186 protein-coding genes and 3 pseudogenes (1 of these 189 cut by a window edge) are annotated in these 230,686 nt (G+C 67.5%); 92 read left to right on the forward strand and 97 right to left on the reverse strand.

The features are described 5' to 3' along the window. The first annotated feature begins 333 nt into the window (after nucleotides 1-333). On the forward strand, nucleotides 334-3,273 hold the full coding sequence (locus tag KY501_RS09375) for a HEAT repeat domain-containing protein (RefSeq protein WP_224362349.1): 2,940 nt from the start codon (nucleotides 334-336) through the stop codon (nucleotides 3,271-3,273). A 296-nt stretch (nucleotides 3,274-3,569) separates the two neighbouring features. Beyond that, nucleotides 3,570-5,018 carry a serine/threonine-protein kinase gene (locus KY501_RS09380; RefSeq protein ID WP_224362350.1) on the forward strand — a complete coding sequence of 483 codons (1,449 nt, stop codon included), beginning with the start codon at nucleotides 3,570-3,572 and terminating at the stop codon, nucleotides 5,016-5,018. A gap of 32 nt (nucleotides 5,019-5,050) precedes the next feature. Here KY501_RS09380 and KY501_RS09385 read toward each other — a convergent pair whose 3' ends face one another. Then, entirely contained in the window at nucleotides 5,051-5,914 is an 864-nt protein-coding gene (locus tag KY501_RS09385) for an alpha/beta fold hydrolase (protein WP_224362351.1), read from the reverse strand. 31 nt (nucleotides 5,915-5,945) lie between these two features. Here KY501_RS09385 and KY501_RS09390 point away from each other — a divergent pair, with 31 nt between their 5' ends. Next, nucleotides 5,946-6,374: a winged helix-turn-helix transcriptional regulator gene (locus tag KY501_RS09390; RefSeq protein WP_224362352.1), complete on the forward strand. Its 429-nt coding sequence runs from the start codon at nucleotides 5,946-5,948 to the stop codon at nucleotides 6,372-6,374. A gap of 45 nt (nucleotides 6,375-6,419) precedes the next feature. Here the strand turns inward: KY501_RS09390 and KY501_RS09395 are convergent, their stop codons facing one another. Then, on the reverse strand, nucleotides 6,420-6,908 hold the full coding sequence (locus KY501_RS09395) for a hypothetical protein (protein WP_224362353.1): 489 nt from the start codon (nucleotides 6,906-6,908) through the stop codon (nucleotides 6,420-6,422). Between the two features lie 114 nt (nucleotides 6,909-7,022). Beyond that, nucleotides 7,023-8,087, reverse strand: a complete 1,065-nt coding sequence (locus KY501_RS09400) for an Ig-like domain-containing protein (RefSeq protein WP_224362354.1) — start codon at nucleotides 8,085-8,087, stop codon at nucleotides 7,023-7,025. A 308-nt stretch (nucleotides 8,088-8,395) separates the two neighbouring features. Here KY501_RS09400 and KY501_RS09405 point away from each other — a divergent pair, with 308 nt between their 5' ends. Continuing rightward, nucleotides 8,396-8,887, forward strand: coding sequence for a hypothetical protein (locus KY501_RS09405; protein ID WP_224362355.1), 492 nt, complete (start codon nucleotides 8,396-8,398; stop codon nucleotides 8,885-8,887). 74 nt (nucleotides 8,888-8,961) lie between these two features. Here the strand turns inward: KY501_RS09405 and KY501_RS09410 are convergent, their stop codons facing one another. Both KY501_RS09410 and KY501_RS09415 read right to left on the reverse strand, forming a co-directional pair. After that, nucleotides 8,962-9,723 carry a tetratricopeptide repeat protein gene (locus KY501_RS09410; protein WP_224362356.1) on the reverse strand — a complete coding sequence of 254 codons (762 nt, stop codon included), beginning with the start codon at nucleotides 9,721-9,723 and terminating at the stop codon, nucleotides 8,962-8,964. Nucleotides 9,724-9,777: 54 nt separating this feature from the next. Further along, nucleotides 9,778-11,379 carry a serine/threonine-protein kinase gene (locus tag KY501_RS09415; protein ID WP_224362357.1) on the reverse strand — a complete coding sequence of 534 codons (1,602 nt, stop codon included), beginning with the start codon at nucleotides 11,377-11,379 and terminating at the stop codon, nucleotides 9,778-9,780. Between the two features lie 371 nt (nucleotides 11,380-11,750). Between KY501_RS09415 and KY501_RS09420 the strand changes: the two genes are divergently transcribed. Continuing rightward, the gene (locus KY501_RS09420; protein ID WP_224362358.1) at nucleotides 11,751-13,154 is read left to right on the forward strand and encodes an amidohydrolase family protein; all 1,404 of its coding nucleotides are present in this window, start codon (nucleotides 11,751-11,753) and stop codon (nucleotides 13,152-13,154) included. Nucleotides 13,155-13,195: 41 nt separating this feature from the next. Here KY501_RS09420 and KY501_RS09425 read toward each other — a convergent pair whose 3' ends face one another. After that, the gene (locus KY501_RS09425) at nucleotides 13,196-13,804 is read right to left on the reverse strand and encodes a TetR/AcrR family transcriptional regulator (protein ID WP_309242955.1); all 609 of its coding nucleotides are present in this window, start codon (nucleotides 13,802-13,804) and stop codon (nucleotides 13,196-13,198) included. A gap of 239 nt (nucleotides 13,805-14,043) precedes the next feature. Here KY501_RS09425 and KY501_RS09430 point away from each other — a divergent pair, with 239 nt between their 5' ends. Beyond that, on the forward strand, nucleotides 14,044-14,715 hold the full coding sequence (locus KY501_RS09430) for a dihydrofolate reductase family protein (RefSeq protein ID WP_224362360.1): 672 nt from the start codon (nucleotides 14,044-14,046) through the stop codon (nucleotides 14,713-14,715). Nucleotides 14,716-14,856: 141 nt separating this feature from the next. Beyond that, nucleotides 14,857-15,342: a hypothetical protein gene (locus KY501_RS09435; RefSeq protein WP_224362361.1), complete on the forward strand. Its 486-nt coding sequence runs from the start codon at nucleotides 14,857-14,859 to the stop codon at nucleotides 15,340-15,342. Nucleotides 15,343-15,391: 49 nt separating this feature from the next. On the opposite strand, the gene KY501_RS09440 is transcribed toward KY501_RS09435, so the two are convergent. Further along, the gene (locus KY501_RS09440; RefSeq protein WP_224362362.1) at nucleotides 15,392-15,808 is read right to left on the reverse strand and encodes a hypothetical protein; all 417 of its coding nucleotides are present in this window, start codon (nucleotides 15,806-15,808) and stop codon (nucleotides 15,392-15,394) included. Beyond that, a complete protein-coding gene (locus KY501_RS09445) occupies nucleotides 15,805-16,344 on the reverse strand; it encodes a hypothetical protein (protein WP_224362363.1) in 540 nt (179 codons plus the stop codon). Before KY501_RS09445 ends, KY501_RS09440 begins: the two co-directional genes overlap by 4 nt. A 332-nt stretch (nucleotides 16,345-16,676) precedes the next feature. Here KY501_RS09445 and KY501_RS09450 point away from each other — a divergent pair, with 332 nt between their 5' ends. After that, nucleotides 16,677-16,928 carry a hypothetical protein gene (locus KY501_RS09450; protein WP_224362364.1) on the forward strand — a complete coding sequence of 84 codons (252 nt, stop codon included), beginning with the start codon at nucleotides 16,677-16,679 and terminating at the stop codon, nucleotides 16,926-16,928. Nucleotides 16,929-17,162: 234 nt separating this feature from the next. Beyond that, entirely contained in the window at nucleotides 17,163-19,121 is a 1,959-nt protein-coding gene (locus KY501_RS09455) for a DUF6055 domain-containing protein (protein WP_224362365.1), read from the forward strand. 87 nt (nucleotides 19,122-19,208) lie between these two features. Here KY501_RS09455 and KY501_RS09460 read toward each other — a convergent pair whose 3' ends face one another. The 5 genes from KY501_RS09460 to KY501_RS09480 all read right to left on the reverse strand — a co-directional run bounded on the left by KY501_RS09460 (nucleotide 19,209) and on the right by KY501_RS09480 (nucleotide 24,927). Then, complete coding sequence (locus tag KY501_RS09460; RefSeq protein WP_224362366.1) at nucleotides 19,209-20,786, reverse strand: DUF1501 domain-containing protein; 1,578 nt, start codon at nucleotides 20,784-20,786, stop codon at nucleotides 19,209-19,211. A 12-nt stretch (nucleotides 20,787-20,798) separates the two neighbouring features. After that, nucleotides 20,799-21,851 carry a hypothetical protein gene (locus tag KY501_RS09465; protein ID WP_224362367.1) on the reverse strand — a complete coding sequence of 351 codons (1,053 nt, stop codon included), beginning with the start codon at nucleotides 21,849-21,851 and terminating at the stop codon, nucleotides 20,799-20,801. Then, nucleotides 21,851-23,665: a DUF1549 domain-containing protein gene (locus KY501_RS09470; RefSeq protein WP_224362368.1), complete on the reverse strand. Its 1,815-nt coding sequence runs from the start codon at nucleotides 23,663-23,665 to the stop codon at nucleotides 21,851-21,853. The genes KY501_RS09465 and KY501_RS09470 overlap by 1 nt, the downstream gene beginning before the upstream one ends. 99 nt (nucleotides 23,666-23,764) lie before the next feature. Continuing rightward, nucleotides 23,765-24,118, reverse strand: a complete 354-nt coding sequence (locus KY501_RS09475; RefSeq protein ID WP_224362369.1) for a hypothetical protein — start codon at nucleotides 24,116-24,118, stop codon at nucleotides 23,765-23,767. Nucleotides 24,119-24,228: 110 nt separating this feature from the next. Further along, nucleotides 24,229-24,927, reverse strand: coding sequence for a hypothetical protein (locus KY501_RS09480; protein ID WP_224362370.1), 699 nt, complete (start codon nucleotides 24,925-24,927; stop codon nucleotides 24,229-24,231). A 261-nt stretch (nucleotides 24,928-25,188) separates the two neighbouring features. On the opposite strand from KY501_RS09480, the gene KY501_RS09485 reads away from it, so the two are divergent. After that, complete coding sequence (locus KY501_RS09485) at nucleotides 25,189-27,348, forward strand: carbohydrate-binding protein (protein ID WP_224362371.1); 2,160 nt, start codon at nucleotides 25,189-25,191, stop codon at nucleotides 27,346-27,348. Nucleotides 27,349-27,373: 25 nt separating this feature from the next. Here KY501_RS09485 and KY501_RS09490 read toward each other — a convergent pair whose 3' ends face one another. After that, complete coding sequence (locus KY501_RS09490) at nucleotides 27,374-29,656, reverse strand: eCIS core domain-containing protein (protein ID WP_224362372.1); 2,283 nt, start codon at nucleotides 29,654-29,656, stop codon at nucleotides 27,374-27,376. Nucleotides 29,657-29,797: 141 nt separating this feature from the next. After that, nucleotides 29,798-30,853 (reverse strand): hypothetical protein, encoded by a 1,056-nt coding sequence (locus tag KY501_RS09495; protein ID WP_224362373.1) that lies wholly within the window; start codon nucleotides 30,851-30,853, stop codon nucleotides 29,798-29,800. A gap of 153 nt (nucleotides 30,854-31,006) precedes the next feature. Between KY501_RS09495 and KY501_RS09500 the strand changes: the two genes are divergently transcribed. Beyond that, a complete protein-coding gene (locus KY501_RS09500; protein ID WP_224362374.1) occupies nucleotides 31,007-32,167 on the forward strand; it encodes a sensor histidine kinase in 1,161 nt (386 codons plus the stop codon). A 58-nt stretch (nucleotides 32,168-32,225) separates the two neighbouring features. Here the strand turns inward: KY501_RS09500 and KY501_RS09505 are convergent, their stop codons facing one another. After that, on the reverse strand, nucleotides 32,226-32,684 hold the full coding sequence (locus tag KY501_RS09505) for a hypothetical protein (protein WP_224362375.1): 459 nt from the start codon (nucleotides 32,682-32,684) through the stop codon (nucleotides 32,226-32,228). Between the two features lie 14 nt (nucleotides 32,685-32,698). After that, entirely contained in the window at nucleotides 32,699-34,288 is a 1,590-nt protein-coding gene (locus tag KY501_RS09510) for a matrixin family metalloprotease (RefSeq protein WP_224362376.1), read from the reverse strand. A 308-nt stretch (nucleotides 34,289-34,596) separates the two neighbouring features. Here KY501_RS09510 and allB point away from each other — a divergent pair, with 308 nt between their 5' ends. The 9 genes from allB to KY501_RS09555 all read left to right on the forward strand — a co-directional run bounded on the left by allB (nucleotide 34,597) and on the right by KY501_RS09555 (nucleotide 43,963). After that, nucleotides 34,597-35,961 (forward strand): allantoinase AllB, encoded by a 1,365-nt coding sequence (allB, locus tag KY501_RS09515; protein WP_224362377.1) that lies wholly within the window; start codon nucleotides 34,597-34,599, stop codon nucleotides 35,959-35,961. A 23-nt stretch (nucleotides 35,962-35,984) separates the two neighbouring features. Next, entirely contained in the window at nucleotides 35,985-37,001 is a 1,017-nt protein-coding gene (gene alc, locus KY501_RS09520; RefSeq protein WP_224362378.1) for an allantoicase, read from the forward strand. Continuing rightward, nucleotides 36,998-37,510 (forward strand): 2-oxo-4-hydroxy-4-carboxy-5-ureidoimidazoline decarboxylase, encoded by a 513-nt coding sequence (gene uraD, locus KY501_RS09525; RefSeq protein WP_224362379.1) that lies wholly within the window; start codon nucleotides 36,998-37,000, stop codon nucleotides 37,508-37,510. The genes alc and uraD overlap by 4 nt, the downstream gene beginning before the upstream one ends. After that, nucleotides 37,507-37,851 carry a hydroxyisourate hydrolase gene (gene uraH, locus KY501_RS09530; RefSeq protein WP_224362380.1) on the forward strand — a complete coding sequence of 115 codons (345 nt, stop codon included), beginning with the start codon at nucleotides 37,507-37,509 and terminating at the stop codon, nucleotides 37,849-37,851. The genes uraD and uraH overlap by 4 nt, the downstream gene beginning before the upstream one ends. Before the next feature lie 12 nt (nucleotides 37,852-37,863). Further along, complete coding sequence (locus KY501_RS09535) at nucleotides 37,864-39,228, forward strand: DUF6986 family protein (RefSeq protein ID WP_224362381.1); 1,365 nt, start codon at nucleotides 37,864-37,866, stop codon at nucleotides 39,226-39,228. Nucleotides 39,229-39,428: 200 nt separating this feature from the next. After that, complete coding sequence (locus KY501_RS09540; protein ID WP_224362382.1) at nucleotides 39,429-40,301, forward strand: trypsin-like serine protease; 873 nt, start codon at nucleotides 39,429-39,431, stop codon at nucleotides 40,299-40,301. Nucleotides 40,302-40,328: 27 nt separating this feature from the next. Beyond that, nucleotides 40,329-41,366: a trypsin-like serine protease gene (locus tag KY501_RS09545; protein ID WP_224362383.1), complete on the forward strand. Its 1,038-nt coding sequence runs from the start codon at nucleotides 40,329-40,331 to the stop codon at nucleotides 41,364-41,366. Nucleotides 41,367-41,489: 123 nt separating this feature from the next. Further along, nucleotides 41,490-43,031, forward strand: coding sequence for a urate hydroxylase PuuD (locus tag KY501_RS09550; RefSeq protein ID WP_224362384.1), 1,542 nt, complete (start codon nucleotides 41,490-41,492; stop codon nucleotides 43,029-43,031). Between the two features lie 59 nt (nucleotides 43,032-43,090). After that, nucleotides 43,091-43,963: a GIY-YIG nuclease family protein gene (locus KY501_RS09555; protein WP_224362385.1), complete on the forward strand. Its 873-nt coding sequence runs from the start codon at nucleotides 43,091-43,093 to the stop codon at nucleotides 43,961-43,963. A gap of 173 nt (nucleotides 43,964-44,136) precedes the next feature. Here KY501_RS09555 and KY501_RS09560 read toward each other — a convergent pair whose 3' ends face one another. From KY501_RS09560 to KY501_RS09585, 6 genes are all read right to left on the reverse strand, one after another. After that, nucleotides 44,137-45,519, reverse strand: coding sequence for a serine/threonine protein kinase (locus KY501_RS09560; RefSeq protein WP_224362386.1), 1,383 nt, complete (start codon nucleotides 45,517-45,519; stop codon nucleotides 44,137-44,139). A gap of 99 nt (nucleotides 45,520-45,618) precedes the next feature. Continuing rightward, nucleotides 45,619-46,683: a DUF2804 domain-containing protein gene (locus tag KY501_RS09565; protein ID WP_224362387.1), complete on the reverse strand. Its 1,065-nt coding sequence runs from the start codon at nucleotides 46,681-46,683 to the stop codon at nucleotides 45,619-45,621. Nucleotides 46,684-46,768: 85 nt separating this feature from the next. Beyond that, on the reverse strand, nucleotides 46,769-47,287 hold the full coding sequence (locus KY501_RS09570) for a DUF2378 family protein (RefSeq protein WP_224362388.1): 519 nt from the start codon (nucleotides 47,285-47,287) through the stop codon (nucleotides 46,769-46,771). A gap of 131 nt (nucleotides 47,288-47,418) precedes the next feature. Continuing rightward, nucleotides 47,419-48,591, reverse strand: coding sequence for an ABC transporter permease (locus tag KY501_RS09575; RefSeq protein WP_224362389.1), 1,173 nt, complete (start codon nucleotides 48,589-48,591; stop codon nucleotides 47,419-47,421). Then, entirely contained in the window at nucleotides 48,588-49,322 is a 735-nt protein-coding gene (locus KY501_RS09580) for an ABC transporter ATP-binding protein (RefSeq protein WP_224362390.1), read from the reverse strand. The genes KY501_RS09575 and KY501_RS09580 overlap by 4 nt, the downstream gene beginning before the upstream one ends. Before the next feature lie 13 nt (nucleotides 49,323-49,335). After that, the gene (locus tag KY501_RS09585; RefSeq protein ID WP_373691585.1) at nucleotides 49,336-50,781 is read right to left on the reverse strand and encodes an alpha/beta hydrolase; all 1,446 of its coding nucleotides are present in this window, start codon (nucleotides 50,779-50,781) and stop codon (nucleotides 49,336-49,338) included. Nucleotides 50,782-50,934: 153 nt separating this feature from the next. On the opposite strand from KY501_RS09585, the gene KY501_RS09590 reads away from it, so the two are divergent. The 4 genes from KY501_RS09590 to KY501_RS09605 all read left to right on the forward strand — a co-directional run bounded on the left by KY501_RS09590 (nucleotide 50,935) and on the right by KY501_RS09605 (nucleotide 53,563). Next, nucleotides 50,935-51,762, forward strand: coding sequence for an LEA/WHy family protein (locus KY501_RS09590; RefSeq protein ID WP_224362392.1), 828 nt, complete (start codon nucleotides 50,935-50,937; stop codon nucleotides 51,760-51,762). Nucleotides 51,763-51,868: 106 nt separating this feature from the next. Next, nucleotides 51,869-52,309 (forward strand): hypothetical protein, encoded by a 441-nt coding sequence (locus KY501_RS09595; RefSeq protein WP_224362393.1) that lies wholly within the window; start codon nucleotides 51,869-51,871, stop codon nucleotides 52,307-52,309. Between the two features lie 5 nt (nucleotides 52,310-52,314). Then, nucleotides 52,315-52,944, forward strand: coding sequence for an EcsC family protein (locus KY501_RS09600; RefSeq protein ID WP_224362394.1), 630 nt, complete (start codon nucleotides 52,315-52,317; stop codon nucleotides 52,942-52,944). A 28-nt stretch (nucleotides 52,945-52,972) separates the two neighbouring features. After that, nucleotides 52,973-53,563, forward strand: coding sequence for a hypothetical protein (locus KY501_RS09605; RefSeq protein ID WP_224362395.1), 591 nt, complete (start codon nucleotides 52,973-52,975; stop codon nucleotides 53,561-53,563). A 14-nt stretch (nucleotides 53,564-53,577) separates the two neighbouring features. On the opposite strand, the gene epsF is transcribed toward KY501_RS09605, so the two are convergent. The 7 genes from epsF to KY501_RS09640 form a co-directional block, all read right to left on the reverse strand. Next, nucleotides 53,578-55,188, reverse strand: a complete 1,611-nt coding sequence (gene epsF, locus KY501_RS09610; protein WP_224362396.1) for a response regulator EpsF — start codon at nucleotides 55,186-55,188, stop codon at nucleotides 53,578-53,580. Nucleotides 55,189-55,317: 129 nt separating this feature from the next. Continuing rightward, complete coding sequence (locus KY501_RS09615) at nucleotides 55,318-55,932, reverse strand: HAD family hydrolase (RefSeq protein WP_224362397.1); 615 nt, start codon at nucleotides 55,930-55,932, stop codon at nucleotides 55,318-55,320. Nucleotides 55,933-55,936: 4 nt separating this feature from the next. Beyond that, a complete protein-coding gene (gene trxA / locus KY501_RS09620) occupies nucleotides 55,937-56,320 on the reverse strand; it encodes a thioredoxin (protein ID WP_224362398.1) in 384 nt (127 codons plus the stop codon). 48 nt (nucleotides 56,321-56,368) lie between these two features. Continuing rightward, complete coding sequence (locus KY501_RS09625; protein ID WP_224362399.1) at nucleotides 56,369-56,692, reverse strand: FKBP-type peptidyl-prolyl cis-trans isomerase; 324 nt, start codon at nucleotides 56,690-56,692, stop codon at nucleotides 56,369-56,371. Between the two features lie 142 nt (nucleotides 56,693-56,834). Further along, entirely contained in the window at nucleotides 56,835-57,908 is a 1,074-nt protein-coding gene (locus KY501_RS09630; protein WP_224362400.1) for a putative outer membrane beta-barrel protein, read from the reverse strand. Nucleotides 57,909-58,097: 189 nt separating this feature from the next. Beyond that, the gene (gene nadE / locus KY501_RS09635; RefSeq protein ID WP_224362401.1) at nucleotides 58,098-59,990 is read right to left on the reverse strand and encodes an NAD(+) synthase; all 1,893 of its coding nucleotides are present in this window, start codon (nucleotides 59,988-59,990) and stop codon (nucleotides 58,098-58,100) included. A gap of 81 nt (nucleotides 59,991-60,071) precedes the next feature. Next, nucleotides 60,072-60,728 carry an LON peptidase substrate-binding domain-containing protein gene (locus KY501_RS09640; protein WP_224362402.1) on the reverse strand — a complete coding sequence of 219 codons (657 nt, stop codon included), beginning with the start codon at nucleotides 60,726-60,728 and terminating at the stop codon, nucleotides 60,072-60,074. A 127-nt stretch (nucleotides 60,729-60,855) separates the two neighbouring features. Here KY501_RS09640 and KY501_RS09645 point away from each other — a divergent pair, with 127 nt between their 5' ends. Then, nucleotides 60,856-61,434, forward strand: a complete 579-nt coding sequence (locus KY501_RS09645) for a YqaA family protein (protein WP_224362403.1) — start codon at nucleotides 60,856-60,858, stop codon at nucleotides 61,432-61,434. Between the two features lie 25 nt (nucleotides 61,435-61,459). Here the strand turns inward: KY501_RS09645 and espC are convergent, their stop codons facing one another. After that, nucleotides 61,460-63,889: a serine histidine kinase EspC gene (espC, locus tag KY501_RS09650; RefSeq protein WP_224362404.1), complete on the reverse strand. Its 2,430-nt coding sequence runs from the start codon at nucleotides 63,887-63,889 to the stop codon at nucleotides 61,460-61,462. 179 nt (nucleotides 63,890-64,068) lie between these two features. On the opposite strand from espC, the gene KY501_RS09655 reads away from it, so the two are divergent. After that, on the forward strand, nucleotides 64,069-64,290 hold the full coding sequence (locus KY501_RS09655) for a hypothetical protein (RefSeq protein WP_224362405.1): 222 nt from the start codon (nucleotides 64,069-64,071) through the stop codon (nucleotides 64,288-64,290). A 175-nt stretch (nucleotides 64,291-64,465) separates the two neighbouring features. Here the strand turns inward: KY501_RS09655 and KY501_RS09660 are convergent, their stop codons facing one another. The 6 genes from KY501_RS09660 to KY501_RS09685 form a co-directional block, all read right to left on the reverse strand. After that, nucleotides 64,466-64,819, reverse strand: coding sequence for a YciI family protein (locus KY501_RS09660; protein WP_224362406.1), 354 nt, complete (start codon nucleotides 64,817-64,819; stop codon nucleotides 64,466-64,468). Between the two features lie 51 nt (nucleotides 64,820-64,870). After that, nucleotides 64,871-65,656, reverse strand: a complete 786-nt coding sequence (locus tag KY501_RS09665) for an AraC family transcriptional regulator (RefSeq protein ID WP_224362407.1) — start codon at nucleotides 65,654-65,656, stop codon at nucleotides 64,871-64,873. 73 nt (nucleotides 65,657-65,729) lie between these two features. Then, the gene (locus KY501_RS09670) at nucleotides 65,730-66,392 is read right to left on the reverse strand and encodes an HAD family hydrolase (protein WP_224362408.1); all 663 of its coding nucleotides are present in this window, start codon (nucleotides 66,390-66,392) and stop codon (nucleotides 65,730-65,732) included. A 78-nt stretch (nucleotides 66,393-66,470) separates the two neighbouring features. Further along, nucleotides 66,471-67,043, reverse strand: a complete 573-nt coding sequence (locus tag KY501_RS09675; protein ID WP_224362409.1) for an ExbD/TolR family protein — start codon at nucleotides 67,041-67,043, stop codon at nucleotides 66,471-66,473. A 37-nt stretch (nucleotides 67,044-67,080) separates the two neighbouring features. Further along, entirely contained in the window at nucleotides 67,081-67,563 is a 483-nt protein-coding gene (locus KY501_RS09680) for an ExbD/TolR family protein (RefSeq protein WP_224362410.1), read from the reverse strand. Between the two features lie 104 nt (nucleotides 67,564-67,667). Continuing rightward, on the reverse strand, nucleotides 67,668-68,408 hold the full coding sequence (locus tag KY501_RS09685; protein WP_224362411.1) for a MotA/TolQ/ExbB proton channel family protein: 741 nt from the start codon (nucleotides 68,406-68,408) through the stop codon (nucleotides 67,668-67,670). Between the two features lie 300 nt (nucleotides 68,409-68,708). Here KY501_RS09685 and KY501_RS09690 point away from each other — a divergent pair, with 300 nt between their 5' ends. Further along, nucleotides 68,709-69,596 carry a cyclic di-GMP-binding domain-containing protein, MshE-related gene (locus KY501_RS09690; RefSeq protein WP_224362412.1) on the forward strand — a complete coding sequence of 296 codons (888 nt, stop codon included), beginning with the start codon at nucleotides 68,709-68,711 and terminating at the stop codon, nucleotides 69,594-69,596. Nucleotides 69,597-69,638: 42 nt separating this feature from the next. On the opposite strand, the gene KY501_RS09695 is transcribed toward KY501_RS09690, so the two are convergent. The 16 genes and pseudogenes from KY501_RS09695 to KY501_RS09770 all read right to left on the reverse strand — a co-directional run bounded on the left by KY501_RS09695 (nucleotide 69,639) and on the right by KY501_RS09770 (nucleotide 89,264). Further along, on the reverse strand, nucleotides 69,639-71,564 hold the full coding sequence (locus KY501_RS09695) for an ATP-binding protein (protein WP_224362413.1): 1,926 nt from the start codon (nucleotides 71,562-71,564) through the stop codon (nucleotides 69,639-69,641). Beyond that, the gene (locus KY501_RS09700; RefSeq protein WP_224362934.1) at nucleotides 71,554-73,416 is read right to left on the reverse strand and encodes a PAS domain S-box protein; all 1,863 of its coding nucleotides are present in this window, start codon (nucleotides 73,414-73,416) and stop codon (nucleotides 71,554-71,556) included. Before KY501_RS09700 ends, KY501_RS09695 begins: the two co-directional genes overlap by 11 nt. A gap of 163 nt (nucleotides 73,417-73,579) precedes the next feature. After that, the gene (locus tag KY501_RS09705) at nucleotides 73,580-75,265 is read right to left on the reverse strand and encodes a right-handed parallel beta-helix repeat-containing protein (protein ID WP_224362414.1); all 1,686 of its coding nucleotides are present in this window, start codon (nucleotides 75,263-75,265) and stop codon (nucleotides 73,580-73,582) included. A gap of 308 nt (nucleotides 75,266-75,573) precedes the next feature. Next, a complete protein-coding gene (locus KY501_RS09710) occupies nucleotides 75,574-76,314 on the reverse strand; it encodes a queuosine precursor transporter (RefSeq protein WP_224362415.1) in 741 nt (246 codons plus the stop codon). After that, nucleotides 76,311-77,144, reverse strand: coding sequence for a dihydroneopterin aldolase (locus KY501_RS09715; RefSeq protein ID WP_224362416.1), 834 nt, complete (start codon nucleotides 77,142-77,144; stop codon nucleotides 76,311-76,313). The genes KY501_RS09710 and KY501_RS09715 overlap by 4 nt, the downstream gene beginning before the upstream one ends. Nucleotides 77,145-77,310: 166 nt before the next feature. Next, a complete protein-coding gene (locus KY501_RS09720) occupies nucleotides 77,311-77,775 on the reverse strand; it encodes a hypothetical protein (protein WP_224362417.1) in 465 nt (154 codons plus the stop codon). A 92-nt stretch (nucleotides 77,776-77,867) separates the two neighbouring features. Beyond that, nucleotides 77,868-78,992 (reverse strand): hypothetical protein, encoded by a 1,125-nt coding sequence (locus KY501_RS09725; protein ID WP_224362418.1) that lies wholly within the window; start codon nucleotides 78,990-78,992, stop codon nucleotides 77,868-77,870. Continuing rightward, the gene (locus tag KY501_RS09730; protein ID WP_224362419.1) at nucleotides 78,989-82,078 is read right to left on the reverse strand and encodes an IPT/TIG domain-containing protein; all 3,090 of its coding nucleotides are present in this window, start codon (nucleotides 82,076-82,078) and stop codon (nucleotides 78,989-78,991) included. Before KY501_RS09730 ends, KY501_RS09725 begins: the two co-directional genes overlap by 4 nt. Further along, nucleotides 82,075-82,776: a hypothetical protein gene (locus KY501_RS09735; protein WP_224362943.1), complete on the reverse strand. Its 702-nt coding sequence runs from the start codon at nucleotides 82,774-82,776 to the stop codon at nucleotides 82,075-82,077. Before KY501_RS09735 ends, KY501_RS09730 begins: the two co-directional genes overlap by 4 nt. Before the next feature lie 162 nt (nucleotides 82,777-82,938). Next, nucleotides 82,939-83,541 (reverse strand): annotated as a pseudogene (locus tag KY501_RS54245) (hypothetical protein); the annotation flags it as partial. Beyond that, the gene (locus tag KY501_RS09745; protein WP_224362420.1) at nucleotides 83,538-84,968 is read right to left on the reverse strand and encodes a choice-of-anchor D domain-containing protein; all 1,431 of its coding nucleotides are present in this window, start codon (nucleotides 84,966-84,968) and stop codon (nucleotides 83,538-83,540) included. The gene KY501_RS09745 and the pseudogene KY501_RS54245, both read right to left, overlap by 4 nt. Next, nucleotides 84,965-86,071, reverse strand: coding sequence for a vWA domain-containing protein (locus KY501_RS09750; RefSeq protein ID WP_224362421.1), 1,107 nt, complete (start codon nucleotides 86,069-86,071; stop codon nucleotides 84,965-84,967). Before KY501_RS09750 ends, KY501_RS09745 begins: the two co-directional genes overlap by 4 nt. A gap of 50 nt (nucleotides 86,072-86,121) precedes the next feature. Next, a complete protein-coding gene (locus KY501_RS09755) occupies nucleotides 86,122-86,790 on the reverse strand; it encodes a hypothetical protein (RefSeq protein WP_224362422.1) in 669 nt (222 codons plus the stop codon). Then, nucleotides 86,780-87,511 carry a PH domain-containing protein gene (locus KY501_RS09760; protein ID WP_224362423.1) on the reverse strand — a complete coding sequence of 244 codons (732 nt, stop codon included), beginning with the start codon at nucleotides 87,509-87,511 and terminating at the stop codon, nucleotides 86,780-86,782. The genes KY501_RS09755 and KY501_RS09760 overlap by 11 nt, the downstream gene beginning before the upstream one ends. Nucleotides 87,512-87,577: 66 nt before the next feature. Next, the gene (locus KY501_RS09765) at nucleotides 87,578-88,519 is read right to left on the reverse strand and encodes an MBL fold metallo-hydrolase (protein WP_224362424.1); all 942 of its coding nucleotides are present in this window, start codon (nucleotides 88,517-88,519) and stop codon (nucleotides 87,578-87,580) included. 103 nt (nucleotides 88,520-88,622) lie between these two features. Continuing rightward, entirely contained in the window at nucleotides 88,623-89,264 is a 642-nt protein-coding gene (locus KY501_RS09770) for a DUF5011 domain-containing protein (RefSeq protein ID WP_224362425.1), read from the reverse strand. 334 nt (nucleotides 89,265-89,598) lie between these two features. Here KY501_RS09770 and KY501_RS09775 point away from each other — a divergent pair, with 334 nt between their 5' ends. From KY501_RS09775 to KY501_RS09785, 3 genes are all read left to right on the forward strand, one after another. Next, entirely contained in the window at nucleotides 89,599-89,841 is a 243-nt protein-coding gene (locus tag KY501_RS09775) for a hypothetical protein (RefSeq protein WP_224362426.1), read from the forward strand. Nucleotides 89,842-89,964: 123 nt separating this feature from the next. Continuing rightward, nucleotides 89,965-95,181, forward strand: a complete 5,217-nt coding sequence (locus KY501_RS09780; protein ID WP_224362427.1) for a hypothetical protein — start codon at nucleotides 89,965-89,967, stop codon at nucleotides 95,179-95,181. 63 nt (nucleotides 95,182-95,244) lie between these two features. After that, nucleotides 95,245-96,048, forward strand: a complete 804-nt coding sequence (locus KY501_RS09785) for a ceramidase (RefSeq protein ID WP_224362428.1) — start codon at nucleotides 95,245-95,247, stop codon at nucleotides 96,046-96,048. 15 nt (nucleotides 96,049-96,063) lie between these two features. On the opposite strand, the gene KY501_RS09790 is transcribed toward KY501_RS09785, so the two are convergent. From KY501_RS09790 to KY501_RS09805, 4 genes are all read right to left on the reverse strand, one after another. Beyond that, the gene (locus tag KY501_RS09790) at nucleotides 96,064-96,570 is read right to left on the reverse strand and encodes a response regulator (protein ID WP_224362429.1); all 507 of its coding nucleotides are present in this window, start codon (nucleotides 96,568-96,570) and stop codon (nucleotides 96,064-96,066) included. A gap of 343 nt (nucleotides 96,571-96,913) precedes the next feature. Further along, nucleotides 96,914-97,429 carry a hypothetical protein gene (locus tag KY501_RS09795; protein WP_224362430.1) on the reverse strand — a complete coding sequence of 172 codons (516 nt, stop codon included), beginning with the start codon at nucleotides 97,427-97,429 and terminating at the stop codon, nucleotides 96,914-96,916. 60 nt (nucleotides 97,430-97,489) lie between these two features. Next, nucleotides 97,490-98,971 carry an adenylate/guanylate cyclase domain-containing protein gene (locus KY501_RS09800; protein WP_224362431.1) on the reverse strand — a complete coding sequence of 494 codons (1,482 nt, stop codon included), beginning with the start codon at nucleotides 98,969-98,971 and terminating at the stop codon, nucleotides 97,490-97,492. Between the two features lie 82 nt (nucleotides 98,972-99,053). After that, nucleotides 99,054-99,566 carry a GreA/GreB family elongation factor gene (locus KY501_RS09805; RefSeq protein ID WP_224362432.1) on the reverse strand — a complete coding sequence of 171 codons (513 nt, stop codon included), beginning with the start codon at nucleotides 99,564-99,566 and terminating at the stop codon, nucleotides 99,054-99,056. A 160-nt stretch (nucleotides 99,567-99,726) separates the two neighbouring features. Here KY501_RS09805 and KY501_RS09810 point away from each other — a divergent pair, with 160 nt between their 5' ends. Beyond that, entirely contained in the window at nucleotides 99,727-100,401 is a 675-nt protein-coding gene (locus KY501_RS09810; protein WP_224362433.1) for a dienelactone hydrolase family protein, read from the forward strand. Nucleotides 100,402-100,453: 52 nt separating this feature from the next. On the opposite strand, the gene KY501_RS09815 is transcribed toward KY501_RS09810, so the two are convergent. After that, nucleotides 100,454-100,933, reverse strand: coding sequence for a hypothetical protein (locus tag KY501_RS09815; protein WP_224362434.1), 480 nt, complete (start codon nucleotides 100,931-100,933; stop codon nucleotides 100,454-100,456). A gap of 135 nt (nucleotides 100,934-101,068) precedes the next feature. Here KY501_RS09815 and KY501_RS09820 point away from each other — a divergent pair, with 135 nt between their 5' ends. Then, a complete protein-coding gene (locus tag KY501_RS09820) occupies nucleotides 101,069-101,548 on the forward strand; it encodes a hypothetical protein (RefSeq protein WP_224362435.1) in 480 nt (159 codons plus the stop codon). 2 nt (nucleotides 101,549-101,550) lie between these two features. On the opposite strand, the gene KY501_RS09825 is transcribed toward KY501_RS09820, so the two are convergent. Continuing rightward, a complete protein-coding gene (locus tag KY501_RS09825) occupies nucleotides 101,551-104,304 on the reverse strand; it encodes an Lnb N-terminal periplasmic domain-containing protein (RefSeq protein WP_224362436.1) in 2,754 nt (917 codons plus the stop codon). Next, complete coding sequence (locus KY501_RS09830) at nucleotides 104,301-105,098, reverse strand: hypothetical protein (RefSeq protein ID WP_224362437.1); 798 nt, start codon at nucleotides 105,096-105,098, stop codon at nucleotides 104,301-104,303. The genes KY501_RS09825 and KY501_RS09830 overlap by 4 nt, the downstream gene beginning before the upstream one ends. Nucleotides 105,099-105,261: 163 nt before the next feature. Between KY501_RS09830 and KY501_RS09835 the strand changes: the two genes are divergently transcribed. Next, a complete protein-coding gene (locus tag KY501_RS09835) occupies nucleotides 105,262-105,672 on the forward strand; it encodes a hemerythrin domain-containing protein (RefSeq protein WP_224362438.1) in 411 nt (136 codons plus the stop codon). Next, nucleotides 105,669-106,358, forward strand: coding sequence for a GAF domain-containing protein (locus KY501_RS09840; protein ID WP_224362439.1), 690 nt, complete (start codon nucleotides 105,669-105,671; stop codon nucleotides 106,356-106,358). Before KY501_RS09835 ends, KY501_RS09840 begins: the two co-directional genes overlap by 4 nt. 10 nt (nucleotides 106,359-106,368) lie before the next feature. Here the strand turns inward: KY501_RS09840 and KY501_RS09845 are convergent, their stop codons facing one another. Next, nucleotides 106,369-107,937, reverse strand: a complete 1,569-nt coding sequence (locus tag KY501_RS09845; RefSeq protein WP_224362440.1) for a hypothetical protein — start codon at nucleotides 107,935-107,937, stop codon at nucleotides 106,369-106,371. After that, nucleotides 107,934-108,908: a hypothetical protein gene (locus KY501_RS09850; protein ID WP_224362441.1), complete on the reverse strand. Its 975-nt coding sequence runs from the start codon at nucleotides 108,906-108,908 to the stop codon at nucleotides 107,934-107,936. The genes KY501_RS09845 and KY501_RS09850 overlap by 4 nt, the downstream gene beginning before the upstream one ends. A 308-nt stretch (nucleotides 108,909-109,216) precedes the next feature. On the opposite strand from KY501_RS09850, the gene KY501_RS09855 reads away from it, so the two are divergent. Together KY501_RS09855 and KY501_RS09860 are read left to right on the forward strand one after the other, a co-directional pair. Then, the gene (locus tag KY501_RS09855; protein ID WP_224362442.1) at nucleotides 109,217-110,335 is read left to right on the forward strand and encodes a response regulator transcription factor; all 1,119 of its coding nucleotides are present in this window, start codon (nucleotides 109,217-109,219) and stop codon (nucleotides 110,333-110,335) included. 56 nt (nucleotides 110,336-110,391) lie between these two features. Continuing rightward, nucleotides 110,392-111,546, forward strand: a complete 1,155-nt coding sequence (locus tag KY501_RS09860; RefSeq protein WP_224362443.1) for a metallophosphoesterase — start codon at nucleotides 110,392-110,394, stop codon at nucleotides 111,544-111,546. 6 nt (nucleotides 111,547-111,552) lie between these two features. Here the strand turns inward: KY501_RS09860 and KY501_RS09865 are convergent, their stop codons facing one another. Next, nucleotides 111,553-112,905 (reverse strand): thioredoxin family protein, encoded by a 1,353-nt coding sequence (locus tag KY501_RS09865; RefSeq protein ID WP_224362444.1) that lies wholly within the window; start codon nucleotides 112,903-112,905, stop codon nucleotides 111,553-111,555. 103 nt (nucleotides 112,906-113,008) lie between these two features. On the opposite strand from KY501_RS09865, the gene KY501_RS09870 reads away from it, so the two are divergent. The 7 genes from KY501_RS09870 to KY501_RS09900 all read left to right on the forward strand — a co-directional run bounded on the left by KY501_RS09870 (nucleotide 113,009) and on the right by KY501_RS09900 (nucleotide 121,345). Beyond that, nucleotides 113,009-114,748, forward strand: coding sequence for a GTPase (locus KY501_RS09870; protein ID WP_224362445.1), 1,740 nt, complete (start codon nucleotides 113,009-113,011; stop codon nucleotides 114,746-114,748). Nucleotides 114,749-114,918: 170 nt separating this feature from the next. Then, nucleotides 114,919-116,709: an adenylate/guanylate cyclase domain-containing protein gene (locus KY501_RS09875; RefSeq protein ID WP_224362446.1), complete on the forward strand. Its 1,791-nt coding sequence runs from the start codon at nucleotides 114,919-114,921 to the stop codon at nucleotides 116,707-116,709. Beyond that, nucleotides 116,706-118,007, forward strand: coding sequence for a protein kinase domain-containing protein (locus KY501_RS09880; RefSeq protein ID WP_224362447.1), 1,302 nt, complete (start codon nucleotides 116,706-116,708; stop codon nucleotides 118,005-118,007). Before KY501_RS09875 ends, KY501_RS09880 begins: the two co-directional genes overlap by 4 nt. Continuing rightward, on the forward strand, nucleotides 117,931-119,526 hold the full coding sequence (locus KY501_RS09885; RefSeq protein WP_224362448.1) for a FecR family protein: 1,596 nt from the start codon (nucleotides 117,931-117,933) through the stop codon (nucleotides 119,524-119,526). Before KY501_RS09880 ends, KY501_RS09885 begins: the two co-directional genes overlap by 77 nt. A gap of 161 nt (nucleotides 119,527-119,687) precedes the next feature. Next, nucleotides 119,688-120,146, forward strand: a complete 459-nt coding sequence (locus KY501_RS09890; RefSeq protein WP_224362449.1) for a helix-turn-helix domain-containing protein — start codon at nucleotides 119,688-119,690, stop codon at nucleotides 120,144-120,146. Between the two features lie 153 nt (nucleotides 120,147-120,299). Continuing rightward, on the forward strand, nucleotides 120,300-120,737 hold the full coding sequence (locus KY501_RS09895; RefSeq protein ID WP_224362450.1) for a helix-turn-helix domain-containing protein: 438 nt from the start codon (nucleotides 120,300-120,302) through the stop codon (nucleotides 120,735-120,737). A 110-nt stretch (nucleotides 120,738-120,847) separates the two neighbouring features. Then, on the forward strand, nucleotides 120,848-121,345 hold the full coding sequence (locus KY501_RS09900; protein WP_224362451.1) for a helix-turn-helix domain-containing protein: 498 nt from the start codon (nucleotides 120,848-120,850) through the stop codon (nucleotides 121,343-121,345). Between the two features lie 81 nt (nucleotides 121,346-121,426). Here KY501_RS09900 and KY501_RS09905 read toward each other — a convergent pair whose 3' ends face one another. Both KY501_RS09905 and KY501_RS09910 read right to left on the reverse strand, forming a co-directional pair. Next, nucleotides 121,427-122,530, reverse strand: a complete 1,104-nt coding sequence (locus KY501_RS09905; protein WP_224362452.1) for a hypothetical protein — start codon at nucleotides 122,528-122,530, stop codon at nucleotides 121,427-121,429. A 44-nt stretch (nucleotides 122,531-122,574) separates the two neighbouring features. Beyond that, nucleotides 122,575-122,745 (reverse strand): hypothetical protein, encoded by a 171-nt coding sequence (locus tag KY501_RS09910; protein WP_224362453.1) that lies wholly within the window; start codon nucleotides 122,743-122,745, stop codon nucleotides 122,575-122,577. Nucleotides 122,746-122,999: 254 nt separating this feature from the next. On the opposite strand from KY501_RS09910, the gene KY501_RS09915 reads away from it, so the two are divergent. The 3 genes from KY501_RS09915 (at nucleotide 123,000) to KY501_RS09925 (ending at nucleotide 129,595) form a co-directional block, all read left to right on the forward strand. Next, nucleotides 123,000-125,561, forward strand: coding sequence for an RCC1 domain-containing protein (locus KY501_RS09915; protein WP_224362454.1), 2,562 nt, complete (start codon nucleotides 123,000-123,002; stop codon nucleotides 125,559-125,561). A 261-nt stretch (nucleotides 125,562-125,822) separates the two neighbouring features. Next, nucleotides 125,823-127,895, forward strand: coding sequence for an outer membrane exchange protein TraA (traA, locus tag KY501_RS09920; protein ID WP_224362455.1), 2,073 nt, complete (start codon nucleotides 125,823-125,825; stop codon nucleotides 127,893-127,895). Continuing rightward, complete coding sequence (locus tag KY501_RS09925; protein WP_224362456.1) at nucleotides 127,892-129,595, forward strand: OmpA family protein; 1,704 nt, start codon at nucleotides 127,892-127,894, stop codon at nucleotides 129,593-129,595. The genes traA and KY501_RS09925 overlap by 4 nt, the downstream gene beginning before the upstream one ends. Before the next feature lie 53 nt (nucleotides 129,596-129,648). Here the strand turns inward: KY501_RS09925 and KY501_RS09930 are convergent, their stop codons facing one another. Next, nucleotides 129,649-131,529, reverse strand: coding sequence for a lipase maturation factor family protein (locus KY501_RS09930; RefSeq protein ID WP_224362457.1), 1,881 nt, complete (start codon nucleotides 131,527-131,529; stop codon nucleotides 129,649-129,651). A gap of 143 nt (nucleotides 131,530-131,672) precedes the next feature. Here KY501_RS09930 and KY501_RS09935 point away from each other — a divergent pair, with 143 nt between their 5' ends. Continuing rightward, entirely contained in the window at nucleotides 131,673-132,326 is a 654-nt protein-coding gene (locus KY501_RS09935) for an MBL fold metallo-hydrolase (RefSeq protein WP_224362458.1), read from the forward strand. Between the two features lie 6 nt (nucleotides 132,327-132,332). Here the strand turns inward: KY501_RS09935 and KY501_RS09940 are convergent, their stop codons facing one another. Then, complete coding sequence (locus tag KY501_RS09940) at nucleotides 132,333-133,136, reverse strand: hypothetical protein (RefSeq protein WP_224362459.1); 804 nt, start codon at nucleotides 133,134-133,136, stop codon at nucleotides 132,333-132,335. A 116-nt stretch (nucleotides 133,137-133,252) separates the two neighbouring features. Between KY501_RS09940 and KY501_RS09945 the strand changes: the two genes are divergently transcribed. Beyond that, on the forward strand, nucleotides 133,253-137,608 hold the full coding sequence (locus KY501_RS09945; protein ID WP_224362460.1) for a carbohydrate binding domain-containing protein: 4,356 nt from the start codon (nucleotides 133,253-133,255) through the stop codon (nucleotides 137,606-137,608). A 51-nt stretch (nucleotides 137,609-137,659) separates the two neighbouring features. Here the strand turns inward: KY501_RS09945 and KY501_RS09950 are convergent, their stop codons facing one another. After that, on the reverse strand, nucleotides 137,660-139,192 hold the full coding sequence (locus KY501_RS09950) for a hypothetical protein (RefSeq protein WP_224362461.1): 1,533 nt from the start codon (nucleotides 139,190-139,192) through the stop codon (nucleotides 137,660-137,662). Between the two features lie 168 nt (nucleotides 139,193-139,360). Here KY501_RS09950 and KY501_RS09955 point away from each other — a divergent pair, with 168 nt between their 5' ends. Both KY501_RS09955 and KY501_RS09960 read left to right on the forward strand, forming a co-directional pair. Beyond that, nucleotides 139,361-139,837 (forward strand): hypothetical protein, encoded by a 477-nt coding sequence (locus KY501_RS09955; protein ID WP_224362462.1) that lies wholly within the window; start codon nucleotides 139,361-139,363, stop codon nucleotides 139,835-139,837. A gap of 119 nt (nucleotides 139,838-139,956) precedes the next feature. After that, the gene (locus KY501_RS09960) at nucleotides 139,957-140,391 is read left to right on the forward strand and encodes a hypothetical protein (RefSeq protein ID WP_224362463.1); all 435 of its coding nucleotides are present in this window, start codon (nucleotides 139,957-139,959) and stop codon (nucleotides 140,389-140,391) included. 45 nt (nucleotides 140,392-140,436) lie between these two features. On the opposite strand, the gene KY501_RS09965 is transcribed toward KY501_RS09960, so the two are convergent. After that, complete coding sequence (locus tag KY501_RS09965; protein WP_224362464.1) at nucleotides 140,437-141,879, reverse strand: hypothetical protein; 1,443 nt, start codon at nucleotides 141,877-141,879, stop codon at nucleotides 140,437-140,439. Between the two features lie 312 nt (nucleotides 141,880-142,191). On the opposite strand from KY501_RS09965, the gene KY501_RS09970 reads away from it, so the two are divergent. The 4 genes from KY501_RS09970 (at nucleotide 142,192) to KY501_RS09985 (ending at nucleotide 152,945) form a co-directional block, all read left to right on the forward strand. Beyond that, on the forward strand, nucleotides 142,192-143,214 hold the full coding sequence (locus tag KY501_RS09970; RefSeq protein WP_224362465.1) for a hypothetical protein: 1,023 nt from the start codon (nucleotides 142,192-142,194) through the stop codon (nucleotides 143,212-143,214). A 72-nt stretch (nucleotides 143,215-143,286) separates the two neighbouring features. After that, nucleotides 143,287-143,721 (forward strand): Imm1 family immunity protein, encoded by a 435-nt coding sequence (locus tag KY501_RS09975; RefSeq protein WP_224362466.1) that lies wholly within the window; start codon nucleotides 143,287-143,289, stop codon nucleotides 143,719-143,721. Nucleotides 143,722-144,355: 634 nt separating this feature from the next. After that, the gene (locus tag KY501_RS09980) at nucleotides 144,356-150,262 is read left to right on the forward strand and encodes an RHS repeat-associated core domain-containing protein (RefSeq protein ID WP_224362470.1); all 5,907 of its coding nucleotides are present in this window, start codon (nucleotides 144,356-144,358) and stop codon (nucleotides 150,260-150,262) included. Nucleotides 150,263-151,238: 976 nt separating this feature from the next. Further along, on the forward strand, nucleotides 151,239-152,945 hold the full coding sequence (locus KY501_RS09985; protein WP_224362472.1) for a GTPase: 1,707 nt from the start codon (nucleotides 151,239-151,241) through the stop codon (nucleotides 152,943-152,945). A 225-nt stretch (nucleotides 152,946-153,170) separates the two neighbouring features. Here KY501_RS09985 and KY501_RS09990 read toward each other — a convergent pair. Continuing rightward, a pseudogene (locus KY501_RS09990) lies at nucleotides 153,171-153,554 on the reverse strand (M23 family metallopeptidase); the annotation flags it as partial. Between the two features lie 178 nt (nucleotides 153,555-153,732). On the opposite strand from KY501_RS09990, the gene KY501_RS09995 reads away from it, so the two are divergent. The 4 genes from KY501_RS09995 (at nucleotide 153,733) to KY501_RS10010 (ending at nucleotide 158,539) form a co-directional block, all read left to right on the forward strand. Further along, entirely contained in the window at nucleotides 153,733-154,392 is a 660-nt protein-coding gene (locus KY501_RS09995) for a TetR/AcrR family transcriptional regulator (RefSeq protein WP_224362474.1), read from the forward strand. 11 nt (nucleotides 154,393-154,403) lie between these two features. Then, nucleotides 154,404-155,291 carry a sterol desaturase family protein gene (locus KY501_RS10000; RefSeq protein WP_224362476.1) on the forward strand — a complete coding sequence of 296 codons (888 nt, stop codon included), beginning with the start codon at nucleotides 154,404-154,406 and terminating at the stop codon, nucleotides 155,289-155,291. 87 nt (nucleotides 155,292-155,378) lie between these two features. Continuing rightward, nucleotides 155,379-156,806, forward strand: coding sequence for an amidohydrolase family protein (locus KY501_RS10005; protein WP_224362478.1), 1,428 nt, complete (start codon nucleotides 155,379-155,381; stop codon nucleotides 156,804-156,806). Nucleotides 156,807-156,949: 143 nt separating this feature from the next. Continuing rightward, complete coding sequence (locus KY501_RS10010; protein WP_224362479.1) at nucleotides 156,950-158,539, forward strand: glucose-6-phosphate isomerase; 1,590 nt, start codon at nucleotides 156,950-156,952, stop codon at nucleotides 158,537-158,539. A 12-nt stretch (nucleotides 158,540-158,551) separates the two neighbouring features. Here the strand turns inward: KY501_RS10010 and KY501_RS10015 are convergent, their stop codons facing one another. The 5 genes from KY501_RS10015 to KY501_RS10035 form a co-directional block, all read right to left on the reverse strand. Then, on the reverse strand, nucleotides 158,552-162,562 hold the full coding sequence (locus KY501_RS10015) for a TOMM system kinase/cyclase fusion protein (RefSeq protein WP_224362480.1): 4,011 nt from the start codon (nucleotides 162,560-162,562) through the stop codon (nucleotides 158,552-158,554). A gap of 83 nt (nucleotides 162,563-162,645) precedes the next feature. Then, complete coding sequence (locus KY501_RS10020; protein WP_224362481.1) at nucleotides 162,646-163,650, reverse strand: cytochrome d ubiquinol oxidase subunit II; 1,005 nt, start codon at nucleotides 163,648-163,650, stop codon at nucleotides 162,646-162,648. Continuing rightward, nucleotides 163,640-164,959 carry a cytochrome ubiquinol oxidase subunit I gene (locus tag KY501_RS10025; RefSeq protein ID WP_224362482.1) on the reverse strand — a complete coding sequence of 440 codons (1,320 nt, stop codon included), beginning with the start codon at nucleotides 164,957-164,959 and terminating at the stop codon, nucleotides 163,640-163,642. The genes KY501_RS10020 and KY501_RS10025 overlap by 11 nt, the downstream gene beginning before the upstream one ends. 48 nt (nucleotides 164,960-165,007) lie before the next feature. Continuing rightward, complete coding sequence (locus KY501_RS10030) at nucleotides 165,008-165,550, reverse strand: hypothetical protein (RefSeq protein ID WP_224362483.1); 543 nt, start codon at nucleotides 165,548-165,550, stop codon at nucleotides 165,008-165,010. Continuing rightward, nucleotides 165,547-165,951: a phage holin family protein gene (locus tag KY501_RS10035; protein ID WP_224362484.1), complete on the reverse strand. Its 405-nt coding sequence runs from the start codon at nucleotides 165,949-165,951 to the stop codon at nucleotides 165,547-165,549. Before KY501_RS10035 ends, KY501_RS10030 begins: the two co-directional genes overlap by 4 nt. A 276-nt stretch (nucleotides 165,952-166,227) precedes the next feature. On the opposite strand from KY501_RS10035, the gene KY501_RS10040 reads away from it, so the two are divergent. The 3 genes from KY501_RS10040 to KY501_RS10050 are packed head-to-tail and all read left to right on the forward strand — an operon-like array spanning nucleotide 166,228 to nucleotide 172,151. After that, nucleotides 166,228-167,022 carry a hypothetical protein gene (locus KY501_RS10040; protein WP_224362485.1) on the forward strand — a complete coding sequence of 265 codons (795 nt, stop codon included), beginning with the start codon at nucleotides 166,228-166,230 and terminating at the stop codon, nucleotides 167,020-167,022. Further along, entirely contained in the window at nucleotides 167,022-169,568 is a 2,547-nt protein-coding gene (locus KY501_RS10045; protein ID WP_224362487.1) for an RCC1-like domain-containing protein, read from the forward strand. Before KY501_RS10040 ends, KY501_RS10045 begins: the two co-directional genes overlap by 1 nt. A 15-nt stretch (nucleotides 169,569-169,583) precedes the next feature. After that, the gene (locus KY501_RS10050; protein WP_224362489.1) at nucleotides 169,584-172,151 is read left to right on the forward strand and encodes an RCC1 domain-containing protein; all 2,568 of its coding nucleotides are present in this window, start codon (nucleotides 169,584-169,586) and stop codon (nucleotides 172,149-172,151) included. Nucleotides 172,152-172,174: 23 nt separating this feature from the next. Here the strand turns inward: KY501_RS10050 and KY501_RS10055 are convergent, their stop codons facing one another. The 11 genes from KY501_RS10055 to atpG form a co-directional block, all read right to left on the reverse strand. Beyond that, nucleotides 172,175-173,203 (reverse strand): ADP-ribosylglycohydrolase family protein, encoded by a 1,029-nt coding sequence (locus tag KY501_RS10055; protein WP_224362491.1) that lies wholly within the window; start codon nucleotides 173,201-173,203, stop codon nucleotides 172,175-172,177. A 58-nt stretch (nucleotides 173,204-173,261) separates the two neighbouring features. Beyond that, a complete protein-coding gene (locus tag KY501_RS10060) occupies nucleotides 173,262-173,519 on the reverse strand; it encodes a hypothetical protein (RefSeq protein WP_224362493.1) in 258 nt (85 codons plus the stop codon). A gap of 29 nt (nucleotides 173,520-173,548) precedes the next feature. Further along, nucleotides 173,549-174,004 (reverse strand): RrF2 family transcriptional regulator, encoded by a 456-nt coding sequence (locus tag KY501_RS10065; protein ID WP_224362495.1) that lies wholly within the window; start codon nucleotides 174,002-174,004, stop codon nucleotides 173,549-173,551. Then, nucleotides 173,982-175,004 carry an FAD-binding oxidoreductase gene (locus tag KY501_RS10070; RefSeq protein WP_224362501.1) on the reverse strand — a complete coding sequence of 341 codons (1,023 nt, stop codon included), beginning with the start codon at nucleotides 175,002-175,004 and terminating at the stop codon, nucleotides 173,982-173,984. Before KY501_RS10070 ends, KY501_RS10065 begins: the two co-directional genes overlap by 23 nt. 12 nt (nucleotides 175,005-175,016) lie before the next feature. Continuing rightward, nucleotides 175,017-175,382, reverse strand: coding sequence for a group I truncated hemoglobin (locus tag KY501_RS10075; RefSeq protein ID WP_224362502.1), 366 nt, complete (start codon nucleotides 175,380-175,382; stop codon nucleotides 175,017-175,019). A 242-nt stretch (nucleotides 175,383-175,624) separates the two neighbouring features. Continuing rightward, entirely contained in the window at nucleotides 175,625-176,461 is an 837-nt protein-coding gene (locus KY501_RS10080) for a DUF6159 family protein (protein ID WP_224362503.1), read from the reverse strand. Nucleotides 176,462-176,554: 93 nt separating this feature from the next. Further along, the gene (locus KY501_RS10085; protein ID WP_224362504.1) at nucleotides 176,555-176,959 is read right to left on the reverse strand and encodes a F0F1 ATP synthase subunit epsilon; all 405 of its coding nucleotides are present in this window, start codon (nucleotides 176,957-176,959) and stop codon (nucleotides 176,555-176,557) included. 21 nt (nucleotides 176,960-176,980) lie between these two features. Continuing rightward, nucleotides 176,981-177,544: a hypothetical protein gene (locus KY501_RS10090; protein ID WP_224362506.1), complete on the reverse strand. Its 564-nt coding sequence runs from the start codon at nucleotides 177,542-177,544 to the stop codon at nucleotides 176,981-176,983. 28 nt (nucleotides 177,545-177,572) lie between these two features. Continuing rightward, a complete protein-coding gene (atpD, locus tag KY501_RS10095; protein ID WP_224362508.1) occupies nucleotides 177,573-179,018 on the reverse strand; it encodes a F0F1 ATP synthase subunit beta in 1,446 nt (481 codons plus the stop codon). A gap of 170 nt (nucleotides 179,019-179,188) precedes the next feature. Continuing rightward, nucleotides 179,189-179,983: a prohibitin family protein gene (locus tag KY501_RS10100; protein ID WP_224362510.1), complete on the reverse strand. Its 795-nt coding sequence runs from the start codon at nucleotides 179,981-179,983 to the stop codon at nucleotides 179,189-179,191. 104 nt (nucleotides 179,984-180,087) lie between these two features. Further along, the gene (gene atpG / locus KY501_RS10105; RefSeq protein WP_224362512.1) at nucleotides 180,088-180,993 is read right to left on the reverse strand and encodes an ATP synthase F1 subunit gamma; all 906 of its coding nucleotides are present in this window, start codon (nucleotides 180,991-180,993) and stop codon (nucleotides 180,088-180,090) included. A 239-nt stretch (nucleotides 180,994-181,232) separates the two neighbouring features. Here atpG and KY501_RS10110 point away from each other — a divergent pair, with 239 nt between their 5' ends. The 4 genes from KY501_RS10110 (at nucleotide 181,233) to KY501_RS10125 (ending at nucleotide 183,906) form a co-directional block, all read left to right on the forward strand. Then, a complete protein-coding gene (locus KY501_RS10110; protein ID WP_224362514.1) occupies nucleotides 181,233-181,658 on the forward strand; it encodes a response regulator in 426 nt (141 codons plus the stop codon). Between the two features lie 109 nt (nucleotides 181,659-181,767). Next, complete coding sequence (locus KY501_RS10115; RefSeq protein WP_224362516.1) at nucleotides 181,768-182,385, forward strand: SanA/YdcF family protein; 618 nt, start codon at nucleotides 181,768-181,770, stop codon at nucleotides 182,383-182,385. 117 nt (nucleotides 182,386-182,502) lie between these two features. Then, nucleotides 182,503-182,778: a hypothetical protein gene (locus tag KY501_RS10120; protein WP_224362518.1), complete on the forward strand. Its 276-nt coding sequence runs from the start codon at nucleotides 182,503-182,505 to the stop codon at nucleotides 182,776-182,778. A 3-nt stretch (nucleotides 182,779-182,781) separates the two neighbouring features. Beyond that, nucleotides 182,782-183,906: an AI-2E family transporter gene (locus tag KY501_RS10125; protein ID WP_224362520.1), complete on the forward strand. Its 1,125-nt coding sequence runs from the start codon at nucleotides 182,782-182,784 to the stop codon at nucleotides 183,904-183,906. 289 nt (nucleotides 183,907-184,195) lie between these two features. Here KY501_RS10125 and KY501_RS10130 read toward each other — a convergent pair whose 3' ends face one another. Then, entirely contained in the window at nucleotides 184,196-185,725 is a 1,530-nt protein-coding gene (locus tag KY501_RS10130) for an SMI1/KNR4 family protein (protein WP_224362528.1), read from the reverse strand. Between the two features lie 360 nt (nucleotides 185,726-186,085). On the opposite strand from KY501_RS10130, the gene KY501_RS10135 reads away from it, so the two are divergent. From KY501_RS10135 to KY501_RS10145, 3 genes are all read left to right on the forward strand, one after another. Next, a complete protein-coding gene (locus KY501_RS10135; RefSeq protein ID WP_224362530.1) occupies nucleotides 186,086-187,885 on the forward strand; it encodes a CotH kinase family protein in 1,800 nt (599 codons plus the stop codon). Between the two features lie 25 nt (nucleotides 187,886-187,910). Continuing rightward, the gene (locus tag KY501_RS10140; protein WP_224362532.1) at nucleotides 187,911-188,258 is read left to right on the forward strand and encodes a thioredoxin family protein; all 348 of its coding nucleotides are present in this window, start codon (nucleotides 187,911-187,913) and stop codon (nucleotides 188,256-188,258) included. Between the two features lie 192 nt (nucleotides 188,259-188,450). Beyond that, a complete protein-coding gene (locus tag KY501_RS10145; RefSeq protein ID WP_224362533.1) occupies nucleotides 188,451-189,416 on the forward strand; it encodes a hypothetical protein in 966 nt (321 codons plus the stop codon). 1 nt (nucleotide 189,417) lies between these two features. Here the strand turns inward: KY501_RS10145 and KY501_RS10150 are convergent, their stop codons facing one another. Further along, complete coding sequence (locus KY501_RS10150) at nucleotides 189,418-191,241, reverse strand: HAMP domain-containing methyl-accepting chemotaxis protein (protein ID WP_224362534.1); 1,824 nt, start codon at nucleotides 191,239-191,241, stop codon at nucleotides 189,418-189,420. Between the two features lie 194 nt (nucleotides 191,242-191,435). Here KY501_RS10150 and KY501_RS10155 point away from each other — a divergent pair, with 194 nt between their 5' ends. Continuing rightward, nucleotides 191,436-195,512, forward strand: a complete 4,077-nt coding sequence (locus tag KY501_RS10155; protein ID WP_224362535.1) for a DUF3857 domain-containing transglutaminase family protein — start codon at nucleotides 191,436-191,438, stop codon at nucleotides 195,510-195,512. A gap of 67 nt (nucleotides 195,513-195,579) precedes the next feature. On the opposite strand, the gene KY501_RS10160 is transcribed toward KY501_RS10155, so the two are convergent. The 3 genes from KY501_RS10160 to KY501_RS10170 all read right to left on the reverse strand — a co-directional run bounded on the left by KY501_RS10160 (nucleotide 195,580) and on the right by KY501_RS10170 (nucleotide 199,400). After that, on the reverse strand, nucleotides 195,580-196,062 hold the full coding sequence (locus KY501_RS10160; RefSeq protein WP_224362536.1) for an FG-GAP repeat domain-containing protein: 483 nt from the start codon (nucleotides 196,060-196,062) through the stop codon (nucleotides 195,580-195,582). 201 nt (nucleotides 196,063-196,263) lie between these two features. Next, nucleotides 196,264-197,502 (reverse strand): MFS transporter, encoded by a 1,239-nt coding sequence (locus KY501_RS10165; RefSeq protein WP_224362538.1) that lies wholly within the window; start codon nucleotides 197,500-197,502, stop codon nucleotides 196,264-196,266. A gap of 41 nt (nucleotides 197,503-197,543) precedes the next feature. Next, a complete protein-coding gene (locus KY501_RS10170; protein ID WP_224362540.1) occupies nucleotides 197,544-199,400 on the reverse strand; it encodes an ABC transporter ATP-binding protein in 1,857 nt (618 codons plus the stop codon). A 165-nt stretch (nucleotides 199,401-199,565) separates the two neighbouring features. Between KY501_RS10170 and KY501_RS10175 the strand changes: the two genes are divergently transcribed. Then, nucleotides 199,566-199,781: a hypothetical protein gene (locus tag KY501_RS10175; RefSeq protein WP_224362542.1), complete on the forward strand. Its 216-nt coding sequence runs from the start codon at nucleotides 199,566-199,568 to the stop codon at nucleotides 199,779-199,781. A 20-nt stretch (nucleotides 199,782-199,801) separates the two neighbouring features. Beyond that, nucleotides 199,802-200,062, forward strand: a pseudogene (locus tag KY501_RS54250) (type II toxin-antitoxin system RelE/ParE family toxin); the annotation flags it as partial. 4 nt (nucleotides 200,063-200,066) lie between these two features. Here KY501_RS54250 and KY501_RS10185 read toward each other — a convergent pair. Further along, entirely contained in the window at nucleotides 200,067-201,032 is a 966-nt protein-coding gene (locus tag KY501_RS10185; RefSeq protein ID WP_224362543.1) for a universal stress protein, read from the reverse strand. A gap of 342 nt (nucleotides 201,033-201,374) precedes the next feature. On the opposite strand from KY501_RS10185, the gene KY501_RS10190 reads away from it, so the two are divergent. After that, nucleotides 201,375-201,536 (forward strand): hypothetical protein, encoded by a 162-nt coding sequence (locus tag KY501_RS10190; RefSeq protein WP_224362545.1) that lies wholly within the window; start codon nucleotides 201,375-201,377, stop codon nucleotides 201,534-201,536. 67 nt (nucleotides 201,537-201,603) lie between these two features. Here the strand turns inward: KY501_RS10190 and KY501_RS10195 are convergent, their stop codons facing one another. The 3 genes from KY501_RS10195 to KY501_RS10205 form a co-directional block, all read right to left on the reverse strand. Further along, nucleotides 201,604-201,798, reverse strand: coding sequence for a CsbD family protein (locus tag KY501_RS10195; protein WP_224362547.1), 195 nt, complete (start codon nucleotides 201,796-201,798; stop codon nucleotides 201,604-201,606). 120 nt (nucleotides 201,799-201,918) lie between these two features. After that, nucleotides 201,919-202,746 carry a hypothetical protein gene (locus KY501_RS10200; RefSeq protein ID WP_224362549.1) on the reverse strand — a complete coding sequence of 276 codons (828 nt, stop codon included), beginning with the start codon at nucleotides 202,744-202,746 and terminating at the stop codon, nucleotides 201,919-201,921. Nucleotides 202,747-202,833: 87 nt separating this feature from the next. After that, nucleotides 202,834-204,417 (reverse strand): phytoene desaturase family protein, encoded by a 1,584-nt coding sequence (locus tag KY501_RS10205; protein WP_224362936.1) that lies wholly within the window; start codon nucleotides 204,415-204,417, stop codon nucleotides 202,834-202,836. Nucleotides 204,418-204,566: 149 nt separating this feature from the next. On the opposite strand from KY501_RS10205, the gene KY501_RS10210 reads away from it, so the two are divergent. Genes KY501_RS10210 through cheB form a run of 6 tightly spaced genes read left to right on the forward strand, consistent with a single transcriptional unit; the run spans nucleotide 204,567 to nucleotide 212,031 of the window. Beyond that, nucleotides 204,567-205,040 carry a chemotaxis protein CheW gene (locus KY501_RS10210; protein WP_224362551.1) on the forward strand — a complete coding sequence of 158 codons (474 nt, stop codon included), beginning with the start codon at nucleotides 204,567-204,569 and terminating at the stop codon, nucleotides 205,038-205,040. Then, complete coding sequence (locus KY501_RS10215; protein ID WP_224362552.1) at nucleotides 205,037-206,569, forward strand: CheR family methyltransferase; 1,533 nt, start codon at nucleotides 205,037-205,039, stop codon at nucleotides 206,567-206,569. Before KY501_RS10210 ends, KY501_RS10215 begins: the two co-directional genes overlap by 4 nt. Further along, complete coding sequence (locus tag KY501_RS10220) at nucleotides 206,569-207,189, forward strand: chemotaxis protein CheW (protein ID WP_224362554.1); 621 nt, start codon at nucleotides 206,569-206,571, stop codon at nucleotides 207,187-207,189. The genes KY501_RS10215 and KY501_RS10220 overlap by 1 nt, the downstream gene beginning before the upstream one ends. Continuing rightward, entirely contained in the window at nucleotides 207,186-208,826 is a 1,641-nt protein-coding gene (locus KY501_RS10225; RefSeq protein WP_224362555.1) for a methyl-accepting chemotaxis protein, read from the forward strand. The genes KY501_RS10220 and KY501_RS10225 overlap by 4 nt, the downstream gene beginning before the upstream one ends. Then, entirely contained in the window at nucleotides 208,826-210,973 is a 2,148-nt protein-coding gene (locus KY501_RS10230; protein WP_224362556.1) for a hybrid sensor histidine kinase/response regulator, read from the forward strand. Before KY501_RS10225 ends, KY501_RS10230 begins: the two co-directional genes overlap by 1 nt. Next, nucleotides 210,970-212,031 (forward strand): chemotaxis-specific protein-glutamate methyltransferase CheB, encoded by a 1,062-nt coding sequence (gene cheB / locus KY501_RS10235; protein WP_373691580.1) that lies wholly within the window; start codon nucleotides 210,970-210,972, stop codon nucleotides 212,029-212,031. The genes KY501_RS10230 and cheB overlap by 4 nt, the downstream gene beginning before the upstream one ends. Here cheB and KY501_RS10240 read toward each other — a convergent pair. Then, nucleotides 212,000-212,749, reverse strand: a complete 750-nt coding sequence (locus tag KY501_RS10240; protein ID WP_224362557.1) for a hypothetical protein — start codon at nucleotides 212,747-212,749, stop codon at nucleotides 212,000-212,002. The two genes, cheB and KY501_RS10240, sit on opposite strands and share 32 nt — an antisense overlap. Before the next feature lie 290 nt (nucleotides 212,750-213,039). On the opposite strand from KY501_RS10240, the gene KY501_RS10245 reads away from it, so the two are divergent. Then, nucleotides 213,040-214,722: a sensor histidine kinase gene (locus tag KY501_RS10245; RefSeq protein WP_224362559.1), complete on the forward strand. Its 1,683-nt coding sequence runs from the start codon at nucleotides 213,040-213,042 to the stop codon at nucleotides 214,720-214,722. A gap of 12 nt (nucleotides 214,723-214,734) precedes the next feature. Here the strand turns inward: KY501_RS10245 and KY501_RS10250 are convergent, their stop codons facing one another. Continuing rightward, the gene (locus KY501_RS10250) at nucleotides 214,735-215,169 is read right to left on the reverse strand and encodes a response regulator (RefSeq protein WP_224362561.1); all 435 of its coding nucleotides are present in this window, start codon (nucleotides 215,167-215,169) and stop codon (nucleotides 214,735-214,737) included. Between the two features lie 245 nt (nucleotides 215,170-215,414). On the opposite strand from KY501_RS10250, the gene KY501_RS10255 reads away from it, so the two are divergent. The 13 genes from KY501_RS10255 to KY501_RS10315 all read left to right on the forward strand — a co-directional run. After that, nucleotides 215,415-215,615 carry a hypothetical protein gene (locus KY501_RS10255; RefSeq protein ID WP_224362563.1) on the forward strand — a complete coding sequence of 67 codons (201 nt, stop codon included), beginning with the start codon at nucleotides 215,415-215,417 and terminating at the stop codon, nucleotides 215,613-215,615. Between the two features lie 121 nt (nucleotides 215,616-215,736). Next, nucleotides 215,737-217,209 carry a sensor histidine kinase gene (locus KY501_RS10260; protein ID WP_224362565.1) on the forward strand — a complete coding sequence of 491 codons (1,473 nt, stop codon included), beginning with the start codon at nucleotides 215,737-215,739 and terminating at the stop codon, nucleotides 217,207-217,209. Further along, nucleotides 217,191-218,561, forward strand: coding sequence for a sigma-54-dependent transcriptional regulator (locus tag KY501_RS10265; protein WP_224362567.1), 1,371 nt, complete (start codon nucleotides 217,191-217,193; stop codon nucleotides 218,559-218,561). Before KY501_RS10260 ends, KY501_RS10265 begins: the two co-directional genes overlap by 19 nt. Nucleotides 218,562-218,663: 102 nt before the next feature. After that, the gene (locus KY501_RS10270) at nucleotides 218,664-219,335 is read left to right on the forward strand and encodes a hypothetical protein (RefSeq protein ID WP_224362569.1); all 672 of its coding nucleotides are present in this window, start codon (nucleotides 218,664-218,666) and stop codon (nucleotides 219,333-219,335) included. Continuing rightward, nucleotides 219,332-220,741, forward strand: coding sequence for a glycoside hydrolase family 1 protein (locus KY501_RS10275; protein WP_224362574.1), 1,410 nt, complete (start codon nucleotides 219,332-219,334; stop codon nucleotides 220,739-220,741). Before KY501_RS10270 ends, KY501_RS10275 begins: the two co-directional genes overlap by 4 nt. A gap of 29 nt (nucleotides 220,742-220,770) precedes the next feature. After that, entirely contained in the window at nucleotides 220,771-222,450 is a 1,680-nt protein-coding gene (locus tag KY501_RS10280) for a sensor histidine kinase (protein WP_224362575.1), read from the forward strand. A 400-nt stretch (nucleotides 222,451-222,850) separates the two neighbouring features. Then, a complete protein-coding gene (locus KY501_RS10285) occupies nucleotides 222,851-223,336 on the forward strand; it encodes a hypothetical protein (RefSeq protein WP_224362577.1) in 486 nt (161 codons plus the stop codon). Between the two features lie 128 nt (nucleotides 223,337-223,464). Then, nucleotides 223,465-224,322, forward strand: coding sequence for a DUF2381 family protein (locus tag KY501_RS10290; RefSeq protein ID WP_224362579.1), 858 nt, complete (start codon nucleotides 223,465-223,467; stop codon nucleotides 224,320-224,322). Further along, nucleotides 224,319-226,223 carry a serine/threonine protein kinase gene (locus KY501_RS10295; protein ID WP_224362586.1) on the forward strand — a complete coding sequence of 635 codons (1,905 nt, stop codon included), beginning with the start codon at nucleotides 224,319-224,321 and terminating at the stop codon, nucleotides 226,221-226,223. Before KY501_RS10290 ends, KY501_RS10295 begins: the two co-directional genes overlap by 4 nt. 174 nt (nucleotides 226,224-226,397) lie before the next feature. Then, nucleotides 226,398-227,561, forward strand: a complete 1,164-nt coding sequence (locus tag KY501_RS10300) for a serine/threonine protein kinase (RefSeq protein WP_224362596.1) — start codon at nucleotides 226,398-226,400, stop codon at nucleotides 227,559-227,561. An 80-nt stretch (nucleotides 227,562-227,641) separates the two neighbouring features. After that, nucleotides 227,642-228,844 carry an adenylate/guanylate cyclase domain-containing protein gene (locus tag KY501_RS10305; protein ID WP_224362597.1) on the forward strand — a complete coding sequence of 401 codons (1,203 nt, stop codon included), beginning with the start codon at nucleotides 227,642-227,644 and terminating at the stop codon, nucleotides 228,842-228,844. Continuing rightward, the gene (locus tag KY501_RS10310; protein ID WP_224362598.1) at nucleotides 228,844-229,227 is read left to right on the forward strand and encodes a DUF1304 domain-containing protein; all 384 of its coding nucleotides are present in this window, start codon (nucleotides 228,844-228,846) and stop codon (nucleotides 229,225-229,227) included. The genes KY501_RS10305 and KY501_RS10310 overlap by 1 nt, the downstream gene beginning before the upstream one ends. 159 nt (nucleotides 229,228-229,386) lie before the next feature. Further along, nucleotides 229,387-230,686, forward strand: partial view of an ATP-binding protein gene (locus KY501_RS10315; RefSeq protein WP_224362599.1) — the 5' portion only. It continues 782 nt past the right edge of the window; the window shows 1,300 of its 2,082 coding nt (coding positions 1-1,300); the start codon lies at nucleotides 229,387-229,389; the stop codon falls past the right edge of the window.

A 230,686-nucleotide genomic window follows, 5' to 3' on the forward strand; every position in this document is an offset into this window, starting at 1 on the left:
CAATAGGCGTCGACGTCAGCCGCGAGCAGATGGCCGCCCTTCACCTTGAGCGCTCCAACTTCCATGGTGAGTGGAATTACACCCTCCGGCCAAACTGAAACTTTATTTCTGCGCGGCTCCTAAGTGTGGCGTAGGTCGTGCCAACCGATCCGCGCTTTCTCGCGGCTGAGGCCCGCACGGTTGAGGGCGCGGCAAAGCGGCTGCTTCATCCGTTCATCCCGCTCCCCGAGGATGGCGACGCGCCGGTCAACTCCCCTGAGCCTCCTCAGCCCCGCGCCGCTTCGTCTAGAATGGTGCGCGCCTACGCTCCATCCGCAGACAAGGAAGGCTTCCATGGACTTGAAGGCTGCGCTTCAGTTGCCCTTGGAGCAGGTCAGCCGCCATGCCGCGGTCTGCTTGCCGGTGCTCGCGCACGCGATCTTCGAAGGTCCGGAACCTGAACGTTCCGCTGCGGCGGAGTTGCTGCTGCGTGCTCCCCCTCTGGAGTCTTTCTATCATCGCTTCCATTTTCAAGTGCGGTCCCCGCTCGCCCCATTGGACCGTTTCGATGCGTTGCTCGACAGCCCGGACATGTCCTTGAAGGTCGTCGCGGTGGCCTTGCTGAGCTGGTTGGAGCGTCCATCGAACCACCGCCACATGGATCAACGGGCCATCCTCTATCAAGGGCTTCTCCATGAGCGTGCGCTGCTTCGAGGGGCGAGCGCGGCCCTTCTCTACCGGAGCTTCGACTTCAAGCGCGATGCACCAGCCACCCTGCCACTCCTCGGCTCGGAGCGAGCAGAGGTTCGAGAGGCCGCGCTCATGGCACTCCCCTTTGAGGCTACCGGGTACCTCAAGCCCGAAGAAAAGGCCGTATTGTCAGCGGCCTTTCAAGAGCGGCTATCGGACGCCTCCAAGCCCGTGCAGTATGCGGCCGCCAAGAAACTCACCCCTTTTGAGCCCTACCGCCCGGGAACAGCCGGGCCCGAGGCATCCCGGGTCTGGGAGCTCACCGTCGACGAGCTGCTGTCCAGCCCCGACGAGGACGCACGCTCGGATGCAGCCGACCGCCTCATCGTCCGCTGGGAGCCCGCCAAGGCCATCGGCCCGCTTGCCCGCGCGGTGAACGAACGGCTCATCCGGGAGTGGCCTCGCGCTCAAGTGACAGAGGCCCTCGCCCGCTTCGTGAGCCAGGACGCGGAGTTGCGCCAGATCTTTGTTGAGCTGCTGCGGGATTCCTCGGTGTGGGTCGCTCTCGCCGCTGCACGGTCGCTCTTTGGCACACCCGGCCAGATGGAGATCGTCACCGGCTGGGTCCTCGAAGTGCTTCGGAGCCCCGAGTCCTCGGCTGAGCTCCGCCAAGGCGCGGTCCGCCTCTTCGAGAACCCTTACGGGAAGCAATCGTTTCCCGCCGAGGTCCTCGAGGTGCTCTTCGTGGCACTCCGGGATCCTTCCCGCGAGGTGATCCAGGAAGCCGTGACAGGCCTGCTTCACTATCAAGGTCCGGAGGAAGGCCTGGACTCCCGGCTCCTGGCTTCGCTCGAGTCTCCCGAGCTGCCGGAGCTGGGACGGATGGGCGCGGCCCTGGTCCTGGGAAAGCGGGGCCACCGCCAAGCCATCCCCCACCTGATCCGCGTGTTGGAGCGAGCGGATGACGCCTTTGCCGAACGTCACCTCAAGATCGGGAGCGGTTGCTTTGGGGGAGTGCATGAGCCCGGGCCGGAGATGAAGTGCACCGCGGCGGACATCCTGGGCGAGTTCGGGCCTCTGGCGATCGAGGCGGTGCCCATCCTGCTCAAGAACCTGGGCGAGACCTCATCGTACCCCCTTCAACTCGCCACGAGCCGGGCGCTGGTGGACCTCGGAGCGACCGAGGAGATGCTTCCTATTCTCGGCCGCTTCAAAATACGAGGAGAGGCGGGAAGCACCACGCACATCTACAGCCTGGGGAATGGCTCTGGGCGAGTGGCTCTGCCCCGCTTGCTGGAAGCACTCGAAGATTCACGGTTGCTTGTGCGGCAACGCGCCCTGGAGTCCCTCCTCCAGAAGCACTTCGACTCGGACGAAGAACGCGTGGACGCCCTGATCACCGTGCTCAAGAACTCCGCGAGCGAGGTGGTCCAGGGCGCGGCGGAGGCGCTCACCCGGTACGAGGATCAGTGGCACCCGCCCCGTCTCGTCCCTCGGCTCCTGGAAGTCTGGGCGGACCCGACGCTCTCGGAGCAGACCCGCTTTGCCTTGACGATCGTGCTGGGCAGCAGGCTCGAGCGCGTGGCGCTGCCGCAGCTGATTCGCCTGCTGGGCCATGAGGGACCGCACCTGCCCTGGGGGGACCATGCGAGCCCACCCTGGGGTGCGAACAACGAGTATGTCTGGTTGAAGGGCCCCGACATCCGATGTGCCGCAGCCGCCATCCTCGGGGCCTTTGGTCCCCTGGCGTTCGAGGGCGTGCCTGCCCTGATCAAGACGCTGCTCAGCGGACAGCCTCCGTTGATCCATGCCTCGGTGAAAGCCCTGCAGCAGATCCTCCTCAAACGGGACCTGAAGCTCGCCGTCGAGCCCATCCTGGAAAGAGTCGAGACCGAGGAGGCGCGGCAAACCCTGAGGTCTGCGCTGGAGCGCGAGCCTGACCGTGAAACCCACTGGTGGGTTCAGGAGGCGCTGGGGGACCCCCGAGAGCCCGTGCGTCACAAGGCGATTGATTTCCTCTTCCGCTACGAGTCGATCTCGGAGACGAACCTGAAGCTGTTGATGAAGACGCTCAGCGACGCCTCCAGCGACCTGGTCCAGGATGCGGCCATCCTCATGACGACGCGGAAGATCGATCCAAAGTTCTTCGACACAGCCGGGCTGGTCGAGATCCTCAAGGCCCCGACGACGCCGGAGATGGGGCGGTTCGGCGCGGCGCTGGTGCTGGGGAGCCGAGGCGCTCCAATCGTCATCCCCTCTCTGGTGCGTCTGATCGAGCAGGACGAGGCTCACCTCCTCCCCGTCACCATCCGGCTGCCCAAAGCCTTCCAGTCGCGCATCGTGGAAGGGCCTGCCATCAAATGCCTCGCCGTGGAGGTGCTCTCGAAGTTCGGACGCGCTGCGATGGAGCATGTCCCTACCCTGGTGGCCCACCTCTCGAGCGGCTCACTCCCAGTCCAGGTCTACGTGATTGCCGCGCTGTTCAGGCTGGGCGGGAGTGACTTGCTCGGGCCTCCGCTCGATGCGTTGCTCAAGGCGACTCCAGATGAGGCGCTTCGGGCCTCCCTGAAGGCGTATGTGCAAGACCTTCTTCGGCCGCAGTGAGTCGAGGCGACCTGGCCATCTCTCGGGACTGCTCATAGAGGGCGTAGGCTCGCTCCCGGGCGCCGGAGGAGTTGCTAGAACTCACGGGGGTGCGAAACCTCGGCAGGAGTGCGCGACCGCTTCTCCAGGTACCCTGGCGCAGCCCGGGGAGCGTGCGTCATCTTGAGACGCCGCCTCGCACAGGAGTTCCCCTGTTGAGGGGACACACGGCTTCGGAGGTCTTCACCGCTCCCTTCCCGGGGAGCAGGCTGCGCGGATATGAGGGAGCATCTCCCTCTGCCGCACGAGGCCCCACCATGGAGCGCCATTCCATCCCTGAGCTGCACCCGGGCCTGCTTCCGGCCGGCACCGTGGTGGGGCGCTGGCGCCTGGTCACCTGGGCGGGGCGGGGCGTCTACGGGGCCGTCTACCGCGCTGTCCCCCTCGGCCAGGAGCAGGCACCTGCCGTGGCGCTCAAGCTGGCCCTACACCCGGCAGATCCCCGCTTCGTGCGCGAAGTGGAGCTGCTCTCTCGCATGAGCCACCCCAGCATCCCGCGTCTGTGGGACTCGGGTGCGTGGCAGACGCCAAGCGGCACGCCCCATCCCTTCCTGGCGATGGACTGGGTGGACGGGGCGCCCCTTTACGACCAGGCCTTGTATCCGCGCTGGTCGCCGCAGGTGGTGGGGATGCTGGCCCAGTTGGCTCGCGCGCTTCAGGAGTTGCACGCCGCAGGTGCCGTCCACCGGGATGTGAAGGGAGGAAACATCCTGGTGCGCTACGCAGATGGGCGCGCGCTGCTCACCGACTTCGGCGCGTGCTACTACCCGGGTGCCGCCACCCTGACTCCTCCCGGAAGGCACCCTGGCACTCCCGCCTACCGCTCTCCCGAGTCCTGGTTCCTGGAGCTGAACCGCGAGCCCTCGGTGCACCACCGCGCGCAACCGGCCGATGACCTCTTTGCCCTGGGTGTCACGATGTGCCGGCTTCTCACTGGTGAGTACCCGGAGTTGGGAGAGCCACGGAGGGATGAGCGCGGGCTGTGGCGCGTGGATTCAGTGATTCCTCCTCCCGCACTGCTGAGTGATGCGCGGATTCAGCCTTGGCTGCGCGGGTTGACCCTGCGTCTGCTCTCAATGCGCCCCGAGGAACGCGGCACGGCGGAACAGTTGGCCGAAGCGTTGGAGCAAAATGCGGCGCCTGGCATCGATGACACGCGTGCTCCTCGAGCGATCCCAGCCAACAACCCGTCACGACGTCCCGAGGAGCCGGCTGCGTCCGCGTCCGTGACCTTTGCGAGCGCACGAAGCTGGCAGCCCTGGCTCGTCCTGGCGGCGACAGTCCTGACCATGGCCATGGGAGCATGGTGGATAGAAGCCAATCAGACTGAGGAGACTCCCCCGCTCGCACAAGCCGAGCGCGTGGCATCGGACCGCTCGGACGCGGGCACGGCAGGGCTCGGTGACGCAGCCGCGTCCACGTCTCCGAGCGACTCCGCCAGATTCCCAGCGCCGAAGGGGATGGCGGAAGAAACGCTGCCCGCGCCGCTACCGGAGCAGACACGACCCGATTCCAAGGGGCGCTGCCCCAACAAGAAGCAGGTAGCAATCAACGGAGGCTGCTGGGTAGAGATGTCTCTGGACCGGGAGATCTGCGAGGCTGTGACGCTCAGCGGCTACGTGGGCAGAATGTTCAAGAACAAATGCTACATGCCGGTCCTGAAGCCCGGACGACAACCCAATTCCAGCCCCACGGATACACCGTGAAGTGCGGTCCGTAAGCATCGAGCGGAGACAGCTCAGAAGGCAGGGCTTTCCCCAAGGAACGGCCTGAGTTCCGCCAGGAGCGCGTCGGGAGCGTCAGCGGGGATGATGTGGCCGCAGCGCTCCAGGATGGCTCCGCGCAGGTTGGGCGCAACCGCGAGGAGTTGGCGGTACAGCGCATCTCCGACGACGTTGCCGCCCAGAGCGAGGACAGGCAACCGGAGCGGCCCCTGGGCCACGGCCTCAGCGACGAGCGCTGCGTTGGCCGTCATCGCGCGGTAGTGCTGGAAGCCGCAGTGCAGCGTGCGGGGGTCCTCATAGGAGGCAACGAACGCGTCGCGCAGCGGCTTTGGCACACCGGCACGCTCGTAGGTCCCGGCCCGCAGGAACCAGTCGATGTATGCACCCACGTTCCCTGCCAGAACGGTCTCGGGCAGACCGGGGACGGCATGGAAGCCGAACCACCACGGCGGCCCGTTGGCGAGGAATCGCTCGGCGCCAGGCAGGCGGCCTATCAGCGACTCCATCACCACCAGGCGCTCCACGCGGTCGCGGTGGCGCGCGGCGGTCATGAATGCGATCGGTGCGCCGAGGTCGATGCCGACGACCGCAGCCCGTTCGACTCCAAGCGCATCGAGCAGCGCGGCGACGTCATCGGCCAGCGTATGTAGATCATAACCCTCTTCGGGCTTGTCGCTGGCGCCCAGGCCGCGCAGGTCCGGAGCAATCACGCGATGAGTGGTGGCCAGTGCTGGGAGCACAGGACGCCACACCTCCCACGTATGAGGCCAACCGTGCAGCAGCAGCACGGCCGGGCCATCGCCGGCGGTGGCGACGTTGACGGAGATAGCGTTGGCGGAGACGCGGCGGATGTCGAGCGGGGGCTCGGGGGCGCTCATGAACCCTCCTCCCTGGGTTACCATCGGGTGCATGGTCACCGTAAGAAACCGCCCTCCCCGCCACAAGACGGCACCTCCAGGTAACGCCCCCGTCCGGCGCGGCGACCTGTTCAGCCCCGCGTGCCCGACGCGGCGCCTGCTGGATCGCATCGGCACCAAGTGGACCTCAATGCTCGTCCGCACCCTGGCGGACGCGGGAGGCGAAGTGCGCTTCGCCGAGCTGCAGCGCCGCGCACGGGGCATCTCGCGCAAGATGCTGGCCCAGACGCTGCGAGAGCTCGAGTACGACGGCCTCGTCGCCCGGCGCGTCGAGCCGACCATCCCACCGGCGGTACACTACTCGCTCACCGAATTGGGCCGCACGCTCGTCGAGCCCCTGGATGCCCTGCGAGAGTGGGCTGAGACGCACATGGCGACCATCGACGAGCACCGCAAGCGAGTCGGGGCACAGCTCGTCTGAAACCTCTGCCCCACATGAAGCCAGTAGAACCCAGCTGGCCAGGGCTTATTCAGGGCAATTCTCGACATACACACTGAGGATGACTGACGAGACGTGAAAGAACTCGTCCCAAGCCAGGTACTGCACGTAATACAAGCCATTGATGGACGTGCTGGGGCCCGGGCCGAAGTCATCCGGGTCGATGCAGCCTGCAATCCCATCCCCATCATCGTCGCCCGAATTGTACACGTGCATCTCCAGCGGCTGGCCGCAGGCGTCCTTGGCGGTAGCATCGGGGGCCTTCCACGCCGCGTTGCATTCGAGGAAGATGTCGATGCCACTGTCGCTGATGCTGAGGGTGGGGGGCGGACTGTCTTCGGTCAACGTGCAGGGCACGTCGTCCTCCGTGGGCTGCTCCTGAACGGGGGCGGGAGTTATGCCCTCAATCGGCTTCGTCTCCGTCCCACAAGCGCTGACGGTGAGGGCCAGCACCATCGTGGGCCAGAGAATCAAGGAGCGGAGAAGCTGCTGCGAAGTGAGCGGGACACGCTTCATGAGGGGTGCCTCCAAGTGCATGTGTCATCTCACATGCATCCGTTGACGGGAGGCCACCATGGCCTCCTGGACTCAGCATTTGATGGGGATAGGAAATAAACGCTGTGAGCAGCTTCACGTACCCGGTGTGAAGCCGCTCACAACGGATCGGCTTTCTTGCTCAATGTCTCGAGGAACCTGACGCGAGCGTCGCCGCAGCAGGCCTATCAGGGGCAAGAGTGCCCAAGGCCAGACCGCCAGCCCTGAAGCGGAGCTGGCAGCACAGCCCATGTCGTAAGCGCCGCGCCTGGCGGTAGAGAAAGGAATTTCGGAGGAGAGGGAACTAGTGTTGCCTGCCATGTCGGTGGCGGTGGCCGAGATGCGGTGCTCTCCCCAAGTCAGCACAAAGGAGGGGGCCGCTTTCCAGACGCCTTGATCATCCGCAGGTAGCGCGGAGCCGACCTCGGAGCCATCGATGAAGAGGGTCACCTTCGCGCCGGGCTCGGTCGTGCCAGAGAAGGTAGGGCTCGCCGTGAAGAATGTCTCGCCGGGTGCAGGCATCTGGAGAGCAGGAGGAGCGGGAGGCTTTTTATCCGTATCAATGATCCAGGTGTGGCTGACCCAGGGGCTCGTGTTCCCCGCCTCGTCCCGGGCCCGGACTTGGAAGGTGTGCCGTCCCAAGCCGAGCAAGGGGTACATCTGAGGCGGTGAGCAAGCTTGGATGGGACGGTCATCCAGGATGCATTCGAACGCGCCCTGCGCCTCATTGGAAACAAAGTAGAAGAAGGCCAGAGTCTGCCTGCTCAGCTCATCGGGCGCTGCGATGATGCTCGCCACCGGAGCCTTCAAGTCGATGCTCCAAGAGTAGCGCGTCTGGACAGCAGCCACGTTTCCCGCCTCATCGCGAGCCCGGACCTCGAAGTAGTAAGTGCCCTCGACGAGGTCAGGGTATTCCTTGGGCGAGGTACAGGGGCTGAATAATTCCTTCCTCGACAGACGGCACTCGAAGGTGACGCCTGGCTCGCTGGTAAACTCAAAGATCGCCGTGCGCTCGCTGGAAGATTTGTGTGGAGCTACTGTAATCTGTGTCTCTGGAGCCATCTGACCGCTTCCCTCACAGGCAGCGGAGGCGAGTGCTGGAGCGCGTACCCACAGCAAACACAGAAGCAACGCGGGTCGCTGAAGTTCGAGGAACGTCATGGCGTTGGGAATTCTCCGAGTGGGAACAGGGGCCTGCCAGGTCTCATTCTTCCCATCCTCCTACGCGTATCTGTGAACGCCTTCACTCCTCCGCTGTGAAGCGGGCACTGGACTCACGGGGTTGAGCGCTGAGGGAAGCCCAGGGACACGAGCATAGCATTCGCAATGAAAGGCTTCACTCATAGTGTGTGAAGCCTTTCACAGAGACTCTCCGTCACATTCGTCAGGATGCTTCACCAAGGGAGCCATGGTGGCTTCCTGGTGAACGGATACACGTCCGATTTCACTCACCCTTGGAGACAGCACTGATGAGTTTCACTTTTGACATGCAGCGTCCCTGCCGCTCCCTGATTCTCTTGCCGCTGGCGGTGCTCGCCCTCGCCGGCAGCGCTTGTGGGGTCGACTCGGCTCCGCAGGAACTCGGCACTCAGACGTCCGTGCAGGTGCACGCTCTGGACAACGAGCCGTGCACGGTGACCGAGAACAGTCCGCCCCCCACCCTCCAGTTCAGCAGCCCCGGCTCTGGCAATGTCATCGTCCTCCAGTGCGGTGACGCCTGGGAGGCCCCCGTGCTCACCGCCACGGACGCCTGCGGCCAGCCGCTGCAGGTGCACCAGTACAATACGGGAGACGATGATGGGGATGGGATTCCGGGCGACATCGACCCGGATGACTTCGGCCCTGGTCCCAATCCGAACGTGAACGCCTTGTATTACGTGCAGTACCTGGCCTGGGACGAATTCTTTCACGTCTCGTCAGTCATCCTCGATGTACATGTCGTGAATTGCCCGGAGGAGTAGCGCTTCTCGTCGGCCACGGCGGGAATCGCCCTCACAGGGTCGATTCCCGCCGTCTCCGAAGCGCTGAAGCGCGATCACCGCAGGCGCAGGTCGAAGCCGACTCCCGCCTGGACCGTCACCGCGAAAGGGTAGCGATCATCCCGGCCGAGGAAGAAGTAGTCGGCCCCGGCCTCCACCAGGCCCACCATGCCTCCCGGCAGGGCGGCACGCGCCCCTACCACGGGCCCCGCGCTATAGCTCTCGAGTCCTGGCATCAGGCCGGCCCGGAGGCCCAGGAACGGCCTCCAGGCTCCATGGCCTGGCAACCACCCCGCCTGGAGGTGGAAGACGGGCGGCTTGCCCAGCAGCACGCGGAGGCTCCCTTCCAGAGACTCGCGCCGGAGGCTGGCGCCCGCGCCCAGGGTCCCGGTGCGATTCACGGCATCGAAGAGGCCGAACGCCTCGGGCCTCAAGAAAAGGTGAGGGGCGGGCGGGACCCTGCGAAGCGCCTCCTCCCGCTCCTTGAGGAGTTGCGCCTCGCGTGCCGCGAATTCCCGCTCGGAGATCACCTGCTGGCGGATGGCCTCGGACAGCGCCACCAGCTCAGGAGGGAAGCGCACGGGATCCAGCTGCTGCTCGGGATACTCGCGCGCGAGCAGCTCCAGCTGCTTCCGGGCTTCTTCCGCCTGCCCCAGGGCGTGCAGCGAGGCGGCCAGGTAGACGCGCGCGAGCGCTCGCTCCGCGGAGGGAGGCTGGGCATCGGCCAGTTGCTCATGAAGCAGCTGGACGGCGGCCTCGTACTCGCCGTTCTCATAGAGCTGGACGCCTGCGCCCTGAGCCCAAGCCGCCCCGGACATGAGCAGTAGGACGCTCAATAAGAACACGGCGGGACGGGGATTCATGGAGCAGACCTAGGGCGTGAGGCTGAGGTCCGCTTTATGCGTCAAGGTGCCCCCGGGAGGAATGACGAGCTTCTGCTGATAGGGCGCAAGGGCTGGGTTTCGGAGTTCGACTTCATGCGCTCCTGCGCTCAGGGTGTAGCTATGTGTGGGAGGCACACGGCCGAGTTTCTGCCCATCGATCCAGACATCCGCCCAGGCGCCTTTCACCAGGATGTGGAGGGTGCCCGTCGCTGCTGGCACCGGGGCCTGCTCGGGTGGAGAAGAAGAAGGCTGGACGGACGCGATGGCGGGTGCCGAGGGCTGCGCGGGAGCGGGCGTCTTTTTCTGAGGAGCACGGGGTCCAGGCACGGGACGCTTGGCGGTCACTTTGGGCGGAGGAGCCAGGGCTAGAGGCTGAGCGGGTTCGGGAGTCGGCGTGGTGGGAGCCGGCTCGGGTGAAGGACGGCGTGCTTCCGGTTGAGCTGCTGGGGGGACTGGAACCGGAGAGGCAGCCGCGGTGGCGGCCGGCAAGGGGCTGGAAGCCATGCTCGCGAAAGTGCTGCGCGAGACCATGGCCCCGCCCAGCGCCAGCAGGAGGAGACTGCCCGCCACCGTGCCCCACTTCCAGCGCGAGCCTCGCACTGCTGGCGGCAGGGGCGCCCCTGCCTGGGGGCTGTCGGGCGTGGGCGTGGGCTGCATCGTCTCCGTGAGCGCTTGCGGCGAGACCGCAGCCGGCGGTGGCTTGAGCACGGGAATGGAGCGGGAAGTCCCCGCCACCGGAAGGCCCCCCGCTTCCTGAGACTGGAGCAGGGCTCGCAACCTGCGCCCGACCTCGGCGGCTGAGGCGGGCCGCTGTCGGGGCTCCTTGGCGAGCAATTGGAGGACGAGCGCGTCGACTTCAGCAGGCACCGCCACGGCCACGGAGGGCGCGGGCGCGGGTGTCTTCAGGTGGTGGGCGACCACCTCCATGTGGGTGCGGCCTGAGAAGGGCCGCCTTCCCGTGAGCAGCTCGAAGGCGATGACTCCCACTGCGTACAGGTCCGTCTGGGGCCCCACCTCTTCGCCGAGGGCCTGTTCCGGCGCCATGTATTGGGGCGTACCGACGATGACATCCGAGTAGGTCTGCGGCGTGGTGCCTTCGGGCGTGGCGCTGCGCTTGGCGAGTCCGAAGTCGAGCACCTTGATGTATTCGGCGCCGTTGGACTGCCGGACGACGAAGATGTTGCTGGGCTTGAGGTCCCGGTGGATGACGCCGGCGGCGTGCGCGGCCGACAGCGCATCGAGCACCTCGCACAGCAGCGCGAGGGACTCGGCGAGGGGCAGCGGGCCGCGCTCTTGGAGGACGTCACTGAGAGGGCGGCCCTCGAGGTACTCCATGACGAGGTACTGGCCGACGCCCGGCTGCTGGCCAAAGCCGAAAATGTCGATGATGCCGTGGTGATGGATGGCGCCGGCGGCGCGAGCCTCGGTCAACAGGTCGCGGGCGAGGGGGCCCTGACTCACCTCCTCGCGGATGAACTTGATGGCGACCTTACGGCCGATGGTGACGTGCTCACCCGCGTAGACGATGCCCATGCCGCCGCTGCCAATGAACCGGCGCACCACGTACTCCCCGAGCTGCTGGCCCAGCATCGGGTCAGACTTCTCGGCCGGTGGAGCAGGAGGGGAAGTCGCGGGAGTCACCCCGGGCAGGAGGGTTGCTGTCGGCTGGTCAGGCGCTACAGCAGGTGCGGCGGTTCCATCGCGGGGACACGCCGCGGCTCCAGGCGGTAGATCATGACCGCAAGTACTGCAGGAGCGGGAGCTGTAGACGGTCATGTGCGAGGAGCTCTCCCTCGCGCGTCATACCACGCCACCGGCCGTTGAAGAGAGCAGCCAGGCCCACAACTCCGTCCAGCAGCAGAAGGACCCAGGGCTCCGCTAGAGCGCAGTCCGATGCTGGATTTAGTATACGACGTACACTAAAATTCGATCCGTCCTGGCGTAGCTGCGAGGAGAACTGAATGAGCACCCGATGGCTGCTCCGTGGCGCCGAGGTGATCACGTGCGATCCCGACAGCGCCGACATGTCGCGCGCGGACGTCCTGATCGAGAACGGAGTCATCGTTGCCATAGGGCCACACCTTCGTGCGGACGATTGCCGGGTTCTCGAGCTCGACGGAAAGATCGTCATGCCCGGCTTCATCGACACGCACCGGCATACCTGGCAGACGCCGCTGCGCGCCCTGGGCGGGGACTGGACCGTGATGGACTACCTGGCAGCCGTGCGCGTGAAGCTCGCGCCGGCCTTCCGGCCCAACGACATCTACGCTGGGAACCTCGCGGGTGCTCTGGAGGCGCTGGACGCAGGCATCACGACCCTCGTCGACTACTCTCATTGTATCGAGTCACCCGAGCATGCCGAGGCCGCGCTGCAGGCGCTCGAGGACGCCGGGATTCGAGCGCTCTTCTCCTATGGCTATGCGGCGGGGCCCCAACAGAGTCCCGCCTTCCCTACCCTGGAGAGCCGGATCCAGGATGCTCGGCGCCTGCGGACCACACGCCTTGCCTCGGACGCTCGTCTTGTTCGAATGGGAATCGCCCTCACGGAGATGCAGATCCCCTGGGAGTCGAGCAGGGCTGAGATCCGCTCGGCCCGCGAGCTCAACGTGCCCCTCACCGCGCATTGCTCGGCCTGGCCAACAGCCGGACCGAGCGAGGTTCAGCGGATGGCAGCCGAGGGGTTGCTCGGGCCGGATGTCCTCTTCGTCCACTGCACGCGGAGCTCCGACGAGGATTTGAAGCGCATCGCCGACAGTGGGGGCTCGATCGCGGTGACCCCAGAGTCCGAGCTGCAGATGGGCATGGGCTTCCCTGTCACCGGGCGTGCGCTACGAAATCGTGTCCGGACCACGCTCGGCTGTGACGTCGTCTCGAGCAATGGCGGAGACTTGTTCACCGCCATGCGGCTTGCCCTGCAGGTCGAACGGGGCCAGGCGAACGCGCGTGCAGGGCTCCCCCGAGCCCTCGAGCTCAAGGCGGCGCAGCTCCTCCAGATGGTGACTCTCGACGCCGCGGAGGCGATCGGGCTGGGGCGCGTCACCGGCTCGCTCCGTCCAGGCAAGGATGCCGATCTGCTCGTGCTCTCCGCCGACGCGCTGAACATGACGCCGCTCAATCGTCCGCGCGACGCGGTCGTGATGCAGGCCCACGCGGGCAACGTCGAGTCCGTGATGGTTCGTGGCAGACTGCTGAAGCACCGCGGGGCACTGCTCGACGTGGACCTCCCCGCCGTCCGGCGAAAGGTGAGCGAGGCGCGGGATGCCGTGCTCGAGCGCGTGGGGGGCACAGCGATGCTCCTCCGGGACCGGGCGGAGCTCGACAAGCACTGGGACACCGGCGGTGGGCTCGCCAAAGGCGACATGTAACGGCGGCAAGGCTCACGCCTTGTGTGTCCGCTTGCCCGTCGTCACCTCCCGCGACTCGCCTCGATGCGCCGCTGGATTCCCTCGAGCATGAACTTCAGGCTGGCCTCGAACTCAGCCTCGATGCTCGTGGCCCGCATATGGGGCAGCGTGTGGGCAATGCCAGGGAATGCGCCAGGAGGCAGCGCCGCGGCCGCCTCGAAGAAGCGCTGAAAGAGAGCAGGGGCATCCGATCCGCGCGCGTCCCACTGCTCTTGTCTGCGGACCGCCCCGGCGAGCCAGGAGAAGAAGGTGTTGTGCAACGCACCGGCTTCCTTCCATGGCACACCGGCGTCGTGCAGCTTGCGAACTGTCCGGTCGAGGATGACCAGCGTGGCACCTGCGATGGGGCCCTCTTCCAGAAGGAAATCCATCACACCTCGGTTGGCCAGTCCGAGCACGCGCACCCGCCTGGCAAGCTCCCGGAGCCACGCCAGGGGTTCCAGGCGGTCCTCAGGCAGAGCAAGTGTCGCAAAGATCTCCTCGACGACCCGTAGCGCGAGCTCATCCCGGTTCGCGACGTGCTTGTACACGGCCATGGGGGTTGCCCCCAGTCGTTCGGCCAGGGACCGCATCGAGAGCGCTCGAAGCCCCTGCTCTCGAACGAGATCCACGGCGGTCGCCACGACCAGGGCGCGGGAGAGGCGCGGAGGGCGCCCACGTGCTTTGGGTGGCTTGCTCTCGTCGGAAAGCATGCGTGGGAGCATAGGCCGGGGAGGCCCCAGCATGACTACCGAACTCCCGGGAACGGGACCCTCTCATTGTTCCGGTGTGCACACCAACGCCGCCGACGCGCCACCCGCGCTCCACCACCCGGGCCGTTCGCCCTAGGCTCCAACAAGGAGAGTGACCCATGCGAAAGATTATCGTCGGCGCCATGGTTTCCATGGATGGCGTCATGCAAGCGCCCGGCGGGCCGACCGAGGATCCGACCAAGAGCTTCAAGTTCGGCGGATGGGTGATGCCCTATTTCGACCAAGAGTTTGGCGAGGAGCTCGACCGCGTCTTCAAGGAGAAATTCGACCTCCTGCTCGGCCGCAAGACCTACGAGATTTTCGCCGCTTACTGGCCCTACTACGACGAAGACGCTCCCCATGGCGGTATCGCCAAGCTGTTCAAGGGAATCAAAAAGTACGCGGTTTCGCGCTCAGGCGAGATCGATACGAGCTGGGCGGGCTCAGTACTCCTGCGCGACATCGCCGACGTGAAGCGCCTGAAGCAGGAAGACGGCCCGAACCTCGTCACCCAGGGCAGTACCGAACTCGTCCACGCACTGCTCGCCAATGACCTGGTCGACGCGATGAGCATCTTCACGGTGCCGGTCGTGCTTGGCGGCGGCAAAAAGCTGTTCGCCGACGGCTCGGCGCCGCATTCGTTCAAACTGACCCGTTCCCGCATCTCTCCGAACGGTCTGATCATCGGCCACTACGAGCGCGAGGGTGGGATCAAGATTGGCGACACCGCGCTCGATAAACCGAGCGTTCGCGAGGTCGCCCGCCGGGAGCGAATGAAGCGCGAGAACTAGAGATTCGCGGACGCCGCCGAAGAAGAAGAGCATGAAGGTCTGGGCGGCCCGAAGATGCCAAGACTGGACATCCTCGCTCAATTGCTCGTGATGGAGGACGCCGCGAGCGCATGGCCCTGGGATTCAGGCTATGAAGTGGCCATGAGTGCAAAGTCCCAGGTGCTTGGGTTGGCTGTGCTCCTCTTCGCCCCCACGGTTGCAGTCGCGAACAATTCAACGGTCGCAGCCCCGGGGGTGCTCCTCAGCGGCTCAATCCGGCCTGAAGGGTTCGTGCCGGCGCTGGGAGTGGAGGTGAGCGTCTACCAGATCATGCCAGAGTTCCGCACCGTGGGAGGCTTCGCCCAGTGGCAAACGGTGAAGTTCGACCACCACCGGTTCTGCGCCGGAGGGCAAGCCTCGTACCAGCTCGTCGGGATGGAGTTCGGAGCCACCTACGAAACGGAGGGCAAGCGCGGCGCGCCGACGACCAGCCTCCACTTCGCGCCCTATGTCACCTTGCTGGTCGCGTCCGCGAGCCTGCGTGTGGACATCCCCGTTCATGGAGGCCGTGAGGACAAGCCGAGCCATGGGTATGACGTGGGGCTCGTGCTGACGTTCAAGTATCCCGTGGAGGCCAAGAACTACTGAGCCTCGACATCGGCGGGTAGGGGCTCGAGGGAAGTTGGGTGGCGGGGTGTCACGCGCTGCCGACCAGGAAGGTCACCAGCGTCAGGATCAGCCCCACGGCGGTCAGCGCCAACCCGGTGATGGGGCGCCAACGGACGAGACTGGCTGGCGGCTCCTTCGCGCGGACCAGGGCCACGATGTTGACGATGAGCGAGGCGAGCTGCACCGCCACGCACATGGGGACGAGCGCGATAATGCCCAGCACGAGCCCCGCGGTCTGCAGGGCCGTGCCACTGCTGCGGCCTTGGTTCGTTTCGATGCGCTGGTGCCTCAGCTCCCAGCAGGCCGGGCACATGGGGCGAGCCTCGGGGCGTGTTCGGCGCTCGCAGCCAGGGCACATGAACGAGCCGCAGCGCGCGCACATCCAGCTCGCGGGAGTGTCCGGGTGACTGGCGCAGCAGGCGCCTTCGGGCAGCGCGTCGCTCATGCGCTCCGGGCCACCGCGTTGACCGCGGGAGGATTCAGCGCACCGGCGTTCAGGTGCTCCTGGAGCTGGAGCACGGCCTGCTCGCTGGGGAGCTTCAGGGTGATGCGCCCATCCTCGATGCGCAGCACGACCGGGCCCTTGTTGCGCACGAAGGCCAGGCCCGCGGCGATGGGCGACGCCACGGCCAGCAGCATCATCACCCCTCCGAGCGCACCGCTGCTGTCCATCGCGAAGACGCCGCCGAAGAGGAGCGCGAGGGCCAGCACGAAAGAGAGGCCGAAGTACACCCTCCCCATCCGCCAGCGCTGGTAGGCCTCTTCCGAGAAGGGCAGTTGGCCCTTGACTCGCCGCATGAGCACCTGCGCGACGATGGCCGCGATGATCACGTTGATGAGGACGAGCACGACAATCCAGCGCGGATACCAAGCGAACTTCACGGGCTTGAACTGGACGTTCTCCGTCTGACCCGTGACTACGCAGACGCGTGGAAGATCGAACTCGTTCAGCTCATCCGCGGGGAGGACGATTTGGGGCATGGCGCACACTTCTACCGTAGCTGGCGTGGCGCCCGCCAGACGGGGGCAGCACGTACTGGCAGGAGAATCGATGCCTCCACTGAGTAGCTCAGGCCTTGGAAAGTGACGGGTGTCGCGCTTGCTCCAGGAATATGCTGCGTGGATGCGCCGACCAGCCAACTTCCAGTTCTGGGGCAGAGGCGCTTGATCCCTCAAGGAGAGGGCCTGCCGGGCTCGGCCCGTCCAAACCTGTCCACCTGTCGGACAAGTTGGCTCCCGTCCCGCTGGAGGCGGGCCTCCCTGAGAGCAACGCACTTTGCGCCGAGATAGAATCTCGCTCCATGGAGTTGGTCATGACCCTCCTCGCTGTATTCTGGGTCTTCAGCACACCCCTGATGGTCCTGGCGGCCTTCGCCTTCGCCATGAGCGAGCTCGTGGACGAGCGGCGACATATCCTCCGGCGCATCGGGCTGCCGCTGGTGGCGGCCCTCTTCTGCGTTGCGCTGTGGGTAGGAAATCCCCTCCTCAACATGTTCACCTTCCAGGTCCCTGGTTCATCATCCACGAGGACTCCGTCGGCTTCAGCATCAAGAATGGCGTCGTGATCAACGCCTACATTCAAGTGAACTGAAGCCAGCGCTCGGCCAGGCGAATCTCAATCGAGACCTGTCCTCGTAGCGCGTCGACGCCAACGCACCATCTCCAGACATCTTCTGCCAGCCGAATTATCGCGTGTCCGCGAATTCAGACTGAGCAAGATTTACAACTCTTCATCGAATCGTAACGTTTCGATGTTATGGATGGTTCGCAGTGATGAACACGCCAGGAGCTGTCACACCATGATGAGTCCCAAGACACTGCACCTCCCTGGATTGCTGCTCGTGATGAGCGTCTTCGGAACGGGTTGCCTCCAAGAAGGAGAGTCAGCTGAAACAGTGGATGTCCCCAGCGAATGTCCCGGCGGCGACTGCTCCGGCGGCGGCAGCGAACCAGGCGGCGGCGACGAACCGGCCAGCAGCGACGAACCGGGAGGTGGCAGCAGTCCCATCGAGCCCTCCGCCGCGTGCGATTCCGGAACCACGACGACAACCTGGGCGACGAGCTGCCCGACCTCGCCGCCTGCTTGTACCGCAGGCACCTGGACCGCGGGTGGACCGGACCCGGACCACACGACCTTCAAGCTGATCGCCGAGTCCGCGCACTTCGCCATCTATTCGGACGAGACCGTCTCCAGCACCACGGCGCAGACCGCACTCGACACGCTCGAGAATACGGTCTGGAAGGTCTACTTCGGGTCGCCGATCTTCTTCAAAGAGCCGCTCTGCAACCAGACGAACAAGACCAAGGTCAGCGTCCATGTCCACTCCAACTGGGGCCTCTCCGGCGGCGCCTGGTCCTCGACACGAATGGGGATGTGGATCGGCCCCGGTGCACTCAGCGATCACTGGGGGCTCGGGCATGAGTTCATGCACGCCGTGCAAAGCGTGAGCGGCGGCATGTCGTGCAACCAGTCGAACACCTGCGGCTGGATCTACGAGAGCCACGCCAACTTCATGCCGCACCAGCTCCCCGAGTATCGCACCGAGGTGCACTGCTCGGAGATGTCCGTGAACGCGCCGCACGTCTATCTGGGCTCGACGCGCGATCGCTACTGCAATTGGCAGTTCATGGAGTTCCTGAAGGACAAGTACTGCTACAGCGCCGTCAACGAAATCTGGACGAGCACCCCGAGCAACGATCCCTTCTCGCAAATCATGAAGACGCGCGGCTGGAACATCAGCCAGATGAACGACTTCTTCGGCGAGTGGGCCATGCACAACGTGACCTGGGATTACAAGGATCCGCCTCCCACCTCCGGCGGCAACCAGGGCCCAACCTATCGCTCGAAGTACGCGTCGATCACGAACAAGTCGAGGCCGGAGCGGCGCGTCCGGCTGACCCAGCTCGAACCGCTGGATGCCAGCTACGCGACGAACCGGCGCTTCGTGACGCCGACTGGCTGGGCGCCACAGCGCTGGGGCTACAACATCGTGCGGCTCTACCCCGAAGCGGGCGCCACGAGTGTGACCGTGACCTTCCGCGGAGTGACCCAGACAGGGGCGGACTCCGATTGGCGCTGGGGTCTGGTCGCCACGGACAGCGCCATCACCACGCCCCGTTACAGCGCTCTGCAACGCGGCGCGAACGGTGAACTCAACTTCTGCGTCAATGCCGGCGAGGCACTGTTCCTGGTCGTGGTCGGAACGCCTTCGGTGCAGAAGCAGATCGTCTGGGACCAGATGTACAACACCGTCTACCGCTATCCTTGGATGGTGCAGCTCACGAGCGCCTGGCCTGAAGGGTTCGTCGGCGGCAAGCAGGATGCCTGTCCCTCGGGAACGCAGCGCCACTCGAACGGCGGAGGCTGCGTCACCAGCAGCGTCCCGTCGAGCGTGTACGTCGGCCCCTACGCTCAGGTGCTTGGCGGGAGCGTGAGTGGCTCGGCGCGCATCGAGGACCATGCGGTGGTCTTGGCGGGCACCGTCTCCGGCGGCACCGTCACCGGCCTCTCGGTGTTGACGAACGGCTTCAGTGTGAGCGGCTCGGCCAGGGTGGCCTCGACCTTCTATCCGCTCGGCTTCTACGAGGGACAGCAGGCGGCGTCGGGCACGGTCCAGCTCATCGGCGACATCGAATACCGGGGCGTCGGGCTGAACAAGTCCAGCGGGACCTACTTCGGCTTCGTCGATTCGAGCACCTCGCCCCCCTCGAACACGACGGACGTCACGATCGCGCCGCCCTACACCTGGCGGCCGTAGCTCTTCCGAGCGCCGAAGAGCGGCGGTTCACGACGGCTCATGGGGCCGTAGCGCAACGCCGCTCTCGCTCCTGCTCCCTCTGACTGGCTACGCCTTCCTGAGTCCCACGACTTCTCCGTAGCCACCGGGGATGAAGAACTGGTGCGTGTCCATCCCCATGATGCGCAGCGCCGTAGTCACCGCGTCCGCGGACCTGGGCACGCGCTTCGAGGATTGTCCTGTCTCCTCGATGATGTCCACTGGGACCCCAAGCCCACGCGTTGTGTATGAGCCCACCTGCCGATTCCCCGCCACGTTCCCGCCCGCGAAGCAGATCGAGGTGTAGGGGTGGTGATCATCCGGCAGGGAGTAGGTGTCATCGCTGTTGCGCGAGGCCCAGCTGCGGCCGAACTCGCTCATCACCAGCACGAGCGTGTCATCCAGCAGCGTCTTGCCCGGCTTGCCAGGTGCGGGCGAGGCCTTGAGCTCGCCCAAGAAGCGCGCGACGCAGTCCATCAGTCCGCGGCCGTGCGCGCAGCTGTAGGCATGACCAGAGCCGTTGTGCGTGTCGAAGTCCAGCTGCAGCGAGACGTGCACCGAGGTGCAGAGATCCGACTTGAGCAGGCGCAGCGCCAGGTCCATCCGCGGATCGAGCCCGGTGAGGTGAAAGTTCGCGTAGCCGAACGTGTACGTGAACGTCTCGTTCAGGTAGCTCGACAGGTACGAGGGGCGGTCCGTCTTCAACTTGTCGATGCCCTTGGTGCTCTCCAGCACGGACACCACATCCGTCGCGAGCACGCGCGAGACCGACGACAGCGAGCCGTGCAGTCCTTCGAGGTAGTTGTCCACCTTCGCCGTAGACCGGCCCAGCAGTTGCTGGGCGCGCGAGAGCGAGAAGCGCTCCACCGTGGTCGTCTTCAGGTTGCTCCCTGTCGGTTGACCGTGCGCATCCAGCTCGGGAGCCTCAGTGCGTGCATCGAGCCCAGTCCACCAGGCATTGTCCGAGGGCTTCGCGGAGAGCAGCGGCCGGAGCGCTTCGATGGACGGAACGCTCACGGGCGAGGCGTGTGAGGGCAGCCCCATCCCCACGGGTGTCCCACGCTCGCCGGTGACGACCACGAACGGCAGCGGCCGGCTCTCGCGATACTTCTCATACAGGTGGTTGGCGACGACCGAGTGCACGGCGGGCGCCCGGTAGTCCGCACCGGCGACACCGCACATCGCGGAGATGAACGCACTCGCGTGATCGTTGGTGCCCTGGTCGATGCCGTGCAACACGCTCAACTGATCATGCAGCGCGAAGTGCGTGAAGCCGTACATGAGCGGGCTGTAACTGCCGCGCGCGGCAGGGTCCGCGGGGTTCCATGACTGCCAGGTCCGCAGCGGCTTGTAGGGCCCATTCGCCGCCGCGAGGTTCACCACCTGGCTCGCTTCGAAGAAGGTGGGCTCGCTCGAATAGCCGCCGGGTTTTGGGATGCAGAGCGGAATCTCCGCGTCCTCCAGCGGGGTGAAGCAGTACGCGGGCCGGTAGCCCCCGGGGATGTAGAGCACCGCGAGCCGGGAGGGAACGTCGGTCTCCGCGGCATACGCGACGCTCGAGCCGAGCAGCCCGGCGCGTTCGAGGAGCGCGAACTGTCCCGCTCCGAGGGCCCACTTGAGCAACGTGCGGCGAGAGGTGTTCGTCATGGTGTCCTCGGCTCAGTAGGTGATCCACAGCGGGTGACGGACGAGCGCCGCGCAGGTGCCAATCCAGGCCAGGCGCGTGTTCTGCGCTTCGAGCGGGAGATAGACCTGCGTGTACAGCGCCTGCGCCTCTGCTTCCGAAGGCGGCTGTCCGAGCATGCGCAGGTAGAGCGAGCGCAGGTTCTTCTGCACCGCGTCCGGGTTCTTGGCCGAGGTGTCGGCGAGCGTCACGTGGCGCAGCACCGCCTTGTTGCCGCTCTTGTCCACCGCGCGCGCGCACCAGGCCTGCGACATCTGCACCAGCGCCTGTCCGGCGGAGGGACCGAAGTTCGCATCCTTCTTGCGGTACACGAGCGAGTTACCGCCTCCGAGCGCCTCGAACCGCTCGATGGTGCGTGAGTCGGAGATGTACTGGCCCGAGATACCGGGCGACCAATCCCCGGGCCATACGAAGAACCTGCCTCCGGCCACGATGTACGCACTGTCGCGCCAGTCGGTGGCGCTGGTGCTGACAAAGTCCTCGAGCGTGAGCCCGAGCTGAGCCATCAAGCTCACCACCATTTCCTCGGCGGACAGCCGACGGACGGTGAACTCCCCCGGAGCCGGGGTCTCCAGCTCCGCAGGAGGGGCAGGCAGATCGCGAATCCAGGCCTCCACCTTGTCGATGGTCAGCGTGACGCGGCCGTTGGCGATGAGCTCGCTGTAGGGCTGACCGGGCGGCATCTGGGGATAGCTTCCGGGCGCGACGCCCTTGAGCAGCTGGATCAGCATGCTGTTCTCGGGGTCACCGCGCTTCACATACTTCTCGTTGTACACGAGCCCGCTCTCGAACGAGGTGAGCGAGGCGAAGAACGGCTTGTTGCCGGTGAGGTGGCAGCCCTCGCACGCGGGCGCGAGCGCCAGCCGGATCTCGTCGTTCTTGCCCTTGGCCTCGCAGTTCTCTTCCTCGGTCGGCCTGTCAGGGGGATTCCTCGACTCCTCGGAGTTGGCCGAACCGAAGCAGGCCCCCAGGGTGAGAGCCAGTGAGGCCAGCGCAGCGGCCCCCAACATCGAACGCAGGGTGCTCATCACAGGCCCCTCCTCAGTTCGGACTGTTCGAAGAGGTAGCGGATGAAGGGCCGCAGCTTGCGATCACGTGAGACGAACTCTCTCGCGAGCTTGTCGATGAAGCCCTTCTCGGTGGCCGGGTTCAGCTGCCGGCCGATGAACATCGCGTAGATCCTCCGCGCGGCGCAGCGATCGAACTCTCCCGAGCGGACCAGGAGCTTGCCGAACCCCAGCGGGCCCATGGTTCCATCGCCATGCTCACCCAGCAGCGTGTAGGACTCGGGCATCGTGTCGAGCAGCACCGCTTCCGGGTTGGCCTTGATCTGCTCGGGGGTGACCGGGGTCAACACGGTGTTGGGAACGAACGCGTTCTTCCAGCGAAGCCCGGGGGCGTTGCCGGTGTGCGGATACTGCCCGGACAGCCACTCCTTCGTGACGCGGTGACGGCCCACGCCGGGAATGAAGGGCCACGGGACGTAGTAGCTCTGGAACGGGCTGAAGTCCCACCGCTTGAACGAGATCGCCGCGGGGTCGAGCGTCTTGTGGCAGTGCAGGCACGTTCCGCCAGTCGCGGGATCCGTCTCGAGCGGAGGGAAGTGCACGTCCGCGGGAGGCGGCGAGAAGCTCTGGCAGGCGAACATCTCCAGGAAGCGCGCGGCCCGGACTCGCTCGCGCGGGAACGAGGACATCGAGCCCATCATGGTCAGCACCCCGGCGGTGGGAATCCCCTTGGGCGGCTCGGTCGTGGTGCGCGGATCGAAGCGGTAGGTGCGCTCGATACTGCCAGAGGGCGTCTTGCCTTCCGTGAGCGAGAGGTGGAAGGGCTCCAGGTCTTCGACCACGAACTCGCGCCACGCCTGCGGATCGTTCGGGTTCGGGTGCAGCGGGTCGCGAGGGGCATCGCCCACATCCGGGCGCCACCACGTCTTGTTCGCATCCACCACCGCACTGCCCATGTACCGGCCGAAGCGCACGTAGAGCGAACGCAGCCAGTTGGTTCCCACTGAGTAGTTGCCGATGACGAGGTCCGAGAGCGGCCGGTCGTGCCACGCCAGATGCGCGAACAGGCGCGCGGGCTCCTCGTACGGGTGGCGCCGTTGAATGCGCATGTCATGGGTTCCCAGGGTGTTCAGGCCGACGAGCGGCGAGCACCACACCAGGTTCGGTCCACAACCGCAGCCGTTGGGCAGGACGGGATCATAATAGCCGCCGTACGCGATGCCGCAGTCGACCGGCTGCCCATTCGAGTCGAGGATCGTCGTGACGGAGGAGCCGGCCTTCCCCAGCACCTGGACTGTCGTGCCCGGCGCCCACCAGGGCTCGACGGCGTTCACCTCGGGCACGGCGGGATTGCCGTCCGCGTCCTTGTCACTGCACTGCTGGCCCGAGTCCTTATCCTTGAACTCGTTCGCGTGGTAGTACGCGCCCTGGTGCAAGGTGTTGCTGGGGCACGCGAAGAGGTGGCCGGACATGTCGCCCTGGTACGCGTCGCCGGCCGCGCCGGTGGTGTACGCCCCCACCGCGAGCCAGTCGTGCCCGAAGTTCACCATCCGCTCGTAGAACTTCGGCGAGGCGAGCACCTCCTCGAGCGTCGAGCGCAGGAGCGATTCTCGCGCTTCAGGCGTGGCCGCGGCCGCCATCGCTTCGTACTGCTCGACGGTCGGTGTGGCCCCAGTGAGCCCGAGCACGATGCGCCGCAAGACGCGCGTGTCGCTCATCTGATCGTGAAGAGCCTCCTCCTGAGGCTCCTCGGGACCGCATTGCTGGGCGTGCGCGTCGGCCCCGACGAATCCGGCCATCGCGAACAGCACGGTCAGCACGGCCGTGCTCTTCATGTGCAGTTGCGAGTGCATAGCGGAGACACTGGTGAGCAAGTTGTTGAGGGGTAAAGGATCACGATCGCTGGCGGTGTACTACCTCGGTCTGACCACGCCTCAGGGAACGCAGGTGTGGTTGATGCATGAAGGAGAGGACGTGCCCGTGCAGTACGGGACGCACTCCGCATCCGACGCACAGCGCACCCCCTGGCAGTGCGCACTCCCTCCGCCCCCTCCACCACCCGTCGAGGTGTATCGGCACGCACGGTTGAGGCAACTCACCGTGTAGCCCGTGCAGGGAGTGCACTCGCTATCGTCGAGACAGCGCGTCGACAGGCAGAGTTGCTGTGACACCTCGTCGCGGACCGCGGGCTGAGCTCCCATCTCCTCATCCGTGGTGGGACCACAGCCACTCAGGACTGCCACAGCGAGCAACAGCGAGGTCAGCACCGCGGACGTCATCTTCTTCATGGGCATGGCTCCGTGTCAGATCAGGTCCAGATCCGTAAAACTTGAACTCTCTCCGAATCTGGAAGTATCCGTCAAACCATGCCGCCGTGCCTACCGTTACCGCACTGGCCTCAGTGCGACCGCGGCGGCTCCTCGTCCTCGGACTCCACCGCCAGGTTGCGGGACACCTCCCGCAGTACCTGGAGAAACTCCTGCGCTTGATCGAGCGGGATCATCTCGAAGTCCATCAGCGTCTTCCCGCCCTCATTGCGCATCAGCACCCGCGTGTGCTTGGGAAACCGGCTGAGGATGGCCTCACGGATGCGCTCGTAGCGCGCCCGATCCGCCTCGGAGATGGGCAGGTAGGTGTGAGGCGAGCGCGCATGCTCGAGGGCCTTGCGCAGCTCCTTCGTGGAACAGCCCGCGAAGCGCTTGGGCTTCAAGTCTCCGTTCTCCTGCGGCACCACGATGAAGGTCGAGCCCGGCTCGTCGGCGTTCAGCGTGATCCGAGCGGCCTTCTTGTACTCGAGCAGCTGTTCGAGGCGCATGACGCCAAAGCGCGAGATGACCTCCGAGCTGAACTCGCGCGCCACAGCGCCCGCTCGCAGCAGGGTCTCGCGCGAGATCCCCGGGATGTTGTCGCGGAAGAAGTCCACGGCGCTCTTGTACGGCGTGCCCTCCAGCAGTTGGCTGTCCGCGACGTAGTTGTGGAGCTGACCCAGGAGGAAGGGGTTGCGCTCCCCACCCGCCAGCAGCTGGCGCATCGTCGTGAGCGCCTGCTCCTGGGTCAGTCCTGAGTAGGGGTTGGTTGGAGTTGTGGGGGTGGACATCGAATGCAGGCTCCTGTGGGAAGAGGTGGAGCCACAGCTCGAGCAGAAATCGAGCCACTCCCCTGCCCCAGGAAAAACGGGACCTTGAATGAACCTGCGAGTGAGGCCCATCCCGTGCGGGAGACCGAGCGTCCGCAGCCAGAGACTCCGTCCTTCGGCTCAAGCAAATCTTGAATTAACAGATTTTCAAGATTATCAAGCCTTCCCCCGCGTCTCATGCGCTCGGTCCGCCGGGCGGGAGACCCAAGCCAGGAGGACCGAGTGGCCGTGAACTTCGAGAAGATGCTGAGAGGCCGTTGGCTGCTGAGGATGGGGTTGGGGAGTCTGCTGCTGGGCGCCTTCGCCTGCGCGCCCGAGAGCGAGCTGTCTCCGTCACCGAACGCGAACCCGGCCAGCGACGTGCGGGTGAGCCAGCTCCCGCTGAAGCTCGGCATCCAGGGCATCACCGCGGGCAGCTACACCCAGGTCTACGTCGCGACGAACGCCAGCGACGGCAACCAGGCCACCTATTGGGAGGGAGCCGCCAACGCCTATCCCAACTGGCTCCGCGTCGACCTGGGCAGCGCCAACAACGTCAACCAGGTGGTCCTCAAGCTGCCCACGGCCTGGGGCGCCAGGACCCAGACGTTGTCCGTGCTGAAGAGCGCCGATGATGTCACCTATACCCAGGTCCTCGCTTCGGCCACGTACACGTTCAGCCCCAGCGCCAACACCGTCACCCTGAACTTCACGGAGACCAGCGCGCGGTACGTGAAGCTGAACTTCACCGCCAACTCGGGCGCCACCGGAGGTCAGGTCTCCGAGTTCGAGGTGTACGGCACTCCGCCCACTGCCTCGCGCTCCGCCTTCGAGCAACGCGCTGCTTCGAGCTACGACAGCCAATCGGGCACCCAGTTGGAGGCCGCCAGCGAGGGCGGTCAGGACGTCGCGTACATCGACAACGGTGATTACATCGCGTTCACCAACATCGACTTCGGCAGCGGCGCGAACACCTTCGAGGCCCGCGTGGCCAGCGCCGCCTCCGGAGGCAATATCGAGGTCCGCCTCGACAGCGTGACCGGAACGCTCGCGGGAACGTGCTCGGTCCCGGGAACCGGCGGATGGCAGGCGTACGTCACCCGCTCCTGCACCATCAGCACCGTGAGCGGCGTCCACACGCTGTACCTGCGCTTCACCGGCGGCACCGGCGCGCTCTTCAACCTCCTCTGGTTCAAGTTCTCGGCTGCGGCGTCCAGCGGCGGAGACGTCGTCGGCAAGCTGTTCGCGGGCTACCAGGGCTGGTTCAACGCGAGCGGTGACGGCTCGCCGAACAACGGCTGGGTGCACTGGTCGAAGAACAGCAGCGCCCCCACCGCCAACTCCAACGTCAACTTCGAGATCTACCCGGACCTCAGCGAGTACACGAAGCTGTACCCGACCAACCTCGCGAACCTGGGCAATGGACAGGCCGCCCGCCTCTTCTCCTCGTACGACGCGGAGACCGTCAACAAGCACTTCGAGTGGATGCAGACCTACAACATCGACGGGGCCGCCCTGCAGCGCTTCGGCGCCGATGAGAGCGACGCGCCCAACGGCTGGAGGACCAACCGGGACAGTGTCGCCGTCAAGGTGAAGAACGCGGCGGAGACCTATGGCCGGAAGTTCTACGTCATGTACGACATCACCGGCTTGAACCCGAGCACCTGGCTGAATGCGGTCAAGCATGACTGGACGACCAACATCGTCAACACCATGCATCTCACCTCGTCCTCCGCCTACGCCCGGCAGAACGGAAAGCTTGTCGTCTGCGTGTGGGGAATCGGCTTCACCGATCGGCCCGGCACCGCCGCAGAGGCCGCGGACCTCATCAACTGGTTCAAGGGCCAGGGCCTCTACGTCATCGGCGGCATCCCCACCTACTGGCGCACCGGCATCAACGACTCGAGGTCGGACTTCGAGAGCGTCTACCGTTCCCTGGACATGATCTCCCCGTGGTTCGTCGGCCGCTATGGCGGGCTCGACGGCGCGGATTCCTACAAGACGAACCAGTGGCAGCCCGACTTCGCCTACACGCAGCAGTATGGAATCGCCTATCAGCCGGTCATCTGGCCGGGCTTCTCCTGGGCCAACCTGGCCGGAGGCCCCCGGAACCAGATCCCGCGCCTGCACGGCGACTTCATGTGGCGGCAGGCCTACAACCTCAAGAGCCTGGGCATCTCCACCGGCTACGTGGCCATGTTCGACGAGTACGACGAGGGCACGGCCATCGCCAAGGCGGCGGAGAACAGCTCGATGATCCCCACCAACCAGTTCTTCCTCACCCTGGATGCGGATGGGGTGTCCGTGTCATCGGACTTCTATTTGCGGCTGGTGGGAGACATCAACCGGCTGTTCAAGGGGCAGATCCCCCTGACCGTCGACCACCCCACGAGCCATCGCTGAGCCCGGAGCAACGAACCCGGCACCCTCACGGTCTGTATTCCCAGTGCCACGCCTCGGTCGCCAGCGGCTGGAAGTGGAAGTCCGCGGCGTGCTCCACGAGCCAATGGTGGAACCAGGACGCTCTCCAGAGGGCGTTCTGGGCCGTGCTCGCTCCCAGCGCGGTCCCCCCCTGGACCGTGGTGAAGTCCACCGCGATCCCGTTCGTGTGGTTGCCGAACCCAGGAGCGGCTTTGCGTGACGTGTAGTGGGTCACCATGATCCGCACCGCGGCCGGCCCGTGCTCGCCTCCTGGCGCGGCAGTACGCTCCGCCTGCGTGGCGCTGTAGTAGTCGGGGAAGAGGCGCTCCCAGATGTTGAGTTCCTCCGTGGCGCCGCGATACGCCGAGCCCACTCCGATGCGGCCCGCCCCCGTGGCGAGCGTGTCGTGGGCGGCCTGTGCCGTGGCGAGATCAGCCCGCGCCCGCGCCAGGAGCGACGTCAAGGAGGGCGCCGCGTCCCGGTGCAGCCGGCCTCCCTCGACCCGCTCGAGGTCCTCGTCCGCAATGCCCATGTGGAACTCGCGGCCCCGCGCTCGGGCGGCTGCGACGTGGGCGTTGTACACCTGGCGCTTGAAGGTGGTCTGTTCGGCGCTGCCGAAGGCACCGAGCTGCGTGTCGGGGAAGGGCGTGCCCCCCACCGGTGACGAGGCCGTCCCCACCGCAGGGGGCTCACGCGCCACGATGCCGGAGACGAGCCCGAGCATGTGACTGGCTCGATTCAGATTCTCCTGTTGCCTCGCCGAGAGTTCCGCTGGCTGAGTGGTGAGCGCGGTCCGGATCGCGCCGAGCACGGCGGCCCCGTCTCGCTGGGAGGCGAGCAGCGAGACCTGGGTGTTGACCGTGGCATTCATGAACGCGAGCGCGACGTCGAACTTCCTCTCCGCAACCCGGTTGAGGACCTCGAGCACGAAGGGCCGAGCCTCGACCGGATTGGTGATCGTGCGCGTGGCGAGCGACCTACCCTGAGCGTCGGTGTCCGGGGTGGCGGTCAGGAAATCGGTGACGGCCCGCTGGAGGTCGGCCGCTGGCGGTGCGGTGACAGCCGCTGCCGGCTGCTCCAGCAAGGGCCCCCACGCCGCATCGAACGTCGAAGACAGCGACTGGATCAGGTCCTTGTTGACCGTCGCCACTCCGGCGGAGTCGATCTCGACGGGCAGGGGGAAACGCAGGCCGCCCGCCCACCCCGTCATCGCAGGCGCTGGCTCCGAGAGCACTCTCAGGTAGTAGCGGTTGTAGACCAGCAGCCCTCGCGCGAGGTCATCGGCGGTGAGCGGCCCGGTGACGACGGGCGCTGCCTCGCCGGGAGGCGTGAACGGCTCCGCGGAGTTCCAGAGCGGAAGGAGGAGCGTGGCCAGGTTCCGCAGCGTCATCGACTGGCCGACGATGGCCGACAGCCGATTCCGCGTGTCGACGAGCAACCCACCCTGTCCCGAGACCGGACCGATGCGCGTACTCGTGACCTGGAGGGGCCAGAACTGCACGCCGGATCCCCGCACTGTCCCGGTCCGCAGCACGGCCGCCGTCTCGCGGCTGTTCTCTCGTCCGATGAAGGGAGCCGCCGTGTGTCCCTGGATGGCTCCCACCCCAGACGAGCCATCCACCTGTGACGGCCCGGCCGATGCGCCTCGGTCCGCCACGCCTTGTTGCACCACATGGGTGAGTTCGTGGGCGAGGAGCCGGCGGCCGGCTTCGCTGTCCGGCTGGTACTGGCCCGCGCCAAAGACGATGTCACGACCGATCGTGTACGCACGCGCCTGCACGCCGCGCGCCGCCTCCGCCGCCTCGCCCCCGACATGCACTCGTACCTGACCGAAGTCACGGCCGAACCGCGGCTCGAAGTGGGAGCGCAAGGGGCCCGGCAGCGGCATGCCCCCGCGCTCGGCTGCGCTGATGGCTGCCTCCGTATCCAGCGCAGGCTCGGGGTTCGCCCAGGACTCGTGCTTGGGCTGGATCGTCCGGTTCTCCTCGTCGTCCGCCTCCGAGCAGATGGCGCGCTGCAACGTCCTCGGCCCGGTCCCGATGGGAGCAGGCTCCGCCATCCGCATCACCTGCTCGGCCACATCGTCCGCCTCGCGCTCCAGCTCACTGCCAGGGGCACTGACGGCCGGCTTGCGCTGAAGCCGCGCGGCACCCGTGCCAGCACGGTTCAGCAGCGCGAGTTGGAGCGAGAGCTGATCTACGGGCGGCGACTTCACCGGAGGCTGTGCCGCGGCCTTCGGTGAAGAATCCTGCGCTCTCGATGCTGGAGGCTTCCGGCCAGAAGAGAACATGCAGGGCTCCCCCACGAATGAGCATCCCGAAGCCTATGTCCTGCCAACGCGCCCGACGAGGGGCACATTCCGTCTCACCCAGCCATGTGCGCAAAGGTAGCTCACAGCCCGATTTCCCGGGCCGTGTTGAAGCCATCCTCCTCAGCGCCACTCCGGCTCGACCGCGAGCCTGCACTCGGCGGCTCCATCCCGAGAGCGGTAGAGCACCGCGGCGATCGATCGGCCCAGTTCCCGGCACAGCACCTCGAAGGCGCGACGGCGGGCGCCACCCACCACCTGGCGGGTCGGCGAGCCGATGATCTGCTGGTGGATGAAGCAGTTGTACCCGAGCAGCCGCCCATCCGAGCCGAAGACGGTGATTCCATCCATGCCGACCATCCGGCGGAAGAGGCTGCCGTAGGCAACCAGCGCCAGCGCATCCGCCTCGGAGTGGTGGGCCTCGTAGCGGAGCGCCCGCTCGCCGAGATCGATCGGCTCCCCGAGCCAGATGCCATCCATGAGCAGATCCGGCGGATGCTGGCGGTGGTCCAGCACCGCCACGAGCGCGCCATGGCCACCGCTGATCACGTCCACGCCCAGCCGGTAATAGAAGGCCTTGAGCCGGGGGCGCAGATCCTCCTTCACATCGCGGGTGACGGAGTGGACGAAGCTCTTGATGACCCGCATGGGGTTGCTGGCGAGATCCACCGAGCCCGAAAAATCGAAGTACAGGTGCGCACCAGCCGACCCGCGCACCTCGACGACGCTCTCGCCCAGTTGGGTGATGCCGACCAGGGGCGGCCCGTCCTCGGGCAACAACCGGATGGCCTCGAACGAGGTGAAGCGCAGCGGCGAGCGGTCCGTGCAGAAGATACCGAAGCGCAGTTGCCCCTCCCGGATGAGCAGGTAGATGGCCCACTGGCGGCCCTCGGCCAGCGGCGCGCAGCTCTTCAGCGCCACGCGAACCGTCTGCATGGTGCACGGCCCCGAGCCGAGCTCGATAGGGCTGCTCCCATTGGTGCCCTCGAGCAGCTCCTTCAGCTCGCGCCCCACGAAGACCAACGGCGCCAGCGGGAAGCCTTCCTCCTTGAAGTTGGAGACCTGGACCACGGCCTCCACGAGGATCTCCGTCGCGGCCTCCACATCCGCGCCCAGGGGACGGGCCAGCGGCATCATCTTCTCGGACAGGACAGGACGAAACGACAGCAGGGCATCCATACCCCGCAGTCTCTCTCCATCCGGAGTCATAGACCAGGAGCAAGGATACGACACTGGCAGCGTTCGCTCGGTTACACCCCGGGTTGGCGGTGGCTCCAACCTGATTTTGAGCCGACCCGAGCGCCCCGAGCGGAAGCTATACTCGCGCCTCTCATGACCCGCCAGCGTGTACGCCTGCTGCTCGTCGAGGACTCCTCGGATGACGAAGTGCTGCTGATGCATGAGCTGCGGGACTTCGGCTTCGACGTCTCCCATATCCGGGTCGCGACACGCGAAGAGTTCCTGAGAGCGCTGGAGGCGGGCCCCTGGGACGCCATCATCTCCGACTACATGCTCCCGGGGTTCAACGGGCTGACGGCGTTCTCCTCCGTGAAGCAGCGAGGGCTGGATGTGCCCTTCCTCATCGTGTCAGGCGTCATCGGGGAGGAGACCGCCGTGGAGGCGATGAAGGCCGGTGTCCACGACTTCCTACTCAAGGACAAGCTGGGGCGCCTGGGGCCCGCCCTCACCCGCGAGCTGCGCGAGTCCGCCGTCCGGGCCGAGCGCCGCAGCATGCAGGAACAGCTCCTGCTGTCGGACCGGCTGGCTTCCCTGGGCATGCTCGCCGCGGGCGTGGCCCATGAGATCAACAACCCGCTCACCTCGTTGATCATGAACCTGGACCATGCCCTGAACGCGGTTCCGGAGCAGCAGCTCTCCCTGGAGGGCGAGCAAGCGCTGCGCAACGCCTTCGAGTGCTCCCTGCACATCCGGCAGATCGTCCGCGACATCAAGGTCTTCTCCCGCCCCGGTGAGCAGCGGCTCGGGCCGGTGGAGCTGCACGAGGTGCTCGACTCGGTGCTACGCATGGCCTGGCACCAGGTCTTCCACCGGGCCCGGTTGGTCAAGGAGTACGGGCAGAACATGCTCGCCGTGGGCAACGAGGCGCGGCTGGCGCAGGTCTTCCTCAACCTGGTCATCAACGCGGCGCAGGCCATTCCCGAGGGCCGCAGCAGCACGCATGAGATTCGCGTGGTGACGCGGCTGGAAGGGGCGGACGCGGTTCGCGTGGAGATCCACGACACGGGCCCCGGCATCCCGCTCGAGCTGCAGGAGCGCATCTTCGAGCCCTTCTTCACCACGAAGGACTCCGGCGTGGGCACGGGGCTCGGGTTGGCCATCTGCCGCCGCGTCGTCAGCGAGATGGGAGGCCGCATCGGCGTGAAGAGCCAACCCGGCCAGGGGAGTACCTTCTGGGTCCACCTGCGTGCCGCCCAGTCAGCCCTCGACGCAGACGCGGCCCCCCGCACCTCGCTGTCGGGATCCGAAGCATGACCCCGAGAACCAGCGCGTTCCCTGCGCTGGCTCTCCGGAGAGCATCTCGGATGTGCGCTCAGTTCTCCGCTCGCGGCTCGATGACGGCCTGGCAGGTGTTCGCGACGCAGCGGGCTCCTGTCCACGGAATGCACGTGTTCTGCATCGCGCAGACGGTGGGCGTCTTGGCGCAGGCGCTGGCCGCGTTCACCGTGAGCGCCTGCGAGAGGGCCTTCTCCGCCCTCACCGAGACGGCGACCGGGCAGATCTCCTGGCAGGAGATGCTCGGGTTCACGAGCTTGCAGTCCGCGTCCGTCGCGCACCCCTGCTGATTCTTCCAGACGAGGTTCATGACGCCCTGGACGAGGTCCTGCTTCGCCCGGAAGCACGCTTGAAGGGCCTCGGTGGAGATCCCCTCGGCGGAGGCGGTCTGGGTGGCCTCGGCGGTGGGAGAGGACTGCGGCGACTCGGTCCCTTCGACACACCCGCCCAGGAACAGGACCGCGACACAGCACAACATGAGTTCAATCTTTCGCATGGTGTCTCCAACAATCACTGGTCATACCGGGAGCTGAAGCTCGACCACGCCGTGAAGTCACTCGAGCCCGCGGTGCGGACAACGGTGGGCGGCGACTGCAGGACGAGGCTCGAGAAGGTGGAAGTCCCCAGGGACGGCGAGAGCCACCATGCGTGAGTCAGCACCGTAGCCGTTCCCCGATCGCGCCAGACCGAGAAGACGCCACCAGGAGCGGCCGCCACTCCGGCGCCATAGGAGGCGTAGGTCGTCGCGGTGTCGGACTCGACGTAGAGGTTCCCGCTCGCGTCGAAGCGCAGGACTGCCGTGCGCACGGGGGTATGGCTGACGTTGCCATCGGTGTACGCCAGCACGCAGTACTGGCCGCTGTCCTGGCAGGTCAACCCCATCGGGTGGAACGTGCGCATGCTGAACTGCTGGAGCGTTCCCCAGGTCTGGCCCTGGTCCTTCGAGATGAGGGTGTGGATCTTGCCGGAAAACCGATGGGTGTACGCCATCACGTACCAGCCCTTGAAGCTGGCGTATGCCAGTGCCGGCACGTTCTGGGTGACCTGGCCGGTCGACTGCAGCGGCGCGGTGCTGAAGTTCGTCCAGCCCGCCACGCTCGAAGACAGGATCGTCATCGCGGAGTCGGCGGAGACATGCAGCATGATGTCTCGCGTCGCGCTCTCATGGCAGCCGACGACTGGCGGGAAGAAGGAGGACCAGGAGAGCGTCAGCGGAGTCGTGACCGCGAATCCATCTGTCCTCAAGGCCACGAGGTTCCGCGTCTGGGCCTGGGTGGCCGCGACCAGATAGGCATCGTTCGATGTCCCGTTGGACCAGCAGGCGGATGGCTGACCGATGATGGTGCCCGCGTAGGGCTCCGTCGAGGCCAACCAGCCGGCGGAAGGGTTGTAGTACCTGTGACGGAACGTCGTCTGCGTGGGGGCATACGGGAAGCTCGGATCCCGAAGTCCCGCGAGCTCATCGTGGGACAGCTTGCGCTTCACGTTCTCGCCGCTCGTGGTGGTGGGCCACATCACGGCGTTGGAGTCGCTGCTGTGGTCGAAGCCGATGGCGTGCCCCACCTCATGGAGGAAGACCGTCCAGAAGTCGAGCTCACCGGCATTCGGGAACTGGGCCGACTGGGCCCACGAGTAGGGGGAGTAGACGCCGCCATTGCAGATCGTGCCCGAGTGCATGATGAGCTTGGCGCGAATGATGGGCTGGCTGCCATTGAACGCCGTGAACGTGGTCGCCGCATTGCACGCCCCGCCCCCGTGATATTGCTCGGAGGTGACGAGGATCTCTCCGTCGAGAGGCTGGCCGCTCCACTGCACGCAGCGCGCATCGCTGGCGGCCAGATCCGTGCCGAGCCGCACCCGCAGATCCACGCCTCCCGTCACGAACCACTCGTTCAAGGCCGCAAGCAGGTGGTTGCGGATGTTGGCCCAGGGGTGGTTGGGGAAGTTCTGGGCGAACAGATTGGGACACGCATACGCCCGGACGACAGGCTTGTTCCACCACGTCTGGAAACGGGTATATCCCTGGGCGTCCGGAGTGAACGCCAGGACCAGCAGGAGCCCGATCCCGACCAGGATCGAACCCTCGAGCTTCTTTCTCACAGTCTGCCTCCATGTCACGGGGCCATCCCTGGCACCGCGCGCTGTTCCGGTCTGCGCGCGCCACACTAGGGAGTGGCGCCCGGCTCCTCCGGGGCATGCTGTGAAGCGGACTTCCCGTGCCGTGAACCGGTCTCCAGGGCTCGTGAACTGCCAGGCTCCGCAGGACCTGGGGTAGAAACAGACCCAGAGCTGATACTCCGTTGGTGAGACAACCTCCCCACTCCATAGGTTGGCGAAGAGGGGGCGGAGCATGATTTGACTCTCTTGATGTTTCTTCGGTCGCTCGATGCAGAGAAGGAGTGCACGCCGTGAGTGGAGGACACTGGGTGCTGGTCAGCCGCCGCGTCGTCACCGACAGCGGAGTGCGTGAGGCCGCCATCGTCATTCGTGAGGGCAAGGTGGCGGCGGTGCTGCCTCCAGGTTCCGCGCCCGCGGGCCTGCCCGTGCGAGACGTGGGCAACAAGGTGGTGATGCCGGGCGTGGTGGACTGCCACGCGCACATCAACGAGCCCGGCCGCACCGAATGGGAGGGCTTTGACACGGCCACGCGCGCCGCGGCCGCCGGCGGCATCACCACCGTAGTGGACATGCCGCTCAACTCCATCCCCGCCACCACCAGTCTGCAGGCGCTGCGCACCAAGGCCGCCTCCGCCGAGGGCCACTGCGCCATCGACTATGGCTTCTGGGGCGGCGTCATCCCCGGCAACGCGGGCGAGCTGGAGGCCATGGTCGATGCCGGAGTCACGGGCTTCAAGTGCTTCCTCATCCACTCGGGCGTGGACGAGTTCCCCCACGTCACCCGCGAGGATCTGGAGCGCGCCATGCCCATCCTCGCCCGGCGCGGAGTGCCGCTCATCGTCCACGCGGAGCTCACGCCGGACGAGCGCCCGCCCCAGGGCGACACGCGCACCTACCGCAGCTACCTGGAGTCCCGCCCGCGCCGCTGGGAGGATGACGCCATCCGGATGATGGTGGAGCTGTGCCGCGAGCACGGGGGACAGGTCCACATCGTCCACCTCTCGTCCTCGGACGCGCTGCCGGACATCGCCGCCGCCAAGCGCGAGGGCCTGCCCTTCTCCGTGGAGACGTGCCCGCACTACCTCACCTTCGACGCGGAGCACATCCCCGACGGCGCCACCCACCTCAAGTGCGCCCCGCCCATCCGCGAGGCGGAGAACCGCGAGGCGCTGTGGGCCGGGCTGGCGCGCGGGGACATCGACATGGTGGTGTCGGACCACTCACCGTGCACGCCCTCGCTCAAGCACCTGGACCGGGGAGACTTCGGCGCGGCGTGGGGCGGTATCGCCTCGCTGCAGTTCAGCCTGCCGGCGGTGTGGACGGGCATGCGCGAGCGCGGCCATGGCCTGGAGCAGCTCGTCCAGTGGATGTGCCGCCACCCGGCTCGCCTCGTCGGCCTGTCGGGCGTGAAGGGCACGCTGACCCCGGGCGCGGATGCGGATCTGCTCATCTTCGATCCGGAGGCCACCTTCACCCCCGAGCCCTCGGGGGTGCTCCACCGCCACCCGCTCACGCCCTATACGGGGCGCACCCTCTACGGGGTGGTGGAGGGGACGTTCGTCCGAGGCGTTCCCGCGTTTACAAGGGGTGAAGGCACGCCCCCACCCGTGGGCCAGTGGGTGCGCCGTCCTGGCACTGCCCGCTCAGTGAAATAAGGTATTGGGAGGAGGAGTCCCGCATGCAGACCCCCGAGGAAGGCAAGGTGCGTGTCGCCTTCGCCGAGCTCATCGATCTGGCCGCCGAGAAGGTGGGTGGCCTGGCCCTGATCGCCAATGATGAATTCTTCGCGCCCAAGGAGAACCTGCTCAAGCCCGGGCGTGGCGTCTTCATCCCGGACAAGTACACCGAGTTCGGCAAGTGGATGGATGGCTGGGAGACGCGGCGCAAGCGCGTGCCGGGCTACGACTGGTGCATCCTCCAGTTGGGGCTGCCGGGCGTCATCCGCGGCGTGAACGTGGACACCAACCACTTCCTGGGCAACTTCCCTGAGTACGCCTCGGTGGACGGGCTGGAGGTGCAGGGCACGCCCACGCCCGAGTCCCTCACGAGCGCGGCGTGGACGGAGATCGTCCCGAAGACGAAGCTGGTGGGCGGCACGCAGAACTACCTGCCCGTCGCCAGCGAGCGGCGGTGGACGCACGTGCGGCTGAACATCTACCCGGATGGCGGCGTGGCGCGCTTCCGCGTGCACGGGGTGGTGAAGCCGGATCCGGCGAAGCTGCGCTCGGCGGAGCTGGTGGACCTGGCGGCGGCGGAGAACGGCGGCATCGTCGTGACGACGAATGACGCGTTCTTCGGGCCCAAGGACAACCTCATCCTCCCGGGCCGGGCCACCACCATGGGCGAGGGCTGGGAGACGCGGCGCAAGCGCGTGCCGGGCTTCGACTGGATCGTCGTCAAGCTGGCCATGCCGGGCACGGTGCACAAAGTCGAGGTGGATACCAACCACTTCAAGGGCAACTACCCGGACATGTGCTCGCTGGAGGGGTGCTACCTGAAGGAGGACATCCTCGACTTCGCCAACGCGAAGGACATCGCGTGGCAGGAGATCCTCCCTCGCACGAAGCTGCAGGCGCACCACCGGCACTTCTACGAGTCGGAATTGCGCGCCGCGGGGCCGTTCACCCACGTGCGGCTCAACATCTTCCCGGATGGCGGCATCAGCCGGCTCCGTGTGCACGGGCGTCCTGCGTGAACAAGCTCGAATCGCTCAACAGCCTGCCCTATGACGAGGCCAAGGCGGAGTTCATGCGCTGTTGCGGCTCCACCCGCTGGGCGGACGCCATGGCCCGGGCCCGGCCCTTCAAGGACATCTCCGCCGTGTACGCGGAGGCCGGGTGGCTCTGGTCCCAGACGGGGCCGGATGACTGGAAGGAGGCCATCTCCCACCACCCGCGCGTGGGGGATGTCTCCAAGCTGCGCGAGCGCTTCAAGGCCACCGGCGCCTGGTCCGAGCAGGAGCAGAAGGGCGTGCAGGGGGCTGGCGAGGACGTCATCCAGGCGCTGGCGGATGGCAACCGCGACTACGAGGCGCGCTTCGGCTTCATCTTCCTCATCTGCGCCACGGGCAAGAGTGCCCAGGAGATGTTGGACCATCTGCGCGAGCGCATGAACAACCCGCCGGCGCTGGAGCTGCGCATCGCGGCGGGAGAGCAGGCGCAGATCACCCGCCTTCGGTTGGAGAAGCTTCTCACCTCGCCATGAGTACCCTTTCCACTCACGTCCTCGATACACAGTGGGGCCGCCCGGCGGCCGGAGTTCCCATCCTTCTGGAGGCCCAGGAGCGCGGTGGCGGCTGGCGCGAGCTGGCTCGCGGGACGACGAACTCGGACGGCCGCGTGAAGGACTTCCTGCCCGCGGGCACGAACCTGGAGCCGGGCATCTACCGGATGACGTTCGACACGGCGGCGTACTTCAGCGCCCACTCGGTGCGGGGCTTCTACCCGTACGTCTCGGTGGTGTTCGAGATCCACTCCGCGGGCGAGCACTACCACGTGCCGCTGTTGCTGAGCCCCTTCGGCTACTCCACGTACCGTGGTAGCTGAGTCTCACTCCTTATGACAGCGAAGCTCTCCTCCCGTATCTCCGCCGCTCGAGCGGCGCTGACGAAGTCCAACCAGGCGTACACGCGGGCCTATCCGGGCGAGTCTCCGCGACGGCAGCCAGTGCATACCGTGTACGGCGGTGCCCAGCTCTTCAAGGCGGAGACGGCGCGGAAGATGGGACAGGTGGCGCTGGCCACGTTCCGCGAGTACGCGCCGGATGCGAAGACGCTCGCTGGATGCCTGGAGCTGCCACAGCGGGGAGGCTTCGCGAAGCGGGTGTATGAGAGCGTGGTGGCCAAGCTTGAGCGCGAAGCGGTGGAGGACTTCCGCATCGACTTCGAGGATGGATACGGGAACCGGCCGGATGCGGAGGAGGACGGGCACGCGGTGGGGACGGCGGAGCAGGTGGCACGGGGAATGGCGGAGGGCTCACTGCCGCCGTTCATCGGCATCCGGATCAAGTCGCTCTCGGATGAGCTGTTCGAGCGATCCGCGCGCACGCTAGAGCTGTTCGTCACGACGCTGCTGGAGCGAACGAGCGGCAAGCTGCCGGAGAACTTCGTCGTCACGCTGCCGAAGATCACCACTCCCGAGCAGGTGACGGCGCTGGTGCGCATGCTGGAGGTGCTGGAGCAGGATGGAAAGCTGCCAGCGGGAGCGCTGAAGCTGGAGCTGATGGTGGAGACGCCGCAATCCCTCTTCGATGCACAGGGGCGGCTGGCGCTGCCGACGCTGGTGGCGGCGGCGGAGGGTCGGTGCGTGGGAGCGCACCTGGGCGTGTATGACTACACGGCCTCGCTCAACATCACGGCAGCGAACCAGAGCATGACGCATGCGGCGTGCGACTTCGCTCGACATGTGATGCAGGTGTCACTGGCGGGCACGGGGGTGGCGCTCTCGGACGGGGCGACCAACGTGATGCCTGTGGGCCCGCATAAGAAGGAGGGCACGCGCGCGCTCACGGCGGCGAAGAAGAAGGAGAACCGCGAGGTGGTGCACCGGGCGTGGCGGCTGGCGTACGAGCACACTCGGCACTCGCTGGAGCTTGGCTACTACCAGGGGTGGGATCTGCATCCGGCGCAGCTACCAGTGCGCTACGCGGCGGTGTACGCGTTCTTCCTGGAGGGAATGGACGCGGCCTCACGGCGGCTCAAGAGCTTCATGGAGAAGGCAGCCCAGGCGACGCTGCTGGGGGACGTGTTCGACGACGCGGCCACGGGCCAGGGTCTGCTGAACTCCTTCCTGCGCGGCATCGCCTGCGGGGCCATCACGGAGGAGGAGGCCCAGGCGACGGGACTGTCTCTGGAGGAGCTGCGCAGCCGCTCCTTCTTGAAGATCCTCGAGGGCCGGCGCAAGGCGGCGGGGACGGCTGGGTAGGAGTCCAAAGTCCCCCGAGGAACTTTCAGGTGTCCCCTTTCCGTAGCTCACGATCATGGCCAGCTCTCGCCACCCTGGCCCTGCTGCTGGCTTGTGACGGGTGTAAGGAGCGCACACCAGCTCAAGTACCAGACGCCTATGTGTCCTCGATCCCGAGGTCGCCAGAACCGAGCGTTCCCCCAGAAGCAGATACTCTCGACATGCCTGTGCCACTCGAGGAGAAACGCGATGGTGGCTGGGAGACCGTCGAACTGGAGTTGGGGCCCGTCATCGACCAGCCCCTCGTAACCCACCTGTTGCCACTCGCGGGCGAGGTGGATGAAACGAACCGCTATCTGTCGGCTGTTCTGGTCAAAGCCCAGTTCGATGGGAAGCCGGAGGGCTTCTGCAGCGGAGCCATCATTGGTCGCCGCATCATCCTGACGTCAGGGCACTGTGTCTGCCAGCGCCGAAAGGTTCCCACCAGCTCCAGCGAAGCCCAGGACATCATTGATGGCGCTGCATGCGCGAAGACTGCGACGGTCTCCACGACGAAATACGGCCCTTTCGAAGATACGAAGGAAAAAGTGGCCTGGCGTAGAACGAGCTACCAGGGCAGCGTCCGCCCTCATCCTGGGATGCGAGTCATCCTGGATGCGCAAGGTCAGGTGGTCTCCAGCCATGCGGATCTCGCGGTCATTGTCCTGGCTGCCTCCGTGGAGAAGGAGTTCCGCCCCATTCCTCTGGCCGACAAAGACGTTCAGCTCAACGAGTCCATTGTCATCGTCGGCACGGGCTACGACGAAGAAGCCCGCGCATATGACGGAGAGCGCCGCTCCAGCATCAACAAGGTCATCGAAGTGCTGCCTTCCCAGGGCGGAAGGATGCGCATCCAACAACCCGGTAATCACCATTATCGAGGGGATAGCGGAGGCCCTTGTCTGAGGGAAAGCCCCAAAGGGACCGTCCTTGTCGGAGTTTCCAGCCGGAACCTGGGCGAGGGCGAGGCCATCATGAGCACGTACCCGTACCAGGACTGGCTGCGCGGAGAGGTTCAACGCGCGGAGAAGCAGAACTTCACTCATCCTCCGTAGCAACCGTCATGCAGGTGGAGTGCACAGATGCTTCGAACGTGGAACGCATGGCTCCTGAAATCCGTCTACTCGATGGTCGTCATCATCTGCGACGGCTGCGCATCGAGCGCTCCTACCGAACGCACCGCACCGGAATATGTGTCTGCGGAGGTGCAACTCGGCAGTACGAGACCCGTCGTCTCAGACGGCTGGATCGACAGCCTGAACCGCTACATGTCCACCGTGGTGGTCTCCACGACCTTCTTCGTCCCCAAACAAGGCACCCGGGTCAGGACGTGCAGCGGTGTGCTCATTGCACCGCGTGTGGTTCTAACGGCAGGGCATTGTGTCTGCGATGTACGCAAGCCAGTTCCCCCTGAAGCAAGCGACACGACGCTGACTGACAAGTCGACCTGCGCGAAGACCGCCGCTGTCACACTGCTCCGCTACGAGGATCCCAGTCACGCCTCCCAGGGCGGGTCCAGCACGAGTCCCTCCAATCCACCTGCCGTGATGCTCGGTCCCTACACCGGAAGGGTCCGCGCCCATGATGGCCTTCAAATCGTCTACAAGGACATCGAGACGAGTGCTGGGTGGGAAACGAACACGGAATACAGCAATGCGGATCTCGCGGTGATCATCCTGGAAGAAGCGCTGCGGGGTTCCGCCCTACCCATGAAGCTGGCGGAAGCCCCCATCTCCATCAGGGACAGGGTCATCCTCGTGGGCTATGGACCTGCGCTCCTCGGCGAAGCCTTGACCGTCCCCGTGCGGCGATATGGAGAGAACACGGTCGCATCCATCAAGGAGGACGGCTCGACCTTCCATATAGGTACGCAGCTCGCGGTAGCCCCCAGCTACCGCGGAGAGAAACCGGAACTCCTCCGAGGACGCGGCTCGTATGCAACTACTGGCGACAGCGGTGGACCTTGCTTCCGCGAACGCAAGGGGGCTCTCGAACTGGTCGGCATCGCCCGATCGACCCATGGCCCCCCGCTCGTGCTGTCCGTGTACACCAGTACGCACGCGTACCTGGACTGGTTGCACCAGCAGATTGAAAGCGCCGGTGAGGGGCACACGGATTAGACGTCTCCCCGGCCCTCGTCTGCTCGCCCCACGGGCCGGGTTGTCCCGAGGGCGCGGGTTCTCTATGGTCACTTCCCAGCACTGCGCTCTTGCGCGCACCGCCGCGCCTTCTTTCGAGATCTGATGAGCCCCGTCGTCCAGGAATGGCTGAACCTCGTCGTCCGCTGGGCCCACGTGATCGCCGCCATCATGTGGATCGGCGACTCGTTCCTCTTCATGTGGCTGGACAGCCAGCTGCGCAAGCCCGACCGTCCCCTTGAGGGGGAGGTCGTCGGCGAACTGTGGATGGCTCACAGCGGCGGCTTCTACGAGGTCGTCAAACGCAAGAGCCTCCAGGCCCTGCCGCCCCAGCTCCACTGGTTCAAGTGGGAATCGTACTCCACCTGGATCAGCGGCTTCCTGCTGCTCATCATCGTCTACTACCTCGGCGACCGTGCCATGCTCACGGACGCGAACTCGCCCCTGTCCCACCTCCAGGCGGTGGGCATCAGCTTTGGCCTCATCGCCGCGGGCGTCGTCGTCTACGACGTCCTGTGCCGCACCCCGCTCATCCGGAACAACCGCGTGTTCGGTGCCGTGGGCTTCGTCCTCATCACCGCCGCCGCGTACGGCATCACCCACGTCTTCAGCGCCCGCGCCACCTTCCTCCAGGTGGGCGCCATGCTCGGCACCATCATGGCGTCCAATGTCTTCTTCCGGATCATCCCGGCCCAGAAGCACATGCTGGCCGCCACGCGCGAAGGCCGCCCCGTCGATACCTCCTACGGCGTCCGTGCCAAGCAGCGCTCCACGCACAACCACTACCTGACGCTGCCCGTGCTGTTCACGATGGTGTCCAACCACTTCCCCGTCCTCTACGGACACCCGGAGCCGTGGGCCGTACTCGCCCTCCTGTTCCTGGCCGGCGCGGGCGTGAAGTACATCATGAACTTCCGCACCCGCACGCCCCCCGTGGTCCTCGGTGGCACGGTGCTGGCGCTCGTCGGTGTGGCGGTGATGACGGCCCCGAAGTCGATCACGATCGATCCCGCGCTCGCGGCCGGGCCCAAGGTCTCGTTCGCCACGGCGCAGACCATCGTCCAGACGCGCTGTGTGACGTGCCATGCCGAGAAACCCACCAACTCCTCGTTCACCGCGCCGCCGCAGGGCGTGATGCTCGACACGCCCGAGCGCATCAAAGCCCACGCCGAGCGCGTCTTCGTGCGCGCCGTGCAGACTCAGACGATGCCGCTGGGGAACATGACGTCCATGAACGAGCCGGAGCGGAAGCTGCTCGGCACCTGGATTGCCCAGGGCGCGGACACGACGGCCCCCGGGCCCGCCGAGGTCCCCACGGTGGCTGCCCCCGCCAAGGTGTACGCCAGCCCCGCCGAGGAGGCTCGCGCGGTCTTCACGCAGCGCTGTGTCCCGTGTCACGGCCCCGAAGGACGCGGCAACGGACCGTCCTCCGCCGCGCTGAACCCGAAGCCGCGCAACTACCACGACGTCGAGTGGCAGAAGAGCGTCACGGATGAGGGCATCGCCAAAACGATCCTCGGAGGCGGTATGGCCGTGGGCAAGTCGGACATCATGCCGGCCAACCCCGATCTCGAGCAGAAGCCGGAGGTTGTCTCCGAACTCGTCAAGCTGCTGCGCTCCTTCGGCAAAGAGGGAAGCAATCCGTAAATGGCTCGGCGGATGCCATCCGCCATGTCCGTTTTGAAGCACGCAATAGGAGGTTCCTCATGGGCCTCGGACGAAGCATCCGAATCTACCTAGACGGTGGAGAAGTCACAGGCATCCGGCACGCAGAGGTGGTCAATTGGACCGGCCAAGCCGTGCTGTGTCCACGTCCGAGGATCAACGAACTCATACGCTGGGAACGAGAAACACGGCGCCCTGGTATCTACATCCTCATTGGCGCGGAACAACTGACTTCTCGTGAGGTGTACATCGGCGAATCCGAGAGTGTCCTGGATCGTCTTGACGAGCATCTCGATCGTGAGTTCTGGCAAGAGGTGATCCTGTTCACCAGCAAGGACGAAAACCTCACCAAAGCCCATGTCCGATATCTGGAAGGTCGGCTGATCGAGCAAGCCAATCTCGCCAAGCGCTACAAGGTCACCAACAAGAACCCCTCTCCCCGAACAGGTCTGCCCAGAGCCGACACGGATGCCATGGAGGAGTTCTTCGGGCATGTCCGTCTACTCATGGGTGCATTAGGGCACCGGTTCCTCGAGCCTCTCACGGCCACGAACTCGACCGAGAAGCCCTCTGAACAGCTTCTCGAGTTCTCCTACAACTTCAAAAAGGCAGCGGCGCGTGGGACCGTGACCGATGAGGGCTTCGTCGTCTTCAAAGGCTCGACTGCGATGGCGCAGTCAAACTCAAGCATGATGAATGGCCATTTCCTTCTCAGAAATGAGCTGGTTGAGACGGGAAAACTGAAGTCCCAAGGCGAGGTGTTCCTGTTCAAGGAAGATGTCCTGTTTACCAGCCCTACTGCGGCTGCCGCCGTCATTTGCGGAAACTCTGTCAACGGGCGTGTCTCTTGGAAGCTCAATGACGGCCGCACCCTGAAAGAGTTTGAAGAGGCGAATGCAAAGCAGCCGGAATGAGCATGGGCTCGACGAACCAACAAGTTCCCGAAGCGCAACCAAGCCAGCGGGTACCAGCCGGGATGGGAGCCCCTGTCGGCGGCGCCTGCTGCGACCTGGTATGACCAGCATACCAGTTGGTACAGCTCCCGCCCGACAGGGCTGGGAACCTGAGCCAAGAACACCTCCGCCGACTATGGCACTTGGCCCTTCGCTGCCGGAGGTAGCACGGGCGCTGCTCCCACGGACCGACGGTTCTCTTTGCGCGGTCGTTCACTGCTCGTCGGCAGCGGAGCCACCAACTCCTCTTCACCGCCGGAGGGACCACTGTCCGCTCCAGGTCTTGTCTCGGAGTTCGTGGTTACCGTCGCCCCTGATGGCGACTCGGCGGTCACGACAGCCGCTGATGGTGGTTGCGAAGAGCTCGGGGGCTTCACAGAACCCACCGTCTCCGTGGACGGAGAAGGCTGTGCCACCTTCGGATCGCGTGCGAGTCTCCATGCGGCCAGCCCGGCGGCCACGAGTCCCAAGGTTGTCACCACCCCCAGGGCAGCTCCCGCCTTCGTAAAAGAGAGCGCCATCGGCAACCGCGCCCGCGATGACTCGCTGGACCCTTGGGCGAACGAAGCCCTCGGCCGCTTCGTGCCAGCCGGAGTCACGCAGAAGCTACCGGACTGTTCCTGCACATAGCCCGCGAGCGAGGACGGCCCCGCCAACAGCCCCGTTCCCAGTGCCACCGCCTCCAGCTCCTCGCGCATGGCCGCTGCGTCGGGGTAACGGTCCTCGGGACGCACCTGCAGTGCCCGCCCCACCACGACATAGAACCCTCTCGGCAGCCCGGGACACACTCGCTCCAACGGAGCCCACCTGCCCTTCACCAGCCACGCGTGACGCTCGGAGACATGGCTGTTGGCTTCCAGCGGCGTCGCTCCCGACGCGAGCTGGTACAACGTCACGCCCAGCGAGAACAGGTCACTGCGCCCGTCCAGCCTGCGCCCCATCGCCTGCTCCGGAGAGAAGTAGCCCGCCTTGCCCTTCGTCGTTCCAACGTGCGTGAGGTTGCGGTTGGTGGCGGCCTTCGCGATGCCAAAGTCGATGAGCTTCAGTGTCCCGTTGGGTGCCAGCAGGATGTTCTGCGGCGACACATCCCGGTGGACCAGCCCCCCGTTCGCATGCGCTGCCTCCAACGCGGCGCAAGTGAGGATGCCCACCGCCAGCAGCCCCTCATCCGTGAGCCGCTCGCCGCGCGAAAGCAGCGTCCGCGACACCGTGGACAGGGACACGCCCGGCACCAACTCCATCGCCATATAAAGGAGTCCGTCCACCTCTCCCACCTCGTAGAAGTGAACGATGTTGGGGTGGCTCAGCGTGCAGGCCGTGCGCACCTCATCCAGGAACATCTCCCGGAAGTCCGCGGACCCCGAGTACTCCGACCGGATGATCTTGAGCGCCACCGGCCGCGAGATGTCCCCCACCAGCGACTGCTCCGCTCGATAGACCTCCGCCATGCCGCCCTGAGCAATGAGGCGGGAGACACGATACCGGCCAATCACAGTGCCAGGTTCGAGTGAGGACACGATCGACCCGGGAGCCTAGCCAGGGCCCATCCCCACCCCCAGCCCACCCAAGGAGTATGCCCCCGTGCAGCCACCTCGGCGCCTGACGCGCCGCGAGGCTCACCAGAGCATGTCCTGCTCCTCGGTGACTCCGGGCAAGCTGACCAGCGTGTACGTACGGCCCGCAGCGCGCACCGTGCCCTCGAAGAGCCCCACCGGCTGCGCGAAGTGGCTCACCACCAGCCGCAGGTCCTTCTCATCCCGGTGCACGTAGATGGGCTTGAAACGCAGATCCACCGAGCCATCCGCCGTCGTTACCCGCCACGGATCCAGCAACTCCTTCGGATCGTACTCGAAGCGCGCGGGCGGCAGCGGGTAGAGCCTGTCTCCCACCCACAGCCCGTTCTCGTTGTGGCCCGCGCTCTCGTTGAAGCCCTCCGCGAAGTTGAACCCCACCGGAGTCCCATCCGCCAGCCGGCCCGCCGCGAAGGCCCAGCGCCACGAGGTGTGCCGCGCCAGGTAGCCCTGCGTGTAGTCCAGCCCGCCCACGCCTCCATCCATTCGGAAGCGCTTCCCACCGGCCTCCAGGCTGCCCAACGCCAGCAGCCCTCCGCGCTTCTGCGTCACGTTCACCAGCCCGTCCTGCTCCACCGGCGCAATCAGCGTGAGCGCGGGAGGCCCGCCCGCCACCAGCAATTCCCCCCGCCACTGGAAGGACTGGAGGCTCCCCGTCCGCACACGGCTGACGTCCACCTCCAACTGGTAGCGCTCGTCCTCCTCGCCCCGCCGAGCCGACAGTCGGCCTCCCAGCGTCCGGAAGGAAGCGGTCAGCCCGGCGCCTGGCCGATCGCTTACCTCCACCAATGGCCCAGGCGCCCCCAGGAAGCTCACGTCGCACAGGGGCCGCCGCTCCTGCAGGTCCACCGCGATGGCAAAGGCGCTCGAGGTGTAGCCCAGGTCCACCACCGCGAAGATGGCCGCCACCTCGGGAGTGGCCGCGAACGTGTAGAGCCAGCGCTTGCGCTTCAGCAGCCGAGCCGCCTTCGCCAGCGCCCAGCGCCCCTGGAGCCGGCCGAGATCCACTTCGGGCAGCTCACCCTGGTACTTGCCGAAGCGTGGCTCCCCCTGGCTCGTGGCGATGGAGTTCGGCACAGGGGGCAGCGGCATCTCTCGCTCGGGTGTCATCCCCCTCATTGTGGAGAGTTACCCGCCCGCACGCCACGAAACCCGTGCATGGAGGATCGATCCCGGACAGAGCAGCCCCCAAGGACTACCAGGTGATGTGCAGATCGAAACTGATGGGCGCGCTCTGTGTCACGCGGACGTTCGGAGTGACGCGCGTCATCCGAAGGCCCTCCTCGAGCAGGCCTCGGAGGAAGAAGGGCGACAGGCCCACGCCCGTGCGGAACTCCATGCGGAACTGGCGCTCCGACACCTGCACGGCGTTCACGAGGATGGGAGAAGAGTCGAACCGCAGGTGCTCCGGGAACTTCTTGAGGAAGCGCGCGGGCCCCAGCAGCGGCAGGCTCACCGACACCACCCGGCCCAGCACCGTCTGCGAGAAGCCCTGCGCGAAGTGCTGGCCCAGCCGGCGCCGTCCCTCCTCCACCGTCATCCCCGGGTAGAAGTGGCGGCAGGCGAGATCCAGGCACTGGCGGAACAAGGCCAGCGGGTACTGCGGCAGCAGATCATCTCGATCGAACCCCGCTTCACGCATGTCCGCCTCAAAGGCCTCGTTGCGCGGCAACCCGTGCACGAACAGGCCTTCGAAGAGAATCGCGCGCGTCATGGGCTCGACCCCCAACGGGGGCGGAGTCAACGGGCTCGCTCTTTTCTGCATGGCCTGAAGACTCACACCAAATTGACTTGGAGTAAAAGTCCCGACCTGCAAAGACAACCCCTCACGTTGGAAGCAGCGCGTCACGAACGGCCGAAGATGATGCGCTCCTGGCTCAGCAGCCGCGTGGTGAGCATCAGGCACAAGGCCGCCGCCGCGATGCACCCCAGCGCTCCGAGGAGGAACGGCAGCGGGCCGACGGCCTGGCCTCGCATCACCTCACCCACCAGGAGTTGTTGGCTGAAGATGGGAATCACATACATCCAGGTCTGGCTCTGGATGGGAGAGACAGCCAGCAGCATGCCGGGCACCATGGGCAGGAGCAGCAGCAATTGGATGTATGTCTGTGCTTCCTTGAAGGAGCGCGCGTAGGTGGACACGAGCATCTGTCCGGCCGAGGCCACCAACGCGAGCGGCACCACGGTGGCGAGCATGCCGAGCACCGCCGTCACGTCGAAGCGCGCCTTCACGCCCAGGTCCTGAAGGGGTACGTGGCTGGCGGCCAGGAGGAAGGCCGTGAGGCACACGCCGATGGCCACCCATGCGAGCACCACGGTGGTGAGCCACTTGCCGACCACCACCGCGCCGCGGTGCACGGGATTGATGAGCAGGGGCTCGAGCGAACCGCGCTCCCGCTCTCCGGCCATGGCGTCGATGGCCACGTTCATCCCGCCCATGAAGGCGGCGAAGACGAGGAAGATGGGGATCATGTTGAGGATGTTGGCGGCCATGCGCTCGGGGGTGGCGAGATCCACCTCGTCCACGCGCACAGGCGTGGCCAGCTCGGGCGAGACGCCTCGGGCGAAGAGCCGCTGGGCTCCCAGCATGCCGGAGTAGCCCTGGAGCAGGGAGTTCAGGCGCTGGACGGTGGAGCGGGCCTGGTTGCGCGAGTTGTCCACCACCAGTTGCACCGAAGCGGTGTGCCCCGAGGTGAAGTCCTTGCCGTAGTCCTCGGGGATGATGAGCACGGCGTCCAGCTCGCCGGCCTGGATGAGCGCCTCGTAATCCGGGGGTGTGTCCTTGAGGATGGCGCCATGACGCTGAAGAAAGGACATGAGGCTGGGAGCGTGCTCGCGCCCGATAACAGAGATCTCCAGCAGCTTGCCTTCACGGAACCACGAGGCCATCAGCGTGAACATGACGGCGAAGATGACCGGGCCGATGAGCGGACCCGCGAGCGCGCTCATCACGGAGCGTCTGTCTCTCAGGTGGTCCTTCATCTCCTTGCGGAAGACGGTGGCGATGAGCCTCCTCATTGCATCAACCCCTGATCAGTGCCGATGACGGACACGAAGGCTTCCTCGAGGCTCTCCTTGCCGGTGCGAGTGCGCAGCTCGTCCGGGCTGCCCTCGGCCACGACGCGGCCTCGGGCGATGACGACGATGCGATCGCACAGCGCGGCCACCTCCTGCATGACGTGGCTGGAGAAGAGGACGCAGTGGCCCTGCTCCTTGAGGCGGCGAATGAGGGTGCGCACCGCACGGGTGCTCATGACGTCCAGCCCGTTGGTGGGCTCGTCGAGCAGCACGTTGCGCGGGTTGTGCACGAGGGCACGGGCCAGGGCCACCTTCATGCGCTCGCCCTGGCTGAAGCCTTCGGCGCGGCGGTTGGCGATGTCCTTCATGTCCAGCAGGGCGATCAGCTCGTCCACGCGCTTGTCGAGCGCCGCACCAGACAGACCGTGGAGTTCTCCGGCATAGCGGGCGTGCTCGCGGGCGGTGAGGCGGGGGTAGAGGCCACGAGCGTCCGGCAGCACACCAATGGCTCGGCGCACGTCCATGGGGCGCTCGGCGGCGTCGATGCCATCGACGAGAGCCGCGCCACGGTCTGGCTTGACGAGGGTGTAGAGCATCCGCAGCGTGGTCGTCTTGCCGGCGCCGTTGGGGCCGAGCAGCCCCGTGACGACGCCGTCCGCGGCGGCGAAGGACACATCCTCCACCGCCGTCACCGCACCGAAGCGCTTGTGAAGGTTGCGCACTTCAATCATCGAGTGCTCCCAATCAAGGTACCGGGCCCGCGAACGAGATGAAGAAGGGAGGGCGCGTCAGGTCCGTGCTGCACCCGGGCTTCAACCCTTCGAGACTCCCCTTCGTCACGAAGTCCGCCATCAACGCCTGCACACACCCCAGCACCATCGTGTTGTGCCCCACCCCGGGCACCACCACGTGCATGCTGTTCGACAGCGTCTTCTTCGCCTCTTCTCCCCACGAGGGCGGCGTCACCGGATCCAGCTCGCCGGACAGCAACAACGTGGGCACCGAGGACACCACCGGATTCCGATAGCCCTCCGGCACCGTGCCTCGCGGCCACACCTTGCACGGCTCCAGCATGTTGCGGACCATCTGCCCGCCGAACCACGTCCCCGCCGCCTCGCGGTCAATCGCCTCATCGGTGATGAAGGGCGCGTCCTCCGCGCACACCACCGAGAAGAACATCCCGTGGCTGATCGCGTCGCTCATCCCGCCCGACACCCCCTGGCTCAGCGCCACGAACGGTGTCCAATCCCCCTTTGTCGCCCGATCCAGCATCAGCGGCACCAGCGTCGCGATCTCCGGCATGTACAACTGCCCGAACACCATCTGCAGGAACGCGCTCCGAGACAGGGTGATCTCCTCCGGCACTCCCGTCAGCGGATGCTGCACGCTTACCTTCACCGGAGCCTTCCCCATCTGCTCCACCATCGCCTGCACCCGGGAACGCAGCTCGGGGAACGCCTTGGCACAGCTCGCGTCCTGCGCGCAGTGCTCGAACAGCATGTCCAACGCCCGCTGCCCATCCCGAGGCATGTCCAGCGGCAGGTACAACCCCATCGGCGCCACCCCATCCAACACCACCGTGCGCACGTGCTCCGGATGCTGTCTCAGGTACACCAGCGCCGCCCGCGTCCCGTAAGAGATGCCCCACAGGTTCAGCTTCTCGTAGCCCAGCGCCGCCCGGACCTCGTCCAGGTCATCCATCGCGATGGGCGTGGTGTACAGCCGTGGATCCGCGTCGTACCCCGCAAGGCACTTCTTGAAGACATCCTCCCGGTACGCGTCGTCGAACTTCGCCGCCAGCCCCTCGCCCACCAAATCCGGGTGGCACGCCAACGGGTTGGACGCCCCCGTCCCTCGCTGGTCCACCAGCACGATGTCCCGGTTCCGGTGCAGCCGATCCACCAACTTCAGGACCGGCACCTCCGTGGCCGCCTGCCCCGGCCCCCCCGCCAGCAACACCAGCGGATCCGGCTCGGCCGTGGCCGCCAGCGCCGGCACCACCACCACCCGCAGCGGCACCTTCCGCCCCTGCTTCGCCACCCGATCCTCGAAGACTTCGTATGTGCCGCAAAGAGTCTGGTACTCGATGCCCTCCACCCGGCACGAGCTCAGGTTCACTCGCCGTTCAGCCTGTTGCCCGCCGCTGCGGCTGCAAGCGCTGGCAAGCGCCACCCCCGCAATCAGCAGCACCGCGAGCCCCGAGCCCCTCTGCCCTCTCCGCACCTGGAGTGGATCCAGGTTGGAAGTATCTCCCGACACGCGCATCCTCCATGAGTCCCGAAACCCACCGGGACTTACCACCCCAGGCCGCTGACCGCACCTCGTGCTAAGCCCTTGCTCACCATGAAACGAACGAAACGAACGTTCCTTGTCCTCCTGGTCCTGTCGCTCGCCACCCTCACCGGCTGCGCCACGCTCAAGAAGCTCTTCAAGAAGCCGCGCGTCACCTTCAAGACGGCCCGCCTGTCCAACGCCTCGCTCTCGGATGCCACCGTGGACCTCGTCTACCAGGTGGAGAACCCCAACTCCTTCGGCCTGTCGCTCGCCAAGGTGGACTACGCCTTCTTCGTCGAGGGCAAGCAAGTTGTCGCCGGCAGCCCCAGCAAGGGCCTCCAGCTCAAGGCGAGGGACAGCAGCGAGCTCGTCTTCCCCGCCAACGTGAAGTTCGCGGACATCGTCCCCGTCGTGGAGACCTTCCTCACCAAGGACGCGGCCGCCTACAAGGCCCAGGGCAGCGTGGGCATCGACACTCCCATCGGCGTGCTCTCCTTCCCCCTCGAGACCGAGGGAACCTTCGAGATCCCCAAGCTTCCCAACGTCCAGTTCGAGGCGCCGCGCATCAGCAACATCTCCCTCACCAGCGCCACGGTGGAGTTCCCCCTCAACATCACCAACCGCAACAGCTTCCCGCTCCCCATCGCCGGGCTCGCGGGAGACCTCAAGGTGGCCGGCGCCAGCGTGGGCACCCTCTCCACCGGCAACCTGGGCGCGCTGGATGGCAAGGGCACCCGGCAGGTGACGCTCCCGCTGCAGATCAACTTCGCCCGCGCCGCCTCCGCCGCCACGGCGCTGCGCTCGGGCAACGCCCAGGTCACCTGGAACGCCCACGTCACCTCGGGCACCCAGAACCTGCCCATCAACATCGGCCAGCTGCTCAACTTCAAGCGCTGACCGCGCCCTTCGAGAACGGGTGCGCTTTACCCTCCGGCTCGCGCTCTGCCATGCTCGGGGCTTCCCCGAGCGATGTGGGGGCACGAGCCCCCGGAGGAACAACACGATGAAGCGGATGTGGGTGGTGAGCGGCCTGATGCTCGCGATGGTGGGCTGCTCTCGCATCGAGACCCGACCCGATCCCCAGGACGAGGACACCCTCTTTGGTTCCAACGTCCCGTTCATCAAGGCGCCCAAGGCAGATCGCTGCGCCGCCCACGGCAAGTCCTCGCTGCGCTCGTCCTGTGACGATGCCCGCTACCTGGGCACCGAGTACACCCGCCGGCTCTCCGTGGGGGACGAGGTGTGCCTCGACGGCGGCTACGGCGATGAGCCAGGGCCCGCGTGCAAGGCCCGCGCGGCCGTCATCGACACCGGCCCCAACGGGGTGAAGCTGGAGATCCGCGGCGCCAAGCCGGACTCGCGCTGGTTCAAGTCCGAGATGCGACACGCCTGGTATGAGGAGGGCGCCCTGGTGGACCTCTACCTCGCCGAGCGGGGTTATTAAGAGACATGGCCTTCTACGACTCCTTCGTCGCGCGCCTCCAGGCGCTCAAGCCCCCGTCCCCCGCCGATTTGAAGAAGCTGGCGGGTGCCAAGCTCTCCGACCTGGTGCTGCAGGAGATCGCCCGCTCGCGCGTGCGAGTCGCTGACCTGGAGAAGCGCTTCCCCTCGGCCCAACCGAAGGAGCTGGCCCAGCACCTCATCGAGGGAAAGAAGGCCCTGGCCGGCATGGCGGGCGGGGTGAGCGGCGTGTTCGGTCTCATCTCCGTGCCCGCGGACATGGTCTTCATGTCGTGGCTGCAGATCATCCTCCTGGTGGATCTGGCCACGCTCTACAAGGTGAACCTCAAGAGCGATCGGGCGCGGGGCGAGCTGTTGGATCTGTTCGGCTACGCCAATGGCCTGGGGCCCCTGCAGCGCTCGAGTCCCAAGGTGCTCGGCGGGCTGGCCGCGAAGCTGCTGGTCAAGGGTGGGTTGCCCACGCTGGGCCGGGCCATGCCGCTGGTGGCTGCCCCCATCACCGCCTACCTGAACAACCAGCACGTCCAGGCCGTGGGAGATCAAGCCGTGCGCTTCTACGAAGGCTTCGACAAGGCTCATGCCAAGGCCCGGGGCGCGCGTGCCAAAAAGACCGGCTAAGACTTCGTCCCGGGGCCGCAAATCTCAGGTGAAGCCTACGCCTGAGCTCGAGCTCTCCACCCACCCGGAGGCCCTGTTCACCCCTGGCCTCAAGGCAACCCAGTTCACGCTCCTGGGCGTGCGAATCGGCGACCCGGCGAGCCGAATCCCGCTCGACACCATGAAGAATGCCGGCACGCTCCATATGCCACCGGGTGTCGTCGAGTCTCGCGGGGAGCGGCCCACCACCTTTATCTTCGAGGATGGGCGGAAGGTCGAGCGCACCTTCGAGCAGACCCTCCAGCTTGCGCTGACCGCCGCCGAGGGCGGCTCAGTGCTGTGCAAGCCAGGAGCCCGGTTCTTGACGAGGCGCGCCATCGTCGAGGGCTTCTTGCTCGAGGAGGCCTTGCTTCGCCCCTACCAGTCCCTCCGCCTCGAGGAGTTCCCACTCCGCTTCGGGAAGGTGAGCCGCATCGACGAGAACTGGGCGATGGGAGATCTCATGGGGAGCCATTACGTCTACACACCGCGACAGATGATCATCTACTGGAACGCCGACGATCAGAAGATCACCGAGATCGGCCTGGGTCCCGCCCTCATCAAGCACCGCAACGAGTTCAGGCGCTACGAGAGGCGATGAGCTCCTGCTCGTCGCTAGCCGCCGCGGGCCTCGCCTGAGCGCTCCGGCTGCCCGTGGAGAGCCGCGTGCGCCAGTTGCCTCGGGAGCACCACGTGGAAGGTGCTGCCCTCGCCCGGATGGCCGCTCGACTCCGCCCAGATGCGCCCGCCATGGCGCTCGACAATTCCACGGGTGATGGTCAACCCCAGCCCCAAGCCTCCATATGAGATGCCGTGCGCCCGGCCGAACCGCTCGAAGATGTGGCGGAGCTTCTCGGGCGGAATGCCCAGCCCGTGATCCCTGACGGTGAAGTGGATGCGCTCCCCCTCCTCTCGGGCCTCCACGACGATGGCTCCGCCGTCCGGTGAGTAGCGCAGAGCATTGGAGAGCAGGTTCGTGAACACCTGATCCAGTCGCTCCCGGTCCCCGGACAGCACCAGCCCCTCGGGAACCTTCAGCTGGATGCGCCGCTCCTCCTGGAAGGGCTGGAGGTGCTCGACCACCTCGGAGATCAGCTCACCCAGGTCCACCCGGCTCGGCTCCAGATACATCTCTCCCCGTTGGAGCTTGCTCACGTCCAGCAGGTTCTCCACCAGCTTCGCCATCCGGTCCACGCTGCGAGCCAGCCCATGGAGCGCTCGCTCCACCCCGCCGTTCATGCCGTCTCCGCCCCGCTGCCGCACCAGATAGACGAAGCTGCGCGCCGCCTGCAGGGGCGTGCGCAGCTCGTGCGCGGCCATGGTGAGGAAGACGTCCTTGGCCTCGCCCGCCGCGCGTAGCGCCTCGATGGCTCGCCGGCTGTCGTCAATGTCCGTGGCGGTGACGATCCACCCGGTGAGCACGCCGGGCTCCTCCAACTCCGGGAGCATGCGGCCCAGGAACCACCGGTAGGCACCGTCCCGGTTGCGCCGCAGCCGGTACTCCACCTCCGTGGGCTGCCCCGTCCGGTGCGCGCGGTTCCGCGCGTCGCGCGCCCGCTCCAAGTCCTCGGGGTGAAAGACGCCGTCGATCATGTCCCACTGCCGGCCCTGCTCGGGGCTGAGGCCCGCGTACTCCAGCCAGCACCGGTTGGTGTAGGTGATGGCCCCGTCCGGAAGCATGGCCCAGACGAACAGCGGCAGCGCGTCCACCAGCGTGCGGAAGCGCAGCTCGCTCTGGCGGGCGAGCATCCGGCGCTCCAACTGCCAGAGCGCGGACTCCTGCCGGTGGAGCCGCTGCTGCTGGAGGTACAGCGCCACGAAGACCTCCACCTTCCAGCGCAGCACATCCGGATTGAAGGGCTTCACCACGTAGTCCGCCGCGCCGTGCTCGTAGCCGTGGACCAGGTCCGCCTCCTCGCGGCTGTGGGCGGTGAGGAAGATGATGGGCGTGTAGCGGGAGCGCTGCCGCTGGCGGATCAGCCGGGCCGTCTCGAAGCCATCCATGTCCGGCATCTGCACATCCAGCAGGATGACGGCGAAGTCCTCGCGCAGCAGGTGACGCAGCGCTTCCTGTCCCGAGGAGGCCTGGACGAGCCGCTGACCGAGCGGTTCCAGGATGGCCTCCAGCGCGAGCAGGTTCGACGGGTGGTCGTCCACCAGCAGGATGCGGGTGGTGAGCGGTTCGGCTTGGGGAGTGAACTGGGGCATGGTGAAGCTGCCTTCCATGGCCATCCGCCTCCTGCTGTCCGGTGATGCGAGGTCTGCCTTGAGGTCCAACTGGGTAACGCTGGGCAACGTGTGGATTTCCCCAGGCCCCCTGCCTGTCTCGCAGGCGGACGTCGAAGATGCCGCCCGTCACACCTCGCTGGGAGCAGCGAGGTGGGCCATCAGTTCGCTCAGCCGCTCGATGCGCGCGTCTCCGTCCAACCCCAGTCCCACGAAGCGCACCCCCGCCGCGCCCGCCGCACCCCGGTCATAGCGCGAATCCCCCACCATCAGCGCCTCGCCAGCCGCCGCGCGCACCCGCTCCAACGCGTAGAGTACCAGATCCGGCGCGGGCTTCGAGTGGGGCACGAGATCCGAGCACGCCACGCACTCGAAGCAGTCCGACAGGCGCGCAGACTCCAGCAGTGTAGCGGCCAGCGGCGACGCCGTGTTCGTCACCACCGCCCGCCGCAGGCCTCGCGCGCCCAGGGACTCCAACAGCGGCCGCGCCTCCGGGTTCACCCAGACGTGCTCCGCATAGCGAGGGAACTGCTCGAAGTAGAAGCGATCCAGCTCGTCGGGCGTACAGCGCAGCCCGAAGACGCGCACGTCCGCATCCGTGCCCTGGCCGAAGGTGGGACGGAACTCCTCTCGCGTCACGGGGCTGCCGCGGAAGTGCTCTCCCGCGGCGGCCACCACGTGCGCCCACGCTTCCTCGCTCTTGAGGAGGACGCCGTCCATGTCGAAGAGGACCGCGCTCAGCACGCGATCAGGCCTTGGGAGGCTCCTGCGCCGCGCGCTTGGCCTCCACCTCTCGGCGCACCTCGTCCATGTCCAGCGCGCGCACCTTGGAGATCAGATCCTCCAGCACCGCGGCCGGCAGGGCGCCCGCCTGCTCGAACAGCAGGATGCCGTCCCGGAACACCATCAGCGTGGGGATGGAGCGGATCTCGAACGCGCCGGACAGCTCCTGCTGATCGTCCGTGTCGATCTTCCCGAAGGTGATGTCCGCGTGCTTCGCGGAGACCTGCTCGTAGATGGGGGCAAATGCCCGGCACGGCCCGCACCACGAGGCCCACCAGTCGAGCAGGACGATGCCCTGCTTGCCCACCGTATCCTTGAAGTTGTCCTTGCTGATTTCCATCGTCGCCATGTTGGCCTCGCTCTCGGAGCGGCCCGAAACTCCGGGCCGACACCACTGCTACTTCACTTCCAGCAGCTCCACCTCGAAGACGAGCGTGGAGTTGGGGGGAATGACCGGCGGGAAGCCGCGCGACCCATAGCCCATCTCCGGGGGGATGGTGAGCTTGCGCAGCCCTCCCACCTTCATGCCCGCCACGCCCTTGTCCCACCCCTGGATGACCTGCCCGGCCCCGAGCCGGAAGGAGAAGCCCTCTTTCCGATCCCGGCTGCTGTCGAACTTCGAGCCGTTGGTGAGCGTGCCCACGTAGTGCACCGTCACCGTCTTGCCAGCCGTCGCCTCGGCGCCGGTGCCCACCTTCAAGTCATCCACCTGCAAGCTCATTCACGGGCCTCCTGGGAAATAGGGAACAAAGCCCACCTTAACGCGCCCTGGGGGCGCGCGCTGCTTTAGATAAAGAACGGCGCGGCACCCTGTTGACTTTGGGGATGCCGCGCCGCGTGGACATGTCCTGAGTCGAACCTGGTTAGAACGTACCGCCGATGTTCAGGGTACCGGAGTAACGGCCGTTCTCGTTCAGGCCCGCATCGACACCCGTGGCGAAGTTCTGGTCGAACAGGAAGTTGTAGTTCGCCCGGAGATCCGCGGTGAAGTCACCGATGTGGGTGCGCAGACCGGCGCCCACCGGCACGTTGCCCACCATGTCGTCATCGAAGCCCGCCGCAGCGCCACGGAAGTTGTAGTCGCTGAAGCCAATGCCACCCAGCACGTACGGCTGCACCGGAGCGGCACCCAGGCCGAACGTCAGAGCTGCCTGGCCACCGTTGCGAACCAGGTCGGGGCCACTGGTCGCGCCACCGCCGATGGCGGTATCCAGGTTGTTCACGGCGCCGCTGTAGCCCAGCTCGATGCCAAACACCTTGGAGGGCTTGATGGCCGCCGTCACGCCGTAGGCAGGACCCGGGTTGATCTCAGGAGCCAGAGCGCCGGTGTAACCCTCCACACCGCCGCCCACCATCACGGTAAGGCCGCGCATGTTCGCCTTGGACTCCTTCTTCACGTTCTTGTCGCTCTCGGTGATCGGAGTGAAGGCACCGGTGGCCGGCTCCGGGTTCACCACCACGGTGGTGGAGGACGGCGGAGCCACCTCGGGCTGCGGTGTCACCTCAGGCTGACGCAGAGGCTCGGTCTGGTAGCCGCTACCGCCCGAACCGATGCTGGAGCTGCCCAGGTCAGGGGTCAGATTGCTCTGATCGATGGAGCCGCTACCGCCCGTGCCGCTCTTCACCGGCTGGCAGCGCAGGAGCATGTCGCTGCTGGACTGACCGGCCGTACCACTCCCGCCGAGCCCCTGGTCGACCTTGGACTTCTCGTCGACGGTCAGGCTCTTGTCCATCCCGGCCTGTCCGCTGCCGCCGATGGACTCATCCACGGGCTGGGTCTCGATGACGGCCTGGCGCTGATCGCCAACCGCCTGCGAGTCCAAGCTCGCCTGCGTGTCATTCATCTTGCTTCCCGGTGGGCAGTCCTTGTCGTTCGCAAGAGCCACGCCGCCGTAGAGGAGCGCCGCGACAGCGCCCACGAGAATCTTCGTCTTCATCCAAACCCTCCGTTGTCGGTTGACCGACATGAAGGTTGTCGCCGCCAGGACATCCGGCAAGGACCGGTCCAGCGATCAGGGGGCGCCAGAGCCCCCGCGCGGGGAGCAGCCAGCCATGCAGCTTCGTGGAAACACGCGCTTGTGAAGCTGCTTCGGGGCTTGCCGTTTCGAGCCGGCGGAATGGATGCGTTACGCCTTCTTCGTCCACTCGGAGCCGGTGACCACGGGCAGTTGCAGGGCGCGCTCGCGATCCAGGTCCAGGTTGCCGATGTGCAGAGACAGCGGCGACTGGACCCACTTGTAGATGGACTGGAGGAAGAGCCGGACGAACTTCTCCACGTAGCCCTGGAGCCGCGCGGGTTCGACTTCGGGGAACATCGCGGTGAGGGCCTGCACCAGCTCGGCGGGCACCAGCTTCTCTCCGGCGAAGAGGTAGAAGCACGCGTCCAGGATGGGGAAGGGCATCAGCTCTTCCTCACCCACCTGGTTGTGCGCCAGCTCCGGACCCGCGGGCTTGGCCAGCACCTTCTTGATGCCCTCGGAGCCCGTCTTCTCCTGAAGGTAGTCCAGCAGGTACATGACCACCGTCTTGGGCACGTTGGCGATCACGGCCAGCGCGCCCATCAGGTCTCCACCGATGGTGGTGTAGCCCACCGCCTTCTCGCTCATGTTCCCCGTCTGGAGGAACAGGCCACCGCACGAGTTGGACCAGTTCCACATGCGCTGGGCGCGCAAGCGGGCCTGGATGTTCTGCTCGGTGATGGGAGTGACAGCCTGATCCCCCAACATCTGCTTCACCACGTTGAGCTCGCGATCGAAGGCCTCCTCGATGGGGACGACCTGGAACGGGACACCCAGCTCGCGGGTGATGGTCTCCGCGGCCTCGCGGGTGGCATCGCTGGAGTAGCGGCTGGGCATGTAGAAGGCCCGCAGCAATGAGCCCGGGTTGTCCGGGCGCGCCCGCTTCGCGTACCGGTGGGCGATCAGCAGCGTCAGCAGCGAGTCCCGCCCACCTGACAGGGCGATGCCGATGACCTTGAAGGCACGCGTCTTCTCGAAGTAGTCGCCCACGCCCTGCGCCAGCGCGTCCAGCAGGTCCTCGCACAGGGCCTCGCGGGCGGGGCGGCGCTGATCCGGGCCGGGCAGGAAGAAGCTGCGGTGCGGAGGCACGGGGTAGGTGAGCTTCTCGCGCCGGCTCTTGAAGACGCCCGTGCAGTCCAGCGTGGGAACCAGCGCGCCGCCGCGGCCCAGCCACGCCTGCCGGTCATCGCGCCAGGTGGTGTTCTCCGAGCGCAGGCGCATGGTGCGATCCAGATCCACCACCGCCGTGGCGTAGCCCTCCTGGAAGCGAGGCGTCTCCTGGATGTGGCGGCCGTTCTGGTTCAGGAAGCCGCCGCCGTCGAAGATGATGCCGTCATTGCTGCCCAGCGCGTTCGCGTAGGCGATGGTGCATTGGTGGTCCGCGGCGCGCGTGGCGAGCAATTCCCGGCGCGTGTCCACGAAGCCCAGGCGGAAGGGCGAGGCGGACAGGTTGACCACCAGTTCCCCGCCCGAGTACGTGCGCCGCCGCTGGGGCCCGTCCGCGCTCCAGATGTCCTCACAGACCTCGGGGGCCAGCACGCCGAAGTCGAAGCGGAACAGATAGTCGCCCAGCGGCACGCCGCGGTGGACCTCGGCCATTCCCGGGTAGCCGCGCGACCAGGTGCGACCCTCGTAGAAGATGTTGTAGGTGGGCAGCTTCTCCTTGGGCACCAGCCCCAGCACCTTGCCGCTGGCCACGATGGCCGCGCAGTTGAGCCGCAGGCCTTGATGCGCCACCGCCACGCCCAGGGCGAAGACGGTGGGCAGCGCCGCTGTCTCGTGCGTGAAGCGCTCCAGCTCCGGCCACTGGTGCTCGATGAAGCCCTGCCACTGGATGAGGTCCTCGGCCGGGTAGCCGCCGATCAGCTGCTCCTGGAACAGCCCCACGGTGACGTCCTCGGCCGCCATCTTCTTCGCCAGCGTGAGCGCCCGATCCACGTTGCGCGAGAAGGCGCCCACCGTGGTGTTGATGCTGGCGATCCCAACCTTGACGAGCCGCATTCGTGCAAGTCCCCTTCGAGGATGTCCGCCCTCAGCAGACGCCCGGAGGGACACGGACGCAAGTCCTTCGCAGGGGGCAGCTCAGTTCAGCAGGCCTGGAGGCCGCAGGGGCTGAAGCCGGCCGATGAGTTCCCCTACTTCTTCAATCACCGACAGGAGCCGCTGGCGCACGTTCAACTCGAGCAACATCTGCTGGCGCCGTTCGGGCTCGGGAATGATGGCCGCGGCCACCACGTCCGCCAGCGTGCCTCCCGTAGCCTTGGCCACCGCGGGCAGCAGCCCCTCGGAGAACGAGGGCGGCACCCGGCCCGCCAGCTCCAGTACGGCCTGCCGGAGCTGCTCTTCCTCCGGGCCATGGTACGGGCCGTCCGGTAGCAGTTCGACCCGCGCCTCACGGTACAGGTGCTCTGCGGGCAGCTCGCTGAGCAGGCGTGCGCGACACACACCCTGGAGGAGGATGTTGTAGCGGCCGTCCTCGAGTTCCTCCTCCCAGGCAATGAGGCCCACGCACATCATCCGTTGCATTGTGGGCCGGCCCGCGTAGTGAGACTCCCAGCCGGGCTCGAGCTGCGCGAGCGCCATGATCCGATCCCCGGAGAGCGCGTCCCGCACGAGCTGCCGATACCGGGGCTCGAAGATATGGAGGGGCATGACGGCGTGGGGCAGGAGCACCGCCGAAGGCAGTGGGAAGACCTTCAGTGCCTCTGCGGACTGCATGATGCGTTCCTGGACCGTCATGAGTTCACCCTCACCGTTCCTTTGTTCATAAGTATGGGTTGCTCCGGTCGCATCCCAATCAAGCGGGCGCTCCCCGCCACGTATGGCGGTGGAAACCGGCCATGGTTCCGCTAGGGTGCGCCACCACATGTCGGACATGTCCCCAGCCCCTGCCGTGACCCCTGCTCCCGCCGAGAAACTCTCCTGGTACCGCCGGTTGTACCTGCGGGTGGAGGCGCTGTCCGCCTCGAAGCATGCCCTGTCGGCCATGCTGCTCGTCTCGGTGATCGACGGTTCGCTCTTCCCCATCCCACCCTTCGCGCTGCTGGTGCCCATGGTGGTGGCCCAGCCGAAGAAGTGGGTGCGGTACGCGGTGCTGGGTACGGTGGCCAGCCTCTTCGGAGGGCTGATCGGCTACTGGCTGGGCACTCTCATCCACCAGGGCGCCGTCAGCTGGCTGGACATCGACCTGAACGTGCGAGTGCAGCGCTTCGGCATCGACGCCACGCTGAGCGAGCTGCTGGGGCAGAACTTCTGGGTGCTGTCGCTGCTGTGCTCCATCCTCCCCACGCCGTTCAAGGTGGTGGCCATCGGCAGCGGCATTGTGTCGGTGCCGCTGGACCGCTTCTTCCTGGCGGCCGTCATCGGGCGCACGGTGCGCTTCTTCGCGGTGGCCGGGGTGATGCGCTTCGTGGGGCCCACCGCGCGCAAGTGGCTGCGCGTCTGACGGAGCCCACGGGCGCTCGCCGCGCTCAGGAGCTGGTGTGGGCCAGCGAGGGTGCCACCGCCGCGGCAATGGCGGAGCGCAGCTGCTCCGGAGGCACGGGCTTCTCCAACACCCGGTTGCGCACCGTCCTGACGAAGTGGGTGGCCGCCGGTGTGTAGGCCCCTCCGGACATGAACACCAACCGCTCGGCCAGATCGGGGGCCTGCTCCAAGAGCTGCTCGTACAGGTCCATCCCCGTCGTCCCGGGCATCTGCAAGTCACACACGACGACGTCGATGCGCTGCCCGGAGGCCACCATCTCGAGCGCCTCGCGGCCACCCGTGGCGATGACCACCTCGTAGGCCGGCTCGAGCAGCAGCCGCATGGACTGGGCCAGGCGCGGCTCGTCGTCCACGATGAGGACACGCCCTCGGCGTGACAGGGTGTGGGGGTTCGATGAGGGATCCTCGGCCAGGGAACGGGGGGCTTCGCGAATGGCCCCCTCGGGCGCGGCAGGGAGCAGGACGGTGAAGACGGAGCCATTGCCGGGTTCGCTGCTCACGAGAATCTCCCCTCCGTGGACACGGACGATCTGCTGGCAGATGGAGAGCCCCAGGCCGGTACCCTCCTCGAAGGACTTGGTGGTGAAGAAGGGCTCGAAGATGTGCGGGAGCACCTCCGGGTGGATGCCGCGTCCCGTGTCCCACACCTCGATCTGGGCCCGGCCATCCGGCGCCGTGCAGGTGTGGATGCGCACCATGTGCTCCTCGGGCTCGCCCTCGGGGATGGCCTGCACCGCGTTCACGAGGAGGTTGAGCAGCACCTGCCCCAGGCGCGCCTCGCTCGCCAGCACCAGGGGAATGGACTCGTAGTCCTCCACCAGGCGCGCCCGGTTGCGCAGCACGTGCCGCACCATCCGGAGCGCAGGCGTGGCCACCTCGCGCAGATCCACGGGCTGGCGGTCCTGCGCGCCCTCGCGGCTGAACATCCGGAGGTCCTGGACGATGAGCCGGATGCGCTCGGCGCCCTCCTGGGCCTCGCGGAGCTGCGTGAGCGCGTCCGTCACGCTTCCCCTGCCGCGGAGCAGGCTGCGCACCGCGCCGCCCAGATTCAGCTCCAGGTAGGCCAGTGGGTTCTGGATCTCATGGCCCACTCCGGCGGCAAGCGTGCCGACAGCAGCCACCCGCTCGGCGGCCATGAGGCGGGCGCGCAGCTCCTGCGTGGCCGTGACATCCCGATAGGTGAACACCAGGTGCGTCACTCCGCCCTGCGGATCACGCACGGCGGACAGCTGCATCTCGCTGTGCAACCGCGAGCCATTCCTGTGCCTCAGCGACACCTGGCCCTGGAAGGGCTCCGCGCCGTGCAGGGCCGCGTCCAGCCGCTGGCGCGTCTCCGGATCCATCTCTCCCGCGAGCTCCACGGGAGAGCACCCCATCAGCTCCACGAGCCCGATGCCCACCATCGAGCGGAAGGCCTCGTTGGCGAAGACCACCTTGGGGCCCGAGGGAGACAACGAGCTGATGACCACGCCCTCGCTCACACCCCTCATGGCGGTGGCCAGCAGTTCCACACGCTTCGTGGCGTCCCGGCGTCCGGCGCTGGCCGCCGCGAGCAGTAAACACGTGGTGGCGCCCACACCGATGAAGAGCTGCCAGAGCAGCAGGGTTTGCGCGATGTACTGCGACTCGGACTCGAGCTGCGGGTGCCCCAGCCGAGCCATGGCTCCCCAGAGGGAGAACACGGTGAGGAAGAGGGTGACGAGCGCCACGCCACGAGGCCCGAAGCGCAGCGCCGCCCACGTGGCCAGGGGGAAGAAGAAGAAAGTGCCGATGTACCAGGAGAACGGCCCCACCAGCGCCGCCGTGAAGAGTCCCAGGCAAACCAGCAGCGTGCAGCCCGCCAGCGCCAGCGCCTCCACCCGCCGCTCCACGGGCCGCGGCGGCCAGATGAGCAGCAGCACGGGCGTTACCACCACAACGCCCATGGCATCCCCGCCCCACCACACCCACACACCCTTCACGAAATCCTTCCAGGGGAGGATTCCCATGGAGGCCAGGCTGGAGCTGCCGATGAGAGCGCTCACCAGAGAGCACCCTGCAGCCGCCCCGAGGATCAGCGAAACGACGTCCTGGACACGCTCCAGCGTCCTCGAGAAGCCCAGCCGCTTCAGCAGCCACGCCCCGAGCACCGCCTCCAGGGTGGTGCCCACGCTCACCTCCAGGCTGGCGAGCAGCGGTGCATGCCAGAGCAGGGTTGCCAGGAAGGAGCCCAGGAAGACGCCGGGCCAGCGCCGCACTCCGAACCAGAGCAGGCCGGCGAGCGCGAGGCCTGAAGCGGGCCACACCGGGCTGACACTCTTGTGAAACAGGGAGAAGGCCAGGCCCACCTTCGCCGCCACCATATAAGCGGCAGCGAGCGCGAGCATCGTGAAGATGCCGCGCACGTCGTACGCCCGATCGATGCGTTCACGCATCCAGATGGTGCTTCCCCCCGAAGCTCCCCCGCACGAGCGGGGCGAGTTGTTGAGGATGCATCGAACCCATGCAGTGGGTCAAGGTAACCCCCTCTCCTTCCTGGCAACCGACTCACCCGGCCCGGGGGCAATGGGCGTGCGGCGGCTCCGTAGAGAGAGGCAAGGAGGAAGCGAAGACGATGTCGAGATCCGGTACCGCCGCCTTGTTGTCGTTCGTCATCCCCGGTGTGGGTCAGATCTACAACGGGGACATCCTGCGCGGGGTCTTCTGGCTGATCATCACGCCGGGCTTCTGGATTGGCACCGGCGGCCTGCTGGGCTGGGTGTGCCACATCATCGCCGCGGCGACCGCGCACAACCGCGCCGAGGACAAGGAACGGGCTCGCCTGCCTGCCTACTGAGCAGTTGGCCTACCCTCTCCGCCTGAGTTTTCACCCGCGCCCGTGAAGGAGGACCCTCCGGGCGCGGGCAACACCAACCTGTATGCTTGTCGGACAGGTTCGGTCCAACCCCGCCGACAGTGGGGCACCCTCCGCCAGGCATGGCGCCAGCGCCGCAGTTGTCCGGAATCGCACGTCAGGGGCTGCGTGGAGCAGCCGGTGGCGGGGCCGGTGGGGATGCCCAAGGACGGACCTCGATGCTGGCACCGTAACGGACGCCAGGGTGCACCTGTGCCACTGCCACCGCTTCGTCGAGGTTCCTCGCTGCGAGGAAGAGGAGCGCGGTGATCACGTCGGTCCTGGAGGCAGGAGACGGTCCGCTCCGATAGCTCTCGGGAGCCAGGATGTGCGGGGCGAGCTTGTGGCCCGCGGAGTTGTGGACCTGGGCCCAGGCACGCGTCTCCTCGGAGCGGCTCTTGAGCTCGGCTTCGGTGAGTTCCCTGGCACCTTGCCGGAAGATGATCACGAATGGCTTGAGTGGGTTGTCCATGCGCCCACTCTGTTCCTCGGCCAGCTCGGCGACTTGTAATTTCTCGGCGTCTCAGCCGGCGATGGAGCCCGCGAAGAACGGCCCCGGTGCAAGCCCGGCGAAGCGCTTGAAATCCCGGATGAAGTGCGGCTGATCGCAGTATCCCGCCGCGTGCGCGATCGTCGTGAGGTCGGCGCCCGCCTCGCGGAGCCGGAGCACGTTCTGCAAGCGGACGAGAGAAGCGAACTTCCTCGGTGAGGCCCCCACCTGCCGCCGAAAGCGCCGCTCGAGCGCGCTCTGGCTCAAGCCGATCCGCCGGACGAGCTCCTCGATGCGCATCATCGCCTGCGTCCGCTCGATCAACTCCACGGCGGAGTCCACGAGCGGATCCGGCTGGGCCCCGCTCACCTGTGCGAGCAGGAACTCCTCCACGAACCGGATGCGCTGTCCGTGGTTCGCGGCCCCGGCCAGCTCCTCCTGGAGGCGGTCCAGTCCTGCCGAGCGTCCAAGCACGGCCTCGAGATCCTCGGTGGCGTTGGCGAACTCCTCGAGCGGCGGACGGAGCAGCGCTGCCGCCCCGGTGGGAGTGAACGCGACGATGAACACAGCATGGTCCCCACTGTGCTCGTGCGTGCGAAGTGTGTCCCAGAGTCCGGTGATCGCGGCGCGTGGGGCTGGAGCGCTGTCATACAGGCGGCAATCACCCCGGAAGCGGAAAGCGGCGACGAGGCCCGGCGCAGGCAGGTGCGCATCGCTGTGCGCGGCCGTGGACTCGACGATGAGGAACCTTTTGACGAAAGGCCTCAATGCCTCACAAGGCGTCTGGACCAGGACCTGGGTGTCATCGATCACGGACATGGCGAGCTTCGACCCGAGTCTACCCGGGCTGCCCGGTCGAACCCATGCCCATCGCCGAGCGAGAACTCCGCCCTCAGGCCACCTGGGCCGAGCGCAGCACCGTGATCAGCTCCTCCGCGGAGGTGGCCAGTGCCCGCGCGCCCGCGGCTCGCAGCTCCTCGACTCCCCGAAAGCCCCAGGTGACGCCCACACCATACATGCCGGCATTGCGAGAGGTGTTCATGTCCACGGATGTGTCCCCCACGAAGGCGCACTCACGAGGTGCCACGCCCAGCTCCGAAGCCAACGCCAGCGCTGCCGTCGGGTCCGGCTTGCGAGGCACGCCCTGCCGCTCTCCATAGATGGCCGCGAAGGGCACTCCGGGCAGCAGCCCCTCCACGAGCTGCCGGGTGAAGGCATCCGCCTTGTTGCTCAACACCGCCAGCCGCACCTCGTCCGCGGCGAGCTGGGCGAGCACGCCGGGGATGCCCGGAAACAGCCGGGTCTGATCAAAGAGATGCTCCGCATAGTAAGCGCGGTAGGTCGCCAGGATGGAGGCATGCAGGTCCTCCCGGTCCGAGGGCGTCGCCTTGCGCACCAGGGTCATCACCCCTTCGCCCACGTAATGGCGGTAGTCGTCCACCGGGTGGGTCGGGAGTCCATGCTGGACGAGCGAGTGGTTCATCGACGCGGCAATGTCCGCGAGCGAGTCCACCAGCGTCCCGTCGAGATCAAAGATGGCGGCTCGCAGGTGCATACGCCCCCTCAAGCACGAACGCCCCGGCCAGACAAGGCCGAGGCGCTCGAACGACTGCGGAAGCTTCGAAAGAGAGGGCTACTCGGCCTTGGCGACCGGGTTGTCTCCGCCCTTGGTGAGCACCGCGAAGTTGATGTTCCCGTAGCCCGCGGTGGCGCAGCTGAACATCACCCGCTTGATGATCCGGAACTCCACCTCCTTGTGGGCCTGGATGTTCACGTCGCCCTTGAAGGTGTTGCCCTCGCCGCCGCCCGCCATGGCGTGCAGGTCCTCGAACTGCTTCTTCATGTCGCGCAGCTTCTCTTCCAGCGCGGGGATGTTGAGGTACTCGTCCTTCACGAGATCCTCCACCCGGCCCACGATGGTGCCCGAGATGGACACCTGCTCGTTGGACACCATCACCACCGGGTTCATCTCCACTTCCTTGACGTTGACGGCGTCGGGCAGCTGGATGTCCTTGGTCATCATCAGCACCTCGCCCGTCGCGGAGAAGTTCGCGATGAGGAAGAGCACGATGATGACGAACATGTCCACCAGCGGGGTGATGAGCAGGTCCGCGTAGGTGCCCTTCTTGCCGTGGTGGCCGTGCCCGAACACCTTCGAGTGCTCGAGCCGCTTGCCGTACCGCTTACCGGGAGCCTTGATGGCCATGACTTGCGTTGACCTCGAATCCTTGCGTGAGCGGCAATCAGCCCGCAGCCATCACCGACACTTGCGGCAGCTGGTTGCCCAGGCACTCGTCGATGATGCGAACCAGAACGTCGTAGCGAACCTTGTCATCCGTCTGCAGCGTGATGGCCGACTGGTCCGGGAACTGCTCTTTGATTTGCTTGAGGCGCTCGGTCAGCTTGGCCAGGTCGAGCTTCCCCTTGTCATTCCGCGACAGGGGGATGGGCTCGAAGGAGCTCTGATCAGCGGTGAGCACCAGCTGCTCCGGAGTGATGGCCAGCGTGAGCTGCACCGTCTTGGTCTGCTCCGGAGGCGTGTCCTCCGCCGAGGGACCTCCTGCTTGCGACACCTGGAGACGGCCAATCTGCGTCCACACGGCCGTCATGATCAGGAAGCTGATGGTCACCGCCATCAGGTCGATGAAGGGGACCAGGTTGATCGCGGCGTCGAGCGGCTTCTTGCCACCCTTGCCACCTGTCCCCAGGTCCATTCCGCCGGCCATGCCAACCTCCGCTCTGCGCTACGACAACGATGAAGAAAGAAAGACGACGGGCGCGGCCTGCCGTCCAAGATTCCAGACAACGGACCTGCGCCCGGGTTCCCGGACTACTCCTCGCCGTGCCCGGAGGGCGCGGGGATGTTCAGGTTCTTGAACTTGTCGCGGTTGGTGACGATGAGGTTGAGCACCGACACGCTCGTCTCGTTGATGTCGTTGATGAGGCCCTGGGTGCGGCCCATCAGGATGGAGAAGGCGATCAGCGCCGGGATGGCCGTCACCAGACCGAAGGCGGTGCAGTTCATGGCTTCCGAGATACCGTTCGCCAGAATCGTCGCCTTGTCGGCCGGGTTCACGTTGGCCACTGCTTCGAAGCAGGAGATCAGACCGGACACCGTTCCGAGCAGACCGGCGAGCATCGCCGCGTTGCCGAGCATGGCGAGGTAACCGGTGCGCGCCTCCATCTTCGGCGTCTCGCGCAGGCTGGCCTCGTCCAGAGCGGCCTGGACCTCGTCCTGGCCCTTGGGGACGTTCATCAGGCCCGCCTTGATGACGGCGGTCAGCGGGGTGTTCTTCTGGCCGGCCACATAGTTGATGGCCTTGTCCAGATCACCCGCGTAGATGTGCTTCTTCAGGCCGCGCAGGAAGCCCTCCTTGTTGATGGAGGACTTCACGAACAGGACGATGGTGCGCTCCACGATGATGGCCAGAGCGATGACCGCGCACAGGGCGATGGGGTACATACCCGCCTGGCCTGCTTCCCAGCGGCGAGCGACCTCTTCGAAGAAGCCGCGCTGCGCGCCGCCTTCCGAAGCCAGCACGGACAGACTCGAAACAAACCCCAGATTCATCGCTTGTTGCCTCCGGATAGGCGGCCCTGGTTTTGCGGGCCTTCCGCGTCTGACATCTTCTCTCAGAAGAGGTTCCCCCCGAGGAAGAAATCAGTCTTGGATGTTGAAAACGTGGGGCCGACTTTAGGAACGGCTCCCCCGGAGTGTCAAGGCAACCACCCGGCGTTAGCTATTGAAATCTCACGGGAAATTTGCGTGCGGCGGAGGGCTTGACGCTCCGGAGCGGGGGCATGGGAGCACCAGATGTGGTGCCTGGTCGGGTGCTTGGGTCCCCCAAGGGGTCGTGGTAAGCGCGCCAGCATGGCGAGGAAGCGGATAGGCGAGATCCTCCTGGAGCGCGGCGCGATCACGACGGCGCAGCTTGAGGCGGGGCTCAAAGCGCAGCGGCAGACCCAGCAGCGGTTGGGCACGACTCTGGTAAGCCAGGGTGCGATCACGGAGCCCATGCTGGTGCAGGCGCTGAGCGAAGCGCTGGAGATACCGGTGGTGAACCTGTTGACCGCCACCCCGGACTGGGCGGCGGTGCACATGGTGCGGGCCCGCTTCTGCGAGAAGCACGAGATGTTCCCCTATGCGCTGGAGAGCGTGGGCGGCAAGCGGCAGCTGGTGGTGGCCATGGCGGACCCGCTGAACCAGTCGGCGGTGGAGGAGATCGAGTTCACCACCGGACTGAAGGCGAGCCCTCGGGTGGCGGCGCTGTCGGCGGTGCGCGCGGCGATCATGCGCTACTACCACAAGGTGACTCCGGGGGCGCCGGCGGGAGCCAGCCGTCCGGCGGCGGCCAGCGCGAGGCCCGCGACGATCCGAGGCGCCACGCAGCGTCCGGCGGCGCCCGCGTCCACCCCGCCCCGCCCCCCCGAGGACGATGATGACGAGGAGGTCATCGTCGGCGAGGAGGTGGGGCCTGGAGAGAACACGGCACGCACTTCGCTGGCGGAGCTCATCCGCAAGCGCGAGCAGCAACAGAGGCAGAAACGCGGCAAGGGTGAGGGCAAGGGCCGTGCCGCGGGCAGCAAGGCGGTGATGGATGATCTGGCGGACCTCTTCGGAGAGCTGCGCGAGGAGCCGGATCGGGTGGAGGAGCTGGAGCGCAAGTTCTGGGCGCTCATGCGGATCATGGCGCGCAAGGGGCTCCTCTCGAAGGAGGAGTTCACCCGCGAGCTGGACGGCGGAGACGAGAAGGGCTGAGGCGCGGGCCCCGAGGCAGGGCCCACGGCTCCGCGTTCCTCCTCACTGCGCGGGGACGGGCAGGCGCAGGAAGAAGACCGTGCCCTCTCCCAGCGTGCTGGCCACGGTGATGCGGCCGCCGTGGCTCTCGACGATGCCCTGGACGATGGAGAGCCCCAGACCCGTGCCCTTCCCCTCCTCCTTGGTGGTGAAGAAGGGATCGAAGATGCGGCTCACGTGCTTCGGATCGATGCCTGAGCCTGTGTCGCGCACCTCGGCCACCACCTCCTGGCCCTCGCGCCGGGTGGTCAGCGTCACCTGGCCTCCCGGAGTCATCGCGTGGCAAGCGTTGGTGATGAGGTTGACGAAGACCTGCGCCAGGTTCGAGCGCACCGCGGAGATGGGTGGCAGGTCGGCGCCGTACTCGCGGCGCACCGACACCTTGGCCTGCCCCACCACGTGCTCGCAGTAGCCCACCGCCTGATCCAGGATGGCGTTGAGCTGCACCCGCTCCGGCTTGTCCTTCGCCGGCCGCGCGTAGGAGACCAGATCCTTGGTGAAGCGCAGGATGCGCAGGCTGCTCTCCTGGATCTTCCGCAGCTTCTCCATTTCCGATGGGTTGGCGTCCGGCTTCATCCGCGCGTTCATCAGCAGGGACTCGCTGTAGGCGGCCACCGCGGTCATCGGGTTGTTGATCTCGTGCACCACGCTGGCGGCGAGCTGCCCGATGGAGGCCAGCTTCTCCGCGTGGACGATGCGCTTCTCCAACTCCTTGATGACGGTGATGTCCTGACCGATGGCGACCACGCCCTCCACCTCGCTCTGGGGCGTAAGCATCGTGGAGGTGGCGAACGTCACGCGCACCTCGCCTCCGCGTGAGCGCAGCCGCGTCTCGAAGGTGTTCGCCGATTCGCCATGCATCGCCGCGGCAATGATTGCGCTAACACGGAGCTGCTCAGTCTCGGGGATGAAGGAGAGAACGTCCTTGCCCAGCACCTCTTCCTTCGTAAATCCGGTGAGCGCCGAGAGCGCCTGGTTGAAGACCACCACCTGCCTGTCCCGGTTCACCACCAGGATGAGCGCGTTGGCCTTCTCGAGCAGATCCTCCAGGTACTTGCGCACGAACGTCAGCTCGTCGATGAGCTTGGCATTGCGCACCGCCACCGCCACCTGATTGGCCAATTGCAGCAGCACCCGCTCGTCATGGGCGATGTCCGCCTCAACGCCCTCCGGGTACTCCATGTTGATGGCGCCGAAGAGCTGGCCACTGGCCACCAGTGGAGCGCTCACGCCCTGGGTCGTGCCCGTGAAGAGCAGCGGCACCTCGCGCGAGACCAGCACCCGCCCCTGAGGCAACGTCGCGACATCCAGGTGCGTCCTACCCACCGCGGTCTGCTTGAGGACGAGCGGCTCGTGCGCGCCCTCCTTCAGCCGCCCCTCCGCGTAGAGCGAGGTGAGGCCTCCGGTACGCGCGTCGACGATGCGGATGCAGAAGGTGCGATGGGGGAACAGCTCTTTCACCCCCAGCGCCACCGCTGCCACCAGCTCCTCCTCGCCGGTGGCCTCGGCCACGCTGCGGCTCAGGTCCAGCAGCACGCCCTCCGTGCGGGCCTGTTCCAGCAGCGCGCGCTCGGCCACCACCAGCCGGCCCGTCTCCACCCGGCTGCGCACCGCCACCGTGTTCCCGCGCCGCGCCAGCGTCACCTTCACGCTCCCACGGCCCGCCAGCTCCACCTCCACCTCCGAGCTGGCTCCCTCCTCCAGCCCCTGCGTCGGCGTGCGCGACAGCGCCTGCGCCACCGTCGTCAGCAGGGTCTCGGGCGTGGTGGCGTGGACACCACAGAAACGCACGAACGCGGGGTTGGCCGCCTGGAGCCGCAGCCCTGCGTCACACACAGCGACCGGCTCGTCGAGCAGCTCGAAGAGAGCCTGGAATGCCTCCGGCGCTGGGCCGCCAGCGATGCGCAGCACGCTGGAGTCACTCTTCATGGGAGGTCGCCTTGTCGAGATCGAGGATGCGCTGCGTCCCCATGTAGGCCTTGGTCTCGTAGCGGGTGATCTTCCCGATCTTCCGGACGATCTCCGCCATTCGCTCGGCCTCGCGGTAGATGATGTCCACGGGCCTGTAGGCGAAGTCCTCGGGCTTGAGCTTGCGCTTGAGCAGCTCCGCATAGCCCATCACCGAGGTGAGCGGCTGGTTGAGCTCGTGCGCGGCGGTGCCGGCGAGCGCGACGATGACGGCGCTCTTCTCGCTCTCCTCCAGGCGCGTCTCCACGTCCGACAGCTTGCGCTCCAGCTGCATCCTGTCTCGCAGGTCCGTGAAGATGCCCACGGTGGCGACCTCACGTCCGCCCTCGTAGAGGATGGAGGCCGTCATGTTCACCGGGACGTGCTCGCCCGAGCGGTGGATGAGGTCCTGCCGGCACATGGACAGCCGACCGCGGCCACCGAAGTCCGGACTGCGCAGCTGGGCCATGATGCGCTCGGCGACGCCCGGCGGGTAGATCTGCCGGGTGGTCATCCCCGCCAGGGCCTCCTGGGCGGAGTAGCCAACGACGCCTTCGGCGCCCTTGTTGAAGAGGATGATGCGGCCCTGCATGTCCGCCGCGATGATGGCGTCCACCGACGAGTCGATCAGCCGCTCCAGGAAGTCCTTGGTGTGGCGCAGCTCGTCGGCCAGCTTGCGAGGCAGCGTCACGTCGCGGAAGGAGAGGATGGTGGCCGCGCTGCCGTCCCTCAGCGGCGCGGAGGACAGCGAGAGCGTCAGGTAGCGGCCGCCCAGGGTCTGCACCTGCACGTCCACGTTGGAGCGCGCCTCGCCCCGAGCGGCGGAGGCCACCAGCTCCATGAGCACGCCATCATCCACCGTCTGGGCAAGCTGGAGCAGGTGTCGCCCGCGCGCCTGAGAGGCCGACGTGTCCAGCAGCGTCTCGCCCGCGGGGTTGAGGCTGAGCACACACGCCTTGTCGTCGAGGATGGCCACGCCCTCGCCCACGTTGGCGAAGAAGAGGTGGTAGGTGCGCAGCGCGGCGGCCTGCTCCTCGGCGGCGATGCGCGCGGACTTCTCGCGCTCGGTCTGCCCGCGCACGGACTCGAGCACCGAGGCGTTGCGCAGCGCGATGGCGGTGGCGTGCGACACGGTGGTGAGGAAGTCGATCTCTCGCGCGGCGAACGTTTGCCGCCGACCCGAGGCGCGCAGCAGCAACACGCCGCGCACCTCTCCACGGATGGGCAACGGGAGCGCGGCGATGGCGTGGATGCCCTGAGCGGCCACCGCGCGCTGCACTCCTTCCAGCAGCGGGTGGTTGGGGGCGTTCTCCACCACCACCGGGCGGCCGGTGCGCACCACCTCGCGGATCTCCGGGTAGCGGGCCAACTCGATACGCCGGTTCTTGAGCGCCGGATCATCGCTGGAGGCAACGATGACGCCCTCCTGCGCGGTCGTATCCAGCATCACCAGCGAGGCACGGGAGATGTCCAGCTGGAGGGCCAGGCGCCGCGTCACGTCGTGGAGCAGGGCCTCGACATCCCAGCTCTCGGCGTAGTCGGCCGTCAGCTCCAGCAGCAGCGAGAGATCCTTCTGGAGCTGGGCCTGCTCATCGCGCTCGCGGTAGCGCTCGGCGAGGCGCTGGAGCCGATAGGCCAGCTCATGCGGCACGGCGCTGGTGAGCACATCGGCAGGCTTGAGCGGTTCGAGCGAGGCGAAGGAGTCCTCGCCCGGATCCACCAGGGCCAGCAGCAGTGCGCGGGAGGACTCGCCGCTGTCGAGCAGCGCGGCGAGCGCCGGGCCACTGCCAGCAGCGGTGAGATCCACCAGGATGATGGCAGCCTCCCGCGGCATCTCCACCACCCGCAGCCCCACCCGAGCCGCCGCTCGGAGAAGGGGCTCACGGGCGGACGAGTCCGCGGGAACCAGGGTCACAGCGAGGGCGAGATCAGAGGACGGCACGCAGAGACGAGCTCCCGGTGGCGATCGCGGATCCCGAGTCTACACGGCTCGCGCCTCAAGGGCAGCCCGACTCACGGGCGCCGAGATCCGGGGCTTCTCCACAGAAAGCAAGTCCCAATGCGACACCTCTGTCACGAGCCGGGGAGGCAGGCGTGAGGGTAAAGTCCTCGGCCTCCGCATTCGTGAAACCAGGCAGGCGTTCCAGCGAGCGCCCATCCAGTCCCGTCTCCTCCCGCCACTGGCTGAGGTTGAGGTCCACTCCGTCCAGGCGGAAGCGCGCCGCACCGGCCTGGCGGTAATAAAGGTTGCTGTCCACCACGGCGCCGCTGCGGCCGGAGCCCGCGCGCAGGGACTGGGCGCACTCGGCCAGCACGTTGTTGCGCACCTCCAACCCCTGCGTGGGGCCTGACTCCCCGCTGCCGAACACGAGACAGCTACCCGGCATGTTCCACACGGTGTTGTGATGCACCTTCACGTCCGAGGCGGTGTCCACGCGGATGCCGATGCCGTCGTTGCCATCCTCGCCATCGCCGTCCAGCACGAGGTTGCGGCGCAGAACGACATGGGTAGGGGGATCCCCTACGCGCACACCGCCGATGTTGATGCCGCGCCCGTTGCCGCGGAACACGTTGTCCTCCACCGTCACGTCACGTGCGGACAGGTGGACGATCAAGCCCTCGCCCGCGGACGAGTCGGTGCGGCGGTGCCCCCAGATGGTATTGCGGCGCAGGGTGACGTGGGTGCACGTCTTGATGTCCGCGCCGTTCTCGGTGTTCTCGTGCAGCTCGTTGTCTTCGATGACGAGGTTGTCGAAGGGAGTGCCGGGGATGGTGGCACCGCCCTCGGGACCGATGCACTGCACTCCGTCTCCGGAGTTGTGGTGGATGTCATTGCCGCGCACGACCACGTTGCGCGCCGTCGTCTCCAGGGCCACGCCGTGGCTGTCGCCTCCACCGGCCTTCTGGAAGTGATGGATCTGGTTGTCCTCGATGAGGATGTCGCTCGCGGAGCTGGAGACGTCCACGCCCGCGCCCTCGGTGCCGTTCTTCAGGGTGCAGCCTCGGAGCACGCCGTGGTGCGCGCCCTTGCCTCGCCAGAGCACCGCGAAGGCCTCGTCTCCCGCCACGTCCACGGTGAGGCCCTCGATGCGCCAATAAGCGCCCCGCACATCGATCATCGGCGAGGAGCTGCCCGTGCCTCCCTTGATGACGGGGGTGGCGCCCGGACCCGCCTTGATCGTGAGGAGCGAGTCGGCATCCCCGCCCTGCTCCTCGAGCCGCAGCCGCTCCGAGTAGGTGCCGGACTGGAGGAAGATGGCCTCGCCCGGCCGCACCACGGAGAGCGCCTTGGCCACCGTGCGGAAGGGCCGCTCCTTGGAGCCCTCGGAGGCATCGCTCCCGCCGGGAGAGACCCAGAGGATGCGGGAGAACTCAGGAGGAGGTGGAGCAGGAGGCGGAGTCGCCGGGGGCTCCGCAGGAGGCGGGGTGGCTGGGGGCTCGGTCTGGGGTGGCGGGGCCGGTGAGGCAGGTGGCTCCTCGGACGGCGGAAGGGATGGAACAGAGGGAGAACCCGGTTGCGAAGGGGATTCCGGCTGCTGCGTCGACGGATCCTGAGGGGGAGACGTGCTGGGGCGATTCGAGCGAGAACCATGCTCGGTCTGCGTCATCTCGGCCCGCCCACAGGCGAGCAGGGAGAGCGTGAGGGCACAACTGAGACCTCTCAGGGTCGACCTGACGTGCATCCAGACTCCTTGTGTGGGTCGCGGCGAGAGAGGCCGCCGCGAGGACCGCCGCCGGACAAGGAGCGCGTGGGCTTCATTCCGCCTGTCTGGGTGGATTCGAGCCCGGTGGGCCGCTGGGGAGGGTAGCGGCTGATGCGATTCCGCAGGGTTGGATGAGCCGATCAGAAGCCTTCCTGATGCGGCGTGTGTCTCGCATTTGAGAGGCCGATGCGCCTGAAGTAGTCGCGTGTACGAGCCGCAACCCCTGCCTCTGTGAGATCTATTTCACTCACAGTACTGACCACTGCGGGACGGTGGCTGAGCCGCGCTCATCCCACGGGATGGCCGAGAGACTTGTCGGAGTCCTCGAAAATGGGCTCGCCCCCCGGGGTCAGCTGGATGGGCTTCATGCCGAGCCACCGCTCTACCAGCGCGTGCCCCGCATAGATGATGGGCGTGAGCCCCACGGCCACCAGCAGCTTCACCATGTACGAGGTGACGATGATGTTGATCACCACATCGGTGGGCAGCACCGCCAGCCACGCGATGAGCTGGAACACGGTGGTGTCGATGAGCTGGGACACCACCGTGGAGCCCGTGGAGCGCAGCCACAGCATCCGGTTGTGAGACAGCCGCTTGAGTAGATGGAAGACGGCGATGTCACAGAGCTGGCTGAGGACATAGGCGACCATCGACGCGATCAGGATGCGCTGCGACGTGCCGAAGACGTTGTTGAACGAGGACTCGACGGTGCCTCGATAGTCCGGGGCCCGGGTCATCGGAGCCCACTCGATGGCGGTCGCGATGGAGATGGTGGCGAAGGTGAACAGGGACATGAACAGCCCCAGCCACGTGACGAAGCGGGCCGCCTTCTTCCCGTAGAACTCGTGGAGCAGATCCGTGAGGACGAACGTCACCGGGAAGGCGATCATCCCCACGGGCATCACCGCCACCAGCGAGCCGAGGTGGACCTCGAAGAGCTTCACGCCGATGAGATCGGCCACGATGAGCGCGGTGCAGAACGCCGCCGCGAGCACCACGAAGAGCCGGACGCGATTGTCCAGGTTCATCCCTGTTCCTTGTCGATGCCACCCGGGACGGCGTGCTCGTCCGGCGGATAGTAGGACTGGCCCTGCGCGGGCAGCAGCTCCGCCTCCGGGGTCTCCTCGATCATCCCCTCCGAGGCCACGAAGCGCGGACGGTCCACACGCAGGACCGTCTGCTCGAGGGGGCTGGGGTTCTCGTACCTGCGGGCGAAGCCGCGCGGCCAGCGGAAGGCCATGCCTCGCGCTACGGGCCGTCCCTGCAACAGCAGACCGGCGCCCAGCACCATCTCGCTTTCCTCCACCATCCGATGCGCCTGCGAGGGGATGAGGCCTCCTGACCGGATGCGCAGGCGGTAGATGCCGTAGCCCTCACCCTCGTGGATGATGTCCACGCGCCCGAAGGGCTTCTCCTCCGCCGGGTAGTGCATCTCCCCGGCCAAGCGGTGCACCTGAATGGAAGGGATGACGCGGCCCGCGAGTGCTTCGGGCTTGGTGATGCGCACCGTGGCTGCTCGGACCTGGGCGCGCGGTGCGTCCGGCGTGGGCGGCACCAGGAGATAGCGGCACACCGCCTCCGCGGCGGACTCCACCAGCTCGAAGCGACAAGCCTCCAGCAGGAAGCGCAGCTCGCCCGCGAGCCTCCCGTAGTGGACGGTGTGCGCCAACCGCCGGTCGGCTGCTGCCTCTCGCGTGTCCAGGAAGAGGGCCACATCGAGCCGCAGCGGCTGCGCCACCACCCGCTCCCGGCGATAGACGCCCACGATGCAGTCCACCGTGAGGCCTCGCAGCTCGATGATGTCCAGCGGCCGACCCTGGGCATCCGTCACCGGGGGCAGGTGCAGGGGCTCGCTCATGGCAGCGCGCTCCCGCGAGGCTCTGGCGAGTCATGAATGAAGGCGGCGACCATGCTCGGGACTCACTAGCAGGGCGCCGCGCAAAAGGCACTCGGGACTACAAAACGACTGACGCCGGAAGCGAGGGCTCCCGGCGTCACGTGTTCATCCGATATTCAGGTGCGGCTCAGTTGTGCCAGTAGACGACCGGGCTGCCACGGCGCCACGGGTTGGCGACCCACACCCACTGCTCGACCGTCTCGTAGTGGCCCTCCACCCACTGCTGCGTGTAGTAGCCACCGGTGCACTGCGAGCGGCCATGACGCGGGCGGTAGCTGCAGCTCTCCGGCACCCACACCCGATCGTAGCTGCCGGGCACCCACTGCTGGACGAGCTTGAGCTCGTAGCGGCCGTTGTCGTTGCGAGGAGCAGGCTGCGGGGTGCGGCGGTACCAGCGGCCGTCGCGGGAGGGGTTCTGAGCGGGAGGGTTGCCCCAGGAGGGCGAGTGGTCCGGGCCGCCGCGGAAGCCCTGCGCCTGGACCTGGGAGGCGTCATGCTGGGGCTGGAACTTCTGGGTGTCATCCGCGAGGGCCGAGGTGCCAAGGAGCAGCGTGCCGAGAGCCAGAGAGAAGATGCCGGTCTTGAGGGCCATGTTCGAGTTCCTCCGTCGTGTTGCCTAGTTGTCCCTTCTGACGGGGCACCCAGCCGGACATTCAATTCCCAGCAATACCGGGGGTTTTCAGGTCAGCGGGGGGCCACTTCGGCGCAGGTGAGCCCCTCGTCGGGGGCGCAGTTCCGACCGATGAGACATCCCCCCGCGCCACGGAGATCCACGCAGCGCACGGGCCGGCAGTCCGAGTCCGTCACGCACGGCTTGCGGCTGAGCGAGCACGCGCCCTGGCTGCAGGTTCCCTGGGCGCAGTCCGTGTCCTGTTGGCACGAGCAGTAGCCCAGCACTTCGCCCTCGGCCACGTCGCAGCGCCCGGCGCACGCCCCCACTTCCTGGGATGCGCCCTTCACGCAGCGCGCGCCGTGCTGACAGTCCGCATCCTCGCGGCATGGGAGCGAGGAGTCCGGAGGGCAATCGGCGTCGGCCCGGCAGCGCGACTGGCTGTACGCCACCGCCACGTCAGCGCACTGGTAGCCATTCGGGCAGCCCTGCCCCTCCGAGCAGTCCACACCGCAGAAGGAGCCTCCGCCCGGAGCTGTCTCCACGAGACAGTAGTTGGCACCGCGGCCACACACCTGGACGCCCCCGCCGTAGTTGCAGCTCGCGCAGTAGGGGCGACGGAGCGGATCCGCGTCGCTGTAACAGCGCGCGCGGGGTTCCTGGCTCGGAGTGCCACAGCGCTCTCCGAAGGCACAGTCGCGGTCACTCGCGCAGAAGGCCGCGTCACAGACTCCCACCGCACACGCGGAACGGCCGGCCTCATCCTGGGCATCACAGAGGCACGGGACGTCTCCACAGCGGCAGGCCGTTCCCGGGCAATCTCCCGCGCTCTTGCAGCCCTCGACGCAGGTGGCTCGTGAGACGTCACACACCTCGCCCGCGAGGCAGTGAAGGTCCGTCGTGCAGCGGCCTCGCACCAGACAGGTTCCCGTCGAGGTGTCGCAGAAAAGAGTTGGATCCGCGCAGTCCGCGTTCTTCTCGCAGCCCGCGCGGGTCTGGCAGAAACCGGCCGCGTTGCACAGCTCGCTCGGGGCACAGGCAGCATCCGTGCGGCAGAGACATGCGTGGGTGGCCGGGTCGCAGCGGTAGGCCTCCGCGGGCGTGCCGCAGTCCGAGGACTCGCGGCAGTCCGTGCCGGTCCGTGTGTCGGAGCAGGCGGTGAGCAGGAGCAGGAGCGCGAGGCAGCAGAGGCGATTCACGGATCGATCAACTCCGAACGAGCCAGGGAGTAGGCCGTCCACGTCACGGGGGACAGCGCGTCATAGGTCCACTGGTCATATTGGAAGCGGGGAATGCGGCTGGTGGTCAGCTCGGCTCGAAGCACGGCCCCCGTGGGGAGCGTGGCGCGCAGCACTTCCAGCGCTGGAGCCGGCATCGACACCTGCGTCGGTCCTCCCGGCATGATCACCGTCCAGCGAGCGCCTCCCGTGGGGCTCCACTCCGAGAGGATGAGCTGCTGCACTTCTGGAGTGGCACCGCCCGCCACACTCCAGGCCACCGTGCCCTCGAAGAGGTTGCCGCGTGCCGGTGTCGTGAAGGTGTTCAGCGGCAGCATCGGCCCGAGCGTTACCCCCTGCCCCAGCGCTCCAGGCTGGCGGTGATAGAGCAGACTCTGTGGGTACGCGGTGGTGCCCTGGAGCAGATCCAGGAAGAGGACGCTCGAGCCATCGAGCCGAGGAAAGAAAGGGAACGTGAGCCGAGGCCCCGGGCCTGTGATGGACGAGAAGAGCCGAGAGCCCGTCCCCCAGTTGGAGGGATGGGGAACGAATCCCTCCGAGCCCAGATCCAGCCACGCGTACACCTGATGCAATGCGGTGACTCCGTCCACGCTCACCGGACCGTCGACCGTGAGGGGCACCGAAGCATCCAGGTGCATGTCGAGCACCACATCCTGTCCCTCGGCGGCCCGGGAGTTGGAGGCGCTGATGCCTCGGTGGAGGCCTAGCAGGTATGGCTCGAACTCCGTGCCCTTCACCACCCCCAGCACCACATACACAGCCCGGAAGCCCGGCCGGGCATGCACGAGGAAGGAGCCTCCGTCCTGGCGCAACTTCCACGTGTCAGCAGTCCGATCCCCTGCTCCCGTGAAAGGTGGGCCTCCCGCAGGGCTCGATTGGGCGACGAAGACGCGGGCCTCCAGCTGCTCATCCGGCGCCAGCGGTCGAGGAGGCTTGAAGCCGAACACCCGGCCCTTGATGACGGCGGTGGGGAGTTCCGGCGGATCGCCGGGGTTGATCTCACTTCCGATGCGGTGCAGGTACACCGTCAGATTCTCCGCGCGGATGCCCATCACCGTGATGGCGTCGTAGCCTTCCTTGAAGGCTGTCACCATCTGCGCTCCGACGAGCCGTGTGTCCGAGAGCGTGAGCTGCCCCCGCGCATCGGTCGTTCCCTGGAACGGCGACGCGGGATCCGTGCCGAGCATCACCCGCGCTCCGGAGACAGGAGCTCCATAGGAGCCAAACGAGGAATCCAGCACCGTGACGTTGAGCGTCCCCGTAAAGGGAGCACCCGACAACCCGCCGGCACTGCGCGGGTCGAAGAAGGTGAATCCCTCGGCCAGTACGGCGCGGGCGATTCCTCTCGCCACCGCCACCTCCACGGTTCCCATGTTCGCGGGAGGCGTGCGGCAGGTGAGCGTATGCGCATCCACTATCTGCACCTCTCGAGCGGGCTGCCCCCCCAGGGTGACGGCCGTGCCCTCTCCGAAGCCATCGCCCCGAACCGTAACGAGCGTTCCTCCCGCGATGGCGCCTCGCGCGGGCTCCACCTGACCGAGCATGACCGGCGCCTCGTACTGAAAGGCCGTCGACAGGACAGCCTCGTTCTCCGGATCGTTCGCGGACTGGACGCGGATGTCACTCGCCGGGCCGCTCGCACCGAACGGAGAGGTGAGGCGAAGCTGGTTTTCACTAGCAATGGAGACTCCTGAGGCCTCGATGGCTCCCACGTATGCCCTGGCGTCTGGAGGGAGATTCACTCCGTCGACCTGCACCTCCGTCCCGCCCCGAGTCGGCCCGCTCGACGGAGTGGCGGAGGACAGAGACAGCCGGAACGTGTAGCCGTTCACGAGGCTCGCGTTCTCCGTTCCATTCGTCGCGGCCACGGGGACGACTCGGGGAAGAACGCCTCGTGGGGGCACTGTGACAACGGCCGTGGTGGGTGTCACAGCACCAAGGACCACCTGCTCTCCCCCGAAGCTCACGGAGAGGCCCGGCTTGTCCAACCCCTGCCCAGTCAAAGTCACGGTGCCGTCCGGGCGCGTCCCCACGTGAGGAAAGACTCCGTACAGCGCGAAGGGCCCGGAGGCTTCGACGTAGGTAAAGCCTCCACGAGCCGTCCAGGTGTCACGTGGCGTGACGATGCGCACCTCCACGGCTCTGAGCTGGATGCCTGGAGGCGTGATGGCGGTCATGCGTGTGGGACTCTCCACCGTGAAGGACTCGGCGGGGATGCCTCCGAAGGACACGGCCATGGCGCCCTCAAAACCCTGGCCGGTGAGCACCACCGAGGTTCCTCCCTCAAGCGGCCCTGTGAGCGGGGCCAGCTCCGCGATCCGCAGATCCTCCACGTAGCGGTACGCGCGGCGCAGCAAGCCTCCTTCGCCATCACCATAGACCCGCACGTCCACGCGGTCCGCCAAGCGGGCCCTGGGCGCGACGACCCTCAGCTCTGTCGACGAAACCCGTGTGACCCTGGGACTCGTCGTGCCCCCGATGAGCACCTGCGTTCCCTCCGTGAAGCCGGAGCCCACCAGTGTCACCGTGTTGCCGCCCGCCTGGGGTCCTTCCTCTGGAGTGACCGTGCTCAGGGTGAGGGGCTCGAACCAGGTGAAGCACTCCTCACACGTCGCCAACCCCCGTGGATTCTTCAGGGTGATGATTGCGGCACCAGCGGGACCCGGTGGGGTCCGCAGATCGATCAAGGTGTCATCGATGATCTGGAAGTCTCGGACCTGCGTCCCGCCTATCTCGAGCACCGTGAGCTTGGCGGCGTCCGTGGTGCTGTTCGCCACACCCTGTAGGAAGCCGGTACCTCTGACCGTAATCCAGGTGCCTCCACCGCTCTCGCCACGCGCGGGCAGGGCGCCGAGCAGACGCGGAGGAGCCAATGCGCCCGCATCCGCACCTCCATCCGCCACGCCCGCGTCCGGCACTCCGGCATCACCAGGCCCCTGCGTCCCTGCATCCTCGTTCGTCCCTGCATCCGTGCCCGGCGGGCGCCCTCCCCCACAGGCCACGAGCAACACCAGCGCCAGGATTCCGAGCCGCGCAAGGCCACTCATGGGAACTCCACCTGGAAGGTGTAGCCATTCGTCGTGCGCGCGTCGTCCCCCGTGATTCGCGCGGTCAGGCTCTTTCCTCCCACCGCCGCTGCGGGCAGGGCAACGACCGCCCCCGCCGGCTCCTCCGAACAGCCCAGCTCCGTTGCTCCTTCCAGGAGACACAGGCGCAGCAAACCGCTCGCTGCAACGTAGTTCGTCAGGGACGCTCTGATCCCTCGCCCTTCCTGCACGGACACCCTGAAGTGGTCCTGGTCCTGCGGACAGATGACTCCTTCTATCGATGTCCCTGGGACGTACCCTTTCGCCGTGGCCGAAGTGTCGTTGGGCTCCTGGCGGTCGTCATCACAGGGTGTCCCGCGCGAGAGGAAGAACCCCAGATCGTATCGCTGCGTAGCAGCCGACGTGGAGACTCGAACGGTATACAGACCAGGAACAGCCGCCACAAAGGACGCCAGCATCCTCCCAGAGGCGAGCACCCTCCCGCTCGCATCCATGATGGACGTCGAGAAGGAGGGCTCCGCGAAGGGATCTCCCTCGACGTTCACCCCCAACTGGTCCCCTCGCTGCAAGGCGATGGAGAAGTGGTCCACATCTCCCGTGCACAGGGTCAGATCGAGGTAGCGACTCGCGCTGACAGGGAAGGCCGCGGCAGGCGAGTCATTGGGCTCCAGGGCGTCCGGCTGGCAGGCCCGAGGCACGCATGCCCCCGTTCCGATGTCGCAACGCTGGTCGGAGCCACAGCCCTCATCCGATGTACACGGAGGCAGGCGCTCCAGGCAGGTCCCTGTCGGCACATGGCAGGACAGTGGCACGCGACAGTCCCGATCCGAATAACACCGCGGCGTGACGACACAGCGACCCGCCGCGTCACATACGAACCCCGAGCCACACTCGCTGCTCTCGACGCACTGGACACAGCGATTTTCAGCACAGCGTTCGCCCGAAGCGCAGACCGTGGGAGCCGTGGACTCGGTGCAGCGCGGGACACACGCATGCAGACCCGTGTTGCAGACCTCCTCCGCACCACAGTCTGTGTCTCCCAGGCACCCGAGATCCTCTTCGCACACGAGATTCGCACTCTGGCAGCGTTGCCCAGTGGGGCACTCGTCTCGTGTACCCGAAGGGCACAGCGAGACCGCCGCCCGTGGCTGGCACAGCCCCTGGCGACACCAATCCCCCAGGGTGCACTCCTCGTTGCGCGCGCACTCCGTGCCCCAGCCCTCACGCAAGGTGCAGGCACGGGCCTCGGCGTCACAGACTTCCTTCAACCGGCACTGTCCGCTCGACTCGCACGGCGCACAGTAATGGTCCTGTGTGCAGACCTGACCGTCCGGGCAGTCCTCTCTCCGCTCGCAGGCCTGAGTGGGGACTCCTGCATCCGGCTGCGGCTCCGGCTTCGAGTCCGAGCACGCTCCCCACACGAGCACGCAAAGCCCCAGCACCCAGGGAACCGTACTCCTCATGGCACCTCCGTGACGGTGCCCGAGGGCCAGCTCACATCCGCCACGTTCCACGCATCGCCCTGGTTCGAGAGCATGCGCTGGAACTCCCCCTTCACCACGCCGCGCTCGTACACCCGTACAGTCACCGTGCTCCGAGGATCAACGGCTCCATTCTCACGAGAGAACACCACGGCGATGCGGTAGCTCCCCTCCACAGGCTCGCCATAGCCGAACACTTCCGGCCCGTAGCCCGTGAGCGCGTCCCGCAGCAGCTCCGGATCATCCCGCGTCACTCCGGTGGTGCCCCAGTCCGGGCGGGGGTTTGCATAGTGGCAGTCATCCGGACTGCTCCCGAGCACCGCTCCCGGCGCACGCAGCACATGCAGGTCCATGTCCGTGGTGGCGTGGTCCCAGAACATCTCCACCAGGAGCTGCTGCGCGGGGGCCGCCACCACTCGCGCCCGGGCCGGCATTACGCTCCGCGCCCCCGCCGCATCCGTGACGTTCAGCTCCACCTCGTACTCTCCAGGCACTGCCGCATCCAACCGCAGCACCGTGCGAGCCGCTGCTGGCTCCGCGATGGAGGCCTGGGCTCCCACGGGTCGCGAGCGGAGCACCCATTCATACGCCAGCGGTGCGTCCCCGTCCGGATCCTCCGAGCCCGTTCCATCGAGCACCACTTCACGCCCCGGTGCGCTCGTTCCCAACGGAGCGATGATGGCCACGGGCGCGCGGTTCACCGTGCTCAGCAACTCCACCCTCGCCTCCCTTCGTGCTGGATCCGTGGTCCGCAGGAGCACGCCCCCGCTCATGGCCCCCGAAGCTCCGGACGGCACCGTGCACCGCACGGTGAGCTGAACCTCGCTGCCCAGGTCGACCAGCGCCGGAGTCCTCACCGAGCCCACGAGGCTGAAGGCCGGGCTCGTGCCCGTCACCAACTCCAATTCCTCCAGCAAGAGAGCCGCCGTCCCTCCCGCGCGCACCGAGAACGAGCGGACCATGGACTGCCCCTCCGCCACCCTGCCAAAGTCGACGACTCCGGGCGCCAACTCCAACACCGCCGCCGTCCGCCCTTCCCCCGTGAGCGCCACCTCCACCACTCCGGGCGCCACATCATCCGTCTCGATCACCAGGGTGGCCTGGTACGCCTCCTCGGCAGGAGGAACGAAGGCCACCTGGATCGCCTCCTGCCCGCCTGCCGCCACGCTCTCCGGTGCTGATACCACTCGGAAGGGACTGTCCTGCTCCTCGATCCGAACCCCGGACACGCGCAGCGCGGCACGGCCCGCATTGGAAAGAGGAACCTCTCCTGTGGCCTCACGCCAAACCGGCACCGCGCCCAGCTCCAGCTTCGCCGGGGGTACCACCAGCCGCGGCCGCACCTGACTGGCCACATCTCCGCCACATGCCACGCACAGCAGCACCAGACCGAGCCACAGCCACCTCACCTCGCGCCCTCCTCGAAATACCTCACCTCCACCCGAGTCCCCAGCCCCGGGACGGACCGGCCCGAGAAAAAGAGCGCGTCCCGATCAGCCTCGTAGCGCCAGCCATCCGGTCCCTCGCGCCGAGGCGTGCACACGGCTTCCAACGCTTCGGCCGGCTTCCCCTCGCACGCTGAGCGGTCCACCGACTCGCAGTCCGCCATGGCCTCCGTCGTCGCACCGCACGGGTAGTACACGTGCACCTCGAACGTCTCGGGATCCGGCTCGTGAGACAGCACGAAGGTCCGCCTCAACCCCACGGCGCTCGTCGCCAGTGCGCGCAGTGTGCCCGCGAACTCGGCATCGCAGATGCTCCCCACCTCCCCGCCCGTCATCCGCGCCAGCTCCGCATATCGCTGGCCCGGTGTGGCCCCACAGCCATTGGATGGCACATCGCCGATGATGGCCGAAGCCACCACCGTGCCGTCATTACCAATCCCCTGCGCCTGTTCGAACGCTCGCCAGTACGCGCGCAGCTCATAGGGCGAACGGTCGTCTTCATCCGTCACGAAGATCAGGTACAGGAACGCCCCGGGACGAAGAAACGGCACGGGGTAGCGCACGCCACAGTCCGCGCGGCATGCCTCCGACTCACACCCCGCCTCGCACGCTGCTAGTGCCTCTCTCCATGGCGCCCCCTCCTCCACCTGTCGCTCCAGCACGAGCCGCGCGGCCTCCAGGCCCTCCTCGTACGCACTGCCAAGAGTCCCCACCTGCACGTTCCGAGCGAAGGCCGCCTCGAGCTCCGGCGTATCCGGCGTCAGCAGCTCGGGCGTTCCCACCAGCTCGCCCGGCCGGGCGAAGACGTCCGTGGTGGCGACCGCCAGCCGGAAGTCGATGCTCCCCTGCCGGAACAGCGTGATGAACGCCTGGAAGTTGCGCGCGAGGTTCTCCTGCCGCGGCGCCATGGAGCCCGAATCGTCCACCACCCACAGCACATCCACCTTCGAGGCAGACCGCTGGGTATAGGTGTCCACTCGCAGCCCGGGAGGGAGCGCGGGCACGAGGCGCTCGTCCCGGCAGGCGGTGGCGAAGAGCGCCAGGAAGGCAGCGGCGGCACAGCGCATGGACGCGCCGCACGTTAGCACCCAGCCGCGCTCCCGGCAGGCACGGACCCTCACTCCGCACTGGAACGCTTCGAACGGATCCACTCCGCAAGCCGCTCAGGCTCGGGCACGTCTCTCAGCGTGAGGGACTGCCCCCGCGCCTCTCCTCTCTTCGGCTTGCAACGGACCACCACGGAGCCCAGGCCCCGCCGATGCTGGCTGTAGGAGACTCGCACCTCGGCGTCGAGCACGTCCGCGTAAGCGATGAAGACAGGTGGCACTCCCTCGACGTTCTCTTCCAAGGCGCGCTCTCCGAAATGCCATCTCGGGCGCCTGCGCCAGCGCTCGACGACGGGATTCAGCATCCAGAGCACCAGAATCAGGGTGAAGAACCCCGCCTCCAGCACCCTCTCTCTTCTCGCCAGGGCGACGCTTGTCCCGATCAGGAGCAGGATGGGCACGACCTCCCGGTCGATGCGCTGCCGCGAGAACCACGGCCGCAGCTCGAAGGGAGTCGTCAGCCGCCCTGGCAGCCGAGGCGGCTTCCTGGGCCCTTTCTTCATCCCCTCCAGTTCCCCGAGCAGCTTCTCTCGCTCGGCCTGGAGCTCCTTCAGCCGCCCCCGAAGCTCGGCACGCTCGCGCGGCAGGGCACCCAATGCCTGTTGCGCCACGCGCAGCTCGTCCCGGGTCGACTCCAGAGCCTGGGCCACCGCAGGCTCGATGAAACGCTCACCCGACATGCGCGCCTGCCTTCTGCTCCTCCAGCCACGCCGCCAAACGCTTCGGCTCATCGAGCAGAGGAATGTCGATGACCCGGTTCGAGAACCCCCTCGCCTTGCCGAGAGAAGTGGGGACCGCCGGCGTCCAGGTGACTCGCACGGTGCCGAAGCCGAAGAGCCGCTCCAGCCAGCCCTGCCTCACCTCGACCTGCTGGAGCTCCGCGTAGAGCACCTTGCCACTCCCCTCCGCCAGGTCCACCGGGAAGAACCCCTGCTCATCGAAACTCCAGGCGCGGCGCCCATCGTCGTCCTCATGCCCCTGCATGAAGTAGATCAGCCCGAAGCTGAAGAGCACGTAACCCGCGATCAAGAAGAGCGAGTACTCGTTCGCCTTGTGCAGCCGCCCCGCCACGTACGCGAAGGGGAGCAGCGTCGGCAGAACGGTCCGGAACGAGTAGCGCAACCGTCCGTAGGCCGTCCTTCTCGAAGGGCTCACGAGGAAAGGCGAAACGAGCTGCTCGGGCAAGGACGGCGCCGGCTGCTTCCACTCTCCACGGGCCTCGTCCACCGTGTCGCGCAGCGAGCGGACCTCCCGCTCCAGCTGTTCCACCTGCAAGGCCAGCTCCGCGTTCTCGCGCGGCAGCGTCTCTCGATGGCCACGGACCTCTCGCAGCTCCTGCTGGAGCCGCTCCAGCTCGTCTCGCTCGGAGCGGCCCGGCTCCGGTCGTGTCAGGGTCCCCACCCCGGCGACGCTAGCAGAGCAGCCCGGAGCGGCTCCATGGCCGCCCCAGGTCCTCTCGGGGAGGCACTACTTCTTCGGCGCGGGTGCAGGCGCGGGCGCAGGCACAGGCGCGGGCGCCGCAGGAGCCTTCGCCGCCGTCGATACGCCCTTGTAGAGCATCTCGATGAACACCGGCTCCTTGATGAAGGCGTTGGCCCAGCTCTTGTACTTCTCCGGGAGTCCCTCGGCCTTGATCTGATCGAGCGTCTTGCCCGCCTCCTTCTTGGAGCGCACCAGGGCCGACGTCTCCTTCAGCATGGCCTGCGCGCGCTCCAGCTCCTCGCGGCCCGCCAGCGGACCGTGGCCCGGGATGATCTTCGCACCCGCCGGCAGCGTCTGGAGGATCTTCTCCTGGTCGCGGATGTAGCCGTCCAGCGTGCCGCCGTTGTCGAAGTCGATGAACGGGAACGAGTCCACCACGAGCAGATCGCCCGTGTGCAGCACGTTCGAACCGGTGAAGTACACCGTCGTGTCTCCATCCGTGTGTCCGGCGGGGTAGTGCGTCAGGCGCACCTCCTCACCGTTGAACCAGATGGACATGCTGTTGTCATAGGTGATGACGGGCAGGCCCTCCTTCGGGAGCGCCTTCACCTCCATCCCGAGCACCTTCTGATCGGAGGACAAGCGCGCGCGCACCGCCTCGTGCGCCACGATGCGGCCCTCCTTGCCGAAGATGGGGTTGCCGCCCGTGTGGTCGAAGTGCCAGTGCGTGTTGAGCACGTACTGGATCTTCCCCTTGTTCAGCTTGTCGATGGCCGCGTTGATCTTCTGCGCCAGCGGGGCGAACTGATCGTCCACGATGAGCACGCCCTCGGGGCCTACCGAGACGGCGATGTTGCCGCCCTCGCCCATCAGCATATGGACGTTGCCGGCAACAGTGGATTCCTTGATCTGGACCTTCGAGAAGTCCTGCTGCTGCGCGAGCGCGAGCGCAGGAGTCAGGGCCAGAGCTGCGACGAGAGCCTTCATACGAGCGAGCCTCCAAGGGTGGAACGCTACGGGAGCGGCACCTTAACCGCTCCCCATCAGCAGAAAAGCTGATTCGCGCCCACCGCCGGAGCCCGCGCCCGCGCTAGTACTGGTTCCAGGGGCAGGAGACCACCTGAACGGTGCGCGTCACCGGCCCCACCGCGTGACCCGCCGCATCCGTCACCGAGTACTCCACCGTATACGTGCCCTCGACCCAGCCGTTCACGTAGCCCGTCACCGTCGCGCTCGGCGCCAGGTTGCCGTAGCACGCATCCGTCGCCGTGATACCCGGATCCACGAACTGGCTGCCGCACGGGTGGATGATGGTCTGCTCCCCATTGAGCGTCAGCGTGGGCGCGAGCGTGTCATCGACGACCACCGTGCGGATGGCCTCCCCCGTGGCCCCGTTGGCGTCCGTGGCCTGGTACTGCACGTAGTAGGTGCCCTGGGCGTTGGCATTGGGGCCCGGGCCGAACGCGTCATGCCCCGAGTTGAAGGTGGCCACCTCGAGCGGGCTGCCCGCGCCGTCCGTGGCCTCGGCGCCCAGATCCACCCACGAGGACACTCCACACTCCAGCACCGTTACGGCCTCGCCGTTGAGCGTCACCGTCACCGCCCCGTCGATCCCTTGCGCCGTGCGCGCCAGCGAGCCCTCGTCCTCCAGGCCGCCACCACCGCAACCGAACAGGGACAGTCCGAGAGTACCGATCAACACCTTCCAGCCATCATTGATGCGCAGGGCCATGTGTCTTTCTCCTCGTTGTCGAATGCCAGGGGTGGGGGCCCGATCGAACGGGCTCACCCGGACAGCAGGTGAAATTCCCTCAGCTGCCGAAACGCATTTAACGCCCCCCGAGAAAAATCTTGGAGGTCCTATCAGGTCACAAAAAATGAATGTTCTCCAATGGTTGGACCCTCACAACCGCGATGGAAAACGAGGTACCGACCCACCCCAGATGGGTAGGAACTGACACCGTGGGAGTGGCCGTTCGGGTAGACGTAAGGTCCTGCAAAGAGGCCCTAAGGGCCTCGCGGGTCCCCCGGCCACCGCGCCCCTCCCACATCGCCCGGAGTTCCTCATGCGCCGCACTGCCTTCGCCGTCGCCGCAGCCTTCGTGCTGGGCGCTCTCAGCCATGCTGCCTACGCGGCGAACCCGCCCAAGCTCGAGGACGCGCTCGTCCACCTGCGCTACGCGCTCAACGCCCTAAAGCGCGCCGAGGTCCCCGACAAGGCCAGTGCTCACCGGGACCAAGCCGTCCAGCTCACCGAGAAGGCCCTCGAAGAAGTGAACAAGGGCGTCCAGGCCAGCGCCGCGAAGTGATCCCCAGGAAAAACCTATCCCAACAACTGGGACCGGCGGCGGATCGATAATCCCTGCATGGGGGGGGCCTTTCCGCCTTCCGCCCCGGGTCAACCGGGAGCTCCAGTCCTCAAGAGGCAACGCATGTCCGTCAACAGCGTCGGTGGTGGTGGCTCGTCCAACAACCGGGTGAAGGATGAGCCCAAAGCGCAACCCAAGCCGAAGGAAGCTCCCAAGGCGGCGACCAACCGGGTGAAGCAGTCCGACGGTTTCGAGACGAAGGGAGACTCCCGCAAGCGCAACCAGCAGGCGATGCTGGGCTCCACCACGGCGCCGCAGACGGCCAAGCCCCCCGAGCAGGCCCAGGCCGGTGCGCTGGAGAAGCTCGGCCTGACGGCCCAGGACGTCGTGCAGGCCGGCACCAACGCCGCGCCGCACCTGGAGAAGGCCGCGCAGGCCGTGGTCCAGGGCAAGTATGACGAGGCGCTCGCGCATCTGAAGGAAGCAGCGACCTCTTCGCCGGAGATCGCCGAGAAGGCCGTGCTCGGCCTGGCGAAGAACCTGCCCGAGGGCGTGGCCAAGACGCTGCTCACGGACAAGGAGCTGGTGCATCAGCTGGTGACCAACGGCGATCTGCACACCGCCGTGGGCAAGCTGATCCAGAACCCCACGGACCTGGGCGCCGTGCGCGATCTGCTCGGCAACGACAAGCTGCGCGACGCCACGCTCACCGCGCTGGGCAAGGACAAGGGCGTCCAGGCACAGCTCGAGAAGCTCGGCCTGACGCCGCAGGATCTCGTCTCCGCCGGCAAGGCCGCACCGAACCTCCTCGGCGCGTTCCAGAAGCTGCAGTCCGGGGACGTGAAGGGCGCGCTCACCGACTTCCAAGCCGCCGTGCAGTCCGCTCCGGACCTGGCCGCCAAGCTGGGCCAGAAGCTGCTCGACAAGGTCCCCCAGAACATCAAGGACCAGTTCGCCAAGCTGGGCATCACCTCCGAGGCCCTTCAGAAGTCCGGCGCCGCGCTGCCCCTCCTCTATGACGCCGCGGATGCGGCGGCGAAGGGCGACTGGCAGAAGGCGCTCTCCAGCCTCCAGCAGGCCGCCGGAGCCGCGCCCGAGGTCGTCCAGCAGGCCATCAAGGGCCTCGCGGGACAGCTCCCGGACAACCTCGGTGCCGTCAAGTCGCTGCTCACCGACGACGCCTTTGTGAAGGAGCTCGTCTCCAACAAGGACCTGCATGATCAGGTCGGCAAGCTCTTCAATGACTCCACGCGGCTGGAGGGCCTGCGCGGACTGCTGGGCAATGACAAGGCGCGCGACGCGGCGCTCAAGGCGCTCGGCAATGATCCGAGCGTCAAGGCTCAGCTCGAGAAGATCGGCCTGACGCCGCAGGACCTCGTCCAGGCAGGCAAGGCGGCCCCGAAGCTGTGGGATTCCTTCGAGAAGCTGCAGTCCGGTGATGTGAAGGGCGCGCTCACCGACTTCCAGGCCGCCGTGCAGGCGGCTCCGGACCTGGCCACCAAGCTGGGTCAGAAGCTGCTCGACAAGGTCCCGCAGGGCATCAAGGACCAGTTCGCCAAGCTGGGCATCACCCCCGAGGCCCTTCAGAAGGCCGGCGCCGCGCTGCCCAAGCTCTACGAGGCTGCTGACGCCGCCTCCAAGGGCGATTGGAAGGGTGCCTACAGCGCCATCAAGGACGCCGCCGCTGCGGCCCCGGACCTCGCGACCCAGGCCCTCAAGGGTCTGGCCCAACAGCTCCCGGCCAACCTCGGCGCCGCGAAGTCGCTGCTCACCAACGACGCGTTCCTCAAGGAGCTCGTCACCAACAAGGATCTCCAGGGTTCGCTCGAGAAGCTCATTGGCGGCGACACCAGCGCCATCAAGGAGCTGCTCTCCAACGACAAGGCCCGCGACGCCGCCCTCACCGCCATCAGCAATGATCCGGGGGTCAAGGCACAGCTCGAGAAGCTCGGCCTGACGCCGCAGGATCTCGTCTCCGCCGGCAAGGCCGCTCCGAAGATCCTGGAGGCCTTCGAGAAGCTCCAAGCCGGCGACGTGAAGGGCGCGCTCACCGACTTCCAGAAGGCAGTGGTGACCTCGCCCGAGCTGGCCGCCAAGCTGGGTCAGAAGCTGCTCGACAAGGTCCCGCAGGGCATCAAGGACCAGTTCGCCAAGCTGGGCATCACCCCCGAGGCCCTTCAGAAGGCTGGCGCCGCGCTGCCCAAGCTCTACGAGGCCGCTGACGCCGCCTCCAAGGGCGATTGGAAGGGTGCCTACAGCGCCATCAAGGACGCGGCGGCGGCGGCTCCGGATCTCGCGACCCAGGCCCTCAAGGGTCTGGCCAACCAGCTCCCCGACTCGCTGGGCGCCGCGAAGTCTCTGCTCACCAACGACGCGTTCCTCAAGGAGCTCGTCACCAACAAGAACCTCCAGGGCTCGCTCGAGAAGCTCATCGGCGGTGACACCAGCGCCATCAAGGAGCTGCTCTCCAACGACAAGGCCCGCGACGCCGCCCTCACCGCCATCGGGCAGGACAAGGGCGTCCAGGATCAGCTCGCCAAGCTCGGCCTGACTCCCGAGGATCTCGTTGCCGCCGGCAAGGCCGCTCCGAAGATCCTCGAGGCCTTCGAGAAGCTCCAGGCCGGTGACGTGAAGGGCGCGCTCACTGACTTCCAGGCCGCCGTGCAGGCGGCTCCGGATCTGGCCGCCAAGCTGGGCCAGAAGCTGCTCGACAAGGTCCCGCAGAACATCAAGGACCAGTTCGCCAAGCTGGGCATCACCCCCGAGGCCCTCCAGAAGGCTGGCGCCGCCCTGCCCAAGCTCTATGAGGCCGCCGACGCCGCCGTGAAGGGCGATTGGAAGACTGCCTACAACGCCCTCAAGGACGCCGCCGCCGCGGCCCCGGACCTCGCGACCCAGGCCCTCAAGGGTCTGGCCAACCAGCTCCCGGACAACCTCGGTGTCGTCAAGTCGCTGCTCACCAACGACGCGTTCCTCAAGGAACTCGTCACCAACAAGGACCTCCAGGGCTCGATCGAGAAGCTCGTCAGCGGAGACGCCAGCGGCATCCGCGGGCTCCTCGAGAACGACAAGGCCCGCGACGCTGCCCTCACCGCCATCGGGCAGGACAAGGGCATCCAGGAGAAGCTCGCCAAGATCGGCCTCACCCCCGAGGACCTCGTCGAGGCCGGCAAGGCCGCTCCGAAGCTCCTCGAGGCCTTCGAGCAGATCGCCGCCGGCAACATCAAGGATGGCCTGCTCAAGGCGCAGGAGGCCGTCGAGGCCGCGCCCGAGCTGGCCGCCAAGCTCGGCCAGAAGCTCGTGGACGCCCTGCCCGCCGAGGTGAAGCAGCAGCTGGGCAAGCTGGGCATCACCGAGGACGCCCTGCGCACCGCCGGCCCCGCGCTGCCGCACCTCTATGACGCCGTGCAGTCCGTCGCCAAGGGCGACTGGAAGGGCGCGCTCGATGCCGTCCGCGAGGCCGCCATCGCCGCGCCGGACCTGGCGACCCAGGCGCTCAAGGGCCTGGCCAACCAGCTCCCGGACAACCTCGGCGCCGTCAAGACGCTGCTCACCAATGACGCGTTCCTCAAGGAGCTCGTCACCAACAAGGATCTCCACGACCAGGTCGGCAAGCTCTTCAACGACTCGACCCGCATGGAGGGCCTCCGCGGCCTGCTCGGCAACGACACGGCCCGCGACGCCGCGCTCTCCGCGCTCTCCAGCGATCCCACCGTCAAGGCCGCGCTCGAGAAGATGGGCCTGAGCTCGGCGGACCTCGTCGAGGCCGGCAAGGCCGCGCCGCACCTGTTCGACGCGATGAAGGCCTTCGGCGAGGGCAACATCGAGGCGGGCGTCACCGCCCTGGGCAAGGCTGCGGACGCCGCGCCCGCCCTGCTGGACAAGATCGGCCAGAAGGTCGTCGCCACGCTGCCCGAGGGCGTGCGCAACGCCATCAACAGCCTGGGGCTCACGCCCTCCGAGCTGGCCCAGGCCGCCAAGGCCCTGCCGGACCTCATCCGCGCCGGTCAGGCCATCGTCTCCAACGATCCGCAGGCGGCCCTGCTCAGCCTCAAGAACGCGGCCGGAAAGATTCCCCCCGCGCTCGTCGAGAAGGCCATCACCACCATGGCCTCGAAGCTGCCGGACACGGGCTTCTCCGGCATGGCGCGGTCGCTGCTCACCGACCCGGCCTTCGTCAAGGAGCTGGTCAACAACAAGGACCTGCACGCCTCCTTCGACAAGATGATGAAGGGCGACTTCATCTCCGGCCTCAAGGAGATGATGGGCAACACCGTCGTCCGCAACGCCGCCGCCAACGCCCTGGCCTCCAACCCGGAGATCATGGACAAGCTCAAGGCGTTCGGCATCCAGAACGGCGCCGACGTCGCCGCCCTGGGCGCGGCCGTCTTCGACGTGCTGGACGCCACCAAGAGCCTGGCCAGCAACCCGCCCGACGTGAACGCCGCGATGCAGTCGCTGGCCAAGGCCGCGGGTAATCTCTCGCCGGACCTCCGGGCGCGCATGGTGGGCGCGTTCGCCGACAAGGTGGGCCTGCCGCCCTTCGCCAAGGATGTCCTGGTCGCCGCCGCCGGCCTCATCGGCAACGAGGCGGTGGGCAAGTCGCTGGGTCAGGCCTTCGACGCGCTCAAGAAGGGAGACGTGGCGGGCTTCGCCGCGGGCATCGCGCACACGGGCCGCACCATCGCCGAGACGGCGCCCGAGGTGGCCAAGGCGTTCCTCGACAGCCTGTCGAAGATCCCCGGCAGCATCGGCAAGCTGTTCGCCGACCCGCAGCTCAACGCCGCCATGGTGGACACCGGCGCGGCCGCCAACATGTTCAACGCGTTCGAGAAGATCGCCCACGGTGACATCGGCGGAGCGCTCAACGAGATCGCCTCGGCGGCCGGCAACCTGCTCGGCCAGAAGCCGCACTTCGAGGTGGCCGGCGTGGAGTTGCCCTTCGGCCAGGCGGGCATCGAGAACTTCAGCCGCCTCTTCGGGCGATTCGTCGATGCGCTCCCGGACAAGATCAAGGCGAAGATCACCCAGAAGGCCGCGGAGTTCGCCGCCAAGGCGGGCCTGCAGTCGGTGCCCATCATTGGCAACATCGTCAGCGGCATCAGTGCCATCGGCAGCGTGAAGGATCTGGTGGACGCCCTGGGCAAGGATCCGAAGGATCCCGTGGCGATCGCCCTCGCCGCCGGCCAGGTCGGCCTGGACGTGGCCGGCATGGTGCCGGGCCTCAACTCCATCACCGGCCCGCTGAAGATCGTCCTGGGCACCGCCACGGTCATCAAGGGCGCGGCGGACCTCATCGGCGATCTGCAGGAGTTCCAGCAGGGCCTGCTGGGCACATAGCCGCCGCGGTGAGCTGCACGCGTGGTGGACGCTCTCCCGCTGGCCGGGTAGCGTCCCCACGCCATGCAGATACCCACCATCGGTTTCTGGGGACCGGCGACGTCGACGGTGGACTGGTGCGAGACGAACTACCAGCACGTCTTCTACATCGCGGAGCTGTTCAACTCGGTGTCCAGCCTGGCCATGGTGCTCGCGGGGGTGCTGGGCATCCTGCTGCACCGGAACGTGCTGGAGCGCCGCTTCCTGGTCGCCTTCGCCCTGGTATCGGTGGTGGGGCTGGGGAGCATCGCCTTCCACGCGACGCTCCTCTTCCAGTGCCAGATGCTGGACGAGCTGCCCATGCTCTACCTCGCGCTGGCCATCGTCTACATCCTGGTGGAGAACCAACCGGAGCGGCGCTTCGGGACGTGGTTCCCGCTGGCGCTGCTCGGACACGCGGTGCTCGTCACCTCACTGGTGGCCTTCACGCGCGGGAAGCTCCAGTTCTACCTCTTCCACGCGAGCTTCGGCTCCCTGGAGCTCTACGCCCTGGCCCGCGTCTACCTCATCCACCGCCGCAACCGGGACGCGAGGACCCGCCGCATCTACCGGCTTGGCATGAGCTCCTACGCGCTCGCGATCGCCGTGTGGATGAGCGACATCCGCTTCTGCTCCACGCTCAACGAGTCGCTGCCCGCGCACGGATTCCCCAACCCCCAGCTCCACGCGTGGTGGCACGTGCTGGTGTCCTGCGGCTTCTACGCGCTGCTGATCGTCATCGCCCATGATCGACTGAAAACGCTCGGGCAGGAGCCCCAGACACACCTGGCCATGGGGGTGATTCCGCTCGTGCGGGGAACCGCGCTCCCCGCGGCACGTCGCGGCTAGCGAGCGCTCAGGCGCTCACATCACGGAGTCGCTCTCGCGCATCTCGGAGAGGGTCTGCGCCTTCTGACGCAGCTCCCGGCCATCGCAGGGCTTCCTCAGCTCCGACAGCAGCGGAGACTCGCCGAACTCCTGGCGGATCTCCTCCCAGGAGTAGTCCGAGTAGGCCGAGCACAGCACCACCGGCAGTGCGGGATCCACCTGGCGCAGGCGCCGGAGCGTCTCGACGCCGTTCCATCCCGGAGGCATCCGGTAGTCCAGGATGACCAGCGAGTAGGGGCGGCCTTGCTCGAGCGCCCGCTCCACCTTGGCCACACCCTCCTGGCCCTGGAAGGCGGAGTCGACTTCGAACGACTCCTCGCGCGGTATGTCCTTCAGGACACCTGCCCCCAGCAGTTCCTCCTCCAGCAGTGCGAGTCGATCGTGACCTGGACTCGTGGGCGGACACAGCACTCGGCGGAAATCCCGGTGGATGGCCGTTGAGTCATCAATGATGAGGATGCGTTTCGTGTTTTCACTCGTCATGAAGAGCAGACCTGAGCGGACAACGCCGCAGACAGCATTCTGATTTCATTGCAGAGCGTTCCATCCTGTCTTCTCTGTGCGTTCACCGAGCACAGGCCCAAGAGAATGAGCGCCCCCCCACTTCGCAGGATGGGATTGTTTCACGTTCCCGTCCGCTGGCGCCAGCCTGCTCTCCCGCGTGGGAGCTGCTGCCCACGGGCTGGTCATTTATTCTTGAGACCCGCTTGACGCCGCGTGGGCCACACGACACTGAACACTCCACTGGGAGTCTCACCCAACCCAGGATGGAGGTCGCGAGTGAGCCCTTGTCCGACCCCCGTAGAGATTCCGCTCGCGCCGGAACTCAGCCCAGCTTGCGAATGAAGGCGGCGGCCAGCTCGGCCTTCTTCGCGTCAGACTCGCTCGTGGGCAGCACGAGGATCTTCTCGGCTGGCAGGTACTTGCGCGCCCGCTCCTGCATCTGCTGGCTGTATTTGGCGACGTAGGCGTCCACGTCCTGCTGCTTCATGCCCGCGGCCAGGCCCTGCTGCTTCTGGGCCTCCAGTCCCGAGAAATCCAGCACGCAGCCGTCCACCTGCCCCTGGCCCAGGTAGAGCAGCCAGCTGTTGCTGAACAAGCCGATGCGCCCCTCCTTGCCCGCCACCTTCTCCAGCGCCGCCTTGTAGAAAGGGGCCAACGCGGCGTTCTCTCCCAAGGGGATGTTGGACAGCAGGTGCTTCTGGGCCTGCGGATCCTTCGAGAGCTCGACGGTGACGGGGCCGTTGTCCACGAACGTCAACTTCGCGGAGGCACAGGCCTGAGCCACCCAGGGGGCAGGCTCTCCCGGCTCGTTGGAGAACACGATCACGAAGCGCTTCATCTCACAGGCCCCCAGTGAAGGAAGGCGCCATCATATCCCATCGCACCGCGTTCCAGGGGCTCAGGCGGCTCGCACCGTTCGGGCCCCTCCCTCCACCGTGAGCAGCCGCATCTCTCCGGCCACGCCCTTGAGGGACACCGTGTCCACCTCCTTCACGGTGAAGAACTCGCCGAGCCGCCGGGCCACCTCCTCGCTGAAGAGCAGCGGCGGCCGGGGCTGGCGCGCCTGGCCCTCGATGCGCGAGGCCACGTTGACGGTGTGGCCAATGACGGTGAACTCCAGCCGATCCGTGCTCCCCAGGTAGCCCGCGACGGCCTCGCCCGCGTGGATGCCGATGCCGGAGTCGAGGTGGATGCCCCGTTCGGCCAGCCGCGCGTTGTAGGCCTCCAGGCGGCGGCGCATCTCCAGGCCCGCGCTCACGGCGGACACCGCGGGATTGCCCTGGCCCTCGGTGAGCCCGAACACGGCGAGCACCGCGTCCCCGATGAACTTGTCCACCAGGCCCCCGTGGCTCTGGAGCGCACCCACCATCTCCTGGAAGTAGCCGTTGAGCACCTCGATGAGCACCTCGGGCGCCAGGGATTCGGACAGGCGCGTGAAGTCGCGCAAGTCGCTGAAGAGGATCACCACGTCCCGCCGGCTGCCTCCCAGCACCGCCGTCTTCCCGTGCCGCGCGTACTTCTCGATGAACTCGGTGGCGACCTGCGGGGAGACGAAGCGGCCGAACGCTTCGCGGATGCGCTCGCGGAGCTGGAGCCCTCCGGCCATCTCGTTGATGCCGGCGGCCACGAGCGACAGCTCATCCGGACGGCTCGTGGCGGCCGCGGGCTGGAAGTCTCCGCTGCCCACCCGGCGAACGGCCTCGAGCAGCCGCTCCGAGTCGCGGCGCAGACTGCGGCCATAGGCAATGGCCGCCGCGAGTGCTCCTCCCGTGAAGCCGACGGCGAGCAGGGCTGCCTCGAGCACGTACCGCACGTCGCCATGGAGCTCAGTGATGAAGCGCTGCAGGGTGAGCAGGAGGACAAACCCGGGCACGGTGGTGAAGATGACGTAGCCCTCGATGAGCCGCCGCCCGAGCCGCTCGCGCAACTGCGCCTCTGGTGAGAGCGCGGGGCTCTGCGGCAGCCAGCGCTCGAAGAAGAGGTATTCCATCTGGGCGAGGATTCCGCCTCCCAGCAACCAGTAGCCCACGGCGAACTTGAGGTGGCTGGGCATGGGGAACGACGGGTAGAGCGCGAAGTGGATGATGATGGCGAGCAGGCCCGTCATGCCCCAGGACACCACGGACAGCACCCATGCGCGGCGTGCGGGAGTGGAGTGCTCGCTCTGCAGAGGAACGAACCGCAGCAGCAGCTCCCGGAGGCCCATGTGGAACAGGCACAGCAGGATGACCGTGCGCGCCAGCACCGGGGGCGGGAGGCTGCAGATGAAGGTGCAGACGAGCCGCGCGTAGACGAAGGTGAAGATTCCCACCAGCACCGTGCCACCGTGGAGCAGGAGGCGGAGACTCGTGGGGAGGCGGTGCGCGGAGGGAGACGTCATGGAGAGGGAGCTCCGGGCGCTTGACGCGCCGTGAAGACCTCATGACTCTCGTCCCAAGCGGAGAGCTTGTCTACTCAGAGGGTCAGTGTGTCGGAGCCGTGTAGGCAACCTGCGTCACTGTGTACTCCATGGCGCCCCGGGGGCGCTCGACCTGCACGGACTCGCCTACTTCCTTGCCCAGCAGCGCGCGAGCCAGGGGAGACTCCACGCTCAGCCTGCCTGCCTTCACATCTGCTTCATCGGGTCCGACGATGCGGTACGTCACCTCCGCCCCGTCCTCGTCCTCCAAGGTGACCCAGGCGCCGAAGAAGACTCGCCCCTCCTGCGAGGGCTCGGGCGCTACTACCCGGACTTCCTCCAGCGTCGCCGCGAGCTCCTGGGCCCGCCGCTCCCGCTCCCGCTTGCGCACACCCGCATCCAGCCCCGTCTGCCCCTCGGTGGCCGGCTCCGGGCCGAGCAGCGAAGCGAGCTCCTCCTGGAGCGCCCGGTAGCCTTCCGGGGTGATGTAGCGCTTCTCTCCGCTCCCACTGCGCGGCCGGACGGGGACGAGCCCCTCATCGCCTCCGCCGTCCTCCTTGGTGAATGCCTTGGACATGCCGACCTCCTCCTCTCGCAATCTGGAGCACCTGCTCTGGCTGCGCCAGCGTGGATCGTTCATTTCTCACACCGGGCGCGGGTTCGAGTGAAGTCCCGAGCCCCACCTCGAAGCGCGAGGATTAAGGTGCCGCCTCCTGTCGCCGACGAGGGGTACGCACATGACGCAGTCCACGAAGCTGACTGGAACCGATGGCAAGGAAGTGCCGGGCACTCTCATCGAGGCGGCCGGCGGCAGCGCGAAAGGCGCGGTGATGCTCGTCCACGAGTGGTGGGGCCTCAACGGCCACATCCGCGACGTAGCGGAGCGGCTGGCGCGCGAGGGCTTCACCGTCTTCGCGGTGGACCTCTACGGAGGGAAGGTGGCGACGGACGAGAAGACCGCGGAGCAGTACATGAGCTCCATGGACTGGAAGCAGACGGGAGATGTGCTGCGGCGCGCCTCCGAGGCCCTGCGCCAGCGCAACGGCGGCACGAAGCTGGCCGTGATGGGCTTCTGCATGGGCGGCGCGGTGGCGCTCGCGGCGGCGGCGAATGATCCGCAAATCACCGCATGCGTGCCCTTCTACGGCATCCCGCCCGAGGACAAGGGGGATGTGACGAAGATCCGCGCGTCGGTGCTGGGCCACTTCGCGAAGCAGGACAACTGGTGCTCGCCGGACCGCGTGGACGCGCTGGAGAAGAAGCTGAAGTCCGCCAACGTGCCCTCGGAGCTCCACCGCTACGACGCGCAGCACGCCTTCTTCAACGACACGCGCCCCGCCGTCTACTCGAAGCCGAACGCCGACGTGGCGTGGAAGCGCACCGTGGAGTTCCTCCGCGCGAAGCTGGGCTGAGCCACCGGGGGCTCCGGGCGAAGCCGATCCGCCTCGCCCGGTGTGTCCTGCGCTAGGGGTGGGGAGGAGCCACGGGCGGCGTCTCAGGAGCCGCCGTGCTGCTCGGGGCCACCGAGCCCGTGGAGTTCGTCTCCTCCGCCGCCGGAGGCTGCGAGGCAGGAGGCTGCGCGGCGGGGGCTTCCGCGGGGCGGAAGACCTGGAACTGGTAGGCCGTCACGCCCTTGGGGAGCACCACCTCCACCAGGGGGTTCTCCTCGAGCAGGGCCTGGGAGACGAGCACGGAGATGCGGCCCTCGTCATCGCTCGTGGTGGCCAGGCGCTCGCGGCCCGCGCCCGCGATCACCTTGGCGCCCTTGACGGGCTGCCCCGTGGCGGGATCCACCACGCGCATCATCAGGGTCTGTCCGTCGGCGGCCTTCAGCGAGGAGCCCTCCGGCTGGACCAGGTCCTTGTAGTGGGGACGCAGGGCACAGGCGGACAGCAGACCAACGGCGAACAGGGCGAGGCTCAACGAGGCACGGCGAAGGCTCATGGGGTTTCCATACCGTGACGCTCCCGATTATTCCACCGCTTCCTCAAGCCGCTCGCCCCACGAGCCACCCTGCCCCGCTGCCGCTCGCGGGCAGACGTCCCATCTTCAAGAGCACGAATGGAACCGGAGGCTTGCATGTCTGACACCACCGTGATCCCTCCTGAAGAGGAGAGGACTCTCATCCACAACGCCATGGATCCCTCCTGGCACGTGGACTACGCCACGCTCCCGCCCGACGTCACCCTCAAGCCAGATGGGATCGTCCTCAAGCGCCCCATCCTCGTGGGCAGCGTCGCGGTGATGGTTTTCTTCAGCTTCATCCTCTTCTTCGTGCCGTTCTTCAGCGGGCTGTTCGGCGGTATGCTCGGCGGCTATCACGCGGGCCGGATGAAGCGCGCGCTGGCTGCGGGCGTGGTGACCTCGGTGATGGTGCCAGCCTTGATCGCGGGTCTCTCCTTCTTCAGCGAGCAGCCAGGGCTGCTGTTCCTGATGGGGCTGACGTTCCGTGAGTGGATCATCGCGCACGTCCTCGGAACGCTCATTGGCGCCGCGTCCGGAGCCTTCATGCGTCCGCGCATCACCGACCGCGAGCTCTGGGAGCATCGCTACGCCTGACATCAGCTCAGCTCCATCCCCAGGGTGAGGCGGCGCTCCAGAGAGCCCTCCAACCGGGCTCCCAGCCGCCCCTCCCAGCGCAGCTGCGCGCGAGGGGAGAACAACAGGTGGTACCGGCCGAGCCGCCCCAACCGCAGGTCGACCTGGAGCGTGGTGAGGGCCTCGTGCGTCACCCCGCTCGCCGCTCTCCAGAAGGGGCTGTACTCCGCCTCCAGGCGCACGGCATTGGCGAGCGAGCCCGGTAGGCCCGTTCGGTGTGAGAGTGAGAACCGGGGTCCGAGCACAGGAGCCAGGACTCCGGCGCCCCAGTGCATTCCCCCCTTCACCCCAGCGCCCAGCGCGGTGAAGTGGCGGAAGCGAGGCCCATCGTCCACCACCGCGAGCACCTCGGCCTGCACGGTGGCGCGATAGGGAGCGGGATGATCTCTCAGCGATTCCATCTGCGCCGCCACACCCCAGCCCAGCGCGTCCGTAACGGAGTGCTGGTGCAGCGGCAGCTCGCGCACCAGGGTGCGGTAACCCACCAGCGTGAACCGCGAGCCGAGTACCCGGGGTACACCCTTTCTCGGAAGCAGTGACAGCTCGCCTTCGAGCGCGCGCAGCTCGCTGCCAGGCTGGAAGCCATGCAGGCGCGCATCGCCCAGGGCCTCACTGAGACCGGCGGTCTGGAGGAGAACGACAGGTCGCGAGCCTCCCGCTGCCGGGAAGTCGATACCCAGCCCCACCGCCATCCGGGAGGCTCCGGATCTCTCGATAGCCCCCTCCGCCCACGCTCGTGAAGCCTCCACCTTGGCGCGCTGATCCTCCGCGAGGAACGTCACTGGATCCGCGCTGGCCAGCACGCCGTCCTGGAGTACCCCCTGCGCATCGGTGGCTGCGACGAAGGCCGCCTCCGTCGCTTCGGCTCGTTCCAGGATGAGTGTCTCCTCGGCCGTTGCGGGGCGCCGGGGAGCATGGGCGAGCGCCTCCTGGAGCAGGCTGATCCGATCGAGCACCGCCAGCCGCCGCTGGAGCTCGTCCTCGCGCTCGAACTGGCGCTGGCGATCGCTCACACTCTCGGCCGCTGGGGGGATGCGTGTACGCAGCGCGAGCACTTGAGCTCGTTCCACCTCCAGTTTCTCCCCCGCGGAGCGATCCACCGCGCCTCGCTCCACACGCACCGACCACGCCACATAGGCGTGCAGCAACGTACGGACCTCCTCCATGTCCTCGGGCGAAGCAGCGCGGAGCATTCCGGCGATGGCCTTGGGCATCCACTCATACGCAGCTCGGCGCACCTCCGGTTGGGGAGAGCGCAGGCGCCAGTGCAGCAGGCGCAGCCGAGAGCGGGCTTCAGGCGACAGGTGCGCGCCAAGCCCGGCCAGCGCCTCTTCCCGAGAGGCGTAAGCCCGCGCCGCACGGGCCTCGGTGGACTCGAGATCATCCGGGACATACTCGAGCAGCGGCTGGCTCGAGCCATCGGCACCCACCACCTCCGTACGGGCCAGCACGTCCAGGGTCGCGGACGGCAGCACCCAGAGCTGCCCGGGCTGACGCACCTGCCGGCCTCCTTCGAGCACTCCATTGAGGAGGAAGAGCAGCGCGCTCGCGCAGTTGTCGGTGAAGAACCGATAGGGGAAGTAGCCACGCCGCTCGAGCTCCCAGATGCGCTCGATGAGCCGCACCTGCTCCGAGGGAGTCAGCCGCATGCGGAAGCGCCGCATGGACCGCTGCTCCAGTTCGAGCGTCTCGTGCGACAGGTCTCCCAGCGTCGTGGTGAGGAATCCGGTGTCATATCCCCCGAACAGCCCCTTCAGGACGTAGCCCATGCTCCGAGCCTCCAGCCCGGTGAGGGCCACCAGTTGCACCACCGGCGTGAACCCTGGCCCGCGTGGCACGGCTCCCTCGCGCCACACCGGCCGCATCATCAGGTGGCCGAAGAGGGACTCGGGCTGCCGACCCGAGGCCGCGACCAGCATCACCTCGAAGTGGGAGAGGTTCTCCACGTCCGCCCACGCGTCGAAGGCGGGGCAGCGCCCACGAGGAGGCAGCTGGCCCAACCCCTCCGCGGCGATGATCTCCCCGAGCGCTCGCGCCTTGGAGAACTCCTGACAACGGACCTGATCATCCACCGCGAGGGCCTCGGATCGCAGGGATTCGACGGGGACGAACAGCTCCTCGGCGAAGGTGACGAGGTCCAACGAGGCACTCGCCTGCCCCCGCACGCGGCTGAAAGCCCCCGTGTAATTCAGGAGCGCTTCCTCGTGGAAGGTGAGCAGCCGCTCGAAGGGTGCCCGCCACCCGCTCAGCCGACGCCAGCGAGTGCCTCGGCTCCAACCCCGCGCGTCATCCCAGCGCTGCACCACGGCATGAACCACGGCGCGACGGCGCCACAGCCGCTCAGCCTCCTCATCGCTCAGGCGTGAGAGGCGAAAGGTAGCACGACGCTCCAGAGACGAAGCGTATCGATAGAGGTGGAAGCGCCGGTGCTCCTCCGTCCACTCCGGCCATGCTGGAGAACCATCCCCCAGGCCCAGCGGAGCGGACTCGGCGTGCAGCTCCAACTCCAGTAGCCCACCGGGAAAATGCCGCATCGCGACAGGCAGGGCAGCCAGCCCCGCCTCCACCTCGGCCACGAGCGCCGCATCCTCGGAAGCGGGGGAGCGCAGCACCACGCCATACCCGGCCTCCAACGCAGCGACGCGCTCGGCGAGCGGGGCCTCATCAGCACCCGCCGGGAGCGCGCTCAGCAGTACGGCCAGCGCGAGGAGCCTCACGGGAGGGACTCCTCACCTCCATATCTAGCCAGGAACGCAGCCCGATCCTCCTCCAGGCGCGGATCCGTGCGAGCAATCTCTCCCACTCGCCGCAGCCACGCGAGGGCCCGCTCCGGTGTCAGGGTCCGCACATCCGCCAGCGCCAGCAACTCCTGACGGTGGGCTCGCAGCAGCCGGCCAAAGGAGCCCAGGTTCTCACGGCGGATGCGAGCCAGCGCAGCCAACTCCTCCACGGTGGGGCCAACGCCCAGCGCCAGATCCTCGCGAAGCTGGTGCATACGCGAGCGCAAATACGTCTCCGCCGCCGGGGCCACCTCCTGCGCGGGAGGTGGAGGCGCCGCCTTGGGAGGCACCCTCATCGCCCGTGCCGCGGCCTGCCAGAAGACCGCCCCCAGGCCCGCGGCCGTCAGCGCGATGACGGTGGCCGAGAGCATCGGGTTCTTCTGACTCGACCGGGAGCTGTCCGAGCTGTCGCTGGAGTTGTTGCTGGAGTCGTCGCTGGAGTTGTCGCTGGAGTGGTTCGAGTCTTCGCTGGAGTTGTTCGAGTTGTCGCTGGACTCCTTGGAGCTGTCACCGGACTCGTTCGAGGAATCCGCGGAGTTGCCCGAGTCCGAGCCCGAGTCCGAGCCGGACCCATCCGACGAATTGCCCGAGTCGCTCGAGCCCTGCTGGGCAAACGCTCCCAACGGCTCGGAAGCGCTCAGTCCTCGCCTCCCCCTGGCACTGGGTACCTGACAGCCCGTCACAACGAGGCATAGCCCGAGCCACGCCATGGATTTTCTCAGTGTCTTCATATGTCCCCCCCCTCTGTTGCTGGAAAGGTGACATTCTGGATCCCAGGTATTGTTTGGAAAAGTCCTGACGTCCTGCGGCATGAAGCGCGGATGCTATGGCATCCACTCCCCCAGCCCGCTACGAAGACCTAGCTTTGTCATCCCCCCCTGTCCCCTTCAGGTAATGCACTCCAGGGTCCACGCTCTCCAGGAAGAACACTCCCGCCTCCGGGCGCTGCTCCGCCTGTGCGAGGACGCCAACGCCCGAGAACTCGAGGCCACGCTCCGCCGTCTGGAGGAGGTCTTCGCGCCTCACCGGGAAGCCAAGCTGGCGCTCTATGACGAGTCCGTCCAGGCCTACAGGCAGGCGGGAGACAAGTTGAACGTCTCGGTCCTGAGCATCTTCCGAACGAACATGAATGTGACGTCCCAGGCCATCCTGGGCTTTCTGCGCGCCCTGGATCCCGAGCCCGACCGGTGCCGGGAGCGCTTCCTGTCGGTGGCCAACACGCTGCGCTCCATGCTCGACACCGAGGAGAAGGTCGTCTTCCCGCTGTGCGTCCGCTGTGCCCAACGCGTAGGGGCCCAGCCATGAGTGACAAGATCCCCACGGACCTGTCCCGGCTGGATGACCGCGAGCGGCTCGGCGCCTTCGATGGAGCGCTGTTCGACAGGACGCCGGATCCCGAGCTGACGCAGTTGGTGAACCGGGCCTCGGAGGTGAGCGGCTTCCCCATCGCGCTGGTCAGCCTGGTGGCGGACCAGATCCAGTTCTTCCGAGCCCATGTGGGGCTGCCTCCGGACCTGGAGGCCTCGCTCGCCACCGATCGCTGCACCTCGTTCTGCCAGTTCGTCGTGGCGGGAGATCAGCCGCTGCGCATCGAGGACGCCACGCAACAGCCGGCGCTCCCCAACGATCTGATCGAGCGCTATGGCATCCGCGCGTACGCGGGCTTTCCGGTGCGCGTGGCCGGCAAGACGGTGGGCTCGTTCTGCGTCATCGATGGGAAGCCCGGGCAGCTGAGCACGGCGCAGCTCGAGGAGCTCGCGAAGCTGGCCCAGGCCGCGAGCGCCCGGCTGGAGGTGCTCGCCCGGAAGTGGGCCCCGCCCAAGGATGCGCGAGAGGAGCATGCCCACCGCGCCTGGATGGCGGTGGCGGAGTCCCAGTCCCTCATGAGCCTGAGTGAGCAGTTCGCCGCGGGCCGGCTCACCTTCGAGGAGTTCCAGCGAGGGTTGGGCGCGCTGGCCACGCTCGCCGGAGCCCTGGAGCCCCCGCGCTGAGGGGCGCGCTTCACTCGAAGCGGAAGTACGCCTCGAAGTCCGGAGTCCCCTTGCGGCGCTTGCCTCCGAGCGCCACCTGCGGCGGGTAGTTGGCCAGGACGTTCGCGGTGTCCGGTTCGTCCAGGGAGCCCAGCGGCACGGGCAGGTGCTCGAGGATGCCGGGCAGCCCGGCGATGTCGCCCAGGAAGCGCGGCAGGGTGCGCGGATCCACCAGCTGGCCCGCGGTGAGGTCGAGCTGTGGGGCCTCTCCGATGGCATCGATCAACTCGTCCCGCTCCGCGCCCTCCAACCGGTAGGCCTTGAAGAGGCGCAGCAGCGACAGGCCCACGGCGAACGCGGTGAGTGTCAGGTGCACGGGGTTGGTGCCCAGCTGATCATCTCCGTAGGCGCGCCACACGAAGCCGCTGGCGCTCTGCACCCACAGGCCCTGGACGTTCTCCTCGTCATGCATCTTCCGCGTGGGCAGCGCGCCGGAGAGGCCTACGAGCCCATCTCTCGGCACGCGCAGGTGTCCGGAGGCGAAGGCGTCGGTGAGGAAGTGGTCGGCGAAGGCGTTGCGGACCAACGCGGCGTCCAGGTCCCGGTCGAGCGCCAGCTGCAGCGCCTCCGCGTGGTGCCGGGCATACCGGGCCCAGTTCCTGGGGGAGAAGTGGTCCTGGTTCTCGTTGGCCAGCATCGCGTAGTCGAACCAACCGCGGTGCGTATTGAGGAGGAAGGTGCCCTCGTCCTGGGGCGTGACGCCGCGGATGGCCTCGGCCACGGAGGGGGTCAGCTCGGAGGCCAGCTCCTCCGGGGTGGCGTAGTAGTCCCCCGCGAGCGCCACCACCTCTCCATAGGTGAGGGTGAGGCCGGGGCGGATCTCCAGCTCCGTGAGGGGCCGGTAGCGAGCCATCAAGTCCTCGAGCCGATTCTGGAAGGGCTCGCGCCACGCGGGATCCGCGCTGGCCACGGAGAGGGAGGACCGCTCCAGCACGGCGTCCGGCACGGGGTTCGGCGTGGCGACGCGCAGCAGGGCATGGGTCGGCTTGACGGTGGCCCGAGAGAAGACGCCTTCTCCGGCGAGCATGCGCGCGAGCTGCTCCGCGCTGGCCCGGTGCTCGGCGGTGCCGAAGTAGTCCGGCCTCACGGTGGCCACAGGCCGCTTCGCCGTCTCCTTGCGCAGGGCGGACAGCCGCTGGCGCTCCTTGTCCACGACGTTCGCACCCGCGCTCTTGGCCGTCGTCGGGGTCTCCACGGGAGGAGCGGGCTCCAGGGACATCACGGACCGGAAGCCCTGGCGCGCCATCATGCCGCGCATCGCGGAGGCCTCGACCGAGCGCACCTGGGCGGCCGGGGGCATCTCGGAGACGCGGCTGCCGAAGGCCAGGGGGGCCCCTGTCGGTGAGTTCACGATGGGAGGCGGCAACGGCTCCGGAGCGGCCTTCGCTCGAGTCTTGACGGGCGTCTTCGCGGGCGTCTTGGCCGAAGCCTTGGAAGAAGCCTTGGGCGTCTTCTGCTTTGGCCGAGCCGTCTTCGCCTTCGTCTTCGCCTTCGCGGTGCCACGGCCCGTGCCTCCCCGTTGAGGCTTGCGTGCACTCATGGAAGTCCTCCGTCCATACCTTGCAGACGCACGCCAAGCCGGATGCCGGCCAGCAGGTGCGCGGGGCGTCCCGGAACGAGGTACGCCACCTGAAGAGTGCTGCCCACGCGCGGCGCTCCCCGGCGCGTCGGCGAGAGGTTCTCCCGCGCATAGGCGCACTGGGCGAGGAAGACGCAGTAGTCCACCGCCGCCTGCAGGGAGAAGTGCTCGGAGAGGGGCTCCTGAGCGGATGAGAAGAACCCCGCGCGCAGCACGCGCCGGGCATAGCGCCGGGCCAACTGGCGTGACTCCTCATTGGAGAGCGGCTCGGCCCGCGTCCCCATGCGCCGCGCCTCCTGGGCCAGTTGCTCCAACAACCCCGGCGGGCTGTCCGGCTCATCCGTCCCGGCCAGCAGCATCGCCAACCGCTCGGGCAGCGCGGGATCGAACCCCTCCACGAAGCGAGCCACCGCCTCGGTGACGCCCGCATAGTGCACGCCGAAGCGGTGCCGTGGAGGCCCGCCCTCCTCCTCTATATGGAGCACGGGCGTAGGCGCGGTGGGCAGACTCAGATCCACGCTCCACTGGATGGACCAGAGCGTGGGCGGATCCACGCCCTCCTCCGGCGGCGGCGCAAAGCCTCCGAGGATGAGGTGGAACGGACGCGGCAGCGCACCCAGCCGGCGCATCGCCTGATCCTCCATCGCCGTGTGCAGCCTCTGCGCGTACTCCCCCACGGACTCGCCCGAGCGCAGCGGCGCCTGATCATCGAAGGCGCGCAGCGAGGTGGCCACCGTGCCTCCCCCGATCGAGCCCACGCCGTTGAACATGGCCAGCAGCCGCCCGCCCGAGAGCGGCACCAGCTTCTCCACGTTGGCCATGTTGGAGAGGAAGCGCTCCTGGCCCCGGGCATCCACCTCCATCACCGTCGCCAGACCGTCCGTGGCGAACACGAGCGCGTCCGGCGTCTTGAAGGCGATGTCGATCGTCATGGCGCCGCCGCAGCATACAAGGAGGGAGGCACCTCACCTGGACTGCTCAAAAGACAACGCGCGCCAGATACCTTGAGTACCTGGCGCGCGCGTTCATTGGGACAGCAGACTTCCATGGTGGCCCTCCCCCCCTACGGGCCGAGCAGAAGTTTCTCGCCAGAGACTGATTAGTTTCTATGCGGGAAACTACGTAGGTGGGATTCAGTACCCAACTTTCCTACTTTTCGTGAATTTTAGGTAAACTTTGGGCCTGGCTGGGGTGTTCCCCTCATCCAGTTTGTCAGTCGGGCCAGTTATACTGGGAAATCGTGATTCCACTAGATTCCATGGACAAGGCCTTCCTGGCGGACATCCAGGGGCGGTTGGACACCATCGAGCCGGGGGCGGATGTGCTGCACCCGCTGATGGACGCTCTCAGAGAGGGCCTGCGCGCGGAACGGGCGGTGGCCTATGGCATCGAGCTGGCGCCAGACCATTACGCGGCCAGCTTCTGCCACGGCTCGGGCTTCGCGCAGTCCCAGTCGGAGCTGATGGGAATCCTGAACGGCTTCCTGAACCAGCAACCGAATCCATGGGGTTATTTCGATCCGGCGCGGCCCGCGGCGCCGCAGCGGAACCGGGCGCTGCACTTCCGCCCCCACGCGGAGACGGAGGCGCCAGCGCCGCTGCATGACACGGGTTCGGCCGCGTGGCGGCGGTTGGGCATCAGCGCCACGGAGCAGGCCCAGGTGCGCGAGCGGGTGCACGAGGGGGTGACGACGCTCTACCGCCAGCTGCGCATGGAGCACATGTTCCAGCTGCGCACGCTGGTGTGCGAGGACTCGGCCATGCTGGCGTGGATCGGCGCGCTGCGCTCCGAGCCCTTCACTCCGCGTGAGCAACGGCTGTTGCAGGAGCTGGTGCCGTCGCTGCATCGGCGGTTGGAGTTGGAGACGCGGTTGAGGGAGGCGGGGCTGCTGGGCACAGCGCTGGAGGCGGCGCTGGAGGCGCTCGGGCAGCCAGCCTACGTGGTGTCGTCGAAGGGACGGGTGGCGTACGCCAACAGCGCGGGGAGGGCCCAGTTGGAGCAAGTGGCACCGTCCCTGGTGGAGGCGGTCCGGCGGCACGCGCAGGGGGAAGCGCTCCCTTCGGGGACCAGCGTCACGCTGCTGCAGGTCCGAGGACTGTGCCCGCACTACCTGGTGGTGGACCGGAGCGTGGAGGCGCAAACGGGCGCCAAGGTCCACATGCTGGCGACTCGCTGGGGGCTCACGGGCCGCGAGGCGGAGGTGCTCGAGCACATCATCCAGGGCACGAGCAACAAGGTCATCGCCGCGAGGCTGGGCTGCGCGGAGCGCACGGTGGAGGTGCACGTCACCCACGTGCTGAACAAGGCCGACGCGGAGAGCCGCTCGGCGCTCATCGCGAAGTTCTTCCAGGCCTCCTGAGCCTCTCCGGGAGCCAGAGGCATACGAGGGGAGGAACGTGTGTCTAGGATGCACGTGTGAACTCTCCCCGCATCCAGGCCGCCCTGGACAACGCCGCCGCGGCCGCTGCCCGAGCTCCCCACTCCACCCCGCCCGAGTCCTCTCCGCCCGAGCGGCGCATTCGGGTAGCCATCGGCGATCCCCAGGCGGACATCACCCGCTTCCTCGGCATCCTGGACCGGCATGGCCTGCTGACGGAGCGCGGGTGGCTGGCGCCCGAGGTGCAGCTCGTCTCGGTGGGGGACCACTTTGACTGGGGCAAGGCGCACGAGCGGGACGCGGTGGCCCGGAGCGCGCTGCGGCTCGTGGCATGGCTGGCGGCGCACCCGGCCGATCAGGCCATCATCCTGGCGGGCAACCATGATCTCGGGCGCGTGGGAGAGCTGGCGGACTTCACCGATGCCACCTTCGCCCAGGCCCAGGAAGAGGCGGACCGCATCTACGATGGAGACGACACCGATGAGGCGCGGGAACGGACCTTCCTGGACCGATTCCCTCAGGTGCCCACGGTGGAGCTGGTCGCTCGAGACTTCAGCGCGTTCCGCGAGGAGCAGCGCACGTGGATCACCTACTTGCTCCGAACGCGGCGCCTGCGCGTGGCCTACGCGGCCGGGCCGGACCTGCTCGTGCTGCACGCGGGAGTGACGCGAGAGGACCTGGGAGTCGTGGGTGTGCCCCAGGAGCGCCAGGCGGATGCGAGGACGGTGGCGGACGCGCTCAACCAGGCGCTGGATGCGGCCGTGAGCGCGTGGCAGGGAGGCCGTCTCGTCATGCCAGCCCTGCACGTGCCCGGCAGCGCGGACTTCGGCGAGGGCCGGGGCATCTTCTATCAGCGCCCGAGCCTCCGCCCGGACGAGGGCGAGCGCACGCGCCTCACCCCGCGCCGGCGCTTCGATCCGCGGCGGCTGCCTGCCGGGCTGACGCAAGTGGTGGGCCACACACGGGACAAGCGGAGCCGTGACCTGCTGTGCCTGCCCGGAGAGATTCGAGATGGCGTGCTTCGCCACCTGGTGACGGACGGCGCGCGCGTGGCCTACGCGCACGGCACTCCCAAGGGGACAGGCCCCGGAGAGGCCGTGCTCATCTTCACCGATGGCGGGATGCGCGAGGCTCCGCTCGAAGCCTACGAGCTGTTCGATCTCGACACGCGCACCGCCGCCCGGCCGCGATAGCCCGGCCTACTTCGCCTTCAGCTCGGCGAGCTTCTTGTCCAGGGACTCGATCTGGCGCTTGGACACCTGCGCCTCGGAGAGGGTCTTCGCATAGGAGATGGCCTCCTCCATCGTCTTCACGGCGGCGTCCTTCTCCCCGCGAGCGGCCTGGATGGTGGCCCGGTCGGCGAAGACGCGCAGCTTCCGAGAGCCCTGCACCTTCGTCAGCGCCCGAGCGTTGGCGGCGAGTGCGTCGTCCAGTCGCCCCAGCGCCCGGTACAGGTTGGCCAGCCGAGCGGGAGGGTTGTAGTCGTTGGGCAGGTCCTTCTCGCTCTGCTCGATGGCGGGCACCGCGCGCATGGGGTCCTCGAGGATCATCGCCGCCAACATGCGGTGCGAGTCGAAGACGGAGCGCGCATCCGGGTTGGGAGCCTTGGCGGCCTCGCCCTCGAGGAACGTGAGCCACTCGGTGGCCAGCGCCTTGCTGCCAGCCTTGTCCCCGAGCTCCGACCTGGCATCCACCATCGCCTCATAGAGGCCCGAGCGGTCATCCGCGGGCATGTCGATGAGCGGCGGAGCCAGCGCCTCGCGCCCCTTGGCATCGAGCGCATTCAACAGCTCCTTGCGCTGAGGGTTCTCCCCGGGCAGCGAAGATGCGCAGCCGATGGCCATGGTCACGGCATTCGCCAGCGACGGCGAGCGAGGCACGCGCGGCAGCTCCTCGATGGCCTTGCGAGCACACGGCTCGAACTGCTTCGCCCCCCAGAAGGCGACGAGCAGCGACTCGACGGTGCGGCCCCGGCGGGACCAGTCGTGCGGAGCCTGGGAGAGCGCCTGGGAGAAGGCCTCGGCGGCCTCGGCGGGCTTGTTGGCACCATAGAGGGCATCCCCGCGAGCCAGGGCCGCCTCGGCGCCCTGAGCATCCCCGCGATAGGCGCGCTCACCGTCCTCGAAGATCTTCTCGAGCTGCGCCACGGTGGCGCTGCCCGCGAAGCGCACGAGGGGCTTCTCCTCCTTCGGATCGATGATGAAGAACGTCGGCCAGAACTCGACGGGATACTTCTCCTGGAAGGCGGCGTTCGAGGGCAGGTCGGTGTTGATCTCCAGCCAGACGAACCGGCCGGCGTGCCGCGCGAGCGCCTTGTCCGTGAAGACGTAGGCCTTCATCGAGCGACAGGTGTGACACCACGGGGCCCAGGTGTCGACGAAGAGCGGCACGCCCTTGGCCTTGGCCTCGGAGAGCGCACGGGCGTAGTCGTCATCGATGAACGGCAGGGGCGCTCCCTCATGGGCGTCGTCCAGCGCATCGGACGAGCCGGTGCGCGAGGCGGTGCACGCCAGGAGCCCCACAACGAACAGGCAGGCAACGTGGGTTCGCATGGGAGCGGACCATAGCGGCATCCCCGCCCACTGTCCCCTACGGACAGGAAGGCGCGGAAGGGCTGGGCTGGGCGCTCGGCGCGTGGTGTGGTGGGGCTGTCGAATGATTGCCCTGCCCGCACTGCGCGCCGCCTTGGAGTCCGCCCTCGCCGCCCTGCCCCCACCCGAGCGGTTTCCTCGGGGCGAGGACGCGGACACCGCGCGCCGCCTCACCGAGCGCCTCCGGAGAGACCTGCTGCCCCGGCTCGGAGGGGACGCCCCGCTGCTGCTGGTGGCCATCGCCGGGCCCAACAACGTGGGCAAGTCCACGCTCTTCAATTCGCTGGTCGGCGCGCCGCTCTCCCCAGCGCGTCCCGAGGGAGGCCTCACGAAGCAGTGCCTCGCCGCCGCGCACCCGGACACGTGGACGGGCGAGCTGAAGGACTTCCTCACGCGGCGCTATGACGTCGTCCCGGTGCCGCCGGGCACGGATGCGCCGGTGGACCAGGCGGGCCCGGCCGGGCGCCTCTACCTGAGCCTGGCGGAGGCCGTACCTCGGGGGCTGTTGGTGATGGACACGCCGGACTTCGACAGCGTGTACCGGGACAACCGCGAGCGCACCGAGGCACTGCTCGTCACGGTGGACGTGCTCGTGTTCGTGGTGAGCCGGCAGACGTACCAGAACGCGGCGCTGGTGGACTTCCTGCGCGCCGCGGTGGGCCGAGGGCGGCCGTATCTGCTCATCTACAACGAGGCCACCCGCGAGGAGGTGGCGCGCGGACACCTGGAGAAGCTGGCCTCGGACGTGGGGCACCCGCCGCTGGCGCGGTACCTCGCACCCCATCAACCGGAGGTGGAGGCTGGGGAGCGCCCGCTGTCGACGCAACCGCTGGACCGCGGCCCCTCACTGGGCGCGCTGCTGGGCGAGGCCGAGCATGCCCGGGAGCTCAAGACACGAGCCCTGGCCGCCTCGCTGGCGGATGCACGAGCCGAGCTGGAGGCGCTGGGCCGGGCGGCGCGAGAGTCCTCGCACGAACCGGAGAGGCTGCGACAGCGGATGCGCCACGAACTGCTCGCGGTGGGCAAGAGCGCGGCGCTCAAGGGAGTTCCCGCGGATGTGCTGGTGGACGCGTTCAGGGACGAACTGGACGCTCGCAGCGCGTTCCACCGCTACGTGCGCCTGCCCTTCCGAGCGCTCGCCACGGCGCTGACGTTCGTGTCGAAGAAGGTGCGCCAATCCTTCACCGGTCCCGAGCCCATGGCGGCGCCGGTCATCCACGCCACGGACGAGACGCTGCGCGATGGGGTGCGGCGGCTGGTGGACGTGCTCGCGCCGGAGGTAGCGGCATGGCGGGGGGACGCGGAGACGCGGGCGAAGCTGGCGGAGTCCTTCGGCGCGGGGACGCTGTCACGGCTGGAGGAGCCCCTGGGGTTCGAGGCCCTCCACACGCACACCACGGATCGAGAGAGCCTCTACACCTTCTGCCGAAGCCTGGTGGGAGCGGAGCTGCAGGGCAGCATGCGCGAGGAGATGCTCCAGGCGCTCACGACGCTGGTGTACTCGGTCCCCTCGGGGGCGGCGGCGGTGGTGACAGTGGCGACCGGAGGCGTGGGTCACGACGCCGTCATCTGGGCGGGCACGCTGCTCTCCACGCCGCTGCTGGAGCGCTTCGTGGACCTGCTGGGAGCGGACGTGCGCGCCCATGTGACCCAGAAGTGGGCGGAGGCACACGGGGCCACCCTGGCCCGAGCGCTAGAGGAGCGCTTCTTCGCGGACATACTCAAGCACCTGGACGCCGAAGCCGCGGGCTGGGTGCGAACCGCCGAGGCCCTGGAGGACAGTGCTCGCAGGCTGGGCGAGTAGGGCGCCCTGGGCTCCCAGGATGGAGGACCTTGCTCAACGCTGAGATGACGAGCGGTTGGGTTCATTGCAGAATCCGCCGCAGCCCGCCCACTCAGACTCGTCCAGCGTGCAGTGCCTCCAGATAGATGCCTGTCCCCCGCCACAAGCCTGTCCCCCGCTGGAGCTGAGCCTTGCAGACCTCATCTTCTGGAGCGACCTCGGCCTCACCGACCGCACGCGCTCGCCTGCCCCTGGCCGCCCGGCTGCTGCTGCTCATGCTCGCGGTGTCCATGCCGCCGCTCGTGGGGCTCGGGCTGGTGATGATGGATGTGAACGCGGACGCGCTCCGGCTGGCCGCGCGCGAGCTGCACCTGGCCATCGCGGGAGACGTGCGCCGGGCCATCCGAGCGGAGCTGGCGCGTGACCAGCAGGAGCTGGAGGGCGTGGGCTACCTGCTGCTCGCACCAGGGTTGGGCTCGGATGACCAGCGGCTGGCGCTCGCGGCCTCGAGGATCTCGACCTCCACGGCCATCGACTTCGTGACGCTCTACAGCCCGGACGGCAAGCGCCTGGGAACCCTCAAGGCGAAGGAGATTCCCACTCCGGAGGTCCCATCGGAGCTCCCGGCCTCGGTGCTGAAAGCAGCACCCTCGCGCGGGCTGCTGCCGCTGGAAGTCCAGCGAGGAACCGAGGAGGCCTGGCTGAGCGTGGTGTACCGGGCCGAGGTGAACGGAGAGACGCGAGCCTTCCTCCTGACCCACCTTCGACTCGCGCCCTTGCTGGAACAGGTGACGCGGCTGGCCGAGGAGCACGTGGGCTCACGCGAGGGCATCTACGTGGTGGATGAGTCCCGACGGGTGGTGCTCCACGCGGATCCCGCTCGGATCGGAAGCTCGCGTGAGGGGCTCGGCATCTTCACGGCGCTGGCGGGAGATGCCTCCTTCCACGCTGTCTTCGGCGCCTCACCCGAGTTCCGCGACAAGGGCGCGCCCATGGTCGGCGCGCTGGAGACGGTGCCCGAGCTGGGCTGGGCCGTGGTGGTGCAACGGCCGCGATCGCTGGCCTACGCCTCGCTGGGGTGGATGCGGCTCTGGGTGGGCGTGGCGCTGGGAGTCTGCGCGGTGGTGGCACTGGGCGGAGCACTGCTGGGAGCCCGGCAGCTCGCGCGCCCCATCCGAGCCCTGGTGCGCGCCACCCGAGACATCGCCGCCCGCACCTTCACGAAGGTGGAGGACGGCGTGGAGGCTCGCGGGGACGAGTTGGGACACCTGGGGCGCTCGCTGGGAGAGATGGCCCGCTCGCTCCAGGCCTCGGAGAAGGAGTTGGTGGAGCAGACCCGCGTGCGCACCGCGCTCAGCCGCTACCTGTCCGCGGACGTGGTGGAGCTCATCGCACGGGAGCCGGACCGGCTGCGGCTGGGCGGCGAACGGCGCGAGGTGACGGTGCTCTTCTCGGACGTGTGCGGCTTCACCCGCCTGTCGGAGTCGCTTCCTCCCGAGACGGTGGTGGCGCTGCTCAACGAGCTGTTCACCTTCGCCACGGAGATCATCCACCGGCGCGGAGGCATCATCGACAAGTTCATCGGCGACAGCGTGATGGCGGTGTGGGGCACGCCCGAGAGCCACCCGGACGACGCGCGACAGGCCGTGGAGGCCGCCATGGAGCTGCGGCGCTGGGTGGAGACGGGCAACCGGCGCTGGCGGCAGAAGTGGGGCGTGGAGATCCAACTGGCCATGGGCCTGCACACGGGCACGGTGGTGGCGGGCAACCTCGGCAGCGAGCGGCGCATGGAGTACACGGTCATCGGCGACACGGTGAACGTGGCGGCACGGCTGGAGTCGATGGCGCAGCCGGGACAGATCCTGGTGAGCGCGGCCACACGAGAGAGGCTGGGACCAGAGGCCGAGGTCCTCCGTCACCTGGGTGAGAGGATGCTCCACGGCCGCAGCGCGACGACCTCGGTCTTCGAGGTGGCTGCGTGAGCACGGAGCTCGACGAACGCGTGGGGAGCACCCTGGCAGGACGCTTCCGCCTGCTGCGCGTGCTGGGCCAGGGCGGCACGGGCACGGTGTACGAGGCGAGGCAGCACGGCCTCTCGCGCCACGTGGCCGTCAAGGTGCTGCACGCGCATATCGCGACCTCACCGGGAGCCGTGGCCCGCTTCCAGCGCGAGGCCATGCTGATGGCGCGCCTGCATCACCCGGGAGCAGTGCACGTCTACGACTTCGGCGAGGACAAAGGAGCGCTCTTCCTCGCCATGGAGCACGTGCACGGGGAGACGCTGGAGGCCGTGACGTTCCGGGAGGGCTCGCTGCCCGTCTCCGTGGCGGTGGATGTGGCAGCGCAGGTGCTGGAGGTGCTCGAGGCGGCGCACGCGCTGGGCATCGTCCACCGGGACCTCAAGCCGCCCAACGTGATGCTCACCGGCGAGCTGTCCTCTCCCCGAGCGAAGGTGTTGGACTTCGGGCTGGCGCAGGTGGTGGACGGAGCGCTGCAGGCGCGCATCACGGCCTCGGGCCTGGTGCACGGCACGCCCGCGTACATGTCACCCGAGCAGTGCCGAGGGGAGCGTGTGGATGCACGCGCGGATCTTTACTCGCTGGGGTGCCTGCTCCACGAACTCATCACGGGGCAGCCGCCCTTCGGCACGACTCCCGCCGCGGAAGTGATGAGCGGGCACCTCTACCGTCCGCCTCCGCCGCTGCGGCAGCTGAGGCCCCAGTTGGACATTCCCCGAGCACTGGAGGCGCTGGTGCTCGACTGCCTGGCAAAAAGGCCGGAGCAGCGTCCGGAGAATGCGCAGGTGGTGCGCCTGAGACTGCTCCGGGCGCTGTCGCCCTCCATCACGCTGTCCCAGGTGTCGCGCGGAGAGGGCAAGAAGAAGGAGCGCCCTGCCCCAGCGCCGCAGTCCCTCGCGCTCGATGTCCCCCCGGAGCTCCCCGTGGGCGTGATTGACGCAGGAGCGCCTCCCGGCTCCATGGGGGTGGGCACGGCGCTGGCCTCGGTGGGCTTCCGGGTGGTGCCTTGCACGGAAGCGGACACGCGGCTCGGCGACATCCTGGCGCTGGTCATCTTCCCCGCGCCAGGGAGCGACGCGCTCGAATTGGCGCGCAGGGTGGTTTCGACACCTCAGGCTCCGCCGGTGTTGCTGTGTGGCGAGGATGATCTCACGGTGATGACCCGTGCCATCGAAAGTGGAATCTATGACTACATACCGCTGCCGCTCGATCCGCTGGAGCTCTGCCGCAAGGTGGCACGAGCGCTTCGAGCGCACCGCTGAGCGGCTTCTGGCGCTCGGGCTGCTGCTGGCCGCGACGGTCGTGAGCGCCACCGAGCCCGCCGCTTCGAACGAGGAGTTCATCGTCGTGCAGCCGGGTGACACCTGCCAGCTCATCGCCAGGCGCGTCTGGGGCCCGTCGGGGAACTACCGCAAGCTCCACGAGCTCAACACGCTTCCCAACAATCACCCGGCCCTGGTGCCGGGCACACGCCTGCGCATCCTCCCCGAGGCCGAGGCCCACCTGACCTACGTGAAGCCGGAGGTCAACACGCGCCCGCCCCAGGAGCCCGCGTGGAAGCCGGGGCGGCAGGGCGAGGCCCTGTATCGGCTCTACCAGGTGAACACGCTGCGCGACGCGAGAGCGGAGGTCACACTGAAGGACAGCTCGAAGCTGCAGCTTCGCGAGAACGCGCTGGTCGTCATCTATGGCGCGGCCCAGGCCAGCAGCAAGGAGGAGCCCCGCAAGTCAGGAAGAGTGGAGCTGGTGCAGGGAGACCTCCACATGCAGCTGGCGGCGCTGCGAGGCGAGCCGCTTCCGATGGAGACCCCCTCGGCGAGGGTCGCGGCGGCCGGACAGGACGTCTACGTCGGCGTGGACGACAAGCGGATGAGCCGGGTCGCCGTCTTCGACGGCCGGGCCCAGGTCGCGGCGAGCGGCGCGCAGGTGGAGGTGCCCGGAGGCAAGGGCACGCGCGTGGAGCAGGGAAAGGCCCCCGAGCCCCCTCGGCCGCTGCTGCCCGCTCCCATGTGGAGCAGCTCCGGCCCCCGCGAGGTGCTGTTGTCCCTGGGGGGCAGCCCCCGAGCCCACGCCCTGAAGTGGCAGCCCGTCACGGGCGCGGTGAGCTACCGCGCGGTGCTCGCGAAGGATGAGCGCCTCAACGACGTGGTGGCCGAGGCCTCTCCCTCGAACTCCGCCACCGTGCTCGAAGCGGGAGCGCTTCCGCCGGGCAGCTACTACGCACGGGTGCAGGCGGTGGATGCGCTCGGCCTCCCAGGAATGCCCTCCTCGCCAAGGAAGGTGGAGATCGTCGCGGTGAAGGTGGAGCGCGGCGAGACGCAGCCTCCTGATCGCGTCACGGGCCAGGGGGTCGTGAAGCTCTCGGTGGACCCCGCGCTCGGACTCCCCCTGAGGGTCAAGGGCAAGGACGTAGGCCCCGAGGTGACGCTCCTCGCGCCAGGGCAGCACACGGTGGACATGGCGGGAGCGGTGGGCACCGTGAGCGCGGAGGTGCTCCCATCCGTGAGCACCGAGCTGGTGCTGAAGCCCGAAGCGGGACGCTTCAAGCTCGAGATCACCGCCCAACCCAAGGAGGCGGGAGCCCCTCCAATTGCCGAGGGGGCACTGCAGGTGAAGGGCCTGGAAGGCTCCTCGGTTTCGAACCTGGTCCGCCAGAACGAGACGCGGTGGACGGTGGACGTGACGCCGGCACGGGCAGGGAAACGGCTCCGGGCGACGGTGGAAATCTCCGTGTACGGAGAGCCCGCGGGACGCGCCAGCGCCGAGGAATCGGCCCCCTGAGATGGACACGGATCATTCTTGTTGGGTAGGAAGTGCTGGCAAGACCAGAAGGGTTATGACCTGACCGGCCACTTGAAAATCACTACCCCGGGTGTCCTTGGAGCCCAACGTTGCAAGTCCTATGTATCGCACCGACTTTTAGCGGTGGGCATGGGACGATCATGGACAAGGAGCTGACCGAGACCCTCAAGAAGGTCATCGGGCCGAACATCCGCAAGGCGCGCGTGCGCCTGGGGCTGTCTCAGGCCCGGCTCGCCGAGATGGTCGAGATGTCGACCGAGGTGCTGGGGCGCATGGAGCGCAAGAAGGTCCTGCCCCGGCTCGAGCGGCTCGTCCTCCTGTGCAAGATCCTCGGTGTGCCTCCGGACCAGATGCTCGGCTTCTCGTCGGGCACCAGCGCTCCCGTGGCGCCGAAGATGTCACCGGCCTATGACGAGATGATGACGGTGATGCGCCACTTCTTCATGCAGATGGAGTCCCGTCTGACGGAAGCCGAGCGCAAGGAGCTGATGCAGACCTTCTCTCATCTGCAGCGCTTCATCGCCCTCATCAAGAAGAAGGGCCCCTCGAAGAGCCAGCCGCGCCGGGCTCCCAAGACGCGCGGCCGCAAGCGAGAGTAACCCAGATACCCCCCTAACAGGTAGGCAATCGTCAGGAAACCGGGTGAGTTCTAACCTGGGTGGTCCTTTGTCCGTGCCTACCCCGCGTGTCCTTGAAAATCCGACTCATTACGTCTTACGTATGCCCCCAACTTTTCAAGGTGGGCGAAGGTCATGGACAGCGAACGCGTGAAGGTTCTCAAGAAGACCCTCGGCGCGAACATCAGAAGGGCCCGTGCGCGGCTGGGCATCACCCAGGAGCAGATGGCCGAGATGCTCGAGATGTCACCCGAGGTGTACGGGCGCATGGAGCGAGGGCTCATCTTCCCGCGCGTGGAACGCCTGGTGGACATCTGCCGCAAGCTGGGTGAGTCCGCGGACCAACTGCTGGGGTTGTCTCTTTCCGACACCACGACGGGCACGGTCGTCCGCGAGGACGAGTGGCTCTCGGTGATGCACCGGTTCTCCCCGGTCATGCCTCGGCTGACGCAGTTCCAGCGCCAGGCCGTGCGGCGGCACATGGCGGGCTTCCAGAGGCTGCTGGTGACGTTCCTCGATCCTCGGACGGAGCCGGCCCCGAAACGCCAGCGGCGCAGCAGGCTCCCAACCTAGGGAGTCACATGCCATCTTCCCTACCTGAGGTATTCTGTGCCGCCAACCCATGACGTTGTATGCCATGCGCACAACCCACGATGTTGGGTTGCTCTCGGAGGAGAGGACGCATGGATGGCCTCGACAAGAGGACGCTGGGCAGGAACATTCGTCAGGCCCGTTGCCGGTTGGGGCTGACGCAGGAGCAGATGGCGGAGCGGATAGACATGGCCCCTGAGGTCTACGGACGCATGGAGCGAGGGCACATCGTTCCCAGGTTGGAGCGCTTCGTGGCGATCTGCCGGGTCCTGGGGGAGTCGCCAGACCGGCTGATTTCCCAGCCCGGCCGGGAGGACACGCTGCCGCAGGCCCGGGCAGGGACCGCGGCGTCCATCAAGACGTTCACCAAGGCCCTGGCCGCCAATGTGCGCCACGCGCGCAAGCGGATGGGCTGGACGCAGGCGGAGATGGCATCGCGCATCGAGATGCCGGTGGACCTCTATGGGCGCATGGAGCGAGGCACGGTCCTGCCGAGCCTGGACAGCTTCGTCGCCATCTGCTGCGTGCTGGGCGAGATGTCGGACACCTTGTTGGGTCTGCCACCTCCCAAGCGCACGAAGCGGCGCTGACGGCGGCCGGCCAACCCGCCAGGTCACCTGCACACCACCCGAGGCTCCCGTGCTCGAGGGGCTCGGCTCCTCACGTCCTCACTACCGCGGGGACATGGGACTGCAGCCCCATTGCGTCATGTCCTCGGAGACGGTGGTGCACTGCCACCCGTCACCGCAGGAATCGGGCACCAGGGGATCACACCGGCGGTAGCACGTACTGGAGGTAGGGCTGCCGATGCCGCAGACCTGCCCGGTGGGGCAGGTGTCTGCCTGGAGGGGATTGCAGAGGGGAGCGCACCAGAAGACGCCACGGCCCTGGGACAGCCGCAGGTTGCAGCGCTCGCCGGGGCCGCATGGGGTCTCGGGGCATTCGCCCTTCACCTCGGCGAGGCACTGGTAGTCCGTGTCGTCGAGGCGCTTGCACCGCTGCCCCTCTGGACAGCCCCGGGCACGACAGTCCGGGAAGCACGCTGGGCCGTTGGTCCCCTCCTCGCAGACATGGCCCGTGGGGCAGCTCGTCGGCTCACCGGGCCGGCACGGAGTGCTGCAGACGCCCCGGTGGCACGTGAGCCCTTCCTGGCACGACCCTGCAGGGGAGATGAACAGCCCATCGCAGGGCTCGCCCTCGCGGCGCGTGCCGGTGGGGGCGCAGCGGCGGATGACGGGCCCCGTAGCGCCGGTGGTGACGGGACGGCAGACGCGCCCTTGAAAGCAGTGCGCGTCCTCCTCGCACTCGGAGGCCAGGCACTCGAAGCGGCGAGTCTCGCGGTTGGCGACACAGCCGCTGCCGGCCGGACAGTCACCATCGGTCCGGCAGGCTCCGCACTGGAGGGCGCCGCCCTCGACGGAGCAGCGCATACCGGCGGCCGGCAGTCCATCCCGTTGGGAGTTCTCGGCCTCGATGGGCGGAGGACTCGCCTCGGTGCTGGCGACTTGGAGGCTGGCGGCGGAGGCGGCTTGAGCCTCGGCTTCTCTCGGGGGTGCCTGAGGGTGGACGGCGATGAGGGAGGCCTGGGCCGAGGCGATCTCCGACATCGCGTGGGGGGCTGGGTCCTCGGGGCGCGAGTCTCGCCGGGAGGGTGGAGAGGGGACCGTCCGCGAGGCGCCGGGGACGGAGGTGGCCTCCTGAGCCTGGGGCAGCGCCCCGAAGTGGTGGGCCACCGAGGGAACTGTCGAGAGGACCACCAAGAAGGCTGCCGGCATCAGGTACCTGGGTCGCACGAGGGCCTCGGTGTGCCTGGAGAGGGCTAGCAGCCTCGGGTGCTACAGCACAGGAGGGCACCTCCATCGGGAGAACAACCACAGGGGTAGCAATCCCAGCACTCGCGCATCCGCGCGTAGGCCAGCGAGCCACCCAGGATGGCACCGCTCACTCCCAGTGCCAGCAACCAGCGCAACGCATGATTCACGCTCTTCATGACAGCCCCCCGATGGGCCCGGTGAGGTACTGCGAGGTCGTGGGCCGAGATGGTGGTGCCATGACTTGCGGAGTCATGGAGGAGGTAGGACCTGGCAGTTCCTCAGGCGCTGGGAGGTTTTCCCGGCTCCGAGCCGCATGCACTATCTCGCCAGTCTGGAGGCGCCGACTACTGCCCCAACGTCCTGGGTCCCGTCAGGTGGTGGACCTGGAACCGGCTTCGACCGACGAATCGGGAGGTAGTATCTAGGGGCCATGACGACCGTCTGGAGGCACTGCGCACTGCTGGCCGCGCTGGGGGTGGCCACCCTCTTGGCCTGCACGGACTTCGAGCGGGAAGGCGATGCCTTCTGCCAGCGGAATCCGACGCGTTGCGGACAGGATGCGCCTCCCCCGACCGACACCACGCCTCCGGAGATCGTCCAGAGTTCGCAGTCGGCCACGAGCGTTCTGGGCCAGGGCACCGTCACCCTCACGGTGACGGCGCAGGATGCCGAGTCCTCATCGCTTCGCTTCGAGTGGACGGCCACCATTGGGACACTCGGGAGTCCCACGAGTACGAACGCGAGCAGCGAGGTGACGTGGACGGCTCCGCTGTGCGTGGCCAAGGACACGGTGCTCGCCCTCACCGTCACGGTGACGAATGAGGCGGGGCTGACGGCCTCCAAGTCCTTCTCGCTCGCGGCGAACCCCTGCCCTGCTCCCGCTGCGGCCGCGGGTCAGTTGCACTCGATGCTCCTGCGTGCCGATGGCACCGTCTGGACGTGGGGCTCCAACAGCAAGGGCCAGCTCGGCGATGGGACGAACAACGGCCGCACGGCTCCCGCGCAGTTGTCGGGCTTGAACAGCCTCACGGCCATTTCGGCCGGGCGTTCGCACAGCCTGGCGCTCCGAGCCGACGGCACGGCCTGGGCGTGGGGAGACAACTCCAAGAGTCAGCTGGGGGACGGGACGGCGAGCGACCGCTCCACGCCGGTGCAGGTCTTCGGGTTGACCGACGTGAAGGGGCTCGCCGCAGGGGAACTCTACTCGCTGGCCGTGCGTTCCGACGGCACGGTGTGGGCCTGGGGCGACAACCAGTACGGCCAGCTCGGTGATGGAACGACCACCACCCGCCTTACGCCGGGACAGGTGCCCGGGTTGACGGACGTCATCGCGGTGGCGGCGGGGACCTACTACGCGCTCGCCCTTCGCAGCGATGGGACGGTGTGGTCTTGGGGCTCCAACCAATTTGGCCAGCTCGGTAACGGCACCACGACCGACAGCCCGGTTCCTGTCCAGGTATCAGGACTGACCAACGTCACCGCACTTGCTGCGGGTTACTTCCACTCGATGGCTCTGCGCGCTGACGGGACCGCCTGGGCCTGGGGAGACAATCCCACAGGGCAACTGGGAGATGGGACGTCCACGGCACATCTCACCCCCGTGCAGGTGCTCGGACTGATTCACATCACGGCACTTGCCGCGAGCTCATCTCACTCGCTCGCCATCCGGAGTGACGGAACCGCCTGGGCCTGGGGCTACAACGACTTTGGCCAGCTCGGAGATGGAACCGTCACCAACCAGCTCAACCCCGTGCAGGTCCCTGGGCTGACCAACGTCACCGCCATCGCCGCGAGCAAGGGCTTGTTCTATGACCGCCCCACTTCCCTGGTCGTCCGCGGGGACGGTTCTGTGTGGGCCTGGGGCACCAGTTCGGCGGGTCAGATCGGCAACGGCTTGCTTCCCAGGCGCACCACCCCCTCACCTCTCCCCTCGCTGACCGGAGTGACGGCCATCAGCGCCAACCGAGTCCACTCGATGGCACTCCGGTCCGACCACTCCCTTTGGAGTTGGGGCTTCAACTACCAAGGACAGCTCGGCCAGGGATCCACTCCGCTCCAACGCCCTACCCCAGAGCAGGTACGAGAGCTGGCCAACGTCACGGCGCTTGCCGCAGGAGACTCCCACTCACTCGCGGCGATCGAAAATGGGCCTGTATGGGCCTGGGGAGCCAACGCCTCAGGTCAGCTGGGGAACGGAAATGCGGTGGACCGCTCGACTCCTGTCCAGGTTTCCGGGCTGACCGCCGTAACAGCTCTCGCTGCGGGGGGCTCCCACTCGTTGGCGCTTCGCAACGACGGCACGGTGTGGGCTTGGGGTTCCAACAGCAGCGGTCAACTCGGGGATGGGACGAGCTACAGTCGGCTGACTCCCGTGCAGGTGACCGGGCTCGCCAACATCCGTGCCATTTCCGCAGGGAGTTCCCACTCGCTGGCGCTCCGCAACGACGGCACGGTGTGGGCCTGGGGCTCGAACTTCAGCGGCAGTCTCGGTGATGGGACGACGACTGGCCGCTTGAGCCCCGTGCAGGTCTCTGGGTTGAGTGGTGTCACCGCCATCTCCGCTGGAGGGTCCTTCTCGCTGGCCGTTCGAGGCGATGGCACGGTGTGGGCCTGGGGCAACAATGCCAGCGGCCAGCTTGGAGACGGGAGCACAACCTACCGGGTCTCTCCCGCTCAGATCAGCGGGCTCGCGAACATGACAGCGGTCGCCGGGGGTGATACCCATGCACTGGCCCTCCGAAATGACGGCACCGTCTGGGCCTGGGGTGCCAATCAGTACGCCCAGCTCGGCGACGGGACGACCACCAACCGGCTCACTCCGATACAAGTGTCGGAGCTGGCCGGGGCCACCGCGCTTGCTGCCGGGGCCAACCACTCGTTGGCGCTCGGAAGTGGCGGCACTGTGTGGGCCTGGGGCACGAGTACAACGGGGCAGTTGGGAGATGGCTCGGCGTCCATCTACATGGTGCCGGTCCAGGCCGTGCTCCCATGAAGAACCGTGGCTTCGCAGGGGGCCTTGCTTCCTGTTTCACGGGTTTGTGACTCTCCGCGGCACGTTGAGAGCGGCGCTGAGCCATCTGCTCGGCTACTCCCTCCGTCAAGCTGGGCTGAGGGAGAACATTGATCGGCCCTATCGGATGGCGGATAATGTAACCCCTTGTTCTCACGCCCTTTTAGAAGCGCCCTGGCGCTGCCCCTGCTACTGGTGTGCCTCGCGAGTACTGCGTGGGCGGACAAACTGCCTGCAATCGTCGTGAACGGAGACCCGGTGGCGCCATCACCGTCACCGGCCGAACTCGGCATAGGCCTTTGCGTCAAGAATCGTGTCTCACCGGACCCAAACAACGAGTTCCCGGAGAGCACCACGGCCTTCAACGGCGCAGTGAACGACTTGATGGAACGCCCACCCGCGTATAGCCCGTTCCATTATTACGTTCTGAAAACGTTCTTCGACCTCTCCAATGGCGTGGTGAGTGGCAACGATACGAGCCAAGGCGATTTTACCAATGCCATGCCGACAGCGGAGTGTCCCAGCTTTGGATGCACTTTCTACCCCAATGCAACGCCACCCACCCCAACCTCGTTTTTTGGGTCGCGTTTTCGTGGCTACCTCAATGTCACACCTGGAATGGTGAACAAGGATCTGCATTTCGGCTTTTATGTCGATGACGCAGTGAGTTTCATCATCTTTGACCAAACCAACAATCAGTATCAGGTCATCCTTCGAACGCCCGGACGCTTTGAAGACACATGGCGCAGTACAAATACCGTGAAGTTCCTGAAGGGTGGCCTCTACCCAGTCGAAATTCTTTACGCTCAGGGATCAACATTCGCCATCAACGAGATGAGTCTGTTTGATGGTCCCTTCATTGACTTCGAAACACCCACGAGAGACCCCACTGCACCCAACCTGAAAACCTCCGGTTTCGTGCTTGTCTCCCCCAATCAGTTCTTCCAAACGGAGAACGGACACCCTGCTGGAAGCCCGCCCACCACTCCACCCTCCACTGCCTATGAATGCCTTCAATGCAAGCGCGCATACGCGAATGCTCCAGGTAATGGTGGGCCTATTGAGTCTGGTGGTTGCGGTGTAAACTCGGGTTATTACTGCAATGGTGCCGCCCTTTGCGCGCCCTGTGACACGGCCCGAGTCTGTGGCCTGAGTTGCTCTCCCTGCGGATTGAGCACTCCCAACTGCGTCAACGTCAACGGCACTTACACCTGCGTCGAGTGCGAGAACGATTCCCAGTGTGGAGGCCGTCGCTGTGACACGAACACCCATACCTGCACCGGCTGTCTCGTGGACAGCGCCTGTCCCAACGGGCAGGTCTGCGACAAGCTCAACTATACCTGTGTCGAGTGCAACCGGGACGAAGACTGTCCTCCCGACGAGGTCTGCGCTCCTGAAATCAAACAGTGCAGGGAGTGCAACGACAACTCCGAATGCGACCGTGGCAAAACCTGCTCCGATCACCAGTGCGTCACCTGCTCCACCAATGAGAGCTGTGCCGGCAACTCCTGCAACTGCTGTCCCGACGGCACCCAGTGCGCCGCATCCGCTCCCGGCGCCAACCCCGCCTGCGTCGAGTGCGTCACCGATAGCCAGTGCACCGATGGCAAGAAGTGCGACAGCGCCAACGGCCGCTGCGTCGACTCCATCCCCGAGTGCAACACCTCCGAGCGCTGCGGCACCCAGTGCGTGAAGTGCCCCTCCGACCGCCCCATCTGCCTCGATGGCCAGGTCTGCGTCGCCTGCCGCAATGACCTCGAGTGCGCCGCCGGCGAGTTCTGCATCAGCGGCGAGTGCTCCTCCTGCACCACCGACCGTCACTGCGGCGCTCGCTGCGAAGCCTGCGACAAGCAAGCCCCCTTCTGTCTCACCACCGGCACCACCGCCAGCAGCTCCTGCGTGCAGTGCCGCAATGACTCCGACTGCCCCGGCGGCCAGTGCAACCCCGCCACCTTCACCTGCGTCAACTCCACCGGCTGCGAGGAGAACTGCGCCGAGCAGGACAAGGTCTGCAACGGCTCCTCCTGCGTCGAGTGCTTCGCCGATGCCCACTGCCCCTGCGGTGGCTCCTGTGACACCAGCAACGGCACCTGCACCACGAAGTGTGAGGACAGCGGAGACTGCCTCGGCGTCGAGTACTGCTCCACCGCCACCCAGGAGTGCGAACGGGGCCGCCGCAAACCCGGCACCACCCCTCAAGGTGGCTCGTTCTGCTGCGAGACGACCACCCAAGACCTCACCTCCACCGGTACCGGCGCCTTCATCGCCCTCCTGCTGGTAGGATTCCTCTTCATGTACTCCCGCCGGGCCCTATGAAGCGCGCCTTCCTGACGGCCCTCACCCTCGTGCTGGGCCTCGCCACCCTCCCCGCTCTCGCGCAGGAGGCTCGCTTCGACGCCCAGCTCTTCCGGCCGTCCGGCGCGCCCCAGGACCTGGTCATGGTCGGCCAGTCCCGGCCCCTCGCTCACATGTCCGCCTCCGGCGGCTTCTTCTTCAACTTCTCGATCGATCCCCTGATCCTCGTGAACAAGAAGGACGAAGGTGACTCCAACAAGGCCGCGAGCATCATCGGCAGCCGCCTCCAGCTCGATGCCATGGCCACCGTCGGTGTCTTCGACTGGGCCGAGCTCGGCGTGGACATGCCCCTGGTGCTCGCGCAGACAGGCGACAACCTCGAGTCCATCGGCTCCGAAGGCGCCGTCCAGGGTTACGTGCTCGGAGACCTGCGCCTCACCGGCAAGTTCGCCATCCCCGGCCTGCGACGCCCCGCCGAGGGCTCCGGCCTGGGCGCCGCCCTCACCCTCGGGCTCAGCCTCCCCACCGGAGACCAGAATGCGTTCGCCAGCGATGGAGCGCTCACCTATACGCCCGGCCTCATCGTGGACTACCGCTTCGTCCGCGGCATCCTCCTGTCCGGCACCGTGGGCCTCTGGAACCGTCCGGACCGCATCTTCAATGGCATCCAGGTGGGCGACATGGCCCCCTTCGGAATCGCCACCGAGATCCCCATCATCCGCGGCTCGGGCATCACCGCCGTCGGCATGCTCCATGGCGCCGTCAGCCTCGACAAGCTGCCCGAGCAGGCACGCGACATCCCCGCCGAGCTGCTCTTCGGCCTGCGCTGGTACAGCTCCACCGGCCTCACCTTCACCGTGGGCGCCGGCGGCGGCTGCGGATGCTCGCTCGAGGCACCCACGCTCCGCTTCTTCACCTCCCTCGTCTGGGTGCCCGCGAAGACGTCCGAGTGGGAGGCCATCGAGCGGTTCAAGGAGCCTCCCGCCGACTCGGATGGCGACGGCATCCTCGACAACAAGGACAGCTGCCCCAACGAACCCGGTCCCGAGGACCGCCTCGGCTGCCCCCTGCGCGATGGTGATAACGATGGCGTCACCGACGACAAGGATGCGTGCCCCTCGGAGCCAGGTCTGGTCGAGCGGGGTGGCTGCCCCATCCGCGACGCGGATCGCGATGGTATCGAGGACAACGTCGATCGCTGCCCGCAGGTGGCCGGTCCCCCTGGCAGGCCGGACGGCTGCCCGCTGGCGCATATCCAGGGCAACAAGATCATCATCATGGAGCCGGTGAACTTCGCCACCGACCAGGACGACATCCTCCCCGGGTCCTTCCCCGTCCTGGATGAGGTCTCCCAGACGCTGAAGGCCCACCCGGAGATCCAACGCATCCTGATCGAGGGCCACACCGATTCACGGGCGAGCGATGAGTACAACCTCGATCTGTCGAATCGTCGCGCGGCCAGCGTGCGCACCTACCTGGAGGAGAGTGGCGTTAAGCCAGAGCGCCTATGCTCCGAGGGCTTCGGGTTGTCCCGCCCGGTGGAGGAGAACGACACCTCGATGGGCCGAGCCCTCAACCGGCGCGTCGAGTTCACCATCCTCCCGCCCCCCGCTCCAGGCGAGCGGCGCTGCCCCAACGAGTCCGCGGAGAAGCCCGGCAAGAAGCCGAAGAAGCCTGCGAAGGCGCCGGCGCCTCCGAAGCCCGCCCAGGGCACGAAGTAGCACCCGGCCTCAAGGGCCCGAACACCACAGCACAGGGGTTCGGGCCCGAGGCCTCACGCGTCGACGCTCCACTCGAGCAGGGGGCCTCGCCGCGAGTCGGCGCTCCTCCCCAGGGCGATGAGAGGCACGTAGAGCCCCAATCGCTCGCGCGTCCACCACGCCCCCGTGCGCCGCCGCGTGTCGAGGTCCGTCATCCGGTAGTCGTACAGCAACGCGCGCATGTACCGAGGAGGGTGCCCCGGGAAGGGGTTTTCCTTCAACAGCGCCAACACCTGCGGCGAGCCCTCCAGCAGCCTCACCAGCAGCGACAGGAACCAGTTCGGCGGAGAGCCCAGCGCGGCGAACCACATCTGCCAGTCCAGGCGCGGCTGGTGCGGCGCCACCTGCCGCGGAGCCTCATCCAGCCGCGACACCTTGTAGCGGAACACGTACTCGCGCCACTGCTCGCCGTCGTCCGAGCCCTCGATGGAGATTTCCGGGCGGCGCACCGTCATCACGCTGAAGAGGCCATAGGGATTCACCGAGCGGAACGGACGAGCCCCCATCTCCAGGCGCTCCAGGCTGCGCGGCTTCCTGCGCGGCCGCTCGAAGCGAGACAGCAGCTCACTCGCCCCAAGTGCCAGGGCTGGCGCGGCGGCCACGCTCCCCACCAGGGTGCGCCAGAGGGGCCGCTGACGGACAGGCTCCGCCGGCCCCCAGGGCAGCACGCGCGACAGGGCCTCATCGTCCAGCAGCCAGACGCCCAGCACGAGCGCCTGCACGTTGAAGAAGCCGTAGTTGCCCGTGGCCGCAATGGCCGCCTGCAGCACGCTGAAGAGCGCGAAGGCGAGCTGACGGGGCCGCCTCGGCGCGAAGACGAGGAAGGGCAGCGCCGTCTCCAGCGCCAGCGTCGCGGCCGTGGACAGCTTCTGCGCTCGCAGCGGAAGGTGGTGGACATACCAGCCTCCTCGCGTGGGGATCGGTGCCGTCTCGTAGTAGTGGCGAAGCGCCGTCAGCTCGCGCCAGGTCCGGTCACCCGACTGGAGCTTGCTCAACCCCGAGCCCAGGTAGAGGCGGAAGACGAGCATCCGGAAGAGCGCCACGTCCATCGCCGAGGCGTCCTCGCGCCCCAGCCCAGGCCGCAACCCCGAGGGCGCCGTCAGCACGCCGAGCAGCCCCATCTCCAGCAGCAGCACATCCCATTGGAAGGACAGGAACTCTCGACCCGCCGAGGAATAGGAGAGGTACAGGCCCCAGAGCAACGCCGTGGTGAGCCGCGGAGCCACGTTGAACATCAGCACCAGCGACAGCAGCTGCCCGACACGACAGCCCCGCACCAGCGCCTTGTCGGACGCGCCCAGCCAGAACACCGAGGGGATGAGGTGAAAGCGCCGCGGCCCCATGTCCTCCCAGCGCTCCGGGTTCAACAGCTCGCGCATCGGGCTGATGCCTCGCGAGCCGTACAACCCCAACACCTGCCTTCCCAGCGACGTGAACGCGATGAGGAAGGTTCCTCCCAACAGCCGCATGAACACCCAGCGCACCATGCGGTGCTCGGGAGGCCCCACATACCGCCGACCGAAGAGGAGGCGATCCACACGCCCCGCCGAGGAGCGATGGCTCGCGATGAGGCGATACACCCCTCGGGCCACGGCCCGAAGGCCCGGGAGCAACCCGAGCCCCGCGACGAGCCGTGTGCCGAACCGAGGGGAGTGGCGGAGCACGCGAAAGGCGGCCTCGGCTCCCTGGGAACGCCTCCCCGTGGGCTCGATGAGCTGCATGCCGCGCTTCATCTCCTGGGCAGAGATTCCCAAGAGCCTGAGCAACAGCGGCCCGGCGGGACGAAAGCGGACTCGCCCCGCGGTTCGCACTTCCCACCGCCGGACCCACTTCCGGCAGAAGCCGCAAGCTCCGTTATAGAGCACGAGTGGCTGCATGGTCGGGCCCCAGCGCATGTCTCTCCCCCAGCGACTCCCTCAGAAGATGGGAGCCCGCCGCGCCCGTGCCCCCTCTCGGTAGCGGGCCTGCCCGTTCGGGGAGCGAGGGAGGAGGCAGGCCCGGGCGACCGGATTGGACGAAAGTGCCTAGCTTTCCTCGCATGAGTGAGCCCAAGGCGAGAGCCAAGCACCTCGAGGAAGTGGTCCCTGGCGTCTACAACTGGCACGTCCGAGACGACCGCATCGGTGGTGCGCGCAGCGATGCCTATGCCGTCGTCGACCGGGATGGCGCTGTCGTCCTCGTCGATCCGCTCCCCATCGACGAGAAGCTGCTGCGTCCGCTCGGCACCCTCACAGCCATCGTCCTCACCGCGGGCAACCACCAGCGCTCGGCCTGGCGCTTCCGCAAGCTCTTCAATGTCCCCGTCTGGGCTCCCGAGAACGCTCACGGGCTCGAGGAGGAGCCGGACAACTTCTACACCAGCGGGGACGCCCTGCCCGCGGGCCTGAGCGCGCTCCATACGCCCGGCCCCGCGAACGTCATGTTCACGCTCTGGCTGCAGCAGCACCCGCGCGGCGTCGTCTTCCTCTCGGACTTGCTCACCCACGAGGGCCGCGGCCGCCCTGAGTTCGTCCCCAGCGAATACCAGGATGATCCCCAGAGGACCCGTATGAGCGTCCAGCGCGTGCTCGAGCACCTGCCCGTGGACACCCTCTGCTTCGCCCACGGCGAGCCCATCGTCGGAGCCGGCAAGGCCGCGCTCCAACTCGCGTTGGAGCTGGACCGCGAGGCTCCCTCATCCCACGCGCCGTAGGAGCGCTCAGGGCGAGGGGGCCCTCCCCTCTGGCAGCGGCCCCTCGTGGATCAGCAGGCGTCCCGCCTCCACTCCAGGCGGGACGATGTACAGCTGCTCCCCCTCCTCCGCGCGGCGCAGCAGGGCCGTCAACGCCTCTGTGTCGTCCACGGCCACCTGGAGCGTCGATGGCAGGTGGAGCTGGCGCTCCATCGCAGCCACCTGGCGCACCTCGTCCACGAGTTCCGTCTCATAGAGGAAGCTGCGATCCGCGTAGTCATGGTCACCCGGCACGGCGCCCACCAGCCGGAGTGGCCCCAGGCGCGTGTGGACCCGCACGCTCGGGTTGTTCCACTGCGCCACACCTCGCAGGCGCTGAGCGCGCAGCATCCTCAAGGTGAGCATCTTCACCCACGAGCCCGCGCGAATGCCTCGCACGAAGCTCATCATCGAGACTCCGATGAAGCGCCCTGGCACCACCGAAGGCGCCGCGTAGTAGGCCGCCCCGATGGCCAGCGCCTCGTCCGCGAGCCCCAACTTCTCGCGCGCCTTGTCATCGAGCATCCTCGCCGGACAGCGCAGCAGCCCGATGGCTCCGGGCAGCAGGTAGAGATCCGACAACACCCAACTCGGCACGCCAATGGCCTGGAACGCGAGCTGGTTCAGCTCCCGATACTGCTTCACCAGCTCCACGTGGTGCTCCGCCCCGAGGAACTTCACGGGGACACCCGCGGGCTTCAGGTCCAGCGCCTCCTCGTTGGCGGCTGCGCCCAGCGCCGAGAGCGACAACTCCGGGTGCCGAGCGAAGAAGCCTTCAGCCAGGACATGCATATCAACCTTCTGCCTCCCTCCCGGCTCGCGTGACGCGGCGGGTCAATCCCTCTCTACGTGAAATTCCAATCCATCTCGGAGTATGTCCCGGGCCATCCCCCACAAAGGACTCCCCCATGCTCCGACTGAAGCAGTGTCTGGCGCTGACTCTGGTGGCACTCCTGCTCCGCACAGGATCCGCGCAGGGACAGATTGCCGCCGCGCACGTCTACCACAACCACATGCCCAACTTCTGGGCGTACTACGACGTCACTCAGTACGCATCCACGCCCGTGGGCAGCCCCATCCGCTACACGTATGACGGCCAGGTCATCAACCTGAAGAAGAGCCCGCCGGCCAACTACACCTATTTCCTGCCGTCGGGCGCGCCCATGCCGCACGACGACCTGGTCACCTACTACGCGCACGACGCGAAGACGGGTGCGTACCTGTACTGGCCCCCGGCCGTCGCGTCGGACATGAACACCAACGCCAACACGGGGCAGATCCACGTCACCATGTCCGGCGCCGTGGTGAACAACGTGCAGGACCTCAACACGCTGCAGAACGTCCCCGGCTACACGAACACCGCGTGGGGTACGTCCTGGAGGGACCGCTACAACACCCTGCGCACCCCCGCGGGCAACCGGACGCTGGATCTCATCCACTTCACCGGCCACCACTCGATGGGCCCGCTCGTCGGCCCCGACTACTTCCTCAAGGATCTCATCTTCCAGAGCGCCACCTTGGCGCAGCCCTACTTCCTGAGCTCGGACTTCCGCTCGTCCAAGGGCTTCTTCCCCACCGAGCTCGGCTTCTCCGAGCGCCTCATCCCCACCCTGGCGAAGCTCGGCATCCAGTGGTCCGTCATCGGTGACAACCACTTCTCCCGCACGCTCAAGGACTACCCCTTCCTGAACGATCCGGGCTCGGACACGCTGGTGTCTCCGCCCAACCGCTCGGACCTGCAGAACACCAGCACCGTCGGCAGCTGGGTCAGCGCGCAGATGGCCCACGAGCAACAGACCATCCGCAACAAGTACCCCTTCGCCTCCACGCCGCACTGGGTGCGCTACGTGGATCCGGCCACCGGAACCGAGTCCCGCGTCGTCGGCATCCCCGTGAACCAGAACGGCTCGTGGCTCGAGGGCTGGGAGGGCCAGGCCACCGTGGACGTGGTGGGCCTCCAGAGCTTCGAGGGGCTCGTGTCCCAGAAGCAGTTCTTCGTCCTCGCGCATGACGGTGACAACTCGGGCGGGCGCGCGGGCTCCGCGGACACCTGGTACAACGGCCGCAGCGTCACCTGCACCGCGGGCGTGCAGTGCCTGGGCATCAGCGAGTACCTCGCCTCCAACACGCCCGTCTCCTCGGATGTGGTCCACGTGCAGGATGGCTCGTGGGTGGACACGCGCGACTCCTCGTCGGATCCGCAGTGGCACCACTGGAAGCTGCCCTTCGGCATCTGGAAGGGCCAGTTCCCCGCGTTCAATTCCGCCACCGGCCTCAACCTCGCGCCGAAGACGAACCTCAGCGGCATCCAGGAGGGAATGACGGTCTCCTTCGAGCACGGCTGGCACTACCTGGAGCGCAACTTCGCCCTGCTCCAGGCCGCGCTCAACTACGCGAAGACGGCCGAGCAGATCTGGCTCGATGGACACCCGAACCACTGGAAGCCCACCACCACCGTGGACAGCCAGGTGACCTACGCGGGCAACCAGCTCAATCCGTGGATGATGTCCTTCCCCGTGAAGGGGGACGCGAGCAACGACTGGGCCGGTGGCGCCAATCCCGCCGAGCTGGCGTGGTACTTCCTGCTGCCAGCCATGGACTCGGGCTTCGGCTACTACGACGAGAATCAGGACGACAACGTCAAGCCCAGCCTCTCCTTCAACCAGTCGCTCTACTTCTCCAAGCCGTACGTGCAGGACCGGCTCACCCTGGACCGCACCGGCCCCTCCGTGTGGTGGCCCCAGCGCTGGCCCTACAACCCCGGCAGCGCCAACACCGACAAGTCCGAGGGCTGGACGCTCCACCACTTCAACAACGCGTTCGCCATCTACACGTATGCCTATGACGTGAACGGCATCTCCAACATCAAGGTCCGCATCCGCACGCACACCAACAAGAGCATCGATCCGGCCGACAACACCCCGAAGGTGTATGACCCCGCCGCGCTCAAGGCCGCGGGCGTGCCGAACATCGACACCACCCGCGTCAGCGCCTGGGCGGACTACCCGCTCACGAAGCGAGACCTGAAGCCCGTCATGAACGGTGTCTCCTGGCAGCCCGCCTATCTGCCCGTCATGGCCAAGGTGCCTGCCCAGGAAATCGGTGACCTCTACTACGTCTACCTCGGCAACTTCCGCGACCAGTTGCTCGACTACTACATCGAGGCCACCGACAGCCGCGGCAACGTCACCCGCAGCGAGATCCAATCCGTCTATGTCGGCGCCGGCCGGTACACGCTGAGCGGCGGCAAGTATGTGGAGGACATCAACGGCTCCGTCGAGGGCACATATCCGTTCCTCGTGGTGGACACCGTGGCGCCCTCCGCTCCCACGGGGCTGGCGGCGACGATTCGGACGGACAAGTCCGTGACGCTCTCCTGGAGCGCGGCCTCGGACAACGTGGGCGTGACGGGCTACCTCATCTTCCGCAATGGCACGCAGGTGGGTACCAGCACCTCCGCGAGCTACACGGACAGCGGCCTCACCGCGAGCACCTCGTACAGCTACACCGTGAAGGCTCGGGATGCGGCCGGGAACATCTCCGCAGCCAGCTCGGCGCTCTCCGTCACAACCCTGGCTCCGGACACCACCGCGCCCTCGGCTCCCACCGGGCTGACGGCCTCGGCGGTGACGAGCTCTTCCGCGACGCTGAGCTGGACGGCTGCCACCGACAACTATGGCGTCGCGGGCTACTACCTGTACCGGAACGGCACGCAAATCGCCGCGCCCACGGGGACGAGCTACACGGACAGCTCGCTGTCCCCGAGCACCACGTACAGCTACACCGTGAAGGCGGCGGATGCGGCGGGCAACCTCTCGGCGGCCAGCTCCTCCGTGAGCGTCACCACCGGCGCGGGCAACACCACCACCGTCTATTACAAGAAGGGCTTCGCCACTCCTTACATCCACTATCGCCCCTCGGGCGGCACGTGGACTACCGCGCCGGGTGTCGCCATGCCCGATGCAGAGGTGAGCGGCTATGCGAAGTCCACGGTGAACCTGGGCTCGGCTACCCAGCTCGAGTGCGACTTCAACAATGGCAGCGGCACCTGGGACAACAACAACGGCAGCAACTACTTCTTCCCCACCGGCATCTCCACCTTCAACGCCGGCACCATCACAGCAGGCGGTCCGGTGGTGGACTCGACGTCGCCCTCCGCTCCCAGCAACCTCACCTCTCCGTCGAAGACGTCCTCCTCCGTCACGCTCTCGTGGACGGCCTCCACGGATGACGTGGGTGTGACGGGCTACCTCATCTTCCGAGACACCACGCAGGTGGGCACCAGCACCTCGACGAGCTACACGGACACCGGGCTGGCCGCGAACACCTCCTATAGCTACACCGTGAAGGCGCGCGATGTAGCGGGCAACACGTCTCCCGCCAGCGGTGCCTTGAGCGTCACCACCACCTCGGGCAACTCCGTCACCGTCTATTACAAGAAGGGCTTCGCCACTCCGTACATCCACTACCGCCCCGCGGGCGGCACGTGGACCACCGCGCCGGGTGTCGCCATGCCCGATGCGGAGGTGGCCGGTTATGCGAAGTACACGGTGAACCTGGGCTCGGCCACCCAGCTCGAGTGCGACTTCAACAACGGCAGCGGCACCTGGGACAACAACGGCGGGCTCAACTACTTCATCCCCGCAGGCACTCAGACGTTCAACGCCGGCACCATCACCGCGGGCGCTCCGTCCTCGGATGTCTCGTCGCCCGCCGCGCCCACGGGCCTCGCCGTGTCGTCCAAGACGGCCACCTCCGTGGCCCTCACCTGGAACGCCGTCACCGATCCGAGCGGCATCTCCGGCTACAACGTGTACCGGGGCGGAACGCTCGTGGGCTCGCCCACGACGAACAGCTACACCGACACCGGCCTCACGGCGGGCACAACCTATAGCTACACCGTGAAGGCGAAGGACACCGTGGGTAACCTCTCGGTGGCCAGCTCCGCGCTGAGCGTCACGACGAGCTCCACCGGCGCCACCGTCACCTTCAACGAGACGGCCAGCACCGTGGTCGGCCAGAACATCTACATCGTGGGCAGCATCGCCGCGCTCGGGAGCTGGAACACCGCCTCGGCCATCCTGCTCTCCTCGGCCAACTACCCCACCTGGGGCGTGGCCCTGAGCCTGCCCGGCTCCACCTCCTTCGAGTACAAGTACATCAAGAAGGACGGCAGCGGGAACGTCGTCTGGGAGAGCGGCTCCAACCGCACGTACACAACTCCCGCCTCCGGGACGGCGACGCTCAACGACACCTGGAAGTAACTTCGATGGGCCCGGCGCAACGGCTCTGCTGCTTGCGCCGGGCTCCTCTCCTCAGGGGCGCTGGCACAGGAAGATAGTGTTGGCTGCCAGCGTCATCACGACCGTCCCGGGTGGAAGCTGGGTCGGGGGTGGCTCCAACCCCGTCAGCCGGATCTCCGTCGTGCATTGCATGCCATAGACGTTGAACCGCATCTCGCGCCCGAACAGCCGCTTCGCCACCACGGCGCGAGTGAACGCGCTCTCGTCCCAGTATCCCGAGGGCGGCACGTCTCCTCGCGCCAGGTGCTGGCGCACCAGCTCCACCTGATACGCCACGCTCATCCGGTTCCAGGGCATGACCGGGTGCAGCACGGGCTCGCGGAGCTCGATGATCAGCAACGCAACGCCCACGCCGCAGTACGCCACCAGGTACCCCAGCGTCAGCACGCGTCGGAGCCCGCCAGCCGCGAGCAACCACCCTGCTCCGGCTCCCGCCCAGAGGCAGAAGAACGGCACCACCGCCTGGACGTAATGATCGGAGTACTCGCGGCCATTGAGCCAGAAGAAGACCGGCACACCCGCGTACACCGCCACTCCCGCCAGCTTGAGTGGGAAGCGCATGGCGAGCCCCAGCAGCGCGAACACCAGGGCCCCCACTCCGCTCAACCCGATCATCCAACCCACCCAGCCCCGCAGGAAGGGCGGCCACAGCTGCGTGGGGTTCTCCGCATGAGTGGCGTAAGCGATCGGCCCGAGCAGGCTGCGGAGCATGGACGGAACCGCCTGCCCCACGCTCGAGGGGACCGCGCCCCGGAGCCAGTGCGTATTGATGAAGCCGACCCAGGACTCCGCGACGAAGTAGGGCACGTAGCAGAGCGCCAGGACTCCAGCGGCCAGCGCCAGACGGCCTGGTGTGAAGGTCTCGGGGCGCTTCACCCACCAGATTCCCAGGCAGACGAAGATCGCCATCGCGCCCGAGAGGTGCGTGTGCACCAGCACCGCGCCCACGAGGCCGAACAGCAGCGCCTCCAGCCACTTCGGAGCCGCCTCGGTCACCAGGCGCGCCGTGAGGTAGAGCAGCACCGGCGTGGTGAAGACGAAGAGGTCTCCGTTCCAGAACGTCTCCGTGGCTCGGGCGTGCTCGGCGGACCAGCCCATCAGGAGCAGGGTGGCGATCCGCATGGCGGGCCTGGCGCCCAGCCGCCGCAGCGCCGCGTCGAACAGGAGCATCCCCACCACGGACAGCAGGTGCAGCCACGCCATGCCCCAGCGAGGATCCTTCACGAAGAGGAAAGGCACACCCAGGACGACGTACAGCATTCCGCCCGGCGTCAGCGGACTGTGGGCGATCCCTGACACGAAGGGGCCGTAGCCTGGCGGCCGAAGCGCCTCCATGGTCCGCACCGACAACTCGTAGAAATAGGCCTGGTCGTAGGTGAAGTGCCCCGTCGTGACGAGCACGTATCCGCCCAGCACCGCCCACACCAGCACCTGCACCACGTTGAAGCGCGTGGCCAGCTTGTCTCCGGGCCAGTCCCCGATGTCCACGCCGAGCCGGTCCACGGCGCGCAGGCGCTCGAGAATCCAGGCGCGAGCTCGACGCACGGCGCCGGGTGAATCCGAGGGGAGCTCGACAGGTGGCTGCATGAGGTGTGACCTAGCACCATCCTTCCGTACGCGGATGCTTCAAAAGCAGGGATCCCCGCCCCCGCGCCGTGCAGGCCTGTCCTCCAAGGATTAACCACGGCCCCGGATGGGGGTTTGGCTCTGCATATGAACCCTTCTTCCCTTGCATCGCCCCGAGTGCTGTTCGTCCCCCTGCTGTTGCTGTCCTCCCTGGCCTGGGCTGAGAAGCCCAAGGGCCAGACCGATCCAGCCGCGAGAGCGGCGTGTATCAGTGGAGCCACCCCCCTGTTCTCCTCGTCATGGTCCGACCGCCAGGATTACGTGGCCCGCCTGTGCAAGAAGCCCACTCCCAGCACGGTGAGCTGCGTGCAAGACGTGAAGCCCTCGCTCGTCGTCATGTCCGCCTGGGAGCAGCCCCTCGAGAACCTGTGCAGCCGCGCTACCCCCAACACCGCCTCGTGCTTCCTCGAGGTGAGGAGGGTGTTGTCCATCCGGTCCGACTGGCTGGACATCGCCGTGGCCATGTGCCGGAGGGCGACGCCCGGGACGCTCGGCTGCTTCCAACAGGCTTGGAATCAGGGTTCGTTCGACAGCGACGCGGCGATCCGCGAGTGCGGCGGGTGATAGCCGCTCGATCGTATTGGGGATCCCCAAAAATCGTCATGGGCCATGTCGATCCGGCCGCCGCGGCTCCGACTCCCTGTTGAAAGCGCCCATGAGGGCGCCTCAACCCGGAGAATTCCATGGTCACCGCCGATACCCTTCCGTCCTCCTCCGCCCCCTCTCACTCACACGCACCGCGTCAACTGCTCCGCCGCACGGGCGCCGTGCTCGCGGGCCTGGTCGCCATCTTCGCCGTGACGACGGCGACCGACGGGGTGATGCACCTGTCCGGAGTGTTCCCGCCCATGGACGCTCCTCCCATGTCAAATGCGCTGTTCCTCTTCGCCTTCGCCTACCGCTTCGTCTACGACGTGGCCGGCTGCTACCTCACTGCCAAGCTCGCGCCGAGCCGGCCCCTGTGGCATGCGATGGTGCTGGGGGGCATCGGCCTGTGCCTGAGCATCGCCGGTGCGGTGGCGATGTGGGGCGCCGGGCCCGCCTGGTATCCGCTGGCCCTCGCCACGAGCGCCCTGCCCTGCGCATGGCTGGGCGGGCGCCTCGCTCAACGGCGATGAGGAACTGCCTCTGGAGCCTTCAAGGCACCTTCCCGGTCCATCCGCTCAGTCGCAGGTGCGGCCTTCCTTGAACTTGCAGTCCGACCGGACGCCGTTGGCATCAACCGACGAGCAGCAGCACGTCTGGGCCTTGATGCCATTCGCCGTCGAGCACATCGAGATCTTGCCGTGATCGCCGTTGGGGTAGCAGGCCTTCGAGATGCCTCCGTGGCAGAAGTCGCCGAACTTGCAGGCTCCGGGCTTCTGGGTGCAGACGCCCGTGCTGGTGATGGTAAAGTTGTAACGGGTCTGGCACCCCTCGCTCGCCAGACACTGGTTCGCCGAGACGTTCACGCACTGATCGCCGCCCAGCGTCGGGACGATCTTCTGCATGTAGCCGTAGGCCCCAGCGATGTCCGAGAACGTCCAGCAGCCGTCGTAGTCCACGTCGAACTGGGTGCAGGTGGGCTGAGAGTTGACGCACACCTTCACCGCGTTCTGGATCGCCGTGCACCCGGATGGGTAGTTGGAATGTCCATCTCGCCGGAGGCGGAATGCCTTGCATGTGCCCGCTGGGAACTCATTGCCCGTGACGGGTTCGGCAACCATGGCCATGCGCGTGCACCAGCCAGCCGCCACCTGCTGGGTGCGCCACTTGTTGCAGTCCTCTTCGAAGCGGCCGATGCACACGCCGCGGTCTGTCCAGGTGCAGTCCTTGGTCTTGCCGCAGGTATCGCGGTCCAAGGTCGGGCACGCCGCCACGCGCTGGTACGTGCAGAGGCAGCAGTTCTGGGTCGGCGTGCCTCCATCCCCACCTCCCACGCCCCCATCCCCGCCTCCCACTCCACCGTCACCGCCGCCCGGCCCCTTTCCACCCGGCGGGGCCTTCGCTGGCGTCTCCCCTGTCTTCACCTGGGTAGCCACCAGATCAAAGTCCCAGAGCGGCAGCTTGTCCGGATCCGGGCACACCACCTGCGCATTGCCCTGGTCGTCCAGGATGTTGAAGCAGGTATCGCCGTACTCGTTCACGAGCTTGCGCGGATCGACGCCCAGGCTCTGCAGGGCCTCCTCCACCGAGGGGAACTCGAGATCGGCCGGAGGAATCACCACCGGCGCATTCGGATCATCCGTCCAGGGGTAGTACGAGAGATCATAATCGTTGAGGACGGACGTGGTGCTCGTCGGAGCCGGGCAGACCGTGGGGATCCCCGCGTCGTCGACACCCCCGTCACCGGGCGAGGGCCCGGCATCGCCCGCATCCGCTCCGCTGCCGGCGTCGACTCGCGTGCCAGCGTCCACTGTCGTCCCTGCGTCCACTGTCGTCCCTGCGTCCACTGTCGTCCCTGCATCCAGGGTAACGGTCCCCGCATCCATCGGAACAGGAGCGCCAATCCCCTCCATGCGCATCCCGTAGGCCTCGTCCTCCAGGGCCTCCGTCGGACCACATCCCATCCCCGCCCAGGCCCCGAGATACAGCGACACCGCCAGCAAAGACCCACTCCACTTCATAGGGGATCCCCCTCCAGGAACCCGCGTGCATGACGCCGGGTGTGATGGCCGCCGACACCGGCCTGTCCAACAACACCCGTTAACTACGGATTCAGATTTGTCCTGGATTTACGGCCATGCGCGGAACGAGAGGACAGGGCGGGCCGGAGGCGGCGGCCAAGAACCGAATTGGTATGACAGGCATACCTTCACCGCGCTCTTCGTTCTGGGATTGCTCCTGGGGCCTACCAAGGCGGCAGGCGGCGCTCTTGACGCATCCAGACTCCGCACTTCACACTCTGGTTCGATGTTCTCTGCACCGGGGGTGCTGCCATGAGCCGAAGCCTGTCGCAGAAGGCCGCAGTGAACACGAGCACCTCCCCCCTTCAGGAGGAGATGCTGCGGCTCATCGATCAGCGAGAGCGGCAGGACAAGGCGCAAGACCGGGCGGTCTGGAAGCACTGCTCCCTCGGGGAGTACGCCAACAACTGGCGCGAGCGCATCACGAACATGGCTGAGGGCCAACGGCTGTTCTGGAACCAGATGAAAGGGTCCTCCTTGTGCGGGACCGCCAGCGTGGCTCAGAACATCGTCCTCACCGAGCCCATCAAGTTCGTCCATTTCGCCATGGACCTGTACAAGTCAGGGAAAGCCACGTTCGATGCTCCAGGGAGCCGAAGCATCCAGGTTCCTCCCCGCATCACGAAGGCAGATCCTCATTCCTGGTCCGAATGCCCCGACGACTTCCGGTGGCTGGATTGGATCGTCCTCTCGAGCATCCGCTCAAACATCCGTTCGGGCCTCCATGGCGCCCTGCGCCATGCCTTTCCACTCAGAGCTCCCGTCGATGGCGGCCTTGCCGACTTCCTCCGGTCCTCCGCCATTCCGGGTGACGTCGAAGAGATGTACGGGATGTTCGGCTACGGGAAGGACAAGCTTTCCAGGGATGCCCACTCCATGCGGCTGGTGGATGGCTCACAGAAAGAGCCCGACGACGGTGCGGCCACCGCCCCGAACAAAGACAGCCGGACAGCGCAGCTCACCGCATCTCGTCTCTTCAGAGAGGGACGAATGATCAGCCTGTTCATCAACTCTTCAATCAAGCGGATCTCCGCCAACGCCAAAGACTTCTACCCGGCTGACGAGAGAAAAAAGGAAGAGGACAAGAGGGCCAAGCACCCCAACCACCATCACTCCACCGCCAGCCACTGGATCACGCTGTCATCCGAGATCCAGAGCGAGGCAAGCATGGTCGAGTTCAAGTACATCGACTATGGCTCGGAGAAGACCCTTCGAGTCACGCAGGCTCAGTTCACGAATCACTTCTACGGGTACATCGCCGTCATCCCCAGATAGGGGCCTCCGAGAGGCCTCCAGCGACGCTGCGATCCGCGAGTGCGGCGCCAACTCCGCTGTGGGAGCGATGAAATGGCCTTCGTCAGATACGCCGCGCTCGATGGGAAGAGGCTGGCCAGGACCTGGGACGCGGTCAGCAAAGCGCTGGATCGGCTCGAGCGCTCCGGTGTCGGCAGCCTGTCCCTGGGACTCAGCGAGACAGGCGATGACACGTTCCTCATTGTCGTGCCCGTGAAGTCGATGGGCGTCCATGTGTCGGTTCGGACCATGAGCGAGGAGGAGGAGCATCACCTCGTTGATGCCACCAAACCCTCGGACCTGGCGGAGTGCATCGTTGGGGGAGTGGAGCAGGTTCTGTCCCTGGATTCGGTGGTGGACCTGCAGCAGGCCCGAGAGGTGATCCGCCACTATTTTGAAACGGGTGAGCGTCTGGAACAGGCGTCATGGGGTAGGACGCTCGAGAGATATGAACGCTTGGCAAGAGGGGAATCGATTCGGAAGCGATGACCCCAAGGGCTGCCGAAGCCCTTCCTAGCCTCTGGCGAATTGATGCCTTGTGCGCTACCGGTCACCTCCGTGGCCCAGAATTGTCACCTCACATCGGGGGCCACAGAGGGAAGCTTCGGGAAAACCCATATTTGGGGACCAGCGCAGCGTGGCACAGCTACTGCTACGGGTCCGCGCATCCTGACATCCGCGCATGTACCTCTCGCCGAGGCTGCCTGAGCGGGTGCTGATGCCAAGGATTTGGAATGACTGTCCTGATGACGAAGCGATGGGTTGCCAGCGCTCTCGCCCTCTTCTTTTGTGCCTGCACGGATTCGCCCGAGCACACCCTTCCTCCTCGAGCCCAGGATGATGTGCTGACAGAGCACCGGCCCCTGCAGGCCGCGCAGCCCACGGGCAAGCTGGGAGATGACTGCACCCAGTCCGGCGCCAGCAATTGCCTCTCGGGGCTCTGCCTTCACACGCGGCCCGAGCATAACAAGGGCTACGTCTGCAGCCAGCGCTGCCAATCCTCCTCTGAATGCCCGCGGGACTGGAGTTGTGTGTCCTTCTACTCCTCCACACATGAGCACGTCTGCATTCCCCCCTCTCTCGCCCAATCGCAGCCGTCACACCCCTGAGAGTCCTCCGCGCCATGTCCCTCTTGCGCCACGTCTCCGGAATCTCCTGGCTGCGCTCCCTGGCGAGCGTTCTGTTCGGCCTCGGGTTGCTGACCGCTCCACTGCTCCAGGCCCAGGCTCAGGTATGCTCGCTGCCGTCACCTGAGTCCTCGGGCGACTCACCTCCGGGTGCCTGCTCCTCCACCGGCTCCATCTCCTTCTGTCAGGATGGAAAGATCGTCTCCTGCACCTGTGGCGGTGAGAGCTTCTGCTCGAAGTGCTGCGCGGCCAATCAGTCTTGCTCCGCGCAGGCCATCGGAATTGATGCTCCCGCCGGCTTCTACCAGTGCTGCTACAGCACAGGCACCTGTTCGCCCTCTCAGGGCACCGCGATGATCAAGGCCAATGCCTGCCCCAATGACCCCAATTTCCCCTGTACGGTGGGGCAGAATGGCGTGGGCTCGTCTTGCAGCAATGGCCCCGGCGCCTGCTCCGTGGGCACGTGCGGCTACAAGAGCGCCAATCCCACCGCCTCCCTTCCCTCGGGGGGCGGCATCTGCTCTCCGGACATCGGCACCCAATGCAACGCTCCCAAGCCGCTCGAGAACCCCGAGACGTGTGACAACCTGATCGACGACAACTGCGATGGGCAGGTGGATGAGGACTGCCCGTTCGCCGAACCGGATGGAGGCACACCTGTCTCCTGCAAGGGAGAGAACTGTCAGTGCAATCCCCTGATGGCAGGCGACCCGGTGAACACGGCTCTGGGCAACAGCTTCGAGCGCATCGTGGACGTGGATGTGCCAGGTACCATCGGCTCCCTGCAGTTCACGCGGAGGCACACCTCCAACCCCGTCGAGTGGGTCCATGACGCCGCGCTGCTCAACACCCCCAAGCCCTTCGGTGCCAGCCTCACCCAACCCGATGGCGTCGAGTGGTGGCACGAGTACCTCAGCTTCGTCGCGGTGAGCAGCAGCCGCTGGAGTGTGCGAGACCGGGACGGCCGCCTGCTGCGCTTCTATCCCTGCACCGGCACGCCCTGCCAGACCGAGCCCGGCTACGGCAACAAGAGCGTGCGCGAGCGGCTGGTGCGCACCTCCACGGGCTTCACCCTGGTGACCATGGAGGGAGAGCGCCTAATCTTCGAGGCTCCCTATGCCTCCAGCTCGGCGGGGGTCGACCACTACTTCCTCAGCCGCATCCTCTCCTCCGAGGGCCGCACCCTCGCCACCCTCACCTACCAGCAGCCCTCGAACCTCTCGTGTCCGACGGGGGCCTCGGGCACCAGCAGTGGTGTCCCCTACCTGGCCGAGGTGGCCAGCCCCGAGGCCCGGCTCTCCTTCGACTACCGCGCTCTGGCGTACGCCAACACTCAGGTCGAGTGTGTCATCGGCGGCGTTTCACTCCAGCCCACCTCCTCGGATGGAGGCAGTGCCGTTCCCATCGTGACGTATGCGTATACCCTCGATGGGAGCACCGAGCGCCCAGGCCGCCTGGCGTCCGCCACCTGGTCCGACCGCTCGGAAACGTACGAGTACACCGGGGGTGCCTACCAGCAGTCGGGCAGCAACGGCACCGCGGTGCGGCACGAGTATGGAGCCAATGGGACGGTGGCGCTGGCCCAGGGCGGAGATGAGGCCTGGCAGTTCGACTCCGTGGTGTCCGTGGGGACGTGCCAGTCCGGCTCCAACTGCTGCGGACGGCTTCCCACCATCCGCAAGGGCCGGAATCTCCTGGCCGGCAAGGGTGATGGCACCGCCGCGGACGCCGGCTTCACCCGCGCCTTCGAGACGCTGCCCAACTTCGGCCAGCAACTCGAGCCTCGCTTCTACCAGCTGACCGACAGCTGCGGGCTGAACAACTTCGCGTGCTCCCCCGGTACCGTGCGCCACGAGTGGACGTGCACCACACCGACTTCGCCGGGCTACGAGCAGGCCGTGAAGGACAAGCGTGGCAACTGGGAAGTCTACGAGTACGCCCAGGATGGCGGTGTGCCCACCACGCCTCTCGAGCGCATTGCCGTCAAGCGCGGCGCCACGGACAAGAATGGCACCGGCGCCCTGGAGACGAAGCGCTACGAATACACGTATGGCCCCAATGGGGAACAGCTCCTCGCCGCCGAGAAGCAGGACACCTTGCTCGGGCCCAGTGGCCAATATGCCCGTACGGACTCCATCTACGAGCCCGGCACCACCCGTATGAAGGCCATCATCCAGTCCGGATGGACTCGCATCCGCGATGACATCTCTGGCACCTGGTCATCCGAGCGACGCTTCATCGGAACCTTCTTCTTCACCTCTCGCATCGCCTCGGGGGAGAGCACTCCCGACCCGTTGGGACGCACGCTCGAAGTGCATGGCCCATGCTTCGTCTCCGGCGTGAGCGCCACCGACTGCGCCTCGAGCCAGTACCCCCTCACCCAGTACCACTACTGGCCCGACACCGAGTCCTCTTCCCGACGCAACAGGCTCAAGTCCATCTCCCGGTACGCCTCTCCAATCTCCACCCCGAACGTCGTCACCTTCACCCAGTATGACGCCTGGGGAAACGTGACCGAGAGCGTCGATGACAATGGCGTGACCACCCAGTCCACATACCAGGACCAGCGGCTCATCTCTCAGTCGGTGGGCTCGCAGCCCGCGACCCAGTACGGCTATGACCAGGGTCGTCTCATCTGGACCCGGTTCCCCGAGGGCAACTATGAGGTCTTCTGCTACCGCAAGGATACCCCGGGTGCCGCATGTACCGGCGGGACGCTGACGGACAAGCTGCAGTGGAAGGCGAAGGCGTCGTCCTCCGACGGGGCGACGTGGACGGAGAAGGTCACGTACACCTCCTGGCCTGACGGGACTGTCCAGGATGAGCGGTATCTGAGCTGGGGCGCTTCCGGAGCGGAGGCAAGACGGGTCGTCAAGTACGCCGCCGACGCCCATGGCCGTCCCACCTGGCAACAGCGCGGGGAGAAGCCAAGCGGTGTAACCTGGAACAATGCCTCCATCCGACTGTTCGATGGGGCCGACAACCTCATCGGCGAGGGCAATCCCTTTAATGATCCACCCGTCTTCTGCAACGGGCCAAACGCCTCGGGCGTCCCTGCCTCAACCGTTTGCAACTCCCTGGTCTACGACAAGGCCAATCGGCTCACCCAGCTCGACGAGTTCACCACCACCGCCCAGCGCACCTGCATGAGCTATGACGTGCAGGGCAACGTCACCAGCGTGAAGGTCGGCTGTACCACCAGCACCGCCTGCTCAAGCTGCACCCAGCCCGCGGCGCAATACACCTATGATGACTTCGGCCGCGTCGTGGAGGTCCAGCTCCCGCATGCGGAGGGCCCCATTCGCTACGCCTACGATGCCTCCGGCAACACCCGCCTCAAGGAGACCGAGCAGATGCGCCGGAACGGGGAGTATCTGGCATACACCTATGACGGTTTGAGCCGACTCCTGTCCGCCACCCGCGTCTACACCCTTCCGTCCGCTGGACAGCAGACCCTCTACCGCTTCGGCTACGACCAGGATGAGGCTCCCGATGCCTCCTGCCCTCAGCCCTCCAACACCCGCGGGCACATGCGCTATCGCGTCGACTCCTTTGGCCGTACCTGGTTCCAATATGACTCCCGAGGGCGTCTCACCGGCGAGATTCGCGTCCGCGCAGGCACCACCACCTGCAATGGCAGCCTCGAGAACAACCCTCACACCCTGTACGCATACACCGACAACGGCAACCTCTCCCAAATCACCTACCCTCACGGCCGGGTTGTCACGTATGTGTACGGCCCCGGCGCCGCGAAGGACCGGGTAGATTCCATCGATGTCACCTTGCACAATGGCACTGCCTGGGGCACTTCCCAGCGCATCCTGAGCCATGCCGCCTGGGAGCCCTATGCCGGGCTTCGCGGCTACCAGCTGCACCACCTGGGCTCCAGCAACCTCAGCGCCGTCGAGTATGCCCTGGGAGACAATGCGGCCGCTGTGCCCTCGGCCTTCTGCTCCTCCACCGGGCCTTCCGCCGCCTCCAGCGACCTGTCGGGACGGGTGCGCAGCCTCCGCGTCTCCACCGGCGCATTCACTCCTGGCACCTATCCAGGCGATATCTACCAGCGCACCTACCGCTGGAGAGCTGATCAGGTCGCGACGGACCATACTTGCGTGCTGGGAGGAACGAGCCCTCGCACCGAGACGTTCAATTATGACAAAGCACTCCGACTGACATCCGCGGATTTCACTCCGAACGCGACCGGCACTCCCGTCGAGGCCCGGACATATGACTACGACGGGCGCAGCAACCGGAAGGACACCTACTACGACAACACCAGCCTCCATACCCATACCTATGGAGCCGCCCCGCTCGTTGACCGCCTCTTGAGCCGCAACTCCACCACCCAGACCGGTCTTGTGGAAGCCTTCTCCTACGACGCGGACGGCCGTGTCACCGAGAAACGGCTGAACAAGCTGGACTCCGAAACGGTGGTCCGCCCCTGGCTCAGCTTCTCGTACGGCCCAGACGACACGGTGGCCACTGACTCCGTCTTCAAGGCCATCGTCCTCAACGGCACCAGCTACAACTACTTCTATGACGCCCTCGGCCGCAGACGCCTCAAGGTCTACCCTTCCGGCGTCATGGACGAGTTCTTCTATGACTCAGGCCACCAACTCCTGACGGATCAGGGCGTCAACACCCCCCTCTCCCCCATCGGCTTCCGCGTGGAGGATGATTACATCTGGCTGGATGGCAGGCCCGTGAGCATCATTCGCGGCCGGCTCAGCACCAGTTGGTCACGTGAGTCCGACGCCTCGACGGATTGCGCGCGCAATGGGGAGGCCGCGCTCTGCGGTGTCTACTTCCCCGTCACCGACCACATCGGCAAGCCCGTGGTGATGCTCGACTCGTCACGCAAAGTGGCGGGCTTGGGGGAGTATGATCCCTTCGGCCACGTCAACCGCCTCACGCTGGAGAAGGGCACAGCCCACCCGTACGCCAGCAATCTCACCAATCAATCCATCGCCTCCTACACTCAGCCCGTGGGCGCACCGCTGTACCCCAATATGTCCATCCGCACGCGCGTTCTGTTCGGCATGGTGGATACCGAGGACAATGCGGGCACTCCGGTGGACTATGTGCGCCTCAAGACCGGCACCACGTTCCTGACCAATCCTCTGGGCGGCCAGCTCAGCGGACCGGTGTGGACGCCCTGGGTTCAGCCTCCCACCGGCAGCATCTCCGTGGAGTTCACCTCCAACGCGACCACCCAGTACTACGGGGTCGTGATGAAGGCCTATGAGCACCAGCGTTACCAGACAGGGGCGCAGCCCTTCTGGACGCCCCTGCGCTTCCCTGGCCAGTACCACGACTCGGAGTCTGATCTGTTCGAGAACTGGAACCGGTTCTACGACCCGAGTATCGGCAGGTACCTTCAGCCAGAGCCAATGCTGCAGACACCAGGGCACATGCAAGGCCTGACAATGCGCAGTTCCAACCTGGCGAGCTACGCATATGCCCAAAATAACCCTGTCTATTATACCGATGCCACTGGATTGAACCCCCTTTCCAATGCAATCCCTCTGGTCAGGTGGCTGCTCCCCGATCTTCCCGCCATTCCGACAACCCCCCTTGAAGCATTGTTCTTGGCATCGGACCTTGCCGATAGCACCCCTGACGGTACTTGTGGCCAGTACGCTGAACGGTGTTTTGACCTACCCACCGCTTCATTTGAAGCCGACATCTGCGAAATGGCCAAAGGAGGGAGGGGAAATCGAAAAGCCACATGGATTCCGGGTGCCTTGCAGGAATTCATGTCAAACAACAAGATTCCGGACGAATGCGAGGCTCTCAGAAGAATGATCGAGGAATCAAGAGCAGCCAAGGATTTCCAAGAAGCCCAGGAGCTAAAAGCCTATGGCAAAGCAATCGGCTGCATCTGGAGCAGCCTCAAAAAGTAGTCGCTCAAAACACACTCCCGCGAAGGAATGGTTTGCAGCAAGCGTAGTTCTTTATTTTGAATTCGAGCCCAAGGGAAACCATCCCCTATATGTATGGGAGAATGTTTTGGTCATTTCTGCAAGAAATGGTCAGGATGCTGCTCGTCGCGCTACACGGTTGGCGAAAGCGGAGTGCTATCCTGCGATTCGAATGATCAAGTTTCGCGGGAAATGGGCCAAAATCAGATTTGGGGGTGTACGCAAGGTAGCCTATTGCGTACCTCCAGCCTCGGTACCAGAGAATCCAGGTCAAGCATTCACAGACGGAACTGAAGTCACCCATTCTACGTTTCGGCTAAGCGGCAAGCGCGCACTGAAAGCCCTTGTTGCAGGGAGGCCTGTAAACGTTCTCTATGAGGAGTAGAGGCTCCGTTTGAGGGAACAGAGACCGCGATGTCGCGTGCATGCGGCTCGACATCTGAGGCGTGAGCCCCCTGGACCTAAAGGCAGGGGTCACCTTGAGGAGAGTCCAGCAACCTCCGTTGAGGATGAGCTGCTGCTTGTGCGGGCTGTGTCCCTTCGCACCAGGCTGGGTCTGTTCCTTCTCTGGCTCGGGAAGGAGTCCTCCGTGGAGGCCATGACTGCAGCCTCGCCGGGCCCCGAGGTGCATGCGTCCGGCTGCTCATGCTCCCAGCCTCTCTCCGAGCGATGGAGGGATTCTTCATCGGCCCACTCGGAACGAACCACCCGAGCCAGACAGCCAGCGTCAGGCCCGCCGCGGCCAGTCCGAGCGACTGCCACCGGGGCCATGTGCTCACCTACCTCTTGCGCAGGAGTTCGTCAGCCTCCATCTCCAGCAGCGTTGGCAGAGAAGGGGCTCGATTATCAGCGGGTACTGACGTGCATGACGGTGAGTGGAGCCGCATCCGTTGATGGCCACACCTTCGCTCCATCCAATGCTGGCCTCTCTGGCTCGACTCGGTGAGGCTGCGTCCGCGTGGACGAGACGAAACTGCCGGACCCCGAGGATCTCCAGCCCCTGCTCGCAGCCGCCCTGGCGCTGCCGGCGCTAAAGCCGCATGCCTCACGCCTGGAGCGCCTCCGCCAGGACTATGCCCGGGGCGTGGCTCGCAAGGATGCGCCCCTGGCCGTGGCGCTCGTCGGTGCCACCGGCGCGGGCAAGTCCACCCTGCTCAATGCGCTCGCCGGCCAGCCTCTGGCCCGCGAAGGCGAGGACCGTCCCACCAGCACCGCCGCCACCGTTTTCGCCCCGGCTGGCGCCGAGTTGGAGGCACTCGCGCGCGTCGGCGCCTCCGTGGTGCGCTACACCGCCAGCCCTCACGGTCTCTGGGGCGGACAGGTCTTCATCGACACGCCGGACCTCAACAGCGTGGCTACCACCCACCGCGAGGTGGCTCGCGCCGCGCTGGAACTCGCCGATGTCGCCCTCGTCGTCATGCACCGCGGCAGCGTCGCTGAGGCCACTCAAATCGAGTTCCTCGCTGAGTTCGCCCGCCGCCGCGCGCTCGTCTTCCTCATCAATTTCGCGGATGAGCTGTCCGCCGACTCTCGCGAGGCCCTCAAGGCCCAGGCCCGCAAGCTCGCCTCCGAGCAGCTCGGCCTGCCCCAGGACTCCATCCCCGCCTTCGCGATCAGCGCCCGCTCTGCTCGCGAGGGCAAGGACGCCTCGGGCGAGTTCGGCGCCTTCCTCTTCCACCTCCGCGAGCTGGCCTCCCAGGCCGTCGCCTCTCGTGTGCGCCGTGGCAATGCCCTGGGCGCTCTCGAAGAGATGGCCACCCGCGTCGAGGCCGCGCTTCAGGAGACCGAGTCCCTGCTGTCCCGCACCCGCGCCGCGCTCGAATCAGGACTCGGCCGGACCAGCGAGGGCCTCCAGAAAGACTTCGATTCGCGCCTCGGCCTCGCCCATGGGCACCTCGCCTCCGAGGTCCGCAGGCAGGCAGCAGGCCGCTTCTGGGGTCCCGCGGCCTGGGGACTTCGTCTCTCCTTGTGGGGCGCGGGTGGCATGGGCGCCGCCACGCTCCTGGCCCGGAGCAGCCTCCCCGCCGGGCTCGCCGTCGCCGCGGCCTCCACCGCGCTGGACGCCGTGAGAAGCCGAACCCGCGCCCGCGCCGCCGAGAACTCCGTGGTGGAACCCTTCGAGGATGATCTCGCCGTGGAGTCCGCCGCTCGCGCCGCGCTCACTGAGGCCCGTGCCCTCGCCCATGCGAACGGGCTGGCTCCCGAATCACTCGGCGTGCCGGACACCGACACGCTCCTGACGGAGCTCCAGGCCGCGCGCGCCAGCACCTGGCGCTACACCGCCACCACCGCCATCGCCGAGGCCGTGTCCCGCTGGTGGCGCGTAGCCCGCTGGCTCGTGCTCCCGCTCATCAACCTGCCCCTCTTCGCGCTCCTGGGACACGTGGGCTACCGCGTCGTCCGCGCCTACCTCGAGGGGCCGCTGCTGACCGTGGAGTACTTCGTCAATGCCGGCGCCCTCTTCGTCCTGCTCGCGGGCGCCGGTGCCCTGCTCGCCTCAGGGAGTCTCGCGGGCGCTGGCCGTACCGCGCACCGGGCTGGCCGGACGCGTTTTACGGAGGCCCTCGCCACCCTGAGCCGGCGGCTGGGAGAGACTGTCGAGGACGCTCTTCGCCCCGGGCGGGATGCCGCTCGGCGCCTGCTGGGCCTCATCCGCGGCCGGTGAGAGCGACACCATCGCCTCGCCCGTCCGCGACGGTTCCTGCGCCGCCACGATGTTGTTCTGCGGCTCGCGGCACAGCGGCGCCGCCACGCGCACGTCGCGCACCGGATCGCCATAGCCCACGATGCGCGCCGGCACGGAGGGGTTGTTCCACCCACGCCCCGTCTCCCGCGCCACCTTGAAGTGCAGGTGCGCGCCGCACGCCCAACCCGTCTCGCCCGAGAACCCGAGCAGTTGGCCCTGCTTCACGTGCTCGCCCGGCTTCACCACCACCGCGCTGAAGTGCAGGTACTGCGTCTCCAGGCCGTCCCCGTGCGAGACGACCACGTAGTTGGCCATGGGCGCGTACTTCTCATCACACCCGCCTTCGGTGCTGTCGCCGCGCGCCATGCGCACAACGCCGTCCCGCGCCGAGACGATCGGCGTGCCCACGGGCATCCGAAAGTCCCACGCGTAGGTGTCGTTGAACTTGTGACTGCCCGTGTCATGCGCCTGGCTCACCGGATAGATGCGGCCGCAGGCAAACGGGACGTTGACCTCTGGGACGTCCATGGGGAGATTGGGGGAGACCACCGGAACCGACGCTAGAATCAGGAGGGTGGGAATGATCATGGTTGGGGCCGCCTCTCAACTGAGAGACATCCGCGGCCTATTCCGTGACGAAATTCCCGCGCCTGCCCTCCCGCTGTCCCCCCGCAGCCCTGGAACGGAGCCCTCGCCCTCCCGAGTGCTCCCAACCCCTGGAATGACTGACTGGTCACTTTTTATGTAACCGATTAAAAGAGAGGTCATGCCTCAGAGAAAGGCTCGTCCCGGGACGCCGGCGCGTCCCCACCGCACCCAGCAGGAGCGACGCGAGGAGACGCGCCGCCGGTTGCTCGACGCCACCATCACCGTGCTGATGGAGCAGGGCTATGCACGGCTGACGACCAACGAGGTGGCCAAGAGGGCGGGTGTCTCCCAGGGCGCCATCTTCACCCACTTCGAGACCAAGGCCGATCTGCTCTGCGCCTCGGTGGAGCTGCTCTTCCCCCGCCTCATCCAGGACTACCTGACCGGGCTCGGCGCCATGCCGAGCGGCCGGGACCGGATCAGCGCCGCCGTGCAGGGGCTGTGGGTCGTCTTCCAGCGCCCGGAGCTGCTGGCGGCCATCGAGCTGTATGTGGCAGCTCGCACGGACCCCGAGCTGCAAGCCGCCCTGTCCGCCATGGAGGGCCCCCACCGCGACAACCTGGTGCGCGTGGCCCGCGAGCTGTTCCCCGAAGCCGCCTCGCACCCGGAGTTCGAGGCCGTCGTCGAGCTCGTCATCGACGCCGTGCAAGGCGCCGTCATCGCTCGCGTGGCGCGCCCGGATCACCCCTCGATCCAGCGCATGCTCAAGGTTCTCACCCGCTTCGTTCACCGCAGCTTTGCCCGAGGCCGGCGGCATCACCCGCTCAAGCGGACCTGAGGAGGTCACCCATGGACAACTCGCACATTCCAGATCTCATCACCCCGGCCATTCCGTTCTTCGTCGTCTCGGTCATCGTCGAGGCGCTGGTGATGAGGAAGCTCCAGGCCGACGGCCGCGACGTCCGGGGCCACACGGTGAAGGACACCGCCGCCAGCCTCACCATGGGACTCGGCAACGTCTTCATCAACATCTTCTGGAAGGGCGTGGCCTTCGCTGGCTACCTGGCGCTCTACCAGCTCACGCCGTTGAGGCTCGGCTCGCTGGGCCCGGTGTCCTGGGTGCTCCTCTTCTTCTGTGAGGACCTCTGCTACTACTGGTTCCACCGCGTCCATCACGAGAGCCGCTTCTTCTGGGCCGGCCACGTCACCCATCACTCCAGCGAGTACTACAACCTCTCCACCGCGCTGCGGCAGCCGTGGACCACGTCCATCACCGGCTGGCCCTTCTGGGCCCCCCTGGCCCTGCTCGGGTTCCACCCGGCGATGATCGTCACCGCCCAGTCCATCAGCCTCCTCTATCAATACTGGATCCACACCGAGTCCATTGGACGGCTCGGCGTCTTGGAGTGGGTGCTCAACACGCCCTCGCACCACCGCGTCCACCACGCCTCCAATCCCCAGTACCTCGACAAGAACTACGCGGGCGTCCTCATCATCTGGGACCGGCTCTTCGGCACCTTCGAGCCCGAGCAGGAGAAGCCCATCTACGGCCTGACGAAGAACATCCACACCTTCAACCCGCTGCGCATCGTCTCCCACGAGTTCGCCGCCATCTGGAAGGACCTGCACCGCCCCGAGCCCCTGCGCACCCGGCTGGCCCGCGCCTTCCGCAACCCCGCGTGGAAGCCCCAGGGTGAAGAGGCCTCGCCTCCACCTCCGTCGACGATCGTGGCCTGACTTTCACTGCCTGCCCGCTCGGGAAGAGGCAGACTGCTCCCCATGTTCGCGCGCCACGCCGCCAGCGCGCTCGGGAGGAGCTTGCACATGCCGTCGGATTCCAGGAGGGCCTCGTGGGGATGGGCCGGGTTGCTCGTCGCGCTCGTGGGGTGCGCCACCGCGCAGACCGCGCAGACCGCGCAGACAGTGCCCGCCTCTTCAGCCCCCACCACCGGTACAGCAACGGTGGTCGCCTTCGTCGGAGTCTCCGTGCTCCCGCTGGACTCCGATCGAGTGCTCGGTGATCAGACGGTGGTGGTCCGTGGGGATCGCATCGTCGCCGTCGGGCCCTCGGCCTCCACTCCGGTGCCTGATGGCGCCACTCAGATCAACGGGCGCGGACGATTCCTCATGCCTGGCCTCGTGGACATGCACCTCCACCTGCAAGCCGGTGACGGTGCGCTCACGGATCCGGCCGGACAGCAGCTCGCGCTCCTGCTCGCCAATGGCGTCACCACCGCTCGCGCCCTGGGTGCGGCTCCGAGCGGCCTGGCCCTCCGAGACCGCGTGACTCGAGGAGAGGTGCTCGGTCCCACGCTGCGCGTCGCGGGGCCCTCCTTCCACGGCAAGTCTGTCCAAGGTCCCGAGCAGGCCCGGCAGCGCGTGCGCGAGCAGAAGGCCGCGGGCTTCGACTTGATCAAGACCCACGGCGGCCTCAATCTCGAGACGTATGACGCGATGATGGCCGAGGCCAAGGCCCAGGGCCTGCGCGTCAGCGGCCATGTCACGCAGGAAGTCGGGCTCGCGCATGCGCTCGAGTCGGGACAGCAGATCGAACACCTCGACGGCTACCTCGCCGCGCTCCTGCCTCCTGGCGATACGACCGTGGTGGAGCAGGTGGAGTTCGGCGATGTCCTCGCCCGCCTGGACGCAGCCCGCATCCCCTCGCTCGTCGAGGCCACGAAGCGCGCGGGCACCTTCAACTCCCCCACCCTCGCCCTCTTCGAGATCGTCGCCAGCGAGGGCGCCGTCCCCGAGCTCCGGACGAATCGCGAGCTGCGCTACGTGCCCACCACCACCGTCGATGCGTGGACGAGGGAGCTGCTCACCGGCCCGCTCTCCCAGGCTCCCGCGTCCGGCAAGCACCGGTTCCTCGACCTGCGCCGCCAGGTCCTCCAGGCGCTGTACACGGGCGGAGCGCCGCTGCTGGTGGGCTCGGACTCGCCCCAGCTCTTCATGGTGTCTGGCTTCGCAGTCCACCAGGAGATGGAGGCCATGGCCGCCGCGGGCCTGCCTCCACTTGCCGTGCTCCAGGCCGCCACGCGCAACGCCGCAGCCTGGTTCGGCGAGAGCGATCAATGGGGCTCCGTCTCCCCCGGCCAGCGCGCGGACCTGCTGCTGCTCAACGCCAACCCGCTCCAGGACGTGACGCTCACCCGGACCCTCGTGGGCGTCATGGTGCGAGGCCAATGGCTCCCCCGCAACGCCCTCGACGCGAAGCTGGACCAGGTCGCCTCCGCCGCCAAGGTTCCATAAGGCGGACTCACAACACCTCTCCCGGCGTTCTGTTCAATGTCGGGCGAAGCGCTCCCACCCATGATAGGCGGACCTCTCCTGCCTTCCCCACTGAGGGGCGAGGCGGTAGGACAACGTCGGCACATGTCCCGTCTGGAGGAACGATGAGCCAGCGTGAGCTGTGGGAGCGGTACAAGAAGTACCTCTGCGTCAGTCCGTCCGTGGGCTTCACGCTCGACATCTCGCGGATGAACTTCCCCGCCACCTTCCTCGACCAGATGGCCGAGCCCCTGAAGGCGGCCTTCAATGCCATGGAGGCCCTGGAGAAGGGCTCCATCGCCAACCCGGACGAGCAGCGCCGGGTGGGCCACTACTGGCTGCGCGCCCCCGAGCTGGCACCCGAGGCCGAAATCGGCCGCGCCATCCGAGACACCCTCGCGGACGTGCACTGGTTCGCCGAGGAGCTCCACGCCGGCCGCATCGCGCCGCAGACGGCCGAGCGCTTCACCCACCTGCTCGTCGTCGGCATCGGCGGCTCGGCCCTGGGGCCCCAGCTCGTGGCGGACGCGCTGGGCTCTCCCGCGGACAAGATGCGCGTCTTCTTCTTCGACAACACCGACCCGGATGGCATGGACCGCGTCCTGGCGCAGCTTGGCGACAAGCTGCCCGAGACGCTCACCCTCGTCATCAGCAAGTCCGGTGGAACCAAGGAGACGCGCAACGGCATGGTCGAGGCCGAGCGCGCGTACCAGGCGAAGGACCTCGTCTTCGGCGCGCACGCGGTGGCGGTGACGGGCGCCAACAGCGAGCTGGACCAGTACGCCCGGAAGAACAGCTGGCTGCGCACCTTCCCCATGTGGGACTGGGTCGGGGGTCGCACCTCGGTGCTGTCCGCCGTGGGCCTGCTGCCCGCGCGCCTGCAGGGGCTGGATGTGGATGCGATGCTGTCAGGCGCCCGGGAGATGGACCGGGAGACGCGTCAGCGCGACGTGCTGCGCAACCCCGCCGCCCTGCTCGCGCTCATGTGGTTCCACGCCGGTGGCGGCCGCGGCACCAAGGACATGGTCATCCTGCCGTACAAGGACCGGCTGATGCTCATGTCCAAGTACCTCCAGCAGCTCGTGATGGAGTCGCTCGGCAAGGAGCTGTCGCTGGACGGCAAGGTCGTCAATCAGGGCATCGCCGTCTACGGCAACAAGGGCTCCACGGATCAGCACGCCTACGTGCAGCAGCTGCGTGAGGGCGTGCACAACTTCTTCGCCACCTTCATCGAGGTGCTCCAGGATCGCCAGGGCTCCTCCATGGCCGTGGAGGAGAACATCACCAGCGGTGACTATCTGCTGGGCTTCCTGCTGGGCACGCGGCGCGCCCTCTTCGAGAAGGGCCGCGAGTCCATCACCCTCACCGTGCCGGACGTGAGCGCGCGCACGCTGGGCGCCATCATCGCGCTGTACGAGCGCGCCGTGGGCTTCTACGCCTCGCTGGTGAACATCAACGCCTACCACCAGCCGGGCGTCGAGGCCGGCAAGAAGGCCGCGGGCGCCGTGCTGGAGCTCCAGCGCAAGCTGCTCACCCACCTGCGCGGGAAGAAGGGCGTGTCCGGCACCGCCGAGGAGCTGGCCACCGCCGTCGGCGCCACGGACGAGGCGGAGACCGTCTTCAAGATCCTCGAGCACCTGGCCGCCAACCCGGACCACGGGGTGGCGCGCACCACGGGCCCCACGCCTTTCGCGGCCCGCTTCGAGGTGAAGTGAGTTCGAGGGCGCTCAGGTGCCCCCGAGCTCTTCGATCAGCGCCCGGGCCTTCACGAGGTCCGGTGCGTCCGCGCCCTCGGTGAACCAAGCATAGAGGGGAACCAGCAGCTCGCGAGCCTCCCAGCGCTGCCCCTTCTGGAGCAGGAACCGGCTGAGCGGCATCGCGGCTCGCAGCTCCAGCATCTTCGCCTTCCGCTCCCGGGTCAGCGCGAGCGCCTCCCGGAGGTGGGCTTCCCCGGCCTCGGTGTCCAGCCCCGTCTCCAGCAGGAGGCATCCCAGGCGGATCAGCACGTGCATCACCGAGAAGCCCTCTCCCCAGGCGCGCGCTTGGAGCAGGGCCTCCTCGAGGCGCACCTTGGCGGCCTCGTGCCGGCCCATCGAGGCCTCCACCTCCGCCGCCAGCGCCGAGTAGAAGGGCCGGAACAGCGCGCTGCCCTGCTCGTCCAGCGCCGCGATCGCCCGGTCCATTCCCTCCAGGTCCCGCTTCCCCCAGTAGCGCATCACCTCGCAGTACGCGCCCTGGGACACGAAGCGCTGGCGCTCCATCAGCTCGTGGGCCTGCTGCGCCAGCGCGGTGTGCCGCTCGAGGTCCTCCTGGAGCTGGTACAGCCCAAGCGCGAAGATGTAGGCCAGGGCCAGGGTGCTGGCGTGGCGCAGCTCGTGAGCCAGAGCCAGCGCCGCCTCCAGCATCCTCATCGCCTTCTCCGGCAGCCCCAGGTGCCACTTCGCCAGCGCCAGCACCAGCCGGGCGTAGATGCGCGGCTCGACGCCATAGAGGTAGAGCGACTGGCGAGGCTGGTTGTCCGCGGCGAACGACAGGGCCCGCAGCGCGCACTCACGCGCCCTCACGAACTCCCCCTCCGCGCACAGACAGTCTCCCAGCAGCGGCAGCACCACCTGCTGATGGTTCACGTCCTGGGCCAGCCCCTCCATGTTCAGCAGCCGCTCCACCAACAGGTGCGCCTGGGCATGGTGGGCGCGCAGGTGGTGGAAGTTCACCAGGGCCCAGAGGGTGGGCACGCTGTGCGCGCTGTCCCCGAGCAGATCAATGAGGGACTGGCTGCGCTCCACCCGCGTCTTCACCGACGGATCCGACCAGCCTCGCGTGGCCATCACCGCCGGGATGATGACGCCGTTCAGGTCCAGCTCCCATCGGGCGCGCTCGCGCACGTCCTGCACGGACTCGAGCCACCCGAGCGCCTCCGTGGCATGGCCCAGGGCCTCGTGGTCCGACGAGCGCATGAGCGCCGCCAGCGCCGCCTTGTGCGCGTAGCCCAGCGCCTCGCGCCGCTTCTCCGCCGCGGCGTAGTGCCGGGCGAGCAGGTCCGGACGCTGCTGCACCAGCTCCGGGAAGCGCTGCTCCAGCGCCGTCGCGATGCGCGTGTGCACCTGGCGGCGGAGCGGCTTGACCATGGACTCGTAGGCCGTGTCCCGGATGAGCGCGTGCTTGAAGGCGTACACGGGGTTGCGCGTGCCCCGGCGGCGATGGACGAGATCCGCCACCACCAGCGCGTCCAGGTCCTTCCTCAGCGCCTCGGTGTCTTCCCCGAAGGCGGCCTCCAGCATCTCGTACTGGAACTCGCGCCCCAGCGCGGCGGCGAGCTGCGCCGTGGCCTTGACGGGCCCGAGCCGATCCAGCCGCGCCATCAGCGAGTCGCGCAAGGTGCTCGGGATGGCCAGTGCGCCCATCTCCGGCGTGGGGGCCGTGCCCTGCCGGGCCAGGGCCTCCACCAGCATGCGGGTCAGCTCCTCGATGAAGAGGGGCACCCCATCCGTGCGGTTCACCACCTGCTCCACCAGCTCCGGCGGCAGGGGCGATTCCCGGCTGAGCCCCCGCACCATCTCCTCCACCTGCGGACGCTCCAGCCGGTTGAGCTGCACCTGGTGCGCCAGATTGGAGGGCCAGGACGGTAGGGAGTTGGGGCGCGAGGTGAGCACCAGGCACAGGCGCGTGCTGGTCGCATCCTTCAGCAGCTGCGCCAGCAGCTCCAGGGTCAGCGGATCGGCCCAGTGCAGATCCTCCACCACCATCAGCACCGGCTCCTGCTGGGACATCTCGAAGAAGAGCGCGAGCAACGCGCTGATCGTCTCCTCCTTCTGGCGCTGCGGAGACAGGGTCTGGCGTGGATAGAACTCCGAAGTCCCCTTGAGGGAGAGGAGCGAGGAGAAGAGCGGGAGGTACTCGGCGAGCTCGAAGCCGTAGCGCGAGAGCAGCTTCTCCAGCGCGGTCCGGAGCTGCGCTGGCGTGCAGTCCCGCCCTACCCCCAGCATCCGCTCCAGCAGGTCCACCATGGGCCGCAGCGTGCTGTTGCGCCACTCGGGAGCACAGCGACACTCCAGGAAGGCGTGCGGCCAGTGGCGCGTCTGCAGGGCCAGCTCCTGCGTCAACCGCGTCTTGCCGATGCCCGACTCGCCGGTGATGAGGATGCCCTGCCCCATGCCCGCCAGCACCTGCCGCCAGCGCTGCATCAGCAGCTCCAGCTCCAGCGCCCGGCCGAACATCGGCCCCGCCGGAGTGCCCTCCAGGCCCGACGCGGGCACCCGGTGCCTGTCCCGGAGGCGGAACACCGGCACGGGCCGCGTGCCCACTCCCACGCGGTGCGCTCCCGAGGGCTCGAGCCCAAACGTGTCCTTCACCACCTTCGCGGTGACTTCGCTGACGAGGATCTCTCCCGGCTGGGCGAGCGACTCCAACCGCTCGGCGATCCCCGGCGTGGTCCCCGTCAGCACAGGCAGCCCCGCCATCCCCTCGCGCCGCAGCTCTCGGCTGATGACCAGGCCGGTGTGGATGCCCACCCGGGCCTCCAATTGGATGCCCTGGGTCCGCTCCAGCTCCGCGCCGCGCCGAACCAGCTCCTCCATCAGCTCCAGCGCCATGTGAGCCGCGCGTTGCGCATCGTCCTCCTGCGCCTGCGGATAGCCGAAGTACAACAGCAGCCGCTCTCCCAGCACGCTGCCCAGCCAGGCCTCGCGACGGCGCGCCAGCTCGATGCAGGCCGCATGATGCGTCCACAGCAGCGCGTCCAGGTCCTCGACGTCCGCCGTGTCCACGCCCTCGCCCGCGAGTCTCAAGCCGCAACACACGGCGGTGAGTTGGCGGCGCTCTCCATCGGCCGGCTGTTGGAGTGAATCCGGACGCGCGGGCACCCCGGCCTCTCCGGCCGGCCACCCCTGCGTGACGCTGGCCTCCAGTTCCAGCAAGAGGTTCTGCGCCGTCACATCCCGGGCCTGGGGATTCTTCTCCGTGGCCCGCCGCAGCAGCCGCCCGAGCCGGTGCCCCTCGAGCCACACGGGCATGGGAACGGGCTCGGAGCCCAGCTGCTTGAAGAGGAGCTCCTGCAGGCTCGAGCCCTCCACCACGCGCTTGCCCGTGAGGCACTCCAGGAAGATGAGGCCCCATGCGTACAGGTCCGTGCGCGCCGTCACCGGCTCGCCCCGGAGCTGCTCGGGCGCCGCGTAGGCCGGCGTGCCCAGCGTGTCCCGGGTGCGGGTGATGCGCGACAGGTCCTCCCGCCGGTCCTCGTCCGATAGCGTCCCCAGCCCGAAGTCCAACACCAGCGCATTGCGCCGCACGCCCGTGTTGGTGAGCATGATGTTCTGCGGCTTCAGGTCGCGGTGGACGATGCCCAGCTTGTGCGCGCAGCCCAGCGCGTCCAGCACCTGCAACATCAGATGCGAGGCCTCCCACGGCGGCAGCGCGCCCTCCGAGGCGAGCACGTCCCCCAACGTGCGGCCCGGCACGTACTCGAACACGGTGTAGAGCAGCCCCTCATCGCTGCGCCCCGAGTCGATGAGCCGGACGATGTGCGGGTGGTAGAGCCGAGCGCACAGCCGCATCTCGCGCTGGAAGCGGGCGGTGAGCGCCTCGTCCTGGGCGTGCGTCCAGTGCAGCACCTTGACCGCCACCTCCTGGCCGGTGGCCCGCTGCCGCGCACGGTAGACCTGACTGAAACCACCCTCTCCCAGTTTGGAGAGGATTTCGTAGCGCTCCTGGAACACCGTGCCTGCTTCAATCGAATTCAAGGTGAAGTCTCGGGGGATGGGGATCCAAGATATCCCATCTTCCTAGAAATTTCTGCTTTCACGAGACTTCGTGTCTATCACCCTCAGGAGTGAGGGGTTCGGGGCTCAAATGTTCTCAACAGGAGAATGATGGAGGGCACCACGAGGGCGGCCCCCAAGGCAATGGCTACCATGAGCAGGCGCAGGACGCTCGGACTGGCTGCGGCAGCCTGCACGGTGATGTCTGGTACCACGAGATAGGGGTACTGAGACGCTGCCCAACCGAACACGATGAAGCCCACCTGGGCTGCCCCGGCGACGCGGGCCCATTGGAAGCGGCGACGCCACAGCAGCGCGAAGGTCGCCAATGCGGACACGGCCGTGACGGCATGCACTGCGAGTGCGAGGGGCTCGTGGATGAGGCCACCCCAGACCTGAGGTGCGCCCTCGCGCGAGAGCAGCAGCACGCCGAACGCCGCGACGAACACCGCCACCCCGGCTCCAAGGGCCCTGCGCCGGAAGTCCTCGCGCAACGGCTCGGAGTCCGCCTCGGCCGTGAGGTACACGGCCGCGAGAAAGGCGAAGAGGCACAGCGCCAACACGCCCACCGCCACGGCGAACGGCGTGAGCCACGGCGCGAAGAAGCCACTCACCACCGTGCGGCCCTCGACGCGGATGCGGCCGCTGGCCACCGCGCCCACGCACATGCCCAGCAGCACGGGGGAGATGACGCTCGCCACGCTGAAGACGAGCCCCCAGGTGCGTTGCACCCGGTCTCCGCGCACATCATAGGTGCGGAAGGTGAAGGCCGTGCCTCGGAAGACGATGCCCAGCAGCAGCAGCGTCAGCGGCACGTGCAGCGCCACGGTGAGCACGGCGAAGGCGCGCGAGAAACCACTGAAGAGGAGCACCAGGCCGACGATGAGCCAGACGTGGTTCACCTCCCACACCGGGCCGATGGCTCGGGCGATAAGCGCGCGTTGCTCCGCCTTGCGAGGCCCCGCGGCGAGCAGATCCCACACGCCGCCGCCGAAGTCCGCGCCTCCGAAGATGGAGTAGAGGACGAACGTCCCCGCCACCGCGAAGGCCAGGAAGAGCTCAGTGGGCATCCGCCACCTCCTGGCCGGGCAGCGTGCCGGCCACCTGCCGCCCGAGGAGGAAGATCACCACCAGGCCCAGGAAGAGGTACACGAGCGTGAAGGTCCAGAAGGGCGCGGCCAGATGCGACACCGGAGTCACCGCCTGCGAGGTGCGCATCACCCCGTGGATGATCCACGGCTGGCGGCCCCACTCGGTGACCATCCATCCCGCCTCCAGCGCCACCAGCCCGAGCGGCGAGGCCACCAGCCACGCGCGCAGCATGCGCCGACCCTCGGGCCACTCGCGCCGCCGCCAGCGCAGCACCAGCGTCACCAGGGCTAGCAGCGCCATGACGCTGCCCGTGCCCACCATGAGATCAAAGGAGAGGTGGACCTTGGCCACCGGCGGCCAGTTCTCCCGGGGGAACTCCTTCAGCCCGCGCACCTCCGCGTCCGGATGGTGGAAGGCCAGCAGGGACAAGCCGTAGGGAATCTCCAGCGCGTAGGGCGTGGTGGCCGTCTCTTCGTCCGGCCACCCACCCATGAGGATCGGGGCACCTCGCTGCGTCTCGAAGTGGCCCTCCATCGCCGCCAGCTTCTCCGGCCGGGCCTCGGCCGTGTGCTGGGCCAGGAAGTCTCCCACCAGCGGCTGCGCGAGCGCGGTGAGGCACGCCACCGGCAACGCCACCGACAGCGCCTTGCGGTGGAACACCGAGCTCGGGTGCCGCAGCAACACGAAGGCGTGGATGCCGGCCATCACGAAGGCGCTCGCCTGATAGGAGGACAGCAGCACGTGGGCCGTCTGGTACGGCCAGCCCGGGCTGAACATCGCCACCAGCGGCTGGATGTCAGTGGGCCCCGTGGGCGTCGGCGTGAAGCCCGTGGGGTTGTTCATGAAGACGTTGACCAGCGTGACGAAGAAGGCGCTCGCCGCGCCGCTCAGCGCCACCATCACCCCGGAGAAGAGGTGCATGCCCGGCGACACCCGCTCGCGCCCGTAGAGGTAGATGCCCAGGAAGATGGCCTCGGTGAAGAAGGCCACGCCCTCGAGGCTGAAGGGCAGCCCGATGACTTCCCCGTACTGCCCCATGAACTCGGGCCACAGCAGGCCCAGCTCGAACGAGAGCACCGTGCCGCTCACCGCGCCCACCGCGAAGAGGATCGCCGTGCCCTTGGCCAGCTTCTGGCTGAGCACCTGGTAGTCCGCGTCCTTCGTGCGCCGGCCCTTCCAATCGCTCAGCACCATCAACACCGGCAACGCCACGCCCGCCGCCGCGAAGACGATGTGAAACGCCAGCGACAGCCCCATCTGGGCCCGCGCATAGAGCAGATCATCCACGTGGATGAGTCTGCTTTATGCGCGAATCCCTCGCAATTAAATCAACTTCTACTTCGTTGCAGAGCCCACAGCTGCCTGGCGCCGCGGTACGAGGGCCTGCACGGAGTTCTTCGCGATATTCGACGCCAGCGCCGTCGCGAAGATCATCACCAGCTTGCGTCCCAGCTCCACGGGGAGCGGCCGCTCCTCGGCGGACGAGGCCACGCGGTCCGGATGAGACCACGCGCGCTGCATGGCCTTCAGCCGGTGCCGGGCGAGGATCTCCTGCCGGTGCCGGGCCCGCCACACCGCGATGCCCACCGTCACCCCCGTCAGCACGGCGGCCGTAACGGCCACGCCGACGAGCAGATCCCGATGCCGCAGGGCCTGGAAGCGCACGTCCAGCGCCCGGTGGCGCCGCCGGTCGAGCTCCTCCAGCGTCAGCATCAGCTCGTCGCGGATGCGGTCCGCGGTGCGCTCCACCTGCTCGCGGTCCCCCGTGCCCTTGGTGATGTGCTCTTGCGCGGCCTCGGTCGCGCGCGTGAGTTCGTCGCGGCGCTCACGCTTGTCCTGGACATCGGTCTTGTGCTCGAGATGGCCCCACTCGTTCATTGCAGTGTCTCCCGCGCCAGGTCGAAGTCCGTCTTGAGCCGCTCCTGGGTGTGCGGCAGCGGCTTCTTCGGCAGCCGCTTCACGCCAGCCCACGCCAGCCCGCCCGCCACCAGCAGGACGAAGACGCCCGCCAGCAGTACGCCGAGCCATGCGGACAGCGGCAGTGCCAGGCCCACCGCGACGAACAAGGCCGCCAGGCCACACAATGACAGCGTGAGGGCCACTCCCAGCAGGATGCCGCTGGTGCGCGCGGCCTTCACCTCTTCGCGCAGCTCCTTCTTGGCGTGCAGCAGCTCCGCCTTCACCAGCAGCTTCGCCTCGGCGAGGGCGTGCCGGACGAGCTCGGCGGTGCTCAGGGTTTCCAGTTGGCTTCGCTCCAGGCGCTCCGATTCGAGTTCCACGTCTCGCCTCCGCACTTCGGAGGGGCACCGGTGAACCTTGCTCGGCTCCACGGGCCCCTTCTCCTGGGTGAAGGTGGGCAGGACTCTTCAGCCGGTGAAGTCCGCTGGGCGGGACGAACGGCTGGCCGCTTGCCTGCACCTCGGGACATGGAGCCGGTGCTGTCGCGACGCACGCGACTCTCCGAGTCACACCGCCAGTGGCCGACGCGTTCAGGAATGGACGCACCAGCGGTGCGACTCCTATCCTCGTGCGTCATGAGCCAACCAAGGCGTCTTGTGTCCGCCACCCTGGTCGCTGTGCTGATGATCCTCGGAGCCTGGCCGCTGCCAGCCCACGCCCAGGACGAGTTCCAGCGCCACCTCAACGCCGCCATCCGGCTCTATCAAGGCCTGGAGTACGAGCGCGCGCTGACCCAGATCGAGCTGGCCCGTAAGATGCCGCACGGTTCGGATGACGAGGTGAAGCTGTCGCTCTACGAGGGCATCCTCCAGGCGGAGCTGGGCCACCCGGACGAGATGACCGCCGCGTTCAAGTCGGCGCTCCTGGTACAGCCGGATGTGAAGCTGCCCGTGAGGGTGGCGCCCAAGGTCAGCACGGCCTTCGAGTCCGTCCGGCAGCAGGCCAAGCGAGAGCTGGCGGCCATGACGCCCTCGCCGCCGCAGCCGACGAAGCCCGAGGTCGCCGCCAAGCCACCCCCAGCCGTCACGCCCGCGCCCACGACGGTCTCCACGGAGAGCTCGAGCCCCAAGCTGCAGCGCCGCCATGCGCTGATCCCGGCCATCGCGGGCGGGGCGCTCGTGGTGGCCGGAGGGATCTCCTACGCGTTGTCTCGCAGTGAACTCAGCAAGCTGCGAGACAATGATCCGGGCATCCAGAGCCGGGACGCCGTGGACGACAGCGTCTCCAAGGGGAACCGGTACCAGACGATCGGCGTGACGCTGCTGGGAGTGGGCACCGCGGGGCTCGCGGCCGCGGCGGGGATCTACTTCCTGGGGGCTCCGGACAAGCCCGCCACCGTGGGACTCACCACGGATGGGAAATCCGCCTTCGTGTACGGGAGATGGCCGTAATGAGGAGCCAGGAAAAGAGCGCACGTGCTCCCATCGCATGGCTCGCTTCGGGTCTGTTGCTCGCTGGGGTCCTGAGCTGCACGGACTTCAATCAGGAGGGTGAGGACTTTTGTCACCGCAACCCCGTCGCCTGCAATCCGGACAAGACTCCTCCGAAGATCACCGGCGGTGAGCAGTCCGCCACCAGCGTCCTGGGCGAGCAACCCGTCACCTTCGACATCACGGCGGAGGATGCGGAGACGGCGCAGCTCCATTTCACCTGGACCACCAACGCCGGAACGCTCAGCGAGCCGAAGTCGACGGGCACCACCAGTCAGGTGACGCTGACGGCGCCGCTGTGCCGGGCCCTTGGGAATCCCGTCACCGTCACGGTCACCGTCACGGACGATGGTGGGTTCTCGGACCAGCGGACCTTCTCCTTCGTCGTCAATCCGTGCCCTGAGCCCCAGGTCGCGGCAGGGAGCGGCCACTCCCTGGCGCTGCGGGGAGACGGCACCGTGTGGAGCTGGGGACTCAACGTCCTCGGCCAGTTGGGAACAGACTCCACGGTCGTGGTCGTGCCGACCCCTGCGCGAGTCAAGGGTCTCACCGCCGTGACGGCCGTCTCTGGCGGGCAACAGCACTCGCTGGCGCTCCGGAGCGATGGCACCGTCTGGGCCTGGGGGAACAACGACTCCGGCCAGAGCGGGGACGGGACGACGACCCACCACTCCGCGCCCGTGCAGGTACCGGGGCTTGCGAAGGCCATCGCCATCTCCGCGGGCAGCAACCACAGCCTGGCCCTGCTCGACGATGGAACTGTCTGGGCCTGGGGGTACAACAACCAAGGCCAGCTCGGAGACGGGACGACGATCAACCGCACGTCTCCCGTGAAGGTGAACGGCCTGGGCAAGATCACCGCCATCGCCGCGGGGAGCTCACACAGTCTGGCCCTGAGTGAAGATGGCACCGTCTGGGCCTGGGGGCGCAATGGCTCTGGCCAGCTCGGCAATGGCTCGACCGCCAACGTCCCCTCGCCCGTGCAGGTGACGGGTGTCACGGGAGTGACTCACCTCGCCGCCGGCTATGCGCACTCGCTGGCGCTCACGAGCAATGGCGCGCTCTGGGTCTGGGGAGACAATGGATCGGGGCAACTCGGGGATGGAACCACCACCGGCCACAGCGTCGCGGTGAAGGTGACGAACGCCTCCAAGTCCACCTTCACAGCGATCGCCGCAGGAGAAGAGCACTCCCTGGCGATCATGAGCGACGGTACTGCCTGGAGTTGGGGCACCAACAACTCCGGGCAGCTTGGGGATGTCAGCACGACGGGACGTTCCCAGCCCGCTGCGGTGCCTGGACTCACCCAGGTGAAGTCCCTCGCTGGCGGCGAGAGCCACTCTTTGGCCGTGCGGGCCGATGGCACCGTGCTGGCCTGGGGGAACACGGTCGTGGGCCAACTGGGGGACGGTGTCACTGCCCTCCGGCTGGCTCCTGTGCAGGTCTCCAAGCTGACCTCCGTCCTGGCCCTTGGCGCTGGAGACAATCACTCGCTGGCCGCGCTCTCCGATGGCAGCGTCCAGGCCTGGGGGGACAATAACGAAGGACAGTTGGGAGACGGAACGCAGGTGTCTCGCAACTCGCCCGTGGAGGCATCGTTCGTGTCCAACGTGGTGAGCATCGAGGGTAGCAGGAACCACACCCTGGCGAGGCTCAGCACCAACGTGGTGCGGGCGTGGGGAAACAACGCCTCCGGCCAGTTGGGAGATGGGACCACCACGAACCGCTCTTCCTCGGTGCAGGTCTCCGGCCTGACAGGCGTGTCCGCCATCGCCGCGGGGGACTCCTTCTCTCTGGCGGCCAAGAGCGATGGCTCGGTCATGGCCTGGGGCACCAACAGCAGCGGGCAACTCGGAGATGGCACGACCACCACCCGGTTTGCTCCCGTGCAGGTCACGGGCCTCACCACGGGGGTCACCGCTGTCGCCGCCGGCTATGGGCACGCTCTGGCGCTGCGAGGCACCAATGTCTGGGCCTGGGGCTACAACTACTCTGGCGAGTTGGGGGACGGCACGAATACGAACCGCTCCACCGCCGCCGTGGTGCCGGGGCTGAGCGGGGTCACCGCCATTGCCTGCGGCAGTCATCACTCCCTGGCACTCAAGGGCGATGGCACCGTCTGGGCCTGGGGCCGCAATGGAGACGGGCAGCTCGGAGACGGGACGCAGATCGACCGCTCCAGTCCTCAGCAGGTGCCAGGCTTGACGGGCATCACCTCGATTGCCGCGGGCGATACCAGCTCCCTGGTCATCGGTGCCGGGGGCACGGTCTTTGTCTGGGGAGACAACACCTCCGGTCAGCTCGGGGACGGGACGATCACCAGCCGCTCTTCGCCCGTCCAGGTGCCCAATCTCTCCGGCATCACGGCCCTGGCTGCTGGCGAGTATCACGTGCTGGCCCTGCGCTCGGACAAGACGGTCGTGGCGTGGGGCTATGGCGAGGACGGCGAACTCGGAGATGGCTCGCCCACCGTGCGCACCTCGCCCACGCAAGTCCCCCTACCTTGAGAGGAGTCCGCGGTGATGGACTTCAGAAGAGTGTCCCGTCTCACTCGGCTCGCTGCGGGCCTGCTGGTGGCCTGCGCCCTGGGCTGCACGGACTACGACAAGGAAGGCGATGCCTTCTGTCAGCGCAATCCCGCCGTCTGCAATCCGGACAAGACGCCTCCGACGATCACCAGCGCTGAGCAGTCCGCGTCCAGCGCGCTCGGCGAGCAGTCCGTCACCTTCCATGTAACGGCGGAGGATGCGGAGACGGCTCGGCTCCACTTCTCCTGGACGGCGAGCACCGGCACCCTCGCCGAGCCAGCCCACACCGACACCACCAGCCAGGTGTCGTGGACCGCTCCACTGTGCATCCCTGGCGGCGCTCCCGCCACTGTCACAGTGACTGTCACGGACGACGGCGGTCACTCCGTGGAGAAGGCGTTCGCGGTGTCCGTCAACGACTGCCCGAAGCCCCAGGTGGCCGCCGGGGATGGCGCCTCATTCCTCCTGCGCGCGGACGGCACGGTCTGGAGCTGGGGCGACAACACCTCCGGTCAGCTCGGCAATGCCTCCGTCCCAGCGCTCGCGACCCGCCCGCAGCGAGTGCCAGGACTGAGCGCGGTGTCCGCCATCTCGGCCCGCTGGCACCACGCGCTGACCGTGCGAAGCGACGGCACCGTCTGGGCCTGGGGAACGAATGACGCGGGCCAGCTCGGAGATGGAACCGTCGACACGCGCCTCACGCCCATGCAGGTCCCTGGCCTGTCCCAGGTCATCGCCGTCTCCGCGGGCACCGCTCACTCCCTGGCCGTGCGCAGCGACGGCACCGTCTGGGCCTGGGGCGACAACTCCTTCGGCCAGCTCGGAGATGGGACGGTGATCAATCGCTCGGCGCCGGTGCAGGTCTCCGGGCTGTCAGGCGTCGTCTCCGTGTCCGCTGGCCCTCGCCACTCGCTGGCCCTGCGAGGAGATGGCACCGTCTGGGCCTGGGGCCGCAACGGCTCCGGTCAACTGGGAGATGGGACCAACACCCAGCGCAACGTCCCGGTGCAGCTCTCCAGCCTGTCCAATATCACTGCTGTCTCCGCTGGGGAGCTTCATGGTCTGGCCCTGCGAAGTGACGGCACCATCTGGGCTTGGGGAAACAACTACTCCGGCCAGCTCGGAGATGGGACCTACACCACTCACTTCACCCCCGCGCAGGTGGTGGGGCTCTCCAATGTCCTGGCCATCGATGCAAGCTCTCCATATGGATCCGAGAGTTCCTCCTCGGGCTTCTCCCACTCGCTGGCCGTGCGGGAGGATGGAACCGTCTGGGCCTGGGGCAACAACTCCTCCGGGCAGCTCGGGGAGGGATCGAACGCGAATCACGTCACGCCCGTTCAAGTCTCTGGTGTCTCCAATGGACTGAGGGTGGCCGGTGGCGGACGCCACTCACTGGCCTTGAGCCGAGAGGGTGCCGTGTGGGCGTGGGGAGACGCCTCCAGGGGAGCGATGGGAGATGGAGTCCCTGGTTTCAGTCCCACCGCAGTGCTCTTACCGGGACTCTCCAACGTCACCGCCATTGCAGCCGACCGTCACTCCCTGGCCATACTCAATGACGGAACGGCTCGGGCCTGGGGCAACAACTCCTCCGGGCAGCTCGGGGATGGGACGACCTTCAACCGCGCCACCCCCGTGAAGATCTCCCTGCTCAGTCTGGCGGTATCGGCCTCCGCCAGCCCGACCCATTCCCTGTCCTTGGAGAGCACCGGATATGTCCGGGCCTGGGGCGGCAACTACTCCGGCCAGCTCGGGGATGGCTCGACCGACTCCATCCGCTCCACCCCCGTGCCCGTCCAGGGGCTGAACGGTGTCACTGCCGTGGCCGCGGGTGACGCCTACTCGCTCGCGGTGCGCAACGACGGCACCGTCTGGGCCTGGGGCTCCAATTATTTTGGTGGACTGGGAGACGGATCGAGCGGAGGCGGTTCTGGCCTTCCCCGGCAGATCTCGGACCTGACCGATGTGCTCGGCGTTGCCGTGGGCGAGACGCACTGCCTGGCCGTACGCAGTGATGGCACCGCATGGGCCTGGGGAAGGAATGAGGCGGGCGAGATCGGCAATGGCACCTTCAGCGGTCTCTTCCCTCCGGTCCAGGTCCCAGGACTCACCCAGGTCCGTGCCGTGGCCGCCGGCCGCCAGTTCTCCGTGGCCCTGCGCGAGGATGGCACCGTCTGGGCCTGGGGCGAGAACACAGCCGGCCAGCTCGGAAATGGGTCCACTGTCAGCCGTGGCACGCCCGTACAGGTCTCCGGGCTGACGAGCGTCACGGCCATCGCGGCCGGTTACGGCCACACCCTGGCCCTGCGCAACGATGGCACTGTCTGGGCCTGGGGTTACAACGGCGTGGGTGCGCTCGGAGACGGCACGGCGACCAACCGGCTCACCCCCGTGCAAGTCCTCGGACTGCCTCGGATCACCGCCGTGGCGGCTGGCCACTTCGTCTCCCTGGCCGTCGCCAGCGATGGCAAGGTCTGGGCGTGGGGAGATGGAACCTCCGGTCAACTCGGAGAGGGCTTCCTCTCCATGCGCACCACGCCCGTACAGGCACAGCTCCCCTGAGGAGCGGCCCGGGGACGCGAACCTCAGCGCTTGCGATGCAGCGCGAGCGCCGTGGCCAGCGTCTCGCGCACCTGACGGGCCTGGAAGAGCCGGTCCGCCGTGTCCGTCAGGTTGTCCAGGTACAGCACCTGCTTGCGCAGCCGCGCCGGCAGGGCCCGCGTGCCCAGGTGCGCCCCCAGCAGCGCGCCCGTCACCGCCGCCGCCACGTCCACCTCGCCTCCGCAGCGCAGCACCATCGCCACGGCCTCGCGGAAGTCGTGCGGCACCTTCAGCGTCGCGTACAGCGACGTCAGCAGCACCGGCACCACATGCGCCGGAAGCCCGTCCACGCCCTGCAATTCCGAGCGCGGCACGCCAATCTTCCGCAGCGCCGTGAGCGCCCGCACCGGGTCCCACGTGAGCAGCCGAGGCAGGTGCCGGATCTCCTCCGCCAGATCCTTGTCGTGCTCGGCGGCCGCCTTGGCCAGCTTCTCGCAGAAGGCCACCGTCGTGAGCGACTCCTCCTCCATGCCCAGCGCCACCGCCTCGGCGAAGGCCGCGGCCGCCGCCGCGCACGTGGGGTCCTTGTGCGTCACCACCGTGAGCACGCCCGCGTCGTGCGGCAGGCGCTTGTGCCCGCTGTGCTCGAAGAGGCCCACCACCATGGCCCGGCTGAGCACCGAGGAGCACTTGAGCCCCAGCGGCGCCCCCGCGCTCATCCACGGCGTCCCGCCGGCCAGCCGCTGCAGCGACTCGGAGAGCCCCCGGGGCGGCTGGAGGATGACGCCCTCCTGCCACAGCCACGCGAAGTGAGCCGCCGCGCTGCGCCCGTCCACCTTGCCCTCGCGGATGATGCTCTCCGCGGCGGCCAGCATCAGCTGCGTGTCGTCCGAGAACTGTCCCTTGGCGAACTTGCCTCGGGGGCGCGGGGCGAAGTCGTCCGCCAGGTGCGTCAGCCGGGTGAGGCTCGCGGGCGGAATGCCTCGGAGCGGAAAGCCCAGAGCGTCCCCGATGGCAAGGCCCAGGAATGCCGCATGGAACCTGTCCTGGCGCTCAGCGGGAGTCAGCGGCATCGGAGGCGCGCAGATTAACCGACGGATCGGCCAGCACCAGAGCAGAAATCTGAATCGACTACATGTCGCCGTCGCGGCCCAGGTTCACCACCGCTTGCAAGCGCGCGACCACCGCCTCGGCGCCTTGATGCAGGTGTGTCCCATCCCACAAGGCGGGCGTCGCCTTCCCACCCAGTCGCTGGAAGTCCGCCTCCACCTCGGGATAGGTGAGGTTGCGGAAGCGGACGCGGTCCTCCAGGGCGTGGTCGACGACATATTGCCGGGCCACGGCCGAAGGTGGGTCCGCGATGCGGTGGAAGAGCTCGAACGAGGCCACGGTCCTCTCCGGGAGGTTCTCTCGCGGGATTATTGACCGCGCGCCGAGGCGGCGGGGAGGAAGAAGTCCTGGAGATCCTTCCGAGAGCGCTTCACCACGTCCTCCAGCGTGTACCTACCGAGGACGCCGAGGAACGCCTCGCGCGCTTCGTACAGCACGCCCTTGAGGCCGCACGCGGGGGCGATGGGGCAGGTGTTCTTGTCCCGCTCGAAGCACTCCACCAGGTTGAAGTCCGGCTCGGCGACACGGAACACCTCGCCCAGGGAGATTTCCGAGGCCGGGCGGGCCAGGACGATGCCACCGGTGCGGCCGGGGCGGACCTCGACGAAGCCGTGCCGGCCGAGCGTCTGCACCACGCGCACCAGGTGGTTCTTGGAGATGCCATAGGCCTCGCTCACCTCCTGGGTGGACACGAGGCGCTCGGGGCGCGCGGCCAGATAGAGCAGGACACGGAGCGAGTAGTCAGCGTGAAGCGTCAGATGCACGAGGCGAGGCTCCCGCTCCTTCGGGCCGACTGGCGCTCGGCAGGAAGGCATCCGCGTGGATGTCCTTGAGCGAGAGCCCGGCCAGAAAGAGCTTCTTGCGGAGGGCTAACACCAACTCCGGGTTCCCGCAGAGGAACGCGCGCCAACCGACGGGTTTCGGGCACTCGGCGCGGATGAGCGCGTCGAGCGGGCCCACGTGCACATCCTCGCCGAGCCGGCCCTCGAGCACTGCTGGCCGGTAGTGCAGGTTGGGGTGGCGCGCGGCCAGGGCGCGGAGCTCCTCCACGAGGTACAGACCCTGAGAGTTTCTCGCACCGTGAAAGAGCCAGAGGGGTCCGGAATGCCCCTGCGCCAGGGCGTCCCGGACGATGCCGTACAGCGGCGCCAGGCCCGTGCCCGTACCGGCCAGCAACAGCGGCTGCTCGGGGCGGCCCGGGAGGTAGAAGCACTCACCAGCCGGGCCTTGGAGCCGCACCTCGTCTCCCAGCTGAGCCTCCGAGCGGAGCCATGAGCTCATCGCCCCGCCGGGGAGCAGGCGCACGTGCAACTCGAGCCACCCTTCTCCCGCGAGGCTGGCCACGGAGTAGCTCCGGGCCAGCCCATCCGCGCGCAGCAGGGTGAGGTACTGGCCCGTCCGGTACTCGAATGGAGCCAGGGGGCGCAGGCGCACGCGAAGCACGTCCTCGCTCAGGGGCTCCAGCGCTTCGAGGCGCGCGGGCACTCGCAGCTCGTCGGCTCCATCGCCGGCGACTTCCAGCTCGGTGCCGGACTCGGGACGGCAGGAGCACGCCAGGAAGTAGTTGCGCGCCTTGAGCGTGTCCTTGAGCCCGGCCTGGGACTTCTCCGGAACGACGCCGTTGGCCGCACGCATGAGGCAGGACTGGCACACCCCCGCCTTGCATGAATGCGGCACGGAGACGCCCTGCCGCAGCAGCCCGTCGAGCACGGACTCCTCCGGTTCCAGCGGATACCACTGCGCCTCATACCTGACCCGGGACATGGACGCGCCCTCCTACTTGTTCAGCACGTCCGCGCGCACGCTCTCGGCTGTCTTCAGGATCTGCTCGATGAGCGGCGCGGGCACGCCCAGCTCCTGCAGCGTGCCGCCCAGGTGCTCGGCCACGGCGTTGAAGTGCGAGTCGTTGAGCCCCTGCTTCACCAGGTGCGCGTGGCCCTTGCGCATGTCGAGCCCCGAGTAGTTGTTGGGCCCGCCGCAGACCATCGTGAGGAACGCCTTCTGCTTGGAGGCCTGGCGATCCATATCCACGCCCTCGAAGAAGTGGCTGATGCGCTCATCCGACAGGACCCGCCGGTAGAAGAGATCCACTGCCGCATCCATCGCCTTCGCTCCACCGATCTGCTCGAACACGGTGCTCACGTGTGCCTCCTGGCCCGCTTGGACCTAAATGATGCATTTAAAATGCATCTTTCAGCACGCAGAGTCAAATTCCCGAAAGGCCAGGGCCTGACGAGGTGGAGAGGCAGTCCACAGGGGGGAAGAAGGGCTCGCCGGGAGAGGAGCCCTGTCGGCCGCATTGGATCCGAACCTGTCCAACAAGCAGACAGGTTGGCCGCGGTCGCGCCCGACAGGGGTGCCTCTACGAGCGTGGTAGACGGAGCTCAGTTCTTGGGGCGGAAGGCTTCCTGCACCATCTCGGGCTCGAAGCCGTGGCTGATGTCGCCCTCGGCGGCATAGCGGTACAGCGCCGCGGTGTAGATGCCCGAGAGCGTGGCATTCACCAGCGCCAGCAGCATCAGCGAGCCGACGAAGCCGATGACAACGGCCGCGATGATGCCCACGGAGTGAGACGAGAAGGCCAGGATCAGCAGCGGGATGAAGACGAGCACCAGCAGGAACGTGGCCAGCGCGCCCACCACTCCGATGGAGAAGCCACCGATGAGCTGCTCGCCCCACGTCTTCTTGAGCAGCGACATGCTCCGCTTCACCGCATCCACGGGGTTGACGTCCTCGGTCACGAGCACCGGCACCACCAGGAAGGTGGCGAGGTTCCACGCCATGCCGATGAGCCCCACGACAATCTTTCCGAGGAAGCCGGCCCGCTCCTGCAACGCACGCAGCACCATGCCCACCGTCGCCGCGATGAGCGCGTAGCCGAAGATGCTGCCGATCTTCCCGGTGGCGATGCGGAAACCATCCCCCACCGTGGGGTCGCCGCCGCGCAGGCGGATCATCGCCGCGCCCACCAGCGCCGAGTTGCAGAAGAAGATGACGAAGTACGACACCAGGTAGAACAGGAACGCGACGACGTAGGACGCCGCGCCGTGCAGGTGTCCAGCCCCGTTCTCCGTGAGGAAGATGGGCAGGGCAAACCCCGCCGTGACGAACACCAGCATCACCGCGGACACGAGCGGGAAGACCACCAGCTCTTTGTCCGCGCTCAGAACCGATGCACTCGCCTTGACCAACCGCCAGCTATTCGAGAGCCGCTCAAACACGATGGGTACCCCCCTGGGAATGGGGAAACGATACTCCACCTGCCTGTACGACACAGCCCGGCGCCGATTGCGCCCTGGCTCGAAGACCGAAGGCTAGCGGATGCCCGCAGCCGTCATGCGAGCCGTCTCGCGGCGCACGGTGGCCTGCTCCACCTCGTAGCGAGCATCCTCGGGAGACAGCTCCTTCAGGCGCCCCTGCGCGTCGGTGATGCGGCGGCGGGCGGCCTCCACGTCGATGCCGGCGACGGGCTCGGCGCCATCCGCGAGCACCAGCACCTTGTCGTTGCCGACCTCGACGAAGCCGCCGGCCACGAAGAAGGCCTCGCGACGGCCGCCGTCGATGAGCGTGAGCGCCCCGGGCTCCATCAGCGACAGGAAGGGCGTGTGGCCTGGCCGCACGCCGAAGAGGCCGTGACCACCCGGGACGATGGCCTCGTCCGCCTGCACGGAGAGGATGCGCTTCTCAGGGGTGACAATCTCCACGGTCAGCTTGGCCATGTGCTCCTCGGTGCTGCTCGTTCAGCTCGAGAATGAGAGGCGGTACGTCTTCGCACCCACCGCCTCGAACTCCACCTTCTCATCGTCCGTCAATCGAGGGCCCTTGCCGGGAATGCCCAGCGTGCCCTCCAGCCACTTGAAGTGCGCCTTCATCTGCCGCACTTCGCCCAGCTCGCGCGAGCCCTTCAGGAAGTTCTGCAGGCGCATCTCCTGAAGCTTCTGCCCGGTGCGGTCATACAGCTCCGCCACTGTCGCGTTGGCCCACGCCGGCACCCGCACAATCTTCCGCTTGCCCTTCTTCTCCACCAGGGCCTTGGTGCCCTTCTCCACCAGCGGACGGAGCAGCCAGAAGCGCTCCCCGTCATTCGAGGCGAAGTAGTAGTCGTCCACCGTGCCGATGCAGCCCTCGAACTGCCAGGCGGGGCCGCTCTCCTTGCGCATCTCCACCCGGCACTTGCCCGGGGCCTCCTGCACCAACTGCACGCTGTAGATGCCGTTGGCGCTGACGTGAGCCTTGCTCTTGCGCTCCTGGGCGAAACCCGGGAGCGCCAGAAACAGGCTCAAGCTGAGGAGGGCGAGGCGCATGGGGGGCACCTGCGGAAGAGGGGACGACTTACGCCGCCGCCAGCTTCCGGGCGTTGTCGAGCACCTCGTTGATGTCGCCCGCCATGTAGAAGGCGGCCTCGGGCAGCTCGTCGTGCTTGCCCTCGGCGATCTCCTTGAAGCCCTGGATGGTGTCCTGGAGCTTCACGTAGCGGCCCGGCTTGCCGGTGAAGACCTCGGCCACGAAGAAGGGCTGCGACAGGAACTTCTGGATCTTCCGGGCGCGGGCCACCGCCAGCTTGTCATCCTCGGAGAGCTCGTCCATGCCGAGGATGGCGATGATGTCCTGCAGCTCCTTGTAGCGCTGGAGGATGCCCTGGACCTTGCGGGCCACCGTGTAGTGCTCCTGGCCCACGACGTTCGGATCCAGGATGCGGCTGGTGGAGTCGAGCGGATCCACCGCGGGGTAGATGCCCAGCTCGGAGATGGCGCGGTTGAGCACCGTCGTCGCGTCCAGGTGGGCGAACGTGGTGGCGGGCGCCGGGTCCGTCAAGTCATCGGCGGGCACGTAGATGGCCTGCACCGAGGTGATGGAGCCCTTGGTGGTGGAGGTGATGCGCTCCTGGAGGGCGCCCATCTCCGTGGACAGCGTGGGCTGGTAACCCACCGCGCTGGGGATGCGGCCCAGGAGCGCGGACACCTCGGAGCCAGCCTGGGTGAACCGGAAGATGTTGTCGACGAAGAGCAGCACGTCGCGGCCCTCCACATCGCGGAAGAACTCGGCGATGGTGAGCGCCGTGAGGGCCACGCGAGCGCGGGCGCCGGGCGGCTCGTTCATCTGCCCGTACACCAGCACGCACTGGCTGGCCTCGAGGTTCTCCATGTTGATGACCTTGGACTCCTGCATCTCGTGGTACAGGTCGTTGCCCTCGCGGGTGCGCTCACCCACGCCGGCGAACACGGAGAAGCCGCCGCGCTCCTTGGCGACGTTGCGGATGAGCTCCTGCAGGAGCACCGTCTTGCCCACGCCCGCGCCGCCGAACAGGCCGATCTTCCCACCACGGGTGTAGGGGGCGAGCAGGTCGATCACCTTGATGCCCGTCTCGAAGGCCTGCACGCGCACGTCCTGGTCCACGAAGGTGGGGGCCGGGCGGTGGATGGGCCAGGTCTGCTGGGCCTTCACCGGGCCCACCTCGTCCACCGGCTCGCCGGTGACGTTGAGGATGCGGCCCAGGGTGCCCTTGCCCACCGGCACCTGGATGGGAGCGCCGGTGTTCTTCACGGCCTGCCCGCGGGCCAGACCCTCGGTGGAGTCCATGGAGATGCAGCGCACCATGTTCTCGCCCAGGTGCTGAGCCACTTCGATGGTGAGGTTGTCGGTGGCCGCGCTGATGGTGGAGTTGGTCACCTTGAGGGCGGTGTACACCTCCGGGAGCACTCCGGGCGGGAACTCCACGTCAACCACGGGTCCGAGAACCTGGGTGATCTTGCCTACCGTCGCAGCTTGAGCGCTCATGAGTTCGTCTGCCTCTTGCGGAAGGGCGGTGAAAACCGCCTCGCGTCGAAAATCGGGCCCGAGGGTGGGAGGGCGGGCCCCCTTTACCGGGGGGCTCTCTCCGGGTCAAGCCTCGTCGCGGCCCAGTCAGAAGCGGGACTTAAGGGCGCCCCCGTCCCAGCGCCACCCGCTCACTTCGTGTCTGGCTGGTAGACCAGCGGGAGACCGCCGTGGGCGCCGCTGCCCACCATGATGATCTTCGCGTTGGAGCTCTCGGCCAGCTTCTGGGTGACTTCGATGCCCTTGAGGCGCAGGTACTCCTCGGTGAGCCCCTGGCGGACGATGCTCTGGTACTTGGCGATACCCTCGGCTTCGATCTGCTTGCGCTCGGCCTCCTGGCGCTCTTTGTCCAGGGTGAAGCGCATCTTCTGGCTGCGCTGCTCCTCGGCCAGCTTGTCGGCGATGGCCTGGCGGATGGCGTCCGGCAGTCCCACATCTCGCACCAGGATGGCCTCGACGATGACGAACTTGCCCTGCAGGGCCTTCGTCACCTCGTCGTAGATCTCCTTTTCGATCTGCTCCCGCTTGCTGGAATAGATCTCCTCCGGGGCGTAGCGGCCGAACACCTTGCGCGCCTCCGAGCGGACAATGGGCCCCACGAGGATCTCCGCGTAGCGGGGGCCCGTCTGGGTGTGCAGCTCGAAGATCTTGGCCGCCTCGGGCCGGTAGCGCACGCTGGCGTCCACCGTCAGGTCCAGGCCGTTGCTGGACAGGACGTTGAGCTGCTCCTTCAGCTCCTGCACGCGCAAGTCGTAGACGATGAGGTCCTTGCCTACCCGAAGCACGTGCAGGCCCTCGCCGTACAAGTCCTTCTGCGTGCCCTTGCCGAACGAGTCGAAGACGATACCGCCATGCCCGCTGGGCACCGTGCCGCACGTACACCCGGAAACAGTGGCCAGGACGAGCAACACCCACAGTCGCTTCATATGAAGTCCCTCCCTCGGCTCGGGACCATAAACGGCACGGGGCCCACCCTCCAGAGATCTGGCAGGGAAGGCCCCGAGGGACTGCGCACGACTGGGCACTTGGACTACTTGAGCGCCTCGGCGCCGGAGACGATCTCCATGAGCTCCTTGGTGATCACCGCCTGGCGGGTGCGGTTGTAGAACAGCGACAGCTTGCCGATCATGTCCGTGGCGTTGCTGGTGGCGTTCTCCATGGCGCTCATGCGGGCGCCGTGCTCGCTGGCCACGCTCTCGAGCAGCGCGCGGTACAGCTTGATGGAGACGGCCTGGGGAACCAGCCTGTCCAACACTTCCTGGCGGCTCGGCTCGTACTTGAAGTCCACCAGCGTCGGGCCCGTGGGCGCGCTCGGAGCCGCCCCACCCGGAGCCGCCGGAGCCCCCGGCCCGAAGCTCTGCAGCGGCAGCATCTGCGAGACGACCACCTTCTGGCTGATGGCGGAGAGGAACTCGTTGTAGATGATGTAGACGGCGTCCACTTCCCCATTGAGGAAGCTGGCGGTGAGCTCCTCGGCGACGCCCTTGGCCGACAGGTAGTTCAGGCGCTGGTACAGGCCGCCGAAGTCCTTGCGGATGGCCTGGCCGCGGTTGCGGAAGAAGTCGTGGCCCTTGCGGCCCACGGTGGAGAACTGGACGCGCTCCAGGGAGCTGTTCTCGTAGAGGAAGCGGCTGGCGCGGCGGATGACGTTGGAGTTGAAGCCACCGGCCAGGCCTCGGTCCGAGGTGAGGACCACGACTTCGGCGCGGCGCACGGGGCGGGCCGTCAGCAGCGGGTGGGCCATCTCCTGGTCGCCGGAGCGGGCGGCCAGATCGACGATGATCTGGTCCAGCATCTGCGCGTAGGGGCGGGCGGCGATGATGGCATCCTGCGCCTTGCGGAGCTTGGCGGCGGACACCATCTTCATCGCCTTGGTGATCTGCCGCGTGTTCTTCACCGAGCGGATGCGCTTGCGGATGTCGCGAAGAGACGCCATGGGGCCTGTGCTCCTGTTCGGGACGCGGGCCTGCGCTACCCCGGTACGAGGGAGGCAGGAGCCGAGCGGCGCCCCCTATATAAGCGGCGCGTCAGCGGGTCAATCGCGGCCTGCGCTCTGCTGCGCGGGAGGGTGTCGTGAAGGGGGCGACCGGGCAGAGAAGCCCCGCCCCCGGGATGCCGGGGGCTGCTCCCAGGCATAGCCTTCCAGGGCAGGCTCCCCGCGCCGGAGGTGAACCCATGTCCTCGCTGCTGAGCGGCCCCATCCTGATCGTCGAGGACGACGTGGACATCCGGGAGGCGCTTCAGGGGTTCCTGGAGCTGCAGGGGTATGAAGTGGTGTTGGCCCGTCATGGCCGGGAGGCCGTGGACCAGTTGCAGCGCCACCCCCGCCCCTCGCTCATCCTGCTGGACATGGCCATGCCGGTGATGGACGGCCATCGGGTGCTCACCTTCCGCAAGGGGAATGACGGGTTCCCGGAGATCCCCGTGGTCATCGTCTCGGCGGGCATGGCGGCGATGAACCCGCGGGACCGGGCCCTGTACGCGGCCAACTACAATGTGGCCGCCTTCCTGAAGAAGCCCGCAGACCCGCAGAAGCTGCTGGAGATCATCGAGCGGTACGCGCTGCGCCCGGCCGGTGCCTCGGCGGGCGCCCCGGCATGAGGGGGAGGAGCCCGTCCAACCCCCTTCCAGGCATCGGGAGGCCGGGAGACAATGGGCTTTCTCAACGGTCTTCCTTGGAATGGGGCGTCGCGGCGTGCTCGGAGTGTGGATGCGCAGAGGGCTCCTCGGGGGAGCCCTGGCGGTGCTGGGGGTCTTGGCCCTCTCGCGCTTCGTCCAGACGCGCTACCAGGACCGCATCGTCCCGCTGAGCACGGCGCCCGAGGCCCCGGTGGTGCTCGTCTTTGGCGCGGGGCTGGCGCCGGGCGGAGTGCCCTCGGCGGTGCTGGCGCAGCGGCTGGACACGGCCATTGCCCTCTGGAAGGCGGGCAAGGCGCGGGCGGTGCTGGTGAGCGGGGACAACTCGGACCGGTTCCATGACGAGACGCACGCCATGCGCCGCTACATGCTGGAGCGGGGGCTGCCCGAGCAGGCGGTGCTGGGGGATGACTCGGGGCTGTCCACCTACGACAGCTGCGTGCGGGCCTTCACCGTGTTCCAGGTGCGCAAGGCGCTGCTGGTGACGCAGGGCTTCCACCTGCCCCGAGCGCTGTACATCGCCAACTCGGTGGGCATGGACGCCTGGGGCGTGGCGGCGGACGAGGGCCGGCCCTCCACTCGGCGCTACCTGGTGCGGGAGATGTTCTCCCGGGTGCTGGCCCTGGCCATGGTGCACCTGGAAGTGAAGCCCACCTTCCCGGCTGGCCGGACGGCCGCCTCCCAGCGCTGAAGCGCCTCCTGAAGAGGGCAGGCGGGCGGGCACCGCTCGTTGCCGCGCCTCCTCGGGGTCCGCACTGTTAGCTCGACAGCAGCCGACCCACCGAGTTCCTCGGGAGGAGGAAGAATCATGCGCTTCAAGAAGCTGGGTTCTGAGGATGTGGGCGAGGCGACCTCGCGCCGCCATGTGGATCCGGTGACGGGACAGGAAGAGGTGAACATCACCGATCAGGACCTGGCGGCCACCCCGCCGCTGGAGGAGGAGCCGGACTTCCGGGACATCCTCCCGGATCAGATCCACGAGTTCCGGCGGGGCGAGGAGGAGGAAGAGGAGGAGCCCGAGCTGACGGCGCGGCCGAGCGAGGACATCCGGCCCATCCTGAAGGACGAGCTGCCCGAGGGCTAGGACGTGGCCACGGCGTCGCGCCCGCGCCCTCGCTCTCAAGTCTCGCCCCGGACGGTCTGGGTGGTGGGGCTCAACGTGCTGGGGTTGCTCGGGCTGGTGACGCTGGTGCGCGCGGCCAGTGGCGCCCTGTCCTGGGCGCTGGTGGCGCTCTTCCTGGCACTGGCGGCCCAGCCGCTGGTGTCGTGGCTCGAGCGGCACGGCATCCGGCGCGGGCTGTCGGTGGCAGGGTTGGTGGTGGCCTCCCTGGGCCTGCTGGCGGCGCTGCTGACGACGTTCGTGCCCCTGGTGGTGGAACAGGCCCGAGGGCTGGTCGAGGCAACCCCGGGCTACATTGAATCCCTTCGACACCAGGGCTGGCTGGAGCGGTTGGATGCCCGGTTTGATCTCTTCGATCGGGTGGCGGAGGAGTTGCGGCAGCGGTTGCCGGGCGCGGCGGTGCCGGTGCTGGGGGTGGTGACGGGCATCCTCCACCACGTGGCGGCCTTCATCACGGTGGTGGTGCTGTCGGCTTTCTTCCTGGCCTTCGGGAAGGATCTGTTCCAGTCCGCGATGCAATGGGTGCCACCGGGCCAGCGCGAGCACTGGGTGCAGTTGGCGATGCGCATCCACCGCAGCGTGGGCCGGTATGTGGCGGGCTCGGTGCTCATCTCGCTCATCGGTGGCGCGGTGACGACCGTTACCCTGTTCCTGCTGGGAGTGCCCTATTTCCTGCCGCTGGGCTTGTTGATGGCGGTGTTGGGGCTCATTCCGTTCATCGGCGCGTTTCTCGGTGGGGTACTCATCGTGGGGACGACGTTCGCGTCCGCAGGGAGCCATGCCGGCTTCATCTCGTTGGGCGTGTTCCTGGCGTACCAGCAGGTGGAGAACCACTTGCTCCAGCCGTTCATCCAGCGGCGCACGCTGAGGATGAATCCCCTGCTCATCGCGCTGGCGATGCTGGCGGGCACGGCCTTCGCGGGCATTCTGGGAGCACTGCTGGCACTGCCTGTGGCGGGAGCGGTGCAGATCCTCGCGCAGGATCTGCTCGCGCGGCGTCAGGAGCGGTGGCGTGCGGAGGGGAAGGATGACTCACTCACCCTGCCTCCACGGCCCCCGGTGGCCGAAGAAGAAACCACCGCGCGACACTGAGGGGAGGCCCGTCGCCTTCAGCCGTGCCTGACCGTGCAGCCCCGCCGGTGGCGGCCATCACCGAACCTGTCCGACAAGCATACAGGTTGGCTCAGAGCGCGCCCGGACCGAGCCCTTCTTTGCACTCAGCGCACAGCAGCTCCGGTCCGAGCGGGCCGGCGAGCCAGCACGCCCTGGTACGCCTGTCATACCAGTTCGGTCCAGACCCGCCGAACAGACCACTGCTCCTCGTGGGCCCTGGACCTGAACCGTACTTCCTCAAGAAGAGGGAACTGGGAGCGCCCCAGTGCTAGCGCCGCCCTGGTGCCTTCTTCGCGGGCGCCTTCTTCACGGCCGCTTTCTTCGCTGGTGCCTTCGTCGCCGGGGCCTTCTTGGCGGCCACCTTCTTTGCTGGAGCCTTCTTGGCGACCGCCTTCTTCACCGGGGCCTTCTTGGCGACTGCCTTCGTTGTCGGCACCTTCTTGGCGGCCACCTTCTTTGCCGGAGCCTTCTTGGCGGCTGCCTTCGTTGTGGGCGCCTTCTTGGCGACTGCCTTCGTGGCCACAGCCTTCTTGGCGACGGTTGCCGCAGCCTTCTTGGCAGGGGCCTTCGTTGCTGCGGCCTTCTTGGCAGGGGCCTTCGTCGCCGCGGCCTTCTTGGCAGGGGCCTTCGTCGCAGGCGCTTTCTGGGGAGGAGCCGCAGGGGCCGGAGCCTTCTTCGCGGCTGTGCGAGCCGCAGCCTGCTTCCGAGGCGCAGCGGGCTGCTCCGGAGCCACCGGGCTCTTGAGGTCCTTGATCCGCCGCTCGGCCGCAATCACCGCAGGCTTCTCAAGCCCTGTGTCCTGAGGCTTCTCAGGAGCTGTCGCCTTGGACTGCTCAGGGGCCGCCGGCGTCGGCTTCTCGCGGCCCGTGTCCTTCTTGGCCGGACGGGTCTTGAGGCTCTTCACACGCCGCTCGGCCGCGACCACCGCAGGCCTCTCGAGTTTCGGCTCGGCCTCCGCACGTGCGGCCTTCGAGCGTACGCCTTCCTCATACTCGTACGCCAACTCCTGCACCTCGGCTTCCGCCTCTTCCTCCTCAGCCTGCTCCGCAGTCTCCGCACCAGCAGTAGCCTCCTCGCCCTCCTCCTCCTCCTCCTCGGCAGCGGCCTCTTCGCCCTCTTCCTCCTCGCCCGCCTTCTCGGCAGCGGCCTCTTCGCCCTCTTCCCCCTCGGCGGCAGCCTCTTCGCCCTCTTCCTCTTCGCCCTCCTCCTCGGCAGCGGCCTCTTCGCCTTCTTCCTCCTCGCCCTCCTCACCCTCGTCCAGTTCGCTCAGCGCGCCCTGCACGGCGGCGATGGCTCGCGCGAAGGTGCGGTCGCCGAACTCCTCCTTCTCCACCGGCGGCACCAGCACGTTCAGCATGTGCGAGAGCGAGCGGTAGAACCGCATCTCCCGCTTCTCCTCGTCCCACGTGGCGTAGAGCCAGTCCTCGTCCCCGAGCGCCTGCACCCAGTCCGGCAGCGGCCCGCCCCCATCCCCCTGCTCCACCATGGCCGACTTGCGCGCCGTGAACAGGTGGCGGTGCGCCCCCTTCACCCCGAAGCGCCACACCCCCGCCACCGGCAGCCCCACCAGGGCCTTGCGCGTCTTCTCCAGCACGCTGGCCTGCTCACCCTCGCCATGCAGCGGATAGAGCACCACCTCGCCCTCGAACGCGCCGCCGTTGAAGGCCGCGTACAGATCGCCCAGCTCACCGGGCAGCGGCACGCCCGCCTCTGTCTCCGCCCGCCGCAGCTCCTCCGCGGCCACTCCCAGGGACGTCTTCCTCGCCGACTTCTGCAGTGCCTCCAACCACTCGTGCATGGCCCCTCCACGATTCAGCGGCGCCTCGCTCCGGCGCGCATGCCCCCCTCTGCCCAGTGCCAATGTCGGTCCTCAGGCATCCGCTGGCCAGGGGGAAAGCTCTCACACGGATCCCGTTCTACACCGCTCCGTGCCTCTCCTCGCCAATCTTCACCTCCGAGGGTGACGTTCTGATCGCCTCCCGACCCCTCGCCCCTGCCCGGACAGGCCCCCCGCGCACCCCAGCGTGGGCAAACCCTTTCCCACCCCCAGAGCCCGCTCCCTCGGTCCCTTGACCCTCCGGGCCTCTCCACCTTCCTCTAGCCAACACATGGCGAGGCACGCCCGGTGCACAGCCCCCGGCCCTGGAACGGAGGGCGTATGGGGCGCTGGAGCTGGCTGCTGATGGTGGGCATCTCGGGACTGGTGGCATGTGGGCCTGCGGCCCAGGAGCTCCCGGGGCCCCACCCGGGGGCGACGGGGGCGGATCCCCTGCCCTCGGACCCCGACGGGGGCAGCGGGGATGGGGGCTCCGACCCACTGCCGGATGGAGGCCCCGGGAACCCAGGCACTCCGGATGCCGGGACACCCGATTCGGGCCCGCAGTGGGGACAGTATCCCTCTGTCCAGACACGGGTGCCGACGTTCGAGCTGCAGATCCTCCCGGAGGACCTGGCGAAGCTGGAGGCCAACCCGGAGTCCGATGAGACAGTGCCGGTGACGGTGGTGTTCGACGGGGAGCACGCCACGGGACAGGTGCGCTACCGCGGGGCGAGTTCCCGGACGCTGCCCCAGAAGAGCTTCAAGATCGAGTTGGACCCGGGCTACGAGTTCGAGGACCGGGACCACTTCGAGCTGCTGGCCGAGTGGTACGACAGCGCCAAGCTGACCGAGAAGTTCGCGGTGGACCTGTACACGGCCCTGGGGCTGCCGGTGCCGCGCGCCCGCTATGTCCGGGTGACGCTGAACGGCAAGCCCAACGGGCTCTACGTGGACATGGAGCACGTGGGGAAGGACTACCTCAAGCACCACGCCATGGAGAAAGGCGGCTCCGTCTACCGCTGTGGAGACCGCAACTGCGAGCTGACGCTCAAGCGCGGATCCTACCAGGGGGATTTCGAGAAGAAGACCAACGAGGACACGGGCCGAGCGGACCTGGATGCCTTCCTGGCGTGGGTGAACCGCTCGGATGACGCGGACTTCGAGGCGAAGCTGGAGCGCTACGTGGACGTGGAGGCGTACCTGGGCAACCTGGCCGCAGACGCGCTCATCTCCAACAACGTCATCGAGGACTCGCGCAGCTACTGGATCCACGAGCACCAGAAGGACCGGTGGACGTACGTGCCGTGGGATCTCAACAACGCGCAAATGCTCTTCTGGCGCACGTGGAATCCGGAGGACCCGCCCATCACCGACCGGTGGCCGCAGGTCTTCAGCGCGTATGACCCGTGGGTGCAGCGCATCTACGAGACGCGCCTGGCCGAGCGTTCCACGCAGAAGCCCACCTGGAGCGTGCTGAACACCCGCATCTGGGACCGGCCCGCGCTGCGTGCGCGCCTCATCGAAAAGCTGGAGGCGGCGCTCAATGGGCCCTTCTCAGAGACCAAGGCGAACGCGCAGATCGACGCGCTGTGGGCCGTGGTGCAGCCAGAGCTGCCGCAGGATCCGTACATCTCCGCCGAGCACATGTCCCGGGCGCGGAACTTCCTCAAGGACTACGTGCGCAACCGGGCCAGGTACCTGCGCGCGGTGCTGGACACGCTGAAGGCTCATGGCAGTGGGGCGCTCGTGCTGAGCGAGGTGAACGCGGGCAGCTCGGGGTACGTGAACATCTCCAACCGCGGCACCACTCCGGTGCTCCTGGAGGGCTACGAGCTGACCAACGACGTGCGCTCCACCGCCCGCTACGTGCTGCCCACGCTGACGCTGGCGCCGGGCCAGACCGTGCGCTTCTTCGCTGACGGGAACACGGCCGCGGGCCCCATGCACCTGCCGTTCACCCTGTCTCGCGAGGGAGGCGAGGTGGCCCTCTTCGACGGTAAGCGGCTCTCGGACACGGGTGCGCTGCCCGTATATGCGCCGGAGGACGTCCTCTATTACGGGCCGCTGCCCTACGGCACGGTATACGGGCGCAAGACGCTCCAGAGCGAGGACTTCGAGCGCAGGCCCCTGGCACCCTGAGGACGGGCCCGTTAGAGAGGGAGCCATGGCACACCCGACCACCTACGAAGCAACCACCGAAACCTTTGACGCGCTGGTGCTCCAGCCCCGGGGCGAGTTGGTGGTGGTGGACTTCTGGGGCGATGGCTGCCCCAACTGCGACATCTACGCGGCGGCCGAGCCCTCGCTGCTGGCCGAGTTGGAGGGCGCTCCGCTGCGCGTGGTGAAGGTGAACGCGTACGTGGAGGAGGAGCTGGCGCGGCGCTTCGGTCTCTTCGGCATCCCCACCTTCCTGCTCTTCCGGGACGGCAAGCTGCTGGGGAAGATGAGCCAGTACTACGGCAAGGACTACTGGCTCGGAGTCGTCCGCGAGCACCTGCCCGCGGCCTCCTGAGTTCAAGCGGAGACCTGCTCACACGCTCTGTGTATCTCCGGGCACGGGGAGAGCGGGGCCTGAAGGCTGGACAGCGGCGCGCAGATCTTGTGCATCAATTTCTGCATGGCGGGCTCTCAGCATCGGGGCTTCATGCCAAACGCCCGGGGCGCAGCCCTCTTGTCCACGCATGACCGGGCTCCAAGGTCACCCATGCTCGCCAAACACCTGAAATCCGTGGCAGCCTTCTTCTCGTTCTGCTTCTTGCTGGTTGCCAACTCCGCCTGGGCCCAGAGCATGACGCCGGTCCGGATCACCAGCATCTCCGTGCCCTCCTCCATGGGGAATCCGCTGAATGGCTTCACCCTCAATTACACCCTGGCAGGCTTCAACTATTACGGCCTGGGCGCAGCCATCAACGACACGTATTTCTATCTCTCGAAGACGCCGGATGGGAGCTCGGGGGCGTATCTCCTGCTCAGGAAGGGGATCTTGTTGACGAACAATGGTGCAATGGGCCCGTACTATGCGCCGTCGGGCACCCTCTCGGCCACCGTGACTCAGGCGGACATGGACCCGAATACGGTCGCTGTGCTGCAAGACATTGTCACGGGTTGCCAACCGCAGAGCTGGTACATCCTGGGCTATACGCCGCAGATCAGCCTCGTCTCCAAGCCGAGCACGCTGGGCGGCTACAACTCATCTGATCTCTTCTTCACGGCGGGAGCGCTCAGCCCCTCCGTGATCCAGCCTGGAGGCACCACGAACATCTCGTTCACTCTGTTCAGGCAGTGCCCCGGCAACACCCCCTCGACCGTGGGGATCTACCTGGCTGATGCGAACTACCAGCTGCTGTCCTTCATCGGCAGCGTGTCCATCCCGGGAGGGGCTGGGGCCTCTACCTTGCCGCCCTCGGGAATCACGTTCTCTTCCGCCATTCCCCTGGGCACCTATCGCATCGTGATGTTCGCGGACGACGCTGGGGTGGTCAGTGAGGTCAATGAGAACAACAACGTCAGCTCATTCACGCTCCAGGTCGTCTCGGGTGTCCGCTCCGCTTTGAAGCAGGATGCGGCCAGCCTGGAGACCGAAGTCACACTGCCAGCCCCTGCTGCTTCCATGCTGCGCGGCCGCGAACTCGGTCCTTCGATGGCCCACCTCGAAGCAACCATTCGGTGAGCTAGGCGCTCTGGATCTCGCCTGTCGGAGGTGGCGGGCTCCCACCCTCGAGCCCGCCGGCCACTCCGTCGATCGGCGGCGTCACGAGCACGGGATCCGGTCCGATCTCGGGAGGCAACGCCGAGGGCTCGCTCAAGTCGATGCCCTCCAGGCTGCCCACGCGGAAGAAGGACGTCAGCCGGCGCAGCGTGTCCGCCTGCACGGCCAGGGCCTCGGCCTCCTTGGCCAGGTCCTCCGCGGACTTCGCGTTGCCCTGCGTGGTGCGCTCCACCTCGGACATGGCGTGGCTCATCATCCCCACGCTCGTGGATTGCTCGCGCGTGGAAGCCGCCACCTCGTGCACTAGCTCCGCCGTGCGGCGGATGGACGGCACCAGGTCCCTCAGCAACCGGCCGGACTGCTCGGCGATGTTCCGGCTGGAGACAGCCAGCTCGCCAATCTCGCGCGCCGCCGTCTTGCTGCGCTCGGCCAGCCGCCGCACCTCGCCCGCCACCACGCTGAAGCCCTTGCCGTGCTCACCGGCGCGGATGGCCTCGATGGCCGCGTTGAGCGCCAGCATGTTCGTCTGGTGCGCCAGCTCCTCGATGAGGGACACGTTGGTGGAGATGCGCCGCATGGCCTCCACCGTCTTGCCCACCGCCTGGCCGCTCACTTCGGCGTCCTGCGCACCCACCCGCGCCATCTCCTCCATCTTCTGGCACTTCTCGGTGTTGTGCAGCACCGCCGTGCTGATCTCCTTGAGCGTGCTCGCGTTCTCCTCGGTGATGGTCGCCTGATCCGTGGCGCCCTGCGCCAGCAACCGGGAGGACGAGGCCAACATCGCCGACGTGGACGCCAGCGTGGAGGCACCCGCGCGCACCTCGGCGACGATCTTCGTCAGGCGCCCCACCGCCTCGCCCAGCGCCTTACCCAACGCGTCCTGGTCCGAGCGCGGCAGCACCCGCACCGTCAAATCTCCATGGGCCAGGCCCACCGCCATGGCCACCATCTCCTGCGTGGAGCGCGCCATGTCCAACGTGGAGCGCAGCAGCAGCGCCACCTCGTCCTGCGTCTCCGTCTCCAGGTCCAGCGCGTCCTCGCCCTCCTCCAGGAGCTCCAGCTCGCCTCGGGACAGCCGCATCGTCATGCGCGTCAGCCGCGCCACCGGCTCGATGATGATGCCGGAGATACGCCACGCCAGCAGCAACCCCAGGCCGCTGAGCACCAGCCCGAGCAGCACCAGGTGCACCCGCAGCCAGAGGATGGAGGACTGCGCGCTCGTATTGGACAGCTCCGCGAACCGGCGATTGAGAGCCTGCAGCCAGGTGAACGCCTCCGACAGCCGCCCCAGCGCGCCCTCCAGCTGCTCCGCGTCCACGGACTGCTTGTCCAGGATGCGATCCCTCAGCGGCCGGTAACCCGCGAAGGCCACGTCGAACAACTCCAGCGCCGAGTTCTCGTCCGTCTGCAGCTTCAGCTCGCCCTGATCCGTGAGCGTCTCCGTGAACTCGGGGCTCTGACTGGTGACCCACTCCTTCTTGTAGCGATCGATGAAGGCCAGCAGCTCCTTCTCGTGGTCCGTCACCTTGGCGGCCTGCTCGGCACGCTCCTCATCGGAGAGCGGGGCTCGGGACAGCAGCCGCAGCTCTCCGGCCAGCGCCTCGCGGTGGGCATTGGCCTGATCCAGCGCCATGATGGGCACCAGCTTGAAGCCGTAGATGTTGTCGTACTCGGACTGAAGCTCCCACGTGCCCCGCAGTGCCAGGACCAGCACCAGGAAGACCGACGCGGGGATGAGTACGGCGATGAGGGCGAGCTTCCAGAACAGCTTGAGACGACGGACCATGGCGAGAGTGCCCCGTGCCGGGCAGGGAGCCGGCGCGGAGTCAGGGCCCGGAGTATAGAAATTCTCCACCCCCTACAGACAGTCCCCCTGTGTGGAAAGCGCCAGACAGGCGTGCATCCAGGCCCGCGGGAGGCTCGGCCCCCCTCTCCGCCCCCTCCCAGCGGACACTGGACAGTGCCAGAGTGGGAGCTCGCATGCGCTTCGTCCTTGCCGTCCTGCTCGCCTCCCTGCCTGCGTTCGCCGCTGCCCCCTGGGAGGCGCCGGCCTTCTCGGCGGATCCGGCCGCCATGGCTGGCGCTGCCGCCGCGCTGTCGCCGCCCGCGGGCGCGGACGCCGAGGTGCTCCTGGAGGAGAGCACCTTCTCCTATGACGCGAAGGGTCTGGAGACCTCCACCACGCGCCTCGTCTTCCGGGTGATCACCGCCGAGGGCGCCAAGAGCTGGGCCACCATCGGTGTCGAGTACGCCCCGTGGCACGAGCAGCGCCCGGAGGTCCGCGCCCGCGTCATCACCTCGGAGGGCCAGGCCCACCTGCTGGACATGTCCACGCTGATCGACTCGACGCCTCCGGACAGCGAGCCGGAGACGCTGTCGGACCGCCGCCTGCTGCACGGCCCGCTGCCTGCCATCGCCCCCGGCGCAGTGGTGGAACAGGTCATCATCCAGCGCGAGACGGAGACCGTCTTCGCCAGCGGGGTGGCGCGGCGCTTCTTCTTCGGGCGGGACGTGCCGGTGCGCAAGGTGCGCCTCACCCTCGAGGTGCCCAAGGGCAGCCCGTTGAACTTCGTCACGCGGGGCCTGCGCACCAAGCCGCGCGTCACGGTGGTGGAGGGGCGCTCCCGGATGGTGCTCGAGCAGGGGCCGTTGGAGGCCGTGAGTGCGCCCGAGCCCTCGCTCCCGACGGATGCCGTGAGCTTCCCGCACCTGGCCTTCTCCACGGGGCGCTCCTGGAATGATCTGGCCCGCCGCTACCACGAGACGGTGGAGACCCAATTGACCGGCGCGGACCTGGAGCGCACCGCCCATGAAATCGTCGGCGGAGAGAAGCGGCGCGAGGTGGTGGCCGGCAAGCTGGCGAAGTGGATGCACGCGCAGGTGCGCTACACGAGCCTCCAGTTCGGCGAGGCCGCCGTGGTGCCGCGCCAGCCCGCCGAGGTGCTCGTGCGCCGCTACGGCGATTGCAAGGACCTGTCCACGCTGCTGGTGGGATTGCTGCGCGCCTCGGGGATTCCGGCCTCGGTGGCGCTGCTACGCACGGGCACGGAGGACGTGCAGGAGTCGCTGCCGGGCTTCGGCCTGTTCGATCACGCCATCGTCTACGTGCCGGGCAAGCCAGCGCTGTGGATCGACGCCACGGATGCCTTCAGCCCGGTGGGGGAGCTGCCGGTGACGGTGCAGGGGCGGCTGGCGCTGGTGGCCAGCCCGGACACCCAGGGCCTGGTGCGCATCCCCGAAGCCACGTCGGCCACCAACCACGTCCTCACCACGCGCGAGGTGTACCTCTCCGAGCATGGGCCGTCGCGCATCGTCGAGGTGAAGGAGTCCACCGGCGCCGTGGCCTCCGCGTACCGCGAGCACTTCGCCCTCACCGAAGCGGCCCGGGTGCGCGAGGGCTATGTGGACTACGTGAAGAGCGTCTTCTCCGCTTCGGACCTGGCGCGATTGAAGTCCGAGGAGTTGGAGAACCTGGAGAAGCCCTTCCGCGTGGAGTTGGAGGCACAGGACGCCAGCCGTGGCTACACGGATGACCGGGAGGCGGCGGTGGGGCTTGGCGGCGTGTCGGTGCTCGGCCGGCTGCCGGACCATCTGATCGAGGCGGCCTCGGACGAGCATCCGCGGACCCGGCGTCAGGGAGACCTCGTCCTGCTGGAGCCCTACACCGCGGAGCTGCGCTACCGCGTGGTGCCACCGCCGGGCTACTCCGCTCGAGCGCTGCCCAAGGACTTCTCTCGCAGGCTGGGACCGGCCACGTACTCGGGCACGTACGCCCAGAAGAATGGAGAGGTGCAGATCACCTTCCGCTTCGACACGGGCCGGCGCCGCTGGACTCCAGCGGACGTGGAGTCCTTCCGGACGGCGTTCGACTCGCTGCGCGAGGAGGACGAACCAATGCTCGGGTTCGACCATGACGGCGCCACGCTGCTGGCCGCCGGCCATGTGCCCGAGGCGCTCCAGGCCTACCAGCGAATGGTGGACCAGCACCCGGGCGAGGCCCTGCACCAGGCACAGCTCGCGCTCGCGCTGCTGGAGGCGGGCGCCGGGGAAGAGGCTCGTGCCAGGGCTCGCCGCGCCACGGAGGTGGAGCCGAAGTCCGCGCTGGGCTGGCGCACCCTGGGCTGGGTGCTGGAGCACGACACGCTGGGCCGGCGCTTCAAGCCGGGCTTCGACTACGCGGGCGCCGTGGCGGCCTACCACAAGGCGCGAGCGCTCGACCCGGGCGACTTCGAGACGCGGGGAGACCTGGGCATCCTCCTGGAGTACGGGCCCGAGGGTGAGCGCTACGCGAAGGACTCGCGGCTGGCGGAGGCCGTGGACGAGTACAAGGCACTGCGCGAAGAGCTGGACCGGCAGGACATGGACGACCACCTGCTGCTCGACCTGTTCCTGCTGGAACGCTACGCGGAGCTGCTGAAGCTGGGCGGCACCATGGAGTCCTCGCCGTTGCGCGACAGCGTGCGCCTGAGTGCCTCGGCGCTGGTGGATGGAACCTCGGTGGCGGTGAGGAACGCGGCGAAGTGGGTGACCTCCGTCGACGCCCGCCGCGAGGCCCTGGAGGACGCCGCCAACCGGCTGCTGCGCCTGCGCCGCTACCCAGAGGCCCTCGCGCTGCTCACAGAGTCGGCCCGAGGTGCGCCGGATGCCGTCGATAAGCAGCGGCGGCTGACTCCGCTCGCGAAGACGACTCGCTTCGAGCGCAAGGCCTTGAAGGGTGACGATCCGCGCTCGGTGGTGCAGCGCCTGTTCCTGGCCGTGCTGGACGCGGACGGGGGCGAGGCGCAGGTGGAAGGGTTGCTGCTCGACTCCGCGCTCAAGGCGGATCCAGACATGGCCTCCACTCTGACGCGAGCGGTGCGGGTCCTGCTCAGCCAGGGCGTGCTGGCGGAGGTACCGCAGAACGCGGCCGTGGACCTGGCTCTCTCGCTGATGGAGCTGCGCGTGGAGGGGGATGCGAAGCGGGGCTTCCGCGTCCAGTCTCGCCTGCCCTTCGAGGGTTCCAGCACCAGCGAGAGCTGGTTCGTGGTGCGCTCGGGGAACGAGCTGCGGCTGATGGGGACGGGGTACGACTACGGCGTGTTGGGCCAGGAGGCCATGCGGCGCCTGGAGGCGGGGGACCTGGACGGGGCGCGGCAGTGGCTGAACTGGGCCCGGGATGCGATGCCGTCGACGCTGCCGGAGAACCAGTCGGGAGCCAACTTCGCGCGCCTGTGGAAGAAGGGAGTGGAGGCAGGGCGAGAGGAGATGCGGCTGGCGGCGGCGAGCCTGATGGCCTTCGGGCAGCAGGCGGTGCGAGCCATCCCCTTCCTGATCCAGGCGCGCGAGAAGGCGAAGACGGACGCCGAGCGCCGAGGTTTCGACCGGGACCTGCTCGCGGCGTACTACCACCTGAAGAAGATGCCGGAGGTCCTCGAGACGGCGGACCGGCTGCTGGAGGCGGCGCCCGTGGATGATGTGGCGTTCTTCCATGCCTCGTACGCGCTGCAGCAGCTCGAGCGTCCGGACGATCTGGCAAAGCGCGCGGAGGCGCGGCTGAAGCTGCTGCCGGACGATGAGCGGGCGCTGGAGACGCTGGCGAGCGTAGCCACGATGCGCGGGGACCTGGCGAAGGCGCAGGAGTACCGTCGGCGCATCGTCGAGGCCGGCAAGGCGACGGCGCACACGTACAACGAGCTGGCGTGGAACACGCTGTTCCTGGGGAAGGTGAACGAGGAGGCGGTGGAGGACGCGCTGAAGGCCAACAGCCTCACGAGCTACGGCGACGCGTCCTACGTGCACACGCTGGCGACACTCTACGCGGAGTTGGGAAAGGGCCCGGAGGCGCGCCAGTTCCTGCTCAAGTCGCTGGACCTGCACGGCGCGGCAGTCCTGGAGGGCTACGACTGGTACGTGGTGGGACGGATCGCCGAGAGCTATGGCCTGCTGGGGGAGGCCCGCACCGCCTACGTGCGAGCGAAGAGCTCCAAGCCGGATCTCACCACCGTGGACTCGCTGGCCAGCACGCGGCTCAAGGCGCTGGACTCCGCACAGAAGACGGTGGCGAAGCCCTCGCCGTGAAACACCGCGGGCTCCACTTCCAGGGACGGAAGGGAGCCCGCGCAGGTACAACTCCTGAAGGGTCTGCTTACTCGAACTGAGCGGAGGAACCAGCCACCGCCAGCTCATCGGCGGAAGGCAGGCTCGCGAAGTTCATCGGATCCGAGAAGCCACCCGGCCCGTGGCCCAGCAGCATGGTGACCGTGCCATCCGACTCGCTCGTCACCGCGAGATCCACCCAGCCATCGCCGTTGAAGTCCTGAACCACCACGCCACCACCACCACCCGCCGCGAAGACGACCGGCGAACCGAGCGTCCCATCCACCTGGCCCAGGAGCACGCTCACCGTCCCCGCCTCGGCGTCGTTCACAGCGAGATCAAGCAGGCCGTCACCGTTGAAGTCCGCGCAGGTGACATTGGGGAACCGGCCCATCGAGTTGCAGCTCGCCAGAGACTGGGAACCGGTGCTCAGCGCGGCCTCGACATCCAGAGCCTCAGGCTGGCCGCAGCCGAAAGCGAACAGGGACACCGCAACGAATCCAACCCACGACATCGTGCTCTGGTTCGACATGACTCTCTACTCCTCGCGTTGGTATCCGCCCCTCCTCGGAAGGGGCGTGGCAGGTACGAAGAATAAAGAGCGGTCTGACATTGCCTGGGACCCAGGGCCTGGGCCTGAAACCTCCTTCTGCGCTGGCGTTCCGGGTAGGCCCCGACCCCCCTTCCGGAGGCAACTCCGGAGGTTGGGGAATTCCTGAAATCAGGGGCGCGCTCAGGTCTCGGTGGAGGCCTGAGGCTGATCAACGGAGTCCGAGCGGTAGTGCCAGAAGCCGGGCAGCAGGAAGCCGCACAGGACGACTCCTACCACGCACATGACTCCGCCCGAGGTGATGGAGAACTCCGTCGAGGTGACCGTGGCGAGCCAGCCCGCCCGAGCGTTCCCGATGAGCGGGCCGGTCATGTAGCTGATCATCTCGATGCCGGACATGCGGCCGCGCATCTCATTGGGGATGGTCTCGTTCCAGATGACGCCTCGGAACAGGCCGCTCACCGTGTCCGCGGCGCCCGCGAGCCCCAGGAAGAAGAGCGCGAGCGGCAGGTTCGGCGCCAGACCGAAGGCCACCACCGCCGCGCCCCACGTGGCCGCCGCGATGACCACCGCGGCGCCTCGGCGACGCACCTGTGCGGTCCATCCGCTGAGGGCCGTGAGGAGCAGGCTGCCCACGGACATCGCGGAGAAGAGGGCTCCGGCCGCTGTTGCGCCTCCCCAGCCCTTGGCCATCGCGGGGAACAGTGCGGTGGGGAAGGCGAAGGTCATCGCGACGATGTCCACCACATAGGTGCCAATGAGCTCGGGCCGCTTCACGGCGTAGCGCAGTCCCTGGAGGATGCTTTCGAGCCCCGGCGCATGAGCGGCCTCGGGCGGAGGCATCTGCCGCATCATCCAGAGCATCACCAGGGCGAAGAGGAACGAGCCGAAGTCCACGAGGTAGGCCACCTTCGCGCCGCCCGCGGCGATGAGGAGGCCTCCAATGGCGGGCCCGGCCACCATGCCCACGCTGCCGCGCAGCGAGCCCAGCGCGGACACGGCGGCGAGATCCGACACGTGGACGAGCTTCTGGACCATCGCGTCCATGGCGGGGCGGTGGAAGCCGTTGGCCGTCTGCATGAGCGCGGAGATGGCGAAGATGACGAAGAGGCTGGGCTTGGGCAGCAACGAGTTGAGGGTGAGGCCCAGGGCGCCAAGGCTCATGAAGGCCTCGGCGGACAGGAGCAGCTTGCGGCGGTCCATCGCGTCGGCCACCGAGCCGCCCACGAGCCCGAAGAGAAGCACCGGCACGAGCTGCACCGTGCCGAGCAGGCCCACCATGAGGTTGGACTGGGTGAGCTCGTACACCTGATAGGGCACGGCGACGTAGGTGATCATGCTGCCGAGGAACGAGACGAGCTGCCCCAGGAACAGCAGGCGGAAGTCGCGGTACTTGCGCAGCGGCGAGAGGTTGATCAGCATCGCGAGGGTTCAGTCCGAGGTGTGGGGAGCGCGGGCCTGACTCAGTCCCGGTAGCCGCGGGCCTGCAGGTGGAACAGGTGGGCATAGCGGCCGTCCTTGGCCATCAGCTCGTCATGGCTGCCCAGCTCCTCCACCTGTCCGTTGTGGAGCACGGCGATCTGATCCGCCATGCGCACGGTGGAGAACCGGTGCGAGATGACGATGGCGATGCGGTCGGCTGCCAGCGCCTGGAAGCGCTCGAAGAGGGCGTGCTCGGCCTCGGCGTCGATGCTGGCGGTGGGCTCGTCGAGGATGAGGACCTCGGCGTCCTCGCGCATGAAGGCACGGGCGACGGCCAGCTTCTGCCACTGACCGGCGCTGAGCTCCTGGCCCTTCTCGAACCAGCCACCGAGCATGGTGTCGAACTGCTGAGGCAGCGCCGTGATGACCGGGCTGGCGCCTCCGAGGTCCGCCGCGCGGACGATGCGGTTGCGGTCCTCCAGCGCGGGCACATGGCCGAGGCCGATGTTCTCCGCGACGCTGAACTGGTAGCGCACGAAGTCCTGGAACACGGCGCCGAAGCGGCTGCGGAGGTCCTCCACATCCATGTCCCTCAGGTCCACGCCTCCATAGAGGATGCTGCCCTCGGTCGGCTCGTACAGGCGCAGGAGCAGCTTCACGAGCGTGCTCTTGCCGGCGCCGTTCTCGCCCACCAGCGCCAGCTTCTGCCCGGGCTTCAGGGTCAGCGAGACGTGCCGCAGCGCCCACGCGTCCTTGCCGGGATACTTGAAGGACACGTCACGCAGCTCGATGGCGTTGTTGCGGCCGTGCGGCGGCTTGAGCGGGGGCAGGACGCGCGGCTGCTCCGAGCCGGTGGGGATGTCCAGGTAGGCGAAGAGGTTGCTCATGAAGAGGGCGTCCTCATACATGGAGCCGATGCTGGACAGGATGCCCTGGAACGCGGTCTGCCCCTGCCGGAAGACCGCGAGGTACATGGCCATGTCACCCACGGAGATGGCGGACGAGGCCGCCCGGTTCGCCACGAATGCGTAACAGCCGTAGAAGGCGCCCAGCGAGAGGATACCGAGGCCCAGGCCCCATCCCATGCGCTTGAGGGCGAGAGCCCGGTCCTCGTTGAAGAACTTCTGGAAGAGGGTGCGGTAGCGCCCGAGCACCAGCTGCCCCAGGCCAAACAGCTTGACCTCCTTCACGTGGCTGTCGCGGGTGAGGATCCACTCCAGGTAGTTGAGCTTGCGGCCCTCGGGAGCGCGCCACGAGTAGAGACGGAAGCCCTCGGCGGCGAGGCGTGCCTCGGCGATGAACGCCGGGATGGAGGCCACCACGAGCACCGCGACGCTCCAAGGAGCCAGGGATACCAGGAGAGCGGCGTATGTGGAGAGCGTCACCACGTTGCGAGCGATGGTGAACACCTGCATGACGAGGGAGAGCGGACGGCTGCTGGCCTCGCGCCGCGCGTTCTGCATTTTGTCGTAGGTGTCCGAGTCCTCGAAGTGGCGCAGTTCGAGCTCGAGGGCCTTGGCGAGGATGCGCTCATTGAGCAGGTTGCCGAGGTTGGCGCGCAGCAACTCTCGGGTGAGGGACAGGCTCCTCTCCACGAGCGCCGAGACCAGCATGAGGCCGAACTCGATCCCCACGAGCCCCATCACGTGCGAGCGCAGGGCCGGATCCCCACCGCCCTTGGCGGCAGCCACCACGCCATCGAGGATGAGCTTGCCAACATAGGCGATGGCCGCGGGCAGCACGGCGGCCACCAGCGTCAGCAGGCCGAGAATCACCGCGAGCCGGGGACCCGACTGCCAGAAGAGCCGGAACGTACCCGGGAGTTGCTTGAAGAGGCTGCCCGCGTTCTTCAGGCGGGACACGAGAGAAGCGGGAGGAGGTGCCAGGGGTGGGGCCACGATCCCCTGTTACTAATCGATTCGCAGCCTGTCTGCTTGCGCGTGGAAGCTGAACTCGACGGGAAAACCGCACGGCGTTCCCAAGGCCCTCAAGGTGGCATTACTGCACAGTAAACTCCAGCGGCCACTATGGCCCGGAAGCCGTCATGGGATTATCGTGCAGGCATGGCACACGTCATGGATTGGGATGGCGAGCACATCCCGAATGAGATGCGCTCTCTGCCGCCTGGCCGTTACGTGGTGGAACCTCTCGACGAAGCGATCGCCTTGACGCCGGAGGAGGAAGAGGGCCTCCGCGAGGCGATGGCCTCCATCAAGGCCGGCAAGGGACGCGACCTCGACGCCGTCCGAGAACGTGTACTTGGCGCGCTGAAGCGGTAAAGGTCTGGTTCTCGCCCAAGGCGGAGGCTGACCTCCAAGCCACCCTCGACTTCATTCGAGAGCGTAATCCCTCCGCAGCACACGCACTCGCATCACGCGTGTTCGCGACCCTTGAGAAGCTTGCTGGTGGAAACCTTGAAGGTCCCCAGCAACAGCTGACATCCGGAGAAGTCGTCCGCAGCTGGCTGACTCCCCCATTCCGCATCTACTACCAACGCCACCACGACGCGCTTCACATCCTTCGCATCTATCACCACGCGCGTCGTCCCATCAGCAGGTAGCTCCTCACTCCGGATGGGCCTTGGCCACCAGCACGTCGCAGTCGGCTCGCATCACCATCTGCTCGGCCAGCCGCGGCCCTGGATGCGGCTGCTCCATGCTGCTGTGCATCCCCATCGCCAGCAGATCCGCGCCCAGATCCGCCGCCTCCGCCAGCATCGCCTCCTCCAGTGGCTCGCTGCACCGGATGCAGATCTCACACTCCCGGCCCGCCTCCCGGTACGGAGCCAGGAAACGGCTCAAGGCCTTGCGCGCCGCCGTCTCCAACTCCTGACGCACCGCCAGCCAGTGCTCCCGCGACGTCATCCCCGCATGCCACAGCCCCTGCGTCAGGCACGGCTCCGGCACATGCAGCACATTCACCACCGTCGGCGGCGGACACAGCCTCAGCGCCAGCTCCAACGCCCGCCGCGAATCCTCCGACAGGTCCACCGCCACCAGCGGCCGCTGATACGTCCGCGACGGGTGCACCCCCACCACCAACAGCGGCGCATCCACTCGCCGCACCATGCCGCGCACCGCCGCTCCGCGATGCGTCCACTCATGGCTCCGCACCGCGTGCGGACGCCCCACCACCACCAACTCCACCTCCTGCTGCCGGGCCACCGCCGAAACCTCCTCCACCACATCTCCCGCCCGCAGCTCCTCCTTCACCTCCATGGGCTCTCGTGCCCGCAGCCTCCGGCGCGCCGCCCCCGCCACCCGGCTCAAGCACCGCCCCTCCAGCAACAAATCCCCAGGTGCTCCCGCCCCCGCCACCGGCCTCGCCGCGTGGAAGAGCGTCAACGAGCCCCCCTCCGCCACCGGCAGCCGCAACGCACGCGCCAGCGCCAGGTCCGCGCACATCGAGAAGTCCGTCGCCACCAGCAACCGCGTCAGCCCTCGGCCCTTCTGCGTGGCGTACAGCAGCTTCTTGAGGAACGGATGGGGCGTGACCGTCGGTCCCAAATCGAGATGTGACGCTCCAGCCATCGCGACACCTCCTCTCCCCCCACCTCTCAAGCTTCAGACTCCCGGACGTTGCCGCCACACACATGTGGGCATGGCTCGCTCCCCCGCTCGCTGAGCCCGAAACTCCGTCCTCCAGTCCACGCCGAGTCGGAAGGATTTACAGCCGTATGCGCAGTTCCGCGCACTTGGGCGCAGGCAAGCGTGCATCTGCCAACGACGGATCAGCCTCTTGCTCCGTCCGCTCCACGACAGCGCTGTGGCTCCGAGAACCGCAGCGTGTCGGCCAGCCCTTTGCAGTGAGTCAGCGCATCAGTTGGGGCGCACCCGGAGTGACAGACCGGGAGCGTAGAAGGGGGAGCAGTCATGCGCGGAGTCATCACAGGACGTGAGGTGGTCGCCAACCTGGGACTCATCTACCGGGAGTTCGGTGCCAGCTGCCTGGTGCGCTGTCTCTGGGTACTCGTGAGCGGCAAGTCCACCACGTTCCTCGAAGTGGCCTGCTACTGCGAGCGCCACCACCGCTGAAAACACGAAGAGCCGCAAGGCGCGCTGCGCCCCACGGCTCCTCAGTCCCCCCTTCGCCAGAACGAGGCTACGGCTCCTCGCGGCGGTTCGGACGATCGGAGTCCACCGCGTCCTTGATGGCCCGCTTGGCGTCCTCGACCTTCTCCTTCACGTTGCCCTTCAGGGTGTCGGCCTTGCCCTCGGCCTCGAGTTCACGGTCGCCAGTCGCCACGCCCACCGTCTCCTTGATCTTCCCCTTCGCCTTGTCGGTCCACTCACCCATGTGATGCCTCCTTGTGGTCGAGCGCCGATGTCGTGCGCCCTGGACCAAAGGTGGGCACACCGTCTCGGGCTGGCAGGCGGTGGTCCCTTGTCCGACCGCTCGCCCTCCAAGGAGCGAGGCTCAATCCGCCAGGGGCTCGGAGAGCGGGGCGAGCCCTCCGCTCATCTCCAGCACCGGCAGCCGGAGGGCCTCCGCCAGCGAGCCCATGAGGGCGCCGAGCCGCACCAAGCGCTCGCGAGGCTCCGGTCGCCCTTCCTCGAAGCTCGCCGCATCCAGGTACTCCAACTGCGCCGAGGCCCGGCCGTGGAGCGTCGCCACTCGCGCATCGAGCGCCTCCAGCCGCGCATGCACCGCTTCCAGGAAGGCCACGACGCGGCCGAGTTCCGCGCACGCCGCATCGAAGGCGCGGATCGCCGCCGCCTCATCCACGGGTGAAGGACTGCAGGCCACAGCTAGATAGAGCGAAACACCCTCCACGAGGACGGGCGCCCCTTCCTTCTCCAGCCACCCTCGATCGAGCCACTGCAGCATCGGAACCAGCGCTGGCGGCGCCTCGTGCCCTGCTCCCAGCAGCGCCCAGTTCCAGCGCACGGAGGACGAGACAGGCTCCGGAGGAAGAGCGCTCAGCGCGTCGACGCCCCGGGCCGTCAGCACCTCGGCGGCCCGCGCGTGCTCCCAGCGCTCCAGCCGCTCCAGCAGCGCGCGGAAGGGGAGCGCCGTCTGCTGCCAGGCCAGGCCCTGCCGCTCACCGTAGGCCCGGGCCCGCTCCGTCACGCGTTGGCGCGCGACCCGAAGCCCCTTCACCGCCTCCCGGTGCCGCTCCCAGGCCTGCCGCCCCGCGCTTCCCTCGGAGAACGGAGGTGAGAGCTCCTCGACGATCCGCTTCACTCCGAGCCCCAGCGCCGTCAACGCGAGGCCCCCGAGCGCGAATGGAAGGAAGATGGGCATGTCTGCGGAACATTGTGCCGTGGACATGCCGAGCCTGCCACGGGCTCCCGGTCGCCTGCCCCGTGGCCAACCCTGCCGCCCCCCACTTCAGCCGGCACGCACGCTTGCGGCGGGCAGCCCCTCCAGCGGGGGCACATAGGGCCACTGCGGCAGCGCGCCCTTGCCCGCCTCGCGCGTGAGGTAGTCCGCCGCGATGTTCGCGCTCTCCATGATGGTGAGCAGCCCGCTGCCCGGGTGCGTCCCGCCGCCCACCCAGTAGAGCCCCTCCACCTCGCGGTTCTTCACCTTCGGCCGCAGCGGCCCCAATTGCAGCCAGGTGTGAGAGAGGTTGAACACCGCGCCTCGGAAGACGTGGAAGTCGTCCCGCCACGTCTCCGCCGTGAAGTAGCGCTCCGCGCGGATGTGCCGACGCACGTCCTTCATCCCCACCTTCGCCAGCATGTCCGGGATGCGCTCGCGCAGCGCCTTCTCCGTGGCCGCCCAGTCCACCGGCTGCGCCGTGTTCGGCGTGGGCACCAGCACGTACAGCGTGGAGTGTCCCTTCGGCGCCCCAGAGGGGTCCGTCACGGTGGGGTTGCACACGTAGAAAGGTGGATCCTCCACGTCCACCACCCGGTCCTCCAGCGCGTCCCGGTCCGTGCGCCGCGCGTTCTCGGACAGATAGATGAGGTGGTGCGGCAGCTCCGAGTACACCGTGTCCAGCCCGTAGTACGCCATGAAGGTGCTGCACGAGTACTTCGCCTTCTCCAGCGAAGCATCCGACAGCCGCGAGCCCTGTCGAGCCTCCGGAGGGATGAGGTTCTGCGCCGCGTACGCCAGGTCCGCGTTCACCACCACTGCGTCCGCGTCCAGCGTCTGCCCGCTGGCCAGCCGCACCCCCACCGCGCGCCCCGCGTCCACCCGCACCTGCTCCACCGCCTCGCCCATGCGGAAGGTGGCGCCCAGGTCCTGCGCGCACTTCATCATCCCCCGCGACAGCGCTCGGAAGCCGCCGTCCACGTGCCACACCCCGAAGGCCAGCTCCAGGTACGGAATCACGCTGAACACCGAGGAGCACGTGGTGGGGTGCAACCCCAGGTACTTGGACGGATAGGAGAGCGCGTAGGTGATGCGGTCGTCGTGGAAGAACGAGTCCAGGTGCCGGTACAGCGTCTGCCACGGCTTGAAGCGCAGCGTGGGCGCCAACCGCCACGGCGCGTAGTAGCCCAGACTCCCCGCGTTGGTGGCGATGAACTTCTCGTAGGCGATGCCGTACTTCTCCCGGCCCTCCTCCAGCCAGGCCCGCAGCGCACGCGGCTTGTCCGCGCCGAACTTCGCCAGCTCCGCCTCCATGCGCGCCGGGTCCTTCGAGGTGTCCAGGTACGTGCCGTCCCAGAAGTGCACCCGCGTGTTCGGGTCCAGCGGCACCAGCTTCACGTAGTCCTCCAGCCGCTTGCCCGAGCGCAGGAAGATGCGCTCCAGCACCCCCGGCAGTTGGAGGATGGACGGGCCGGTGTCCAGCGCGTACTCGCCCTGCTCGCCCAGCGTCAGGCCCTTCATCCGCCCGCCCGGCACCAGGTCCTTCTCCACCACGGTGACCTTCAGCCCCTGGCCCGCCAGGTTGATGGCCACCGACAGGCCCCCCGGACCGGCTCCCACGACGATGACATGTCGCACCATGGCCCCTACGATGCCCCGAGCCGCCCGGCATTGCAGCAAGCGCGTGGCTTTCCCGAGAGCCTGAGAGCCCTCTTTCTTCCGGTGCACAGCTCGGCCACGAGGTGGTTTCCGCGCCCCAGAAGCCCTGTTAAGCGAGAGGCTCGACCCTGGCTCCCTCTCCTATGCGCCCCCTGCCCCGCGAGGTGCTGCTCTTCACCCTGGAAGGCCAGCGCTATGCGCTGCCATCCACGGATGTACGGGAACTCGTCCGCGCCGCGCTCCTCACGCCCCTGCCCCAAGCTCCAGACGTGGTGGAGGGCCTGCTCAACCTGCGCGGCGAGCTGCTGCCCGTGCTGGACCTGCGCCGCCGCTTCCGGCTCCCCCCGCGCCCACTGGCCCCCTCGGACCACCTCATCGTCGCGCAGGCCGGGCCCCGCCGCGTGGTGCTCCGCGTGGACCGGACCGAGGAGGTGCTCACGCTCGAGCCCGGCACCCTGGACGAGACCCCGGCCACCCTGCCCGGCGTGGGCTACGTGGCGGGCGCCGTGAAGCTGCCCGAGGGGTTGGTGCTCGTCCATGACTTGAAGACCTTCCTGTCCGAGGCCGAGGGGCTCGCGCTCGACTCGGCGCTCGCGGGCGCGAGGGAGGGCGTGTGAGCACCTCGCCCCTCTCCTGGAGTGATGAGGGCTATGCCCGCGTCTTCGAGCGCGTGCAGGAGCGCGCTGGCCTGCTGCCCCCCTCGTGCGTGCCCGCCGCCGAGGAGGGCATCGCCCGAGCCATGGCTCGCGCCCATGCCTCGAACTTCACCGCCTACCTGGAGCGCCTCACCCTCGATGCCGCGGCGCTCGATGACCTCATCACCGAGCTGACCATCGGAGAGACGTACTTCTTCCGCACCCACGAGCACTTCGACTTCCTGAGCCAACGGGTGCTCCCGGAGCTGCGCCAGTTCCGCCCCCCGGACCGCATCCTCCGCGTGTGGAGCGCCGGCTGCGCCTCCGGCGAGGAGCCCTACTCGCTGGCCGTGCTGCTGATGGAGGAGGGCTTCGGGGATCGGATGGAGGTGCTCGCCACGGACATCTCGCGCACCGCGCTCGCCCGAGCCCAACAGGCGCAGTACGGCCTGTGGTCCTTCCGGGGACTCAGGGCCGAGCGCATGCGGCCCTTCCTGCGCCAGGAGGGCTCACGCTACGTGCTCACCCCAGAGGTCCGCCAGCACGTCCACTTCGACTATCTGAACCTCGCGCTCGACACGTGGCCCTCGCCCGGCAGCGGGATCCACGGCCTGGACATCATCTTCTGCCGCAACGTCCTCATCTACTTCACCCGCCCCACCATCGAGGCCGTGGCACGCCGGCTCCACGCGAGCCTCGCCGAGCACGGCTTCCTCATCACCGGGCCCTCGGATCCCTCACTCATCGGACTGGCGCCCCTGGAGCCCGTTCTCACCGAGTGGGGCGTCGCGTACCGCCGCCTCCCCGACCCGCCCCCGCGCGCCCTGCCTCCGCCCCGGCCGCGCTCCTACAGCACACTGCCCGTGGCTCCGGCCCTGCCTCTCGCCGCACTGCCAGTGCCTCCTCCGTCTCCTGCTATCCCCGCCTTGCCTCCTCCAAGGCCTGCCCCTCCCGCTCCGGCACTTCCCATCCGTCCCGCTCCTGCCGCCGCCTCGGCCTCGACGCTCTCGGCGGGGCTGGAGCCCGCGCGGCAGGCACTGGTGCGCGGCGACTGGCGCGAGGCGGCACAACTGGCCGGCGCTCAGCAGGACAGCCCCGAATCCTCCGTGATGGCCATCCGAGCCCTGGCCAACGTCGACGTGGAGGCCGCCGTGAAGGCCTGCGCCGAGGCCGCCTCACGGCACCCGATGACCGTGGAGCTGCGCTACCTGGAGGCCCTGCTGCTGCTGGGGCTGGGCCGGCTGGGCGAGGCCGAACGCGCCGCGCGCCAAGCGCTCTACCTGGAGCCCTCGCTGGCTGTCGCGCACCTCACACTGGGCCACGTCCTGCGGCGGCTGGGTGATATCTCCGGCGCCGTGCGCTCCTTCCGCACCGCCGAGGCGCTCTGCGCCACCCTGCCCCCCGAGACCCCCGTCCCCCTGGCCGAGGGGGAGCGGGCGGGCCGGTTGGCCGAGCTGGCCCGGAGCGAGCAACGGCGGCTGGAGTCCACTGAGACTCGGGAGGAGAACTGATGGCGGAGGGGAAGGCACCACAACCCCTGGACTGGGAGGCCGCCCACGCGCGGCTGGCCGAGTTGGAGCAGGCCACCGAGCGCGGCGAAATCCTGAGCCCCGAGGAGGCCCGCGCCATCCTCGAAGCCCGCGCCCGCGAGCTGGCCCGCGCCGCCGTCCCGGAGAAGCCCGTGGGCACCCGGGTGGAGGTGGCGCGCTTCCAGTCCGCCGGCCAGAGCTACGCGCTGGAGACGCGATTCGTGCACGAGGTGCTCCGCGACATGGAGCTCACCCCGCTGCCCGGTGCGCCCCCCCTGCTCCGAGGCCTTACATTGCTGCGTGGGGAGGTGCTGCCCGTGGTGGAGCTGGCCCCCCTCTTCGGCCGACCCCCTTCCGGGCGCGGCACCGTGGTCCTCGTCGTGGGAGCCCACCGGCCGGATCTCGGCGTGTGCGTGGAGGCGGTGGAGGAAATCACCCTGCTGCCCCGTGACGCGCTGCTGCCTCCGCCCTCCACGCTCCCGGCCGAGGCCGCCGCCCTGGTGTCTGGCATTCATCGCGAGGGCACGCTCCTGCTGGAGGGCGCGGCCCTGCTGCGCGACAGTCGTCTCATCTTCGATCTCTCCGAAGAAGGAAACCCATGAGCATCGGGAAGAAGATCGGGACAGGCTTCGGCCTGTCCCTACTGGTCCTGCTGGCCATCGCCGCCGTGGCCTATCAGGTCATCCAACAGCTCACGAGCACCACCGAGGGGCTGCTCGAGACGCGCAACCACCTCAAGTACATCCGCGAGCTGCGCCTATCCATCGCCGACGCCGAGACGACCGAGCGCGGCTTCATCCTCACCGGGGACGAGGGGTACCTTCCCCCCTACAACGAGGCGCGCGAGGCCCTGGAGAGCAACCTCCAGGCGCTGCACGAGTCCTTGAAGGATCCGGATCTGCTGGCCCGTCTGCGGCGCATGGAGCCGCTCTTGAAAGGGCGGATGGAGGCGCTGGATCAAGGCATCCATCTCCGGAAGGAGAAGAGCCCGGAGGCGGCCAGCGAGTACGTCCGCACCAACCGGGGGCTGGAGACGATGCAGGCCATCCGCGAACAGGTGGATGAGATGCAGGAGATTGGCGAGAAGATCTGGGACGACCAGCAGGACCGGACCAAGGAGAGCGCCCAGCGCAACCTCATCATCCTGGCCCTGGGCTCGGCGCTCGGGCTGTTCGTCGTGGCCGCCAGCAGCATCCGCATCACCCGCGACATCACCCATCCCCTGGAGCGGCTGATGAAGGGCGTGGAGGAGTTCAGCCGGGGCAACCTCACCCACCGCATCGAGGTGCACAACGACGACGAGACGGGACGGCTGGCCCGCGCCTTCAACGGCATGGCCGAGCGCCGCCACGAGGCCGAGGCGCAGCTGGCCAAACAGGCGGAGCAGCGGGAACAGACCCTGCGCGCCGTGGCCGAGTTCGTCAATCAACTGGCCGGTGCCAGCTCGCAGATCCTCTCCAGTACCAGCGAGCAGGTGGCCAGCGCGCAGGAGCAGGGCAGTGCCGTCTCCGAGACGGTGAGCACGGTGGAGGAGATCGCGCAGACCTCCGACGAGGCCGCGGGCCGGGCCCGGGTGGTGAGCGAGTCCGCCCGCCAGTCCGAGGAGCTGGGCCGCAACGGGCGCCAGGCGGTGGACGAAGCCGTGACGGCCATGGCCACCGTGCGCACCCAGGTGGAGTCCATCGCCGCGCGCATCCTCGCCCTGGCCGAACAGGCCCAGGCCATCGGAGACATCATCAACACCGTCAACGACATCTCCGAGCAGACGCACATGCTGGCGCTCAACGCCTCCATCGAGGCCAGCCGCGCCGGAGAGCACGGCCGGGGCTTCGCGGTGGTGGCCGCCGAGGTGAAGGCGCTGGCCGACCAGTCCAAGAAGGCCACCTCCCAGGTGCGGCAGATTCTGGGCCACATCCAGAAGGCCACGCACTCCGCGGTGATGACGACCGAGGAGGGCACCAAGAGCGTCACCATGGCCACCCGCGTGGTGGGACAGGCGGGCAGCACCATCCAGACGCTCGGGGAGCTGCTGGCCCAGGCCTCGCTCACGGCCGCGCAGATTGCCGCCTCGGCCAACCAGCAGGCCACCGGCATCGGGCAGATCCGCCAGGCCATGCGGGATGTGAACCAGTCCTCTCAGCAGGCGCTGGCCTCCACCCGGCAGACGGAGCGCGCGGTGCAGGACCTCAACGCCATGGGGCTGAAGCTCAAGAGCCTGCTGAGCGACTACGGACGCTGATGGATCGCGATCGTCTGGCACAGGCGCTGATGGCCACGTTCCTCGAGGAGCTCGAGGGACACATCGCCGCGCTCAACCGCGACCTGCTGGCCTGGGAGAAGGCCTCCAGCACCGCGCGCGCCCAGGAGCTCGTCGGCTCGCTGCTGCGCACGGTGCACAGCGTGAAGGGCGCCTCGCGCGCGGTGAGCCTGAGCCTGGTAGAGACGGCCTGCCATCGGCTGGAGGAGGTGCTCGCCGCGCCACGCGCGCACCCGCCCCCTCCCGAGGTGCCCGAGCTAGGCTTTGCCTTCGCCGACGCGCTGGACGATGCGCGCCAGCGGCTGTCCCGGAAGCAGGATCTGGTCGGATCTCCACTGGAGGCCCTGCTGCCTCGGCTGTCCACGGCGGCACAGGGACAGCCCTCCCCAGCGGTTCCCGTGGCTCCTCCGGCGGTGCCCCCTCCTCCGCCCGAGCCTCCTGCCCGAACCGCGGCACCCGCCGCCGAACCTTCGAGCGAAGCCCCCACCGCGGAGGCGCTCCCGGTACGGGTGTCGGCTCAGAAGCTGGATGCACTGCTGGCGCGCAGCGGAGAGCTCCGCGTGTCGAGCCTGCGTCTGGAGGGACGCGCCGAGTGGGTGGAGTCGCTGCGCGAGGAGCTCGCGTCCCTTCGCGCGCGCCTCCAGGGCCCCGAGGAGGCCTCCGCGCGCCGGCTGGAAACACGGCTGGGCCAGCTCTCCCGAGAGCTGCTGGCGGACAGGCTCACGCTGTCCCAGGCCGTGAGCGGGTTGGACGAAGAAGTGCGGCGCGCGCGGACCCTGCCCTTCGCGGAGGCCTGCGAGGGCCTGGAGCGCACCGCGAGAGATGTGGCCCGGGGCGCCGGCAAGCAGGTCCGGCTGGAGGTGCACGGCGGGGCACTGGAGCTGGATCGCTCACTCCTCCAGGGCCTGCGTGAGCCGCTGCTCCATCTGGTGCGCAACGCCGTGGGCCATGGCCTGGAGACTCCCGAGGAGCGCCGCCGCGCGGGCAAGCCTCCCGAAGGCCGCGTCGCGCTCGCCGCGAGGCTCTTCGGCGGCCGCGTTCAGGTGTCCGTGGAGGATGATGGCCGAGGCTTGGACCTCGACGCCATCCGCGCGCGGGCCAGGGCCCAGGGCTGGGAGGTTCCCGAGGGCGTGGCCGCCGCGCGTCTCATCTTCCGCTCGGGCCTGTCCACCGCCACGCAGGTGACGTCCGTGTCCGGGCGCGGAGTGGGGCTCGACGTGGTGCGCTCCCAGGTGGAGGCACTCCGTGGCAGCGTGGATGTGTCCTTCCTGCTCGGAGCCGGCACCCGCTTCGTGCTGGACGTGCCCCTCACCCTGAGCACACTGCGAGTGCTGTTGGTCACCGCGAGCGGGCAACAGTTCGCCCTGCCCGCCGAGAGCGTGGAGCGCCTGCTGCGCCTGGCCCCCAGCGAGGTGCGCGACGTGGAGGGCCGGCAGGTCTGGGTCGCCCCGGACGTGCTGGTGCCGCTCACCTCGCTGACCGCGGTGCTGGGGCTGCCCGCCGGAATTCCGAAGGCCCGCCTCGCCACGGTGGTGCTGGCCGCGGGCTCGCTGCGCGTGGCGCTGGGCGTGGACGAGGTGCTGGCCGAGCAGGAGGTGCTCGTTCGCGGACTGGGCTCTCGCGTGCGGCGGGCGCGGCACGTCTCCGGTGCGGCGGTGCTTCCGGACGGGAAGATGGCGCTCCTTCTCCATCCCGGCTCGCTGATCCGCATCGCGGAGGGCATGCCCCAGGCCACCCTCTTCCCCGCTGCCTCGACCAAACGTGTCCGCCAGCGCATCCTGCTGGCGGATGACTCCCCGACGACCCGGGCCCTGGAGCAGAGCCTGCTGGAGGCCGCAGGCTACGAGGTGCTCGCCTGCGCCGACGGCGCCGAGGCCTGGGAGCGGCTGCAGCGCGTGGGCGCGGACGCGCTCGTCACGGACGTGGAGATGCCGCGCATGGACGGCTTTGCCCTCACCGAGGCGGTGCGCACCTCGCCGCGCTTCTCGCGACTGCCCGTGGTGCTGGTCACCGCGCGCGACAAGCCCGAGGACAAAACGCGCGGCCTGGAGGTGGGCGCCAGCGCCTACCTGGTGAAGAGCGCCTTCGACCAGACGAACCTGCTGGAGACCTTGAGACGACTGCTATGAATGCCAACCTGCCCAACCCGCTGCGCGTCGTGGTGGCCGAGGACTCGCCCACCGCGCGCCGGCTGCTGGTGGAGATCATCCGCGCGGACCCGGGGATGCAGGTGGTGGGCGAGGCCAAGGATGGGCTCGAAGCGGTGGAGCTCACCCAACGGCTGCGTCCCCACCTGGTCACCATGGACATCCAGATGCCGAACCTGGACGGCCTCCAGGCCACCCAGCGCATCATGACCGAGGTGCCCACTCCCGTGGTGGTGGTGTCCACGCTGGTGGAGCGGGACATCCAGACCTCCATGGCCGCGCTGCGCGCCGGAGCGCTCGCCGTGCTGCAGAAGCTGGTGGGCCCCGAGTCCCCCGACTTCGAGCGGGAGAGCCGCCACCTGCGCGACACCCTGAAGGCCATGGCCATGGTGAAGGTGGTGCGCCAGTGGCCGCCGCGTTCGCGGACTCCGCTCAGCCCCGCGCCCACCCCGCCCCTCTCTCGCGCGCCCCCCACGGTGCTGGCCATCGCCGCGTCGACGGGAGGCCCCGCGGCGCTCCACCGCATCTTCTCGGAGCTGCCAGCGGACTTCCCGCTGCCCATCCTCCTCGTGCAGCACATCGCCCTGGGCTTCGCCGAGGGCATGGCCCAGTGGTTGAACTCGGCCACGCCGCTGAAGGTGAAGGTGGCGAGCGACGGAGAGCCGCTACAACCGGGCACCGTCTACATCGCCCCGGATGACAGGCACCTGGGCGTCACCTCGGACGGAAGGACGCAGGTGTCGAACGCGGCGCCCATCAGCGGCTTCCGTCCCTCCGGCACGCACCTGTTCCGCTCGGTGGCGCGCGCATACGGCGCCAGCTGCATCGCGCTCATCCTCACCGGCATGGGCCAGGATGGACTGGAAGGAGTACGCGAGCTGCGCCAGGCTGGCGGGCGGGTGCTGGCACAGGATGAGACCAGCTCCGTCGTCTTCGGCATGCCTGGAGTGGTGGTGGCCGCTGGGCTCGCGGACGCCGTGCTCCCGCTGGACGGCATCGCCGCGCACCTCAAGGAGCTGGCCGCTCCCGCCGCGAGTTGAGCCACTGGGCCCACCGGGACGGGAGGGGCTCGGCCGGCGCCACGGGCTCCGGAGTCTTGAGCGTGGGCCGCAGCGCCTCCGCCAGCTTCTCCAGCTCCCACACCCGGAGGTGACGGATCCGCAGATGGACCCGCCGGTTGTTCACCTGCGCATCCATCCGGGGCGGGAAGCGGCTGTGCTCGTTGAAGTGGCGCCGGAGAATGTCGAGGTAGCGCTCCACGGGCCCCTCCTCCTGCTCCAGCTTCCCGGCGCCGGGCCAGGAACGCCGGGCCTGGATGGCGGCCCGCAGGTCCTCGGCGGTGCAGTCCGAGAAGGGCTTGGCGATCTGCAGTCCGCCCCGGCGTGGAATCTCGATGGGGGTGGGGCCCGGCTCCTTCCTGTCGATGTGAAAGATCCAGATGTGCGCCAGCCGCATGTACTCCAGGAGCGAGCCCAGGCTCGCCATGCCGTACTTCTCGCAGACCGGCAGGGAGAACGTGTTCGCCACCGCTCCGTACATCGTCAGGGTCCGGTGCGAGAGCACGCGCACGTGGCGGCGGAAATAATCGCGCGTGGTCCGGCACCGGCCCAGGGCCAGCCGGTGCGCCACGATGTGGTTGTAGAGCAAGCCGATCCGATAGTGGCCCGCCGTGCCCTGCATCAGGCACTGGAGGATGGAGTCGCGGCACTGCTCGAGCGTCGCGTTGTTGGGGATGTTCTCGACTGGGTTCTCGTTCATGGGGCTGCCTCGTGCAGGAGTGGTGTGAAACGCAGCGCGCCAGAGCAGGAACCGGACCAGCCACAAAACGCCCTGATTCCGAGGAGATACAAAACAGGCCCACCCCACCCGGAGTCTCACCGCGTGGACGGTCCAGTCCACGAAACGAGACGGATGGCGGGGCGTTCGAGAAATGTTCTCCATTCTCCAGAGGGGACTTGAACTCGCAGGCAGCCCCCTGGACACTTCCTGGGGACAAGGAACAGATCTCCCTTGCTCGTCTTCTTCAGCGCGTGAGTACGACTCGATCCATGAGAGAGCAGACCGACAGGTGGGCCAGTGTCTTCGAGGCCCTTCCCGATCCGGCCTATCTGCTCGATGAGACGGGTCGCATCTCCGCGTGCAGCAAGGTGGGAGCACGGGTGCTCGGCCTGGAGCCCACGGAGCTGGCGGGCCGCCGCTGGGGCGAACTGCCTGTCGAGCTCCAGGTCCTCGCCCGGCTGGAGGCCGAGCGATCCAAGGTGCTTTCCACCGGAAGCGCTAGCACCCTGGAGAGTCCCTGGCCCACACCCGGAGGCCCCAGCCTCCACGCCTTTCAGCTCACGCTCGTGCCCGGAGAGGGAGCGGGCATGCAGGTGCTGGTGACGGCCCGCTCGCTGTCGGAGGCGGAGACGGTCTACGCCCGCGCCCTGGAGATGGAGCAGGCCGCCCGCGCCGAGGTCGAGACCGCCGAGCGCCGCCGCTCCTTCCTCTATCAAGCGATGAGCACGCTCTTCGCCCACCCGCCGGATCCGCAGGGCATGTACACGCTGTTGGCCCACCTGGCCGTGCCGGACCTGGCGGACTGGTGCCTGGTGGATGCACTCGAGCAGGACGCGTGGGTGTCTCGCGTGGCCTCGGCCTGCCTGGATCCGACCCAGGAGGAGAAGGCCCGCGCCCTGCCCCAGCGGATGGAGCTGCGCACGGACGCACCCATCGGCCTGATGCGCGTGCTGCGCACCGGTGAGTCCGAGCTGGTGCCCGCGGTGACGGACTCGCTGCTGCGCGCCGCCGTGGCAGAGCCCCACCACCCGCAGCTGCTCTCCCTGCTCCAGGCCCGCTCGTACATGATCGTTCCCCTGCGCGCGCGCGGGAACACGTTGGGCGCCGTCACCTTCGTGGCCTCGCACTCCGGGCGGCGCTACGGGCAGGAGGACCTAGCCCTGGCGGAGGACCTCTGCCAGCGCGCCAGCCTCGCCATCGATAACGCACGACTCTTCGGCGAGTCCCGCCGCGCCACCCGCGCCCGCGAGGACCTGCTGGCCGTCGTCTCGCATGATCTGCGCAATCCGCTGAACGTGGTGCAGCTCGGCTCCGCATTGCTGCTGCGCGAGCGGCCGGGCGTGGCTCGGGACGAACACGTCATCAAGCACGCCACCCGGATCCGCGATGCCTCGGATCGAGCGCTGCGGCTCATCTCGGATCTGCTGGACTGGGGGCGCCTGGAGGAAGGCCGTCTGCCGCTGGAGCTGCGCGAGGAGGAACCTTCGGCGCTGCTGGCGGACGCTGTGGACAGCGTCCGTGCCCTGGCGGAGGCCCACCAGCTCCACGTCACCCTGGATGTACCCGACAACCTGCCCCACGTCCGATGCGACCGGACGCGCGTGCTCCAGGTGCTGGGCAACCTGCTGGGCAACGCGGTGAAGTTCACCGAGGCCGGCGGCCACATCACCGTGAGCGCCCGCACGCGGGGCACGGAGATCCGCCTCTACGTGCGCGACACGGGAAAAGGCATCGCCCCCGAGCAACTGCCCTACGTCTTCGACCGCTACTGGCAGGCCAAGGACGCGGCCAGCCGAGGCACGGGGCTCGGGCTGGCGATCGCCAAGGGGCTCGTGGAGGCCCACGGCGGCCACATCTGGGCCGAGAGCACGCCGGGCCTGGGCAGCACCTTCTCCTTCAGCCTGCCCGCGCTCCAGGCCTCTCGGCAGCCCACCGAGGACGCCCACTCCTGACGGGCCGCTCGCTCAGGCTCCGAGCGTGGATGTCCCCACCTCCAACACCGCCGCCTTCAGCTCGTCCATGTCCACGGGCTTGTCGAGCAACGCCTTCGCGCCCAGCCGCCGAGCCTCCTCGCGCGTGGGCTCGTCCGCGAACGCGCTGAGCAGGAGCACCGGGCAGCGCAGCCCCTTCTGCCGCACCCGCGCCAGCACCTCGAGCCCCGTGCGTCCCGGCATCCTCACATCCGAGAGAATCAAATCCGGCACTCCCGGCCCGCCCTGCGCGAGCACGAGGTCCAGATAGTCCGACAGCTCGAAGCCATCCTCCAGGGCCACCACCGTGTGCCCCGCGCGCGTGAGCACCTGGTGGATCATCGATCGCATCGCGTCATCATCCTCGGCCAGGAGGATGCGCAACCCGCGGCGAGAAGAAGGAGGGAGAAGAGAAGGATCCGCCGCCATGGAAGGTACCCGGTGAGCAGGAGAAACCTCCCGTGCGCAAAGCATGGCGCATGCCAAGGGGCTCTCCCATCGGAAGCCTGCGGAGTCCTTCGGGGCATCCTGCCTCGCGGGGCAATGTGCCCCAGGATTTGTGGGCCTCGGGGGCATCTCTCCCGAGGGACGCGGGCGGATGCGGGGCTGGCACGCCGGGTGCTTTAGCTCCCTTCGCCCGCATGTCGCGGGTCTCACTCCCAAGGATGAACCCCATGAAGCGCACCACTGCCCTCGTTCTCGGCCTGTCCCTGTCCCTGTCGTCGCTGGCGTTTGCCGGTGAGCCGGCGGAGAAGCCCGCCGCCGAGAAGACCGACAAGAAGGCCGCCACCAAGGCCCCCAAGGCTCCCAAGGCCGCCAAGGGTGCCAAGGGCGCGAAGGCCCCGGCCGCGGACGACTCCTCGGCCACCAAGTAACGACACGGCGCTTGTCCCGTCCCGGGTCCGTGCGCTCCTGGAGCCGCACGGCGGCTGCGATCCGTGACAGGCTTGCGGGGGTGCCTCCGGGCACCCTCGTTCCCTGTCTCCCCGAGGACGCGTGAAGCTCGCACGGAAGATCTCCCTCACCCTGGCCCTGCTCGCCATCGCCGTGCTCGCGGTGATGGAGTCGCTGGAGGTGAGTCACGAGCTGGAGCGCTCGGCGACCGACAGGCGGCATGACCACCGCCTTCTCGGCCACACCATCGCCGGCTCCATTGGCAAGGCCTGGCAGCAGGAAGGCGAAGGCGAGGCACTCGCCCTGCTGGAGCAGGCCAACCGCTTCCAGGTGCAGGTGGGCCTGCGCTGGGTGTGGCTCGACGGGCCGGCGGACCACCTGCCCCTGTCCAAGCTGCCGCAGAGCCTGATGGAGCAACTGCGCGCGGGCGAGGACGGAGCCGTGACGGACCTGCACGAGCAGCCCGGCGTGCTGCGCTCGTACATCCCCGTGGTCGTCGGCGATCGCCTGGGCGCCATCGAGATCTCCGAGCCCCTCATCGAAGAGCACCGGCACGTGCGCAACACCGTGATTGGCACCACGCTCGCCACGGTGGCCATCGCCGTGGTCTTCCTGCTGGTGGCCATGGCCATGGGCAACCGGCTGGTGGGGCGCCCCATTGATCAGCTGGTGCAGCTGGCCCGGCGCATCGGCGAGGGGCAGTTGGAGGCGCGCGTGCAGCTCCACCAGCGCGATGAGCTGGACACGCTGGCCGCGGCGATGAACCAGATGGGCGAGATGCTGCAGCTCGCCCGGCAGACGATCGCCGAGGAGACGGCGGCACGCCTGGCCACGCTCGAGCACCTGCGCCACGCGGACCGGCTCACCACCGTGGGCAAGCTGGCCTCCGGCGTGGCCCACGAGCTGGGAACTCCTCTCAATGTCGTGCTCGGCCGGGCGAAGATGATCTCCTCGGGCGAGGCGCTGGGAGACGAAGTGGGCGAGTGCGCCCGGATCATCTCCCAGCAGGCGCAGCACATGACGCGCATCATCCGTCAGCTGCTGGACTTCGCGCGGCGGCGAGCCCCCCAGCGCAGCCCCGAGCAGCTGTCACAGCTCGTCACGCGCACCTTGAGCCTGCTCCAGCCCATGGCCTACAAACGCAGCGTGAGCCTGGTCAGCGAAGTGCCCGAGACCCTGATGCTGGAGGTGGACGCGGGCCAGCTCCAGCAGGTGCTCACCAACCTGGTGATGAACGGCGTGCAGGCCATGAAGAATCCGGGCACCCTGCGCGTGCACGCCGAGCCCACCCGGGCCACCCCGCCCGCGGACGTGGGCGGGCCGGAAGCGGACTGGATGCGGCTGGACGTGCGGGACGAGGGCGAGGGCATCTCCGCGGAGAACCTGCCCCACATCTTCGAGCCCTTCTTCACCACCAAGGACGTGGGCGAGGGCACGGGGTTGGGCCTCTCCGTGTCCTACGGCATCATCCGGGACCACGGCGGATGGATCGCCGTGGACAGCACGCCGGGCCAGGGAAGCTGCTTCTCCATCTACCTGCCGAGGGGGGACACCGCATGCCAGGACGCATCCTGATCGTCGAGGACGAGCGCGAGATGCGCGCGATGCTCGAGAAGGGGCTGTCGCGCCGGGGCTTCGAGCCGCGCGCCTGCGAGACGGCGGATGAGGCGCTGGCGCTGGTGGTGGCCGAGGACTTCGACACGGTGCTCACGGACCTGCGGATGCCGGGCATGAGCGGGCTGGCGCTGTGCGAGCGCATCGTCCTGAACCGGCCGGACATTCCGGTGGTGGTGGTGACGGCGTTCGGCAGCATGGAGACGGCGGTGGCCGCCATCCGCGCCGGGGCCTACGACTTCATCACCAAGCCGGTGGACCTGGACGCGCTGGTGCTGGTGCTGGAACGCGCCGTGCAACACCGAGCCCTCCGAGAGGAGGTGCGCAGGTTGCGCCAGGCGCTGGGGCAGGAAGGAGACACGGGAGGACTGGTGGGCCAGAGCCCGGCCCTGCGCCAGGCCTACACGCTCATCGACCGGGTGGCCGACGTGGACACCACCGTCCTGATTACCGGCGAGAGCGGCACCGGCAAGGAGGTGGCGGCGCGGGCGCTCCACACCCGAGGCCGGCGGAAGACAGGAACTTTCGTGGCCATCAACTGCGCGGCCATGCCCGAGCAGCTCCTGGAGAGCGAGCTGTTCGGCCACGTGAAGGGCGCCTTCACCGACGCGCGCACCACGCGCACCGGCCTCTTCGTCCAGGCCAGCGGCGGCACGCTCTTCCTGGACGAGGTGGGCGAGCTTCCACTGGGGTTGCAGCCCAAGCTCCTGCGCGCGTTGCAGGAGCGCAAGGTGCGCCTGCTGGGCAGCAACGAGGAGGTGGAGTTCGACGCGCGCATCGTCGCGGCCACCAACCGCGACTTGGAACTCGCGGTGGAGGAGGGCCGCTTCCGGGAGGACCTGTACTACCGGCTCAACGTCATCAACATCGAGCTGCCGCCGCTGCGTGCCCGAGGCAATGACGTGCTGTTGCTCTCGCAGCACTTCGCGGAGCACTTCGCCACGCGCACAGGCAAGCGGGTGCTGGGGCTGAGCCCGGCGGCGGCCCAGAAGCTGCTGGCCTACAGCTGGCCGGGCAACGTGCGCGAGCTGCAGAACTGCATCGAGCGCGCGGTGGCGCTCACCAGCTTCGAGCAGCTCACCGTGGAGGACCTGCCCGAGCGCGTGCGCAACTACACCGCGCCCCAGGTGCTGCCCGAGGTGGCGGACATGTCCGAGATGGTGACGCTCGAGGAGGTGGAGCGCCGCTACATCCACCGCGTGCTCGAGGCGGTGGGCGGCAGCCGCACGCTGGCCGCGCGCATCCTCGGGGTGGACCGCAAGACGCTCTACCGGAAGCTCCACCGCGGCGGGGACGAGGACACCAAACCCTGAGCCGCGCTCCGCCGCCATTACAATGTTGCGGTAAACCGGTCCATTTCCCCTGAGAACCGGCCAACAGGGAGCACGCGTGACGGGGTATGGTGGCGGCCTCGAATGCGTTCCCTGTTCCTCGTCCTCGCCCTCTCAGCGAGTCTGGCCGCTCGCGCGCAGGGAAGCTCTGGCCTCGTTCCCTACGAGCCACCGCCGCGCGCCCTCACGAACGAGATCCACTCTCAGGTGGGGCTGCTCACGGGGGGCTACTCCTTCGGGGGCGGGAGCTGGAATGATCTCTACGCCGCCACCTTCACCGGCGGGCACTACCTCTTCCACGGCTTCACCGTGGAGGCGGGGCTCTTGTCGCTCACGCCGCTGGAGGGCGGAGGCCCGGGCTGGAGTGCCTCGCTCAGCGTCCGCCTGGGTTACACCGGCGAGCGATGGAACGTGCTGGCAGGCCCCGTGGTGCAGGCGGCGTATCCCTCGACGCCGCTCGTCACGGTGCTGCCCTCGTTGAAGGGGCTCTACCGGCTGGAGAAGGTGTCCCTAGAGGCAGGGGTGTTGGACATGGCGGGCCTGGTGCCAGCGCACGTGGGCGTCTCCTACGGACCGGTGAGCCTGGCGTACGTGCTGCCCCTGGGCGCCCGGGCCGCGGCGCGCATCCCCCTGTCCGCTCGGGTCGGAATCCAGGTGGATGGCTTCGCCTTCCGGCTGGGCAGCGCCCACAGCGCCATGCTCATCCTGGGCCTGGTGGGCAACCCGCCCTCGTCCCGGCCCGGAGGCAAGTCATGAACCGCTCGCTCCTGCTCAGCCTGCCCCTGCTGCTGGCCGCGTGCAGCGATCGGCCGAGCTTCGATCCGGACGTGGTGAAAGCCGCCCGGTTGGGCGAGGGCCTGCCCACCGGCTTCATGCTGGGCACCTCCACCGCCGCCCACCAGGTGGAAGGGGGGCTCGAGAACGACTGGACGGAGTGGGAACGAGGCCAGTGGCCGGATGGCCGCCCGCATATCAAGGATGGGACGGTGTCCGGAGCGGCCACGGACTCGTGGAACCGCTTCGACGAGGACGTGCGGCTGATGGAGAGGTTGGGCTCCAACGCCTACCGCTTCGGCGTGGAGTGGGCGCGGATCCAACCCACGCCGGACACGTGGAACGAGGAGGCGTTGGCACGCTACCAGCAGTGGGCTCACACGCTGCGCCAGAAGGGCATCACGCCGATGGTGACGCTGTACCACTTCACCCTGCCCACCTGGGTGTCGGACGCGGGCGGCTGGGAGAACCCCGCGACGATCGACGCCTTCGAGAAGTACTCGGCCAAAGTCGCGGAGGCACTGGGTGGCGAGGTGGACTGGTGGTGCACGGTGAACGAGCCCAACGTGTACGCGGTGCTGGGCTACCTGGATGCCGAGTGGCCTCCCGGCAAGGAGGACATGCCGTTGGCGGCCACGGTGATCGCCAACCTGCTGGAGGGCCATGCCCGCGCGGCCAAACAGCTGCGAGCCCTGGATACGGTGGATGCGGATGGGGATGGCTTCGCCACGCGCATCGGCCTGGCCCACCACGTGCGCGTCTTCCAGCCGGCCACCGGCACGACGGCGGACACGGTGGTGGCGGGACTGACCGACAGCTTCTTCAATGAGAGCGTGACGGAGGCGCTGCGCACCGGCCGGGTCCACATCTCCGTGCCCAGCCAGGTGAACCTGGACCGGGAGGTGGAGGGCCTGAAGGGCTCCAGCGACTACCTGGGCATCAACTACTACACGCGGGATTACGTGCGGCAGTACTTCGGCGAGCCCTCGCTGTCGCGCCAGTACGTGCCGCGTGGCCGGCAGAAGAACGACCTGGGGTGGGAGCTCTACCCGGAAGGCCTCTATCTCTTCCTCACCCGGTACGCGAAGTTGGGCCTGCCGTTGATCGTCACGGAGAACGGCATGGCGGACACGGACGGAGAAGAACGGCCCTACTACCTCCAGAGTCACGTGTACGCCGTGGAGCAGGCGGTGGCGAAGGGCGTGGACGTGCGGGGCTACTTCCACTGGAGCCTGCTGGATAACTTCGAGTGGGCCGAGGGCTATGAGCCGAAGTTCGGCCTTTTCAAGGTGGACCTGGAAAGTCCGGAGAAGACCCGGACGGAGACCCCGGCCGTGGCGACCTTCCAGGACATTGCGCGCAACCTGGGCCTCACGCCTGACCCCTAGCATCCCATAGGATGAGCGGACCCTCCCGAATGTCCGAGCCCCCCGCAAAGAAGCGCTCCCGGCGCACCGAATCGGCTCCCGAGCCTGCCTCGGGCAAGCCCACCGCCAGCAAGCGCGCCGCGCTCACCGGCGACGCGAAACAGGCCGCCAAAGGCTCTCGTGGGGGCCGAGCGGCTTCGACGGCGCCTGCCCCCACTCTGGCGCCGGCCGACAAGACCTATGAGGTGCTGCGAGCCCTGACGATGGACTCGCCGGACGCCGTCTCCGCCAAGGACTTGCAGGGCCGGTACCTGCTCATCAACGAGCCGGGAGCCCGGGCCTTCGGGCGGACGGTGGAGCAGGTGCTGGGCAAGGTGGACTCGGAGTTGCTGCCGCCGGAGATGGCCGCGGCGGTGGTGGCCAAGGACCGGCAGGTGCTGGCCACGGGGCAGACGATCACCTTCGAGGACGTGGAGCCCACCCCGAACGGCCCGCGCATCTGGCTGTCCACGCGCGGGGTGATGAAGGACTCGGCGGGGCAGGCGATGGGCATCTTCAGCATCTGCCGCAACATCACCGAGCATCAGCGGGTGGAGGAGGACCAGTCGCTGAACGTGGAGCGGCTGCGGCTGGTCATGGAGGCGGCGCAGGTGGGGACGTGGGACTGGGATCTGCAAGCCGGACGGATCCGCTGGTCCGAGAACATCGACACCATTCTGGGGGGCGTGCCGGGTGGGCCGGGAGACACGTACGAGGCCTTCCTGCAACGGGTGCTGGCGGAGGACCGAACGCGCTTCGCGCAGCAAGTGGCGGCGGCGCTGAAGGCGCCGGCGGACTTCGAGGCGGAGTTCCAGGTCTACGTGCCCACGGGGGCGCCGCGGTGGATGCGGGCGAAGGTCCGGGTGCTGAGCAGGAACGGCCAGGCCACGCGCATGCTGGGGACGCTGAAGGACGTCACGCGCGAACTGCAGATGGAGGAGGAGTCACGCCGGGCGGTGGACTTCCAGGAGCAGTTGGTGGGCATCGTCAGCCACGACATCCGGAGCCCGCTGGGGGCGATCATCTCCTGGGCGCGCATCATGGCGGCGGGAGGCCCTCCGCCGGAGGAGCAGCAGCGGACGTTCAAGCGCATCACGTCGGCGGCGCTGCGCATCGAGCGGCTGACGCGGCTGTTGCTGGACTTCGCGCGGGCGCGGTTGGGCGGAGGCATCACGCTGGAGCCTCGGCGGTGTGACATGAGGGACTTGCTCCAGAAGGTGACGCACGAGTTCCGGGTGGCGTACCCGGACCGTGGGGTGAGCTTCGAGGTGGACAAGGGCGACACGCACGGGACGTGGGATCCGGACCGGCTGGCGCAGGTGCTGTCGAACCTGCTGGAGAACGCGCTGAAGTACAGCCCGCCGGACACGCAGGTGCAGTTGGCGGCGCGAGGGGAGAAGGAGCAGGTGGTGCTCGCGGTGCACAACCAGGGCAAGCCGATTCCTCCCGAGCTGATGCCGCACATCTTCGAGCCCTTCCGGCGAGGTCCGCAGGCGTCGCGCACGGCGAAGACGAGTTACGGATTGGGGCTCTACATCGTGCAGGAGATCGTCCACGCGCACGGAGGCACGATCGAGGTGCGCTCGAACATCGAGGAGGGGACGACCTTCACGGTGTGCCTGCCGCGCGTACCGCCCGCTGCGATGGAGCTGATCCGGCGGCCTTCGCCGGTAGCGGCTCAGCGTCAGTAATAGACGCCGTCCATCTTTTCGACGACCGCCCGGATGGCCTCCGGGGTGGTGCCATACCGCTTCGCGAGATCCGGTGCCGAGAACGTCAGGGCCACTGTCGAAGCCGGGCTCAACTCGCGCCACCTCCAACAGCGCTCCCACTTCCCGCGCACTCATGCGTCCCCCTCTTCTCGGACGCACTCATGCTACGGGCCGACTCTCCATCAGGCGACGACCCGCCAAGTCCTCCTCGGCACCCGCAGACTCGCGATTTCGACCTCCAGGGCCACATCCCGTGTTCACACGGTGTGGACTCGTAGTAATCTGACCTGGCAGGTCACGTCAACCGCCTCCTACCTCCCAGGGTGGATGGACTTCCCAGGAGAGGGCGAGGCACCACCAGCAACCGCAGGAGTGTCAGATGAATCCCCTGGGTATTTCGGACTTGATGGAATGGTTCCGCCCGCTCGGCCGCAGACCGGCCACGGATGATCGCGAACTGATGAGCAGGATGCTGTTCCTCGCGACGGGGCTGTCCGTGCTCCCTCTCCGGCGATTCGGCGCCGTGCCTCCTTTTGGAGTGACCCTCGACTCGCACGGCGAGAATCTCCATATCTACTTCCCCCTCGAGCAGGATCCCGACGCCCGCTGGCGCGAGCTGATCGATGCCACGACGAACCATTTGGAACGCCGCATTGCTTCCGAGGATGTCGGTGTCCTCGCCATCGCCGCCGAACTCGAGTCCGACGACCGGCAGGGCGGACTGGGCATCCATCTCGAGACACGCACCTCTTCGCTGTTCGTGATCTACCCGTACAAGGGGACCCGCGAGAACCGGAGGCTGGGGGAGTGCAGTAAGGCAAATGGCTTGTTCGTGGCACCGCTCCTGGCGGCGAAAAAGCAATGACCCTCCCCTGAGGACAGCCCGCGCGCTCTGCCGGATCCCTCCCTCGGCACCCGAGAGCGCCAGCCTCCGAGCCACGCACAGCACCCTGACTGTGCGTGGTAGCGTGTAACCCAGGAGGTTACCGCTGAATGCTCCGACCTGTCACATGCGCCTGGGCGCTGGGGATGCTGGTGCTGACCGCAGCCGAGGCCCAGCCCCCAGCGGCACGCGGGCGGCGTGTCACCCTCGCCGCCCAGGCCGATGAGCCGCTCCCCGAGATACATGTGGCTGCGGGGATCACGACCGTCATCCTCTTGGACGCGTCCGTGGACAAGGACTCCGTGCAGTTCGACACGACGCGCATCCGACTCGTGGACGTGGGCGACAGCACCCTCGTCCTGGAGCCCGTGGTGACACCCGGCCCGAAGGAACGCTGGGTGCTGCGCGTGCGGTACGCGGACAGCGCCCAGCCGGAGTGGGCTGCCTTCTCGCTCGTGTCGCAGCCCGGCGAAGTGGATCTCCAGATCACCGCCGTGAGGAAGCGGCAGACGCTGGCGTCGTGCCAGGCTTCGCTCGCGGAGGCGCAGGCCCATTGCGCGAATACACGCGCGGAGGTGTGGGTCCTGGCGGACCGGCTCGCAGGAAGCTCCGTCCAGGCCGCCCCTCTCAAAGATTCCAGGGTGCGCGGCTGGGTCTACCGGCTCGGGACCCAAGTGCTTCTGGTGCTGACGCCGACGAGTGCCGCGGGCCCTGAGCCCTGGACCCCCACGGCTGCAACGCTGCGCTACCAGAATCGCGATGACACGAAGGTACGGGTGCAAGCCGTGCATGTGAGGGAGGCGCTGACACCCGGGGAGTGGGGCACGATCGCGGTGGAGACGGACCTGCCCGCTACCTCTAAAGGAGCCTTTTTCAACTTGGAACTCCTAGACGAGGGCGGCCGGAGCCTGAAGGTGAATGATGTGGAGATTCCGCTGGCCCCAGGAAAGGAGCGTGCAGGGCGATGATGGAAGAGGTGGATCCCGACAACCTTCCGGTGGGCACGATGGTGGACAGCTGGCGGGTGGTGCGCCGGGTGGACGGCGGCGCTTACGGCACGTTGTACGAGGTGGAGAAAGACGGCGAGTCCTACGCTCTGAAGATGGCGCGCTACCTCGAGCAGAGCCAGGATGCGCGGCACACGGATGCGCGCGCCCAGCGCGAGCTGTCGTGCATGCTGTCGCTGCGCCACCGCTACATTGCCCGGGTGTGGGCCCATGGCCGTTGGCCTCACGCCCGGGAGGGCTTCTTCTACGTGGTGATGGACTTCGTGAAGGGCTACACCCTGGACGAATGGGCCGAGCGCTCGCGCATGACGCCCCATGAGGCGGTGGTGCTCGCCGACCGGCTGCTGGAAGCGCTGACCTACATGCACGGCCAAGGCATCTTCCACCGGGACTTGAAGCCCGGAAACATCCTGGTGCGGGCACAGACCGGGGAGCCGGTGATCGTGGACTACGGGGTAGCGCATTTCCCAATACCCGCAGCCCCCCAGCTGACGAGCACACGCCTGCCGCCAGGCACCCCTCGCTACACTTCGCCCGAAGCGGGGCACTTCGAAGCCGAGCACCGGCATGACAAAGCGGCGCGCTACGGATTCAAGGTGACCGATGAAGTGTACGCTCTGGGAGTCACCCTGTATGACTTGCTGACAGACCCGAGGCCGCACAGCCACCCGGAGCCTCAGCCCCTGAGCCCCTTGGGCTTTCCACCCGCGCATGAGGTGAATGAGCGGGTGCCCGTGCCGCTGAGCCACTTCGTCGCCCGGTTGGTGGCGCTCAAGCCGGAGCAACGGCCTGTGAGTGCGGAGGCCGCACGAAGGGACCTGCCGGAGCTGCTCTCGCTCCAAGCGGACTCCTGGATGAAGCGGCCGCTACAGGCGCTGCCACCCCAGTCCCTACCCGAGGCGGCTCCGCCCAAGCCTGCCCTCAAGGCAGTCCCGGCTGAGGTTCCACGCGTCAATCCCGTGTCCATGAAGCGCCGTGGAGCGAGCAGGATGGCCCTGGCCGCAGTGGGCCTGGGAGCCCTTGTGGTGTGTGGCGCATACCTGATGCTGGGAGGAGGGAGGCCGGGGCAGGAGGTCCCCTCCGAGCCCAGGATCGAAGAAGCTCCCTCTCAGATGCCCCCCACGCCCGAAGCGCCAGCACGGCCTCCAGCGCTTCCCATGACCTCTCCGTCGCCGGCTCATCCGCCGCTGCCGCAGCCCGCCCCCTCACAGCCCGTTGCCCCCTCGGAGAAAGGCCCCCCTGTGAATACCCGCCGAAGTCCCGAAGCTGCTGTCTCATCCCTGTGCTCGCAGAAGACACCTCCTGCGCGTGGCACCCCCAAATGGTTGGAGTGGTGCAAGTGCGCGGCGATTGCGGGCACCATCGTCGCATCTCAGGCGGGCTGCCCGGCTGCTCAGGTGCGGCAGTCGATCATGAGCGAGTGCCGTACCGAGTCGGTGGAAGCGATGAAGCTGCTCGAGATTTCAGAGGACGGGAACGCGGTACCCTTGGCAATTGACGCCAAGGCCCCTTGCGACAAGCGTGGAGGCAGGATTTGCAAGAACAAAATCACCGCCACAGCCAACCAATCCCTCACCAGCAAGGTGACAGCCCCTGAAGGGAAGTTGGTGGAGGGAACGCTGGTGTCCGGCAAGCTGTTCCATGCCCCCAGCGAACGCTCCATTAGCGGACGCACCAGCGGGCTCTACTTCCGTTGGAACGAGGTCACGCTCCCCGACGGGAGCAAGTACCCTGTCTGCCTCGAGGCGGCAGCCCCCTTCGCGGAACCCGGCCCCACTCCCGGCACCTGGATCATGACTCAAGGCACCCTGGCCGGGTGGACCAGCGAGCGATGGGACCTCACTCGCCACATCTCCCCTTGAAATCAGGGCGAGCCTGGCGAGTTTGTAAAGGAAGGCTACAAGACCGGCGGCCCGACATGCCCCGCGGAAGGTTGCATATCCCACCTCCCAGGTCATTCACGCGGACCCGCCATAGTCAGTAGGCTCCTGTCTCTGCCGCGTGGCCGTGGAGGCCCGCGCGAAAGGAGCTCCACCATGGCAACGGCAGGAGGGCCTTCCGGGCCCGTCATCCTCTTCACCCACGAGGGCATCTCGTACGAGTACCGCGAGAGCCTGGGCCTGGGCCCTCATGGCGAGACGTTGCTCCTGGCGCGCAAGCGCACGGCGGACGACATCCTCGAGGAAGTCATCGTCAAATGCCTGGGACTCCTCCCGGGCCCACCCTCCGCGCAGGCGCTGCGCATCCGCGCTCGCATGGAAGAGGAAGCACGGCTGGCGCGATACCTGGGGCACCGCACGCTGGTGCGCGTGCTCTTCCTGCATGAGACACAGGACGCGCTCTACACCGTGCGCGAGAGGGTCCAGGCGCCCTCGTTGGATGCGCTGGTGACACTGGCCCTGGAGCGAAACAAGCCCTTCTCGGAGGCCTTCCTCCTCTATGTCGGCGCGGAGTTGGCCTCGGCGCTGGCGCATGTCCACACACGGGTGGATGAGCAGGGCCAGCCACTGGGCATCGTTCACCGCAACATCAGCCCCGCATCCATTGGCTTCACCTGGCGAGGAGGAGTGAAGCTGGCGGATTTCAGCCTCGCGTATTCGAACCTCGCGGGGCGGCGGAAGACGACAGTGCACCCACCGAGGGGCCCACTGTTCTTCTCCGCGCCCGAGACGCTCCTGTCAGGAACGGCGGATGCCCGCTCGGACTTGTTCGCGCTGGGTCTGGTGCTGCTGGAGCTGGGCACCGGCCGGCACCTGTACGACCCGGCGCACAAGACACCGCAAGAGATGGCGGCGTCGCTCTCCAGGCAAGAGCTCAGGCACGTGGAGCGCAAGGCGCACGCGGCGTTGAAGGCGGGTCATGACGAGACGACGACTCAGGCGCTGTGGGGAGCGGCGACCTACAGCGATGAGGACGTGACGCAGGCTGCTTCCGGGCTCTCCCCGTCCGTGAAGCTCCTCCTCGAACAGCTGCTGCAGCGTGATCCAGCGAAGCGCTCCCAGACGGCTGCGGAGGTGGAAGAGGCGCTGCGGACCCGGTTGCTGGCGGTCGGCCCCTACGACGATGCATCAGCCGTGGAGGAGGTTCATCGGGCTGTGGCGGATGTGGGCGAGGTATGGGTCGCCGACGAGGTGAACCCGGGGTTGCGCGCTCCAGGAGCTGCCGTGACACGGCTCTCACATGAAATCACGACGCGCTAGCTGAACAACCCCTCTGCCTCACCTGCCCCGGGCTTCAGCCATACTGCGCACCGGCCGCGCATCCCCATGGAGAACCCGCCGTGACACCCGCCGAGCTATCCCGAGTCCAGACCTGGCTCCTGCATCTGCGGCACGTGGATGACGGCGGCCTGACACTGATGGCGGAGCTGATCGCACAGCTGCGTGCTCAGGGCCTGCCCCTGTGGCGATGCAGCTTCAACCTGATGACCAAGCACCCGGAGCTCGTGTGGCGCACCGTGCAATGGACCGAGGAGCAAGGCGTCAAGCCGATCGATCGCCAACGCCTGACGCTGGATGATCCGTACTTCACGCGAAGCCCCGTCGCGCTGCTGCTCCAGGGCTCGTCCCCGATTCGCGTGCGCCTGGACCGGGACGACCTGCCGTTCCCCATCTGCCAGGACCTCAGGGCCCTGGGAGGCACGGATTACTTCGCGCAGGGGCTTCAGTACTCGACGGGGGACATCGGCTACATCTCCTGGGCCACGCGCGCACCCGGTGGCTTCTCCGAGGAATCGCTGGCGGCGCTGACAGCGCTCTCGCCCCACCTCGCGCAGCGCATCGAGCTGGCCTCGGCATACCATGCGACGCGAGCGCTGCTGGAAGTGTACCTGGGGCGCAACGCTGGCCAGCGTGTCGCCAACGGGGGCTTCCGGCGAGGCAGCGGCGAGCTCATCGACGCGGCGATCTGGTTCTGCGATCTGCGCGACTTCACCTCGCTCTCCGAGCAGGGCACGCCGCAGGCCACGGTGAAGACCCTGGACGAATACTTCGACCATGTGGCGGGAGCCGTGATGGAGCGCGGAGGAGAGGTCCTCAAGTTCATCGGTGACGCCATCCTGGCCATCTTCCCCGTGGCCGACGACGCCCACCGGGCCTGCCAGAACGCGTTGCTGGCGGCGGAGGAGGCTCTGGCCTCATTGCAGAAACTGAACGTGGCACGCCGCGCTCGGGGCGATGGGCCGCTCTCCATCGGCGTGGCCTTGCACCTGGGGCAGGTGATGTACGGCAACATTGGCGCCCGGGGCAGGTTGGACTTCACGGTCATCTCCTCCTCCGTGAACGAGGCGTGCCGCCTGGAAGCGCTGTGCAAGCCGCTCCAGATACCGCTGACCCTCAGTGAGGCCTTCGTGCAGATGGCCCGGCCAGAGGCAGCGGTGGACCTCGGTTCGCATGCACTCAAAGGAGTCCGCGCTCCCATCCGGGTCTTCACCCTGAAGGATCATCTGCCTGAAGGTGGAGACACTTCCGATAGGATGAAGTGATGAGAATCCTCCTCATCGTCCTCACGGCCCTGATCGCCCTCCTTCACCTCTGGTTCCTGACCCTCGAGATGTTCCTGTGGCAGACGCCCCTCGGGCTGGAGACCTTCCACCTCACGCCTGAGCTGGCCCAGGGCTCGGCGGTGCTGGCCGCCAATCAGGGCCTCTACAATGGCTTCCTCTCCGCCGGGCTGGGCTGGAGCTTGCTCATTGGAGAGGTCCGCTGGGCCTTGCGCGTGCGCGCCTTCTTCCTGGGCTGCGTGCTCGTCGCCGGAATCTATGGAGGCGTGACGGCCCAGCGCTCCATCCTGGTGGTGCAGGCGCTGCCAGCGCTCGTGGCCCTCATTGTCCTCGTGCTCCACCAGCGCGCCGTCACGGAGCGTTGAGAAGTCAGCGGTTCGCTCGTCCCTCACCCCTCGAGGGACTTCGGAATCAGGGGGGCTCCAGATACACAAGAAGGAAGTGTCGAGCCGCTCGACGCACGCGAGCAGGAGCCATACATCTTGGGTAGTGGCGTTCCGGGGTTCCTCGAAGGTTGCGGAGAGATGGGCGAACGCATCCGCCAGCATGACTGGTCGGCCTCGGGGCTTGGCCCTCCTGATTCGTGGCCCCTGCGGCTCCAGGGCTACACCGACATGATCCTGCGGCTGCCCACGCCCGCGATCATCTTCTGGGGGCCCGACCAGACCCAGATCTACAACGCGGGCTACTCCGTCATCATGGGCCCGCGGCATCCCCGATACCTGGGCGCTCCCTACCGCGACTGCTGGCCGGACACCTACCCCACCATCTATCCATGGATGCGGCGGGTGTTGGATCAGGGTGAAGTCATCCAGGTCCACAAGACGCTCATCCCCGTCACGCGTCACGGCTTCACGGAGGAGGCGTACTTCACGTTCTCCTTCGTTCCGCTCCGGGATGACGACGGCCAGATCAACGGCTTCCTGCAGCCTGTGACGGAGGTGACGGAGGAGGTGATCGCGGAGCGGAGGCTCGCCACGCTGCGCGCCATCGCCCCCAGGGCCACCACCCAGGCTGCGGTGCTGGACGAGGCCAGCGCCGCCTTCCGGGGAAACGCGCAGGACCTGCCCTTCGTCGTGCTGTACCTGTGGAACGCCTCCACGCACGGGCTGGAGCCTGTAACCCATCCCGGGCTGGACTCGCTGCCCGAGTCGCTGCGAGCCCTGGCGGAGCAGGTGTTCGCGTCGGGCGCGGCGGCGAAGGTGGATGACGTCGAGGCGCTGCTGGAGCGGAGCCACACGGGCCCGTGGCCTGAGCCGACACGCTCGGCCATGGTCCTGCCGCTCCGACGTTCTCCGGCCCACCCCACCGGCGGCGTGCTCGTGCTCGGCATCAGCCCGCGCTTGAGGTTCGATGAGAAGTACCAGGCGTTCTTCGAGGCCGTGGTCCGGGAGCTGGCAGCCGCCATCGAGCAGCAGCGCGCTCAGCAGGCCCTGAGCGAGAGCGAGGCCCTGCTGCGCACGATCCTCGCGTCGCTGGCCGAAGGCATCACCATGCAGGACACGGACGGGCGGATTCACTTCTCGAACAGCGCCGCGGAGCGCCTGCTGGGCGTAGGCCCGGAGCAGATGGCAGGCCGCACCTCGTCGGATCCACGCTGGCGCGCCATCCGTGAAGACGGCAGACCCTTTCCTGGAGAAGAGCATCCCCCCATGGTGGCTCTGCGGACCGGCAGGCCCCAGCTGGGCAAGGTGCTGGGAATCCACCGGCCGGATGGCACCCTCGTGTGGCTCGCCATCAACGCCTTGCCGCTACCAGGGCCCGAGCCAGGTTCGAGCGGAGGCGTGGTGACCTCCTTCTTCAATGTGACCGAGCAGAAGGCGG

Origin of the sequence: Hyalangium versicolor (genome assembly GCF_020103695.1) — a bacterium.
GTDB lineage: Bacteria > Myxococcota > Myxococcia > Myxococcales > Myxococcaceae > Hyalangium > Hyalangium versicolor.

Excerpts from the sequence above, each read along its gene's own strand:
- KY501_RS09375 (WP_224362349.1), top strand. The coding sequence starts at position 334 with ATGGACTTGAAGGCTGCGCTTCAGTTGCCCTTGGAGCAGGTCAGCCGC.
- KY501_RS09380 (WP_224362350.1), top strand. The coding sequence starts at position 3,570 with ATGGAGCGCCATTCCATCCCTGAGCTGCACCCGGGCCTGCTTCCGGCC.
- KY501_RS09385 (WP_224362351.1), bottom strand. The coding sequence starts at position 5,914 with ATGAGCGCCCCCGAGCCCCCGCTCGACATCCGCCGCGTCTCCGCCAAC.
- KY501_RS09390 (WP_224362352.1), top strand. The coding sequence starts at position 5,946 with ATGGTCACCGTAAGAAACCGCCCTCCCCGCCACAAGACGGCACCTCCA.
- KY501_RS09395 (WP_224362353.1), bottom strand. The coding sequence starts at position 6,908 with ATGAAGCGTGTCCCGCTCACTTCGCAGCAGCTTCTCCGCTCCTTGATT.
- KY501_RS09400 (WP_224362354.1), bottom strand. The coding sequence starts at position 8,087 with ATGACGTTCCTCGAACTTCAGCGACCCGCGTTGCTTCTGTGTTTGCTG.
- KY501_RS09405 (WP_224362355.1), top strand. The coding sequence starts at position 8,396 with ATGAGTTTCACTTTTGACATGCAGCGTCCCTGCCGCTCCCTGATTCTC.
- KY501_RS09410 (WP_224362356.1), bottom strand. The coding sequence starts at position 9,723 with ATGTCCGGGGCGGCTTGGGCTCAGGGCGCAGGCGTCCAGCTCTATGAG.
- KY501_RS09415 (WP_224362357.1), bottom strand. The coding sequence starts at position 11,379 with ATGCTGGGCCAGCAGCTCGGGGAGTACGTGGTGCGCCGGTTCATTGGC.
- KY501_RS09420 (WP_224362358.1), top strand. The coding sequence starts at position 11,751 with ATGAGCACCCGATGGCTGCTCCGTGGCGCCGAGGTGATCACGTGCGAT.
- KY501_RS09430 (WP_224362360.1), top strand. The coding sequence starts at position 14,044 with ATGCGAAAGATTATCGTCGGCGCCATGGTTTCCATGGATGGCGTCATG.
- KY501_RS09435 (WP_224362361.1), top strand. The coding sequence starts at position 14,857 with ATGAGTGCAAAGTCCCAGGTGCTTGGGTTGGCTGTGCTCCTCTTCGCC.
- KY501_RS09440 (WP_224362362.1), bottom strand. The coding sequence starts at position 15,808 with ATGAGCGACGCGCTGCCCGAAGGCGCCTGCTGCGCCAGTCACCCGGAC.
- KY501_RS09445 (WP_224362363.1), bottom strand. The coding sequence starts at position 16,344 with ATGCCCCAAATCGTCCTCCCCGCGGATGAGCTGAACGAGTTCGATCTT.
- KY501_RS09450 (WP_224362364.1), top strand. The coding sequence starts at position 16,677 with ATGACCCTCCTCGCTGTATTCTGGGTCTTCAGCACACCCCTGATGGTC.
- KY501_RS09455 (WP_224362365.1), top strand. The coding sequence starts at position 17,163 with ATGATGAGTCCCAAGACACTGCACCTCCCTGGATTGCTGCTCGTGATG.
- KY501_RS09460 (WP_224362366.1), bottom strand. The coding sequence starts at position 20,786 with ATGACGAACACCTCTCGCCGCACGTTGCTCAAGTGGGCCCTCGGAGCG.
- KY501_RS09465 (WP_224362367.1), bottom strand. The coding sequence starts at position 21,851 with ATGAGCACCCTGCGTTCGATGTTGGGGGCCGCTGCGCTGGCCTCACTG.
- KY501_RS09470 (WP_224362368.1), bottom strand. The coding sequence starts at position 23,665 with ATGAAGAGCACGGCCGTGCTGACCGTGCTGTTCGCGATGGCCGGATTC.
- KY501_RS09475 (WP_224362369.1), bottom strand. The coding sequence starts at position 24,118 with ATGAAGAAGATGACGTCCGCGGTGCTGACCTCGCTGTTGCTCGCTGTG.
- KY501_RS09480 (WP_224362370.1), bottom strand. The coding sequence starts at position 24,927 with ATGTCCACCCCCACAACTCCAACCAACCCCTACTCAGGACTGACCCAG.
- KY501_RS09490 (WP_224362372.1), bottom strand. The coding sequence starts at position 29,656 with ATGTTCTCTTCTGGCCGGAAGCCTCCAGCATCGAGAGCGCAGGATTCT.
- KY501_RS09495 (WP_224362373.1), bottom strand. The coding sequence starts at position 30,853 with ATGGATGCCCTGCTGTCGTTTCGTCCTGTCCTGTCCGAGAAGATGATG.
- KY501_RS09500 (WP_224362374.1), top strand. The coding sequence starts at position 31,007 with ATGACCCGCCAGCGTGTACGCCTGCTGCTCGTCGAGGACTCCTCGGAT.
- KY501_RS09505 (WP_224362375.1), bottom strand. The coding sequence starts at position 32,684 with ATGCGAAAGATTGAACTCATGTTGTGCTGTGTCGCGGTCCTGTTCCTG.
- alc (WP_224362378.1), top strand. The coding sequence starts at position 35,985 with ATGCAGACCCCCGAGGAAGGCAAGGTGCGTGTCGCCTTCGCCGAGCTC.
- uraH (WP_224362380.1), top strand. The coding sequence starts at position 37,507 with ATGAGTACCCTTTCCACTCACGTCCTCGATACACAGTGGGGCCGCCCG.
- KY501_RS09535 (WP_224362381.1), top strand. The coding sequence starts at position 37,864 with ATGACAGCGAAGCTCTCCTCCCGTATCTCCGCCGCTCGAGCGGCGCTG.
- KY501_RS09540 (WP_224362382.1), top strand. The coding sequence starts at position 39,429 with ATGCCTGTGCCACTCGAGGAGAAACGCGATGGTGGCTGGGAGACCGTC.
- KY501_RS09545 (WP_224362383.1), top strand. The coding sequence starts at position 40,329 with ATGCTTCGAACGTGGAACGCATGGCTCCTGAAATCCGTCTACTCGATG.
- KY501_RS09550 (WP_224362384.1), top strand. The coding sequence starts at position 41,490 with ATGAGCCCCGTCGTCCAGGAATGGCTGAACCTCGTCGTCCGCTGGGCC.
- KY501_RS09555 (WP_224362385.1), top strand. The coding sequence starts at position 43,091 with ATGGGCCTCGGACGAAGCATCCGAATCTACCTAGACGGTGGAGAAGTC.
- KY501_RS09565 (WP_224362387.1), bottom strand. The coding sequence starts at position 46,683 with ATGACACCCGAGCGAGAGATGCCGCTGCCCCCTGTGCCGAACTCCATC.
- KY501_RS09570 (WP_224362388.1), bottom strand. The coding sequence starts at position 47,287 with ATGACGCGCGCGATTCTCTTCGAAGGCCTGTTCGTGCACGGGTTGCCG.
- KY501_RS09575 (WP_224362389.1), bottom strand. The coding sequence starts at position 48,591 with ATGAGGAGGCTCATCGCCACCGTCTTCCGCAAGGAGATGAAGGACCAC.
- KY501_RS09580 (WP_224362390.1), bottom strand. The coding sequence starts at position 49,322 with ATGATTGAAGTGCGCAACCTTCACAAGCGCTTCGGTGCGGTGACGGCG.
- KY501_RS09590 (WP_224362392.1), top strand. The coding sequence starts at position 50,935 with ATGAAACGAACGAAACGAACGTTCCTTGTCCTCCTGGTCCTGTCGCTC.
- KY501_RS09595 (WP_224362393.1), top strand. The coding sequence starts at position 51,869 with ATGAAGCGGATGTGGGTGGTGAGCGGCCTGATGCTCGCGATGGTGGGC.
- KY501_RS09600 (WP_224362394.1), top strand. The coding sequence starts at position 52,315 with ATGGCCTTCTACGACTCCTTCGTCGCGCGCCTCCAGGCGCTCAAGCCC.
- epsF (WP_224362396.1), bottom strand. The coding sequence starts at position 55,188 with ATGGAAGGCAGCTTCACCATGCCCCAGTTCACTCCCCAAGCCGAACCG.
- trxA (WP_224362398.1), bottom strand. The coding sequence starts at position 56,320 with ATGGCGACGATGGAAATCAGCAAGGACAACTTCAAGGATACGGTGGGC.
- KY501_RS09625 (WP_224362399.1), bottom strand. The coding sequence starts at position 56,692 with ATGAGCTTGCAGGTGGATGACTTGAAGGTGGGCACCGGCGCCGAGGCG.
- KY501_RS09630 (WP_224362400.1), bottom strand. The coding sequence starts at position 57,908 with ATGAAGACGAAGATTCTCGTGGGCGCTGTCGCGGCGCTCCTCTACGGC.
- nadE (WP_224362401.1), bottom strand. The coding sequence starts at position 59,990 with ATGCGGCTCGTCAAGGTTGGGATCGCCAGCATCAACACCACGGTGGGC.
- KY501_RS09640 (WP_224362402.1), bottom strand. The coding sequence starts at position 60,728 with ATGACGGTCCAGGAACGCATCATGCAGTCCGCAGAGGCACTGAAGGTC.
- KY501_RS09645 (WP_224362403.1), top strand. The coding sequence starts at position 60,856 with ATGTCGGACATGTCCCCAGCCCCTGCCGTGACCCCTGCTCCCGCCGAG.
- espC (WP_224362404.1), bottom strand. The coding sequence starts at position 63,889 with ATGCGTGAACGCATCGATCGGGCGTACGACGTGCGCGGCATCTTCACG.
- KY501_RS09655 (WP_224362405.1), top strand. The coding sequence starts at position 64,069 with ATGTCGAGATCCGGTACCGCCGCCTTGTTGTCGTTCGTCATCCCCGGT.
- KY501_RS09660 (WP_224362406.1), bottom strand. The coding sequence starts at position 64,819 with ATGGACAACCCACTCAAGCCATTCGTGATCATCTTCCGGCAAGGTGCC.
- KY501_RS09665 (WP_224362407.1), bottom strand. The coding sequence starts at position 65,656 with ATGTCCGTGATCGATGACACCCAGGTCCTGGTCCAGACGCCTTGTGAG.
- KY501_RS09670 (WP_224362408.1), bottom strand. The coding sequence starts at position 66,392 with ATGCACCTGCGAGCCGCCATCTTTGATCTCGACGGGACGCTGGTGGAC.
- KY501_RS09675 (WP_224362409.1), bottom strand. The coding sequence starts at position 67,043 with ATGGCCATCAAGGCTCCCGGTAAGCGGTACGGCAAGCGGCTCGAGCAC.
- KY501_RS09680 (WP_224362410.1), bottom strand. The coding sequence starts at position 67,563 with ATGGCCGGCGGAATGGACCTGGGGACAGGTGGCAAGGGTGGCAAGAAG.
- KY501_RS09685 (WP_224362411.1), bottom strand. The coding sequence starts at position 68,408 with ATGAATCTGGGGTTTGTTTCGAGTCTGTCCGTGCTGGCTTCGGAAGGC.
- KY501_RS09690 (WP_224362412.1), top strand. The coding sequence starts at position 68,709 with ATGGCGAGGAAGCGGATAGGCGAGATCCTCCTGGAGCGCGGCGCGATC.
- KY501_RS09695 (WP_224362413.1), bottom strand. The coding sequence starts at position 71,564 with ATGAAGAGTGACTCCAGCGTGCTGCGCATCGCTGGCGGCCCAGCGCCG.
- KY501_RS09700 (WP_224362934.1), bottom strand. The coding sequence starts at position 73,416 with ATGCCGCGGGAGGCTGCCATCATCCTGGTGGATCTCACCGCTGCTGGC.
- KY501_RS09705 (WP_224362414.1), bottom strand. The coding sequence starts at position 75,265 with ATGCACGTCAGGTCGACCCTGAGAGGTCTCAGTTGTGCCCTCACGCTC.
- KY501_RS09710 (WP_224362415.1), bottom strand. The coding sequence starts at position 76,314 with ATGAACCTGGACAATCGCGTCCGGCTCTTCGTGGTGCTCGCGGCGGCG.
- KY501_RS09715 (WP_224362416.1), bottom strand. The coding sequence starts at position 77,144 with ATGAGCGAGCCCCTGCACCTGCCCCCGGTGACGGATGCCCAGGGTCGG.
- KY501_RS09720 (WP_224362417.1), bottom strand. The coding sequence starts at position 77,775 with ATGGCCCTCAAGACCGGCATCTTCTCTCTGGCTCTCGGCACGCTGCTC.
- KY501_RS09730 (WP_224362419.1), bottom strand. The coding sequence starts at position 82,078 with ATGAGTGGCCTTGCGCGGCTCGGAATCCTGGCGCTGGTGTTGCTCGTG.
- KY501_RS09750 (WP_224362421.1), bottom strand. The coding sequence starts at position 86,071 with ATGCGCTGTGCCGCCGCTGCCTTCCTGGCGCTCTTCGCCACCGCCTGC.
- KY501_RS09755 (WP_224362422.1), bottom strand. The coding sequence starts at position 86,790 with ATGTCGGGTGAGCGTTTCATCGAGCCTGCGGTGGCCCAGGCTCTGGAG.
- KY501_RS09765 (WP_224362424.1), bottom strand. The coding sequence starts at position 88,519 with ATGAAGGCTCTCGTCGCAGCTCTGGCCCTGACTCCTGCGCTCGCGCTC.
- KY501_RS09770 (WP_224362425.1), bottom strand. The coding sequence starts at position 89,264 with ATGGCCCTGCGCATCAATGATGGCTGGAAGGTGTTGATCGGTACTCTC.
- KY501_RS09775 (WP_224362426.1), top strand. The coding sequence starts at position 89,599 with ATGCGCCGCACTGCCTTCGCCGTCGCCGCAGCCTTCGTGCTGGGCGCT.
- KY501_RS09780 (WP_224362427.1), top strand. The coding sequence starts at position 89,965 with ATGTCCGTCAACAGCGTCGGTGGTGGTGGCTCGTCCAACAACCGGGTG.
- KY501_RS09785 (WP_224362428.1), top strand. The coding sequence starts at position 95,245 with ATGCAGATACCCACCATCGGTTTCTGGGGACCGGCGACGTCGACGGTG.
- KY501_RS09790 (WP_224362429.1), bottom strand. The coding sequence starts at position 96,570 with ATGACGAGTGAAAACACGAAACGCATCCTCATCATTGATGACTCAACG.
- KY501_RS09795 (WP_224362430.1), bottom strand. The coding sequence starts at position 97,429 with ATGAAGCGCTTCGTGATCGTGTTCTCCAACGAGCCGGGAGAGCCTGCC.
- KY501_RS09800 (WP_224362431.1), bottom strand. The coding sequence starts at position 98,971 with ATGACGTCTCCCTCCGCGCACCGCCTCCCCACGAGTCTCCGCCTCCTG.
- KY501_RS09805 (WP_224362432.1), bottom strand. The coding sequence starts at position 99,566 with ATGTCCAAGGCATTCACCAAGGAGGACGGCGGAGGCGATGAGGGGCTC.
- KY501_RS09810 (WP_224362433.1), top strand. The coding sequence starts at position 99,727 with ATGACGCAGTCCACGAAGCTGACTGGAACCGATGGCAAGGAAGTGCCG.
- KY501_RS09815 (WP_224362434.1), bottom strand. The coding sequence starts at position 100,933 with ATGAGCCTTCGCCGTGCCTCGTTGAGCCTCGCCCTGTTCGCCGTTGGT.
- KY501_RS09820 (WP_224362435.1), top strand. The coding sequence starts at position 101,069 with ATGTCTGACACCACCGTGATCCCTCCTGAAGAGGAGAGGACTCTCATC.
- KY501_RS09830 (WP_224362437.1), bottom strand. The coding sequence starts at position 105,098 with ATGAAGACACTGAGAAAATCCATGGCGTGGCTCGGGCTATGCCTCGTT.
- KY501_RS09835 (WP_224362438.1), top strand. The coding sequence starts at position 105,262 with ATGCACTCCAGGGTCCACGCTCTCCAGGAAGAACACTCCCGCCTCCGG.
- KY501_RS09840 (WP_224362439.1), top strand. The coding sequence starts at position 105,669 with ATGAGTGACAAGATCCCCACGGACCTGTCCCGGCTGGATGACCGCGAG.
- KY501_RS09845 (WP_224362440.1), bottom strand. The coding sequence starts at position 107,937 with ATGAGTGCACGCAAGCCTCAACGGGGAGGCACGGGCCGTGGCACCGCG.
- KY501_RS09850 (WP_224362441.1), bottom strand. The coding sequence starts at position 108,908 with ATGACGATCGACATCGCCTTCAAGACGCCGGACGCGCTCGTGTTCGCC.
- KY501_RS09865 (WP_224362444.1), bottom strand. The coding sequence starts at position 112,905 with ATGCGAACCCACGTTGCCTGCCTGTTCGTTGTGGGGCTCCTGGCGTGC.
- KY501_RS09870 (WP_224362445.1), top strand. The coding sequence starts at position 113,009 with ATGATTGCCCTGCCCGCACTGCGCGCCGCCTTGGAGTCCGCCCTCGCC.
- KY501_RS09885 (WP_224362448.1), top strand. The coding sequence starts at position 117,931 with ATGACTACATACCGCTGCCGCTCGATCCGCTGGAGCTCTGCCGCAAGG.
- KY501_RS09890 (WP_224362449.1), top strand. The coding sequence starts at position 119,688 with ATGGACAAGGAGCTGACCGAGACCCTCAAGAAGGTCATCGGGCCGAAC.
- KY501_RS09895 (WP_224362450.1), top strand. The coding sequence starts at position 120,300 with ATGGACAGCGAACGCGTGAAGGTTCTCAAGAAGACCCTCGGCGCGAAC.
- KY501_RS09900 (WP_224362451.1), top strand. The coding sequence starts at position 120,848 with ATGGATGGCCTCGACAAGAGGACGCTGGGCAGGAACATTCGTCAGGCC.
- KY501_RS09905 (WP_224362452.1), bottom strand. The coding sequence starts at position 122,530 with ATGCCGGCAGCCTTCTTGGTGGTCCTCTCGACAGTTCCCTCGGTGGCC.
- KY501_RS09910 (WP_224362453.1), bottom strand. The coding sequence starts at position 122,745 with ATGAAGAGCGTGAATCATGCGTTGCGCTGGTTGCTGGCACTGGGAGTG.
- KY501_RS09915 (WP_224362454.1), top strand. The coding sequence starts at position 123,000 with ATGACGACCGTCTGGAGGCACTGCGCACTGCTGGCCGCGCTGGGGGTG.
- KY501_RS09925 (WP_224362456.1), top strand. The coding sequence starts at position 127,892 with ATGAAGCGCGCCTTCCTGACGGCCCTCACCCTCGTGCTGGGCCTCGCC.
- KY501_RS09930 (WP_224362457.1), bottom strand. The coding sequence starts at position 131,529 with ATGCGCTGGGGCCCGACCATGCAGCCACTCGTGCTCTATAACGGAGCT.
- KY501_RS09935 (WP_224362458.1), top strand. The coding sequence starts at position 131,673 with ATGAGTGAGCCCAAGGCGAGAGCCAAGCACCTCGAGGAAGTGGTCCCT.
- KY501_RS09940 (WP_224362459.1), bottom strand. The coding sequence starts at position 133,136 with ATGCATGTCCTGGCTGAAGGCTTCTTCGCTCGGCACCCGGAGTTGTCG.
- KY501_RS09945 (WP_224362460.1), top strand. The coding sequence starts at position 133,253 with ATGCTCCGACTGAAGCAGTGTCTGGCGCTGACTCTGGTGGCACTCCTG.
- KY501_RS09955 (WP_224362462.1), top strand. The coding sequence starts at position 139,361 with ATGAACCCTTCTTCCCTTGCATCGCCCCGAGTGCTGTTCGTCCCCCTG.
- KY501_RS09960 (WP_224362463.1), top strand. The coding sequence starts at position 139,957 with ATGGTCACCGCCGATACCCTTCCGTCCTCCTCCGCCCCCTCTCACTCA.
- KY501_RS09965 (WP_224362464.1), bottom strand. The coding sequence starts at position 141,879 with ATGAAGTGGAGTGGGTCTTTGCTGGCGGTGTCGCTGTATCTCGGGGCC.
- KY501_RS09970 (WP_224362465.1), top strand. The coding sequence starts at position 142,192 with ATGAGCCGAAGCCTGTCGCAGAAGGCCGCAGTGAACACGAGCACCTCC.
- KY501_RS09975 (WP_224362466.1), top strand. The coding sequence starts at position 143,287 with ATGGCCTTCGTCAGATACGCCGCGCTCGATGGGAAGAGGCTGGCCAGG.
- KY501_RS09980 (WP_224362470.1), top strand. The coding sequence starts at position 144,356 with ATGTCCCTCTTGCGCCACGTCTCCGGAATCTCCTGGCTGCGCTCCCTG.
- KY501_RS09995 (WP_224362474.1), top strand. The coding sequence starts at position 153,733 with ATGCCTCAGAGAAAGGCTCGTCCCGGGACGCCGGCGCGTCCCCACCGC.
- KY501_RS10000 (WP_224362476.1), top strand. The coding sequence starts at position 154,404 with ATGGACAACTCGCACATTCCAGATCTCATCACCCCGGCCATTCCGTTC.
- KY501_RS10005 (WP_224362478.1), top strand. The coding sequence starts at position 155,379 with ATGCCGTCGGATTCCAGGAGGGCCTCGTGGGGATGGGCCGGGTTGCTC.
- KY501_RS10010 (WP_224362479.1), top strand. The coding sequence starts at position 156,950 with ATGAGCCAGCGTGAGCTGTGGGAGCGGTACAAGAAGTACCTCTGCGTC.
- KY501_RS10020 (WP_224362481.1), bottom strand. The coding sequence starts at position 163,650 with ATGCCCACTGAGCTCTTCCTGGCCTTCGCGGTGGCGGGGACGTTCGTC.
- KY501_RS10030 (WP_224362483.1), bottom strand. The coding sequence starts at position 165,550 with ATGAACGAGTGGGGCCATCTCGAGCACAAGACCGATGTCCAGGACAAG.
- KY501_RS10045 (WP_224362487.1), top strand. The coding sequence starts at position 167,022 with ATGAGGAGCCAGGAAAAGAGCGCACGTGCTCCCATCGCATGGCTCGCT.
- KY501_RS10050 (WP_224362489.1), top strand. The coding sequence starts at position 169,584 with ATGGACTTCAGAAGAGTGTCCCGTCTCACTCGGCTCGCTGCGGGCCTG.
- KY501_RS10055 (WP_224362491.1), bottom strand. The coding sequence starts at position 173,203 with ATGCCGCTGACTCCCGCTGAGCGCCAGGACAGGTTCCATGCGGCATTC.
- KY501_RS10070 (WP_224362501.1), bottom strand. The coding sequence starts at position 175,004 with ATGTCCCGGGTCAGGTATGAGGCGCAGTGGTATCCGCTGGAACCGGAG.
- KY501_RS10085 (WP_224362504.1), bottom strand. The coding sequence starts at position 176,959 with ATGGCCAAGCTGACCGTGGAGATTGTCACCCCTGAGAAGCGCATCCTC.
- KY501_RS10090 (WP_224362506.1), bottom strand. The coding sequence starts at position 177,544 with ATGCGCCTCGCCCTCCTCAGCTTGAGCCTGTTTCTGGCGCTCCCGGGT.
- atpD (WP_224362508.1), bottom strand. The coding sequence starts at position 179,018 with ATGAGCGCTCAAGCTGCGACGGTAGGCAAGATCACCCAGGTTCTCGGA.
- KY501_RS10100 (WP_224362510.1), bottom strand. The coding sequence starts at position 179,983 with ATGAAGCGACTGTGGGTGTTGCTCGTCCTGGCCACTGTTTCCGGGTGT.
- atpG (WP_224362512.1), bottom strand. The coding sequence starts at position 180,993 with ATGGCGTCTCTTCGCGACATCCGCAAGCGCATCCGCTCGGTGAAGAAC.
- KY501_RS10110 (WP_224362514.1), top strand. The coding sequence starts at position 181,233 with ATGTCCTCGCTGCTGAGCGGCCCCATCCTGATCGTCGAGGACGACGTG.
- KY501_RS10115 (WP_224362516.1), top strand. The coding sequence starts at position 181,768 with ATGCGCAGAGGGCTCCTCGGGGGAGCCCTGGCGGTGCTGGGGGTCTTG.
- KY501_RS10120 (WP_224362518.1), top strand. The coding sequence starts at position 182,503 with ATGCGCTTCAAGAAGCTGGGTTCTGAGGATGTGGGCGAGGCGACCTCG.
- KY501_RS10130 (WP_224362528.1), bottom strand. The coding sequence starts at position 185,725 with ATGCACGAGTGGTTGGAGGCACTGCAGAAGTCGGCGAGGAAGACGTCC.
- KY501_RS10135 (WP_224362530.1), top strand. The coding sequence starts at position 186,086 with ATGGGGCGCTGGAGCTGGCTGCTGATGGTGGGCATCTCGGGACTGGTG.
- KY501_RS10140 (WP_224362532.1), top strand. The coding sequence starts at position 187,911 with ATGGCACACCCGACCACCTACGAAGCAACCACCGAAACCTTTGACGCG.
- KY501_RS10145 (WP_224362533.1), top strand. The coding sequence starts at position 188,451 with ATGCTCGCCAAACACCTGAAATCCGTGGCAGCCTTCTTCTCGTTCTGC.
- KY501_RS10150 (WP_224362534.1), bottom strand. The coding sequence starts at position 191,241 with ATGGTCCGTCGTCTCAAGCTGTTCTGGAAGCTCGCCCTCATCGCCGTA.
- KY501_RS10155 (WP_224362535.1), top strand. The coding sequence starts at position 191,436 with ATGCGCTTCGTCCTTGCCGTCCTGCTCGCCTCCCTGCCTGCGTTCGCC.
- KY501_RS10160 (WP_224362536.1), bottom strand. The coding sequence starts at position 196,062 with ATGTCGAACCAGAGCACGATGTCGTGGGTTGGATTCGTTGCGGTGTCC.
- KY501_RS10165 (WP_224362538.1), bottom strand. The coding sequence starts at position 197,502 with ATGCTGATCAACCTCTCGCCGCTGCGCAAGTACCGCGACTTCCGCCTG.
- KY501_RS10175 (WP_224362542.1), top strand. The coding sequence starts at position 199,566 with ATGGCACACGTCATGGATTGGGATGGCGAGCACATCCCGAATGAGATG.
- KY501_RS10185 (WP_224362543.1), bottom strand. The coding sequence starts at position 201,032 with ATGGCTGGAGCGTCACATCTCGATTTGGGACCGACGGTCACGCCCCAT.
- KY501_RS10190 (WP_224362545.1), top strand. The coding sequence starts at position 201,375 with ATGCGCGGAGTCATCACAGGACGTGAGGTGGTCGCCAACCTGGGACTC.
- KY501_RS10195 (WP_224362547.1), bottom strand. The coding sequence starts at position 201,798 with ATGGGTGAGTGGACCGACAAGGCGAAGGGGAAGATCAAGGAGACGGTG.
- KY501_RS10200 (WP_224362549.1), bottom strand. The coding sequence starts at position 202,746 with ATGCCCATCTTCCTTCCATTCGCGCTCGGGGGCCTCGCGTTGACGGCG.
- KY501_RS10210 (WP_224362551.1), top strand. The coding sequence starts at position 204,567 with ATGCGCCCCCTGCCCCGCGAGGTGCTGCTCTTCACCCTGGAAGGCCAG.
- KY501_RS10220 (WP_224362554.1), top strand. The coding sequence starts at position 206,569 with ATGGCGGAGGGGAAGGCACCACAACCCCTGGACTGGGAGGCCGCCCAC.
- KY501_RS10225 (WP_224362555.1), top strand. The coding sequence starts at position 207,186 with ATGAGCATCGGGAAGAAGATCGGGACAGGCTTCGGCCTGTCCCTACTG.
- KY501_RS10230 (WP_224362556.1), top strand. The coding sequence starts at position 208,826 with ATGGATCGCGATCGTCTGGCACAGGCGCTGATGGCCACGTTCCTCGAG.
- cheB (WP_373691580.1), top strand. The coding sequence starts at position 210,970 with ATGAATGCCAACCTGCCCAACCCGCTGCGCGTCGTGGTGGCCGAGGAC.
- KY501_RS10240 (WP_224362557.1), bottom strand. The coding sequence starts at position 212,749 with ATGAACGAGAACCCAGTCGAGAACATCCCCAACAACGCGACGCTCGAG.
- KY501_RS10245 (WP_224362559.1), top strand. The coding sequence starts at position 213,040 with ATGAGAGAGCAGACCGACAGGTGGGCCAGTGTCTTCGAGGCCCTTCCC.
- KY501_RS10250 (WP_224362561.1), bottom strand. The coding sequence starts at position 215,169 with ATGGCGGCGGATCCTTCTCTTCTCCCTCCTTCTTCTCGCCGCGGGTTG.
- KY501_RS10255 (WP_224362563.1), top strand. The coding sequence starts at position 215,415 with ATGAAGCGCACCACTGCCCTCGTTCTCGGCCTGTCCCTGTCCCTGTCG.
- KY501_RS10265 (WP_224362567.1), top strand. The coding sequence starts at position 217,191 with ATGCCAGGACGCATCCTGATCGTCGAGGACGAGCGCGAGATGCGCGCG.
- KY501_RS10270 (WP_224362569.1), top strand. The coding sequence starts at position 218,664 with ATGCGTTCCCTGTTCCTCGTCCTCGCCCTCTCAGCGAGTCTGGCCGCT.
- KY501_RS10275 (WP_224362574.1), top strand. The coding sequence starts at position 219,332 with ATGAACCGCTCGCTCCTGCTCAGCCTGCCCCTGCTGCTGGCCGCGTGC.
- KY501_RS10280 (WP_224362575.1), top strand. The coding sequence starts at position 220,771 with ATGTCCGAGCCCCCCGCAAAGAAGCGCTCCCGGCGCACCGAATCGGCT.
- KY501_RS10285 (WP_224362577.1), top strand. The coding sequence starts at position 222,851 with ATGAATCCCCTGGGTATTTCGGACTTGATGGAATGGTTCCGCCCGCTC.
- KY501_RS10290 (WP_224362579.1), top strand. The coding sequence starts at position 223,465 with ATGCTCCGACCTGTCACATGCGCCTGGGCGCTGGGGATGCTGGTGCTG.
- KY501_RS10295 (WP_224362586.1), top strand. The coding sequence starts at position 224,319 with ATGATGGAAGAGGTGGATCCCGACAACCTTCCGGTGGGCACGATGGTG.
- KY501_RS10300 (WP_224362596.1), top strand. The coding sequence starts at position 226,398 with ATGGCAACGGCAGGAGGGCCTTCCGGGCCCGTCATCCTCTTCACCCAC.
- KY501_RS10310 (WP_224362598.1), top strand. The coding sequence starts at position 228,844 with ATGAGAATCCTCCTCATCGTCCTCACGGCCCTGATCGCCCTCCTTCAC.